The following is a 228128-nucleotide window of genomic DNA, read 5'->3' as shown; positions in this document are numbered from 1 at the left end:
CTCGAGCCGCTCGCTCACGTCGACGTAGTAGCCGGAGGTGCCGATCACCTTGTCGTCCCCGTCGGTCATGAGGTCGCCGACGACCACGACCTCACGCACCTCGTCGTGGGCGTCGATGATCCGGTGCCTGCCGCAGAACGGCTGCCCGGTCTCCAGCGCGGCAGCGATGCAGCTGGCGACATGTTCCCGGTCATCGGGGTGTTTGTGGGACAGCAGCAGGTCGGTGGTGGGTTCCACCTCACCCGGCTCGTACCCGTACATCGCAGCGAGCTCATCGGACCATTCCCACCGCTGGTCGGCAAACCAGAATCGAAACCATCCGGGCTCGGCACAAGCGTCGATGCCGATGGTCTCCTCCATCGCGCTCACCGCCTCCGGTGCAACCTCTTCGCCCAGCGTCACCGCCCCAGTATCCGCCGAAACGGTCCCGCTTCGGAACCCGACCCAGGAATTGGGCGGTGAATGATCGATCACGACCCGGGATTCATCGGGCCGGCCGCACGCCGGGCCGGCCCGATCGGGGCTACCTTCCGCAGAACGTTCTGGCGAGCTTCGGTTCGCTCGCGACGCCTGGCTGCCGGACCGGGCGCGGGTGCACCAGCCACTTCCAGGAATCGTCGTGTTCCGCGCCCGCCACTTCGAGGTCGTATTCGGCTGCGGGGAAACGGAATTCGGGTGAGTGGCCGGACATCGGCGTCGCCCACTCTCGCCAGATCACGGAACCGCCTTCGCGCACGATCGTGACATAGAGTGCGCCGCAACATTCTTCGGCGCAGGCGGCCAGTCTCACGCGGCGTGGTTGTTCGGTGGCGCGCAGTCCCGTCCGGTGCAGTAGCTTCTCCGGCCTCTCCCCCACCCCGTGCGGGAACAGCTCGGCGATGATCGGACGGCCGGCGAGCAGAATCCTGGTCGTCGCGACGGGATAGACCGCCGGTCCCGGGGCGACCGGCAGAACGACGTGAATCTCGAAGCGGTTCCGGCCGATTGCCTCGTTGCCCCGGTCGAGAACATCACGGATCCATCGGTTTCGCCGCGGCACGAACGGATCCGCGCAGCCGGGGACGGATTCCAATGCCCGGAGCCAGGATTGGGATCGCAGGACCGACAGGAACCGGTCGAGCACGGCCGCACGCTCGTACTCGGCCCAGTCGAGGCAGGCGGCGGCACCCGTGCGCAGGTCGACGACGAGCGCGGCGAGGTCGGCGCAGCGGCGGGAAGTCGGTGTCATGCGGGCAGTTTCGGCAGCGACGAGGGTAAACACCTGCCGGGCATACCGATCGATCTCGGCACGGTAGCCGGTGGCGGAACCCATGCGCAGCAGTAGCGCGACGGCACGATCCCAGACTCGATCGTCTTCGGGCAGCGGGCCATCCGGAAAACGACAACGCAGTCGCTGGATGTGTTCGATCAGAGAAACCGGGTGCTCGAGCGCACTGCGCTCGTCGACTGCACTCACCGGGCGGGATGGGACTCGATTCGCTTCATCACGACGCCAACCATACCGCAGACCGCCGATAGCGGCCCGAACCGCGACGGTTGTGCGATGCTCATATCCGTCGGACCAGACGCTGGCGAAAGTGGTTGAACCCCAGCCTGAATCGCGAGGAGAAACGCATGATTTCCGTCCGGTTGTCACGCCGTTCCGGCGCGCTGGCGCTGACCTGCGCGGTGACGGTCGCCCTCGCGGCGTGCGGGGACTCCGGCCCGGACGCGCCGACAACGAGCGCGCCCGTGCCGACTCCGCCGGTGGCCGACGAGACGGCGTTCGTCTCCGTCACCGATGTCGATCCGACGATCATCGTCGACGCGCGCTACTTCGGCGAGCACAACTTCCTCGGCACCCGCATCGCCGGCTACGAGGCGCCCCGCTGTCTGCTGACCAAGCAGGCGGCAACCGCACTGGCACAGGTGCAGGCGGAATTGCGGCCGATGAACCTCACGCTCAAGACCTACGACTGCTACCGCCCGCAGCGGGCCGTCGACCAGTTCGTCACGTGGGCAAAGGATCTCGGCGACGTGAAGATGAAACAGGAGTACTATCCCACTGTCGACAAGGCGAACCTGTTCCGCGACGGCTACATCGCCGAGAAATCCGGGCACAGCCGCGGCAGCACCCTCGACCTCGCCATCGTCGCGCTGCCCGCCGCCGAGCCCGAGCCGTATCGCGCGGGCGACCCGCTGCGCGAATGCTTCCTCCCGGCCGAGCAGCGCTTCCACGACAACATCCTCGACTTCGGCACCGGCTACGACTGCTTCGACCCGGCCGCGCACACCGCCAACCCGGCCATCGGCGGCACCCAGCGCGCCGTGCGCACCCTGCTCGCCGAGCTGATGGAGGAGCACGGCTTCACCAACCTGCCCGAGGAATGGTGGCACTTCACCCTGAAGGACGAACCCTTCCCGAAGACCTTCTTCGACTTCCCCGTGCGCTGACCCGGGCCACCGAAACCGACCCCGCCGCGTCTATACGCAGGTCGGCCGGGCTCCTACACTGGGTAACTGCGGCACGGTCGACCGTCGGAGCGCCACGGCACCTCAGCGATCGGCAATTCTCGAAGTCCCGATCCGTCCAGGGCCGGAGGATTCGGCCCGTTTCATGGAGGAGGCGGTATGCCCGATCCATCGCACCGCAAGATCTGCCTGCTCGGCCACGGTTGCGCCTGCCCCACCGTCACCCTGTTCCTCGCGCCCGAGCCGCTGATCGCCGGCGGCAGCATCCTGCACCTGCTCGAACAAGCGCCGCTCGCCGCGGGCACCGCCGCGCCGTCGCCCGACGCCGACCTGGTCGAGCTGGTGCAAACCGACTCGACCGCCGCCCCCGGACCGCTGCTACACACCGAATTCCGCGCGTTCCGCACCGGCCTACCCGACCCGACCCGAAGCCGCACCATCCTGCACGACCGCCACATCACCGACACCGCGCCGGTCGGCCTGGACCTCGACGACCCCGCCGAGCTGACCCGCCTCGCCCTGCTCCCCGAACGCCCCATCGGCTTCCGCCGCACCGAGGACTTCCAGGAGGAGGCGATGCGCCGAGCCATGCTCGCCGTCTACCGCCACTTCCACATAGACCAGCGAATCCGCCTGACCTACCACGGCTTTGCCGACCCGGCCACCGGCTGGTTCGCCCTGCGCACCGCGATCGCCTGAGCGGTCAGTCCTTGCGGGCGAGGCCGCCGTAGGCGCCTGAGCGTTCGGGGTTCTCGCCGACGTCGGCGGCGTTGTCGGGGCGCCACAGGGGCAGGTGGACGAGGCCTGGTTCGAGGAGGGTCCAGCCTTGGAAGAATTCGGCGATCTCGGGCTTGGCGCGCAGCACGATCTCGGTGGAGGTGCGGCCGGAGAGCTTCTGTGCCTCGAGCACCTCGTCGGGTTGCCCGTCGGCGGTGGCATGGGTAATGGCGAGGTAACTGCCGGGGGCGATGGCGTCGCGCAGGCGGGCGACGCAGCCCGCGGGATCGGCGTCGTCGGCCACGAAATGCAACACGCCGAGCATCAACACGGCCACCGGCTGGTCGAAATCGAGCAGCTGCGCGACCTGCGGGTCGGACAGAATGGTCTCGGGCCTGCCGATGTCGGCCTGGACGACAGTCGCGGCCGCATTTCCGTCCAGGATGGCGCGGCTGTGCGCGACCGCGACCGGGTCGATGTCGACGTAAACCACACGGGCCGAGGGATTTACCGCCTGCGCCACCTCGTGCACATTGCCGACGGTCGGGATGCCCGAGCCGATATCCAGGAACTGGGTGATGCCCGCATCCACCAGGAATCGCACGCATCGGCGCAGCAAATCCCGGTTGGCCCGCATGGTTTCGCCGACACCCGGGGTGAACTCCTCGATCTGGCGGGCCAGCATCCGATCGATCTCGAAGTTGTGCATGCCGCCGACGAAGTAGTCGTACACGCGCGAGGCGCTGGGCCGATCCAGATCGATTCCCTCGGGAGCCCAACTCGGTCTGGTCATCTGGCGCCAACCCTTCTAGAAGCGTCGCATGCCGGCGACGAAAGCATGGTCATCGTAGCGGGGTTCGCGTGCACGTGCAGTTGGGCGGAAGCCCGCAAATCGGACTACCATCAGAGCTTATGGCGTGGGATGCCGGGAGCGGTTCAGATCCTGGCGGGCCGCACGCGGAACTGGCCGGGCAATGGGCGGCCGCACTCGGTGGCGGACCGCGAAATCACGTCGTGCCCATGAGCTCTGCCGAAACCCGTCGTTTGCTCGGCACCCTGGCCAAGGAATTCGTCCTGGCCGCCGCCGACCCGGATTCCACCGATCGAGTCGCCGCAATCGGCGGCGAACTCGCCCGCTCACACTTCGTCGGCGACGAGGTCCTCGGGCGCAGCCTGGCCGTGCTCAACGCGCACCTGATCGGCCCCGGCGCGGTCCCCGCCGAACGAGCCACCGAGTTGCTGGCCGCCTTTGCCACCGGTTATCTGCGCGCCTTCCGCGCCTGGCTGCTCGCCGAGCAGGAGAGCGTCCGGGCCGCCGACATCGCCGCCCGCCGGGTGGTCGAGCAGCAGCTGCGATCCAGCGAGGCCCGGCTGCGCGCGGTGTTCTCCCAGGCCGGGATCGGCACCGGGCTCTCGGACATGACCGGGCGGATCATCGAGGTCAACAACGCCTTCGCGGCGATGCTCGGGTATCGGCCCGAGGAGATGTGCAACCTGTCGGTCACGGATCTGACCCACCCCGACGACGGCCCGGACATGTGGCAGAAGTACGCCGGTGTGCTGGCAGGCAAGTACGACAACGTGCAGCTGGAGAAGGCCTACCGGCACCGCGACGGCGGCACGGTGTGGACGCACATCAACGTCTCGCTCATCCGCGACGAGCACGGTCAGCCGCAGTACACGCTGGTGCTGGTCGAGGACGTCTCCGAGCGCCGCGCGCTGCGCGAACGGTTGCAGTACCGCGCGCACCACGATCAGCTGACCGGCCTGCCGAACCGTTCCCGTTTCTTCGACGCGCTCACCGCCGCGTTCGCCGACTGCGTCCGGGTCGGGGTCTGCTACATCGACCTGGACCACTTCAAGACGGTCAACGACACCTTCGGGCACGCGGTCGGCGACGAACTGCTCGCGCAGGTCGCCGCGCGGCTGAATGCCTGCGTATCCCGCACCGATCAGTTGGTCGCGCGGATGGGCGGCGACGAATTCGTCGTGCTGATACCGCATTCCACCGGTGTCGAGGAAATGGCCAACGTGGCCAGGACCGTGCTGCACGCGCTGGCGCAACCGTTCTATGTGCACGAGCATCAGCTGACCGTCACCGCGAGCATCGGCGTGATGGAGGGCCGCGCGGACCGCCTCTCCACCGGCGAGTTCCTCCAGGCCGCGGACACCAGCATGTACTGGGCGAAGGCGGCGGGCCGCGGGCGGTACGCGATCTTCGACGCCGATCGCGGCCGCCGCGAGCACACCAGCGCCGAACTGTCGGCGGCGATGCCGTCCGCGCTGCGGCACGGCGAGTTCTACCTCGACTACCAGCCGATCGTCTCGCTCACCGATGGGCAGACCGTGGCGGTGGAAGCGCTGGTGCGCTGGCGACACCCGGATCTCGGCATCCTCAGCCCGGCCCGGTTCGTCGACATCGCCGAGGACAACGGGCACATCGGCGCGCTCGGCGCGGTGGTCCTGGAGACCGCCTGCCGGGCCAGCCGCGAATGGCATGACCGTTATCCGCACACCCCGACGGTGAGCGTCAACGTGTCCGCCGCCGAGGTGGCCGATCCGGCCTGGCTGGACCACGTGCAGCAGGTGATCGCGGAGACCGGCATGGACGCGAGCCTGCTGCAACTGGAACTCACCGAGCGGGCGTTCATGCAGACCACCGGCCGGCCGCTGCGCGCGCTGCACACGCTGGCCGACGCCGGGGTGCGCATCGCCATCGACGACTTCGGCACCGGCTACTCGAATCTGGCTTACCTGGGCCAGCTTCCGTTGCACGTGGTCAAACTCGCGGGTCCGTTCATCCAGCGCATCCGCACCCCGGACACCGCGAGTCCCACCGATCTGCTGCTGCTGGAGACGATCATCGATCTCACCCACGCGCTCGGCTTCACCGTTACCGCCGAGTGCGTCGAGACCCGGCATCAGGCCGACCAGCTCCGCGATCTCGGTTGCGACACCGCGCAGGGCTGGCACTTCCACTACCCGATGCCGGCCGATCAGGTGACCACGCTGCTCGGCGTCTCCGATCTCCGCTTGAGCTGAAACACCAACTGCCGCAGCGTCCTAACCGAACGCGAGCAGTGGTTCACTGCCGTCGGCGGCGGCATGCTCGGGCAGCGCCTTGGCCGCCCGCGCGGCCAGGATCTCGGCGTATTGCTCGGCGGGCGTGGCCATTCCGTAGTGCCGGCGGGCCTGCTCCGGCGTCCACACCACCGGGTGCTTCGGCGGCACCGCGCACAGGATCGGATCCAGCACCGGCACCGAGAGTGGGCTGGCCGTGCGGAGGATGGCCCGTTGCGCCGCCACGCTGTGCGCGAGCAATCGGAACATGCCCCGCAGGATCACGGTCACCACCGCGTCGGTCACCGGCGACTGCTGGACGCCGCCCATCTTGCGCATCCACCGCGGCAGCGTCGCGATGGTCGCCTTCCGGAACAGGGTCTGGGTGAGCTTGGCGACCGGGCGCAGCAGCGCCGAGTCGGGCAGCAACGTGGACGCGCCGTTCAGCAACAGATCGACATGCTGCTGCGTGGCTTCGGTGGCGGCGAGGATCGGCCGCATGCGTGCGTAGTACGCGCGCATCTCCGCGCGCGAGCGGGGCACATCGTCGAGATTTATGGTCTGGAACTGCGCGGCGATCGCGCATTCGGCCCAATACCGTTGCTCCTCTTCAGGAGTCAGCTTGCCGGGTCCGAACTTCTCGTAGGTGTAGAGCACCGAATGCCAGGCGGTCAGATGGATCCACAGTTGCGCTTCGGGATCGTTGGCGTCGTAACGCAATCCGCTGATCGGCTCGGTTCCGGTGATCTTCGAGTGGATCTTCACCAGGATGTCCGAGGCCTTCAATACCGAGGCGCTGTCGTGAAAGGTGATGGTGGCCATGTATTGCAGCGTCCGGTCGTAGCGCAGCGCAGGACGCTTGCCGACCGCGCCGGTGTCGTTGACCGAAGCCAGCAGGAACGGCTCGTACATCTCGGTGACCACGGTGCGCTGGAAGCCGATCGCCACCGCCGTCGGATACCCGAATACCTTCCAGGACACCGAATCCGGGCCGAAGAAGCCGTAGTCCTCGTGCGGTACCACCGCGTTGTGGTTGCTCATCGCGTGTCTTCCTCTCCTGCCGGGCGTCGAGCTACTTGCTCGGCCCGAAGACCATGGGCGCCACGGTGCGTCGCGCGTAGGCGCGCACCGACTCGTCGGTGCGCAGATCGATGCCCTGCGCGGTCGGCAGCAATACGCACGCCGCGAACAGCATGGCGATGCTCTGCCCCGTCTCGTCCGGGTCCAGATGTGTTGCGTAGCCGTCCATTTGCGCCTGCCGGAGCTGGTCGGCCACCACCGTGCTGCCGAGTCGCAACAGCGCGGCGTCGTCGGCCAGGCCGGCCGCGATGAGCCGGTCCGGCTCCAGGGCGGCGGTGCGGGCGATCACCGGGTGCTCGCGGGCCATGCGCATGCAGGCGACGAAGCCTTCCACCAGCCGTTCCGGGTGCCCCTCGACGCCGTCGACGGCGTCGAGCACGGTGACCGCCATGCGCCTTCCCTCGCGCATGACGATCGCCTCGATCAGGCCGTCGAGATCGGTGAAGCGGCGATACACCGTCGCCCGGTTGACCCCGGCCCGGCGCGCGACCGCCTCGATGCGCAGCCGTGTCATTCCGGTGGCCGCCGCCTCCACGACCGCGGCATCGAGGATCCGCGCCTCGGTCCGGTCGGCGCGTTCTCCGGCATTGCCGAGGATTCCGGCGGTGAGGAGGGCGGCGAGGCTCTGCTTCATGGCGTCGACGGTAGGCGCACAGGTCGGCAGATGCAACAGTTTATGATGTTTGTGTTGCATCTGTTGCAGTGCGCGAAACCCGAGCGACCGGGAGCGCCCGCCGACCGCTACCGAGCGGGTGGCCGAAAGCTACTGGACGCGAGTGGAAGTTCATCCTTTCGATGCGTATCCGGCGCACGATTACCGCGCGCGAAACCCGGGTATCCCGCACACTGATCGCGGCGTCTCCCGTGCGTCACACCCTGTGAATTTCAAGGAGCGAATCCATGGGCATCATCTCGATGATCATCATCGGCCTCATCGCCGGAGCCATCGCGCGCCTGCTGGTCCCGGGCAAGGAGAACTTCGGCTGGATCGGCACGATCGTGCTCGGCATCATCGGCGGCTACGTCGGTGGCACGCTGGGCAGCTTGGTGTTCGCACCGCACAAGTTCACCCTGCAACCGCCGGTCAATCACGCCTTCCTCGGCGCCATCGTCGGCGCGGTGATCCTGCTGGTCATCTACAAGTTCGTGCGCGCGCGAGTCTGACCGTCCCCTGATTCCACGGTGCCCGCCGGATAGATCATTCGATCCGGCGGGTTACTCGTGCGCCGGGCGAGCGGGTAGTAGATCGCGGCGGTGAACACGATGCCGACGATCCAGGAAATGTCTGCGCCGCCGAGCTTTTCGGTGATCGGACCGGTGTAGAGCTGCTGGGCCAGGAACGGGATCTGGGCGAGCACACCCACTACGTAGCAGGCCAGCGCGGTGACGTTCCAGCGCCCGTAGCGGCCGTCCGGGTCGTAGAGCGCCGGGATGTCGATGCGCTCGCGGGAGATCAGATAGTAGTCGATCAGGTTGATCGCGCTCCACGGGGTGAACACCATCAGCAGCGTGAGCACGAAGTTCTTGAAGTTGCCGAGGAAGTCGGCGCTGGCGCCGATCGCGACGAGCAGCGAAACCGCGGTGAAGCCGACGATGTAGGCGGCGCGGGCGAACGGCGTGGTGCGCGACTGCCGGTTGAACGCGGTCACCGAGGTCAGGATGGACATGAACCCGCCATAGGCGTTGAGGCAGTTCACCGTCAGCTTGCCGACCACGATCACCAGATAGATCAGCAGCGCCAGCGCGGACGGGCCCGCGAGATCGCCGATGAAACCAACCTGGTTGCCCAGGAACGCTTTTCCCGCCACCGCGGCCACCAGCGCGCCGAACGTCATCGACCACTGCGAGCCGAGCACGCTGCCGGCGAAGGTCGCCAGGAAGGTGGTGCGGTCGCTGGTCGAGCGGGGCAGGTAGCGCGAGTAGTCGGCGACGTAGGGGCCGAAGGTGAGCTGCCAGCCCGCGCCGAGCGAGATCGCCAGCACGAAAGTCACCACGTCGAACGACTTCACCCCGATATAGGCGCTGACATCGTATTCGGTGAACAGCCGGACGCCCAGGTAGGTGAAGCCGAGGACGCCGACCACGGTGGCGATCCGGCCGACCACATGGATCAGCCGATACCCGGTCACCGCCACCACCGCGGTGAGCGCGCCGAAGATCAGCATGCCGACCGTCGCGTTGTCGATGTGCAGGATCTTGTTCACCGCCTGCCCGGCCAGCACCGTGCCCGTCGCGGCGAAGCCGAGGTACATCACCACCACCAGCAGCAGCGGCAGCACCGCCCCGAAGACGCCGAATTGCGCTCTGCTGGAAATCATCTGGGGCAGGCCGAGGCGCGGGCCCTGCGCCGAGTGCAGGGCCATCACGATGCCGCCGAGGACGTTGCCGACCAGCAGCCCGATGATCGCCCACAACGCGTCGGCGCCGAACACCACCGCGAGCGCGCCGTCGACCACCGCGGTGATCTGCATGTTCGCGCCGAACCACAGGGTGAACTGGCTGAACGGCGTGCCGTGGCGCTCCGCGTCGGGAATCACCTCGATGGTGCGGCGCTCGATCGAACCGCCCGTGTCGAGTCGCTCGTCCGCCATGGGCCCGCCTTCCGCGCTGTCACCGTGTCCGATCATGCAGTATGGCGCACACTGGACGGTCTTGTACTTCTTTGCGTGGCACCGGAAATGGGGGCAGCGGACCCGCCGGAACAGCGGGTCCGGCTCAGCTCCGCTGCGGGGCGGACAGCTCCCGCTCGGGCTGCGCCGAGGAGGCGGACGGCCAGCGCCGGGCCAGGCGGTAGAGCGGCTCGGCGAGGAAGCTGGCGAGGCGGGTGTAGGGCCAGACCGCGATGAACAGCATCAGGACCAGGCCGCGCGCCTGGTAGATGATCGGCGCGTGCTCGATCGGCTCGGGATTCGGGTGCAGGCTGAACAGCGAGCGGAACCAGGCGAACAGCGTCTCGGCGGTGCGGTAGCCCTCGCCGGAGGAGTTCGGGTCGAACTTGATCGCCACCCAGGTCAGCAGGCCGGCCACCAGGATCGGGAAGGTGATGCGGTCCAGCGGGCTCACTACGGGACGGGCCGGGCTGCCGATCATGTCGGGCACGAACAGCAACACCGCGCCGATAGTCGCTGTCGCCAGAGCGCAGATCTCGACGACCGTGATGGTGCCGTAGATCCAGCCCTCGGGGTGCGAATGCGGGCCGGAGGTGAGGAAGTCGGTGAGCCGGGTGACGAATACGCCGGTCAACCCGATGCGAAACGCGCTCGCCCCGATCCGCTGGGCCCGGTCGGTCTCCGGAGTGGCGGTGTACCAGCCGAATCGATCGTGCCGGTAGCGCCACAGGTGGCCGACGAGAAAGGATAGAAACGCGCTGTAAGGCAGGATGATCCACAGCACCGACATCATCTGCCGACCCGCCTTTTCCATCGAACTAATAAAATTTCAAACTATCCGAGGTACGCACCACCTTCGCAGACACCCGGCGTTCAAACAAGGGCCGAACTGCCCATGTATTAGTCGGCAGTGCGCGGCACAACCCATTCCGCAGAATTGTCAATCAATGCCATAAATCACCGATCGGTCGTCGATACCCGCGGCAAGCGACCCGGTGCCCCGGCTCGAGCGGCTTGCCCCCGGCGCCCGGGCCGGGTTGGATCGCTGCGATGGTCACCAATCGGTTGTCGGCTCAGGTGGTGGGCGGCCCCGGGCTCGGGCGGGACTTCGAGCGGCTCTGGCGTGGGTTCGCGATCAGCTCGGTGGGCACCTTTCTCGCGCTGGACGCCTTCACGCTGATCGCCGTCCTGGTGCTGCATGTGGGCGCGTTGCAGGTGTCGTTGATGGCGGCCGCCGGTGGCGCGGTGGGTGCGGTGCTGGCGGTTCCGCTGGGGGCCTGGATCGAGTTCCGGCCCAAGCGGCAGTTGATGATTCGTGCCGATCTACTGCGGTTCCTGGTGCTGCTTACCGTGCCGGCGGCGTATTTCGCCGGCGCGCTGAGCTATCCGCAGTTGCTGATGGTCGCGGTGGTGGTCGCGGTCGCGGACATCGTCTTCCTCGGCGCCAGTAGCGCGCATCTGAAAGGCCTTGTCGCCCAGGAACATCTGCTCGCGGCCAACGGGCGGTTCGAGACCGCCACCTGGGTCTCCACGGCGGTCGGGCCGCCGCTGGGCGGGGTGCTCATCGGGGTGCTGGGTCCGGTCGTCACGGTGGTGCTGAACGCGGTCAGTTTCGTGCTGTCCGCCTTGTGTATCCGCTCGATCGAGGCGCCCGAGCCCGCCCCGCCGGTCCGGCCCGCCGCGCCTTCCCGGCTGGTCGAGATCACCCAGGGCTGGCGCACGATCGCCGCGAATCCGGTACTGCGCGTGCTGATGTGCAACACCGTGCTGGTGAACTCGCTGATCATGGCGACGGCGCCGGTGCTGGCCTACCTGATGTTGAACGACCTCGGTTTCGCGCCGTGGCAGTACGGGCTCGGCTTCGGCGTGCCCTGCCTCGGCGGGGTCATCGGCGCCCGGCTGGCCCGTCCGCTGGTTCGCCGCTTCGGGCAGCGCCGGATCCTGCTCGGGTTCGGCGTCGCGCGGGTGCCGTGGTTGCTCGGACTGCCGCTGGTGCAGCCGGGCGTGAAGGGACTGCTGCTGGTGATGGCGGTCGAGATCGGAATGATCACCTGCATCAGCATTTTCAACCCGGCGTTCAGTACCTATCGCCTGTTGCACACCGCGGACGACAAGGTCGCGCGCGTGCTCACCGCCTGGACCATCACCGCCCGCCTGGTCACCGCCGCGGCCACCGTCGCCTGGGGCGTGCTGGCCAGCCAGACCAGCGCGCGCACCGCGATCGCCGCCGGGGCGGCCCTGATGCTGGTCTCGGTCGTCCTGCTGCCGTGGCGCTCGGCCCGCGAATAACCCTCAGGCGGAAGCGATCGCGGTGATCAGAGTGCGCGCCGCGAGGGTGCGGGTGGTGATGAGCTGGGTGAAGGTCTTGGGCTGCTCGCCCGGATACTGCTGGGTGAGTTGGACTTCCCAGTGCGCGAGCCCGTCGTCGCCGTCGCGCGATCGGGTGATCTGCACGCAGTAGCGGGTGCCGACGGGGATCTGGTTGATGCCGCGCTGGATCTGCTCGGCGGGCGAGACGATGGCGTTGTCGGCGACCACCGCGCGCGCCCGGTAACCCGAACGTTCCACGTAGTAGGCGTATTCGAAGGCGAGGATGGCGTCGGGCCCGTTGGCGGTGCCGCCGGGGTCGGTGCCGGAGACCGCGTCCTGGGTGCGCTTCTGCTCGCAGCCTTGTGTCGCGATCGCCGCCGCCGGTGCGGGCGCCACCGTCGTGGTCGCGGCGGAGGTGCCGGCGGAATTCTTGGCCGGGGCGGTCGCGGGCGTGAGTCCGGTCGCGGTGGCCGCGGTGGACGAGTCGCCCTTGCCGAAGCCGTGCACGGCGGCGAGCAGGATCGAGACGACCGCGATCCCGATGCCGAGCACGATCAGGACCGCGAGGACCTTGTTGCCGCGCTGCGGATCCCGCCGCTTGATCGGATGGCGCAGCGGGACGCCGGGGTGGACGCCGGACCGGTTGATGATCGCGGGCGCCGGGGCGACGTTCTCCTCGTAGCCTTCGGCGTCGAACTCCGTGGCCCGCATCCGACGCCGATCGTGCTCGATCTGCGGTTCCAGCGGCGGCTCGGACATCCGCTGCGGTTCGAGCCATTCTTCCCAGTCCCCGGTGCGCCGCGGTCGATCCGGATCGGCGGGGATGAGCGGGTCGGACACGGCGACCTCCGGTTCTCGGCGACGCACCGGCGCGCGGCGACCGGACGAGCGCCGCCGCTTCTTCGCCTTGCCGACGGGCGTGCGCAGCATGGGCAGCCCGGTATCGAACGGATTACCCTGCCCCTCTGGCCGACTCGGAGAGTTCGGCTCAGAGGGTGTCATCGTCGTAGTCGCCGAGAACTGGGGTCACCGCGACGGTGGCGGTCGGCACGGTGACACCGAGCTGACCGTCCTTGGGCTTGTGCTCCTGGTCGTCGGCGCGCGGCGGTGGTGGCATCGCCACTCCCCCATTGGTTCCCGGATGGGACTGCTGGTCCGGGCTGGCCGAGCGCGACGGGTTGTCCGCCGGGGCCTGCGCTTCGGGAGCGGGCGCGGGTGCGGGCTTTGATTCGGGGGCAGGCGCGGTCACCTGCGCCGACGGGGCGGACCCGCCGGTGGATCCGTTCGGCGACAGCGGGATCACCGTGCCGGGTCCGGTGGGCTGCGACGGCGTGGACGGCCGCGTGCCCGCGCCGAAGTCGAACAGCTTCGGCGAGTTGCCGGAGTTGGTCGAGCCGTTCGACTGGTCGCCGGTGGTGCTGCCGGGACGGATCGCCTCGGTCACCGCTTTGTCCGCGCCGGCCGCCACGGTGTCGATGGCGTGCGTGCCGACCTCGGCCACCTTGTCGATGATGTGCGTACCGACGCCGGCGATCTTGTCGATGATGTTGGTGCCGATGTCGACGCCCGCGTTGATCGCGGCGGTGCCGACCTGCACGCCCGCGGAGATCAGCTGCTGCTGCAACTGGAGCTGCGCGGCCAGCGCCGGATCGATCGGCTGCCCGTTCGCGCCGACATTGGGGACCGTGCCGGGAACGTATTGGCTCGGCGTCGTGGCGCCGGGATTGAATTGAGTTGTGCCGCCCGGGATGAACTGGCCGGAGGCGCTCGGCTGCGCGGCGGTGACGCCGGAGGGCTGGGTGACCGTCAGCGGGCCCATCTGGTCGAGTCGCCTGCTGTGGTCGTCCATCTCGGTCTGCGCGGTATTGACCGTGGTGAGGGCGTCCCGCAGGGCCTGGGTCGCGCGCGCGATCACCGCGTCGGTGTCCGGGGCCGCGGTGGCGTTGCCGAGGATCTCGCGCGCGTCGCGGCGGAAGTCGGCGATGATCTGGTCCACGGTCTGCGCGGCGCGGGCGCTGGTGGCATGCGCGTCACCGAGCACGCTGAGGTAAGCCGGTCCGCGATCGGAGATTTCGCCGATCTCGGTCTGCGTGGTGCGCAGCGCGGGCACCGCGGCGTCGGCGCCGCGGGAGGTCCAGGTCGACTCCAGCGCGTGCAGGCCGTCGCGGTGCGGGCCCTCCACGTCGGCGGCCTGGGTGGACGCCGAGGAGAGCGCGCTGGTGGCGGTCTGGTTCGGCACGCCGACGCCGGTGCCGAGCGTGGAGCGCAGCTGCAACAGCGGGCGCACCAGGGCGGCGACGATCGGCGGATCCACGTTCGGATCGAGATAGGTCGTGGTGGGCGCGGCGGTCTCGGTGCGGGTCGGGGGCGCCGGTCGCCTGCGTAGTCCGGAAAGGCTTCTCATGTCAGGGCCTCTCCGGTCTTGGTGATGACGCCCGCGGTCTCGGTATCGATACCCTGCATGTCCGTGCTGTAGCCGCGCAGGATTTCGCCGTAGGTGCCGACGAGTTGTCCGGCCGTGGACAACGCTTGGGCGTGTTCGGACACCGCCGTGGTGAATCGCGCCGCGAAGTCCGCGCCGATCAAGCCGAGATCGGCGGTCAGTCGGTCCTGATTCACCGCCCCGGAGGCGACCGCCGCGGCCGAGGCCAACTGTTGGGAGACCGCGTCCGCGATCGCGGTGTAAGCGGCCACCGCCGCCGGATCCAGCTTCAGCGTGTCCACCGTTCCCCTCCCGGGTTCCGAGTCTTTCGCTACCGCGACATGATTCGAGACAAGCCTACTGCGCGACCTGGACAGCCTGCGTCCGATCGTCGCGAGTCCGTTCCGCCTGAGTATGGCAATCATCGCGCGCAATGTCATGCGCTGGCGAGCAGGTCAGTGGCAGACCTCGGTGACGGCGTCGGCCAGTAGGCCCAGGCCGTGGCCGATTTCGGCGTCGGTGATGGTCAGCGGCGGCATCAGTTTCACCACCTCGCCGACCGCGCCGGAGGTTTCCACCAGCAGGCCGCGGTCGAACGCGGACTGACAGACCTTGCCCGCCAGCGAGGCATCGTCGAAGGCCAGGCCGTGCACCAGCCCGCGACCACGGACCCGCGCGCCCGGAACGGTCGCGGCCAGCTCGGTCAGCTCCCGTTCGATCCGTGCGCCTTTCGCCAGCGTGGCGTACTCGAGCCGCGGGTCGGACCAGTAGTGCTCCAGCGCGACCCGTGCGGTGACGAAGGCCGCGTTGTTGCCGCGAAAGGTGCCGTTGTGCTCGCCGGGCGTCCACTGGTCGAATTCGGGTTTGAAAAGCACCAGCGCCATGGGCAATCCGTAGCCGCCGATGGACTTGGACAGGGTGACGATGTCCGGGCGGATGCCCGCGGCCTCGAAGGAGAAGAACGGACCGGTCCGGCCGCAGCCCATCTGCACGTCGTCGACGATCACCAGGATGCCGCGCGCCGCGCAGAGTTCGGCGAGTTCCCGCAGCCAGCCCGCGCGCGCCAGATTGACGCCGCCCTCGCCCTGCACCGTCTCCACGATCACCGCGGCCGGCTTGTCCAGACCGGAGGACGGATCGTCCAGCGCGCGCCGCATCCAGCTCAGCTCGTCGGGCGCGTCGAGGTATCCGTCGTAGGGCATCGGCGTGGTGTGCGGCAGCGGCACGCCCGCGCCCGCGCGCTTGGCCGCGTTGCCGGTGACCGACAGCGCGCCGAGCGACATGCCGTGGAAGGCGTTGGTGAAGTTCAGGATCTGGGCCCGTCCGGTCACCTTGCGCGCGAGTTTGAGCGCGGCCTCCACCGCGTTGGCCCCGGTCGGCCCGGGGAACTGCACCTTGTAGTCCAGCCCGCGCGGACCGAACACCGTGTCCCGCAGCGTTTCCAGCAGCCTGCGCTTGGCCACGGTCGACATGTCCAGCCCGTGCGTGATGCCGTCGCCCGCGATGTAGTCCAGCAGCGCCCGTTTCAGCACCGGGTTGTTGTGGCCGTAGTTCAGCGCGCCCGCGCCGGCGAAGAAGTCCAGGTACTCCCTGCCGTGCTCGTCGCGCAGCCAGGCGCCGCTCGCGGTGTCGAACACCGCGGGCCAGGACCGGCAGTAGCCGCGCACATTGGATTCGAGGGCCTCGAAAATGGTCATCCCGGCGGCGGTCATCGGCGATCCTTCTCACACAATCTGAAGTGACTGTGTTTCTAACACTGTCGCGGTCGCGATGAGGCACTTTTCCAAAAACCGCCGCGAGGGGTTCCGCGTGCCATCAGGCGGGGATTAGGCTTGACTCTTTGTGCGCGGGAGAGCAAACGGGGAGGGGAGGCTCGTCGCGACCAGGCATTCGTGGCGCGCGTTCGCGGTCTACGCGCAGCTGGTGCGCGCGGGTTTCCGCCGGCAGTCGCAGTACAAGCTGGCCATGTTCGCCGGCCTGTTCACCAACTGCGTATTCGGCTTCGTGCGGGCGGCGGTGATGCTCGCCGCGGTGCGGGCGACGGGCGATTTCGGCGGCTACAACGAGGGGTCCATCGGTGCGTATGTGTGGCTCTCCCAGGGCCTGCTCGGCGCGATGCAATTCATGGGACCGCCGCTGGACCTGGCCGATCGGGTGAAGAACGGCGACATCGCGATCGATTTCCTGCGCCCGGTCGACGTCCAATTCGGTTACCTCGCCGGTGATCTCGGCCGGGCCGCGTGCACCATCCTGCCGCGGGGGGTGCCGAGCGTGCTGATCGGCGTGTTCACCTTCGGGCTCGCCATGCCGAACACTCCCCTGCCCTACCTGCTCGGCGCGGTGAGCGTGCTGCTCGCCGTGGCCATTTCGTTCCTCTGCCTGTTCGCCGTCGCGCTGATCGGGTTCTGGGTCGTGGAGACCCGCGGCCTGCGGGTGCTGTACCAGGTCACCGGGACCTTCCTCGCCGGACTTTTTGTGCCAGTGCACATGTTTCCCGGTTGGCTGCGCACCATCGCCCAGGCGACGCCGTTCCCCTCGATCCTGCAATCGCCGATCGATGTGCTCTCCGGCCGGATCACCGGCCTGGCCGCCGTGGGCGTGGTTGCCGTGCAGGTGTTCTGGGTGCTGGTCGTCGGCGGCCTCGGCCGGGTGCTGCTGGCCGCCGGGCGGCGCAAGCTGGAGGTGCAGGGTGGCTGAGCCGAGCCTGGCGCCGGCCGGGACCTGGTTCAGCCCGTACGCGGCGGTGCTGCGCTCGCGCATCCGCGCCCAGCAGGCCTACCGATTGTCATTCGTCAGCGAGGTTTTCAGCGCGTTCCTGATCGGCCTGGTCGAATTCGCCGAGGTGTGGGTGATCTTCCACAACGTCCGGGTGCTCGGCGGCCTCGATCTGAACGCCGCGCTGCTGCTGTTCGGGTTCGGGCAGTCGACCTTCGCGCTGGCACAGGTGCTGTTCGGTCATCTGGACACGCTGCCGACGCTGATCCGGATGGGCCAGCTCGACGCGTATCACCTACGGCCGCAACCACTATTGCTCCAGCTGATCACCAGCGACATCTCGCTGCGGCGGTTCGCCCGCGCGGCCGTCGCGCTGGTGGTGCTCGGTTTCGGGTTCCTGCGCAACGACATCGAGTGGAACGCGGCCGCGTTCGGACTGGTGCTACTCACCTTGATCGGCGGAATCGCCTTGTTCGGTGGCATTTTCGTGTGCGCGGCCGGATTGCAGTTCTATCTGATCGACGGCGCGGAGCTCACCAACAGCTTCACCTACGGCGGCTCGTTCGCCGCGGTGCAACCGGCCACGGTGTTTCCGACGCCGCTGAAGCTGTTGTTCGGCTTCGCCATTCCGGTCTGCTTCACCGCGTATCTGCCGACCATCGCGCTGCTGCGGCTGCCGGGTCCGGCGCTGCTGCCCGCATGGCTGGTCTGGCTGACCCCGCTGGCGGTGCTCTGGGTGTGGCTGCTGGCGCTGAGTTTCTGGCGGTTCGGTACTCGGCACTATCAAGGAGGGGGCGGCTGACGTGGCAGCATCCGGCTCGGCGGACGCGATCATCGACATCGAGAACCTGACCAGGCAATTCACCCTGTCCCGCAAGATCGGCAAGAACTGGCGGCGACGCCGCGAGACGCTGACCGCGGTGGACCGGATGTCCTTCCGGATCGAACGCGGCACGGCGGTCGGCTATATCGGCGCGAACGGCGCGGGCAAGTCGACCACGATCAAGATGCTCACCGGCATCCTGGTGCCGACCTCGGGCAGCGTGCGCACCTGCGGGCTGGAACCGGTCCGGCAGCGCCGCGAGCTGGCCGCGCGGATCGGCGTGGTGTTCGGGCAGCGTTCCCAGCTGTGGTGGGATCTGCCACTGCGCGAATCGTTTTCGATCCTCGCCGCCATCCACCGGCTGCACCCGGACCTCGCGCGCAAGCGCAAGCACGAGCTGATCGAGCAGCTGGAGATGGCCGATACGCTGGACACCCCGGTGCGCCAGCTCTCGCTCGGCCAGCGCATGCGCGCGGAAGTAGCTGCGGCGCTGCTGCATTCACCCGAGTTGGTGATCCTGGACGAGCCGACCATCGGCCTGGACGTGCTGTCGAAACAACGGCTGCGCGAATTCCTGCGCGCCGAACGCGCGGACCGCGGCACCACGCTGCTGCTCACCACGCACGACATGGGTGACATCGAAAGGCTGTGCGGCCGTGTGCTCGTGGTGGATCACGGTCGGCTGGTCTACGACGGGTCGCTGACCGGCCTGGCCGCCACGGTGGGCGCCCGGCGGGTCCTGGTGGTCGATCTGGCCGAGCCGGCCCCCGACATCGACGATCTGCCCTGTGCGCGGCTACTGGGCTCCGAGGCAGGCGGGATGCGGCAGCGACTGGCCTTCGATCCGGAAAAGACCACGGCCGCACAGCTGCTCGCGCTGGTCTCCGACCGGGCCGAGGTGCGCGATCTGTCCATCGAGGAGCCGGAGATCGAGGACGTGGTCCGCCGGATATACGAATCCGCCCGCTGAGTCAGCGGGCGGATTCGGTGTTGCGGTGTAGCTCAACGGGTTTCGAGCTCGCGAGCACCCTGGTCGAGCCGGAACGGCGGGTACTCGTCGCGCATCAGCGTGGCATAGGCCTGCACGCGGATGGTCCACCGGCTGATGCCCATGACGAAGTCGTACACGCCCTGCGGGTACCGCGCGGTGAACAGCAACCCGATCAGCGCGACGACCAGCAGGATGCTGATCAGCGGAATGCTGCCCGCACCGGACCAGCTGTCGTCGTCGTACATGTAGAACGTCATGCCGCCGCTCATCATCGCGCCGAGGATGAGGTAGTGCGGTATGGCGAGCAACCACCACTTCACCAGCACCAGGCCGCGATGCAGCCGCTCCGGATAGTCGACCTCGAGATCGGCCGGGTAGTCCGCGTTCGGTTGCAGGCTGAACGGCGGGTATTTGTCGGTGCCGAGCACGCCGAGCGCATAGAACTCGACCCGCCAGGTCCAGCGCATCACCCCGACATTGAAGTCGAACATCGCCCGCGGGTATTTACCGGTGAACAGAATCACGAAGAACGCGACCACCGTGAGGACGAAATAGGCGATGTGCAGAAAGATCAGCACAATGTAATGCGGAATGGCCAGCAGCCACTTGACCAGCCACATCCACCGCGACAACGCGGGATCCAGATCCCCTCGGACACGAACGGGATTCACCGGATAAGCCAGTTTCGCAGTGTTGACAGGGTTTTCGGGTTCCATGATCGACGCTCCTTTCGGGTGCCTTTCGATCCACGCCACAAACCAGGTGCGGAATATAGGTGATTCTCGCGTATTCGGCGGTCACGAACGCCACGATCGGGTACCGACACGCCAACGAATAGGGACGCACGGCATTGGCGTGTCACAAACTCCGCCGTAATCGCCCGGTAGGCTCGATTCCACCTGGAAGGGGAGGTCCTATGCAGACCGGAGAACCGAGCCGCACCGCGCTCGGCGCCGCCGTCTACCGCGCGCATCACCAAGTGGCGGACGCAGGCCGGATCTTCCACGATCCGCTCGCCGTGCCGATCGTCGGCGCCATGCCCGCGCTCACCGACTCCTTCTTCGACCACGACACACACGGCCGGATCCGGCTATTGGTCGCCGCCCGATCACGATTCGCCGAGGACGCACTCGCCGAGGCGGTCGCCGCCGGCGCCGGGCAGGCGATCATCCTCGGCGCCGGGCTGGACACCTTCGCCTACCGGAATCCACACCCGCAGTTGCGGGTCTTCGAGGTCGACCACCCCGACACCCAGGAGTGGAAGCGGAAACGGTTGCGCGCGGCCGACATCGCGGTGCCACCCTCGATGACCTACGTGCCGGTGAACTTCGAGCACCAGACCCTCGGCGAGGCCATCGCCGCAACGGATTTCGATCCGGCCGAGCCCGCGTTCGTGATCTGGCTCGGCGTCACCGTCTACCTCACCCGGGCCGCCATCGGCTCGACCCTGGGCTACCTCGGCGGCCTCGCCGCGGGCAGTCAGCTGGTCCTGGACTACGCCGAACCCGTGATCCCCTCCACGCCTGAGGAACACGCCGCCGCGGAGTTCCGCAAGCAGCGCCTGTCGCAGATCAACGAACGCTGGCTCAGCTTCTTCTCCCCGCCGGACCTGGCCGCAGAATTGCACCGCCACGGGTTCGACGTAGTCGAGGACCTCGGCCCTTCCGCCACCGCCATCCGCTATGCGGGCGCTCCGGCGGATACCCCGGAGCGCCCCGGCCCGCACCTGCTCCGGGCCGTCGTGCGCGGTTAACCCAGCGGCCGGCTCAGCGGCACGTTCACGAAGCTGGGCGAGGCCGGGTCGAGCAGCAGGTGTTGCGGCGCAACCGAATTCAGGATGCCGCCGTCGAAGAGCAGCGGCGGCGGCAGGATGCCGCGCGGGAAGTTGCTCGCGAAGACGTTGACCCGCAACCGATGTCCCGGCTGGAGCACCGCGTCGACCGGGTTGACCCCGACGTCGAGCACGGTCGGCTGGCCCGGCACCAGGGTCTGGCGGTCGGCGAGGGTCAGCTTGTACACGGTGTGCGTGTAGTCGCCGTCGGCATCCTTGGTGCTCTTGTCCTCGTCCACCGCACGCAGCGAGGCGGCGAGCTGACCGCTGGCCAGCACGGTCGACTGTCCGTTCGGCGCAACATCATTCACGGTGACGGCCCAGTAGCCCTCGATGTTGTCGTACATCGTGTTGAGGTGCACGTTGATCGGACCGGACAGCACGGTGGGTTCGGCGACCGGCGCACCGGTGAAGGTGAGACCGCCGAGCTCGTGGATGCGATCGTCGCGGCCGCAGAAATTGAGCAAGCTGATGACGCCCGCGGATTCGACCGCCGCGTCGCGGGAGCACAGCGAGGTGAGCCCGGTGACCGGCGAGACCGTCAATTGTGCTGCGGCATCCGGTGTTTGCGCGCTGAGCGAGCCGTCGTAGACGCTGGTCGCGGTGCCGCTGACGGTGGGCGAGAGATACATCCGCTGGTATTCCATGTCCGGACGCTGGAACGACGACGTGGTGGTCCAGCCGCCGCCCTGCTGCCACAGCACGACCGGGCCGTACTGGTCGATGCCGTTGTCGATGCCCTTGAGCCACTTGTCGAACCAGGCCTTCTGGAGCACGTCCAGGCGCGGCGGCTTGCCCGGATCACCGAGACCGGAACCGGGATTGAAGTGGTAGGTGTCGCCCATGATGAGCTTCTTGCGCTCGGGCGGCAGCGGAATATCGGAGAACGAGCGCGCACTCGACGAGGCGAAGATGTCCTGCCAGCCGCCGTAGGCGAAGGTGGGGACCTGGATCCGCTCCGGATGACTGTCGGTGAACGCCGAGCGCAGCGAGCTGCCGGGCAGCAACTGGTCCTTCAGCGGCTGCGGCACCGAATCCACGTTGAGCGACAACGCCATCAGGATGTAGTCGAAGAATTCCAGCGGCGTAGCCACCCGGTCCAGCAGCCACTGGTAATCCAGGTGGCCGAGCGCGATGCCGACCGGGTCCGGGAAATTCGAGATCAGGTCGACCGCCGCGATATACAGCGGGGCGAACAATCCGAGGCCACCGCCGGGGAAGGCGACATCGGTGAGTGTGTCCGTGCTGCCCTCGATCGGGAAGATCGCCTTGAGTGCGGGCGGATTCTGTTCGGCCGCCTTGAATTGATTGATGCCGGAATAGGAGATGCCGGACATGCCGATATTGCCGTCCGACCACCCCTGCTTGCTCGCCCAGTCGATCAGTTCCAGGGTGTCCTGGTTCTCCCGGGCCTGGAAGAACTGCCAGGCGCCCTGCGAGTACCCGGTGCCGCGCACGTCGGCCACGATGTAGGTGTAACCCTGCTGCACCAGCTTGCGGTCTGCGCCGAACGCGCGCGGCGCGCCGCCGGCCAGCGCCTTGGTCAGATCGGTGATCGAGTCGAACGGCGTTCCGCCGAAGTCGAACCGATTGACCAGCTGGATCAGCGCGTCCGACAGGACCGGGATGTTCAGGGCGATGTCGGCGATCAGCGAGGCGAATTTCGTGTACGGGGTCAGATTGACGATCGTCGGCAGCGGCTCGTCCACTATCCGCCCGGCGGCGTCGACCGGCCGGTAGATGTTGGCCTTGAGCACCGTTCCGTCGCTCATCGTGATCGGCACGTCGAAGTCGATGTGCACCGGCCCCGGATACTTCGCCGGGCCGTCGTAGCCGGCCGTCCACTGCCGGCCCAGGTCACCGCCGTCCGGTGGCGACTCGGCGGTGGCCGTGCTCGGCACCACCCAGAGTGCGGTCATGGCGGTCGCAATCGCCAGGATCCCGACCCGGCTCACTACGCGGCGAACTGTCCTCATCGACCTCGACCCCTTGCTACCTACTTAGAAACACTTGCGTACCTATGGTGGATGTGAGAGTAACGGGGACCACACTGAAAGGGCAAGTATGACCGCGGTCACTCTCCGCGAGCGACTATTGTCAGGTGATGGGATTAGAAGCCGGCGTCGACCGCGGCCGTCTGCCACGCGGCACACACGGCATGACGCCGGAGGCGGTGGCGCATTCGCAGCGCATGCGGATGTACCTGGGGGTGCTGGAGGCCGTCGCCGAAAGAGGTTACGGCGAAACAACTGTCGGCGATATCGTGGCCCGCGCGAACGTCTCCCGGCGCACCTTCTACCAGTTGTTCCGCGGCCGCGACGATTGCTTCGCCGAGGCCTTCGAGGCCGCGGTCGAACTCGTGCTCGGCGAACTCGACAGCAGCGTGCGGGCCACCCCGCGGGCCGAATGGCGCGCGCTCATCCGCACCACGCTGGAGACCTATCTCCAGGTGCTGGCGGACAACGGGATCTACGCCCGCGCATTGCACATCGAATGTCTGGTCGCCGGGCCGATCGTGGCCGAGCAACGCAGGCAGATGAAAACGCTGCTGGCGCACCGGATGCACGCGGCCTTCCGGATAGGGCGCACCGAGGGCGATATCCCGGTGGATATTCCGGCCGACATCTTCGACGCACTCATCGGCGCGGTGGACGATCGTATTCGCGATTGCCTGGAAGGCCCTGGCGCACAAGCGCTGCCGACGCTCGGTGCACACCTGTACCAGATCACCATGGCGCTGTTCGGCGTGCCGGAATGGGACGCTTAGCCCGGACCGGTCCCCTGCGACGAATACAGGCTCACTTCGCCGTCCTCGCTGAGAAATGCGTTGACCAGCATGATGCCTTGCGCCTGGAGTTCATCGGGTTCCGGCGCCTCGGTGGTGATCGAAATCTGCGGTATGACGGCCCAATTCACCACATAACGTTCCGGTGGTCCGTCGTCGTCGGACAGCCGGGCGAGGCGGAAGACCGATACGGTCTTGCGAACGATGAGCGTGCGCACGACCTCTCCGATTCGCTCGGGGTCTTCCAGCGCGAACATGAACCCGAATGTCAGTTCGGGTGATGACACGTAGGCGGGCACGAACACCGAGGCTAGCCGATCGAAGGACCCCGCGCAGCCGCCGCGCCGATCGGGTAGCTGCTCGTGCGCCCGCCGCTGCTTGCCGGTAATGCCGACGGTGCACTCGCGTGACCTCGCCGTAACGGTGCATAACGATTTACCAGCGGCTTTCAGATTTGTACACCATACTATTGCGTCGATTCGATAGCCGCGCTTTCCTGAAAGAGTCCCGATTTCTCGGGGCGTCTTCCTCATCGCATCGTCGCGGATTTCCCGGTAACTTTGCCGTGCTGGTGGACTTTGGGGGGTGGCGTCCGAGTGCGGGGCTGCGCCGGAGCCGAGGGGTGCCCCTCCCCGAAATCCCCCTCGGCCCTGGCGCATCCAGAATGGGATCGTTACCGCAGGGGTGTACGCACATGCCGACCGAATACGCAGGCGTCCGTAACGGAACCGAAGAGTTACCCCCGCCGGCCGAACTATTGCGTGCCTTCCGCGAACCCGACGACCCGAACCGGCATCGGCACAGCGTGCTCAGCGCCGCCCGGCTACTCGTCGAATGTCACGAGCAACGCAACCAGGCGATCGAAGCGGCGCACGCACCGGACGCGGCCGAGGGGCGGGTCGCGGCGTGCAGCCTGTTGATCGAGGACATCGACGGCGATCGGGCGGAGCTGGTCGGGCGCATCGACGCCTGGGTGGCCGACAACGTCGAGCACCGCGGCGGCGCCTCGTTGCATACCGAGACGCTCGGCGCGGTGATCGATCGGCTGGCGGCGAAATGGATTGCGGCACAACGAGCTTTGCGAAGAACACCGCAGCAGCGAACGCACCCGGTGCAGGTGGACGGGGAAGCCCACCTGCAATGGTGCAGGCTCGCCGAACTGACCGACGGATATCGGGATCTGATCACCGATGTCACCGAGCACCGGCGCCGGCTGCCGGTGTGGTGATCAGCGGGTCTCGTCGACTCCCGGCTCGACCACCTCGGCGTCGACGAACGGCGCCTCGGCGGTCGTGACGGTCGGCTTCGGGGCCGGCTCGAGATCATCGTCGAGATCGAGATCGAGATCGAGGTCGAGGTCGAGGTCGAGGTCGCGCGCGGCCTCGGCATCGCGCCGGGCGGCCTCGGCGGCCTCTTTCATCTCGATCGCGTCGGTGAACCACTCACCGATCTCCTTGGTGACCTCCGCGACGGTGCCCGCGATGATGCCGGCGATATTGCCGACATGCTTGGCACCCGAGGATGTCAATTCTTGAATGAGGTCTTTGTTGCTTTCGAATTTCCCGATCATTCACACGCCCACTTCGCTTGCCTTTCGCTGACGCATCACGATAACACCGGGAGACGGATCGCTCTTGACCAAGCTCGGCGGCAGCGCGAGCTTGCAAATCTTCAGCCACACCGAGCCGATCTGCTTGCTGAACGAGCCCGTGTTGTACGGCAATCCGTACTTTTCACACAATGCGCGGACCTCCGGCGCGATCTCCGGATAACGCGCGGCCGGGATGTCCGGGAACAGGTGGTGTTCGATCTGATGCGACAAATTGCCGGACATGATGTGGAACAGCTTGCTGCCGGTGATGTTCGCCGAGCCGAGCATCTGCCGGATGTACCACTCGCCGCGGGTCTCGTTCTCGGTCTCCGCTTCGGTGAACGTCTGTACGCCGGTGGGGAAGTGACCGCAGAAGATGATCGAGTAGGCCCATACGTTGCGGACCAGGTTCGCGGTCACATTGCCCGCGAGCGTGCTGACGAACAGCGGGCCGGTCAGCGCGGGGAACACCACGTAGTCCTTGAGCGCCTGCTTGCCCGCCTTCTTGACCTGGCCGAGCACGGTGCGCTTGATGTCGGCCCAGGATCGCTTGCCGCGCACGACATTCTCGACCTCCAGGTCGTGCGCCATCACGCCCCACTCGAACAGCATCATCAGCGCGAAGGCGTACAGCGGCTGGCCGAGCCGGAAGACGTTCCAGGACTGGCTCTCGTCCATCCGCAGGATGGAGTAGCCGATGTCGCGGTCCTTGTTGTGGATGTTGGTGAAGGTGTGGTGGATGTAGTTGTGCGAGTGCTTCCACTGATCCGCCGGGCAGACCGTATCCCATTCGAAGACACGGGAATTCAGGCCGGGCTCACGCATCCAGTCGTACTGGCCGTGCATGACGTTGTGGCCGATCTCCATGTTGTCCAGGATCTTCGACACACTCAGCGCGGCGACCGCGGCCAGCCAGACCGGCGGCAGGAAGCCGAGGTACATCAGGCCGCGGCCGGCGATCTCGAAACCGCGCTGCGCCTTGATGATCGAGTAGAGGTATTCGCGATCGCGATCGCCGAGGTCGGCGACCGTCCTGGCGCGGAGCTCGTCGAGCGCCTTGCCGAGTTCTTCGATCTGGTCCGGGCTCAGTACCAGCGGGCCGTCTTCGGTTTCGGTGAGGATTGTCATGTCGAGGAATCCTTTGTTCGTCAGATGTCGATGTCGACGTCGCCCACGGGGGCGTTGATGCAGAGCTGGATGGGCTGATCCGGGTCACTGTCGGTCTCGCCGGTGCGCAGGTTGCGGGTGCAACCGGTGCGGCGAACCGCGGTGCAGGAGAAGCAGATTCCCATCCGGCAGCCGAATTCCGGGCTCAGGCCCGCGGCCTCGGCCTGCTCCAGCAGGGGCGCGCCGTCGTTGTCCGCGGCGATGCCGCTGGCCGAGAAGTTCACCGTGCCGAAGACGTCGTCGGCGTTGACCGGCGTGAGCGAGAGGGTGAATTCCTCGGTGTGCAGCCGATCGTCGAGCTGTTCGGCCTCGTAGATCTTGCGCACCGCGTCCATCAGCGGCTGCGGGCCGCAGACGTAGGTGTGCGCGTCGGCGAACCACGGCGCCACCCGCTCCAGCTCGTCGTAGTCGAAATACCCGCTGGACTGCGCGGGCGCCACGTCGACCCACGGGGCGGTGGCGTCGATCCGGGTGGTGTCGGACCGCCACGGATGCCGTAGTTCGATGCGGAAGTTCTTGTGCCGCTTGGCGATCGCGTCGAGTTCCGCGCGGTGCGGAACCACCTCGGGCGATTTCGCGTAGTGCAGGAAGACGACCTCACCCGGGTAACCCTCGTCGGCCAGGGTGCGCAGCATCGACAGCACCGGCGTGATGCCGCTGCCGCCGCTGATCAGCAGCACCCGGTCCGGGCGCAGGTCGGGCAGCTTGAACACGCCCGCGGCCGGTTCCAGATCGACCACCAGGCCCGGCGCGGCGTTGCGCGCGAGGTACTGCGAGACCAGGCCGTCGGGATGCGCCTTGACGGTGAGCTGGATGTGCCTGCTCCGCCCGGCCGCCGGGTTGACCGGCGAATAGCAGCGGGCGTGCCGGACACCGTTGATCACCACGCCGATCTGGACGTACTGCCCGGCGGCGTGGCCTTTCCATTGCCGGGTCGGGCGCAGGGTGAGCGTCACCGAACCGGGGACCGAGCGGTCCACCTGGATGACCTCGGCGCGCATCTCCCGCGCGGTGAGCGTGGGGCGCACGAGTTCCAGGTACCGGTCCAGCGGGTGGGGCGAGGTCAGGGTCTGCACCAGGTTGATGAGATCCACCATTCGTTCTCCGTGCCTCGTGTCGGGTGCCTCTGGTCGAGGGCTGGTCGACTAGTCAGGGCCGCGACGTTGCGTTCCAATTTCAGTGTACGTCTGTACACTCAACTAGTGTGACCGATGACCGGGGTCCGGTGTCAACCGGCAAAACATGTGACACGAACTACATCTTGGGATTAATGGAATGGTGAACGGATGTATGCTCACCGTGATGAGCGAGCAGGCAGCAACTCGAGGCGAGCGCAAGGAGCGCACGCGACAGGCCCTACTGGACGGCACCCTGGCGCTGGCCGCCGACCGTGGGTTCGCCGCACTGAGCCTGCGCGAGATCGCCCGGAGCGCGGGCATCGTGCCGACCGCCTTCTACCGGCACTTCGCCTCACTCGACGACCTCGGCGCGCAACTGGTCGACGACGGCATCACCGCGTTGCGCCTGGCGCTGCGCGAGGTGCGCCGCAAGCCCGACGCGAGCCTGTCCGACACGGTGCGCTTCGTGTTCGCCCAGGTCGAGCCGAAACGTGAACTCTTCGGCTTCCTCACCCGCGAACGCCACGGCGGTTCGGCCGCGCTACGCAAATCCATCGCGCTGGAACTGCAACTGATCGTCCGCGAACTCGTCGCCGACCTCTCCCGCATCTCCGCCCTCGACTCCTGGTCCCCCGCGGACCTGGAGATCGCCGCCGACCTCCTGGTCTCCACGGTCACCGACGGCATCGTCGCCTACCTCTCCGCCCTCCCCCGCGAACAGGACAACATCATCGACCGCACCGTCCAGCAGATGCGCCTGATCTCGCTGGGCATGGGCGCATGGTGGCCACCGAAGGAACGCTGACCCTCAGCGAGCCTCGGGATCGATCGCGAGGACCGAGCGGCCGCCGTCCACGGGCAACACCGCGCCGTTGACGAAGCTCGCATCCGGCGAGAGCAGATAGGCGACCGCTGCGGCCACTTCATCGGTGGTGGCCACTCGGCCGATCGGGTGTAGGTCGGCCATCTGCTGCTCGACCCGCGCGGCCGCCGAAGGGTCCAGGGCGGCGAGGAATTCGGCGTAGCGCTCGGTGGCGACGGAGCCGGGGGCTACCGCGTTCACACGAATTCCCTTGGGCCCGTACTCGACTGCGAGCGCGCGGGTGAGTCCTTCGATGGCGGCCTTGGCGGTGCTGTAGGGCAGTGCGCCGGATACCGCGCGTTGCGCTTGGTGTGAGGTGATATTCACGATCGCGCCGGGGCTTTCGCTGTTCAGGAAACGGCGCACGGCGGTGGTGCAGCCGACGACGGCGGGCGCGAGGTTGGCGGCGATCAGCTCGACGACGCGGTCGGCGGAGTCGGAATGCACTGAGGCATCCCGGAATACGGCCGCATTGTTCACCCACCCGGTCAGCGTGCCCGCCTCCTGCGCGAGATCCGCTGCCGCCTCCGCGATTTCCGTCGACGACGCGTCACCGATCAGCGGAATCACCCGCTCCCCCGCCCAGGCCAGCGCCGCCGGCTCGAGCTCGACCGCCACCACGACGCCGTCCACCCCCAGCAGCCGCTCCACAATTCCCCGCCCGATCCCCCGTCCCCCACCGGTCACCACATACGAAAGCGCCACAGGCCGATGCTAGTGCCGCGTCCCGATAATCCCCCGCCACAATCCCACCCCGCACACCACCTGACCTCCCGCACACCAACTCGCCGCCCCGACACCCGTGCAGATGTCAAAAGGTGTGCGTGAACCACCACCTCGACGCAGGCACGGGCAGCGCCGCCCCAGCAGCCCTGTGCACACTCGACTCGAGTCAAAAGATCATTTGCTGATCTTCAACACCCACCATCCGACCCGCCCCGACCAGCCCTCCGCCACGTGCACGCATCGAGGCGAGTCAAATGGTCGCTCTACAAGATCATTTAACGACCATATGACTAACCTCGATGCGCGCGAACCACCATTTGACTCACCCCGACCACCAAGGGCAACCACCCCACTCCCCCGACCACCTCACCCACTCGTTTCCCAACCCTCTCTAAAACCGGACCACAGCCAAGGAACCACGCCGGAACCCCCACGCTGCCCATCCCAACTGCGGGAGGTAAGCCGGGTACCCCACCTGACGTGCCCAGCATTACTCGATCATTCCCTTGGAGCAGGTTTACCTATCCAGGCAGGCACAACAACAGACGTCCCAGGGTGACCTGACGATAGAAAGCTGAAGACCTACACAGGTTTTCACTGAAGCAGTGCTGGGCGCGTCGTGTGCCGTACCCGGCTTACCTCCCGCAGTCAGATGCGTATTCGTCAAGTTCCGGCGTGGTTCCTTGGCTGTGGTCCCGTCACAAACGCTTCGGACAAGAGCGGGATGGTCGGCGGCGGTTTTGCAGTGGTGTCGTCAGTGAATCTGCCTGCGAAGTTGGACCGCCAACTGGTCATGCCGATCGCGCGCAGGTGGTGCGTGGTGGCTGTTCAGCGGTCGGCGGCTAACCGAAGATCATCTGGTGGCCGCGGGCGGTGTCCATGTATTCGCGGACGCGGTGGATCAGGCCGTCGCGGAGTACGAAGATGAAGCAGTAGTCGTTTTCGTAGTGGTTGCCGTTGATCAGGGTGGCGCGCATGGTCTCCTCGACGATGACCCGGTCGCCTTCGGCATAGAAGCCGTGGAAGGCGAGTGCCACGTCCTTCGCGAACAGCTTCGGGAAACCGTGCGCGATGAAGTCCGCGATGACCGCGCGGCCGATCATGTGGCTCGGCCCGTCCAGGAAGACGGCGGTGGCGTTCTGCGGGGCGCGAGCCATTCGGCGTCTTCGGTGAAGCATGCCGCGATCTGATCGAAATCGTGTGCTGCGAAGGCCTTCCACGCGTTCTGCACGATGGCCTTGTTGTCCTGAGTCACCCGCTCGACGCTACAAAGATCCGACCGCGACGCTGGCGGAAATCGGACGAGGTCACCTCGCGCGATGTGGCAGGCGGTCGCCGGGCGGCGGGCCGTTGGCGGCATTAGGGTGGGGTGGTGCGGATTCGGCGGTGGCGGCGGGGGTATTTGACCGCGGAGTACGCGGCGTTGTTCTTTGGTGGCGCAACGGTTTACAACCGGTATCTGCGGGGCACCAGTCCGATTCCGGCGCTGGTGGCGTCGGCCGCGCTCGCGACGAGTTATCTGCGGCGATCGCCGGATTTCGATCGGGCGGCGCTGTGGCGGGCGCAGGCGTTGCCCGGTCAGACGCGGTCGATCGCGACGCTGGCGGGATCGAGTGCGCTCGCGCTGACCGCCGCGGTGGCGCTGCTCCGGCGCAAGAGCCTTTTCGACCTGCCGCGCAACAATCCGGCTATCTGGCTGGCGGTGCTGGTGCTGTATCCGGCGCTGAGCGTGTATCCGCAGGAGTTGATCTTCCGGTCGTTCCTGTTCCACCGGTATGCGCCGGCCTTCGGTGACGGCACCGGGATCGTCGTCGCCAGTGCGGCGGCCTTCGCCTACGTGCACATCGTGTTCGGCAGTTGGATCTCGGTGGTGCTGAGCGGGCTCGGCGGCGCGATCTTCGCGGTCCGGTATCAGCAGACGCAGTCGCTGTTCACCGCGTCGGTCGAGCATTCGATCTACGGAATCCTGGTGTTCACCGTCGGTCTGGGCACGTACTTCTATCACGGCGCGGCCACCGAGGCCCTGTCGAACAAGTGATTGCCGATCTTCCGGAAAAAGTTCGCCACGCGTGTCGAGAACGCGATTCCGGCTCCGTCCCAGGAGTATCAGCGGCCACGAGGGGCCGCGCGGACGAAGGAGAATCGCCATGGACCGCAACGAGATCGCCGAGGTGCTGAACCAGCCGCTCAGCCAGGAACTGCTGGCCCGCGACCTGACCCGGCTGGCCTACGTCGCCAAGGACGGCACGCCCCGCAACATCCCGATCGGGTTCAGCTGGAACGGGTCGCAGATCGTCATGTGCACGTCGACGAACGCCCCGAAACTGCACGCGCTGCGGGTGCATCCGATGGTCGCACTGACCATCGACACCGAGGTGCATCCGCCCAAGATCCTGCTCATCCGCGGCCGGGCCGAGCTGGACTACGTCGACGGCATCCCGGACGAGTATCTCGAAATGAACACCACCTACGAGATGACCGCCGAGCAGCGGGTGCACTGGGAGGCGGAGGTGCGTTCGCTCTACGACGGGATGGTTCGGATCGTCGTGACCCCGACCTGGGCGAAGCTGATCGACTTCGAGTCGACGCTGCCGAGCGCGGTCGAGGAGTTGTTTCATCTGCGCGAAGCGCGGCAGCACGCTTGAGCGCCGCTGCGTCGCATAGTAGAAACGGCCACAACGGCCCGAACCGTACAAGGAGAACATGATGGCCAAGTACCTGCTGCTCAAGCACTACCGCGGCGCCCCGGCACCGGGCAACGACGTGCCGATGGATCAGTGGACGCCGGACGAGGTGTGGGCGCACGTGCGGTACATGCAGGAACTCGGCGCGCGGCTCGAGACCACCGGCGAATTCGTCGAAAGCCAGGAGCTGTCGCCGAAGGGCGCCTTCGTCCGCTACGACGGCGAGGGCAAGCCGCCGGTCACCGACGGCCCGTTCGCGGAGACCAAGGACCTGATCGCCGGCTGGATGGTGATCGACGTCGACACCTACGAGCGGGCGTTGGAGGTGGCCGCCGAGTTGTCCGCGGCGCCGGGTGCGGGCGGCAAGCCGATCCACGAGTGGCTCGAGGTGCGCCCGTTCCTCGGCGCGGCGGCGACGGTCACCGAGTGATCGACGAACTGCTGCTGCGGGAGCTGACGCCCGCGGTGATCGGCGTGCTCGTGCATCGCGGAGTCGACTTCGCGACCGCCGAGGACGCCGTGCAGGAGGCGCTCATCCAGGCCGCGCTGAGCTGGCCGGACCAGCAACCGGCCGACCCGAAGGGCTGGCTGGTCACGGTCGCCTGGCGCAAGTTCCTCGACGCGCACCGGTCCGAGGCGGCCCGCCGGGATCGGGAACAGCGGCTCGAGGCCGAGCCGGCCCCGGGACCGACCGAGCACGCCGACGACACGTTGCAGCTCTATTTCCTGTGCGCGCACCCATCGTTGACGCCGGCCTCGGCGGTCGCGCTGACCCTGCGCGCGGTCGGCGGCCTCACCACCAAGCAGATCGCGCAGGCCTACCTGGTGCCCGAGGCAACCATGGCGCAGCGGATCAGCCGGGCCAAGCGGACCGTGTCGAGCGTCCGGTTCGACCAGACCGGTGACGTCGCCACCGTGCTGCGCGTGCTCTACCTGGTCTTCAACGAGGGCTACTCCGGCGACATCGACCTTGCCGCCGAGGCGATCCGGCTCACCCGCCAGGTGGCAGCCATGACCGACCACGAAGAGGTCGCGGGCCTGCTCGCGCTGATGCTGCTGCACCATGCCCGGCGTTCGGCCCGGACCCGCGCCGACGGCAGCCTCGTGCCGCTGGCCGAGCAGGACCGCAGCCTGTGGGACACGCGCATGATCGCCGAGGGCGTCGACATCCTCCAGGCCGCCCTCGCCCGCGACCGACTCGGCGAGTTCCAGGCGCAGGCCGCGATCGCCGCGCTGCACGCCGACGCGCAGCAGGCCGCGGAGACCGACTGGGTGCAGATCGTCGAGTGGTACGACGAACTGGTGCGGATCACCGAAAGCCCGGTGGCCCGGCTCAATCGGGCCGTCGCGGTCGGTGAGGCCGATGGCGCGCGGGCCGGCCTGGCCGCCCTGGCCGGGCTCGACCCCACGCTGCCCCGCTATGCCGCCGTCGAGGCGTACCTGCACGAGCGTGCAGGCGACCCGGCGACGGCGGCCCAGCGCTACGCCGAGGCCGCCCAGGCGGCGAGCAGCCTGCCCGAACGCGACCACCTCACCCGGCAGGCCGCCCGGCTCAACGCGCAGTTGCGTGGTTGAGCCGCCTCAGCCGATACCGACCGACTGCGCCAGGAACGGCCACGAGGTGCGCAGGTCGTCCTCCCAGTAACCCCACGAGTGAGTGCCCACCGGACGATCGTCGAAGGTCACCGGAATGTTCAACTCGTGCAACCGATTTGTCAGGTTCACCGTGCAGTAGTGGATGGCCGCTTCGATCGGACCGCCGAAGGCGATCTGCACCGGCAGCGGAATCCGGCCCTCCTGCACCCGCTTGTCGAACGGGGTGTCGTGCGGGGCGGCCGCGATGCCGCTGCCCGAACTCAGATAGACCGCGGTGCCGCGCAACCGTTCCGCGTTGACCAGCGGATCGTTCTCCCGCCACAGCGGTCCGTTGGCCGGGCCCCACATGTTCTCCACGCTTTGCCCGCCGCCCCAGTTCTCCACCGTGAGCCGGACGAACTCGTGGCCGACCGGGTCCGAGGTCTGCGCGCAACCGCTGTAGGAGGCCACGCTGTTCCAGAAACCGGGCTTGGCGATGGCCAGGTTCAGCACCGAGGTGCCGCTCATCGAGACACCCGCCAGCGCGCGAGTTCCGTTGGCGCCCAGGAACTCCTCGATCACCGGCGGCAACTCGTCGTTGAGGAACGTCTGCCACCGGTTGAAGCCGAGGACGGCGTCGGGCCGGAGCCAGTCGGTGTAGTAGGAGTTGGCGCCGCCGAACGGGGTGACGACGTTGACATCCTTGCCGCTCAGGAAGCTCACGGCGTCGGTCTGCACGTCCCAGCCGCTCTCGTTCGGGCCGCCGCCGGAGCCGTTGAGCAGATACAGCGTCGGCCGTGGCGTCCCGCGGTTCGCGGCGCGGATGATCTGCACCGGGATCGGCCGGTTCATCGCGGGCGAGAAGACCTGGACCACCTGCTGCCGGTCGTTCACGTCCTGCACCGAGACGACGCCGGGCGCCGCGTTCGCGGTACCCGCCGCGCCGACCAGGCCGGCGGTGGCGAGCACCCCGGCAAGTACCCAGCTCAGCGTTGTTTTGCGTGTCGATCGCCGTTGTCTCAAAGTCACCAGAACCTCTCCTCGCAGTCGGCGCCTGTCGCCACTGCCGGCCAGGACGCCGCGGTATGGGCCGACGTCCCGGCTCGGCATTGCAAGGAGATTCGCGTTGCCCCGGGCGGCGGTTTGGTCCGCCGCCCAACTTTTTCGCTCAGCGCGGCGGTTGACTCATGTCCCGGTTCATCTGCGGCAACTCTATGCTGATCGGCAGGCGCAGCTCGGCCAGGTAGATCAGGGCCGCCTGGCGGAGGAACTCGTCGAAGAGCCAGTACGCCTCCGGGGCCAGCGGGACGACCGGGAGCAGGCCCTCGCGGACCGCGATGAACGGTCCCCAGCTGACCCTGAGCAGCGGATCCCAGACCGGTTCGCGCGGGATGGCCAGCCCGTCGGCGATCTTGTCGCCGAGCAGGAAACGGGTGAACGCGCCCAGGACCGGCTTGCTCAGCACGGCGAGATCGAGGTTCACGCCCAGCCGCAACAGCCGATCGGCCAGGGCCACGCCTTCGGGTGTCGGTGCCAGGATCGGGTCGAGGACCTGCGCGGCTTGGGCGTTGGCCTCGGACCAGGAGTTGGGGATGTATTCGTCGCGGACGCCGAGCATGTGCGCGCAGACCTGCCAGGAATGCAGGAAGGCGTCGGATTCGCCGACCGGGATGGGTACCCGCCAGGCGGTCAGCTGCTTCATCACGGTGGTGGGCAGGCTGTGCCAGGTGACCATGATGTCGTTCTGGCTGATCGGGATATCCTCGGCGGCGGAGTTCACCCAGTGCGGCGACTGCGGCAGCAGGTGGCGCACGGCGGCGTGCACCAGTCTGGTCTTGACACAGGTCACGACCATTTCGCCGTCCGGGGCATAGGCATTCGCGGTGCCGATGTCGTAGCCGAGTTTCGCGGTTTTGGAGATGCGATCCTTGAGGTCCTGGCCGCCCTTGGAGTAGTAGACCGCCCTGGCCTCCTTCGGGATGACGGTGCTCATCATGCCGCTGGCCAAGCCGTAGAGGACGCCGAGGTAGAGGCCGCGCTTCTTGTTGAACTCGACGGCGGTGCGGAGTTTGCCCTGGTCGGTCCACTGCGGGAGCTGGCGGGCGTATTCCATGAAATCCCTTAGCTCCGTGGGCAATCCGGCCGGCAGGGGCTGGCCGTTTCTGGTCCACGTGCGCAGGAGGTCGTTCACCCTGGGCACCTCGCCGCGGTCGATCAGGCCGGCGACAAGCGGATCCGCCTCGGCGTCCCACACGGTCAGCGGGTCTACTCCGGACCCGCTGCCCGCTACCGAGCCGTCCGGTGACCAGCTCCACGGCTCCGCCCGGACCGGCGCGGCCATCGCCAGGGCGCCGAACGCGCCTAATGCTCCGCCGGCCTTCAACGCGTTGCGCCTGCTGAATCCGTCCATGTCGCTACTCCTCGCTGAGCCTGACACCACCGGGTCGGCGCAGTGACGGCGAGTAAGCGCCGGATCGCGCCTTTCAGTGGAGGAATAGTCATTAACTTAACTCCGCGATGGGCGCGCCGTCTCCGGTTTGAGAAACTGAGGTTACATCTCTCTCATTGCACTGCTTCTACCTGCGTAGCGACACCAAAAACCAGTTCATTCAGGGGTATTGACGAACTCGCCGAGCGACTCGAATGGGGCGTGACTGCGCGCTGAGACCTGCCTCCACGCCGACGCAATAGTCCATTAGCTTGATAACCGTCAGTCACTTCATCGAGCGGGTACGTGCCCCGCTCGCGGCCGACCTGCCCGCCGCGATGTGCGCGGAATAACACCGCCGACCGGGACGTTCCACCACGCATGCCGAGACCGTTCACGGAGATCGAACGTCAGGAATTCCTCGCGGGCAAGCACATTGCGGTGCTGTCGGTCGCGGCGACCGATGGGCGTCCGCCCGCGGCCGTCCCGATCTGGTACGACTACACGCCCGGCGGCGACATCAGGATCAATACGGGCGCCGGGCGCCGCAAGGCCCGGCTCGTTCAGGAGGCCGGCGCGGTCACCATCACGGTCCAGCGCGAAGAGTTGCCGTACCAGTACGTCATCGTCGAGGGCACCGTCATCGACGCCGCCACCCCCTCCCCCAGGGAGGCACGCGAGGCGATCGCCGTGCGCTACCTCGGACCCGAGGAGGGCCGCGCCTTCGTCGATCGCATGGACGGCACCGCGTCCGTGCTGTTCACCGTGCGCCCCGACCGCTGGGTCAGCCAGGATTACAGCCAGATGTAACCACCCGCACGAGATGGTCCGAGTACTCGGTGTCGTTGCCCGGCAACGACACCGAGCCTATTTTCAGAGGCGTGCGGCCAGGCGGGTGCCCTGATCGATGGCGCGCTTGGCGTCCAGCTCGGACGCGAGTTCGGCGCCGCCGATGAGGTAGAGGTTGACGCCCGCGGCGCGCAGCTCGTCCTCCAGGTCGCGGACGGATTCCTGGCCCGCGCAGATGATCACGTTGTCGACCGGGATCAGTTGCGGGCGTTGACGTTTCTCGCCGAAGCTGATGTGCAGGCCGCTGTCGTCGATGCGCTCGTAGTTGACGCCGCCGATGTGGTCGACGCCCTTGGCCTTCAGCGCGGCCCGGTGCACCCAGCCGGTGGTCTTGCCGAGATCCTTGCCGAACGGGGTCGACTTGCGTTGCAGTAGAACGACTTCGCGGGCGGCGGGCGACGGCTTCGGCTTGGTCAGCTGGCCGCGCACCTGCTCGTCGTCGGCGTCGACGCCCCACTCTTCCTTCCACTCGTCGAGCTTCAGCGTGGGATGGCCCTCGACGGTGAGGAATTCGCTCACGTCGTAGCCGATGCCGCCCGCGCCGATCACCGCGACCCGCTTGCCGACCGGCCGCTCCTCGCGAACCAGCTCGGCGTAGGACAGCACCATCGGGTGGTCGATGCCGGGGATGTTCGGGATGCGCGGCTTGACGCCGGTGGCCAGCACCACCTCGTCGTAGCGGCCGGCGATGAGTTCGGCGGCGCTCACCCGCTTGTTCAAATGCACCGTGACGCCGGTGATTTCGAGCTTGCGCCGGTAATACCGGATCGACTCGTTGAACTCTTCCTTGCCCGGGATGCGGCGGGCGATGTCGAACTGGCCGCCGATCTTGTCGTCGGCCTCGAACAGGTCGACGTGATGGCCGCGCTCGGCCAGGTTCACCGCGGCGGACAACCCGGCCGGGCCCGCGCCGACGACCGCGACGCGCTTGGTCCGCCGGGTGGGCAGCAGCTTCAGCTCGGTCTCGTGCCCCGCGCGCGGGTTCAGCAGGCAGGACACGGTCTTGTGCACGAAGGCGTGGTCCAGGCAGGCCTGGTTGCAGGCAATGCAGGTGTTGATCTCGTCGACCCGGTCCTGCTTGGCCTTGTTGACCCATTCGGGGTCGGTGAGGAACGGGCGGGCCAGCGAAACCAGTTGCGCGTCACCGCGAGTCAGGATCTCCTCGGCGATCTCCGGCATGTTGATCCGGTTGGACGCGCAGACCGGGATGCTCACCTGCTGGGTGATCTTCGCGGTGAACTCGACGAAGGCGGCCCGCGGCACCGAGGTCACGATGGTCGGGACGCGCGCCTCGTGCCAGCCGATGTCGGTGTTCAGGATGTTCGCGCCCGCGGCTTCGAGTTCCTTTGCCAGCGCGACGATCTCGTCGAACGTCTGGCCCTTCTCCACCAGCTCGGCCATGGACAGCCGGAACACGATGATGAAATCCGGGCCGACCGCGGCGCGGGTGCGGCGCACGATCTCCACCGCGATGCGGCGGCGGTTCTCCGGCGAGCCGCCCCACTTGTCGGTGCGCTTGTTGGTCCGCGGCGCGAGGAACTGGTTGATGAAATAGCCCTCACCGCCCATGATTTCGCAACCGTCGTAGCCGGCGAACTGGGCGAGCTTCGCGCAACGCGCGTAGTCGTCGATGGTCTGCTCGACGCCCTTGGCCGAGAGCTTGCGCGGCCGGAACGGGTTGATCGGCGCCTTGATCGAGGACGCGGACACGCTGCCGGGCATGTAGGAATAGCGGCCTGCGTGCAGGATCTGGATGGCGATCTTGCCGCCCTCCTTGTGCACCGCCTTGGTGATCGCCCGGTGCCGGTAGGCCTCGGACTTGTTGGTCAGCTTGGCGCCGAAGGGCAGCAGCCAGCCGGTGCGGTTGGGCGCGTAACCGCCGGTGATGATGAGACCCACACCGCCGCGGGCGCGTTCGGCGAAATAGGCGGCCAGCCTGTTGGTATCCCAGGCTCGATCTTCCAGGCCGGTGTGCATCGACCCCATCACCACGCGATTGCGCAGGGTGGTGAAGCCGAGATCAAGAGGCTCGAATAAATGAGGGTAGGAACTCATCGGCGAGTCTCACCTTTCTCCATGAGGTCAATCCGCGCGCGGGGCTGTCGCGGGCGGGTGCAGGGCGTGCAGGACTTCGTCGCACCATTCGACGAACCCCGCCTCCACGCGGACGCCCGCGCGCAGGACGAGGTACTGGTGCAGAGCCGTACCGGAGAGCTGATCCGGTGCCGGAAAGTCGCGTTTCTCGATGAGGCGATAGACCTCGAGGCGCTGGGCGTGCTCGTCGCGATGCCGGGCGACCTCGGTGCGCAGCGCGCCGATATCGCCATACGCGGCGGCGCGGATCTTGACCGCGAGCTCGTTGCGCGGGGTGCCGGTGTCGGATGGTTCGGCGATCCAGCGGGCCAGCTCGGCGCGACCCGCCGCGCTCACCGCGTACACCTTCTTGTCCGGCCGGCCCGCCTGCGTCACCGTCTCGCTGTTCAGCCAGCCGGATTCCTCCATGCGCTTGAGCACGCGATAGATCTGCTGATGCGTCGCGCTCCAGAAGTACCCGATGGACTTGTCGAAGCGGCGGGCCAGCTCGTACCCCGAGCCGGCCCGCTCGGTCAGCGAAACCAGCAACGCGTGCTCGAGGGCCATGCGGCAAGAGTAGCCGTGACAGCCAGTACTATGCAACTGAGTGCATACCCCGAGTTCGGTGTCGGTGTTGGGCCCGTTCCGCGAGGGAAATCACACTAGGCTGCGCGGCATGGGTGAGGTGGACGCGCGGGCGACCGTCGGGCAGGCCGCCGGGCGCGGGCAAGTGGTGGCGTGGGGGTTCTGGGACTGGGGATCCTCGGCGTTCAACGCGGTGATCCTGACCTTCGTGTTCTCCGTGTATCTGACCGACAAGGTCGGCGACGATCTACCCGGCGGGGTGTCGCCGAGCGCCTGGCTCGGCTGGGCGCTCGGGCTCGCGGGACTGGTGGTCGCGGTGACCGCGCCGGTCAGCGGGCAGCGGTTCGACGCGTCCGCGAAACGTAAACGCTCCCTTGCGGTTCTGACCGGGCTCTGCATCGCGTCGATGACGCTGATGTTCTTCGTGCACGACGACTACCACTATCTGTGGCTCGGGCTGTTGCTGCTCGGGTTCGGTTCGGCGTTCTTCGAGCTGGCCAGCGTGCCCTACAACGCGATGCTGCGTCAGGTGTCGACGCCGGCGACGGTCGGGCGGGTGTCCGGATTCGGTTGGGCGATGGGCTATTTCGGCGGCATCTTCCTGCTGCTGATCTGCTACTTCGGTTTCATCTCCGGCAGCGGGGACAGTCGCGGGCTGCTCGGCATACCGACCGACGACGGGCTCAATATCCGGCTGGTCGCCATCGTGGCGGCGGTCTGGTTTGCCGCGTTCGCGCTGCCGGTGTTGTTCGCGGTGCCCGAATTGCCGCGCACCGACGCCGATCCCGGCGCGGCCAACGCGGGATTCTTCGCCTCCTATCGGGTGTTGTTCCGCGACCTGCGCGAGCTCTGGGTGGCCGACCGGCGCACCGCCGGATTCCTGATCGCCAGCGCGGTCTTCCGCGACGGACTGGCCGGAGTGTTCACTTTCGGTGCGGTGCTTGCGGTTCGGGTGTACGACATCGCCGACTCCGACGTTCTGCTGTTCGGCATTGCCGCCAACGTGGTTGCCGCGCTCGGCGCGATCGTCGCCGGCCGGTTCGACGACCGCGGCGGCCCGAAGATCGTCATCGCGGTCTCGCTGGTCTCGATGATCGTCTGCGGCCTCGCCCTGCTGGTGGTCTCCGGCCCGCTGATGTTCTGGATCTTCGGCCTGCTGCTGACCGTCTTCGTCGGGCCCGCCCAATCCGCTGCCCGCTCCTTCCTCGCCCGCCTCGCCCCGCCCGGACGCGAAGGGCAGCTCTTCGGCCTCTACACCACCACCGGCCGCGCGGTCTCGTTCCTCGCCCCCACCTTCTTCGGCCTGTTCGTCTGGTTCTTCGACAACGACCGCGCCGGCATCATCGGCATCGTCCTGGTTCTGGCCGTCGGCCTGATCGCGCTGCTCCCCGTCCGCTCCCCCGACCCGACCGAGATCGCCGCCGTCGACCGGCTCGACTGACCCGCTAGGCTCCTCGCGTGAGCCTGCCCTCCCCCACTTCCGAGAATCGCGCGGTCGTCACCGGCGCCTCCTCCGGCATCGGCACCGCGCTGGCCGCCGAACTGGCCGCGCGCGGCTATTCGCTGATCCTGGTCGCGCGGCGCGGCGAGGTGCTCACCGAGCTGGCGCAGCGGTTGACGTTGGCGCACGGGATCACCGCGGAGGTGCGGGCGGTGGATCTTTCCGATCGGGCGCAGCGCGGGCCGCTGGTCGAGGAGTTGTCGGCGCGGGATATCTCGATTCTGTGCAACAACGCGGGGATCGCGACGTTCGGGGCGGTCGCCGAGCTGGATCCGAGCTACGAGCGAGCTCAGATGGAGCTGAATGCGGTTGCGGTGCACGACCTTACGCTTGCGGTACTGCCGGGGATGATCGCTCGTCAGGCCGGCGGCATCTTGATCAGCGGGTCGGCGGCGGGGAACATGCCGATTCCGAACAACGCGACCTACGCGGCCAGCAAGGCGTTCGCCAACACGTTCTCCGAGTCGCTGCGCGGCGAGCTGAAGGGTTCGGGCGTCAACGTCACGCTGCTCGCGCCCGGCCCGGTGCGCACCGACGTGCCCGATCCGTCCGACGCCTCGATCGTCGACCGGCTGGTGCCCGACTTCATGTGGGTGTCCTCGGAGTACACCGCGAAGGTGTCCATCGACGCGCTCGCCCGCAACAAGATGCGCGTGGTGCCCGGCCTGATCAGCAAGGGGATGAGCGTGGCGGGCCAGTACGGTCCGCGGGCCGTCACCGCGCCGATCGCGGGCAAGTTCTACAAGAAGCTCGGCAGCTAGAGACGCCCGTCACCGCCGGGTCAGGGATCCGTCAAGATCGGGGTCCCGGTCGTCAAGCAGTCGTAAGCTGGACGTTTGCCCAAGAGGAAACCGGCGTAGTCCTGACAGCGGCCCCGCCTACGGAATAGCGGGGGCGCACACAGGAGACACCGTGACGCTGCTGGAAATCTTCCCGTCGCTGAAGTCGGGGATGCCCTCACGCCTCGACTCGGCCGTATGGCCGCGCGACACGCATTACGACGACGCGGGCCGGATCACGATCGGCGGGGTGGCCCTGGCCGATATCGCGGATCAGTACGGCACTCCGACCTATGTCCTGGACGAGCGCGAGGTCAGGGAGCGCTGCCGGGCCTACCGCAAGGCGTTCCCCGAGGCCGAGATCATCTACGCGGGTAAGGCTTTGATGATCCGCGCGGTCGCGCACTGGGTAGCCCAGGAGGGGCTTTCGGTGGACGTGTGCTCCTCCGGCGAGCTGGCCATCGCGCTGGCCGCCGGCGTCCCGCCGCAGCGAATCATCATGCACGGCAACGGAAAATCCTTCGACGAGCTGACCGCCGCGATCAAGGCCGGGGTCGGCCGGATCGTGGTCGACTCGCTGGCCGAGATCACCCTGCTCTCGGCGCTGGTCACCGACTCACAGCAGGTGCTGCTGCGCCTGTCCCCCGGCATCGACGTGCACGGCCATCCTGCGGTGCGCACCGGGGTCACCGATCAGAAGTTCGGCTTCCCGCTCGGCGGCGACACCGCCGCGGAGGCGGTCGCGCGGATCCTGCGCCAGCCGAAGCTGAACCTGGTCGGCTTCCACTGCCACCTCGGCTCGCAGATCAGCGACCCGGACTACTACGGCGAGGCCGTGCGCCGGGTGGTCGCGGAAATGGCGCGGGTCCGCCAAGATCACGGGCACGTGCTCACCGAGCTCGACCTCGGCGGCGGGCACGCGGTCGCCTACCGCACCGGCGACGGCGAGATGAACCTCGGCGACCTGGCCGCCATCATCGAGGACGCCCTCGACGCGGCCTGCGCGCGCCAGCACTTCCCGCGCCCGCAGATCGCGCTGGAACCCGGCCGGGCCATCGTCGCGCACGCGGGAGTCACGCTGTATCGGGTGCTGTCGGTCAAGCACATCGAGGGCGGGCACACCTACGTCACGGTGGACGGCGGGATGAGCGACAACCCGCGCGTCGCGCTGTACGGCGCGCGCTACAGCGTTGTCGTGGCGAACCGGCACCCGACCTGCGCCAGCATGACCGCGACCGTGGCCGGACGGTTCTGTGAGGCCGGCGACATCCTGGCCACCGACGTGCAGCTGCCGGTGGACCTGCGGCCTGGCGAGGTGCTCGCGGTGCCGTGCACCGGCGCGTACCACCACAGTCTGGCCTCGTCCTACAACAGCGTCGGCCGGCCGCCGATCGTGGCGGTGCGGCACGGGCAGTGCCGGGAGTTGGTGCGGCGGGAGACCGTCGCGGATCTGATGTGCCGCGATATCGGCTGGTGAGCTGACCAACGGGGCCGCGCGGCATTCGCGCCGCGCGGCCCCGGCGTGTCAGTGATCCGTCAAGATCAGGTCGGGGGTGGTCAACGTTGCGCTAAGCGGCCTACCCGTGGCCGATCCAGCGGCGTAGTTCTTGGTAGGCCCCGCAGATGGAGAAAGCGGGGAGCGGATCAGGAGAGCACCCGTGACGCTTGTGGACTTCTTCTCGCCGACTCGGCCGGGAACGGCCGCGCAGCTGGATTCCGCGGTCTGGCCCTCCGAGGCCAGGTATGACGCCGAGGGCCGGATCGTCGTCGGTGGCGTCGCGCTCACCGATATCGCCGAAACGTACGGCACCGCCGCGCGGGTGCTCGACGAGCGCGAGGTCAGGCAGCGCTGCCGCGCGTATCGCAAGACCTTCCCCGAGGCCGAGATCGCTTACGCGGCAACGGCTCTGCTGGTCGGCGCGGTGGCGGACTGGATCACCAAGGAGGGGCTCTCGGTCGCGGTGTGCTCGTTCGGCGAGCTGACCGCCGCGCTCGACGCCGGGGTGGAGCCGCGGCGAATCATCTTGCACGCCAATGGCGTATCCCGCGAGACGTTGGCGACGGCGGTGGCTCGGCGGGTCGGCCGGATCGTGGTCGGCTCGCTCGCCGAGATCGAGCTGCTCGCGTCCGTTGCCACCCGTCCGCAGCGGGTGCTGCTGCGGGTGTGCCCCGGTATCGAGTGCGACTCCGCCGATTCGATCGGATTCCCGCTCGGCGACGTCACCGCCGCGGCCGTGGCGCAGGTGCTGGACATGCCGATGCTCGAGCTGATCGGGTTCCACTGCCACCTCGGGTCGCAGATCTACAACCCCGATCACTACGGTGAGGCGATCCGGCGGATGGTCGCCGAGATGGCGCAGGTCAGGCACGACCACGACCGGATGCTCACCGATCTCGATCTCGGCGGCGGGCACGCGATCGCCTACCGCAACGGGGACGCGGAGATGAATCTCGCTGAGCTGTCCGCGATTATCGAGGATGCGCTGGACGCGGCGTGCGCTCGGCAGCATTTCCCGCGGCCGAATGTGGCGCTGGAGCCGGGGCGCGGGATCGTCGCGCGGGCCGGGGTGACGCTGTACCGGGTGTTGTCGGTCAAGCACAGTGACGGTGGGCATGTGTCGGTGGTCATCGATAGCGAGACCCGTACCAGGACAAGTAGTTTCGCGGGCGCGGTGGTGGCGAATCGGCGGGCGACCGGGTCGCTGGTGAGCGCGACCGTCGCGGGGCGTGCGGGCGACGTCATCCTCGCCACCGACGCACGACTCCCCGCCGATCTGCGCCCCGGCGAGTTGCTGGCCGTGCCCTGCACCGGCGCCTACCAGCACGGTTCCCCGCGCACCCGCGTCATCGCGGTCCGCGAGGGCCACTACGCCCAGCTCGTCCGCCGCGAGCCCACCCTGCTCGACCGCGACGCGAGCTGACCGCGCCCGGCAGACCACAGCCGCACAACTTCTGATGTCCCGCATAGGGAATCGCATGCGATTCCCTATGCGGGAAGTCGAGAAGTGTGCGGCTGTCAGCGCTTCCGCGTGCCGAAGATGCTGCGGCTGATCTCGCGGCCCGCGGCGGTGGCCGCGGAACGCAGGAAGCTCTTGACCGCCGGGTTCTTCATGATGCGCTCGGCAGTGGTGTCCTCTTCCTTCGGCGAGCGCCCGGGCGCCGGCGCCGACTGCGGAGCCTGGTCTGCCGCAGCGACTTTCGCCGCCAGGATCTCGTAGGCCGACTCGCGATCGATGGTCTGGCCGTACTTGCTGTGCAACGAACTAGACAGCGCCCGGGACTTGATGGCGTCGTCGCCGATCGTGTCCATCAGCGACCGCGGCGGCTGAATCCTGGTCCACGCCACCGGAGTCGGCGCGCCCTTCTCCGACAGCACAGTCACCACGGCCTCACCCGTACCGAGCGAGGTGAGCGCCTTCTCCAGGTCGTAGGTGCTGGTCTTCGGATAGGTGCGCACCGTCTTGGACAGCGCCTTCTGATCGTCCGGGGTGAAGGCGCGCAGCGCGTGCTGGATGCGCGCACCCAGTTGGGACAGCACCTGATTCGGGATATCGGTGGGCAGTTGGGTGCAGAAGAACACGCCGACGCCCTTGGAGCGGATCAGCTTGACCGTCTGCTCCACCTGGTCCAGGAACGCCTTCGACGCGTCCGCGAACAGCAGGTGCGCCTCGTCGAAGATGAAAACCAGCTTGGGCTTGTCCACGTCACCCACCTCGGGCAGCGTCTGGAACAGGTCCGCCAGCACCCACATCAGGAAGGTGGAGAACATCACCGGCCGGGCCGCCTGCGCGCCCAGCTCGAACAGCGTGATCACGCCCTGCCCGCCCGCGACCCGCACCAGATCGCTCGGATCCAGTTCCGGCTCACCGAAGAACGTGTCGCCGCCGTCCGCCTCCAGGTTCACCAGCGAGCGCAGGATGACGCCCGCGGTGGCCGCGGAGACGCCGCCGATGCCCTTCAGGTCCTCCTTGCCCTCGGCGCTGGTGAGGTGCGTGATCACCGCGCGCAGGTCCTTGAGGTCGAGCAGCGCGAGGCCGTTCTTGTCCGACCAGTGGAAGATCAGGCCGAGGGTGGATTCCTGAGTCTCGTTGAGCCCCAGCACCTTACTGAGCAGCACCGGGCCGAACGAGGTGATGGTCGCGCGGATCGGGACGCCGATGCCGTTGGTGCCGAGCGAGACGAACTCGGTCGGGAAGCCGGTCGGCTTCCAGTCCTCGGCGCCGGTTTCCGCGGCGCGCGCGCTCAGCTTGTCGTTGGCCGCGCCCGGCTGCGACAGGCCGGACAGGTCGCCCTTGATGTCGGCGAGCACCACGGGAACGCCTGCGGCGGAAAGCTGTTCGGCGATGCCCTGCAACGTCTTCGTCTTACCGGTGCCGGTCGCGCCGGCCACCAGGCCGTGCCGGTTCATCGTGCGCATCGGAATACGCACCCGCGCAGCGGGATCCACCTCGCCGTCGACCACGACGGTGCCCAGCTCCAGCGCCACCCCGTCGAACGCGTACCCGGCGGCGATCTCCTGCGCCGCGGCCGACCCCGCGCCCGCCTTCGCGCCCTCGCCGGCGTCCGCCGTCTTCTGCTCCGCCTTGCTCGCGGCCTCGGCGGCGGCAGCGGCGGTCTCGTCGGCCTTGGCGGCGGCACTTTCGGCCTTCTGCTTCGCCTTCCCGCTGTCGCCCGCCTCCTGCTCGGCCAGCTCACGTTCCGCGGCCTCCGCGGCAGCCGCCGCCTCCGCCGCGACCTTCGCCGCCTCCTCCGCCGCCTTACGCGCCGCGGCCGCCTTCTCCTGGGGGGTGGGCCCGCCCGCCGCCCGACCACCGCCCCCCACGGAATCGCTTCGCGATCCTGCATCCATTGCGATCCTCCGTCTGATCAGACTCGAACTGCATTACGCAGTGTTTGCTGTCGTACCGAAAACGCCTGTGCCGATCTGCAGAAACTGTATCCCCGTAAGAGTCGCCAGTGGGCTTGCCTCCCCTGCGAGACAGTGGACTTCTCGCAGATCGATTGTGCACCTCAGGCTCGCAACCTGCCCTCTTACGCAAACAGCAGCGGCACAACCCCCGATTTCGAGCGAAGCGAGACAGAGCATTGCCCGTTCGCGGCCCGTCTCGCGTCCGAGTGGCCGCAGCGCATGCGACGAAGTCGCTAGTCGCGGCCGCTCGGACGCGCGACACCCCGGGGCCGCGAACACGCAGCGCCGCAGGCGCTGCATATTCAACACAGCTAATGTTGCTGCCGTGTCGGATAAATATGTGGTGTGGATGGATTGTGAGATGACGGGCCTGCGCCTGGACAGCGACAAGCTGATCGAGGTGGCGGCGCTGGTCACCGACAGCGATCTCAACATCCTCGGCGAGGGTGTGGACGTTGTGATCCATGCCGACGACGCGGCGCTGGCCGCTATGCCCCAGGTAGTCGTGGACATGCACGCGCGCTCCGGGCTCACCGAGGAGGTGCGCCGCTCCACCGTCACCATGGCCGAGGCCGAGCAGCAGATCCTCGACTACATCAAGCAGTACGTGCCGACCCCGGGCACGGTGCCGCTGGCCGGTAACTCGATCGCCACCGACCGCGGCTTCATCGCCCGCGACATGCCCGCGCTGGACACCCACCTGCACTACCGGATGATCGACGTCAGCTCGATCAAGGAGCTGTGCCGCCGCTGGTACCCGCGCATCTACTTCGGCCAGCCGGAGAAGGGCCTGGCCCACCGCGCCCTGGCCGACATCAAGGAATCCATCCGCGAGCTGGAGTACTACCGCCGCACCGCGTTCGTCGCCGCCCCCGGCCCGTCCACCACCGAGATCGCCGCGGTGGCCGCCGAGATCAGCAGCGCCGCGACAGCCGCCGAATCGGCCCAGGTCAACGCCGCGTCGGAAACCGATTAGGGAGACGAAGGGGTGACACGCTAATATCGACGGCGCCGGTGTTCACACCGGTGATGGTGACCGTAGTTCAGTTGGTAGAGCACCAGGTTGTGATCCTGGCTGTCGCGGGTTCGAGTCCCGTCGGTCACCCTGAGGGGCCCGGGTCGGAGAGAAATCTCCGACCCGGGCTTTTTCATTTGCCCGAGGTGTCGCACCGCCACATCACAATGTGAAACATCCTTATTCCGATTGCGGGACGGATCGCCCACCCCGTCCGTAGACTGCGGCGCGTGGGCGGTGCCGCTGGAGCATCACCCCGGTTTGACCAGAAAGACACAGGTCGTGATGCGTTCCGCGGTAATCGCAGCTTTCTTCGGCGCCACCCTTTTCACCGGAGCTACCGGGACCGCGGCCGCGGGCATCGGGCTGCCTGGCATGCCGGACTCCGGTTCGGCGTCCAGCGGGTCGGCCGGCGGACTCGTCGGCACCGGATCCGGCAGCAAGCTGGCCTGCATTGCCACCGGTAGCGCAATGGCCATCATCGGCGACGCGCATCTGGGCTGCAACATGCTCCCCTGATCGAACACAAACGGGCCACCAGTTCGCACTGGTGGCCCGTTTTGCGTTGCGGCTCAACGTGGGTCGGCGTTACCCGCCTTCCACACCGGCCACGGGATGTTCCAGTCGCCCAAACCGTCCACGCCGGAAAGGGTTCCGCCGACGGTGTTCTTGATGATGGTGATGTCGCCGCGCTTGGCGTTCTGATAGACCCACTGCGCGTTCGCGGGGCTCAGGTTCAGGCAGCCGTGGCTGGTGTTGCTGTAGCCCTGCTGCCCGACCGACCACGGCGCGGAGTGGAAGAAGATGCCGCTGTAGGAGATTCGGGTCGCGAAGTCGATCGGCGTCTTGTAGCCGTCCGGCGAGTTCACCGGCACGCCGTAGGTCGAGGAGTCCATGATGATCTTCTCGAGCCGGTCGCTGACGATGTAGATGCCGTTGTCGGTGGGCGTGCTGTTCTTGCCCATCGAGGTCGGCATGGTCCGGATGACCTGACCGTTCTGCTCGACCGTCACCTGCTTGGTGTCGTCGTCGGCGGTGAAGATGGTCGCGTCGCCGACGGTGAAGAACGACTGGATGTTGTCCTGGCCGAACAGGCCGTTGCCGAGATCACGGCCATACACGTTCACATTGATCGTGACCTTGGTCCCAGGCGCCCAGAAATTCTCCGGACGCCACCGGACCTCACGATTGTTCACCCAATAGAACGCGCCCTCGACGGCCGGTTCGGTAGTGATTTTGATCGCATCCTGCGCGGCCTTGCGATCCGGAATCGTCTCGTCGAACTGCACCGCGACCGGCTGGCCGACCCCGACCACCTCGCCCTCGCCGGGCAGCAGATACGGCTTGGTCTGGCTGTCCGGGGAGCTAGTGGTGAAGCTCAACACGGTCGAATTCGCGCCGCCGAGACCGATCGCGTCGGCCTTGAGCCGATACGGCTTCCCGTAACCGAGCACCTCGGTGGTCTCCCACGACCGGCCGTCGGCGGCCAGCTTGCCGCCGCCCACCGGCTGACCCTGCGCATTCATCAGGGTGACGTTCGTGAACCTGCCGTCCTCGACCTGAAAGGCCAGCGGCACACCCGGCGAGACCCCCATCTCGCCGTCCTTGATCGGGGACAACAGCTTCGGCTTGATCAGCTCGAGCAGCGGGTTACGGTCGATCGCGACCGTGGAGGTATCCGACGTCTTCGACGACGAGCACCCCGACAACACCAGTCCGGCCACCGCGAACACCACGACTGGTGCGGTGATATGTCGTATCCACCGACGCCGACCTCGACCAACGCTCATCTCAACCCCGTTTCAAGTCCCTACAGCTCAACCCGCCGTGCCTGCGGAGCGGTCGAGACCACGTTCGGTCATTCTGCCAGTGCGAGGTGCTCGCACCAACGCAAATACCGCGTCGACACAGGGGTGTTACACGGGATAGATCCGAACTGCCCGGTTCGGCGTTAACACCCCGCCCGAACCGCGCATCGTCCCCGCTCAGAGCGCGATTTCACTTCTGCCGCCTCGGCCTGTTAAAGTTTGTCCCGCACCGGAACACGGAGCAAGCGCCATTAGCTCAATTGGCAGAGCAGCTGACTCTTAATCAGCGGGTTCGGGGTTCGAGTCCCTGATGGCGCACCTTTTCAAAGCCCTGGTAGTTCGATTGCCAGGGCTTTCATCATGTCACGAGGCCTTCACCGGTTCCGGTGCAATCGCTGCCTCGCCCTCATCCCACGGTTTGCCGGTCACGGCCATCTGGTGCGGGGCCCGTGCTGGGTCACCGCGGTCCAGATGGCCGTTGGATCGGTCGCCGCCAACCCGACGGGCGACCGGTCCGGGAACGCACGAATCGGCGGCCGGTGTGGGTTACCGGTCGCCGGTCGTGCTCAGGGATGTGTCACTGCGAGAACGAGTTACGCAGGTCGGTGAGGGTGGTGCGGCGTTCGTAGGCGATCCAGGCGAAGATCGCGGCGAGGACCAGGGGGAAGATTCCCATCGCGGGCTGACCGGCCAGGAAGGCCTGGGACGCGGCGGCGAGGACGGTGAGCACCGACAGTCCTGCGGCGGCGAGGGCGCTGAGGCGGGGTACGAGCAGGCCGATTCCGCCGGCGACTTCGGCGATGCCGATGAAGATGAGCAGGCCGAACGGGATGGTCAGGTTCGCGGGCGCGTTTTCCATCAGGGTGTTCGGTATGAGGAGTTTGGGGCCGCCGGAGGCGATGATGAAGAACAGGCCGAGCACGATTTGCAGGGTCCACAGGACGCGGTTGCGGACCTTGCCCGGGCGGTAGGTGGCAGCGGTGGCAAAGCTGGCGGTGGGGTTTGCGGTGGGGTTTGCGGTGGTCATTGTTGTGGTCCTTGTCGTTGGTCGCGCTGGGTTGGTAGCGCGTTCAAGGGATTAGACGGAGCACCACCGCAGAACTCATCGCTGCCCGCAAAAGTTTTTCGGAATCAATCGCGGCCGACGTCACGGCGTTGGCCGCCAACGCAATTCACTAGCCGAAGACCTCCGGTGTGCGGTGTTGCGGGTCGTATGGGAGCCAGCCGGGATCTCCGGTGGTCGCGAAAGCTACCCAGGCGGCATGCATCCTGGTGGCGAGGCCGGGCGGGACGGGGTCGGGGCCGAGGAGGCCGGTTTCGCCGTGTAGCCAGGGTTTGTCGGCTACGTCGAAGACGAAGGGGAGTTCGGTGGTGTGGGTGGCGCCGAGGTTTCCGTTCAACGCGGTTGAGCGGTACTCGAACGAGTAGGCGTGGGTGCGGCCGCCCGAGATTTGGGCGTGCACCTTGGCCAGACGTGCAGTACCGGCTCCGAACAGGGCCTCCCCGAGTATCGCGGAGCGGAGTTCGCCCGGTGTTGCGTTCGGTTGGGCCGCGCGATGCCCGGCGAGCATCGACTCCGGCTCCGCGGATAGCCGTTCGGCGAGGATGAGCAGGTCGGCTTCGGTAGTGGACTCCAAATTGCCCTGCGGCACAACGTAGAGGTTGCCCTCCTCCGTGTTGGTTCCTATCAGCAGGTCGATGTCGGGGGCAGGGCCTACGGCGAGACTGTCGGCGGGTTGGGTTGGTAGGACCAGGCTGAACGGGCTCAGTCCGACCAACGGGTCCGTAGCGGTGTCAGTGCGCAGGTCGAGGCCGGAGAGGGCGGGCAGGATCTCCAGGAAGCGCTCGTCCGGAATCGCGGCGAACGCCCCGGTGGTCGGTTCGATGCCCAGCGCGGCGGCTGCCGCGACAGTCACCCGCTGCGCCTGTTCTGGCGTGAAAGCACCTGTCCCGTTACCACTTTGGATGATCGCCCGACGGAACAGGCCCTTGGCCGCAGGCGTCGCAAGTAGTGCTCCGACGAGTGTGGCTCCGGCGGATTGACCGAAGATCGTGACGTTGTCGGGGTCACCACCGAACGCCGCGATCGTCTCGCGCACCCAGCCGAGTGCGGCGAGGACATCGAGCAACCCGCGGTTGGGCGGGGCACCGGGCAGGTCGAGAAACCCGGGGATGCCGACGCGATAGTTCACCGTCACGAGGACGACGCCGTCGCGAGCGAACGCGCTGCCGTCATAGAGAGCGGCGCGGGTCGAGCCGGTGACGAATCCGCCACCGTGCACGAAGACCAGCACCGGACGTTGGCCATCGGTGGCCGGCGTGCGGACGTCAACGGTCAGGTACTCCGCGCCGCGCACCCAGCCAGGTCCGAAGTACGGAATCATGTCGAGCCGACCGAAGTCGCGGGCCGGTTGGGGTGCGGTCGGTGATGGCTGGGTGCCGTCCCGCACGCCGGACCACCCCGCATGCGGGCGGGGTGCGGCGAACCGGCGCGCACCGATGGGAGCCATGGCGTACGGGATGGCACGATACAACTCGCCGGACTCGTCACGGATCCCGCGCACAGCACCGGCGGGAGTTTCGACTACCTCTGTATATAAGGACATAGGAAACGCTTCCTCTGAGTTCGGTCAGGACATCCGGGAGAAACCGGCCCAGTCCGTGATCGCGAATTTCGACCCGGTACGCGCGACCTCCACCGCGCCCTGCCCGCCGAAATGCGCGGGGAAGACGAGCGCGTTCTCCTCGGCGGCGCGACCGAGCAGCTTGTGCCGGGTGGCGCGCGCTTCGGCCGGGTCCTCGCAGAAGCAGGAGTTGGTTTCCGGCTCGACGATTTGCAGCGGGGTGTGCAGCAGGTCACCGACGAACAGGGCGCGGTCGGTGCCGGATTCCAGGTTGAGCACGGACGAGCCGGGCGTGTGGCCGGGCGCGAGATCGAGGCGCAGGTTCTTGTCGATCTGGTACGAGCCGTCCCACAGGTGAGTGAGTCCGGCCTGGTGGACCGGGGTGACGCTGTCCTCGAAGACGTTCTGGTTGCCGCGCCCGAACACGGTCTCGTGCTCGTTGACCGGATTCCAGAAGTCGAAGTCCCGCAACGGCATCAGGTAGGTGGCGTTCGGGAAGGTCGGCACCCAGGTGCGGCCGTCGAGGCGAGTGTTCCAGCCGACGTGGTCGATATGCAGGTGCGTGTTGATCACCAGGTCGACGTCCTCGGGGCGCACGCCGGCGGCGGCGAGATTGTCCAGGAAGTCGGTGTCCAGGCGGCTCCACACCGGCGCGTAGGGGCGGTCCTTGTGGTTGCCGACGCCGGTGTCGACGAGGATCGTGCGGCCCTCGCTGCGCAGCAGCCAGGTCTGAAGCGCGGAGTGGCACTCGCCGGTGTCGAGATTCCAGAAGTCGGGAGCCAGCAGGTCGCGGTGTTCGTCCCAGGAGCCGGCGGGGCTGTCCGGGAAGAACTGGTCCGGACCCATCTCGACCGTGCCGTAGAACTCTCTGATGCGGGTGACGGTGACGTCGCCCAGGGTGATCTGGTCCATGTGAACGAGCCTGGACGCGCGGATGCGAGCCAACCACTCCCGCTTTGTCCTACCCCTGGCAGGGTGTGGCTGGGATCGGCCGCGGCTCGGATACTGGAGCGATGGACGGACCCGGCCCCCTCGGCGATTTCTTGCAGGCGCGACGAGCGCGGCTGCGGCCGGCGGACGTCGGCGTGCCGGACGTCGGCCCGCGCAGGCGAGTGACCGGGCTTCGGCGCGAGGAACTGGCCCAGTTGGCGGGCGTCAGCGTCTCGTACTACACGCGCCTCGAACAGGGCCTGTCCCGCGGCGCGTCCGCCGAGGTTCTCGACGCGATCGCCCGCGCGCTGCTGCTCGACGACCACGAACGAGCGCACCTCGACCGACTCGCCGACGCCGCCCGTCGCACACCCCGGGTGCGCCGCCCACGCCCCGAACAGCTCGCCGACGAGACGCGAGACCTGCTGCGCGCCGTCGACGGCGTCCCCGCACTTGTGCTCGGCCGACGCACGGACGTGCTCGCCTGGAACAGGCTCGGGCATTCTTTGCTGGCCGGCCACCTGGATTTCCACAGCCCGGACGACTCGGCCCGCCGCCCGAACATGAGCCGAATCGTCTTCCTCGACCCGCACTGCCGAGAGCTGTACCAGGACTGGAAAGCCAAGGCCCGCGCGGTGGTCGGCAACCTGCGCATCGCCGTCGGCAGGCACCCGGACGACCCGCTGCTCGCCGAACTGATCGGCGAGCTGACCATGAAAAGCCCTGAGTTCGTAGCACTGTGGCGCGACCACCGGGTGCTCCCCTGCGACGCCGCCGCCTACGAACTGCACCATCCCGTGGTCGGCACGGTGACCGTGACCCAGCAGACCCTCGCGGTCGCCCGTTCACCGGAACAGGTCCTGATCCTCTGCACGACCCCCGCCGGCTCCCCTTCCGAAGCAGCCCTCGCGCTGCTTCGCCAGGCGAGCGGCGAACGGGAATCCGTTCCGGCGAAAGCATCTGGCCGACAACGCGTCTAGGACACGTCGACCCGATCGGCAGCGTCACCGTAAACGAACGGCGACCCATCGCATCGGGATAAGTACGCCGACCGTCATCCGTAAACGGTTGCCCCGCAGAACAATCAGCGACGGTTTCGCGCTACGCAGACCAAACGTTCGTCGTCGTACCAACCTTCATCGCCGCACCGGAATTGATAGGTGGCCATGTGCTGGGTTCCCGAACGCAGGCACCGATAGAAGCCCGCCCGGTCCTCGGGATCGGCGTAGTACCCCTCCCCCTTGCCCTCGCAGAAGCCCGAGCCGGCGGCACTGGGCACGACGGCGTACTGCCGCGCGGCGACGTCCCGCCCGGACCCGTCGGGCACATCCACCACAGCCAAAGTGCCGAGCGTGAGCGCCGCGACCCCCAACGACGGCAGCACCGCCATCACAGTTCCGGCGGCGAGGACGCCGGTACGACACACCAGGCTGTTCGAGTTCATGAACGGGAGTTCCCTGTCTCCCCGCGGGCGGGGCGTCGGCGGCTAGCTGCTCCCCTGTATTCGGTCCCGCGCACCGCCCGGATCGTTTCGGTCACAAACCGCCTGGTCGGGCGGTTGTCGGCGGTGTCTCACGAGCCCCAATCCGGACCAACAACGCGCTCGGACAACCGAAGTCCGGTTTGTTAGCCGAAAACTTCTGTGACGTGTCGCACATTCGGTTTAGCAGCAAACTCCCTGCGTAGGTAACGGTTCGGCAACGACGTGGGAGGTGTTCCAAGATCGGTAGCACCGTTCATTCACGATTCGTTTACCTTACGTTCACCTAGTGTGACCATTCTGCGATCAGGTCATAAAGCGACCTGGAGTTTGGTACCACCGAGGAGTTTTTCACCCACATTCGGAAAACGACCGCAATGGCAGGCCCAATGCCCGCCGCGGTCGGCGGATCGGATCCGGCAAAGGACCCGCTAACCCTAACCTCCGCCGAATGGACGCGCCGAGAGGCCGTTTTTCTCCGCATCGAGATGCGGAGTCCCGCGCGACATCGCGGCCGGGCTCGCAGTTGAGCGCCCCGGCACCGCACCAACGTCGCGTTCCGGGGACTTGTGCGTCCCCCACAACAAAACCCCACAACAGCACATCAGCCCGCACCGGCGAGCGCCACCGCGCCCGCCTCGGATCCGTGCTGCCTGCGCGCGCCCGGATCGAAACCAGTCCCCGACAAAGGAACCGATTTCGTCATGCCTGACAGACGCTTTTCTTCTCTCCGCCGCTCGACGCTTCGCGAGGGTGTAACTTTCGCCATCGCCGCCGCAGGCGTCGTGGCCGTTGCCGCCTCCTCGGCGGTGTCGGTGGCCGACGACAGCGTTCCGTCCCGCATCGCGATGGTGGCCGAGGTACAGCAGGCCGCCGCACCCGCCGCCGAGGTGGCCGCCCCGGCCCCCATGCCCGCGCCGCGGCCGCTGCCGCTGCCGATCCCCGCGCCGGAGCCCACGCCCGCCCCGGCCCCCGCCTACCCGGACAATCTCGACGGCTGGATCCGCCAGGCCCTCGACATCATGCAGTCCAACAACATCCCCGGCAGCTACGACGGCATCCACCGCAACGTCATGCGCGAGTCGACCGGTAACCCGCACGCGATCAACCTGTGGGACTCCAACGCCGCCGCGGGCATCCCGTCCAAGGGCCTGCTCCAGGTGATCGACCCGACGTTCCGCTCGTACCACGTCGAGGGCACCTCCTGGGACATCTACGACCCGGTCGCCAACATCGTCGCCGCCTGCAACTACGCCGCGCGCACCTACGGCTCGATGGACAACGTCAACAGCGCGTACTGAGCCACGCCCCCACCGACGCCTCCCCGCCTGCCCGCGGGGAGGCGTCGTCGCGTCCGGCCCGCCGTCCGGCTAGGGTCGTTCACCACCGACCTTTGGACTTCCGCGATGACCGATTACGCGCACAGCGACACGGCGGCCAAGGCCCGCGCCGAGAAGGCCCGGCGCCTGGCCGGTTATGTCTGGCACCTCGGCATCACCGGACCGGAGCTGCTGGCCATGCCCGCGGCGACCCGGCGCAAGCTCGCCAGGGCGGCCGACACGAACCCGCCGAGCACCGAGGAAACCTGGGTGACGGTGGCCGAGCTGCTGGCCGAGAAGGACGACTGGGCCGCCCGGAACCCGGAGCATCCCGCGGCCAAGCGCGAACACACCGACGAGAAGCTGATGTGGGTGAAGCCGCCGATCACGCCCTGGTCGTGAGCTGTTCTCGGACAACAACTTCGGGGGCGAATCGGCACATTCGGTAGCATGGTGGCACTGCACCCGCCGTCGAAGGTGACGCGATGACCGAGCGCAAACCAGCCAACCTGGACTTCGAATCGTGGATCGACAAGCAGATCCGCGAGGCAACCGAACGCGGTGAATTCCAGAATCTGCCCGGCGCGGGCAAACCCATTCCGCGCGGCAGCGATGACGAGAACTGGTGGCTGCAAGGTTATCTGCGGAAAGAAGGCGTGAGTGGCGACGCCCTGCTGCCGCCCTCGATACTGCTGCGCCGGGATATCGAGCGGCTGCCGGAGGTCGTGCGCGAGCTGAACTCCGAGCGGGCGGTCCGCGAGACGGTACGCGAACTCAACAAGCGCGTGGTCGAGTGGTTGCGCCTGCCACACGGCCCGTACGTCCGGGTCGCGCCGGTCGATACCGAGGAAGTCGTCGAGCAGTGGCGGGCCGACCGGAAACCGAAGCGCTCGACCACGCCGACCACCACCCTCACCCCGTCGCCGCCTAAACGACCCACCGGCCGGTGGCGCGCCCTGTTCCAGAGGCACCGCGACACCTGACCACATCCACACTCCCACTGAACGCGCATCCGGTTGCCCGCATCGAGATGGCAACTAGGCACGCAAACAGCAGAATCCGCACCCTAACTCGGGATCGGCACCGACTTTAGGGCCCTATTCTCAGTGCACATCCCGAGAAAGAGTGCAGATCTTCGGCGAGACACCGATATTTAGAAAATGTCGGATTCCAGCGTAGTGATTTATTGGTTGTACGGAGGCCTGGGGCTGGGAGCGGGGGCGCGTAGTGGGGCTCCCAGGGATTCAGGCGCCGATGGCGGACTGGGGGGATTCCGCTACTGCGACAACGACTTTGTCGGATAGCGTTTGCATCGCGTGTGCCTCTGCGGGGGTGATGCGGTCGATGAACACCTCTCGCACCAGCCGGACATGGTTCGGCGCGGCGCGTTCGAGCAACCCGCGCCCGGCGGCCGTCAGCTGCACCAGCACCCCGCGCGCGTCCTCGGCCACCGGCTGCCGGTCGACCAGTCCGCGCGCGTCCATTCGCGCCAGATGCTTGGACAACCTGCTCTTCTCCCAGCAGACCTCGGCCGCCAGATCCTTGGCCCGCAGGCAGTCGCCCGGCGCGGCCGACAGCGCGACCATCAGCTCGTAATCCGCCGCGGACAGTCCGTCCTTGGTCAGGCCGGCGGCGATCACCGCGTCCAGCCGCTGCCGCAGGCGGATGTAGGCCGACCACGTCGCCTGCTCGTCGTCATTCAGCCAGTCCATGGGAATGAAGTCTACCCACGGTTGGTTGACATGGACACCAAATGCCTTACCAGGAGGTTCAGATGCCCGCCATCACCGTCCCCGACCTGATGATCCTGCCTCGCCTGCCTCAGCCCACCGAGACCATGCGCGAACGCCCGGTCCGCACCGTGGTCAGCGCGCCGAAACAGCGCGAGGGCGCGGGCTTCGAGGTACGCAGGCCGTTCCCGAGCGTCGACCTGCGCACCGCCGACCCGTTCATCCTGCTCGACCAGATGGGCCCGGTCGCCTACGAGCCGCACGAGGCCAAGGGCGCGCCGTGGCATCCGCACCGCGGATTCGAGACCGTCACCTACGTCATGGACGGCGCCATGGTGCACCACGACTCCAACGGCGGCGGTGGCGTGATCGGCGAGGGCGACACGCAATGGATGACCGCGGGCTCCGGCATCCTGCACGACGAACTGCCCACCGAACAGCTGGTCATGGCCGGCGGCTGGTTCCACGGCATCCAGCTGTGGGTGAATCTGCCGCGCGCGCTCAAGTTCGCCGCGCCGCGCTACCAGGACCTGCGCGGCAGCGAACTGACCCTGGTCAGCTCGCCCGACGGCGGCGCGCTGGTCCGGCTCATCGCCGGCTCCGTCGGCGGCTTCGACGGCCCCGGCTCGACCTACACGCCGATCGCCTACGCACACGCCTCGATCAGCCCGGGCGGTCGGCTGGAAACGCCTTGGCCGCAACACTTCACGGCGATGGCCTACGTGCTCTCCGGCAGCGGCACGGTCGGCGCCGAGCGCAGGCCGGTGCAGGAGGGGCAGCTGGCGGTTTTCGGCCCCGGCGACGCGATCACGGTGAGTGCCGATGCGCGCCAACACAATCGGAGCGGCGATCTGGAAGTGCTGTTGCTCGGCGGGCAGCCGATTCAGGAACCCGTCGTCCAATACGGGCCGTTCGTCATGAATACCCGGGCTGAAATCATCCAGGCAATGGACGACTACCAGGCAGGACGCATGGGAAACATCCCCGCCGAGCACGTGGCGGGCCATCGTCTGGGCGAGTGAACGCGGCGCAGCGGACATCCCCTAATGCCCTAGTTCTCCGGCGATCCGGTTGACAACCGGCCAACGCGTCACGACAGTGGATGCGGCGTCCGGTCGGACGCCCTATCCACCGCAGCAACTATCTAGAGGAATACATGAACGTTCGTCGGCTTACCTTCAGCGCTGCCGTCGCGGGACTGACCCTCCTTGCGGCGCCGACCGCGCTGGCCCAGCCCCCCTCGGGCTCCTCCGGGACCGGCTCGTCGGCCGTCGATACCGGCTCCGCCGCAACCGGTTCCGCCGGTCTGACGCAGACCGGTTCGGCGGGCGGCGCTTTCGCCAACTGTGATGATGCCCGCGCGGCCGGACGGGCTCCGCTCTTTCGCGGAGAGCCGGGCTACGGCCCGCACCTGGATCCGGATGGCGACGGGTTCGCCTGCCCCACGGTCTGATATTCGCGAAACAGAAACACCCGGTGTGCCGAGGCATACCGGGTGTTCTGCTGTTCGGGGACCGATCAGCGGAAGATCTTGAGCAGCACCAGCCCGACCACCAGGGCGGCCGCGCCGATCAGGCTGTACTTCACCTTGGGCTCGTTCAGCTTCCGCAGCACGATCTGCTTGCTGTCGCTCGCGATCCGCTGCGGATCCGCGCGCACCGCGAGTTCGTCGAGCGTGCTCGCCAGCCGCGTGCGCGCGGCCTCGATCTCCTGCTCGATCCGCTCGGTATCCTTCGCCACGTTCAGGCCTCCTGTGTTTGATGTGCCGCGCCAGGGCTCGAATCGCGGTGCGTGTTCGGCCTTCGCGGGTCACCCTCAGCTCCCGGACGAGTCTATCGGTCCGCGCGGAGTTGCCCGGGGGCGCGCGGTGATCTGTCGATCCGCACAGCGCCGCGGGCTCGCGCGCGACGCCGGTCTTGTCGGTCCATACAGTGTCGTTCGGTAGGTCCACACCATGTCCGAGCCGTCGGTTACGGTGCAGGACGTGACCGACAACCAACGACTCTCCCCCGGCGATACCGCCCCCGATTTCACGCTGCCCGACGCCGACGGCAAGGACGTGTCGCTCGCCGACTACCGCGGCCGCAAGGTGATCGTCTACTTCTACCCCGCCGCGAGCACCCCCGGCTGCACCAAAGAGGCCTGCGACTTCCGCGACAACCTCGCCGACCTGGACGGCGCGGGCATCGACGTGCTCGGCATCTCGCCGGACAAGCCGGCCAAGCTGGCCAAGTTCCGCGACGCCGAGCAGCTCACCTTCCCGCTGCTGTCGGACCCGGACCGTGCCGTGCTCACCGCGTGGGGCGCGTTCGGCGAGAAGATGATGTACGGCAAGACCGTCACCGGCGTCATCCGCTCCACCTTCCTGGTGGACGAGGCAGGCAAGATCGAGGTCGCCCAGTACAACGTGCGCGCCACCGGCCACGTCGCCAAGCTGCGCCGCGACCTGTCGGTCTAAGGCCGCTCGTAGGACCGGATGAACTGCTCGTATCCGTCGAGCAGGCGGTCCAGGCCGAAGCGCAGGTCGGCGTCGTCCCACTCGACGTCGTCGTCATCGAAGGCCTGGGCGGCGAAGGCGCGGGTGAGCGCGGGGAAGCGGTGCGGATCGAGGACCTGGCTCAACAGAGCCGGGTACTCGTCGGTCTCGCCGCCCTCGGCCATCTCCTTGGCGACGCGCATCCGGCCGATCATGTACAACGAAACATTCAGCACCAGTTGCAGTTTGATCGACTCCGGCACGGGGGTCTCGGCGAACATGGCCAGGCCCGCGTCCAGCCAGGCCATGTTGCACGGTCCCATCGGGGGCGCGGCCAGCGGCAGGTCGAGGAACCAGGGATGCCGGCGCATCGACCCGGCCACGCCCCACGCCCACGCCTCGATTCCGGCCCGCCAGCCGACCTCGGTCGGCAGCTCCGGCGGTTGCCCGATCGCGCGATCCGACACCAGGGTGAGCAACGTGTCCTTGCTGTCGACGTATCGATAGAGCGACATCGTCGTGAAGCCGAGGTGCTTGGCCACCCGGCTCATCGACAGCGCGGTAACTCCTTCGGCATCGGCCACCTCGATCGCCGCGTCGATGACCTGATCGAGGCTCAGACCGCGCTTCGGTCCGCGGGTTCCCGGCTCGTCCAGACCCCACATCAGCGCGAAGGACTTGGCTACCGCCGATGTGTCCGCCTCCGGCGTGTCCACCACTGTCGACCCCTCTTTTCGATGACCTCTTGTCTCGCGTCGAAAACTGTGTACCGTTTAAACAAAGTTTAACCCATACACAGTTTCGATTCGAGGAACCCCATGACAGTCCCATCCACCCCCGCCGTCAGCATCAGCGGGTTGACCAAAGCCTTCGGCGAGCGGACGGTGCTGGCCGGCATCGACCTGGAAGTCGCTGCGGGAACGGTCTTTTCGCTACTGGGCCCAAATGGGGCAGGCAAGACGACCATGGTGCGCATCCTGGCCACGCTGGCCGACGCCGACCGCGGCCAGATCCGGGTGGGCGGCCACGAGCTCGCGCACGAACCCGACGCGGTGCGCCGCACCATCGGCGTCACCGGCCAGTACTCTGCGGTGGACGAGGTCTTGACCGGCGCGGAGAACCTGCGGCTGATGGGCAGGCTGCTACACCTGGACAAGCCGGAGAGCGCGCGCCGCACCGCTCGGCTGCTCGCACAATTCGAACTCAACGAGGCCGGAGATGCGCGGGTCGCCACCTACTCCGGCGGCATGCGCCGACGCCTCGACCTGGCCATGAGCCTGATGGGTGAACCGCGGATCATCTTCCTCGACGAACCGACCACCGGACTCGATCCGCGCAGTCGCCGCGAACTCTGGCAGGTGATCCGCAACCTGGTCGCGGACGGCGTGACGATCTTCCTCACCACGCAGTACCTGGAGGAGGCCGACCAGCTCGCCGATCGAATCGCGGTGCTGCACAACGGCAAAATCGTCGCCGCGGGCACGCCGGGCGACCTGAAGCAGCTCGCGCCGGGCGGCCACATTCAGCTCCGTTTCGCCGACCGGCAGGGGCTGGCCGCCGCGGCGCTGGCCGTGCCGGACGCCGAGATCGACGCCGAGCAGCTGACGCTGCTGGTCCCCTCGGACGGCAGCGTCGGCACCATCAAACGGCTACTGGATCAGTTCGACGATCAGGCGATCACCATCGACCAGCTCGCCATCCACACCCCCGACCTGGATGACGTGTTCTTCGCGCTCACCGGGCATCCCACCACGCAGAAAGCAGCGGCGCTGTGACCATCACCCTCACCAATTCCCGCCTGGCCGTCCAGGATTCGGCCACCATGCTGAGCCGCAACCTGCGCCACACGGTGCGCAGCCCGGACACGATGATCATGTCGGTCGTGGTGCCGGTCCTGATCCTGTTGATGTTCGTGTACGTGTTCGGCGGCGCGATGAACGTCGGCGGCAAGTACATCGACTACGTGGTGCCCGGCATCATCCTGCTGTGCGCCGGATTCGGTTCGGCGACCACGGCGGTGAGCCTGGCCACCGATCTGTCCAACGGCATCATCGACCGCTTCCGCACCATGGAAATCGCCCGTTCGTCGGTGGTGACCGGGCATGTGGTGGAGAGCCTGCTGCGCAATCTGCTCACCACGACCCTGGTGATCCTGGTGGCCGTCGCGATCGGTTTCCGGCCGACGAGCGACCCGCTGCGCTGGCTCGCGGCCTACGGCATCATCGCGATGTTCGTGCTCGCGATGTCCTGGCTCGCGGCCGCGTTCGGGCTGCTGGTGAGCAATCCCGAGGCGGCCAATGCGTGCATGTTCTTCTTCATGTTCCTGCCGTACGTGAGCAGCGCGTTCGTGCCGACCGAGTCGATGCCGAGCGCGTTGCACTGGTTCGGCGAGAACCAGCCGGTCACGCCGGTGATCGAGACCATGCGCGGGCTGCTGATGGGCACGCCGATCGGCAACGGCGCGCTGCTGGCCGTGCTCTGGTGTGGCGGCATCGCGCTGGCGGGTTATCTCCTCGCGGGAGTGTTGTTCCGGCGCAAGACAAAACACTGACGCGGCCCAAAAGGTAAAGGTCCGGCTCCGGAGGGGTAGAGCCGGACCTTTACACCGCAGGTGTTCCGGCTCTAGGTGGGCGTGATCTGCTGAGCGGCCCATTGCAGCATCATGCGGAAGTGGTTGTCCCACCAGTTGTAGGAATCCTCGGTGAAGGCCGCCGGGGGCGGCAGCTCACCGGGGAAGAGCAGCGCGCTGTTCGGTGCGCCGACCTTGTTGGTCGAGGCCGGGATGCCCGAACCGGAGAACAGCGAGGCCGCGGCATTCGTCTCGGTCTCGTGCGCGGGTTCGGCCGGCATCAATTCGGTCCGCTCCGGCTGCCCGCTACCCCACCGCTGGACGGAGTACTGCGGCCTGCCGTCGGCCGGATCGATGGTGACGATTGAGATCTCCGAATCCGCCACCGCGACCGGAGTCCGCCGGTCCAGCACGGGACCGTCGAACCCGCGCGGATCGGGCCGCACCTGATCCAGCTTGCCCGCACCCGAATCGCCGCGAACGATCTTGGCGTCGGCGGTGCTGTGCGCGTCCTTGAGCGCCGCGCCCGGCAGCGTCCGCGCCGAACCACCCGCCGCGTACACACCACCGACCACCAGGCCGCCCGCGAGCACGCTGGCCGCCGCGAACACCGCGGCGCCGCCACGCACGCGGCGCACCCGCTCCTCCGTCTCGCCGATCCCGTCCACGTCGGCCATCGCGTACAGCGCGGCACCGGCCGCGGACGCGGCCGCCGAGGACTTGCACGGGATCACCGGCGCGCCGAAGGCGTCCACCGCCGCGACGACCGCGGGCTTACCCGCCGCCGAGCCGATCAGCACCACCGCGTCCGGCCGGACCGCCTGCGCCTCGAACTGATCCCAGGCCGCCGTCACCGCGGCGCCCATGGATTCCGCCGTCGCGCCGCCCGCCTGACCGATCGAGGCGAGGATCCGGCGACGGTCGCCGTCTACCAGGGTGAACGCCTGATGTCCCGGCACCACCTCGCAGATCAGCAGGTCCTCGAACTCGTCCAGCCAGGTCATCATCCCGGCCACGCTGAGGTGCGCCGACTTGGACGACACGAGCGAGGCGGTATGCCACTGCCCGGACGCCAGGCGGGTGACGATGGCCCGCCGCTCCGCCGCGTCCCGATAGACGACCGCGGCGCCCGCGATCTCATGATCCGGGCCGAGTTCGGTGGCGAGTTCGTCCATCGCCAACTCGACCGCTTCGGCCAAGTCCGCCTTGCTGTCGCCTGCCGTTCGTTTCACCCGATGCAGCAGCACGCGCTCGGGTAGCCGGGCGCCGGTGTCGGCGAACGCTACCGCGTGCACGGCGCCACGTTCGGTGGAAACGCCGAGTGTTACCACTGATCGAGCTACCACTGGTCACGCCTTCCTGGTCCTTTCGCGCGTCAGAAGCCACGCGCGCTCGGTATGTGTTCGGTGCCAGATTCGATCTGGATGGGTAGTGAATCGGACAGAAGATGAACACGCAGAAGCCGTGCGCGTGTCGTGTGCGTGTCCATACCGTTAGCCTGGATACGTGGAAGTACGCGCGGAGGCCAGGTCGAAGCAACGTCTGGACCCTGCGTTGGAGCTGCAGGACGACCCACAGGAGCTCATGCCGCGGCGACGGCCGACGCAGGAACGCAGCAAACGTAAGTTCGACGCGCTCTTACAGGCGTCAAGGGAACTACTCGTAGAAGTGGGTTTCGAGTCGTTCACCTGTGAAGAAGTGGCGGCACGCGCCGAGGTTCCGATCGGCACGCTCTACCAGTTCTTCGCCAACAAGTACGTCATCGTGTGCGAACTGAATCGGCAAGACCTCGTTGCCGTTTCCCGGGAGCTTGCCGATTTCCACGGCGAGATCCCGTCGCTGGACTGGCTGCGGCACATGAACCAGTTCGTCGACCACATGGCGAACCTGTGGATGACCGACCCGTCCCGGCGCGAGGTATGGCTCGCCATGCAGTCGACGCCGTCGACGCGGGCGACGGGCGCCATCCACGAGAAGGAATTCGCCGAGGTCGTCGCGCAGATGCTGCGCCCGCTCACGCCGCGCACCCCGCGGCCGCGGCGCACCATGATGGCCGAGGTGCTGGTGCACGTCGTCTATTCGATGCTGAACTTCTCCGTGCAGGACGAGCAGAGCAACGCCGAGGCGGTGTCCGAGCTCAAGCGCCTGATGGTCGCGTACCTGCTGGTCGCGGAGAAGGAGTCGCGCTCGGCCAGCGGGCGCTAGGCGGTCTGCCCGTCGACCGCCCGGCTGGGCGTGACGCCGTCGAGAATGGTGTTCGCGATCAGCTCAGGGTTGTCCCACATGGGCATGTGGCCGCAGTCGGGCAGGGTGACCCACTTGGTGTGCGCGGGGAGTTGATCGCGAACCTGGCTTGTGCGCGGCGGCAGCATCCGGTCCAGCGTGCCGAACGCGATGGTGACCGGCACGGTGATCGCCTGTCCCCCTTCGAAGCGCAGCTTCTTCGCGATCTTCAGCGCGCGCCGCAGCGTCGGCCCGGAGCGGTCGAGGTCGCGCGCGACGTCGACCGCCTCGGCGGCCGTCATCCGATCCGGATGGCCGACGGCGGGCCACAGGGTGATGGACCTGGTCCGGCCGATCACCGGGCCCGCGGGCGTCCGGGTCAGCAGCGCCCCGGCCAGTCCGACCTGGAACTGCGCGCGCAGCGGGAACGGCATCCGCTTGTGCCACAACGCAACCGGCGCCAGCCCGACGAACGCACTCGCCAGCCCGCGCTTGGTCGCCTCCAGCCCGATCAGTCCGCCCATCGAGTTGCCGACCAGATCGACCGGCTCGTCGATGCCGAGGCGCACCAGTTCGGCGGCCAGCCCGTCGACGATCCAGTTCATGTCGAGATGCACGTCCGGGCCAGGAGCCGGCGTGTCTCCGAAGCCAGGGAAGTCCAACGCGATCACCCGGCGCTGCGCGCTGAGCCGATCGAGGACCGGCAACCAGCACCGCGCCGATGCACCGCCACCGTGCAGCAACACCAGCGGTCGGCCCGTGCCGCGTTCGATGCGGTTCCATTCGGTCATCGGTGACTCCTTCAGCTACTCGGCAACCTTGCCGACTCTCCAGTATTACGCACCGAAATACCAGTCCGCTATGGTGCATTTGCGAAACTCGCGGCGCACCCTTTGTCGCCGAGTCCAAACAGAGCTACCCTCCAGCAATGGCTGGTCCACCACCACCTGGCGACCGCCGCGCCCTGTTGGCTCGGCTGTTCTCGCACGCCACCGAGCTGACCACCGAGGCGATCGAACGGCTCAGCGCGGAGATCCCCGCCTACGCGCAGCTGGATCGGGCCTCGCTGCTGCCGGACGCCATTCGCACCGTGCAGCAGCTGTTGCGCACGCTCGCCGCGGGACGTGAATTGACCGTCAGCGAGCTGGCCGTCTTCACCGCGCTCGGGGAAGACCGTGGCCGCCAAGGGATTCCGGTGACCGAGATGTTCCGCGGCTGGCGGGTGGCGGTGCGTTTCGCGATCGACGAGACCGTCGTCATGGGCCGCCGCCTCGGCATGTCCGACGGCCAGCTGCTGGAGCTGACGAACGACATTCTCGCCCTGACCGACACCGCGATCCTGGCGGTGACCCGCGGCCATCTGGACGCCGAATTCCAAGTGACCCTGCACGATCAGCAACATCGCGCCGACCTGGTCCGCGGCATCCTGTTCGGCACGCTCGCCCCGAGCGAGATACGGCTGCAAGTCGAGCGCTACGGCCTGGATTCCTACCGCGAATACCACGCGATCCGGGCCCGGCCGAGCGCCGACCTACCCGCCGATCGACTGGCCCGACTGCTCGAGCCACCGGCGAGCAACCCGGCCCGCGGCCTGCTCGCGGTCATCGACGGCGACATCGCCGGCATCGTGGACGCCGCGCCGACCGCGGAGATCGCCACGGCGGCCGGCATCGGCCCACCCGCCCGGCTGGACCGGATGGAGCCGTCGTTTCGCCGGGCGACCCGGGCGATGGCGACCGCGGACGCCTTCGAACTCACCGGCGTGCGCGACCTGGCCGGTCTCGGGCTGCTGCCCGCGATCCTGGCCGACACCGAAGTGGGCGACGAACTCGTCCGCCGCTACCTCACTCCGCTCGGCGAAAACGACACCGCCGCAGCGTTGATCGACACCGCCCAGCACTATCTGCGCAATGGCCTGCGCGTCGATCACACGGCCAAATCGATGGGCCTGCACACCAATACGGTGCGCTACCGGCTGCGCCGCTACCAAGAGCTGGTCGGGATCGATCTCACCGAACCCGACCGCGCCCTCGAAGCCTGGTGGGCGTTGCAACGCAGTCGATTACAACGCACGCACCGAGAGTGACTGTCCGCCTTACCCTTCGCGTCCTTCGATCAAATCCACCATCTCGCCGGGATCTTCGAGCACCACCATCGCCGCGGCGGTGTCACCGTCGTGGGTCAACGACAGGTGAACCCTTGCCCGCGGCAGGAATTCGGCGGCCAGGCCGTGCAGCTTGATGCTCGGCCTGCCCCAGGCGTCGTTGACCACTTCGATCAGCGGATACGGATTGTCGCCGATCTGCGGGCGGCGAGCGAAACGGGATGAGGCCCAAGCCTTTATCACCGCTTCCTTCGCCGCCCAGCGCACCGCATAGCTGCGCGCGGGATCGGTCCCCTTGCTCTGACAGTAGCGTCGCTCGCCCGCGGTGAAACTCTCTCGGAGCATCGTGGTTCCGGCGCGTTCGAGCTGTTCGGCGAACTCGGAGATGGTCACCAAGTCCAAGCCGATACCGAGGATCGTCATATGCCGGGAGCCTACGACCTGGTCTGGCGGTCGGTGCCCGAACTGTCCGCAATGTGGCCTGCGCCGCAACCGAAGCCGTCGGCCCGGTACGCGCCGTCCCCACCGAGGCGAGCCTCGGCCGAGAGCAGCACATCCGCTTCGAGCTGCCGCGACTGCTTGGCCGGCGTGCCATCGCCGCCCATGCGCCGATCCGCCGGACGCTCGTACAGCGGAGCCCCGCCGCACATCGCCTCGGTGAACCGCTGCCGCCCGGCGAGCTGACGCTGCTGCGCCCGCTCCTGGTAGGCCTCGCGCCGCTCCGGGTCGATCGCCTGGATGAACGCCTCCGGATGCACCACCGCGAGCAGCCCGTTGACGTGCCCGAAGCCGAGCGAGGTCAGCAGACCGGCCTTCAGCGAGAACTTCTCGCCGAAGCGCAGCGGCTCGCGCGCCCACACCAGGTGCGGGTACGCCTGCATCTTCTCATCGACACAGTCCAGGCTCCGGTTCGGCGGCACCACACCGTTTTCCAGCACCTGGCACAGGCCGATCAGCTGGAACGCGGCCGCGCCGCCCTTGGCGTGCCCGGTCAGGCTCTTCTGCGAGACGACGAACAGCGGCGCCCCGTCGGAGCGGCCGATGGCCGTGGCCAGGCGGGTGTGCAGCTCGGACTCGTTCGGGTCGTTGGCCGCGGTCGAGGTGTCGTGCTTGGACACGACCGCGATGTCGTCCGGGCCGACGCCGAGCTTGCGCAGGTCGGCGGCGAACCGGGACTCGCGACCGCCACGCCCCGCACCGAGCGCGCCGAGACCGGGCGCCGGGATGGAGGTGTGCACGCCGTCGGCGAAGGACTGCGCGAAGGCGACCACGCCGAGCACCGGCAGGCCCATCTCCACGGCCACATCACCGCGGGCCAGCAGCACGGTGCCGCCGCCCTGCGATTCCACGAACCCGCCGCGACGGCGGTCGTTGGCGCGGGAGAAGTACCGGTCGCTGATGCCCTTGGCGCTCATGGCCGCCGAGTCCGCGGTGGCCGACATGTCACCGAAGCCGACGATGCCCTCGATGCCGAGATCGTCGAAGCCGCCGGCCACGACCAGCTCGGCCTTGCCGAGGCGGATCTTGTCGACGCCCTCTTCCACCGACACCGCGGCGGTGGCGCAGGCCGCCACCGGGTGCACCATCGCGCCGTAGCTGCCGACGTAGGACTGCACCACGTGGGCGAGCGCCACGTTCGGCAGCGCCTCTTGCAGGATGTCGTTCGGCCGCGACTCGCCGAGCAGGTTGTCGACGTAGAGCGAGCGCATCGAGGACATGCCGCCCATGCCGGTGCCCTGGGTGTTGGCCACCAGGCTCGGGTGCACCCAGCTCATCAGTTCGGCCGGGCTGAAGCCGGAGCTGACGAACGCGTCCACCGTGCAGACCACGTTCCAGAGGGCAACGCGGTCCACCGAATTCGCCATCTCCGCGGAGATGCCCCAGATGGTCGGATCCCAGCCGGTCGGGATCTGGCCGCCGACGGTGCGCGTCAGCTTGGCCCGGCGCGGCACCCGAATCTCGGTGCCCGCCTTACGGGTAACCGTCCAGTCCGCCGAATCCGCGACCGGCACGATGACCGTGTGCTCCGGGTCGGCCGCGTGGAAGGCGCGGGCCTCGGCCTCGCCGCCGACCGTGAAGGTCAGGTCCTGATCGAGGAACACCGACGTCATCAGCGGCGCGCTGTTGTCGATCATGGCGCCGTCGTCGCCGTAGCGGCGCACGCCGCAGCGGGCGACCACCGCGTCGTGGTACTTGTCCGCCAGCTCGGATTCGGCGACGTAGTCACCGGATTCGGCGTCGTACCAGCCGGGCTTGGGATCGTTCTCCCAGGTGACCAGGCCGGTGGTCCAGGCCAGCTCGAGCACGCCGGCGGCGGAGAGCTGGTCTTCGACCTCCATCTCGAACCGGGTGCGGGCCGAGCCGTACGGGCCGAGCTCGCCGGCTCCGACGATCACCACCATGTCGGCGAGATCGGTGGTGACCGTGCCCCATTCGGGCACCGGCAGCACCGAGGACATGGTCGGCGGTGCGGGCAGCGCCGAAATCGTCGCCGCCGCTTCGGCTTCCGTCTCGTCCTCGGCGGCGCGTTCGGCCGCCTGCTTGGCCAGTGCGGGCAGATCCAGCTTGGCCCTGGCCAATCCGCCGGTCAGGTCGATCTGCTGCGGGCCGGTCAGGGTGACCTGGCGAGCCCGCGAGGTGCACCACTTGAGCAGCTCGTCGGCCATCTCGGCGGTGGACCAGGTGGTCACGCCGGCCTGCTCGACCGCCTCGACCATCGGGTCGTTGTGGCCCATCAAGCCGGTGCCACGCACCCAGCCGATCATCGCGTGCACCAGGGTGACCCGGGTCGACCACGACTTCTCGGCCCGCCACTTGGCCACCACCGCGTCGAGCGCGGCCTTGGACTCGCCGTACGCGCCGTCGCCGCCGAAGAGGCCGCGGTTGGGCGAACCCGGCAGCACCACATGCAGTTTCGCGTCCACGTCGTGGTCCGCGCCGATGGTGGACAGGCCACCGATCAGCCGTTCCACCGACCAGAGCAGCACGCGCATTTCCATCTCCGCGCGGGCGCCCGCGTCGGCCAGGTCACCGGCCACCCGCGGCGCCGCGAACGGCAGCAGCATGGTCGGGGTCAGCGCGTCCTTGGTCTTGATCTTCGCGCCACCGGCGTTGTCCACCTGCTCGGTGCCGACCCACTCGATGAGCGCGTCGATGTCCTGGTAGGACGCCATGTTCGCGGGCACCACCCAGAGGGCGGCGCCGTGCCGGGCGTTGTCCCGGTACAGCTTCCGGTAGAAGCTCAGCCGGTCGTCGTTGAGGCTGGAGGTGGTGACCACCACGGTCGCGCCGCCGCCGAGCAGCTGCCCGGTGACCGCCGCCGCGATGGAACCCTTGCTGGCGCCGGTGATCACCGCGATGTCCGCGGACCAGACGCCGCGATCGTCGGTGCTCAGCGCCGCCTTGCCGATCCGCTCGTACACCCCGGCGAGCACCGAACGGGCCTCGTGCTTGGCCCGCTCCCGCCACCAGTTGGCCTGCGCGGCAACGGCTTCGCCGGCCCCGAGATAACCGTTCACCGGCAGTTCCGCGGTCTCGGCGTCGTTGCCGAGCCACAGCCGGGCCAGATCCTCACGGGCGGTGGCCCACCGGTCGTCGAGCAGCACGGCCTTGCGCGGATCGAACGCGGGCGCGACCAAACGCGGCCAGTCCGAACCCAATTCGGCCGAGACCAGGTCGACCAGGGAGTTGTCGGTCGCTTCCGGCGCGGACATCTGCTCGGCCAGGCCGAGCTGCTCGAGCACCACGCGGGCCGCGGTGGCGAGCACGCCGTCGCGTCCGGTGATCTGCTCGGTGAACTCGCCCAGCGCGGCCGCGTCGACGGTGCCACCGCCGCCGCCACCGGCGGAGGGCAGCGAGACCGCGACGCCGCGGCGCGCGGCGACCGCCTGCACGGCGGTGTCGATGGCCGCGTCGACCGAGGCGGCATCGCCCAGCGTGCCGGAGACCAGCCCGCCGAGGTCGCCGCCGCGAACGCTGGCGCCTTCGCGGGTGCCGAGGGAGACCTCGGCGGTGACGTGGTTGGCCCAGCCGTCGCCGAGCTCCCAGACCTTCTTCACCCGTTCGGCGATCGCGGCCGGGCGCTTGCCGGACGGGCCGAACACCTTGCGCAGGTGATCACCGATCGAGTCGGACAGCACCGAACCGAACGGCTTGTAGGTGCGGGCGAGCCGCTCGACCGTGACCGACAGCGCGCCCATGTCCGCATCCGCGGCACCGTCGATGGCGCCGAGCGAGAGCTCCGAGCCGAGGTCGACGAGCAGCTGGTTGCGGCGCGAGGAAACGCCGTCGCACAGGCCCTCGATGGTGTCGACCGGGCCGATCTGGTCCAGCCGCAGCTTGGTCCACAGCGCGATGAGCACGCGGGTGGCGTCGGCGGCGGTGAAGGTGATGTCGTCCGGACGCGGTCCGCCCGAGCCGGCCACCGGCGCGGCAGCCGCCACGGGAGCCACGGCAGGCGTTGCGGCCGAGGCGGTTTCGACGGTTTCCTCGATCGGCTCGTCGACCGGTGCGGGATCGGTGTCGGTGGAGTAGACGATTCCGGCCTCGCGCTCGAGGTTGAGCACCTCGACCGTCGCGCCGCTGAACGCGGGCAGCTTCAACGTCTGGGTGGCCAGGTTGGCCACGGTAGGCGTTGCGCCCAAACCGATCTCGACGAACCGCTCGACGCCGAGGCCGCCGTGCGCGGCGTCGGTGAACAGCAGGTCCTGGGTCTCGATCCAGCGCACCGGGCTGGCGAACTGCCACGCCAGCAGTTCGACCAGCACGATGCGGCACAGCTCGACCGGTCGCGCCGACCAACCCTCGAAGTCGGCGAGGACCGCGGCGAGCGGCTCGGACGGCACCAGATCGGCGATCTCCTGGACGAATTCACGCTCCAGGGAGAACGTCTTGGGCACCAGGTTCGGGATGTAGCGGCCGATCAGGACTTCCGGGTGCAGGTCCTCGGGCAGCAGCTGCTCGAGCTTGTGCCGGAACTCCGGCACGCCCTTGCGCAGCACGGTGGAGTGGAACGGCACGTCGATGCCGGGCACCAGGATGAACGCCCGCTTGCCGCCGAATTCCGCACGGCGGCGGTCGATCTCGGTCTCCAGCGCCTCGAGTCCGGCGACCGTGCCCGCGATGGCGTACTGCGAGCCGCGCAGGTTCAGGTTGACGACCTCGAGGAACTCCCCGGTCGCCGCGCCGATGCCGTTGACGAAGTCGATCACCTCGTCGTCGGGCAGCCCGATCTGCGAGGGCCGGATGGCCGCGAGCCGATAGTCGCTGCGGCCCTGGGCATCCCGCGGCACCAGCTCGTGCATCGCGGAACCGCGCTGGAACACCACCTCGAGCACCGCCTCCAGCGGCAGCACCCCGGCGGCCGCGGCGAGCGCGTTGTATTCACCGACCGAGTGACCGGCCAGCATGGCGCCCTCGACGAAGGCGCCGGCCTCACGCAGCTCGGCGACCTGAGCGACACCGAGGACCGCCATCGCGACCTGGGTGAACTGGGTCAGGTGCAGCACGCCGTCCGGGTGCCGGTGCTCGACGCCGCGGGCCTTGAGGTAGGTCGGATTGTCGCGCACCACAGCGAGAATGGAGAAGCCGAGTGCGTCGCGGGTGTGCTTGTCGGCCCGGTCCCAGATGGCCTTGGCGGCCTTGGAGCGGGTCCGTGCGTCCAGGCCCATGCCCTTGCGCTGGATGCCTTGGCCGGGGAAGGCGTAGACCGTCTTCGGCGCGGCGGTGCGACCGGTCGCGGTCATCACCAGCTCGCCCGCGGTCCGGCAGGACACCTCGACGATCTCCGCGCCCGCGTCGACCGCGATCCGCTCGACGCGCACGTCGATCTCCGCGCCCGGGCGAACCATGCCGAGGAAACGGGTGGTCCACGCGGTCACGGTGCGAGCCGGGATCGCACTTTCCGGGTCGACCGCCGAGACCGCGTGCTGCGCGGCGGCGGAGAGCCACATGCCGTGCACGATCGGGCTGCCGAGACCGGCCAGCTTGGCCGCGGAATCGCTGGTGTGGATGGGGTTGTGGTCGCCGGAGACCGCGGCGAACGCGTGCATGGTGCGCGGCGAAACGATGGTCACGTCGCGCCGGCGGCGACGCGGGGTCTCGGTGGCGTCCGCGGACACCGTGCCCGCCGCACGCGGCGGGTCGGTGAGCTCGCCCGCGCCGTTGCGGCCGCGGATGGCGAACCGCTCGGTGAGCGTGGCGACGGTCGGCATGGACATGCCGGTTTCCGGCCGGTCCAGCATGCCCGCGATGCGCACCCGCACCTCGACGACCCGGCCGAGGTCGGTGTCGAGCGTCTCGCCCGCCTCCGCCCGCACCGCGAGAACGCTTGCGCTGGTAGGCAGTTCGCCGGCCAGCTCGATCTGGTGGTCCAGGTGGACCAGGTCCAGCATGCCCTCGATCACGCTCGCGCCGTCCGCGGCCCGAGCCGCGCCGAGCACCGCGAACACGGCGGGCCAGCAGGCGCCGACCAGCACGTCCGGGACGGTGCGGCCGAGCGTGCTCAGCGCCGACGGCAGACCCGAACCGGTGACACCGGCGTGGTCGGCGACCAGGTCCGGCGACCAGGCGATGTTGAGATGAGCGACCTTGCCCTTCACCTCGGGCAGCGACTGCCCGGCGGCCACGGCGATCAGCGCGGTCATCGCGGTGTGCGCGTCGGCCTCGGTGACCACCGGGGCGCCGCCGTTGTAGGTGGCGGTCGGCACGGTGATGCGGATGCGAACCACGTTGCTGCCCAACAGCGGAACGGTCAGCTCGACGTACGCGTTGTCGGCTTCCGGGCCGGTGGTCTCGGTGAGCGTGGCGCCACTCGGCGGGTGCACGGCGCCCTTGCCGTCCACCGTCCACTCGGCCACGTCGCCGAGCCGGTACACCGGGTTGACCGTGGTGCGGCCGGACCATTCGATGTCCGGCGCGGCGAGCACGGTGTCGATCGGGCCGGTGGTGACACCGGCGACCCGGCGGGCGTCGATCGCGACCGGCACCACGCCGGCGCGGACCAGCGAGTACGCCGTGTCCTGCTCGAAGCGGTCGAGCAGTTCGCCGACCGGCTCGTCGACCCGGGTGATACCGGCGACCGAGACGGTGCCGGGGATGACGCACACCTGATCGGCCGAGTAGCGCGGATCATGGGCCTGCCACAGCGAATCCGAGCGCCACCAGCGGCGCACGTCGCCGTCGACGACCGGCACGAAGTTGACCGGTTTGCCCGGGGTCTTGCAGAGCGTCACGAAGAACGGGACGTCGGCCGGGTGCAGCACGGTCTGCTCGGCGACCGGGTACTGCGCCTTGAGCGCGCACAGCGCGCCGACCGGGTTCTCGAAGGCCGCGTCGTCGGCGAACAGCGTCGGGATCTCGCCGCGGTCGGCCGGATGCAGCCGGGATTCGGTGCGGCGCATCATTTCCGCGAAACGGTCACGCCAGGTGATGTCGAGCCACACCGAACGGGTGGCGTCGGTGATCGCGTCGCCGATGTCGCTGCCGCAATCGAAGTCCTTGCGCCGGTCCAGCCCGACCGCGAGCTCGATGTAGCGCTCCAGCCAGTCCAGGTAGGTCATCGAGGCGACATCGCCGAAATACGGCTTGGCCGTGGCGTTCAGCGCGGCGATGATCTCGTCGCGGCGTTCGGCGACCGCGTCGGCGTCACCGGCGACCTCGTCGAGCAGCCGGCCGGTGCGCGAGGCGGCGTTGTCGATCTCGTGGATGTCGGCGCCCAATTGGCTACGGCCCGAAGCCATTCCGCCGGACGCGGTGCCGGCGCCGACCCAGTCGGGCGTGCCGGGGGTGTCGACCAGCAGCTGCTTGACCTCGGCCGCGGTGGTCGCCTCCAGCGTCGCCATGGCGGCCGTGCCGACCAGCACGCCGTCCAGCGGCATCACCGGGTAACCGTGCTGGGCCGCCCACTCGCCGGTCAGGTATTCCGTTGCGCGCTCGGGGGTTCCGATGCCGCCGCCGACGCAGACCACCACGTTCTCGTGGTTGCGCAGCTCGGCGTAGGTCTCCAGCAGCAGGTCGTCCAGGTCTTCCCAGGAGTGGTGCCCGCCGGCCTTGCCGCCCTCGATGTGCATGATCACCGGGTAGTCCGGCACCTCGGCGGCGATCCGCAGCACCGCGCGGATCTGCGCGACCGTGCCCGGCTTGAACGCCACGTGCGAGATGCCGACCTCGGTGAGTTCCTTGATCAGCGCGACGGATTCGTCGAGTTCCGGAATACCGGCGGTGACGATCACGCCGTCGAACGGGGCGCCCGCGGTGCGCGCCTTCTGCACCAGTCGCTTGCCACCGAGCTGCAACTTCCACAGGTACGGATCGAGGAACAGCGAGTTGAACTGCACCGCGCGACCCGGCTGCAACAGCGTCTTCAGCTCGGCGACCCGATCGGCGAAGATCTGCTCGGTCACCTGACCGCCACCGGCCAGCTCGGCCCAGTGACCCGCATTCGCCGCCGCCGCAACGATTTTCGCGTCGACGGTGGTCGGTGTCATGCCCGCCAGCAGAATCGGCGAACGTCCGGTCAACTTGGTGAACGCGGTCTCGACCACGATCCGCCCGTTCGGCAGCCGAACCGGGCGGGGCGCGAACGCCGTCCACGGTGCGGCGGTCTCCGGCGCGGCGCCCGGGGTGAGCAGGCTGCGCTGCCCGGCCCGGGTCGCGGCGGCGACCATGCCGACGCCGGTGCCCTTCAGCGAACCGCCGGTTACCCGGGACAGCAGATCGCCGGGGCCCAGATCCAGAATCCATTGCGCGCCTGCGGCAACCACGCCGTCGACGATCTCCACCCAGTCGATCGGATCGACCAGGATCTCCTGCGCGAGCGCGCCGGCCAGCGCCGCGTCCAGCCCGCACTGATTGGCCCAGGAGCTCACCAGGTCCACCGTGTCGGCCAGCGCCGGGTGATGGAACGCGACGTCGACGAGCACGTCCTCGAAGACCGGCGCGAAGATGGCGCCACCGCGTACCTTGGCGTCGCGTTCGCGCGACTGCTCGTCATGAATCTGGGCGCAGCGCTGGCGCACCCGCTCCAGCTGAGCCGGCGTGCCGGACAGCACCGCGCGCCTGCGTCCGTTGCGGATCGAGACCACCGCGGCCGAAGCCGGGTCGATGCCCTCGGCCACCTGGGCCACCACGGCCCGCAGTTCGTCGGGATCGACGTTGGACACCGCGACCATCGGCGAGCGCTCGCCCACCGGCATCAGCCCGCGTCGCCGCGCCACCAAACCGGCGGCCGCGCCGATCAATTGCGCCACCGCGAGGATCTCGGCGTCGCGCTGCCCGCCGGCCTCCACCGCGGTCGCCGCCAGGCGGCCCTGCGAGTGCCCCACGATCGCCACCGGCGCGTGTTCGGTCGGATCCAGACCCTGCAACCGCAGCGCGCGCATCGCGGCGATCTGCGAGAGCAGCACGCCCGGCATCGACACGGCGGCCGAACGCAGAATCTGCGCCGACGGGGCCGCGGAGACCTCACCCTGGTCGGTGTCGACCAGTTCGTCCTCCAGCATCCACCCGATCGGGTCGAAGCCGACCGGACGGACCACAAGCAGTTGTGCCGCAACGGGTTCCAGCAGCGCTTCCGCCTCGTTGACCAATGCGGTCAATTCGGGCTCCAGCGCGCTGTCGCGGCCGATCTCTTCCAGTTCGTCGAGCCACTGGGCGCCCTGTCCGCCGAACGCGAGCGCGTAGGGCGTCCCGTTCAGCAGGCGATCCAGCAGTGGCGATCGGGTCCCAGCCCCCTGGGCCGCACCGACCTTCGCGCTCTGTCCGGTACCGGTCTCGGTGCTCTCGTTGATCGTCAAGACGATTCGACTTCCTTCTCCTGGCGACATGCCCTCCGAGACACGCCGCTCCCTCCGGTGCGCAGGTGTTCCTCAGCGTTGGGGCCTGATAACGGCGAGGATAGCCAGAATCATGAGGAAATCCTCACGTTTGCTCGTCGCCTAGACCGCATACTGCCCAGTATTCGTGTACGCCCGTACCAGAACTATGCCAAACATGACCCTTCCTCATGTTTGAACACGCTGGTCTACCGGGTTACTAACACGTAGGAAACATGAGCGCCCCTCATGTTGATGGTTATCTAATCGTTATAATCCCTGGTAGGGTTACCGACCAGTACGCCACGCCCGCCCGGAGCTTCGCGAAGTCGGTCAAGCCCGGTAGAGTTTGCACGGTCGTACCATCACGCGCGAGTGGCGAAATTGGCAGACGCGCCAGATTTAGGTTCTGGTGTCCACGGACGTAGGGGTTCAAGTCCCCTCTCGCGCACCGCTGACCGGCAGATCTGCCGGATGTTCGCATCGTGTGTTCAAGCGCTCTTGAGCACACGAGAGGCGAGCCGTGATTACCAACTCTGACCTGCGCCAACTTCCGACCACCTCGCCAGAAACGGCCCGATCGATGGCACGCGAGGGGTTTGCTGGGCGGGGGCAGGCATGATCCCCGCGCTGGTACCGCCGCAAGGTCAACTCCAGGAGATGATCCACGGTCCAGTACCTACCGACCAGATTGTCCGGGTAGCTGACGGCGATCTCGTCTACGGCGTGTCGTCGGTGAGCGATGGTGGCCGAATCGCTGACAAGCATCTACTGTCCGCGCTAGGGTGCCGCCCCTCCATTCGCCTGGAAGTAGCCGTCACCGATTCCGGGGCGCTGCTGATCCAACCGGACGATAACGGCACCGTGGTCGTTACCAGTGACGGATATATCCGGATTCCCTACCGCAAGCGTCGGAGGGTGTGCTTGTTCGTTGGTGATCGGGTGCTGCTGCTGGGGCGGCGCAGCACCGGCCGCCTGCTGGTCTATCCACCAGCCGCCATGGGTGAGCTGTTCGAGGCGAGCCTGCCCCTGCTCGTGGCGGTGATCAGGTGAGCGTCCCCGCCGTCGAAGCCGCCGCGCCCGCGGAGACCATCGCAGCGGCGAAACTGCTGCTCGCACAGATGGGCATTTCCCCTGCCGATCTAGTCACGATCACTACGCGCGTGCCGACGTTCGCCGAGGTTATTCCCCGGGTCCGCGCCACCCTGTCGCCGGGCACGCTGCGCACCTACAACACGGGGCTGACTCGGCTGGAAGTCACCTGGCCCGACCGTCGCCTCGACGAGCCGACCAAGGCCGAATTCGAAGAGATGACACGTGCCATCCAGGCGGGTGCACGCGTCAACCGGGCGTCGCGTGGTGGCACCAGCGCGGTTCAGAACTTCATCAGCGCGCTGCGCTGTATCTACCGCTACGCCGAGGACAGCGGGTGGATCCGCCGGACCGATAACGTGGCCCGTCAGTTGGCCATGCCGGTGCGGCGTCCCTCGCACCGCTACGCCATTCCTTCGGCTCGGCTGGCCGAGATCTGCCAGGCCGCCGCTACCAGCGGCGACGACCCGGAACTCGACGCGCTGATCCTGCGCCTGCACATCGAGACCGCGTGCCGTCGCAGCGGTGCGCTCGCTCTGCGCCCGCACGATCTCGACCGTGAGCAGTGCCTGGTCTATTTGCGGGAGAAGGAGGGCAGCGACCGTTGGCAGCCGGTCTCACCGACCTTGATGCGGTATCTGATCGAGCACGCCGAGCAACGCCACAGCCCGCTGATGGGGCAGTTGCTGCGCTACCGCAACGGGCGCGCGATCAGCTCTCGCCGGTACGACCACATCTGGCATCGCGTCGGGGAGATTCTGCCGTGGGTCGCCGCCCAGGGCATCACCACCCACTGGCTGCGCCACACCACCTTGACGTGGGTCGAACGCACCTTCAGCTACGCCGTCGCCCGCGCTTATGCCGGACACAGCGGCAAAGGCCCCGGCGCCACCGCCACCTACGTCAAGTCCTATCTGGCCGAGGTCGCCGCCGCGCTGTCGGTGCTCACCGGCGAACCCCATCCCATCTTGTCCGCGCAACTGCCCAGCCCGACCGCGATGACCGCGTCTGCACGCTGATCGCTTTGGAAGGTATTCATGGCTGACACCGCCCCCGAGCTCACCTCAACCGAAACCCCTCACTCAGACGTGCGCACGCCACCGCGTCCGCGTGCGCACGTCTTTTTCTGGAGCGTGCTCGCCGCCGCAGCAGCGATCAGCATCACCGGCAATGCCACCCAGGCAGTCCTGCACACGACCGCACTGCCCGCGATCGCTGCGACCGTCGCCATCGTCCCGCCACTGGCGCTACTGGCCGCCGTGCACGGCGTCTCCATCCTCTTGGGTACGCACGCCCACGCCCGAGGCATCCACTTCATGGCGGCGGCGATGACAGCGCTGATCGCCGCCGCCGCGTTCTGGCTGTCCTTCACGGCCCTTCGATCCCTGGCACTCCTGGCCGGCATACCAGCAGACGAGGCATGGCTCTGGCCGCTCATCGTCGAAGGCTCCATGACGCAGTCCACCATCGCGCTGCTCGCTCTAGCCCACACCACGAACCGCGTCGAGCACCGTGCGCACGCCGACGGCCTCTCCACCTGCCCGTCCGTGAATCCCACGGACACAACCACTCTCGAAGTCGAGCCACCCACCCACACGGGCGTTAATAACGGTGCCGTGCATACGCTCCCGGTTGCCACACCGCAACCGGATCCGTTCGCTGACGTGGCGACCAGGGTGTGCGCACAAGATCCTGGACGCCGCCGAGATCCGGACATCGTCATACGCATCCTCACCCGCCATCATCTCGACGGCTGGAGTTCCACACAGATCGCCAAGGAAATACAGCGCAGCCGCTCAACAGTCAGTCGAATCATCAGTGACGCCGCCGACCTGGTCGATCTCACGCAACACCTGCACGCCGACTCACCAACTCGCTGACCAGAGAGAGCGACCTGCGATGGCAAACGAACTCATCGCCATCCCCTACTCAACCCAGCAAGCATCCGTCTTCCACGACCTACCAACCGTCGAAGGAGCGTCACCATGAAATCGCCCCCTACAACATCTCTGTTCTCCCCCGCTGCTGAACCTCGACATTCGCAGCACGGCGGAGTTCAATCTTCTAGAGTTCATCCACGCCAGACGTCAGCAGCGGCACCATCGCGCAGCAGGGTCTATCGCAGCGCACCACCGCTGGGAGGGGAACTGCTCATGGACATCGACATCTTGCCACGCGTCGGATACCGAAGCCAGTTGTGGTGTAGTGGTTTTCCGCATGCGCAGTAGATCGCCTGGCTGCCGGTTAGGTTCGACCGGCTCGGCCGTGAAGAACAGGTCGTCGTCTGCGGTGAGAGTGTCGGTCATCATCTGCTCCCGATGTCATGAGCCAGTGCCACGAACCAGGCGATACCGGAGCTCAACTGCCCGGTCGCGGCGTAGCCGTTGTGGCGGGCGACGGTGTCGGCGTAGTGCAGCCACACGCCGGGGTTGCCCAAGTCGGCGTTGTCGGCCATCAGTTGGCCCCAGGCATTGCCGAGTTGCCCGGCAAGTTTCGGCAGGAGCCCCAACGGGTTGCTTGCCACCGCTGCTGTGATCTCGTTCCATTTCGTCGCCGCTGCGGCCGCGTCGGCCGGACTCGGAGCGGGGATCCTGGGGTCGGCTGCGTCGATCAGCCGTTGTGCGAGGCTCTGTTGCGGGGCGTAGTCGGCATTACCGGCCCCGACCTGGAAGTCGTGATTGACCACCGTTGTCCACGCCTCCCCTAGCGCCGCTGATAGCAGCGCGTTGAGCGATCCGAGGGCGGTAATGGGATCGTGCAGGCTGGCCTGCGCGGCGATTTCAGCCCCCACTCGTAGTAGCGCTGCTTTGTCCGGTGCTGAGCATGCGAGGTCACCGTCGACGCAGATGTCGGCGACTCTGCCGGTCAGTTCGCCGTATGTTGTGCCGGTGTTGGCGATTCCGCCGCCGCCCGCTGCTGCGTTGCTGATCTGTATCGCCGATGTTGCGGCTCCGCTGGTGCCAGGTGCCGGATCAGGGGTGACTTGACCCGGTCGGCCGGGAAAGGTCGCACCCCCCACCGGCCGCGCGGGGTTGGAATACAGTGCGATACCTGCGATTCGGTCCGGCGATACCGGGCCAGCGCCTGATCCGACGTCCTGTGCGAAACCGGCCATCGCTTCTGCGCCTTGGGAATAGGCGACTCCGGCGATGAGCGTTGCCCGGCAGATTCGTGCGACCTCAGCGGCGGCGCCGTCGAGTTGAGCGCGCGCGTCGGCGACCGACGCAGAATAGGGATCGGCGCCACCACCAGGGACTGCCCCGCCGAAACCCGCCGAGTAGCTGATATAGCTGTGTTGCACCAGTCCAGGTGCTGCGGCCTGGACCGGTCCCAGCAGTGCACCGACCACGCCGGTGTCTGCGAGCGGATCTGCTGTGGGTGAGGACTGGCCTGTCCCTTGGATCCCTATCACGTACAGTGCCGGGCAGCCGGGCCCGATCGGAACCGCCTGCGCCGGACTGGTCACGGCGGTGCTGATCAATCCCGACCCCGCCAGGGCTGCTGCCCCGGCGACGGCCTTGAGGCGATGTGCCTTGTTCGGAGTGCTCATGGCTGGCCGACCCCCACTCCGGCGCCGAAACCCGCGCCGACCGTTCCGCCCACGGCGGCGCCGACGGCGGCGGCTGGAACCCCGGCGATTGCCGCACCAGCGGCAGCCCCGGCGGCCGCACCCAATGCGGTACCGGCGACTCCAGAGGTCACCGTCCCGATAATCGGCACCGGCACAAGAGTTCCCAGTGCCGCTCCCGCGATTCCACCGACCGTGCCGCCGATCAATCCACCGACCACTGCCGCGGCGGCGGCCACGGGCGCGCCGGCGATTGTGGCGCCTGCGGCTCCGCCGACGAGGAGTCCGGCGGTCGTCGCCCCGCTGACTCGATCCGACCGCCCCGGTGGAAGGCCGATCGAGTCCAGGCCCTGTGCCACTTGGGCTTCCAGCCCCGCTGCGGTGTTGTTGATCGCGTCCCGGCATTCCGGTGGTAGCCATTCCGGTGAGGGAGTCTGCAATTCGCCGATCCTGATGGTGTTCGGCGGTGCTTCGATCGGTGCTACCGGCGGCACGGGTTCGGGCCAATGCAGATCCTCGAGTTCGATCGGCGGCGCGGGCGCAGGCGATGGCGCAGGTCTGCTGGGCGCTTCGTTCCGTACTTCCGGGGGCTGCTCGTAGTACGCCGATTGCGGTGCAGGCGCGGGTTCAGTCGGCGGGGCAGGTGGCGGAGGCGGCGTCGTCGTCCCTGGCTGCGCGGGGCCGGTGACGCCCGGTTGGTCGGCAATGTGGTCAGAAATCGATGTTGCTGCACCTGTGCTGGGACATCCCAGCAGCAGCGCAGCCGGGATCGTCGCTGCGACGACTACCCAACTGCTTCGGGATGCCCGCCCTGGGTGGGCATTCGATCCCACCAGCGCGACACTCGATGTTCGCAGGGCGCTGATCCGCTGCGGTAGCTCTATGCGATCTGATCTCCCGCTCGGACTTTTACTTCTGGTTTCGGACATGCCGAATAAACCCTCCGTAGTGAAGGCGAAGAATGGTTTGAAAGAAGCGCTGAGTACGTTCCCCGGGGGCCTCTCGGCACGATGGGATCGGCCGAGAGGCCCAGCTCAGAGCTGGTTCTTCTAGATGAACGGCAGAACGAGCGACAGCACCTGGGTCGCCAACGACAACCCGTTGGACAAGAAAGATACGGCCATGTTCGCCCAAGACAGAATTACGAACGGATCCATGAGTTTGTTTCCCTTCAGAGCAGGTTGCGGTTGCTCCACCATCCAAACCCAGAAGTCGATCGAAAATCTAGGGATTCATTTCACGCGGTTTGCGTTAACGCGCTCAGCGTAAAAACTGCTACTCCTGTCACAGCCAGCGGTAATCGAGCACATTTGACGCACAGAGCATCAAATAACATTCTTCTTCGAAACCGCTGTCTCCGTGCAAGTTCCCACACTCCTGGCCAGGCCGTCGAAGGACTCGATTCGCTATCTTTCCGCAATCACGTGGCGAAATGTACGTTGCCGATTCGTACCCATTCTGGTAGACACGAAACAACTCGGGGGAATCGAGTCAACCATAATATCTGCCTGATACATCCATGAGAAAGACGTCAGAAGAGAGGGGGGACTCCGTATGAGCCGGAATCCCACGAACCGTTCGCGTGTTGACCCTCTGCGTGTTGGCTCTCGCCGCCGCCTGTCCACACCGCGGACCGCTCGAATGCCTCGACTGCGTACCTATTGCTGGCAGATCCGCAACGAGATGGGATTGTCCCGACGCGAAGCCGATGCTCTCATCGGCATCAGCTCCTCCTACATCGGACAAATCGAAACAGGCGAGCGTGTACCCAGTTTCGAGATGGTCGAGAAGATCATCAGCGGCTACGGGCTCACCTGGGCACAGGCCCAGCACATGCGCGAACTGCGCGCGTCGCCAATCGAGCTCATCGCCACTGACCAGCTCCGGGCCGACGTCCATCAGTCGCCGAACCTGCTCGCGCACCTGGCTGACCTCGAGGATCAGGGGGTCCACGCGGTCGTCGCTGATCCACTGTGGAATGTACTCGCCGCCAACCCGTCGTTCTGGCAAGCGTTCCCCGGGCTTGGCCCGACCGACAACCTCCTGGCTTGGTACTTCAGCCCGACAGCTAAAGAGCTCGTCATCGAGTGGAAGACTGAAGCACTTCACGTCGTCGCGACAGCGAAGGGTGCGGTCGGACGTCACCGCGATTCTCCGCAAGCCCGCCAGTTCCTCAACCAGATGAGCCCCGACCACGAATTCAGCAACATCTGGATCAACAGCACCCGCATCGCCTACGGCCGCGGCGCCGATGACTACCTGCACTGGCGTGAACCCGGCACGGGGGATCCATATTCGCTGAGCCTGCAAGTCAGCGAAGTCTCCGAAGCTCGGGACGTGTTGCTCGGCTACATCTTCCGCAAGCCGTACGCCGGTCCACCACTCGCCTGACACCGATAACTGCGCCACCTGCCCGGACGGTAGACGCCCGTGATTGTGCGTCGGCCGGCATGAGTTCTGGTTGGGCTCGCGCCGGTTCTCAAGCAGCTTCCAAGCTGTCTTGGCCGCAATACTCCACGGCGCCAACCGCATTCGCCTGCCCAGTCGCGTCGCCGCGGCACGATACGAACCCCGATTAACCGTCAGATGCGTTTCACGCAAATTGCGTGCACTCGAGCACCGGCGCAACTATCCCGAATCGATTCTCATTGAGTTGGGGGGATGTACTCGGTCATTCGACAACGAGGTCCTCATCTGATGACAGCCAAACCTGATACCTCATATGCCACAAGCAATCCCGATCAGCTCGTGCGACGACGCTTGCCTCCGGCGACACCGCAGCGGAAGTCACCTAAGACGGAACAGACGGCTTATCGACCGGGGTACAGCCGATGAGCGACCGCAGCCCGACACCGCCCACTGAGCCACCGGACGACGATGGGACCTATCCCGTCGAGTTCGGAGCAAAAAGGTTACACAAGTCCGTCCGCTGGTATCTGCGGCAGCTCAACGCCGGCACGCTTCCCGGGCACCGTGCCGGGCGCAGTTGTTTTCTCACAGACGACGATATTGCTGCCGCTCTGAAGCTGACCGAGAAGCCGATCACCCAACGTCTCGACAGACCCAGCGGGCCGAGCAAACACCCACAGCAACGACGTCGGCCGAATCGCCGTCCACGCCGGCCGATTCCGCCTCAACCGCCGCCCTGAAGCCCCCTGCGGGGACCGATGCCGACCGGCCCCAGCAGACGGGATCGCACGGCCTGGAAAGGACCGCCGGATGCGCCCCGCACCTGCCCTCCAGGCCGTGCTTATCCCATCATCGGGCTTCGGCGGCCGTTCCCGTCAGATCGTTGAAACGGACCAAAGTCTTGCCGGAGCGACCAACCCTCTCTTGACCTGCGGAGTACAACCGAGCGACGGTCAGCCGCGCTCGATGAGCCGGACTGATCCCGACAGACCGCATCCCCTCCGCGGTCTCTCGATACGATGCCGCTGGATCACATGGTCCAGCGGCATCGGTCGTTGGTGCGAGCAACCGACTGTGCGCAGCCGCGCGGGATGTAGCTCCGTGACCTCCGAACTGTTCACAGGGTTCTCGCAACTGATGTGCGGGGATCCAACAGCCAGACCACCGAACGTCATACGTCTCTCTATGCCCGTCGAGTTGAACCCATGCCCACCGGATTCGGTGACAACTACCTCTGCGATGCGACGGCACGGGAGTACACGCGACTCAGCCCGCTGTGCCCCGGCTGCTGTCGAAGGACTCGCTATGCATGGGCGGAAGCTGACCGTGATCTTCGTACCGTCGGCACCGTCGCCAGCCTCCACACAACACCCAGGACAGGCCGGGCCCGACCAGGCCCCTCGATTCGTGATTCTGCCTCCGCCAGAAACACCCAGGGTCTAGTTCACTATTCACACCAGCGCGCGCAAGGACAGCACAGGTCAGGGCTTTGAGGCCACGATTATGCTGTTTGTCGTCACGGACTGGCACGGGATCGTCGCGATGTCATCAAAGCCAGTGGCCGCAAGCCATGCCGTGTACTCACCACCGGAATAGTTCTTTCCGCCTTCTGTCTCCACCAGCATGTTGATTCCTACCAGAGCAGCGCGAGCCGGTCCGGTCCGTGCTTCATTGAGTAGGTCTTCCAAGATCACTATCTTGCCGCCTGATGGAAGCGCTCGGAAGCATTTCTCGAGGAGTGTCCGCCCGGTCTGCTCATCCCAATCATGGAGAACCGCTGACAGCGAGATAGTGTCATAACCTGCTGGAAGCTCATCGTCTACGTTGAAATCTCCCGCTTCAGTCGATATTCGGTCCCCGAATCCGGCGGCGGTGATCTTCTGTGCCGCGATTTCGCAGACGAAAGGCAGTTCAAAAACAGCAGCACGCAAGTCCGGGAAGGCTCTACACGCCTCGATCGCCAACGCACCTGATCCCCCACCGACATCAAGCAGCGCCTTTCTTTGAGCCAGATCAGGAAGAGCCTGTGTCAATACTCGCCCGGTAAAGCTCGACATCGAGTGCATTGCCTCCCAGAACATGGACACGACGAGCTGGTCACCGCGATCGAAGACAGTGTCCTGCTCATCCGGATTCCATGTGGTGGGTCGATTGGTGCGCAACGCAGTAGGTAGATTGTGCCAGCCGGGATATTGGCGGCGTTCGGCATAGCGGACAAACCCGCCGAAATAGTACGGCTTCCCCTCGACCAGGAACTCGTCAGAAATTGCCGAGTTTGTATACACATCGCCACGTTTGTCCAATAACCCTAGCGACGCGCAGGCGGCAAGTAGTAAGTCGGCGGGCCGATCCGCAATCTTCAATTCGATCTCAGCCTGCTCACACGTAAGGCCACCCGATCGATTCATCGCCCCGAAGAGATCCATCTCGACGGCTGCAGCGAATATCCTTGCTGCCCATCCGCCGGTAATCAATTCGAATAGTGGAATTGGCGTAAGGTTTGCGAATATGTCTTCACCCACACCGGACACATTGACATCTGTTTCACTCACTCGCAGCCTCCTAAACAAGGACTGCCCACACTCAGTTCGAGGGATCACCCGGCGTCGAGCGTATCCATGTGCACGAACCTTCGCTGCGGTGGCCCCTGCACTGCGGACAGTAGCAGAACAACCTCGAAGCTAGCAGAATGGTCGGACCTTCCACACCTTGTTCGCACTAATTCATTCGGAGACTCAGGGCGTCTCGAATTCAGCGACATTCGCGCATACCGGCTGATCGGTAGGCGTCGAACGCTTCGCGCTCAAATTTCGAAACACGATGCCATCAGCATTATCGCGGCACATTTGACGCTGGGAGCGTCAAACGATTCGCTGATCCGATCTGCTTATCGACCCTCGCTCCCTGGAAGGGGGCGACCCGTTGCGCTAACATTCGGCAGCCTCGTTGCCAAATGCGAAACGTTGCCTGGTCACGGCCGTTCTGGTATGAACAAAACGATTGGCTAGTCAGGGGAGATCCACAGGTTCGTCGTCCAGTTGCCATGCTCGAAATCCTGAGGGGGAGGCATCTCGCATGAGCAGGAAGCCCAGCACACACCGGCCACAAGCACGGGTTCCGACGTTGTCGGACTTCATGACCCAGGTCCGAGGCCGGTTGTCTCGCCGCGAGGCGGCCGAAATAACGGGCGTGAGTGAGCACTACATCCGAAACATCGAGGACGGGGACCGTCATCCGAAGGCCGCGATAGTCGCGCAGCTCATTGCCGGCTATGGGCTGAATATGTCCCAGGCCCGTCACGTACGTGATTTGCTCGCGCCTCCGCTCGATCTGACTCCGACCGAAACGCTCAAGGAGCAGGTCATGCAGAACTCGGGCTTGCTCGACCACCTAGATCTTCTCGAATCCAAGGGTGTCCTGGCCGCATACGTCGATCCCTTGCTCAATGTCCTGCTGCTTAACAAGCACATGATCCGTGCATATCCCAGGCTCGACGTGGTCGGGAATGTCGCACCGTGGATCTTCGGACCTCACTCGCGAGACATCCTCACTGACCGGGGCAACGAAAAGGACCAGGTGGTTGCCCTGTTGAAGGCGGTCATGGGCGGACACCGCGATTGTTTTCAAACCAACCACCTGCTCCGGCGACTACGCCCGATCCCCGAGTTCAACCGGATTTGGACCACTCGCACTCGCATCGCCTACGGTCGCGAGACCACCGATTATCTCCGCTGGCGCGATCAGTTCACCAAAGAGCCCCTGACTGCCAGTATCTACAGCACCGACGTCGAGGTACCAGACGTGGTGCTGTATCTCGCCTTCATCAAAGACGACGACGGTATTCAACGGAATCTCTCGATGAGCTGACTCAGGCTGTCCTGCTCGCTCGTTCGCTTCCGGCTCGCACACCCTTTGTGCGATGCCCGCTTGTTAGCCGAGCTCCCGAGCCCGATTGCCCTACACGCTCCACGGTAAGTGCCGGTTCTCGGTTCTCCTTCGCAGTCTGCACGGCCGATCGAGCAACCCATATCTGTGAGGTCACCGGCGAGATCAGCGCACAGGGCAAACTCGGAAGGATTCCCAGGTTCGGCTCACACTCCCACGGACTGCCTACGAGCTGGCCCCGGAACCGATGGCGCGGACCGCGCCCAGGGCCGACGTCTTGCCCTTGTTCTCGTCGGCGTCGGCACGACTGATCGTAGGACCGCAGGAGGGATCGCTAGGGGGTCTGCCGCAGCCGGGTAGGGCCGCTCTCCGAATCGGCTGAGCAACGTCCACCGCAGCAGTGGACTCTCGTTGCCGACCTCGACGGGTTCTTCGCGCCGCCAGCCTTCTGCCGACAACTGCACGAATGCTGTGTGATGACCGCAGTGATGGCGAGGAGTCCGGTCCAGTATAGCTTTTGGCCCCTGACCAGGAATTACGAGATCGGCCTAAAAGGACTTGGAAGTACTCCAGCTAGCGCAGCCGACCTGGATGTAGCGCATTGGTCGGAATTCAGGTTTGATGGTCTAAGGGTTTAACGAGTCGGTCGGTAGAGAGCAGACTTCTCATGCCCGCGATCGAACTAGACTCGTCGATCCCACTATCGCCAACGAGCCTACATCTGGCAGCTCGCACACCAACAGCCGCTCAGCAGAGCCGATACAGCACAGAAATACCACTTCAGTCGAATTCGAAGAGTGGACTCGAATCTGATCCGCGCCGGCCGATCTGGAGGTCGGGCACGGATCAGCCCACTGCCGATATCTCGACGGGCGACGGTCTACTCCTCGTCGTGCTCCTCGCGAATTGCGGCGTCGTTGCTCCTCCCTCAATCGTGGTCGAAGCCCTCTCGAATGTTTCGGCTCACCTCAAAGGATTGTCGTGAGCACGCACGATGTCGACGTCGCTCGACAGCTCCTACAGCACTTAGGAGTTCGCCCCGAGGAACTACTACAAGCGCCAGACGGCACCAGAGCTGTACCAACATTTGGAGAGTTCATACCCCGAGTCAGCGTGACCGTTTCCGACGGAACGCGCCGGACATACGGTCCATACTGGCGGCGGCTCGACGCCCTCTGGCACGACCGCTCCCTCGATGAGCCAACTCCACTTGAGCTGGCCGAAGTGGTGCAGCAGACCCGGCAGCAAGCAAACTCCAGGCGGAACGGCCGGGGAGGGCGCTCGGCCGCGGAGAACATGGTCAATGCCATTCGCTGCTTGTACCGATTCGCTGTCGAGGACCGCCACCTATCCGCGTTCAACAATCCTGCAGCCAACCTCAAAGCGCCTCGTCGCCTTCCCAGCACCCGCCGGGCGCTCGCCAAAAGACACCTTTCCGACCTCCACGCCGTCGCGGCTACGACCGGCGATGACAAGGACCTCGACCAGCTGATAGTTCGCATTCACATCGAAACCGCGTGCCGACGTGAAACCGCTCTGCGTATACACGGGGACGACCTCGAACCAGAGCAGTGCCTGGTCCGGCTGCACGGCAAAGGCGGCACTGTGCACTGGCACCCCGTCTCCCCGACGTTGATGGACCAGTTGATCACCCACAGGAGGCGGAGCGCGGATCCCACGAGCCAGCTGCTGCGCTATAAGAACGGTCGCCCGATCACTCGCCGTCGTTATGACCATCTCTGGGATCGAGTTGGCCGTTCTCTGCCATGGGTCGCTACCCAAGGCGTCACGACTCACTGGATTCGGTACACCACTCTCACTTTCGTTGAGCGAAACTTTGGTTACGCCGTGGCTCGGGCGTTCGCCGCCCACGCCGATCCGACTGGCAAATCTGGCGCAACCCTGACCTACGTTCGGGCCTCGATCGAGGAGGTCGCCGCAGCGGTACAAATGCTCACGGACGAACCACATCCCCTTGCGCCAGATTACCAAGAAGGCGAGCAAGGCCTGCTGTCGAGCGCTGCCTCGAGCCTGCACCGACCCGCGCTGCGGTCTGCCCTTTCACGAAGGGACTAGCTGGTGGTGATCCCGACAGTGGTGCCTACTCGGCATGAATGTTCCAGCCAAGAACGAGACGATCTGAGCGTCGAACCTCACGGATCAACACGCCGAGCGAACGACACCGGCCCACGCTCCAAAATGTTTCAGTCCCCTCCGAGGCACAGAAGTCCTACTTCATGACACGGTCGAAACCGCCCGCCAACGCGTGGGCTACCTCCAATGCGTTGCGTTCGACAGCTGCCCCTTGCTCAGGCGTGGAAGCGCCGGCGAAGGTTCGGTTCAAACGAATATGCACGGTGGCATTGCCGATGCGGAAATCTGTCTCTGCGCTGGCATCGGTGGATGCGAACTCATGGAACGAGTAAGCGTCGTCGCCGAGACCATTCACGATCTTGACTGCGGAGGAATGTTGGTCGCGGTAGCTGGTAAAGCTGCGCTTGGCCTCCTCGACGGGGTCCTTGTCCCCCCAGGAACCAGGCTGGTTGACGGAGATCGTGATAAAAACGGTCGCGGTCCGGAGTCCCGCTACGTCGGTATCACTCTTTCGTGGAGTGTTGTCGATGAAGGCGCCGTAGCAGGTCAACACCTTCGCGGACTCTTTTTGCGGCTGCTCGCTCCTGAATTCGGATTTCGGATCATAGAGCGCATCCGCATACCTCGACACCGCGTCCTTGGTAACCTCTCGGACTTCGACGCAATCGGTGGGTGTACTGCTATATGACGGGGCAGACTCGGATGTTTTCCCCTCGCAGCCGACCAGAGCGATCGAGGCCGCTGCCGCAATGACGCCCGCCGTTATGATTTTCATATGCCTCATGACGGCGTACCCCAACCCGGACCGGTCGGGTTACGCGGTTGCCATCCGGGAACAGTCAAAGCGGCCGGAGCTATCGCCGCGGGAACCTCCACTTGATTGATCTTGGTGATGACATCGTCAATCTTGCCACCGCTATCGACCATATATTTGCTGAGATTATCCAACAGCGATTTGGTATCGGTCATGAACCTGTCAACAAATTCTAGTGCGGCGCTCTGGTAACTGTCGGTGCCACCGGCCCCGCCAGTGAAGATCACGATCAAGGCGTTGGTTTCCGCTTTCTTACGCGCGGCCTCATATTGTGCGAGACTTGCCGCCGTGCTCTGCACGTTCGACGTGGCGTTGGTGTACGCGGTCGTCACGTAGGCGCCGAGATCGTTCAAGTATGTGGCGATTTGCGCGATGTAGCCGTTGTTCAAGCGCGTGGATGTAGCGAGTCGGTCCACATAGTCGACAGCAGCGTCCCGGGCGGTGCCGGACCAGCGAGCTTTCAGATTCTCATTGGCTGTCGCCAGACCGATACCATCGTTGCTACCATCGACCGCTTTTGTGAGTTCGGTGACCGCACCCTGCCAAGCCGCCAGCACGGTGGATACTTTGCTGGGGTCACCGAGCATCTTCTGCAAGATGCTCATTCGATCACGGACGGGTCCGTCGACGTCGAGATGTTCGGCCCAGGTGACTACGTAAGCTGCTTGGTCCCAGGGGAACACGAGTGCAGCGGGCAGGCCGTTGGGGTTCCGCTCCGCCGGTATGGCGAAACCCTTCGTGTCGCCCACCGCTCAGTACCCCAACTGCGCGTCGATGTAGCCGAACTGCCGATAGTAGTCGGCATCCAGGTTTTCGAAATGCGTAGCGCATGATTTCAACCCGTCCGCTGCCGACTGAATCGAGGTGGAACCTTCACGAAGCTTCGTCACCAGGTAGGTCGTTGCGAGATTGAACTTGGCAGCATTGTCTTTGCCGTAGGAGCCGAGCGCGTTGAGATCCATCGGGGCCTCGAGGATCTTTTTCTTGGCAGAATCCCACTGCTCTGAAGTCTGCCGGATCTCTTCAGCTTCCAGCTTGAGAGCCTCGGGGACAACGTGAAAATCCTGATCAGACATGCTTTCGACTCTCTCCATGAAAGGAAGTTTGGTTCGATCGAGCGGTCGACGAATTTATTGCGGTGCAAATAGCTTTTAGCACGTCGCCCTCGTTCGATTGAGCGACCTCCTGGGGATCGAGATCCATCGAGGTGATCGTACCGTTCCCATCGACGATCAGGAATCCATACATGGCTCCGGAACTGTCGTCGACAACCGGCACTTTGCGGCTTTCCGCTGCGCGCTTCGCGTAGAATCGGCCGGAGTTTACATCCTCGATGAGGTCATGCCAATTCTTGTTCATCTCCTGCGTCAAGTGGTACAAACTATCGAAATCTGCCATGGATATCCTAAGTTGTTCCGCCGCCCCGAGTCAGTGACCGAATTCGCGCGCCAGTCGACCGGCCACGGTTTCAGCTCTACTGACACGCGCCGCGTTGACTGCCTCTACGATCGCGACCGCAACAGAGTTGAGGTCGTCTGCGACCATCCAGTTCGGGCGATTCAAATCTCCGAAGCCCCGCGCCAATCGAATATCGACCACATCGCCCGAGCTCGATACACTCGCGACAGCCGCCCGGTCGAGCGACGTCCCGGTGAACAACATCGAACCGACACTCTCCATTACCGCGTCGATACGACCTCGCGCGATATCGCGTTGGCGCTCGAACTGCTCCTGCTGAGCGGCGACATCATCGTTAGGCACCCGCGGCTGTGAAGACGATGGAGCTCGAACGAACGCGAAGTCACCGCCCGGAGCCTCGTCGGTGTACCGGTCAACGAAGCGCGATGGAGTGATCGGTGCGGCGGCAACCGCCGCAGGCGAGCGTCGGGGGACCTCGAGCGGCCCGTCGTCCCAGAATTCGTCTGGGTCGTCATAGTGGTTGTAGTAGCCCTGAGCGGCCATTATCGCACCTCCGTCGCTTTGAAGGCAGCTCTGGAGTGGCTCACACCGATGGCAGTCATCGCATATCCCCCGTCGATCGCGCCGTGATCATGATCCGGCGGTTCGACTGTATCGGCCAACGAATACAGGGGTCAATCCGATGCTCGCATACAGGACAAGCGCAGGGTTACAGCGAGCCAAGCAACCCGGCTCACATTCGCCGCGCACCACACTTTCCCTTCGAAAGCCTCTGCCTGCCGCGGGTCCGTGCCAATGCACCGACAAGACCTGGAAGTTTCGCTATCCCTCCAGGTCTCGTCGTGCGTAGCCGTGCATCCCGATGACGGTCCCGATGAGGTTGATGGCGGTCAGCGTTGCACAGGCAGCCCAGTCCGGCGCTCTCTCCAGTACGGCGGAGAGGTGAGCAGGGGGAGATCTCCCGGAGAGTCCGGGGTACTGGCATTGGGTTGGTGTCTCGACGCGGTCGCCGTGATCGGGCTGCGCCCGTTGTAGGTGGGCTCCTTCTCCATGCGGTGGCCCAGAGCATCAGCGCACTCTGCTGGATCCATCCAGATGGAGACCGTATCGACCCGCAGGTTCTGGTTGTTGAAGCCGAATTCATCTGTCGATTGGTTGAAGGGTTCTGGAGCCATTCGATGATATGCAACCTCTTGGCCGTAAGAGGAGTCCGGCTTGCCGCGGGGTGCGAATATCTCCAGGGTCCGCACCGGTCGCGCTGGTTCGCCCGCAGACGCAGTCGCCCGTGCAGGTGTCTCCTGGTTGAAGCTAATAGCAGTGGGGGCACCGGCCAAGACCGTTAGCTTCTTAATCTCGCTTCTCGGAATTGGCCCTCAGCACCTGTTGAATCACATTCAAGCCCATCAAAGCAGCTGCGCCGAATACGAGAACCAGAACTAACAGAGTCTTCGTACTGCGCAGGATCTCAACGCCTGCAACAATAAGAGAAACGAGCGCAATTACGTTAAGCCAGAACCCTAATCGCCTTGCCAAGCCCATCGAAGTCACGCTCGCTCTCTGCTACAGTTCCGGTTCCGGGATCATATACTCAGACCATGCCTGTGTACACGGGGGCACGCGTCGGGCATGCAACCACCGCCCTGGTATCGATCGCGTAGCAAGTGGCTCCTGCGGGAATATCGATGACCTGACCTTCTTGGAACATTTCACACTGGTCGAATATCACCGCGGTCGCGGAGCTCGCGCCCAAGAGGACAGCTCCAGCGCCAACGCCCGTGGTCGCTGCGGGCGCGCTCAGGGCTGACGCTCCCAACGCAAGATACCCTGCCGTGCAACCCAGAGGGGTCGCCTGAGCTACGGATGTGGTCGAGATCGAGCCGAGCCCCGCCCCGGCGAGTACGATCGAGCTTGCGGCGACAGCCTTGCGGATGCGGTTCATTGCGAGTTCCTATCGGTTGGTTGTTACTGCGAACGGCTGCACATGCGCGCAGCTCCGGGTGTTGGGGAGTTGCAGCTCCCCAACACCAGGCTTTTAGGGCCCCTACTAACCGGGGTTTCATGTCGTGAATGGTCGCTTCCGAGTTGCGTTCTGTTCTATACGGTTAGACGCTTCATCCTCGGAACCGGTTCCATCATCACTAATTTTTTCAGTTCTTGTGCCCTGCTACTTCGCGGGTGCTCTTGCCTACAGCGCCATACGGGATGCTCCGGATGTTTCAGTAGCTCAGCGGGTTTCGGTATTGAAGAAGGCGGTCGTGTCGCCGCGCTGCGGCTACCTGGAGCCCGGTAAGCAGAAGCCCTCAGTGTCCATCTCCATCGCCAGCCCTCGGCCTAGGCCATGGCTGAATCCACCCCGCAACATCGTTGCGCCACAGCACGTCTGCATTGCGTCCGTCCGCTTGCACAGCGGCGCATGATCGCTGGCGGCCGTGGTACGGCGGTTCGGATGGTCTTCATCTGGCCTTCCAAGTCCGAGATCTGTTGTGTCACTAGATTGGACGCCGCTCGTCCCTGATCGGTTCCATCAATCTCGAGAATCTTTTTCGATCCGGAAGCAGCCAGGTTGCTCGCCGCCGAACCAGCCCGGCGTCATCTTCACGGTGGAGTCGGGAAGGTTGCTGGCCTTCCAGGTCATGGCGGCCTTGCAGAGCGTGCTCGGCCATGCCCCGCCCGCCGAGTACGAAGCCGCCTACTAGCTCAACAACACCCATCCCAGCCGGTGATGACTCAACCACGAAGCCTGGCCGAAAAGTCGGGGCGGTTCAGACTGCGCCATCGGTGGCGCCGCATCCGTCTTTGAGCGATTACGTGTCTCCGCTAGGGCCAGCGCTCGCCCGATGTGGCACCGACACAATCGGTCGCCTCCAAAGCCCAACTCTCCAGATCGCCGACGACCTCGAATTTCGACCGGCCACAAGTGCGATCAGCCCCTTCGACGCGGCAGGTACTTACCGACTTCACCGAGCCGGCCGAAGACAACATGTGGATCCGCCTGTGCGACAGACTCATTCGGGCCCTGAACATCCGAATCCGTTCAGCGCAGCCCCACTCGGTGCCATCGATCGTCCCGCCACTAACACCGCTAGAGTTCCGATGTCGCGATACACCGCAAGCAGAACCGGAGATCACGATCGAGCCCGCAGAGCCCCGCTTCCGGAGGCGGTTGGGTTCTGGCTACCTCAGAGCTGTTTGGGCCATGGTCGTGATCGGCATCCTCGAAGTCCTCGTCGGCGCGGGCCAACTCGCTGTGCGTGCCACCGACGCGAGGGCCGACGATGGCGTCCTGATCATTCTGTCGGGGATGTTCATCCTGTGCGGGATCGCCCAGACCGTGACCGGTTTGCTCATCCGGCGCGTCTATCGGACCGCCGAGGTCGGATTGACCGATCGTGGGCTGATCAACCGTGAGATCCGAACCAGGTTCCACCCTTGGCACACCGTCGCCGACGTACGGGCCATCAATCGAGGACGACATCTGCGGACCATGCTGATCTTCACCGACGGCCGCCAAAAGATCCTCGTCGCACCACTCGCCCCTTCCTCGGTGCCGGATCCGGCGTTCATCCGAGATGTGCAGACCCTACGAGAATGGTGGCTGCACCATCGCAACGACTGATATCCGACTTGTCGTTGCTGGCGGCAGCAACCGGGGTTCCGGCACATACGCTGCAGGGGTGTATCACCAGCAGACGTCACCGGTAGTGATCGACCTGGCACACGGTGTCAGGGCGAAGTCCGCAGCCGCGATAGCGGTCTGCGGTGGGCTCGGGGTGCTCGGCGTCGCGGCCGGGCTGACCGGCCGGGTGTCCGGCGGCCCCGGGGTAGCGGTCGCCGCCGTGGCCGTCGGCGGGTTCCTGCTGCTGATCGCCCTGACCGGTGTGCTGTTGTGGCGGGTGCTCACTCGCCCTCGTTCGCTGATGATCGATCAGACCGGAGTGCGATGGATCGACCCGCGCGGTAGCTCATGGTCGATCGCCTGGCCCGAATTAGCGGCCATCTCGGTATCGCGGACGGTGAATCGGAATCCGAGGAAAGTCGTCTCCTCGGCGATGGTGCGGCTCGACTTGTTCCCCGCTGACCCCGGTTTCCGGCAGCGCCATCCAGAGATGGAGCGACTGTGGGAATTCCACCGAGTCCGAGATGGATACCGGGTGCCGTTCGGCGACGTCCCCGATTCACACGGCCTCGTTCCGCGGCTCGACGAAGGCCTGCGGCTATTCGCCGGCCCACGCTATCGGGGTGTGTCCGACGAGGGATTCACTGTCGGATTGTTCTGACACGTGCCCGGCCGACTCCAGTCCACGGCGGCATCACCGCGCACTCGGACAAAGGCCGATCGAACATCTGCCGAGCCGGCCCGTCAGCGGTCGGAGGGTTGGCCGTACGCTCCGAGGCATGGGTCGCCTACTTTTCCTTGTTTTTGTCATTGCGATTCTCGCGCTGGCCATGTGGTGGATCTCGCGGGAGTGGTCCGGAAACGCGGACCGGGTAGCCGACGCAAAGAAAGAGGTCCATCGCTATCTCGACCGGACGGGCAGCGAACTCGCCGAACTCGCGGCCGATGACGCCGCTGCCGTGGACTTGCTCGGCGAGGCAGCTGACCGGCTGAATACCGCACGTACCCAATTGGCTTCGGCCACTACTCTCGGTCAAGTTCGAGTCGCTCGCGAAACCGCTCGCGGCGGATTTTACTTCATCCGCAAGGCGCGCGAAGCGATGGGACTGGACCCCGGCCCACCGATCCCGAACTGAGCAGCTGCAGAGAACGGTTGGCACACAACAAAGCTCGCGGACGGCTAACTCGCAGCGAAGGCCCCTCACCCGCCAGAAGCCGATTCGCGGGCAGTTCGATCGTGTCGGGCCCACGCCTCACCGGTCACCGGGGTTCCGGGATCGAGGAAGGCGCAGCAATCGGTTGAGCACCGCAGAATTTCCAGTCCCCGTTCTCCTTCTTGAACCGGTATGTGATCGGCGGATTAGGCAGGACAGCGCCGTTCTTCTGGTCGTTCTCGTAGTGGGTTACAATCGCGGCGGTCCCCTCATTTTGATAAATGAACGGGCTCACAAAATTGTCGAGGATCATCTTTCCGTCGGCTTGGAAGTCCTTTTTGATAAGTTCCTCCGCAGACTTGCCGTCACGGGGTTTCTTGAGCATGTCGGCGTATTCTGCACAGCTCGAGGCGGCTATCTCGTCGAGGTTCTGTGCATTGAAAGCGGTGAGGTACTTGTCGTACGCGGTGCGCAGGGGGCCATCGTCGTTCTTATCGTTGGCCGATGTGCCGCCGGAGCACCCTGTCAGACTTGCGATACTCGCAAGTGCGGCAATCGTCGCCAAAGCAGTCCTATTAATTTCCATTTCTAGCTCCAATCACCCTAATGGCCGCGTACCAGAGGCCCATCGCAACGGCTGTGGAGAGTAAAACGATCAGTGTGTATAGCCACGAACGAGCACCGGCCCAGTATGCGATGCCGGCTGAGGAGAAGATAATGATGAAGCAGATTGCCACCAGCGCGACGCGTTTCCACGTCTGCCCCCTCCTGTCACGAATCATGACAAAATCCCGAGTTATCGACATAGATTCCAGTGATGACCAGCGTCTCGAAGTTATCATTAGCAACCGTGCGGATTCTTACACAGGCATTTCTTTCCTTGGCCTGATTGACGGCATCCATCAACCGACCGCCCCAGATCGCTACATAGGCCACGCAGGCGATCGCCAGGGGGCCGCCGATTACAGCCATGGCGCCACAAATCGCGGCGCTGATGCCTATTCCGGCGCCAAGTGAAGCGTTGATATTCTTATAGAGCCACCGTACTTGCGACCTGGTCAGGTAGTAAGAGCAGGTGACGTAACCACAGTCGGTAACCGTTCCGCTCACCGGTCGAATCTCCGGGCTTCCACCCGGTGCGGCTGGTGCCTGACTTGGCGACATCTCTGGAGGGTTCGATTCCGTCCCGCCGGTCGGCGGGGGTGGCTCGTTGCCGGGCAGGACGGGCTCGGTGGCTCCGGGGACCGGCACGATAGGAGTGCCGTTGTACGGGCCGGGTGCTGGTGGGATGTAGGCACCACCGTTGGGTCCTCCGCCGGGGCCGGGCTGGCTGGGTGCCGTCGGTATTGCCGGCGGAGGCACCGGGGCCGCCGAAGGGGGCCCCGGCGCTGGTTGCGGTTGCGGGGGTGGAGGTGGGCACGACACCATCGGTGAGGGAATGCAGATCGGCTGCGCTGCGGCAGGGCTCGACCACCCCACGGTGGTGTTGCTACATAGGGCTGCTGCAAGCGCCACGGTCGCAACGATATGCCGCCGCCGTGGCGAATGCGATCCTCCAGGAGTCGGCACCGGGTTGGTTCGCATGCGGCTTCGTAGCAGGTCAGCAGGATCTGTTGAGGGCACTGCGGTGGTCACGGGCCGTGCTCCCTTCTCCTGCGTTGCAGGAGTCACCGAACCGGGGAATGCGGAGAGAGCAGTTCACGCGAACGCCGATCAAGATCGGTAATTCGCTGATGCTATCGCATTGATCCGGGGTTGTGACCAGCAACAACACCTACCGCTTGCGGCAATCCGGTCACCCGACGGATTGGCGATGGAGGTTAGAACGACTGGGGTTCGCCGTAGACGGTGACCGAGTCATCGCGGGTGGCGGTGGTGACGGTGAGCGAGGCGATCGAGCGCATCGCAACCTGCCCGATACAGGAATCCACATGCAAGGCCACCGCTTTGAGCGCCAAGTCCCCCGTCGCGGCGGCGATCGGCTTGGACGCCAACGTCACGGTGGTGATGGTGCCCGGCCGCAGGGTCACCGAGACATTTCCGCCGACGCCCGCGTTAGCACCGGCGTTGAGACCGCCTCCACCGGAAGGGGACTGCGACAGCGTGCCGTTCCCGTTAGCACCCAGGTTCACGCCGAGATTGGCGTTCAAACCGAGGGTCAGCCCGGAGGAGACGTCGGTGTTGCAGCCGATCATCAACCCCAGCGCGAGCACACCCGCGCGCACCGGCGTACGGCCCTGCCCACCGATCACCGCGCTAGCAGTAGCGGAAAAGAACGCCTCACGAGAGAACGCGGCGGCGTTCAACGGCGGTACCCGGTCCAGATTCTCCTCGGTCTTCGCGACCGAAATCGCCCATCCCTCAGGGGTTTCGATCGTCTGGTCCTTGTCGATGCTCGGGTCCGCGAACCCGGCACCAGCGGCAGACACAACCAACAACAACACCACCACAACCGGATACACCGCCCTCATGACCGATCGGATTCTACTTTTGGGCGCCAACACGCAGATTCCCTTCCAATACTCGATGAGGCAGAAGACATTCGAGGACACGAGCCAAGCCCGGCAAACGGTAGCTTCCAATGGAGTGGGAGCAAGGCATTCACGAACGAAACACGCCGTTCATCGGGGCTCAACGCCTGATCGGGGTTCCCATGGCTAGAGCGGTGAACTCCGGCGTCGCTTACGGTGAGTCCTGACGTCAGACGACGAAGCTGAGATCAGCTGGCACCGGCGAAATCTGACGTCACTGACGAGCGTGTCATGCGGGATGGCCGCGTCCACAGAACGCGCAATAGTAAGCCGATGTGCACGTTTGCTGAGGAAGTCGGACATTCCCGGGGCCGTCCCCGGCGGATTGTCGACGAACTCGGAGCTCGATGCCGCGCGCGGCCGATCGGGAGCTGTTTTTTGGGACGCACATAGGCTCGGCTCGGCGCTGCCGAGGAGATGACTTACCCGCCACCTCCTCGGCAACTCGTATCCGAACTGGCGCGTGCCGTGGTTGGGCAACCACTGCTGCCACAACATGATTCGTTGCTACCCACCGCGAGGATGGGTGCACACACGTCTGCAATCCTCGCGGCGGCGAGCTATCGCCTTCAACAAGCGATGGATTCTCGAGAGCCTTGATACGAACAACGGGAGCGCTGGAACTCCGCACACCGCTGTCGATTCCCCGGTCAGATCCAGGATCGCACCGGAATCGACAGGTCAGGGTTTGGTGAGGATCCAAGGAGTGGCAACGAAGTCGGCTTCTCCGCAAAACAGCAGCCGCGCAATGCATCCCGGCCCATATCCAACGGATTTGAGCCGGTACCCCGCTTACGGGGCGTCAACCACTGGTTCGCTCTCGCTGTACCCTCTGGCCTCGCTAGCCGGACCCGCACCATCTGGCTGCTGGCACGTCCCGGCGTTGTCGGAGCTGCTTCCCGCCCTCACCGGATCAGGCTGCTCCCACCCTCAACCTGGTCGTGCGACGACCAGGCGGCAAAGGTCTTGCACCTCCCCTCGAATATCAAGCGCCTCGTGGCGCACTTTGTGGTCGTAGTAGGCGCAGCCAGGCGAACGCCATCAGCGACAACCGCTGAGATCAGCGGCGCATCGAGACGCGGGTTGGTAGGGTCCACCGTTGGTGTGCCGGGAAGTCTGGTCGGCGATGAATGCGCCATGCCCGCTTCGTGAAAGGCCAGTCGATGCAGTCGATTCCGGACGGCGCATCCACACGGTCGCGCCGATCGCTGATGCACAGCCGACCGGTGCTGTTGTTCGCGTTCGCGTTCGCCGTGATGGCGGATCCGGTGTCGTCGGTGGCCTACCCGATCGAGGCCGCACTGCGCGCCCTGCACGGCGATCTCGCGCTCCTGCTGCCCACGATGGGCTTAATTGTCGCGATCGTGGTGCTGGTCATTGTCAACTACCAGCAACTGGTCGCCCGCTACCCGTAGGGCGGTGGCGCGGCCGCGGCAACCGGGGAGGCATTCGGTGAAGATGCGGCGTTCGTGCCCATCGGCGCGTTGATCGTGGATTTCGTGCTCACTATTGCCATCAGCTCCGCCGCGGGCGCGTCGGCGATCATCGCGTTCGCGCCTGCGCTGGCGCCGTGGCGGGTGCCGATCGCGTTGCTACTGGTGGCGGCCGTTGCGGGCGGAACCTGGTTCGGGCATCTGGGTCGCACGGTGTTCGCGGTGATGACCGTGGCGTTCATCGGACTGGCCGTCGCGGTTTTGGGATTCGGATATTCGCCGACGCGCATCCAACCGGCACCACCAGCGCCGATCCAGGGCATTCACCGCTGCTGGCCGTGGCTCTGGCGTTTCCGGTGACAATGGCACTGGCCACCGGCATCGAAGCACCGCCCTCGGCGATCGCCCAGCTCGGCCAGCTCGTCGACCCGGGTCGACGTCGCTTCGGGCAGGTGACGCTGTGGCTGACCCTCGGCGTAGTCGGCACCATCACCCTCGGGCTGACCGCCCAAGCCGTCCGCTTGGGCATCGGCATCCCCCACGACGACACCACCCAGATCGCCGAACTGGCCCGCGTCGCCGCGCCCACCCCGGTCTTCGGCGCCTTCCAGGCGATGACCGCGCTACTGCTGCTCTCAGCGGCCAGTTCGTCGTTCCAAGCAGGCGGTGCGACCGGCACCAGCGACCGCACCCGCTTGTGACTATCCGAAAGTCGCGCCGGGCACGGCGGCGTTGGTGAGCGAGCCGACGAGTCGGTCGACCTGCGGGGTACTGACGAGGATGACGTCGTATCCCAACTCCTCTGCGGCTGACTTGTCCAAAGTCAACCGGAGCGCGGGAATCGACCGGCGCACGCTCACGAACACTGACGTGCGCGTCCCGATTCCCCAGCGTCCGATCTTCACGACGCCGGTGACCACCACACCTGCACGGCCGCCTGGCGTGGCGGAATATTTGGTCGGCCGATCGACCCGCCGAGCCTCGAGCACTGATGCCACCGGCACGATCAGCCGCTTGCGCTGACCAGCGAAAATGCGTTCCCACCACCCCAGCTCGATACGTACGGTTTCCTGATCCACATACACTGCAGCCACTTTTCCTCCAGCAAACCTAGAATGTTCCCGACATCAGTATTATTACCAACTCTGGGAGTAATGGCAATGCCTTCGAGTCGCCCTTCGCTGGCCGAACTATTGCATCAACCGGTGCGGTGGCGAATCGTGCAGGCGCTGATCGGGCGCACGCTCACCACGGCTGAGCTGGCCGAACATCTACCTGACGTCGCCGCGACGACCCTGTATCGCCATGTCAGTGTGCTCGTACAAGCCGGGGTGTTGACCGTCGTGGCCGAACGCCGCATCCGCGGTACGGTCGAACGCACGTATGCGATCGGCTCCGGTGCCAGCGATGAGGGTGCGGAGGGTGTCGATCCCGAACAGCTTCGGACGATGTTCACCGTGTTCGTCGCGGGGTTGGCCGGCGACCTGGACCGCTATCTGTCCCGCGAACAGATTGCGCCCGAGCACGACGGCATCGCGTTCCGTCAATCCGCGTTGCTGCTCTCCGATGAGGAATTCACCGAGTTCGTCACCGCGCTGGGTCAACTACTGACCCGGTTCTCCAGCAACGAACCCGCTCCAGGGCGGACCAGGCGGATCGTATCCACCGTCTTGATGCCTGACGGATGAGCACCGAAGTCGCGCCCTCCCGGGTGCGGGCCCAGTCGCGGGTCAGGGATTCCAGCGCCTTCGGTGCCAAGGCGGCGGCGACGGTGGATGTCGCTCTCGACCCGCAGCAGGAATTGGGCGAGCGGAGTGGATCAAAGGTGCGTACGTGGATTACGTCTGGTCGCGAGCTTGGATGCCGCCGACGAGCATGCTGGCAAACAAGCCGCCGATCACACCGGCGAAAAATATCATGGCATCACGAATGCTCTTCCATTTCGAATCCTCGAAACGGGCGACAATTATGAAAGGTTCGTCGCGGCTCCATTCGCCATGAACATTGGAGTTCGATGGCGGATCGGCGTTTGCCAGCTCTTTCGAGCCTGTGGTGTCATAAAAGGTAGCCGACAGATTGACCCTTTTTTCGGGAGATTTCAGCTCAAAGCCGTACATCGCAACGCATTCCGGTCGATAGAAATGCAGTCCGCCCTGCGAAAAATCTACCGCTTCGTCGCCGATACGGCCCGTGGTCCAAGTAGACGAGGTCAGGGTGGTTTCGGGGACTACCTCGGGGAAGATGAGCTGAACGGTGAGGTTGTTGGCAACAATAGGGGACCACCCATCACTGTCGACCAGCGTGGACCAACTCAGTCCGCCGGCGACAGCTGAAACTGCACCCAGCGGTGGCCTATTTATCTTCTTGTCCAGATCAGCCTCGCTCGGACAGCTAGAGACATCAGCTGGCGTCCAACTAGCGGGTGCGGTATCGACATAGGCGTCAGTGAAAGCCTCTAGCTTGTCGTAAGTCGCCTGGGGATTTCCGTCTGGGACCGGTATCATTTTAGCCCGGAACCGCATCGCGCCGGTGCCTATTAGAGCCCAACGAAATTTTTCGGGATCAGGGATATTGAAGAACGTCACTTCGGTAAAGGCAGTCATAGCATCAGCCTTGAACATATTGAACTTCAGCCCCATCTGTACCTGAGCCTGAGGTTGATTCACCAGGACACGCAGCGCCGAGGAGCGGGATGTCAGTGAGCCCTCAGGCTTGGGGTTGTTCCACGGGGGTGGATAATTCAAGACCGCCGCGCTGTATACACCAGCCGATACAGCTAAGCACATCAAACTTGCCAGAAAATAGCTGAACCGGCGGCGATTACCATAGTTAACCATCGCGATGCAGAATACAGCTAACAGTGTGCACTTACACCGGAAACTAGACGAGTAGCGTTCATGCCGGATAGCAGACTGCCCAGTTCGCTCAATCGCCAGACAAATCGTAGGAGTCGACCTCGGCACCTGAGACACCATCGATCAAGCGGCTGAACGCATTCTCGATAGAATCGAAGCCCTATCCGAGCACGAAGTGGCGACGAAGAATATCGTCGCGACGTCGGGTGGCAGTCTGGTGCGATCGCCGGCGATGATCTCGTGGTCGTCCTTGCATCCTCCGGTCACGCGGTCGTCGACCTCACCGTTGCCGCCGCGATAGGCGTTCTGCTGTCGCTCGGGGTTCAACGATGCGGTCGCGGCAGCGCAAGGCGGCGCTCGTCGCAGGGATCGACACGCACGCCACAACGTACTTTGTGCACGGGCCATTGTCGCTCCTCGCGGCCGACCAGGTGTCCCATACCGCCCCGCGCCGCCGAATCCGATGTCGAGAAAACAACTGCTGATGTCGGCTACCGAGGGCCAAGCAAGAAGATTCAGGAGATCGCCGAAATATGAACCGGCGCAATGACACCGAGTCGCGCGACTCGTAGGTGACGACATGTCACCCAACCCGTCCACGAACAAGCGCCGGCTACCGCCCTTCTTCGCGAATACGAGTGCACACCCGCAGCCATTGCTTTTCCCAATCGGCTCCACGGCGACGCAGGAGTACCCAACCAACAGTCCCGATCAGCCCCACCGCGCCCGCCGCAGTAATCAGCAGAACAGCCAGAGCGGCGCCGACGCCTTCCATCACCGCCGCATCGAGCTTCTCGGGCGCGGCGGTGGGGTCCCCGCCCGGCCCGAGCCACACCGATATCTCATCGCCGCGCACCGACTTGACCGGCACCGCAACGACCGCCGTGCCCGAGCCGGTCGGGCCGACCCAGCGCACACGTGCTTCGCGCCGACGACTGTGGTCGATTCGCTGCGGGTCGCCGGTGATCGTGGCGGTGACAATCGATTTTGTCGCGTTCTCGGATCGGATGCGCATACTCGTCGCGGCGTAGTCTTCGGTGCCACCTCTTGTCGACGGCAGTTCACTCGCCCACCGCGCAACGTCATTGTCGGGCATGGTCCTCCAGCAAGGGATTTGCCCTACATTATCGACCTGGACGGCGGATCTGATGCCGCTCGGGCGCAATCGGACTCGGACATTTCAGCACCGAAACACCGATGGCAACACCCGAAAGCGCTGGGACTCGATGGTCTCCGCTACGCGCCGTTGTATTGCTGACGCCATTTCTCGATGAGCGGCAACACTTCTCGTTCCATATACCAGTAGAAGTCCTGCATCTCGTGCAAACGCCCAGCCGCGACCGACTCCTCGCGCAGCACGTCGAGCCCTTCCTGCGCGGCCCCGCGCATCACCGCGTACATCGCGTTCTGCTGTGACATCAGCGTCGCCCAAGCGCCTTTGACGAACCTGAAGTGGTCACGGCGGCTGCCCGGCGCCGGCACCCGCTCGATCAGCCCGTTCTGGATGAGCTGCTTGATCGCGGTCGAGACCGCGCCGGTACTGATGGTCAACTGCTCGCACAGATCCGCGGCCGTCATCGTCGCCTGCTCGGTATAGAGCAGCGCGGTCATCACCCGGGCGGTCGCCTTCTGCATGCCGCCCTGAGCCAGGATCAAGGCCAGCTTCTCGGCCGCGTCGCGGAGTTGCTGTGAGGAGTCCATACCGGCAGACGATACCGAACACCTTCCAACACTCTGAATCTTCACAAATATCTGAAAGTTCGATAGATTCTGAGTCATGGACAACGCCATCGAGATCCGTGACCTCACCAAGACCTACGGCACCAGCCGCGGATTGGCCGGGCTGACCCTCGACGTCCGCGCTGGCGAGGTGTTCGGATACCTCGGCCCCAACGGCGCGGGCAAGTCGACCACCATCCGGCTGCTGCTCGATCTGATCCGCCCCACCAGTGGCGCGGCCACCGTGCTCGGGCTCGATCCGCTGCGCGACGGAGTCGAGTTGCGCCGCCGCGTCGGCTACCTGGCTGGCGACTTCGTCGTCGACGGACGCCAGAAGGTCCGCGAATGCCTGCACTACCTCGCCGCCCTGCGCGGCGGCGTGCCGCACGCGCGCATCGATGACCTCGCCGAACGGCTCGGATTGGATCAGCACGCGAGGATCAAGACTCTGTCGAAAGGCAACCGGCAGAAGGTCGGGTTGGTGCAAGCCTTCATGCACCACCCCGAGTTGCTGATCCTCGACGAACCGAGCTCCGGGCTCGATCCGCTACTGCAGCAGACCTTCCTCGATCTGGTACTCGAGGCCGCGGGCAACGGGCAGACGGTGTTCATGTCCAGCCACATCATGGACGAGGTCGAAGCCGTCGCCGACCGCATCGCCATCCTGCGCGCAGGGCGCCTCGTCGCCCTGGACACCGTCGCGGATCTGCGCGCGTCCGCGGTGCGGCGCATCGAGATCGAGTTCGCCGCCCCCGTGTCGCTCGGGCAGTTCCGGGGCCTGCCCGGCATCGCGGACCCAATTCTCGACGACACTGGGAAAATCCTGCGCGCCCGCGTGATCGGCGCACCCGACGCCGTCATCAAGGCCGCCGCACAGCACACCGTCACTTCGCTGCGGACCGACGAAGCCCACCTCGACGAGATCTTCCACGCTCAGTACGCCGGAGACGACACTCCCGCCATTTCGGTGGCGTGAACCCCAAGACCCTCTCCTCACAACGACAAGGACTTCGACCGATATGACCGTCACTATCCTGGCCAAGACCCTGCGCGAGGGCCGCCGCGCGCTGATCGGCTGGACCGCGGGCATCACCCTGGCCCCGGTGATGTATGCGAGCTTCTATCCGCAGATGGCGAAGAACGGTGGGCAGCAAGTCCAGAACGTGCCTGCGGGACTGCGCGAGGCACTGCGGATGGACGATATCGCTTCCGCACCAGGCTATTTGAGATCGACCGTGTTCGGGTTGATCGTGCCGTTGCTGGCGATGTTCTTCGGCGCGGCCACCGGCGCTCGCGCCACCGCCGCCGACGAGGAATCCGGCACCCTGGACCTGCTGATGTCCTACCCGATCACTCGAACGACCCTGATACTGCAGCGTTTCGGTGCGCTCGCGGTCGCCGCCGCCACCATCACCGCAGTCCTGTGGTTGGGAATGCTCGCCATCCGCAGCAGTGCCGAGCTCAACACTGATCCTCTTCCTCGACACCGCAGGATTCGGCGTGCTCTTCGCGGTGTTCCTACTGCTGGGCGAGCGGACCATCGGCGCATGGGCCGCACTGCGCGTCAGCCCCCTCGGGGTAGGCGAGTACCTGGCCGCGCGACTAAGCGTGCTCACCATGGTGTCCATGGCATCAGCGGTCCCGATCGCGCTCGCCACCAGACCCGACGCACCGATCCTCGGTGTTGGCGCCGCAGTCGCAGGAACAGCACTGCTCACCGTCGTGTTGTGTGCGCTGTCCATGGCCGCGTGCGCCGGTGCCCGTCGCCTGTCCGACGTCGTGGCCGCCATCCCGTTCGCACTCGGGCCACTTCTGGTGCCCGCCCTGCCATTGGCTACCGGTCTGGTCGATCATCCGCTTCTTTACCTGGCCCCCACCTCTGCCGCGCACATGCTCGTCGGCTGGGGACTGGACCCGGCGGCAGTGCCACTGACCGGAGCCATGATCGCTGTTCTCGCCGGATGGGCCACCGTCTGTGCGGCGGGAGCATGCGTGCTCGCACGGTGGGCGCTGTCCCGAGCCGGAACCTTGGCAACACCACAGAGCCACCGTCGGCTCCGACGACCCCCGACACCCCAGCGGTGGCCGTCCGGATCGCCACTGCGCACGCTCCTGCGCGTCGACCTCCACGGCGCCGCCCGCGACCCGATGACCTGGGCACTACTCGCCGGCCCCTTCGTCACCGCCCTGGGCCTGCGATACGCAGTGCCGCTACTGGCCGAGACCCCCCCTTGTTGCGCGAACCGGCATCTATCTGGATCGGCTACACCCAGTTCTGCTCGCGACACTGGTCCTGCTCCACGTGCCGATGATGATGGGCGGCTTGGTCTCGCTGCGCACGGCCGAAGACCGCGAAGAGGGCGCGGTCACACTGCTGGGCACCTCACCGCTGGGCACCGGCACCTACCTCGCCTACCGTGCAGGCACCGCCGCAGCACTGACCGGAATCGGATTGACCATAGCCGTGCCACTCAGTGGACTTGCCGACGAGCCCCTTCTGCCGCTGGCCGGTGCCGCATTACTCGCCACCGCGCTAGCTCCCGCATTCGTGCTGTTCCTCGCCGGGGCCGCCGCCGACCGCGTCCGCGCGTTGGCCCTCGCCAAAATAGCCGCAGCACTGTTCACCCTGATACCCGCGGCCGCGTGGGCGCTGGGCCCACACCTGGCTTGGGCACTGACGCCGCTTCCACCGCTCTGGCCGGTCGCTGCCCTGCCCGCATACGGGATGGCACCCGCTGGAATCGTTGTCCCGGTAGGCTTCACCGCCACCACGGCGCTCACCGCCGTATTGTGGCGATGGGCACGCCACGCGACCAGAAATCCGAGCTGACCCAGCCCGTCGGTCAGCACTTGTCCCGGTCTCCCAAATCGAGCGGGCTTCTCCAGCTTGTCTCGCTGATCCCTTATCTCGCAGTCAGTTTGCGACTTCGTCGGCCACTTGACCCGAACCCGCAGCACCGCCACCTACGTCAAAGCCAACCTCATGAATGATGCACTGCTTACTCGCCCATCGCCACTGGGAAGCCATCACTTCCATGGTAGGACGGGCAGTCGATAAGCTCGCAGGATGTTCACCCCGGGGACTCGACCTCGCCTCGAGCCCGCCGCGCCAGGACCGGCGGTAGCTGTCGTCATCGAAGCAAGCGCGCCGATCACGGCAGGCTCTCGACGCCTGGCCACGGTGGCCGACTTCGGCTACGGGGTACGGTATTCGCTGGCGCGGGGACGCAACCATGTGATGGTGCCGCCGGGGCGATACCGCGTAATGCTGTACTCGCAGTACACCTTCTGGCAGGTCGGCAAAGCCTGGCTCGACATCGACACCACCCGCGGGCCGGTCCTGTTCCACTACGCCTCGCCCTACACCATCTACTCCGCCGGCGCGGCAGGGTTCGAGCCTCAGCAACGCCCAGGCCGCGGCGCGATGCTCGCCATGGTCAGCGCTGCGGTGCTGATTCCACTGCTCCTGGTCGGCCTCGGCGTGCTGCTGGTGCGCTGAATTCATCGACCCGAGCTCGGTGGGAGTGTGAACGTCCTCGGTGAGGGTTAGGTCATTACGTCGTTCCCATCGCCGCGTGCACTTTGATCGAGCGTGCCGGCCGCGACCTGGTTGGTGCGGCGATTGCCGTCTCACAGAACACTGCGTAGGTAGTCCGAGTCGAGCGCGAAATCGTCGCAGCGGTGATGTGGAGCGAGGAACGCATCAACCGCGTCGGCAGCGATCTTCTTCAACAATCCTGTTCGGCGTCACCGATGTCATCGGCCAATCGCCACAGCCCTAGCAACACTCACGCAAGAACCCCACCCACTCCTCACCGATGCCGCTCTCGCGGCGGCAAACAGCTACTGAGTACCGCCCCGGTCGCTGCCATGCGGCGACCGGGGTCTGCACCACGGATCTCCCGCGCCGACGGCTTTACTCCTCATCACTGGGGTTTCGCAGCTGCCAGCCCAGTTCTCGGACGCGACCGACAGTCCGATCCAGATAGTCGCGCAGCGCTACCGGAGGCTCGGATCTCTGCAGCACTTCGTGGAGAGCTTCGGCAATCTTCCGCAGTGCGAACCGGAGTTGCAGCGCAAGATGATTGCCAGTCGGCTGAAGATCGAGCAGTGTGTCCAAACCTCTTGTTGCCGTGTCATATCCGCCGGTGTGGAGTTGGGCGACCACCTCGATGGCGTCAAAGGTCACTCGGTCATACACGGAGGTGTCCATGGCGCGCATCCGTGGAACCAGTGCAAGTATCTCGGTGAAAGCTCGTTGCTGCGTCAGATCGTTGACCTGCTGCATCAGCGCATAGACACTGGCGTTCCGCTCAGGGTTGCGTGCCGCGACGCTTTCGAATCCGGCCGCTATCTGTTGCAGCGGAGGGAATTCCCGGTACGGGCGGGTCCGCCGGACCATCTGCAATGATTGCTCGGCCTGCTCATAGGCCAATGCTCTGATCCCAGCGTGGCCGCTGTTCTCCGCGGCCTCGACAATGGGGACCAATCGTTCACTGGTGGCGGCGAGCCCTTCTGGTGCTACCCCAGCGTAGGAGAGGTCGGCGACGATGTCGGCCATTGACTTCATCGCGAGTGCGCGGGCGCCCTTTTCATCGGGCATGCTGAGCAGCAGCTGCGCTGCCCGCGAAGCCAGCTTTGTCGATTCATCGAAACGAGCTGTGCTCGCGAAGCATGCGCCGAGTTCCATGAGTAGCAGCGCCTTCAGGTGCTTGTACACACGGTCGTTCTGTGGAGTCAGCGCTGTCAGCGGTTCACGCTCCTCTACGACACCGAGCAACGCATCGGCGTGGACTCGAAGCTGTTCGAGTGCAAAGAACTCGCCGCGTGTTCGCATCCAGCCGAGCCATGGCACCAAGAAATACATCAAGGCCGCCGCGACTACCTGCAACTGCCCAGCAGGAAGGGTGTGCAGGTAGGTGGACCGCAGGATCTCATGGACCAGTGGGTGAATCACGATCGTGTCGCTGGCGAGAGTCTTCCTGCCGAGATCATCGACACCCATCTCCCTATGTGCAATCGTCTGTGTCCGTAGAACACTGACGATCCCGCGCACGAGCACCTGTTCGGCCGCAACAGGTTTCGCCATATCGACCAGATCGGTATGGCCCGACAGTCGACATACCGCAATGATCATGTTCAGCGGGATCAGCTCAGGCGAGAGCAGAGACCCGTAGTACAGGACAGCTTTCGCATCCTGTGCGTGGGGCGAACTTGTGCCTTTGCCGAGGTTGTCGACAGCGTAGCGAATGGCGGCAAAGGCTGTCCGGTCGTAGCCAGGCGGTATGGCGAGATCGTCTTGCAGAGCATCCAGCGCCTCGAAGTAGCCGGGAACCAACTCATGAATATCGCTTGCCGAGTTACGGAAGTACATCCCTGCCATGCTGACCGCGAGGGGAATACGGCCAAGCCTGTCCACGATCGTTGAAATCGCTCCCGCCACGGTCGGCACATCCGACTCGTCGATCCCGGCATAGTCCGCGAAACATGCAATCGCCTCAGGCAGCAAGAACCCGCCAACCGTCACCGTGTGGGCGGACGTCCACCACCCAAGGCTGTTAGTGGAGGTGACCAGAATCGATCCATTGCCCGCGGTCGGCAAGTACTTCTCGATGTCTCGACATCCGGCAGCGCCGTCGAACACAAGGAGCCATGGACCGCGATGACGCCCAAGGGCTCCCGTGAACAGTGGGGCGATCTCGGTCCCGGGCACGACGGCCGTGTTCGTCAATTGTGCTGTGATGTCCCGAACTCGGGCCTCGATGAGGCCTTCATCGCGGCAATCGATCCAGCAGATGAACTCGTAAGAATGCGCGTTGATGTGACAGTAGTCAGCAGCAATCACCGACTTGCCGGTGCCCGTGTGTCCGACCAGCACACCGATCGTCGGAGCACGTGAAGCGGTGGTGCCGCCAAGAGATGAGGTCAAGTCGTCAAGTATCTGGAGCCTCGGAACCGAGGCCGGAAGACTGGGAATTCCGGTGATCGGCACACCCCAGTCGAACGCTCCCGCCACGTGCGCGATTCGCGAATCAGGCATCGACAGCAGCGTGACCAGCTCAAGGGCCGGGATGCGCTGGGGTCGCAGTCCTGCCGCCGCCTCGAAAATGTGGTGTCGGATGATCGCGCCCAGTAGCTGTGACGACGTCAGTCCCTGGCTCAGCGCCCGGTCACGTCGGAACTCCCGGATTAGTTGAGACAACTCCTGTCCCAGCGCACCTGCCGAGCGGCCATCAACAACGATCGATGCCGAACACTGCTGAGAGATCCCTGATGCGCCACCAGTGTCCGGCCGCCAGCGGAATGATGAACCGTAGGCAGTGTCACCCGCGTGGGTGCATACGCCGCGAAGCCCCTTCGACAGTGGCCTGTTCGTCAGCAGGACTGCAGAACAAGAGTCGTCGCCACAGAGACGGGTGAATACATCCCGCGCCTCCGCCGGTTGCAGCGGCCGCTCATCAGGACTACGTGACGCCTTTACCTGAACCCGCTCAACGGCCTCGCCGTCGACCTCTATTGCGAAGTCCACGATGTCATCCGCCACACCCGTAGCGCTCACCGAATCAGGTTCCACCACAAGCACCGTCCGGGCGAGCAAACTGAGATCGTCACGCAGGCGCCGCAATACGTAGACGGCCGTCGCCAGATACTGATAGTTGAACCCGTACGCCGCTGAGATACCTCCCGAAGGCATGGTCACACACCATACGCGCTCAACCAGATCGGCTGACGAGTCCTGCACCAGCGACAGATCAGGCCAGACCGACACTCAGATTCGCCGAAACCACCTCTGTTCGAGAGGCGATGAGACGGCACCGATTATGCACCCAACGCAGAGTTCGCAGCCGACATACCGAGCCGATCGCACTGCGGCGACCAGCACCACCAACCACAGCACGCAGCACGCAGCACGCAGCAACCGATTCTGCTCTACCTCGAAGGCGGACTGGACCACTTCGTAAACAAGTGACCGTCAGATACTTTAAGCACGCGGCAAGCCAGCTACCTCAGAAGGGAGACCGAAACCCAATACAGCTCAACACAATACCGAGCATGGAGAACTCCACAAAATCTCCGTGCTACGCTTCAGCGACGTATCTGACCACTGCTTAAACACACATTGTGCTCAGTGGCGCCGCGAATAGGGGTTCAAGTCCCCTCTCGCGCACCGCCGCAACGCGGCATTTGTGTCACAAATGTCACGTTCGGGAGCCCACCGCTCCCACCCCTGACGCAGATGCGCCATACAACCCCCTCCCAGCACACTTCCCGCGTTCAACACGTGCGCATGTGGGCATATACGCCCCACCCGCCCGCACCCGCGACCCAGATGAGCCACGCGAGAGATTTGCTGAAACCAGCCAGAACCACTCCCCATACCCGACCGAGTGGCCTCATCTGAATAACGGGACGGTCGCTGGTCCATCTCGGACGAAGGATCGACGTCTCGGCGTGTCTCATCGAGCACGTTTTCCCGAACCCATGCGAAGCCAGCAACCAAGGTGTAAGGACCGCACGGCCAGTCTCTACCCCCGAAGCGCAGCCGATCAGGCAGTCCTGAAATCGGACACCGCTACGCAGCAGCTAGCCTCACGCGACGCGGAAAGCGAACGCTCGTCACGAGGTCCAGATCCACAACTCGCCAGCGACATCGGTGGACCCTGCCTCAGCCTCGGCGGACCCAGAACCGAACCAGGCTCATGGCGCACCCTTTCGTACGTAGTGCGCTGGGGCTGAAACCTTCTGCGGCGCGGCATCTTCGGCCGAATTTCGTCGTAGATGCAGCCAAGAAGGGCATTGCCTCGGTGCAGAGCAATGCTGCCGGCGCCGAGGTCCTAGACCTGACCGACGCTGGTTTCCGCCTGACCCCCCAGAATCGAGGTTCCGCCCGATGAGGGCCGTTCATGCGACCCTCAAACATCCTCAATTCGGCATTGCCGCGCACCCGGAAGCGCTGTCGGCCAACCTGTTTGGACGGCCGACCAACGCCAGGGTCGCGGCAAACGCGGACGTGCACTTGAATACCAACACGTACGACAAGGCCTTGACCTCGACCATGGTTGATGTTTCACGATTCAAGCATGGACGACGACATCGAGGTGATCCGAGAACTGTTCGATCGCTATACGGAGCTCTGGGTTCGACACCAGATGCGGGAATGGGGAGAGCTGTTCACCGAGGATTGTGACTTCATCACCCACCGTGGGGTGTGGTGGAGGTCGCGGGAGGAGAATGTGCGCGGCCACGAGGATGTACCCGAATCCGTTCTGGCGCAAAAGAAAAACTACAGCCAAACGGTTGTCGGAGTCCATCGGCTCGGTCCCGAGGGGATGTTGGTACATACCGAATGGGCCTGGCCCGAGCATGTCTTGCCAGGCGCTACCGCAGCCGAGGACCGTCGGGGCCTGATCACCGCGGTGCTTGTCCAACGTGCGGGACGCTGGCTTATCCGGGCAGCACAGAACACACGACTCAACGGACTCGATGACTTCGCGCCGATCGCTGCGCGAGGTTTCGAGCCCGTTGAACACCCATGAGTTGATCTTCCGCTGCACCGCGCCGGCCGCTTCGGTCAGCGCGACATGCGGCAGATGAGTGCGTTCGGAGCAGCGTCGACGGCCACCGTTTTCATGCGATTCGACGGCCCAGTCCGAGTGTGCGGGCGATCCGCGCCATGAGCTGAGACATCTTGGCCGGGAACGAACTCGGCCCTGGCACGGTGACCGGGCGGACCCGCGCGTTGTGAATTGCCGTAATTTTCCAGCCGTTTTCGGTACGTAACAGCACAAGGGTTTGCCGGGAGAGCCGCCGCTTCGGCAGGCGCGAGCGCCAGGGCATGAGTACCGAGGCGGTGCCGTACAGGACCGCTACATCCGGGGTGATGTAGCGGATGGACTCCAGGTCGCCGGTCAGCGCCGATCCGGCCAGGACGCCACGGAACAGTTGGTCGTGGTTGTGCTGATGCTGATTGCGACCGATAGCGCGGGTCCCGTCGTAGGAGACGTAGTCGGAGTCCTCGGTGAAGAGCGCGCCGAAGGCTTGTGCGTCATTGGCGGTCCAGGTCCGCTGGAGCTGCTGGAACACCTCCTTGACGGCCATGTCGTCGGTGGTGTGGGGAGTCTGGTTCACGAGCGGAGCCTCCGATGCTATCGTTTCGACTATCGAAATAAACGATAACAGGAAGTTTCGAATGTCGAAAGATGATGAAATCATCAGCGAGATCGGGCAGCAGTTGCGGCTGTTGCAGCGCAGCTTCGATGCCTTCGACGAGGCCGTAGCCGCGCGGCTACGCCTCAATCGCACCGATATGCGGTGCCTCGACATCGTGTTGGGGCGCGGGCCTCTCTCCGCAGGTGAGCTGAGTTCGGCGTTACGTCTCAGTCCCGCCGCCACAACCACGGTCATCGACCGGCTCGAACGGGCCGGATATGTCTCGCGTGCACAGGATCCGGGCAATCGGCGGCGGGTGCTCATCGAGCCGACCGCGGACGCGCGGCGCATGGCGGAACTCATCTTCGAACCCGTGGGCCGAGCCGGGGCGGCAGCGCTCGGACGCTACGACAGCGACCAGCTGCACCTCATTCTCGACTTCCTCGGAACCGCTCTGCATGTCCATCAGGGACAGACCGACCTGCTTGCAGAACGCACTCGGAACGAAGGATCCACATCAGGCTAGGGGTGAAACCACCGCTCATCGGCTACTTAACACTGGTGCTAGGACTTGATCCCGGCCAGGATCGGGTCCAGAGGCGGACGTTCCAGATGCGTTGGTGGTCGACCAGTTCGAGGCCGGCCACCGTCCGCTCGGAACGCGCGCTCCGCGGCATTATCGCTCACCCGTTCCGACTGAAGCCAGCACGGACGAGTGCGACACAGAACGTCTTCCGCTGATGAGCGGACACCCTGTGCCGCAATCGATCTCACTGATCAGCCGCGCGACCAGTGAGTGCATTCGCCAGAGGTGCCGCCGCTCGACGCGGGCTGCGCCGGCCCAGCCACGGAATCGGCGAACTGCAGTTCCCGCCCCAACCGCACCTGTCTGCGTGAACGCGAGACCAAGGTGGTGTTCTGGGTGGCGGTCCCGAATGCGAATCGCATGCTTTGCTGTTGCCTGTCGTGCTCAGAGGTCCGTGGCGAAGTCGAAGAGAGCCGACGCGTTGCGGTAGAGGATCTGCTCGATTTCGTGGTCGGGCAATCGGGATTCCTCGATGTATTCGAACGTACGCCGGTAGGACTCGACCGCCAGTAGTGCGGAAAGTCGCTGCCCGGCACGAGATGGTCGGCGCCGAAGGCTTCGCAAGCACACCTGAGAGGTGCTCGTGAACTCATCCGACGGCCTCGTAGCAGAGGGGTTGCGAGCCATCACGCTCGGCGGAGCGAGCAAATCTGGTGTTCTCGCTTGGAGCGGCTCGAACTCTTCTTCGGCCGTAGAGCGGTCGAACACCGGACAGCTGAGGGCCACGCCGTTCACCACGTCACCGGGAGTTCGTGGACCCCGTAGACGACCATGTCGTGCTTGAATTCGATTTCGTCCAGCGCAACTGCGAGCCGCAGCGTCGGGATCCGCCGGTAGAGCGTGCGGTAGACCACCTGCAGTTCGGCCCGCGCGAGCGCATGGCCGAGACAATGGTGGATGCCGTAGCCGAACGCTAGGTGGTGGCCTGCCTCGCGGGTCACGTCGAGCCGGTCGGGTTCGGGGAACTGCGCCGGATCGCGGTTGGCCACGCTGTCCGCGGTGATCAGCCCGTCGCCCTTGCGAATCCGCTGCCCGCCGACCTCCAGATCCTCGAGTGCTACGCGCCGCCGTCCGCTGTGCGAGATGGTGAGGTAGCGCAGCAGCTCCTCGACCGCGTTCGCCACCAGTGCGTCGTCACCGTCGCGGACGGCGGCGAGCTGATCCGGATGCTCCAGCAGCGCGGCGGTGCCCAGAGCGATCATGTTGGTCGTCGTCTCGTGCCCGGCTACCAGCAGCAGCAGCCCCATAGACGCCGCCTGCGCGTCCGTCACCGCGCCGGTGGCGACCTGTTCAGTCGCGAGCCGGCTCAGCACGTCGTCGCCCGGGTCGGCGAGCTTGCCCCGCACCAGCCCACCGAGGTAGTCGAGCAGTGTTTCCACCGCGGCGCGCGCTTCGGCCGGGGGCGTATGGCTCGCGGTCAGAACCTTGCTCACCCGTTGGAAGAAGGCCCGGTCGGCGTACGGCACGCCGAGCAGTTCACAGATCACCAGCGAGGGCACCGGAAGTGCGAACGACTCCACCAGGTCGGCCGGTTTCGGGCCCGCGAGCAGATCGTCGATCAGATCGTCGACGATCTGCTGGATCCGCGGCCGCAATTGTTCGATCTTCCGCACGGTGAAGTCCGCGGTGAGCAGCCCACGCTGCGCGGCATGTTCCGGGTTGTCCATCGTGATGAACAGTTTCGCCCGGTCGGGATGGGCCTTGATGCCCGCCGACTGCGCCGGATACCCGTCCCGGGCCGAATCGGCGCTGACGCGCGGATCGGCCAGCAGCGCGCGGATATCCGCATATCGGGTGAACAGCCACGGCTCGCTGTCGTCCCAGATCCGCACCTTGGACACCGGCTCCTCCCGCTGCCTGCGGCCGAGCTCGGGTGGCGGGTCGAACGGGCAGCGCCCTCGCGCCATCGGGTACTGGCGTGCTCCGGCTCGAACCTCCGGCATCGCAGTCCTCCTACAGAAATTCACCGAACGATTGTTGTGATACTTACTGAACAAATGCGCGCGCGATTCTCGGTGCCTGCATCGCCGTGCTCGGCATTCCATTGACCTGCACGACGTAGTTCGTACTTTTATTCGGCGTATCGGGCGCTTTCGAGGTGGATGTCGTATGTAGCCTTCACCACGGTCTGAACTCCGGTGAGGAATCGCAGGGCTCGGTCGATCTGGTCGAGGTCGGCGTCGAGCTTGCGCAATGCTGCCGGCAGGGTGTCTGTGGCTTCGACAAGGGTGAGGATATTGTGGTTCGCGATCTCGATCGCGTGGGCCGTCGCCTCTTCGCGGGTGAGCCCTGTCGATCGTTCCAGGACGGCTACCGCATTCTCCGTGTCGCCGCAGCGGAGTTCCTTGTCGTAGGAGAAGACGTCGTTGATCATGATGATGATGTCCAATGCGGCCCGGCGCAGGCGAAGCATCGCCGGGCTGGTGTGCACTACCGGCGACAGTTCGCAGTCGTCGGTCAGTTCGATGAAATCCAGCAGCGGGTCGGACACTATATCGAGTCGTCGATGGGCGAGGTAGTCCTCGATGCTGGTTGATCCGCCCCTCGCGCGAGCGGCGGAGTGATGGGCGAAACCGGTCAGGCCCGCGGCGAAGTGTTCGCTGAATCGATGGAACCAGATCGCCGACGCACTGTCCCGGAACCGGCGCATCATGTCGGCGAGCGCGCGAGCCAACGGCACCTCGGAAGTTTCCTGGAAAGCCGCTGGCGCGCAGATTATTTCGATCATTTCCTCGACTGAGGCGGCTACCGCCCCGGGCAATTCGCCCAGACGGCCGTTGAATTCGTCGTCGTAGAGAAAGCCCCAGCAATTCCAGTCGGTGATCAGGGCCAGCTCGTCTACACCGGCGTGTGGATAGAGACGGCCGATAATGAGCGGAAGGTCGGCACCGATATCCGCGGTCGCCGCAGGGGCGATCCCCATGCTGTCGATCCAGTCCCGATGCGGCTTACGGACCAGCTCTGTTCGCGGGTTGCGGGCGCTGGGGAAGGGGATGCGCAAACCGTCGACTGCTTGTCCTGCGTCCACCGACATTGTGGTTCTCCAATCTATTCGGGCGGCTCGGGTGGTTACCGGGATCGGCGCGCCGTAACACGGAGGCGAAGATGGCGGGGAGTCAAGGTCGCTTTGACAGCAGGCTTCAGAGATTGATCCGGAAGCGGCGTCAGGCGCCATTGGCCGACAATAGCGATCAATGCCATCGTCGCTTGAGTGATGGCGACGCGGTCGCCGATACACTTGCGGGCTCCGGCACTGAACGGAATGAAGGCCGTTCGATCGGGCTTGGTGTTTCGCCAGCGCTGCGGGTCGAAACGATCGGGATCGTGGTACAAATCCGATCTACGGTGAATGATGTAGGGACTGTAGGCCAGCGTGGTCCCGGCCGGAAGCCGGAAGCCGCCCAGCGAAGTGTCCTTCGTGACTGTGCGGGTGAGCAGCCAGGCCGGCGGATAAAGCCGGAGCGTCTCGTTGATGACATGACTTGCCATTTCCATGTCAGTCAGACGCTCGAAAGTCATCGGTTCACCGGCCAGGACGTCGTGGATTTCCTGGTGAAGCCGGTCCTGAATTTCGGGGTGACGGGCAAGCAGGTACAGAGCCCAGGCCACTGTGCTCGCGGTCGTCTCTGTCCCGGCGCCGAAGAAGGTGGTGATCTGGTCGACCAGTTCGATATCCGTCAGCCGATCGCTGCTGTCCGGGTGTTCCGTGGAATCGACGGCCTCCTGCAGGAAAGCCAGTAGGTCGCTGTGGTCGGCGTCGTCCGCACGACGTCTGCCGACGGCGTCGGCCACCGCACTCCGTAACCGTTTGTTCGCCTGGTCGAAGCGCCGGTTTCCCAGCAGGGCGAAGTGGTTGAGGAACGGGGGTGTGATCATTCGCCGGAACGCTCCCTCCACCACCGTGACCAAATCGGCAATAATCTGTTCCGACGTCTCCGGCAGGGTGTTGGCGAACATTGTCAGCACGGCCGTGCCTGCTGTCATTGCCATCAATTCTCGATCGACGTCGACGACTTGGTCGTCGTGCCAGGAACTCGCTATTTCTTTCGCCGCGCGCTCGAACACCGCGCCGAATTCGGGGAGTCGGTCCGGATGAAACGCCGCTTGGCACAGCCGACGCTGACGTCGATGCTTGCTGTGCGGGCAGGTGATCAAACCGTCACCGATCACTTCGGCGGCTTTGTCCATGACCGGTCCGCCCTTGTCGTAGGTGCTGTCCTCCAACAGAACCTGCCGGGTGAGTAGCGGATCGCACACCATCACCATCGGAAGCGTCCCGATTCGTATCGTCGTCACATCGCCGTGCGCGGGAAGTGCCGAGATGAACGCCAACGGGTCCCGCAGCAGCGCCAACGAATGCCCGACCAGCGGCAGCGCTCCTGGAACAGTCGGAATCGCCTGATTTTCCACACCGCCGTTCGGCAGTTCTCGGTGCCGGCTGAATACTGCTCGCATCGTGACTCGGACTCCTATCGAATCATCGGTTGCGGTCGATAGCCGACGAACCAAGGATTCGCAGCTCGGACGGGTTGATAAAACTGGGCAGTGCCGCCATGGCCGCGAGTCGATGCAGCTCGGCTAATTGCCGTGCCGCAGTCATTCCGCCCGCTTGCTCGACCAACTCGGCAACACGAGCCAAGTCGGCATTGCTCAGCACTCGGTCATCGGAATACAGACCTGCCAGCTCGGCTGCCGCGGGATTGTCCGATTCGAGCGCCGCTATAATCGGAAGAGTTTGTTTTCGCCGAGCTAGATCGTTGCCAGGTGTTTTTCCGGTAGTGGCCGCATCGCCCCAGATGCCGAGCAGGTCGTCGATGATTTGAAATGCGATGCCTGTCTCCCGGCCATAAGTTTCCAACGCCGCCACGGTGGCGTCGTCGGCCCCGGCGTACAACCCGCCCAGCGCACACGCGGCCCCGAGCAACGCACCGGTCTTGCCGGACGCCATCAGCAGGTAGTCGGTGACATCGACGCCACCGCCATGCTCCCAGGCGCAGTCGAAATGTTGACCTGCGCAAAGGTTCAGGGCCGTCGATGCCATCAGCGCAACCGCTCGGACCCCGACACTGTCCGAACTGTCGATGAGGACGCGAGTCGACAAAGCATGCAACGCATCACCCAGCAGCACGGCGTCACTGACACCCCACACGCGCCACACCGTCGCCCGGCCACGACGCAGATGGTCGCCATCCATCACATCGTCGTGAATGAGCGTGAAATTGTGCAGCAGCTCCACCGCTGCCGCCGCCGGCGCCGCCACCGCGGCATCGGCACCCCACGCTCGCGCCGACGCGAAAGTCGCCGCGGCACGCAACCCCTTCCCTAGTGTCGAGCCGGTAGGACGGCCCTCGACATCCCACCACCCGAAGTGATATCCGGCCATTCGTCGCAGCGGGGCCGCGAGCCCGTCTACCGCCTCGCGCAACAGCGGCTCGACCTGTTGGCGTGCGGCGTCGAGGAGCGCGCCCGAATCCAGTTCCGGTGCGTCGATCCGAGAGCGCTGCCCGCCCACTTGAAAGCGCATACGCGACGGCACCGCGGTCATATCGATTTCCTATCGAGATTTATCGTAGGTCAAATGACTTGACTGAGGATCAAGTCAATAGTTGTTGTCACGATGGAATTTGTCAAGATGAATGAGACCAACGCAACTGAGGCCTCGGCCGTGATGGAGAGGCTCCGGACGTGGGCGACCGCGGCGATGCCCTGGGCAACCACGTATTCGACGAGCACCCAGACGGTGCCGGACGGCAGCTGGCTGTGCAGTCCGGTGCTGATACCGGCCTGAACGACGAACATCGCCGCGTAGATGGCCGTAAGTGAATCCTGATACCACTGATCGGTGAATTTCGACGTCACTCAGGGCCGATCCGGGGTGGGTGTATCCGTGAATCTTGACGTCCCCCGGTCGGCATGTCCGGTCGCTGGGCGTGTCAGGAATGCTCGGTTCTGAACGTTCTGGCCGCCCTTCAAGCATTTGCCATGCTGGCAAGTTATCTTGCCGGGCGTGCCGGAGGGTGGGCAGTCTCGCGGCATGAATGCATTCGACGTTGTCGTTATCGGTGGGGGTGCTGCGGGACTGGCGGCAGCCGTGACGCTGGGCCGTGCCCGGCGGAAGGTGCTGGTCGTCGACGCGGGCTCGCCCCGTAACGCGCCTGCCGGACAGGTTCACAGCTACCTCGGGCGTGAGGGTGTCGACCCACGCGAACTGCTGGCCATTGGACGTTCGGAGGTCGAGCAGTACGGCGGCATCGTCGCCGGCGGAACCGCGGTGGGTGTGGAACGGGTCAGTGAATTCACCCTTCGAGTCACCCTTGCCGACGACACGGCCCTCGACGCCCGGAGAGTACTCGTCGCCACCGGCGTCGTCGACGAACTGCCCGACATCCCACACTTGTCCGACCGCTGGGGCCGGGACGTTCTGCACTGCGCGTACTGCCACGGATGGGAGGTGCGGGATAAAACCATCGGCCTCATCGCCGGCGGCGCCGCCTCACTCCACCAGGCGCAGTTGTGGCGCCAGTGGAGCGACAAAATCATCTTGTTCACCAACGAGGCCGTGGAGCTGACCGCGCTCCAGCGGGCCGAACTCGCGGCGCGCCAGATCACCGTGGTGCCCGGTCACGTCACCGGCATCGAGGTCACCGATGACGAGCTCAGCGGCATCCGGGTCGGTGACAGGGTTACCGCCGTCCAGGCTGCGGTGGTCTTCCCGGTGTCGGTGGCGAAGGTGGACGATCTGCTCGCCGAGCTGGGACTTCGGGCCGAGGAGAAGGAGATGGACGGCCAGGTCATCGGTGCGACCTTGAACGCCGACCCCCAGGTGGGCGCGACCGCCGTTGCTGGAGTATGGGCGGCAGGGAACGTGCGAGGCCACCGCGCACAGGTGATCGACGCGGCCGCGCAGGGCGGGCTGACGGGGGCGATGATGAACATCGACCTGGTCAACGAAGACGTACGCCGCGCCGTCGCGGCCACGTCCTTCTCCGCGGAAATGGAGCGCGAGGTGGCCGTAAGTGCGAATCCTGATACCACTTATCGATGAGTTCGACGTCACCCCGGTCGGCATGTCCGGTCGCTGGGCGTGCCAGAAAGGCCCGGTGTGAAGTCATGGGCCGCTCTCGAGTCCCGGCGGATCGCCGCAAACAGCTGCGCCTTGGATTGGTTCGGCGGCACGGGTCCACTCCTAGGGGCCGTTGCAACGGACAACAGGGTGGTCTTGCCACTGGAACCCGCCAGGTGGTGTCAAAATTCGCGGATACCAACACCTTCCGGCGCAGGAGTGGTGCCGAGATCCACCGATCAACGGTGGCGTGATTCACGGACAAAACCACGAGAGGACCACGACCGCAAGGAACCTTCAGTCCGCGGCGGAGCTTGGCGCGAGGTTGTCGATGAGCAGCCCGAGGGCGAAGTCGAATCGTTGGTGTCCGGTGCCCGAGGTCAGCTCGGTCACGTACTTCCTGGTGTTCGGGAACGCGGCCTCGGGCAGGGCGCCGAAGCGGGCGGCCAGTTCCTCGGAACTCAGCACCCAGGCCGCGTCCTCGGCCTTCTGCCGTTGCCGGACCAGGGAGTGCTCCAGGGCATAGCCGGCGACATAGAGGGACAGCGCGTCCATCCCCCAAGCGGCGATCCGCGGTTCGATCCCCGCGGCGAGCAGGATCGAGAAGATCCCCTCGGCCACCCGCAGTGCTTCCAGATTCGTCGGCACCATCGCGAGCGCGGCGCGGGAGATGCCCGGATATTCCAGGTATTGGTCGCGCAACTGGGCGTAGACGTCGTGGAGTTGCTCGCGCCATCGGGCCGGCTCGGGCTTCGGCAGCACGATCCGGGCACACAATCGGCCGACCAGCAGGTCATCGATGTCGGCCTTGTTGACGATGTGGGCGTAGAGGGAGGACGGGCCCGTGCCGAGGACGTTCGTGACGCTGCGGATGGTCAGGGCGTCGTACCCCTGCTCGGCCACGACCTGCAACGCGGCATCGGTGATCCGCTCGACCGTGATGGGCGGCTTGCGAGCCGGCGGCGCGGCCCCGGCGTCGGGCTGGGCATGCCGCGCCGCCCTGCGCTGCTTCGGGTCGCTTGCCATGCCTGGGACTATAGCGCGGTGCGATCTAAGTTCGCGATCCAGAACTTTGATCGTTGTGACTCGAGCGTCAGTTGATCCCTTCGGCGAGGCGAACCCCGTTCAGGAAGGTGCCCTGCGCGCGATGCCCCTCCAACGTCGGGTGGAACGGGAAGAACGGCTCGCCCGGATCCAGCAGGCCGGTCCAATGCGTGGCCGGTGAGCAGAGATCGTGACCGCCGCCTACCGGCTGCAACGACCAGAACCCCACCCCCAATTGCGCTGCGGCGTCCCGGATCGCGGATTCGATGTTGTCGGTCATCAAGTGCGCGTACGCCGTTCGATTCTGCGGCCACGGAACATGCACGCCCAGCGCGGAGAAGCAGACGAATGGAACTCCGGGCGGCGGCAGCGGATCCTCGTAACCCACCAATCTGATCTGCGCGTTGGGCGCTGCCGCGCGGATCGCGCCGATCATGTCGCCGCGACTGCCGTGCGTCAGCCGGGCCGCGAGGCCGGGGCCGGCGATCGCGTCGGCGTCGATGTAATGGTCGGGATCCGTGCGGTAGTCGCAGCCGCGGACGATATCGGTCAAGCACATGGCCAAGGTGTAGGCGTAGTTCGAGACCTGGCCCGGATGCCAGATGTCGTTGGCGCCGATCTGGATCGTCACCAACTTCGTTGCCGCGCCGAGCATTCCATCCTTGACCGACTGGTCGATCTGGGTGCGCAGATTGTTCACCGGCTCGGAATCCGTTGTCGCACTCTGACAGGCGTAGTCGGCCCAGTCGCCGGTCTGCGGCTCGCCCAGCCCCCACTGCGCCGACATGATCGACGGCCAGCCGAAGTTGCTGCGTGCGCACACCATCGGATCCGGCGCCGGAACGGTTTTCGGCTGCGCCTGGAACGTCGGCAGGCCGAGCACGCCACCGCCGCCGCCGAAGGGGGCGACGGTCATACTGTCCCCGAACGCGACGTAGCGCACCCCGGTGTCGGCGGCCGACGCGATCGGCATGGCGGCGGGCACCGTTGTCACGGCGACCGCCGCGGCTATACCGAGTCCAATGCTCAGGAGTTTCATCGGTTCGTCCTTCTGGTCGGTCCGGGTGTTCGATGAGATTGCCGGGCAAGCGAAGTCGGTCAGCAGCTCTGCTGGTCTGGTCCGGAACCGGGCAGCACCGCGACCGAGACCTGCCCGGCACCCGGGCAGGACGCGATGCGCAGTTGCGGCGCACCAGGTTCCGATACCCGGCGGCCGCCGTCGATACGCAGGTGATAGCCGTCGCGGTACTGGCGTTGCGGTATCGCGATCACTGTCTCGGAGCCGTCGGCGAATACCCCGTCGCCCGCGGCTCGCGCGATGTTCCATCGGTAAGTGAATTCTCTTGTGCCCGTATCGAAATGCCAAGGCCCCGGCGTGCCTGCGGTCAGCTGCGGATACGGGCGGGCGAGCGCGTCGAGGTTCCCCTCCCGCACATTGCCGGCCACGCGCGGCTGTCGCGCGTCGACGACGATCGCTTGACTGTCCGCGTCTTTCGCGACCGTGGCCGGATCACCGCCGAGGTAAGTCCAGTGAAACCAGCCGACCTGATGCGCGTCGAAGACTCCGGCGTTCTCGACGAGCGCGTCGGCCGCGCCGGTGGCGCCGAATTCGGTGACCACGGCAGGTATTCGAGCCTCCGCGGAGTATTGCGTCGCCTGCGCGGCCGACGCTTCCCATTGCGGCGCGCACCCGGTGCCGCCGCCCCCCTGCAACGCGGCGACCACACAGTAGGAATTGAAGCCGTACACCATGTTCGGGCCGGGGGCCGGACCTAGATCGGGATGGGTGCCGTAGTTGGCGGTCACCGGCGGCGCCGCCCAGATCGGCGTCACCGGATCGGATTCGCGGATCGCGGCGGCGACGTCCCGGCTGAACGAGCGCACGTGCTCGATCGTGTCCGGCGGGCAGTGGTCGGACAGGCACGGCAGGAACGCGGCCCCCACCGGCGGCTGATTGAGCGGACCGTAACCGATCACGCCCGGCGTGCCCGCGAAGTAGCCGGCGACATGTCGCCACATATCCATGAATCGGTCGCGGATGCCGACCCCATCGGCGGCCGGACGGTTGACGTAGAAGTTGTCGGTCGCGCGCCAGAACGCGGCATTCGACAGGTAGGCCCCGATCAGATCGTGGGCGCCGTTGGGCAGGCCGTCGTCGATCGAGGCCCAGTCGGGTGCGCCGTCACCGCCGTACTTTTCCGACCAGATGTCCTGATGAAACTCGAGTTCGGTCGAGATGCCGCGGCTGTGCAGCAGTGCAACCGTCCGGGCCACCTCACCGAGGTATGCGTCGTCGTATTGCCCTGGTGCAGGCTCTGCGGCCGACCAGAACAGAGCCAACCGGACCGCGTTGAACCCTTCGCGGGCCAGCAGTTCGGCATCTTCGCCGCCGAATCCCAGCGCCGACGGCAGGTGCGGCGCCCGCTTGTTCGCCACGTTCTCCCCGTGCAAGACGACGACCCGGCCTGTGCTGTCGACCAGCCAGTTGCCGGCAGATTGCAGAGGTGTTGCTATTTGCTCGTACCCCAAGTCTGTTTCTCTCGCGTATGCCAAACCACTCATCGGGTTCATCCCCATAACGGTCACTAAAATGGCACCTAGAGCCAGAAATCCCCAGGGCGTATATTTGCCCGCCATAGCAAGAACGTAACACCAACTCGTTCGCCTCGCTAGGTAGCTATGAGTTAGCCTGACTTGCATGACGAAGATCCTGGCCTTCACCTCGCCGGCAAAAGGACACCTTTACCCGATCGCGCCGGTCCTGGCTGAGCTGGTATCGCGCGGCCATCAGGTAACGGTGATGACGCTGCCCGGCAGCGAAAAAGCATTGAGCCCACTCGGGGTCACGGTGCGGGAACTCCCGCCTGCCCTCGCGCATGACACCCTGAACGACTGGGCAGCCAAGTCGCAGATCTCCGCATTGCGCGCCGCCGTTCGCGCACTGACCTCCCGGATCCCCGACGAAATCGCGGCCATCCGATCCGCCATCGCCGCGGAACGACCCGACGCCCTACTCATCGATATCACCACGCCAGGAGCCCAAATCTACGCGGCCGCAAGCGGTTTGCCGTGGGCCTCCTGGGCGCCGATGCTGCTCCCGATTCCCTCGCGCGACGTGCCGCCGTTCGGTCCCGGCTTCTTCCCGAAGACCGGAGCACTCGGCCGCGCCCGCGACAACTCCGTGCAGTGGGTCCTCAACCGGATGTGGAACGAGGTGCTGCCCCTGCTCAACCAGGCGCGCCAGTATTACGGCCTGCCCGCCCTCGACAACACCCTCGACTACCTGCGCCAGCCACCGCTGCTGCTCAATTTCACCGCACCACCCTTCGACGACCTGCACACCGACTGGCCTGCCTCGGTGCGTCAGATCGGCCCCAGCCTCTGGGCGCCGAACGCCGCCAGACCGGCCTGGCTCGACGAGATCGATCGGCCGCTGGCGATCGTCACCTGCTCGACCGAGTTCCAGGACGACGGCCGCCTGGCCCAAGTCGCCATGGACGCGCTCGCCGACAGCGAGCTGTTCACCGTCGTCACCTCCGGCGCCATCGATCCCGCAACCTTCGACATCCCGTCGAACGCGCGAGTCGAAGCCTTCCTGCCACACCACCTACTCCTCGATCACGCATCCGTCGTCGTCTCCCACGGCGGAATGGGCATCACCCAAAAGGCCCTGGCCGCAGGCGTTCCCGTGTGCGTAGTGCCGTTCGGCCGCGACCAGTCCGAGGTAGCGCGACGGGTAGTGAGCAACGGCGCCGGCACCTGGATCCCGAAGAAGCAGATGAGCGTCGACACCGTGCGCGCCGGCGTCCACCAAGCAATGTCGCACCGCACCGGCGCCGAACGAGTAGCCGCCGGATTCACCGCCGCCGGCGGCACCCAACGCGGCGCGAACCTACTGGAACAATTCTTCGCAACCTCGACACTGTCCCGCCGGTCCCTCCGCCGATCCACCCCGAAATTCGCTCCTCCGAGCGAACGCACCCGCACCGCTCCCCTGCCGAAAATCACCCCCGGCGAGCCGGACCCGATGGTGCACAGGGAGTCCGACGACACCTGGTCGGATACCGACAGAAGGCGCTGACCAGCAGCCTGAGCAAAGATGGGCAAGGTCGGATCCGCGACGATGCCCCTATCGTCTGTGGATGTGCAGGCGATGACAAACGAACCCAGTCGGCAAGGCGATCGCGGCGAAGATCTCTCGCCTCGGGCGCTCTTCGTGGCCAGGCTGGCCGACCTGTGGGACGCCGCAGGCAACCCCACACTGCAACGGGTCGTAGCCACCACCGAAACTCGGCTGAAGGCCGCCCGCACACCCACACAGAGCCAGCGCTCATCGATGCAACGCATCAGCGACTGGCGCACCGGACGCAACGTGCCGTCCCGCTTCGAATCACTGGATCCCGTACTGGTGACACTCATTTCGCTCGCCCGGCAAACACCCGGTCCCGTCCCATCGGAGTTGTCGAACCGATCGACGTGGCGGCGCGTGTGGAAAGCCGCCATCACCCAACCCGTACGCCCCACGGTGACGAGTTCACTACGACGCGATATCCCCACCTTCATGGGCCGCGACGTCGAGGTGCAGCGAATCCTCGATGCCGCAAGACCCGGCCGGGTGGTCTCCATCCACACCATCGACGGCATGCCCGGCGTCGGCAAAACCACGCTGGTCACCCGAGCAGCGCATCTGCTGACGGAGACATTTCCCGACGGCAGATTCTTCGTCGAACTCAACTCACACACTCCCGGACAGACACCCGCCGATCCCACCGAGGTGCTGGCCACCCTGCTCACCGGCCTCGGCATCGCACCAACCCACATCCCGGACACCCTCGAAGCCCGCCGCGACCTGTGGCGCGACCGCGTCGCCACCAAACGAATCCTGCTGATCCTCGACGACGCCCGAGACCACGACCAGATCGAACCACTGCTCCCCACCGGACCCGACTGCCTCACCCTGATCACCAGCCGCCGCCGACTCATCGCCCTCGACGACGCCCTCCCACTCCCCCTGGACACCCTCGACCCCGACAAGGCGGCAGACCTGTTCTGCCGGTTGGCCCAACGGAAACCGCAAGGCGACGACATCACGGCGGTCGCCGAAATCGTCCAACTGTGCGGGTACCTGCCGCTGGCGATCGTGCTACTCGCGGGGCGGCTCGCGCACCACCCCGCCTGGACCCTCACCGGCCTCGCCGACGAATTCCGCACCGCCCGAAACCGACTCGACGAACTCAACGCCGGCCAGCGCGCAGTCCGCGCCGCATTCACCGCCTCCTATGAGAGCCTGCCACCCGAAGGACAACAACTCTTCCGCAGGCTGGGCCTGCACCCCGGGCCAGATTTCGACGCCTACGCCGTCGCCGCGCTGAACGACATCTCCCTCGTCGAGGCACGCGCCGAACTAGACGCTCTCTACACCGACCACCTCGTCGAAGAGACCACACCCGGCCGGTATCGCCTGCACGACCTGGTGCGCGAATACGCGCGCGCCCTCGCCGTCGCGTCCTCCAGCGACGTCACCGAGCCGGTGCTTCGACTGCTCGACTACTACCAGCGCACCACCGCTGCCGCGGACCAATGGCTGACGCGCAGACATCACCCCGCCGACCGCGACCGCATCTCCGTCCAGGCCGGCCCGATCGTGCAGAAGTTCGACAACGAACGAAATGCGCTGGCGTGGATGCGAATCGAGCGAGCCAATCTGCTGGCCTGCGTCGAATACACCGCCGACCACGATCCGGCGCGGATGGTCCGACTGACCGAGGTATTGGCGGAACTACTGGAGCGCGAAGGACCGTGGCCCTCGGCGCGGCAGTTGCACCAGCGCGCCGTCGAGGCCGCGGACCACTTGGGCGACCCCCTCCGCCGAGCCAACGCGCGCACCAATCTCGGCATCCTGCAATGGCAGACCGGAAACTACGACCAAGCCACCGACCTCCTCCAGCAAGCACTAAACCTATACCGGGAGAAGAACTTCCGCTTCGGTGAAGCCACCACACTCCGCAACCTCGGCAACGTGCATTGGCAAACCGGGAACTACGACCAAGCGACCGAATTCCTGTATCAGGCACTAAACCTGTTCCAGGAGAACGACTCCCGCTTCGGTGAAGCCAACACGCTCGCAAACCTAGGTGGGGTGTGCCGAGACAACGGCGACTACGAACAAGCCGCAGATCTACTTCAGCAAGCTCTGAACCTGTTCCGGGAGACCGGCTCTCCCTTCGGCGAAGCCAACGCCCTCACCAACCTGGGCGGCGTGCGCCGAGACAACGGCGACTACGAACAAGCCGCCCACCTCCTCCAACAAGCCTTGACCTTGTTCCAGGAAATCGGCCACCCGCTCGGCGAAGGCAAAGCCCTCTCCTTCCTCGGCAGCGTGCGCCGCGAGACCGGGGATTACCGGCAGGCCGCCGACCTGTTCCTCCGCGCCGCGACCTTGTTCCACGAGATCGGCCACCGCATCGGCGAATCCAACGCCCTCGTCAACCTCGGCCTGGTGCGCCGAGACACCGGCCACCACGAGCAGGCCATCGACCTCATCCAGCAGGCCTTGTCCCTGATCCGGGCAAACGGCCACCGCATCGGCGAAGCCAACATCCTCAACAGCCTCGCCACTGTCTATCGCGCAACCAACGACTTCGAGCAGTCCGCCCGCCTCTCCCAGCAGGCCCTGACCCAATTCCGCCAGACCGGTTTCCGCCTCGGCGAAGCCGACGCCCTCACCAACCTGAGCGCCGTATACCGAGAAACCGGAAACCACGACCAGGCCACCGAACTCTCCCGGCAAGCCCTAGCCATGTACCGAAAGATCGGTTACCGCTTCAAAGAAGCCGAATCCCTGATCAACACCGCAAAGATCCTGCTCTCCACCGGCAACCCCACCGAAGCCCTCACCCTGTTCACCGAAGCCCTCACCCTATCCCGCACCATCAACACCCGACTCCAACAAGCCCAAGCCCTAGAAGGCACCACCCACGCCCAAACCGCAACAACCCATCTCGCTACCCGCAACAACTCATCCCCTCGAGATTGAGACAGGTCGTCGGCAGATCCGCGAGGATCACCCTTGTGTCGACTATGTTTCGATGGTGGCGCAGTGTCCGGCCACGGTGTCGACAAGCCGCGCACGCAAATCCGCCAGCGCGGGGTCGGTGATGCCACGATCGGCTTCGGCCAGCGCTGTAGGCAGTCCGACGGCGATCTCCCGAGTCCGCGCGACGAGTCGATCGGGATCCGTGCCCGCCTTTCGGGCGAACTTCTCGACGTGATGCAAGGTGACTTCGCCGAACTTCGACCGACCATCGATCGGCATCGCCACTCGACTCAGATCCGATCCCCGTTCGGGATCGTATGGCAGTGAACTTGCTACGTCGTATATAGGTGCGAAGGTGATGTCGATTCCGTTGAGGATCACCGAGTAGTTCTTGGCGTGGGCATCCGGAGCGCCGAGTAAGTATTGGGCGACAACAACATCGGTGAATCGGTCGACATCTCGCTGGCTGGCCTCGCGTGCCAGAAGACCTGCGATCACAGTGGCCGAAGGCCCGCCTTCAGCGGCATATTTGCGGTCAGGCGACACCGACAACGCCTGGCACATGTCCTCCTGATGCAGTCGGAGCACCCCGCCATCGGCAACGCGCAATCGGTCGTACCGTTCGACGACAATCGCAGCGACGCCATCGAACTCGATGAATTCAGACGCTGCTGCGACGATCCCCACTGCCTCCAGCGCGCGCAAGCACAGATGCTCATTGAACGCCTGCCCCGGAAAGCGTTCGATTCCCGGTTTGATGATGTGCGTGCTGGCAGCGTTGCCGTGCGCATATGCCCAGCTGTCCGCAGAACGCACGACGGCGAACTTGGATTGCGCTCCTGCCAAACTCCAGCGCTCGCAGGACTGCGTCCACTGTGCCGGCATGCTCCGCAGCCCGCGTAGCCGCTCACCGATCTGCACATCGGTGACTTCCTCCAAGCTGCCGGGTCGAGTCAGCACATCCTCGACGTCCTCGGGGGCTGCGAGTTGCACGGCGCCGGCACAGTCGCGACCGACGTGTTCGAGCAACGCAGTCGCGCTGCGCGGAGACACGTCGAACTCACGAGCCAGACGTTCACGCACGTTGGCGTCATCGGGCAGCAGGTTCATCAGCCACGGCGCAGTGATGCGATGGTCGTACGTTCGTCCGACCGCCGGAGGCATCGACAACGACAACGGGGTGGCATCGAGGTTGGCGGCATAGTCGTCGGCGTAGGTGAAGCGGGGCCGCCCACCGGCATGCGTGACGGCCCCGATCAGCACCCCGTTGAGGATCACGACCAAATCACTCATGGGACTCCGGCTCAGGCGGGTTCGACAGCGACCCACCTTGCTGGATCCGCGCGAATACATCCTGAATCGCCTGTTGATCACGCGATGCGGTGCCGCGATGTGACATGGGCACAGCGACCAGTTGCAGCCCTAGCGCACTGGCGATCTCGATGACACGCCCGATTTCTCCGCGCGCGCTACCGGTCTCCACACGGCTCACCAGTTGACGAGAGACCCCCGCCAACTCGCCCAGCTGATCCTGCGTCAGCCCCGCATCGACGCGAGCCTTACGCAACGCCGCGCCGAGCTGAACCAGCTGGCGTCGCGTCCGAGGTTGCGTCATGACGTTACGGTACCATCACATGAATCTCATGTCATAGCTCCATAACATTAGCGATCATTTGAAGACTCGCCGACTTGAGCAAATTTTAGACGCAAGATGCTACCTATCAGGGAATATCCGCCAACCGATACTATCGGACCGGCACACCATGTTACAGATCCGTTCCACCATATGCATGTTATAAATCCATAACATCGATCGGATGAAATCGCCTACGCGAAGCGATCTTTCGATCAGGACGCCTGCTGCTCCCGGTGCCGGCTGGATTCGCGGAGGCGGGTTACCAGTTCGGTGGGGGCGGTGGTGGGGGAGCCTGCGTTGTAGGGGGGTTGGGGGTCGTATTCGGCTAGGAGTTGGATGGATTGGGCGATTTCGTCGCCGGCGATTATTCCGGCGAGGGTGAGGGCCATGTCGATGCCTGCGGAGACGCCGGCGGCGGTTACGTATTTGCCGTCGTGGACTACGCGTTCGCTGACGGGGATCGCGCCGAAATTCGTCAACTTGTCGAGGGCGAGCCAATGGGAGGTCGCTCGGCGGCCGGTGAGCAGTCCGGCGGCGGCGAGGATAAGCGAGCCGGTGCAGACCGAGGTTGTCCAGGTGCTGGTTTCGTCTACCAGCCGTAGCCATTGGTGGACAGGTCCGTCGGACATATGCGCGGTCTGGCCGGGGCCGCCGGGGACGAGCACGACGTCGGGGTCGAGCACCTCGGTCAGCTCGGCGTCGACGACCAGTTGGAGGCTGCCGGCATCGTTGCGAACGGGACCGACGGACTCCCCGACGAAGACGACCTCGGCCCCGGGCAGGCGGCTGAGCACGTCATAGGGCCCGACGGCATCCAGGGCGGTGAAACGATCGAACAGCAGGATCGCGATCTTCATGATTCTCCTAGAGAAGGTACGAAACTCGGTTGGAAACGTCGCCGGTATTCGGCGGGCGCGACGCCGACTATGCGCAGGAACGCGCGCCGCATCGCCTCCGTCGTGCCGTATCCGCAGTCGTCGGCGATTTCCTCGATGCTGTGATTGGTGTCCTCGAGCTGGCGGCGCGCGGCCTCCAGGCGAATCCGATCCACATAACGTCCCGGCGGCATGCCCACCTCGGCCGAAAACGCCCGGGTGAACTGCCGCGGCGACAAACTCGCCCGCTGGGCGAGCGCCTCGACCGACAGGTCGGAATTCGGATGCTCGGCCACCCACTGCTGCACCTCGCGCACCGGTTCGCGCTGGGCCATCTGGGTAGCGAGCTGCACGCTGAATTGAGCTTGTCCCCCGGGCCGCCGCAGAAACACCACCAGGTGCCGGGCAACCGCCAACGCCGTATCCCGGCCGAGGTGGTCTTCGACAATGGCCAACGCGAGGTCGATACCCGCGGTGACACCCGCGGAGGTCGAAATCAGGCCGTCTTGAACGAAAATCGGCTCGGTCAGCACCTGAACGTCGGGAAAACGCTCAGCCAGCGCGGCACAATGCGCCCAGTGCGTTGTCACCCGACACCCCGCCAGCAGCCCCGCCTCGGCGAGCAGGAACGCACCCGTGCACACCGAAACGATCTGCCGCGCCCGCGCGGCATTCTCCCGCACCCACGCCACCAGCCGCGGGTCGCGCTGCGCACCGCCCAACCCGCCGGGTACGAGCAAGACATCCGGATCCTCGACACAGTCCAGATCGGTTTCGGGAACGATCAGCAAACCACTCGACGTGCGCACCGGCTGCCCACCCAGGCTCGCCGTGGTGATCGTGTAGGCCGGTCCGAGCCCTTGCGCCGCTCGCGCGGTATTCGCCCCGGTGAACGCCTCGAGCGGCCCCGTCACATCGAGGCTTTGCACGCCGTCGAAGCAGACGATGAGCACCTTCCGAATGGCCATACCTCATCGTCGCCCCACCAAGAGATGACTGCAAGGTCAAATAACCCACCTTTTAGGACATCGAGAAACTACCGAACAGCTACCGTCCGCCGGTTGAACGCAGCAATCTCCCGAATAGCCTGACGCGCGTCGGGCAGTACATCGGAACCAGCCTGGAAAACATGCGGCGCACGATCCCAAATCTGTAGCAGGCATTCGACATTCGCCTCCGCACAGCGCCGGGCCAGCGCTTCACAGTCGGGCAGCAACGATTCCGTGGACCCGACCTGGATCAGCACCGGCGGCAGCCCGGTGAAGTCGTGATTGACCGGCGACCACGCCGGATCGAGCTTGCCGTCGACCGCGTACCCGAGGCCGAAAACCACCTCGCCGACGGCGTTGGACAGCGCCGGGTCGAGATGCCGATTCGGGTGCGCGTGCCGGGCCGAGCTGTCCATATCCGCGACCGGGGAGAGGGCGGCGAGGCCGGCCGGCGTGGGCAGCCCCCGGTCCCGGATGGCGAGCGCGGTGCTGAAGGTGAGGCAGCCGCCGGCCGAGTCACCGGACAGGATGATCCGTTCGGCGGGAAATCCTTCGTCGAGCAGGTACCGATAGGCGGTGACACAGTCATCGACCGTCTCCGGAAACGTAGCCTTGGGCAGTTGCCGGTAATCGACGCTGAATACCGGCAACCCGCTGGCCTGCCCGATCTTGGCGACCAGACGTCGGTGAGTGTTGAGACCACAGCACATGAACGCGCCACCGTGGAAGTACAGGATCGCGGCGCCCTTCGCATCCAGCACCGAGGCCGTCTCGCGATGCCACACCCATTCCGCCCGAAACCCGTCGAACCGCACCGGCCGCCGGCGCGTGCCGCGCGGCGGAAGCAGCAGTGCCGCAGGCGCATCGGTGTAACTGGTCACCGCGAAGAGCCGTCGCGGCGCGACCCAGCCACGCAGCACCGGCTGTAACGCCAAATCGATTCCGACGCGAACAGTCCAGCGCAGCACCGGATTGACGATCCGCGTCATCCGCCCCGCGGTATTCGCCCGCACGACTTGCAGCGAACCCACAGAGGCGAGACCCGGCACTGCGGATTCGCCTGCGCCAGAGTAGATCTCGCCACCGTCGGCTGCCTCGGTCATCGTTGCGCCTTCCTGGCTGCCCGACGCCTTCCGTTACTGGTCGCGGCAGGCAGAGCGAGCTGCTGATAGCTGTAGTCGTCCAGCGCAAAGGTCTTGCTGGCCTTGGTCGCCTGATAGGCGGTGGTCGGACGCAGGAACGACATGTCCCCGTGGTGATCGAGGTAATAGGTGTTGGCGTTCGCACAGGCCCGCCCGTGGATCACGGTGTTCGCCGACCGCGGCCGAATGAAGTCGTAGAACCGATCATTGGCCTCCGGTTTCACCGACACCGCGGTAGCACCGCGCCGCTTGGCCTCGGTGATCACCCGAACCGTATGCCGCGCAACGTTCTCCACCATCACATGCCACGAACTACCGCTCCAGGCATACGGCCCGAACACCATGAACGTATTCGGCAACTCGGGCATGCTGATTCCCTCGTACGCCTTCGCGCGCTCGTTCTGATAGAACTCAGCGAGGTCGAACCCGTCCCGCCCGGTGACCGGCCGCTCCCGGAAAACGGTTGGGCTCTGCGACATTTCGAACCCGGTCGCGAGCACCAGCACATCGATCTCCCGATGCAGACCGTGCACGTCGACGATGCCGGTCGGGGTGACCTCCGCGATCCCGTCGGTGATCAGCTCGACGTTGTCGCGGGTGAAAGTCTTGTAGTAGATATTCGAGACACTCGGCCGCTTGCAACCGAACCCGTACTCCGGCGTCAGCTTCGCCCGCAGCTGCGGATCTTTCACCTGCATATGCAGGAATCTCGTGGTGGCCCAGGCAACAGTCTTGGTGACCGGCTCCAACCTGTTGCCGTACACGGTGATCGCGACCAACCCGACCTCGACCGCACCCGCGGCCACCGCCCGGATACCCGATTGCAGCCCGGGCACATACTTCAACGCCAGCTGAGCGGCCCGCGGAATCCGGAAGTCCGGCTTGGCGAACACCCAGATCGGGCGACGCTGGTAAACATCCAAATGCCCTGCCGCCAAGGCGACTTGCGGAATCATCTGCACCGAGGTGGCACCGGTGCCGATCACCGCGACCCGCTTGCCCGTGAGATCGTAGGCGTGATCCCACTTCTGCGTCCGAATCACCTTGCCCGCGAAGCTGTCCAGGCCCTTGATGTCGAGCTTCTTCGGCTCCACGAACGCACCCAGCGCGGTGACCACATACCGCGCGGTGATCTCTGTGCCGGTCGCGGTGGTCAACCGCCACAGATGATTGTCCTCGTCCCAACCCCTGGCCATGATCTCGGTGCCGAGCCGCAGATGCGGCCGCAGCCCGTACTTGTCCGCGCAGTGATCGATATACGCCTTGACCTCGCCCCCCTTCGGGAAGGTGCGCGACCAGTAGGGGTTCTTCTCGAACGAGAACTGATAGACGATCCCCGGAACATCCACGGCCACATCGGGGTACTGGTTGTTGTACCAGGTGCCGCCGATATCGTCGGACCGCTCGATGATCACGAAATCATCGATCCCCGCCTGCTTCAGGCTGATGGCGACGCCCAGACCACCGAACCCACCGCCGATGATCACCACCTCGTGCTGCGGCGCGACAGGGTCCGTCGCCGCCGAAAAGACTTCTGTGACAACGTTGTCCATACCCGAACACACCTCCACGGTGCAGTAGCACGGTTGTTCGCCAAGATTCCCGGGCTCGCACCGCTGAAGAAGCGACGCCGACTTGTCGCATTGCGTCGATATTTGAGTACCGAACGCAATGCTAGTTCACTGTCCCAGACAGATCAAGAGGGGTTAGTTCTTGCGCAGGTAGCGATTCAGGAAGTCGATCAGCGTGCGGCGGATCTCGAAGGGCGAGACCGTGCCGACGAACACGTGGTCGGCGTCGTAGCCGTGCAGCTCGGTCGGCACACCCACCGCGTCCAGCGCGGCCTGTAGCTCCAGGCTCTGCCCGAAAGGAACTACGTGGTCGTACTTGCCGTGTTGAAAGAGGGTGGGCGGGTCGTCAGGGGTGACATAGCTGACCGGACTGGCATTGCGCGCGCGATCCGGGCAGGCCGAGGGAGCGCAGCCGCCGAGCAGTACACCTTCGGGCGACGCCGCAGCGTCGTGGGGCAGGCTCAACCCATCCTTGGGCGCTTGCTGATCCATCGTGAGCAGGTCTGTCGCGCCGAACCAGCTGACCGCCGCTTGCACCCGGCTCGAGTACCCGGTCACCCCCTCGTCGCCCTCCAACCCGCCGACATCACCGGACGTGCCGAGCATCGCCGCAAGATGTCCACCGGCCGATTCACCCAGTGCGGCAATCCGTTCGGGATCGAGGCCGTAGGTCGCGGCATTGGCCCGCAGCCACCGCACCGACGACTTCACGTCATAGATCTGCGCAGGCCACGGGGCTTGCGTGGAGTACCGGTAATCCACCGCGGCCACCGCGTAGCCGGCCTTGGTCAAATCCTCGAACTTGCTTGCTTGACCGAGATCCCACGGCATCGGAACGCCATAGTCGTCCCGCCTGCCCACCTGCCAGCCGCCACCGAATATGTAGACGACCACCGGCGCGGGCTCGGCGCCGGCCGCCGGCAAATACAGATCCAGCTTCAGATCTCGACCATCGACGGACGCGTAGGTCACGTTCGGAACGTCGCGCGGGCCCGGCGCCGCGGACGCGACCGGCCCGCTCAGCAGCACCATGACCATTGCCGCCGTCAGACCCCATGCGGTCTTGACCATGGATCGAACCCCTTCGGTTACCTTCAACTGCGAGATTTATTGCGACCGTGACTCATTCGCGAATGCCTATAACCGTGACTGCCAATCGCGCAGTGCGCGCCGGACGAACTCCTCCGCCGAACCCAGATAGCTTGCCGGATCGAGCAGATCCTCGATCTGGTTGCGGTTCAAGAACTTTCCGATCGTCGAGTCCGCGGCCAGCAGATCGGCGAGATCGCCCGACGAGGCCCGCAGGCAACAGGCCGCGATCAGATCGGTTGCCTCCTGCCTGCCCACCACTCCTCCAGCGGCGGACACCAACTCGATGGCCACATGCTCGACCACGAGCAGCCCACCCGCGCTATCGAGGTTGTCGCGCATACGAACTGGATCAACCTGAAGACGTTCCAGACACACCCGCAACCAGTGCACCGCCGAACCGGTACTGCGCAGCAGCTCGGTGAGCGGCCGCCACTCGGCATGCCAAGCGCCGGCCGCCCGCTGATGTTCGTGCACACCCGCGGCCAGCAGGTTGGCGACCAGCCCGGGCGCCTGAGCGGCCGAACCGGCGGCCAGGACGGCGGCCACGGGATTCTGCTTGTGCGGCATCGTCGAGGAACCACCGCCGCCCGGCGGCCCCTGCTCGCGCACCTCGGCGACCTCGGTCTGCGCGAGCAACGTGATGTCGCGTGCGATCTTCGCGACCGTCCCACACGCCTGCCCGAGCACCCCGGCGACCTCCGCGATCCGACTGCGCTCGGTATGCCAGGCCAGCGTCGGCTCAGCCAGATCGAGCCGGCGCGCAAGCTCACCCAACACGGGAATCCCCTTGCCGCGCAGGGCTGCCAGCGTTCCGACGGCACCGCCGAACTGCACCGCGAGCCGTTCCCGGCGAATCAGGTCCACGCTGTCCAATGCCGCGAGCACCCCGCCGAGCCAGCCGGCCGCGGTAAGCCCGAACGTCACCGGCAGCGCCTGCTGGAGCAGGCTGCGCCCGACCATCACCGTGCCTGCGTGTTCCTCGGCCAGCTGCGCCAGCCGCGTTGCGCAGACGTGCAGGTCGGTGCGCAACGCGGCCAGCGCCCGCGCGCTCAACAGCATCGCGGCGGTATCGATGACATCCTGGCTGGTCGCGCCCAGATGCACATAGGCGGCGGCTTCGGGCACGACCCGCGCGGTCAGCGCGCGCACCAGCGGCCCGGCCGGATTGCCGATCCGCACCGCGTCGGCGGCGAGCGCGGCGATGTCGTAAAGCTCCGCCCGGCAGCACTTTTCGATTGCGGCCGCGGCCGCTTCCGGAATGACACCCGACATAGCCGAAGCAGCCGCGAGTGCCGACTCGAAATCGAGCATCGCCTGCACCCAGGCCCGATCGCCGACCAACTCCGCGACCGGACCCGCCGCGAGCACCCCGTCGAACAGCCCGCCCGCCACCATCAGCGAACCCACCGCATGCGCGCCGAAAGCGCGACTGACCAGGACAGCAGCATGTTCATGGTGGCGTTCATTCCCGAGTGCGATGCGTGAGTGTCATCACGCTACGATCACCCACAGCAGAAATCCAATAGATCTTTTTCGATCTGCATATAGAGGAGATCTATGGGCGCCGAATTCGACCTGAACCTCATCCGGACCTTCGTCCTGCTCTACGAGACGCGGAGCGTGACGGCGGCGGCCGACGTCCTCGGCGTCACCCAGCCCACGGTCAGCTACGGACTCGGCAAGCTGCGCCGACGACTCGGCGACGAACTCTTCGTCCGCGGCCCCGGCGGTCTGGTACCGAGTTCGGAGGCCGAGCGACTCTATCCCCCGCTGCGCACCGCCATCGAACAACTCGACGTAACCATCGGCGCCGCAACCCAATTCGATGCTACGGGACCGGTCAGCTTCTCCATCGGCCTGTCCGATCTCGGCGAGGTCAACTCGCTGCCGCTGATCCTCGCCGAACTCGCCGTCCGCGCGCCCGCCGCGACGCTCCAGGTGCACGCGTTCGACATCGACACCGCCACAGACGAACTCACCCGCGGCCGGGTCGACGCGATCGTGGCCAGTCCGATCCTGGATTCGGTCCGGCTCAACCGGATACCGCTGTTCACCGAGGGGTACGCGGGCATGGCCGCCGCCCACCACCCCCGGCTCAGCGCCGGCACACCGACCGAGGCCGAACTCCGGGCCGAGCGCCTGATCGTCGTCGACGGAACCACCGGCCATCCCGCACCCCGGCGCGCCCTGCGCACCCACGGCCTGGAGGGAAACATCGCGGTCCGGGTCACCCGCTTCGCCACGCTGCCGTACGTGGTGCAGGACAGCGAACTCGTCGCCATCGTCCCGCTGCGCATCGCCCGCGCATTGGCCCGCACGCATCCCGTCCGCACCTTCGAGCTGCCATGGCCGATCGAACCGGCCGAGGTCGCCGCCTACACCCGCCGCACGCCTGGCCGCAGCGCCGCCCAGGCCTGGTTCCTCGACGCCATTCGCGCCGCACTGGAAGATCTGCCCTGACGGCAGTGATGCACGCATCACGATCAAAGTTCCCTAAGGGAACTCAGATGGCTAGACTGGTTCCATGCAACGGACGAACTTCGGTGAGATGGCCTGCTCGATCGCGCGCACCCTCGATGTCATCGGCGAGCCGTGGTCACCGTTGATCCTGCGGGACGTGTGGGTCGGATTCACCCGGTTCGAGCAACTCCAGGCCGACCTCGGCATCTCCCGCAAGGTCCTGACCGAGCGGTTGAATCATCTCGTCGAGCACGGCGTGCTGGAGCGCAAGGCCTATGACCAGCGACCGCGGTACGAGTACAGGCTGACCGAGAAGGGCACCGAGCTGATCGATGTGCTCATGGTGATGGTCGGTTGGGGCGACAAGTGGCGCGCGGGTGAAGCCGGGCCGCCGGTGCTCTATCGCCATCACGCGTGCGGTGAGATCAGCCGGGTGGACCTGCGCTGTGCCCACTGCGGTGAGCCGATGCACGCGGGTGATATCGATGTGCTGCCAGGTCCCGGCGCGGCAGTTCCGTCAGTTTCGATCTGACGTTCTCGGCTGATCCAGGCGCTCGCAGGTAACGCCCGGAGCCGGTCGACCTTGCCGGTCGGACCCAACGGCAGCGCGCCGAGGGCGCGAATCAGCCGAAGAAGCGCCGCAACTCCGCCGCGACCAGCTCGGGCTGCTCGTCGGTGAAGGCGGCGGTATGCCCGACACCGGGCAGCGTGACATAACCGGCATCCGGCAGAACGGTGTGCAACCGTTCCAGCGCAGGCTTCAAATAGCCGATGCTTTTGCTGCCGCCGAGTAGCAGTGTGTCGCAACGCAGTTCGCCCACTTCCGCCCAGCGAACCCCGGCACTGCGCACGATCTGCACGTCCTGGCGTCCGGTTGGCACCAGATTTCGCACCGGCATCCCGGCGCCGGGGTCGAGCCGCAACATCAACGCAGTCAGCGGCCGCAAGACGAACCGGGGCAGCGACGTGAAGCTCCGCACATCCCCGGTGCCCTTGAGAATCGTCACTAAAGCGGCAGCGATCCGCCCTTCGTCCAGCTCCCGCTCGAACCGCGGCGCCCAGGTCAGCGGCGACACACCGCCGACCACAAGCGGTGGCTCATACAACGCGAGCTTCGTGATCTGCGGCAACGCCAACGCCGACCGCAACGCGATCACCGCCCCCGAACTGAGCCCGAACACATTCCGCGCCCCGGTCTCCCGCAGCACCGCGGCCAGATCCTCGATCTCCGCCTCGATCCCATAATTCGGCCCGACGGTGCCGCTCATGCCCCGCCCGCGCCGATCCGGCGCATAAACCGTGAAGTCCCGGGCCAGCGCACGGGCGAGCCCGTCGAACAGCCGCCCCGTCATCATCGCGCCGTGGACCAGGATCACGCCCGGCCCCCGCCCGATCCGCCGGTACCCGATCGGCGTGCCGTCACTCGACCACACCGACCCGGTCTCGAATTCCATCGATCCCACCGCATTGCTTCGCATACGCCCACTGTGATCCCCGCCGATTGCACAGCCCTTGCACCGCTATGTCGCGATAAGAATGGGCGGATCGGTGTCGGTAACCTGAATCGAGGGTTGGAAAACCGAGCCGGCCGGACAGTGCGGGGGAACGATGAACGAGGAATCGGCACGGCGGCCGAAGGGGCTGGGCAAGCGCGCGTGGCTGACCACCAAGCTGGTACGGCGCGTACTACGCGCACTCGCCTGGTCGAACTTCGTGCACGTCACCGTGATCGGCCGCGAGGCGGTGCCGAAGACCGGCCCGGTGATCGTGGCCAGCAACCACATCTCGATGCTGGACGCGGTCTTCCTGTGGGGCGCCCTGCGGCGACGAGCCATCGCCATCGCCATGGCCGAACTGTGGTCCTGGCCGGTGGTCGGCTGGCTGGTCCGCCGACTCGGCCAGATCCCGGTGTTGCGCCGCAACAGCGAGTCCGGCCAATCCGCGCTGACCCAGGCCGAACAGATCCTCCGGCACAACGGCGTCCTGCTCATCTACCCCGAAGGCCGCCTCGTCGCCCCCGGCGACCACGAACCCTACAAACCCGGCGTCGCGAAACTAGCGATGTCCACCGGAGTCCCGATCATCCCCGTCGGCACCACCGGCACCGACCGAGTCCTCCCCATGCGCCGCACCCGCGGCACCGCCCCCGCCTTCGACCGCCACCAGCAAGTCACCATCCACTTCGGCACCCCCATCGACCCCGCGGACTTCGACGACCCCGACAAACTCCTCGATCACCTCCGCCAGCAGATCGAAAACCTCCGCGCCGTGGATTGATCCACTGGCACAACGCTATTCGTTGGCGCTCCCGATGGGGGTGGGTAGGAAACCCGACTGCATGAAGGCGCGGATATAGGTGTCGAGGACGCTCTCGTCGATCGGTAGGCAGGTGATTGCGCTGCCGGTGAGGGCTTGGGTTGTGTTGGTGCTGTTGATGTTCGGGTTTGTGGTGCCGCCGGTGTAGTTGCTGCCGAGGAGAGCGGCGCGGACCAGGGAGTCGTCGCCGGCGAGGTAGCGGATGTTGGCCTCGTCGGCGAGGCGGATCTGGATGGTTTCGAGGGGTTCGGTTTCGATGGGTAGGCCGTGTTTGCGTAGGCAGGTGAAGATGTCGCGGATCGGCAGGGGGGTTTGGTTGACCAGGTGGTATGCGGTGGCGGTCGCTTGGCCGAGGGAGATCTCGACGATGGCGCGGGCCACGTAGGTCACCGGGGCGAGGGAGATGGTCGCGTCGCCGACCTCGGGGGCCATGCCGAGGATCACGGCCGCACGGATCATGTTCCAGAAGGAGTCGTCGGCGCTGTTGACACCGACCTGTAGGTCTCCGGAGACAAGTCCCGGGCGGTAGATGCGGGTGGGCACGCCGCGTTCGGCGGCCTGTAGGACCAGTTGCTCTGCAACCCATTTGCTGGTGATGTAGCCCTGTGCGGGCAGTTCGTCGGCGGTGATGCGGGTGGTCTCGTCGACCGGGGTATCGGGGTGCACGGTGGAGATCACGGTGTTGATGGTGGAGACGAAGTGGACGGGTTTGATCCGTCGAGTTGTCGCCAGGCGCAACACCTCTCGGGTTCCCTCGACATTGGCGGCGCGTAGCCGGGGGTACGGCTCGAGGTGATTGACCTGGGCACCGTTGTGGTAGATGACGTCGATTCGGTCGGCCAGCCATGCGTGGTAGGTGTCGGACAGACCGAGCGAGGGTTCAGCGAGATCGCCTGGCACGGGGATGATTCGGGCCTCGGGGATGTCGCTCCACAGCTGGTAGCGCTGCAAAGTTTCGTAGATTCGGTCGCGCGCCGCCTGCGTACTGTCGGCACGAACCAGGCACCAGACGACGGCGTCGGTTCGGTCCAGGAGTTCCCGCAGCAGGTAAGCGCCGACGAAGCCGGTGGCGCCGGTCAACAGCACGTCGCGCGTCGGGCGCTGGCAGGTCGGTGCGAGGTCGGCGGTCGAAATCTCCGGTCCGAGTACGGCATCGGCAGTGATCGTCGCGAGGTTGTGCGTGGGTGCCTCCGCGCCTGCGATGCGCGCGGCGAGGCTGCGCACGGTGGAGGCGCTGAACAGCGTGGCGACCGGCAGTTCGACACCGAGGCGGGCCGACAGCGCGTGTTGGAGCGTAAGGGTGAGCAGCGAGGTGCCGCCGCGGGCAAAGAAGTCGTCGTCGGCACCGATGCGCTCGACCCCGAGTACCTCCGCGAACACCGACGCGACGAGCTCTTCGGTCGGCGTGGCCGGTTCGCGGAAGGCGGCTGCTTCGAAGATCGGCTCCGGCAATGCTTTTCGGTCGAGCTTGCCGACCGGAGTCAGCGGAATCTCGTCGAGGACCACGATCGCGGACGGCACCATGTGCCGGGGCAAGCTGTGCTCGGCGTGCCCGGTGAGCCGGTCTGTATCGATACTGCCGCCGAGTACCGGGCGTACGTACGACACCAGAACCGTTTCCTCGGTGTGGGTTTCGTGTCCGACCGTGACCGCGAAGTCGATGTCCGGATGACCGCCGAGTACCGCGTCGATTTCGCCGAGTTCGATGCGGAAGCCGCGGATCTTCACTTGGAAGTCCGAACGGCCCACGTACGTCAGCTCCGGCGCGGCAGCGTCGGGCGACGTACACCAGCGCACCAGGTCGCCGGTTCGGAACATCCGAGCACCTGGCTCGCCCCATGGATTCGCGATGAACCTGCCTGCGGTGAGACCGGCACGGTCCTGGTAGCCCCGAGCCAGTGTCCCTCCGGCCAAATACAACTCGCCGGTGACGCCGGGAGGTACCGGTTGCAATCGCTGATCCAGCACCAGTGCGGACACGCCGCGCACCGGCCCGCCGATGGTGATCGCGCGGCCCGCGGTCTGTGTGCCGAAGGTCGCGGCGATGGTGACCTCGGTCGGACCGTAAGCGTTGATGTATCGGCGACCCGGCTGCCATTTGGCCACCAGCTCCGGCGACGTGACGTCGCCGCCGACCAGCAACGTCTCGGTCGGCACGCCGGTCGGATCGACGGTGCTCAACACCGCCGGAGTAGCGCTGCAATGCGTCACCTGCTCGTCGCGCAGCACCGAGGCGAATTCGGGCCCGCCGATCACGTCGGGCGGCAAGACGACCAAGGTCGCGCCGACCGACAATGTACAGAGCCACTCCAGTGCCGCCGGGTCGAAGCTCGGCGAAATCGAGTGCAGCAGTCGGTGATGCGGTTCAAGCGCCAAGGCACCCACCGTGTGCTCGATCAAGCCGGCCAGCCCGGTATGGGTAACCGTGACGCCCTTCGGCACGCCTGTCGACCCGGAGGTGTAGATCAGGTACGCCGGATTGTGCAGCCGCAGTGGGGAAATGCGGTCCGCGTCGGTGATCGGAGTCGCCGATCGGCGCGCGCAGGCTGCTTCGATCCCCGGGTGATCGAGGATCAGCCAGGTCACGTCGTCGGGTAGGTGGTCGACGTACTCGCTGATGGTCAGGCCGATCACCGCCGAGGAATCGGTCACCATGTGCCGCACGCGATCCACCGGATACGTCGGATCGACCGGCACGTACGCGCCGCCGGCCTTGGTTACCGCCAATACGGCCGAGAGCATGGCGTAGGAGCGTGGGAAGGCCAGCGCGACAATACGTTCCGGGCCGACCCCGAGATCGATGAGGAAGCGGGCCAGCTGTGACGAGCGTTCGTCGAGTTCGCCGTAGGTGATCGATCGGCCCTGGTCACGAACCGCTATCCGGTCTCTCCCCCAGCGCATACCTCGAAGCAGCAGCTCAGGCATCAACGCACCCGCCATCGACTCGGCCGGGTGGACCAGGGTGAGCACGGCGTACTCGTCGCCGGCCAGCAGCGCGAGATCGCCCACCGGCAGCTGCGGCCGCGCAACGATGTCCGCCAGCAGCCGTGCGAACCGGCCCGCCATCTCCTGGATCGTGGCTTCGTCGAACAGGTCTCGGGCATAGGAGAATTGCGCGGTCAGGCCGGCGGCGGTCTCCTGTATCGCCAGCGAGAGGTCGAACTTCTCGACGTCTGCCTCGAAATCGACTGCGGCGACCTGCAATCCAGGCAACTCGAAGGTGGCGTCCGGCAGATTTTGAAAGACGAACCCGACCTGGAACAACGGATTCCGAGCCGTCGACCGATCCGGATTCAGCGACTCCACCAGCCGCTCGAACGGGATATCGGCATGCTCGAACGCTTGGAGATCGACTTCGCGGGTCCGCTCGAGCAGCGCACCGAAGTACTCCTGCCCGGCAATCCGGGTGCGCAATACCAGGGTGTTGACGAACATGCCGACCACCGCGTCGAGTTCGCTCTCGCCACGCCCTGCCACCACCGTGCCGACGGCGATGTCGTCTGTGCCCGACCACCTGGCCAGGAATATCGTGAACGCGGCATGCAGCGCCATGAACGGCGTCGCATTGTGTGCGCGGGCGATGCCCGACAGACCTCGCTGCACCTCATCGTCGATCGAAAATCGCACGCGCCCACCGGCGAACGACCGCATCGGTGGCCGAGACCGATCGAACGGCAGCTCCAATTCATCGGGGAGTCCTGCCAGTGCATTGCGCCAGTATTCGAGCTGTCGAGAGATCAGGCTGTCCGGGTCTGTCTCGGCACCGAGCACTTCTCGTTGCCAGATGCTGAAATCGGCGTACTGCACCGGCATCGGTGCCCAATCCGGCTCCACACCAGTGGATCTGGCCGAGTACGCGACCATCACGTCACGGGTCAACGGCATCATCGACCAGCCGTCGGCGCAGATGTGATGCGCGACGAACACCAGCACATGCTCGATCGCCTCCCCTGTGCCTACCCTGAACAGCTTGGCCCGCAACGGAATCTCGGCGGCTACATCGAATCCAATGGAAGCGGCTTCGGCGATCCGCGTCAGCAGATCGGCCGCCTCGACTGGTTCCGGCGTCAGGTCGATCGGCCAGGCGGGCAGGATCGATTGGTAGGCAACATCGTTGTGCCGCGGATACACCGTGCGCAGGATCTCGTGCCGCGTGATCACGTCCGCGATGGCTCCGCGCAACGCCGCAACATCCAGCTCACCGGTCAGCCGTACTGCGACGGGAATGTTGTAAACCGCGGAAGCCCGGTCGAATTGGTTGAGAAACCACATCCGCTGCTGCGCCATCGACAGCGGGATCCGTTCCGGCCGCGGCACGGCCACCAACGGCCGGCGACCACCCGCACCCAGATGCCGCGCGACCTCGGCAGCCAGCGCGGCCACGGTCGGCGCGATGAACAGCAGCCGCGCCGACACTCTGGCCTCCAGTACCGCGCCGAGCCGCGCCGCCACCTGCGTGGCCAGCAGGGAATTGCCGCCGAGGGCAAAGAAGTTGTCGTCCAAGCCCGTTCGGTCCAAGCCGAGCACAGTCGCGAACACCTCGGCGACTGCCTCCTCGGTGGAAGTCTCCGGCGCACGGAACACCGCGGTGTCGACTACCGGCGCAGGTAGCGCCCTGCGGTCCAACTTGCCGTGCGCGGTCAGCGGTATCGCATCGATGACGACGAAAGCCGACGGAACCATGTAATCGGGCAGCGCCCTGGCCATCTCGGTGCGCAGTGCGGCCACGTCCGACTGCCCGACCAGATACGCGACGATCCGCTGGTCACCGGGAGCATCCTCGCGAACCACCACGGCGACTTGGCGAACCGAGTCCAGCGCGAGCAGAGCCGCCTCGATCTCACCGAGTTCGATGCGGAAGCCACGCACCTTCACTTGATCATCGGCGCGCCCCAGGTAGACGAGATCGCCGTCGGCATTCCACGAGGCCAGATCGCCGGAGCGGTACAGGCGGGAACCGTCGCCCGCAAAAGGATTGGCCACGAACCGCGCAGCCGTCAGTCCCGCGTGCCCGAGGTAGCCGCGAGCCAATTGCGCACCCGCGAGGTAGATCTCACCGGACACGCCCGTCGGGACCGGCTTCAACCGGTCATCCAACACCCAAATCTGCAAACCAGGAATGGTGGTGCCGACCACACTGCGGTTGGTCGCCGAAACCCGATGGCTCGTCGCATGAACGGTCGTTTCGGTGATGCCGTACATGTTCACCAGCTGCGTCGCACCGTGCCGCGCTCGCCAGTCAGCAAGCCGGTGAAACTCGAGCGCCTCGCCACCGAACACGATGTACCGCAACGACAATGCGTCGGAGCTCGCCGACGCCGCACGGTCCGCTTCCGCCAGCTGATAGAACGCCGACGGAGTCTGGTTGAGCACGGTAACCCGCTCGCTACGCAGCAACTCCAGGAATTGATCGGCGGCACGAGAGGTCTCGTAGTCCACGACCACCAACGTGCCGCCGTGCAATAGCGGCCCCCACAGCTCCCACACCGAGAAGTCGAACGCATACGAATGGAACATCGTCCACACATCACGATGATCGAAGCCGAACTGCGCCTGGGTATTCGCGAACAACGTCGCGACATTGCGGTGCGGAATCTGCACCCCTTTGGGTCGCCCGGTCGAACCGGACGTGTAGATCACATACGCGAGGTTTTCCGGTCGTAGCACCGCGATTCGGTCCGCGTCGGTGACCGGCGAGGCGTCGAGATCGGACAGATCGCCATTCACCTCGATCGAAGGCATCGCCGTGGGCAGAGCGATCCCCGGCTCCGTCACCACACACGCGGGCGCGGCGTCGGCGAGCAGGTACGCGATCCGGTCGGCCGGATAGGCCGGATCGACCGGCAGATAGCCGCCACCAGCCTTCACCGTCGCAAGCAACGCGACCACCAGGTCCAGCGACCGAGGCAGTGCCACCGCCACCAGCTGCTCCGGGCCGATGCCGAGTGCGATCAGCTTGCGCGCCAACCTGTTTGCCCGGATATCCAGTTCGCGGTAGGTCAGTGTCTCGGCACCGAACTTGACCGCGGTCGCGTTCGGATACGCCACGGCGACGTCATCGAACAACTCGGAGAGCGTTATCCCGGGCTTGGGCGAGCGCGGGAACAGGGTCGCGAAGAACGCACTGAGCGGTTCCGGCAGCCGGCGTCGCTGTGCATGCTCGGCGATCGCGGCCACCGCGGCCTGCGTCACCGGCACGGCATCGAAGACACCCGTCGAGCCGGCCGTCACATACGCGATGTCGTCCTCTTGAATCGGTCGCAACCGGTCCTCGTACGTCACCGGATCACTCGACAGCCGTACGAGTTCGCGCCGTACCGCAGGGTCGTCGACCATCAACCACTCGATCGAGGCGCTCAGCTGCCACGGCATCCCCGCCGTCAGGCCGACCACCGGCCGCACATCCGACAGCAGGTACTCGGCCCGCTCCGCCGACGCCTTCGCGTCGACCACGACGAAGCCTGCCCCGGTCTTCGCCACCGCCCACATCGCCGACACCGCCCCGATCGGCGACGCGACCGCCACCGCGACCAGATCCCCCGGTCCGATCCCGCGCCCGATCAACAGCCGCGCCAGCCGCGACGACACCTCGTCGAGCTCGCGATAGCGCAGCACCGCGCCCGGCATCGGCACGGCCACGCCGTCCGGGTCGGCTTCCACGGCCGTCGCCAACAGCCGCGGCAGGATCGCTGCCTTGGGCCGTCGGGTATGCACTGGGCGCGTGCGCACTGGTTCGCGCATCGGCCCCGACGGGTTACCGCTCACATCCATCTCTCCCCACACATTGCCTTCGGCAGATTGCTCACCACTCGTCGTCATTTGTTGGTCACTTGACCAGTTCGCGACGTATAGACTTTTCGGGTCGGTGACGTCACTATCGCCCCCAACCGTCGGATTCCTATCATGAACCCGACCGGATCAGTGCATATCAGGGTTTCCAATTGAAATTAGCCAATCAATAGCTCTTTTGTCGAAAGTGTACCGGGAATTGCGTCCATTCCGCACCTAAAGGGCTCCTGAGCGCCACTCGGCTTCGGCGCGTCACCAGCCTTGGGTGACAGCAAGTCCGACCACCTTCAGTTAACCGGGAGCTGGGCGGACCCACCACACAAGCGGGTTACATCGAATGGTTCCTAGATCAGAGTCGGAAAGATCGACATGCGTGATCAAGTCCAGATTCGGTTAACAGCCCGTGTCCAATTCGCAAACACTTTCACCAACATGCGATTGCTTGCTATTTGCCATACTTCAGAATACACGAGGATCTCGTGACTTAACGCACATATACCATTTGGATATGATTAGAAAACTATGATGGTTTGATTACGCTGACCATTCCGCCCGACAGCAGGCTCTGCTTAAGTCCGGTAAGTGCCTTCGCTCGACAATGTGACGTCGGCTACTCGGTGGACCGATGTCCCCTCGACCGACTTCGCTTGCGCCCGTTAGGATTCAGGCGTCCTGGTCGGCCTCTGCGGGTCGGCCGGCGGGCATCGCCGAGGCCGGATCCCGAGGTACAGTCCAGCACCGATCGGCGCTGGCATGTAACGGTTTCGCCTCGGCGGAAGACGCACTGTGTGGAGATTGGGGCAGCCCGCGCGCCGGTTCTACGCACAGCCGATAAGGGAGTACTAGATAGATGCAGGTCCGATGAAGATTTCCGCACTACGCACCACCGCCGCGTTGCGGACCACCGTGATCGCACTCGCCGCCACGTTGTCCGTGAGCCTGCTCGGCGCCGCGGCCTCGGCCGAGCCGCCGAAGCCGTCGGCCGTCACGTCCATCGACAAGGCGGGACGGACCTGGCACCTCAAGGTGTACTCGGCCGCGATGAACACCGAAATCCAGGTCGACGTGCAACGCCCGGCCGACGAGTCCAAGCCCGCGCCGAACCTCTACATGCTCAACGGCCTCGACGGCGGCATCGGGACCGCCAGCTGGCAGGCCCAGACCAACGCGCTGGAATGGCTGTCCGACAAGCCGGTCAACGTCATCCAGCCGGTCGGTGGGCGCGGCAGCTACTACACCGACTGGCTCAAGCCCGACCCGACGCTCGGCACGAACAAGTGGAAGACGTTCTTCACCGAGGAGCTGCCCCCGCTGCTCGACAAGACGCTGCAATCCACCGGGCTCAACGCGCTGACCGGTCTGTCCACCTCCGGCACGTCGGTGCTGCAGCTGGCCGAGGCCAAGCCCGGCCTGTTCAAGACCGTCGCCGCCTACAGCGGTTGCGCGCAGATCGCCGACCCCGCGGGTAAGCAGTTCGTGAAGCTCGCCACCGAGACCTGGGCCGGCGGCGACACCAAGAACATGTACGGTCCGGACGACAGCCCGCTGTGGGCCGAGAACGACCCGGTCATCAACGCGGAGAAGCTGCGCGGCACCCTGCTCTACGTCTCCAGCGGCAGCGGCATCCCGGTGCTGGACGACGTCAACTACTACCTCGGCAGCTCGCCCGGCCCGTCCGGCGCGGTCAACCTCGGCCTCGGCGTAATCATCGAGGCGGCGGTCAACGGCTGCACGAACAACCTGAAGAACCGCCTCGACTCGCTGAAGATCCCGGCGACCTACCAATTCAACCCCGTCGGCACCCACTACTGGCCGTACTGGGAAGAAGCGCTGCACAATTCCTGGCCCCTGCTCGCCCAGGGCATGGAACTGCCGCACTGATAACCGTTCACGTTCACGGGAGGAGTCCAACGGACTCCTCCCGTTTTCGTTCCACGACATTCTCAGTCCCCGCCGGAGTTGACCACCGCCCACCACGCGACAAGCCGGTTCGCCAGTGAATCGACTCCGTAATGGTCGCGGTGATGATACGGATTCAACCCGAAGTGATTTTCCAGCTCATGCCACAGGAACTCACTGACCGCGGCCGTGTCCGCCCCAGCGTCCAGCATGATCAGTATCGGCGCGATCAAGCAGTCGTACTCGTCATCCACCAGATCCGCGACACCAATCGGATCCCACTGATTCAGCAGATATCTCAGATTCCCCTCAACCTCAACCTCTCCCACAGACGCATCATCGCACGGGCACATCTCTGATCGACCTCGATCGATTACCAGGTATCGGCGTGAATCGCCCGTGCTGGATGCCGATTTCGCGCGGTGAGGGCCTATCGTGGCTGCGATGAGTGCACACTTCGAGGAACTCGGTTGGCAGCAGACGGCTATGGGGGAGATCAGTTTGCGGCGGCGGTTCGAGCCTACGGCTCGGGTTGATGTTTATGAGGTGAAGCTTGGGGATGAGTATCTTATGTCGAGTTTGTTTACTGTTGCGGAGCGGGAACTTGCTCGGTTGGGGTTGGCGCGGACCGCGGGGGCGGAGTTGGATGTGGTTGTGGGCGGGTTGGGGTTGGGGTATACCGCTCAGGAAGCGTTGCAGGACACGCGGATTCGGAATCTTACTGTTGTCGAGTATTCGGATGCGGTCATCGATTGGCACAATCGCGACTTGCTGCCTGACACTGCGGGTTTGACCGCCGATAGTCGAATCTCCCTCGTGTGCACCGACTTTTTCGCTGCGGCGGCGAGCACGACGGGGTTCGATCCGGAAAATCCGGGACGGATCTACGATGCGATCCTGCTCGACATCGATCACTCTCCGCGCCATGTACTGCATCAACCACACACAGCCTTCTACACCCGAGAGGGCATGCGGGCTCTGTCCGCACACCTCACCCCGCACGGCACCTTCGCCCTGTGGTCCGACGACGCACCGGACGATCAATTCCTGTCGATCCTCGAAACCGTGTTCACCGATGTCGAAGCCGAAGAGGTTCCCTTCGACAACCCGCTCACTCGCGGCCAGTCGACCAACACGATTTACCTCGCCACCCGATCCTGAAATCAGGAACCACGTGGAAGGGCGTGCAGCACAACCTCACTCAACTGCCCTGCCGAAACACGCGCCGTCATATAGGTGTGCTCGGGCTGCCTCCGCCGATCCGTCGGCGAACCCGGATTGAGCAGTCGCAACCCGGTCTCCGCGACCGTGTCCCACGGAATATGACTGTGCCCGAACACCAGCACATCGGTATCCGGAAAATCCCGCGCACACCGCTGCTCACGACCTTTGGCCGCCCCGGTCTCGTGCACCACCGCCAACCGAACCCCGGCCAATTCGACACGGGCGATCTCAGGCAGCCGAGCACGCAGCGCCGGGCCGTCATTATTGCCGTACACGCCGATCAAACGCTTACTGCGCGCCTCGAGCCGATCGAGCAGTTCCACCTCGACCCAGTCCCCCGCATGCACGACCACGTCGGCGACCTCCACCTCGCCCCACAACCGCTCCGGCATATCCCGCGCACGCACGGGCACGTGAGTATCGGAGATGATCAGCAGCCGCATACCGTCCGGTGTATCACGCGGATTCGACCGCCGAGGGCTGACGCAGCCGAAGGATGTTGATCGGCCACCAGAACCAGCGCCCCGCCAGCGCCGCGATGGTCGGCACGACGAACGACCGAACGATGAGCGTGTCGAGAAAGAGCCCGATGCCGACGGTGGTGCCGATTTGCGCGATGTTGTGCGCGTAACTCACCAGCATGGCGAACATCGTCACGCCGAAGACGAGCCCGGCGGTGGTGACCACCCCGCCGGTATTGACCATCGACCGGATGATCCCGGTATTGATGCCGGCCGACAGCTCTTCCTTGAATCTGCTCACCAACAGCATGTTGTAATCCGCACCCACGGCAACCAGGAAGATGAACGACACCGGCGCCACCGACCAGTGCAACGGATTGCCGATGATGTGTTGCCAGATAAGAACAGTCAGCCCCAGAGCGGAAAGATACGACAGCGCCACAGTGCTGATCACCGCAACGGCGGCGACGAGACTACGTAGCAAAATCAGCACCACACAGAACACGAAGGCGAACGCGGCAACCACGCTGGTGATGAAGTCTTCCCGGGCGAAGGCCTCGATATTGAGCAACGTGCCACCGGGCCCGCCGACGCTGACCGTGCTTCCGGCCAACGACGTGCCCTTCATCGCCTGCAACGACACCGGAATGATCTTGGCGCTGAGATCCATCGCCTCCCGGCTGAACCCCTCCATCTGCGGCGTAACCACCATCCGCGTCACCTTGCCGTCCGGCGAAAAGAAGAACGGCAGCGCACTTTTGAACAGCGGACTGTCGAACGCCTGACTCGGCATGAAGAAGAATCCATTGGGATCACCGGTGGTGAAGCCCTTGCTGACCTCGTCCAGGAACTGGGTGATCTCCGAAATCTGCGGGATCAGGATGGTCAGCGTGCCCTGCAACGGCGCGAGCACGCTGTTCACCTGGGTGATGAAACCTTGCAGGCTCGCGATCTGCGCCCCGAGCTGCGGAAGTGCCTGCGAGGCAGAGCGAACGCCGCTCACGAGCCCGTCGACAGTGCTGTCCAGCTGCCCCACATCGTCGAACAACGAGAACCCGGTAACCGCTGCCTGACACGGACGGACATCTTGGCAATTCGGGATCGAACTCACGAATTGCCTTGCCGGCCCGGCGGTATCGCGCAGCGAGTTCAGTTTCTCGACCACTCCGCTGACGGCCGACTGCAACGCGACCGCACTGCCGTTGACCTGATCGAACCCCTGCTCCCCGGTGTCGAGCGCCCGCTGCACCCCCTTGATCGTGAGATTCAACTGGTCGATCCGCCCCGCGAGCCCGGTCAGATCGTCGAGCCGCGGCGTGAGCATGCTCTTCAACTGGGTGAAGCGATTACCGATGTAGCCCGCCTGATTGGTCAGCGTGCCCTCTTCCAGCGGAGTGGTCAGCGGACGCGTAATACCTTGCACCGCACTGACTCCGGGCACCTGCAACACCGCATTGGTCAGCTTCGCGAGCGCGATCAGATCCGCGGGATTGCGCAGATCGTGATCGGATTCGACCAGAAACATGCTGGGCGACATGATGTTCGGCGGTAGATGCCGATCGGCCGCGGCGATCCCGAGGTTAGCCGGCGAATCGCTCGGCTGGGCGATGCGTTCGTTGAAGCTCGGCCGGAAGGTCGGCAGCACGAGGATCGCGATGACCAGCACGGTGAGGCTGGCGGCCAGCACCGGTCCCGGCCAGCGCACCACGGCGGTCGCGATCCGCCGCCACCGCCGCTGCGACGACTGCGGCCGCGGCTCCAGGAACCCGAGCCGGCTACCGACGGCCAGCAACGCGGGACCCAGGGTCAAAGCTGCTGCGAGAGTGACGCTTACGGCGATCGTGCACGGCAAACCGGAGGTACTGAAGATCGCGAGCCGAGTGATGGACATGCAGGCGGTCGCGCCGGCCACGGTCAATCCGGAGGCAACGATGATGTGCAGAACCCCGTGCAGCGCGGTGTAATACGCCGTCTCCGGATCCTCACCCGCACGTCGAGCCTCTTGATACCGACCGAGCAGGAAGATGCCGTAATTCGTCCCGGCACCGAGCACGATCACCGCCAGCAATGCGGAAGCGAAGATCGAGACGCCGATTACCTGATGTTCGCCGAGGTACGCCACGACAGGCCGCGCCACCGCCAAACCCATTCCGACGGTGAGCAACGGCATCGCCACGGTGATCGGCGAACGATAGACGCAGAGCAGAACCACGCCGACCAGCCCGGCGCACACGATGATGAGCAGCAACATCGAATCGTTGATCGCGACGAGTTCGTCGTTGACCACCGCGGACGGCCCGGTCAGGTGCACCGTGATGCCCGGCGGCGGCGGAGTGTCGGCGATGATGTCCCGCGCGGCCTGCGTGGACTCCATGGCCAACGCCGTGCCCATGTTCCCGGCCAGGTTGAGCAGCACATACGACGCTTTCCCGTCGGAACTCTCGCTGGCGGGCGAGAAGTTCGGGTTGGACCACAGGTCCATCGCCGAGTTGACGTGCTTCTTGTCCTGCATCAGCCGGTCGAGCAGCGTCGTGTAGTAGCGGTGCGCGTCGTCGCCGAGCGGTGCGTCCCCCTCGAGCAGCACGTAGACGAAATTGTTCGTCCCCGCCCCGCCGAAGGAGTTGCCCATCTTGACGATCGCCTGCACCGAGGAGGCCTCGTCCGGCAGGAAGGATTTGGCGTGCCCGTTGACCACTGTTTCCAGTTGGGGGACAAAGAGATTCAAACCACCGGCGAGCAGTAACCAGACCGCGATGATCGGCAGCGAGAACATGTAGAGCAGTCGCGCCGGCCATGGCCGACCCGGTGCACGACGGGCCAACCTCCGGTCGAACGGCACGGAGAGTTCGCCGCGCATCCGGACGAGCACCTCGCGCGCACGGATCGAGGCCCGCGTCATCCGCTCGTTCACGACACCGGCACCGAGCAGTTGACCGCGGCGAATCGCCCGTTCGCCACCTGCGCGTCACGAGGCTTCCCGTCGATGAGAATCCGGCACGAGACCTGGTCGGCGTCCGATTGCGCGACGACGCCGGTCGACAAGGTCAGCCGATGGGTGCGCAGCGAGGTCCGCCACGGCAGGTCGGCCGAGATGTCCTTGACGTTGCCCTGCTCGTCCAGATACGACAGCCGCACCGGTGTCCCGCTCGGCCCATCGATCTCGTAGTCGACGACCTTCTCTATCGGCCGCCCGAGCACCGGGGGTGCGCTCGAATGCCCGATCGCCAGGTCCGGGATCTCGCTCAATCGCAACCTGGCGATGAATATCGCGGTCAGGCCCAGAACCAGGAATACAACGCCGTATATCCAGGCACTCTTCATGATTTCTCCGCTATCTGTTCAGCCGCCAGCGGTAAATTGCCGTGACGCACGGTAACAGACACTATTCGGATTAGGCAATATGGCATAAGCCATATCAGCGATATGGCTTCGACCAGGCGTTTCGGTCCGGAACCCGGCCGGTCAGCGCTGCAAACTCAGCCCACCGGGCACGTGCCCATCGGCACTGTTGCCGGCACCTACGGGCAAGGTATCGACGGATTGCTCGCCCGTGGGTGCCTCCCGATCCCGCTCTCCCGCAATGATTTCCGCGGGCAGATGCAACCGCGCGACGATCCCGCTGACCGGCGACGCATTCAACTCGACCTCGATGCCGAGCCGCCGCGCCAACCGCCCGACCACGTAGTGCCCGAGATACCGGGTCGGCGCGACGACGAAGTCCTGTTCGCCGCGCAACCGGGCATTGGCCTGGGCCAGCTTGTCCGCGGGCATGCCGATGCCGTGGTCGACCACCGCGAGCAGGTAGCCGGTCGGCAGCATCCGGCCGTAGATCTCCACCTCGAGATCCGGCGGGGAGTAGGCGAGTCCGTTCTCGATCAGTTCGGCGAGCATGTGCGCGAGCGCGGTGACCACCCCGCCGACGATCGCGACCTCGTCGATCCGGTGCACGACCACCGGCTGGTAATCGTCCACCTCGGAGAGTCCGGCCCGGATCACGTCGGTGAGCGCGATCGGCTCCGCCCAGCGCCGCGGACTGGACTCGCCGACAAGCACCAGCAGGTTCTCCGCGTTGCGGCGCATGCGGGTGGCGAGATGGTCGAGTTCGAACAGGTTGGACAGGCCCTTGGGATCGAGTTCCGCGCGCTCGAACGCGCTGATCAGGCTGAGCTGGCGGCGGACCAGGTTCTGATTGCGGCGCGCGAGGTTGGCCAGCGATTCGACGGTATTGCGCCGAACCTGCGCCTGCTCCGAGGCCAAGGTGAACGCGGTGCTCTGCACACCGTCCAATGCCGCTGCCAGCGCGGCGATCTCGGTGCTCGCGCCGGACGCGGCATGGACCGGCTCGGGCGGTGGTGGCTGCGAATCGTCGGAGGCGTGCCAGGCGGCGATGATGCCCGGCAGTCGGCGATCCGCGACGTCATCGGCGTCGTCCGCCAGCATGACGAGCGGGCGCACGATGGCCCGCACGCTGACGAAAACCATTGTCACCTCGGCGATTACCGCGATCAGCGCGGCGAGCAGCACGCCGCCGAGGATGAACGCGGCGTGCTTGCGCAACACCTCCGCGCGCTGCCGCACATCGTCGCCGATCGCCTGCTGCACCCGGCGCTGCTCATCGATGACCGCCGTCATCTGCGCCCACCAGGTCACCGGATCCACCGAACGCACCAGCGGGCCGGCGTAGGACGCGATCGCGATCTGTTCCGATTCCATTGCCTTGGTGGCATTTTCGCCGCGCAGCGCGGCGTCGAGCAGTCGCTGCTGACGACTGGTGGCGTCGCGCGCGAATGCGGCGAGACCGGCTGTCTTGGCGGCGCGGATCTCCTGGAATTGCCCGTACTCGTCGGCCCGGAACTCGTCGGCGGCGAAGACACCGTTGAGGAAGCCGCGCTCCTTGGCGGTCTGTTCCTTCGTGTCGCCCAGCGCGTACAGCGCTCGCAGTCCGTGCCGCACCTGCGAGTCGCGCGCCGAATCCAGGCCGAGCGTAAGCCGATTCAGCACGGTGATGCCGTCGGTGTAGAACTGGAAGGCCACCTGCCTGCTGATCTGACGACCATCGATCTGCCAGCGTGTAGTGGCCAGGGTCGCGAATCTGTCCAGCGCCGTACGCAATTCAGCCGAACCCAGGGTATCGCCGATGTCGGCTTCGAGCGCGTTCAACGCCCGATCGGTATTCACCCGCTGATCGGCCACCGACCGCTCCAGCCGAACATCACCGCCGAGCAGCCCGTTGCTCAGCCCGCGCTCACGCTGCACTTCCTGCACCAGGTCCTGCACCGCGAGCGCCAGCGAAACCCCCTTCACGGTCTCGCCACTCTGCCGAAACGACCCCACCTCCCGGACCACGATCACGCCCAGCAGCACGGACACCAAGACCAACGAAACAATCAGAATTCGGCTCAGCTGGCCGCGAATAGTGCGCGGCCGCACCATCCTGCTACCCGCACTCGCGGCTCCATCACCAAGGCCGGTAACGACTTCCGCTCTACCACCGAGAATTTCCGAACGCTGAGGCAAACGCACAACCTGCTCCTCTGATCGACACCGCGATCGCCCCACGCAGAGCACACGGAAAGTCAGCAGCAGCCTCCGCCCACCCCCACCCCCTGTCAACGCAAAAACCGGACAAACAGGGCACTCGTTACATTTCTAAACACGCTGGTAATCAACCATTTTTCGAGATGTCGACAACCTCACAGCGCTCGACCACCGACTGTGAGGTCGTCGACCCCGAAGTCAGGCGCAGCGTTGGCGTTCGAGGATGTAGTCGCAGGCTCGGGTCATGTTGTGGTGGCCGGCTTCGTCGAGGAGTTGCCAGGCGGCGGTGGAGGAGAGGTGGAGTTCGTTGCGGAGGTCCAGTTCGTAGAGGCGGGCCCAGATGTTGTGGACCACTTCGTGTTTGGACTCGGTTTCGGTGCGGATGCGCTGGGCGAGGGCGAGGGCTCGGTCGGTGTCGCCGAGCATGCGCTGGTAGGCGACCAGGCGTAGTTGCCAGCCGGTCGGGCCGAAATGTTCGGGGAGGCCGGCGGCGGCCTGCTGGTAGTAGGCGTCGCCGGCGTGGTCGTCGCCCTGGTAGTGGCGGCAGAGAGCCAGGGCCGAGGCGATGCGCGGATACAGGCGGCTGGTGGTACCGCTGGAGGCTTCGAAGCTGCCGGTGAGGTAGCGATCGGCGAGCACGTAGTTGCGGTGGTGCAGGTAGAACGTGCCGGCGGCGAGGAGTAGCTGGGCCCGGGATTGCCCGGCGCCGGGATAGCGTTTGCCGCACACGTCGTCGAGGAGGCCGGAGTCGGCGTTCATGCCCGCGTAGTCATTCAGCTCGCCGCGGTTCCAGAACTTCCAGGCCGCGCACACGAGTCGCAGGTCCAGGCCGACGAAGAACTCGGCGGCGCGACGCCGCTCGGCGCTCGCCTGCTCGACTCGGCGCAGTCGTCGCATGGATTCGGCGAATCGGCCGAGCGTGTTCGCGTAGAAACCGCTGAACACATCGTCCAGGGCCGCCCAGGTTCCGGACATCGATCCGCTGGTCAGCAAATCCTCGGAGCGCTCGAATCGGCCGGTCAACCAGCGGTTGTGCCGCAGCAGCAGCCGGGCCAGATCGGCGAGGTCGCGATCGCCGACGAGGCGCGCCCGCACCGCGACCCGCTCGAGCAGCTGATCCAGCGCCGGGTAATCGCGCCGGCGCAGCAGCTCGAAACGCACATTCCGCAGGACGGCAGCGAATTCGGCCGCGGTCGGATCCCGATCCCCCGGCGCTACCAGCGGCAGCGGAAACAACACGCCGACCCGGTCGATCCGCTCGACGAGTTCGTCGGAAGCGTGCTGACCCGTGTCCCCCATGCCCGCTCTCCTCTCGCCACTGTGTGATGACGCTGTAGACGCGAAACGTGTTGGAACCATAAGCATCCCAGCAACCACACGCACCGCGCGGCGCAATCCCCACATCGGCGGGCGTCGATCCGGCATAGGGTTCAGATATGACGAGCAACCCGTTCTTCGAGCGCAGCCCGCTGCCCTACCAGTTGCCCCCGTTCGCCGAGATCGACGAGCAGCACTATGTGCCCGCGTTCGAGCGCGGCATGGCCGAGCAACTGGCCGAGGTCGCCGCCATCACCGCCGTCGACGGCGAGCCGACATTCGCCGACACCGTCGTGGCGCTCGAACGGTCGGGCGCGTTGCTCGCCCGGGTGTCCAATGCCTTCTTCAACATCGTGTCCTCGGATTCCAGCGCGGGTACCGACGCGATCGAGGCGGAGATGTCGCCGAAGCTGGCCGCACACCGCGACGCCATCCATCTCGATCCCGCGTTGTTCGCCAGGATCGAGTCCCTGCATCGCCGTCGCGCCGAGCTGGACCTGGACGCCGAAGAACTGCGGCTGATCGAGCAGTACCACCTTCGGTTCGTCCGGGCGGGCGCCGGACTGGATGCCGCAGGTCAGGCCAGGTTGCGTGAACTCAACACGGAGATCGCGGCGGCGACAACCGAGTTCGGGCAGAACAACGTGGCCGCCAGGAACGCCGCGACCGTGGTGCTGGACCGCGCGGACGAACTGGCTGGGCTCACCCCCGCTTCGGTGACCGCCGCGGCCGAGAACGCCCGATCGGTAGGGCGCGAAGGTGCCTGGGCGTTGAGCTTGCAGAACGTCTCCAACCAGCCGGTGCTCGCCCAGCTGGCAGACCGGGACGTGCGGCAGCGCGTGATGGGCGCCTCACTGGAACGCGGCTTCACCAAGGACATCGACAACGGCCACCTCGCCGTCCGGATCGCCGCCCTGCGCGCCGAACGCGCCGCACTGCTCGGCTATTCGGACCACGCGGCCTACGCCGTGGCCGACCAGACCGCGCAGACCCCCGAGGCCGTGGAAGAGATGCTCGGCCGCCTGGTCCCGCCCGCAGTGGCCAACGCGGAACGCGAGGCCACCGAGCTAGCCGCGGCCATGCAGGGCGAACTCCGCTCCTGGGACTGGCAGTTCTGGTCCCAGCGGGTGCGCGCCGAGCGCTTCTCGGTAGACGCCGACGCCTTGCGCCCCTACTTCGAACTCGAGCGCGTGCTGTGCGACGGCGTGTTCTACGCCGCCGAGCTGGTCTACGGCATCACCCTGCGCGAGCGCGCCGACCTGGTCGGCTACCACCCGGAGGTCCGGGTCTTCGAGGTGTTCGACGCGGACGGCAGCGCGCTCGGCCTGTTCCTCGGCGACTTCTTCGCCCGCCCGTCCAAGCACGGCGGCGCCTGGATGAACGAACTGGTCGTCCAGTCCAAGCTGCTCGAAACACTTCCGGTGGTGGTGAACAACCTCAACATCGGCAAGCCGCCTGCCGGCGAACCAGCCCTGCTGACCTGGGACAACGTCCGGACGCTCTTCCACGAGTTCGGCCACGCACTGCACGGACTGTTCTCCGACGTGCGCTACCCGTTCTTCTCCGGCACCGAGGTGCCGCGCGACTTCGTCGAGTTCCCCTCGCAGGTCAACGAGATGTGGATGGCGCACCCGGAGGTGCTGGCCAACTACGCGCGGCACATCGACACCGGCGAGCAGATGCCCGCCGAGCTGATCGAACGCATGACCGCCGCCGAACGGTTCGGCGAGGGCTTCCGCACCGTCGAGTACCTCGGCGCGGCACTGCTGGACTGGGCGTGGCACCGGGTCCCTAGCGCCGAGGCGCTGGCCGGCGCGGACGCCGAGACGTTCGAGGAGGAGGCGCTGCGCAAGGCGGGCCTCGCGATCGAGGCGATCCCGCCGCGCTACCGGACCGGCTACTTCGCCCACATCTTCGCGGGCGGATACGCCGCCGGCTACTACTCCTACATCTGGAGCGAGGTGCTGGACGCGGACACCGTCGACTGGTTCGACGACGGCGCGGCCTCGATCCGCGAGAAGGGCACCGCCTTCCGCCGCGAGCTGCTCTCCCGCGGCGGCTCGGTGGACCCGCTGGTCGCCTTCGAATCCTTCCGCGGCCGCGCGCCCGAGATCGAGCCGCTGCTCACCAGACGCGGACTGATCAACTGATGCAGGTCAAGGAGTGGCGCGACGGTGGGCGTCAGCTGCGGACGCGAGCGGGCTCGGTGTTCGTTCGCTCCGCGCCCGGCGACGGGCCCACCGTCGTGCTGCTGCACGGGTATCCGTCCAGCTCATTCGACTTCCGGGAGGTCGTCGGCCGGCTCGGTGGACGGGCCTGGCTGGCGATCGACTTCCTCGGCTTCGGGCTGTCGGAGAAGCCGCGACCGCATCACTACAGCCTGTTCGAGCAGGCCGACATCGTCGAGGAGGTGGTCGCGGCCTCCGTAACGGGGCCGATCGTCGTGCTGGCGCATGACATGGGCACCTCCGTCACCACCGAGCTGCTCGCCCGGGACATCGACGGCTCGTTGACCTGCACCCTCGACCGCGCGGTGCTGAGCAATGGCAGCGTGATCCTGGAGAAGGCCTCGCTGCGCCCGATCCAGAAGATCCTGCGCGGTCCGCTCGGACCGGTGGCCGCGCGGCTGGCCAACCGCCCGGTCTTCACTCGCGAGTTCGCGCAACTGTTTTCGAAGACACACCCGCTGACGGCGAGCGAGGCCGCGGCGCAGTGGGCGCTGCTCACGCAGGCCAAGGGCCATCGGATCACCCATCTGCTCACCGCCTACCTCGACGAACGGGTGACCCACGCCGACCGCTGGCACGGTGCCGTCCGGGACTGGGACAAACCGCTCGGCTTCCTGTGGGGCACCGTGGATCCGGTGGCCACGGTGGCGGTGCTGGACGGACTGCGCGCCCTGCGTCCGGCGGCTACAGTGGTCGAACTCGCTGGCCTCGGCCATTATCCGCAGTTGGAGGACCCCGAAGCCTTTGCGGCCGGCGCCCGTACGCTGCTCGACCTCGATTAGCCGCCAGGCGAATTCGATTGCGGCGTAGCCTGTTTGGAAACGCTCGACTCGGGAATCTCGCGAAAGACCCGGCCAGCCGGTACCGGGAGTTCGATCCAGAGGAGTCATGCTCGTGTCACGAACCGCACTCGTCTTCGCCGCCGCTTCCGCCGCCGCGTTACTCGGAACGCCCTCCGCCACAGCAGATGCAGCGCCGACCGTCGGCGGTGGTTCCGGAATCCTGGTCGACTCGCGGGTCGGGTGCACCCTGACCACCATCGGCCGGGACAACGCGCAGCGGCTGGTCGGATTGACCGCCGGCCACTGCGGCGCGCCGGGCGCAACCGTTGTGGTGGAAGGCGATCCGGCCGGCGCGGCGGTGGGCCGGTTCGCCTACACCGACCACACCCTGGACTACGCGGTCATCGAATTCGATGAGCAGCGCGTGACGCCGGTGAATCACGTCGGCGGCACCACCATCACGGAAATGGGCGGGCCCGCTCAGTTCCCGGCGATCGTGTGCAAGCGCGGCAGCACCAGTGGGACGAGTTGCGGCGTGGTGTGGGGTGATGTGCGCGCGACCGCCACCGAGACCTGGACCCAAATGTGCGTGATGAAGGGCGATTCCGGTGCGCCGGTAGTGATCGGCAGCACACTGGTCGGCATGGTGAACGCCTATCTCGGCGTCGGCTGCTTCGGGCCGGAGGTCGGCACCAACATCAGCACGATCATGAACGACCTGAACGCGCGCGGCGAGATCGGTGCCGGGTACCGGCCGCTGTGACGGCTACGCCAGGAATCGCGCCATCTGCGGGACCGCCTCGACGACGTGATGGGCGTAGATTCCCTCGCCGATCCCGACGAAGTACCAACACTGCGGTGTGCGAACGAGTTTGCCCATCGCCAGCCCCGTGTGCGGTCCGCCGCTCAGCACGTAGCGGGTGACCTCGGCGCCGGAGGTGGTGTCGAGCAGGCGGAAGTACGCGTTGTCGATCTGCGCGAAACTCTGTTCCGAGTACGAGGTTACGAGGAACATCACCGTCGTCACCTCCGGCGCCATGTGCGCCAGGTCGACGGTGATGACCTCGTTGTCGCCGGTGCCGTCGCCCGTCGGGCTGTCGCCGCTGTGCGCGACCGATCCGTCGCGGGAGACCAGTTGCTCGTGGTAGACCGCGTCGAACAGGACCTCGCCGGCGAAAAGCAAAGCCGCCGAGTTCAAGTCGATCCGGCTGCCCGGGCTGACGGTGCCGTCGACATCGACGAACAGGCTTTCCTCGGACGGGTCCCAGCCCAGCGAGACCGCGACGTGCTCGGGCAGGGTGCCATCAGGGTTTTGCAGCGGAAAGGACAACCGTGTCCCCTTTCTCAGGGGCGACCACGGTATCCAGCTACCGCAACGCCTATCGATCTCGAAACATGCTCGGGCTCAGCCTAGGTCGTGCCGACCAGTCCGATACAGCCCGTTACCGGCCGCGTACCCCGCGACGAGCGGATTCAATCGTCCGCTTGCGCTTCGAATTTCACAATCGTCGCGCGCCCGCGAACGGCATGGACGCGAGCGGCGCGAGTTCGACTCCGGTGCTTTCGGTTCCGGCGTGGATGACGGTGCCGTTGCCCGCGTAGAGGCCGGAGTGGCCGCCGCCGTAGAACGAGACGAGGTCGCCGACGCGCAGTTCGCTCTGCGCCACCGGGGTGCCTGCGGCGAGTTGTTCGCCACTGGTGCGCGGCACGTCACGGCCCGCTCGGCGGTAGGCCCACTGCACCAATCCGGAGCAGTCGAAGACGTCGGGGCCGGCCGCGCCGGAGCCGTAGGGTGCGCCGATTTTAGAGCGGGCGGCGTCGAGCGCCCGCTCGGCGACCGAATTCCGCATATCGGAATTGTCCGGAATAGTGACCTCGCCGGGAATTTCCACACTTCCGCTGTCGGGCAGCCCGAGTGGGCGGGCCGGAGCCGGCGCGGCGGACAGCAGAAGAGAGCTCGTCGCCGCGGTCGCGACGACCAGTATCGTCAGCACGCGAGTTCGTTTACCCTGCTCAGAGCCATGATTACGAGCTTCGGCGATGGATGCCATGGTGCGTTCCTCCGACCTCCGCCGGCCCGGCGCGAACAGCGCACCGAACCGTGAATGGATTTCGAGAACACCGGGTGTTTTGTGATTCCATCGGATCCGCAAGCCATGCTCCGGCACATTCCATCGAACAGCAAGCGCGACACGCAACCTATAACGAAATAATCACCGAACGCATTTCTGTGCAATCACACGCAAATCTCTAAGGGATCTCCACGGTCGGTCCTGGTAGACGGAATACTGTCGGACCATGGCAACTCCCGATTTCATCCGAACCATCCGCGCCGACGCGGGCAAGCAACTGCTGTGGCTGCCGGGCGTGGGCGCCGTGGTCTTCGATGACGAGGGCAGGCTGCTCCTCGGGCGGCGCGCGGACACCGGCAGGTGGGCGATCACCGCCGGGATGCCGGAGCCCGGGGAGCAGCCGGCGGCGTGCGCGGTGCGAGAGGTGTTCGAGGAGACCGCCGTTCATTGCGTCGCCGAGCGCATCGTGCTGGTCCGGGCGATGCCGGCGCACACCTATCCGAACGGGGACATCTGCCAGTTCATGGACATCACCTTCCGCTGCCGGGCGGTCGGCGGTTCGGCGCGGGTGAACGACGACGAATCGTTGGAGGTGGCGTGGTTCGAGCCGGCCGCACTGCCGGACCTGCCCGAGCACGACCTGATGCGGCTCGAGCGCGCGCTGTCCGACGAGCCGACCTGGTTCGAACCCGCGCCCTGAGCGCTGTTCGGTTGCGGGACCGGTCGTTACGGCTGTTCGCAGGCCGTGACGGACCCCCTCGATCCCTGTCCCTTGATGGTGCAGGTGTTCTTCCCTGCGCTGCCGTCGACCAGATTGTTGTTGACGTCGATGGTGATCAAGTCGTCGTCGTTGCCGCCGAAGATGCTGCCGTTGTTGGCGATCGCGGTGATGGTGTCCTTGCCGGAGCCTGCGTTGGGGTCGGCGCCGCTGGCGAAGTCGCTGCCGTCGCCGAGCACCACGGAGTCGGCCGTGCCGACGGTGCCGACGTCGATCTTGTCGTCGCCGTTGCCGCCGATCAGGGTGGCGGCGCGGGAGTTTCCGTCCTTGTTGAGCGAGGCCGCCGACAGCACGTCGTTGCCGTCACCGCCGAAAACGCTGGCGCCGAGGTACATGTCGGCGGCCTTGATGGTGTCGTTGCCGTCGTCGCCCCACAGCGCGGCGCCCGAGCCGCCGAGTTTGCCGCCGGTGATGGTGTCGTCGCCGGGGCCGCCGTGTACCCAGCCGCCGGTCATCTCGTCCACGGTGATGGTGTCGCCGCCCGCGTCCGGGATGGGCGCGAGGGCATCGCCGTAGATGTCGGCCGCGCCGACGGTTCGGTGGATCGCGATCGTGTCTTTGCCGCCGCCGCCGAACACGGCGTCGGGTGCGTCCGGCGCGGTGCCGCTCGGCGGGCGTTCGCCCTGGCTGACCGTGTCGATGGTGATGCTGTCGTCGCCCTCGTCGCCGGACACCCGGCCGCCGTGCGCGCCGGCGGTGGTCTCCGGCTTGGCCGGGTCGGGCTGGAAGAGGTAGCCGAGGCTGCCGACCTTGATCACGTCGTTGCCCGGACCGCCCACGACCGCGCCGTGTCGCCCGACATTGCCGCCGGGGCCTTTCGGGATGGCCGCGTCGCAGGCCGCCGGACGATCCTGCCCGCCGACCGTGATCTCGTCGTCGCCCGGACCGCCGTCGAGGACACCGCCATTGACGTCGTTGGCGCCGATCCCCTCCGCCGGACACAGGAACCGGCCGACGTTGCGCGCCGAGATCTTGTCCTTGCCCGCGCCACCAAGTACCACCGTGCCCTCGAGCACGTCGCCGTCGATCACGATCGTGTCGTCGCCATCCCCCGTATCGATCACCGACTTGTCGCCGAGGTTGTCGGTGCAGGTGATGGTGTCGTTGCCCGGTGTCACGGCCCCGGTGCAGCCCGCGGGCAACCCCTCCGCCTGCGCGGGCCCGGTCGCCAGCACCATCCCCGCCAGCAACGCCGCAACCCCCACCATCGAACGTGCACCGCGCGCTCGAACGACCACAGTTCATCCCTCCGTCTCACCGACAACCGATTCGGCGATACCACCGCCATTCCGTATTCGAACCTGCGTGGCATCTGGATCGGCCTGCCCGCAGATTGGGCTCTACGAAAGCGGAAGAGGGAAGGAGCAATTCCGCGGCAACCGCGCGGGATGAGGTCAGTCGTTCAGTCGAGCTTCAGTCCACCGGATCCGTCTCGTAGACCGGGATGCCCCTGGCGTCCAGCATCTGGATGATGCCGACGAACTGATCGCGATCTCCGACGGCCTCCGGAACGTATTCGTTGATCTCGGCGTGGGTGATGTACTTCTGCTCGTGACCGAGGGTGATCAGTTCCTTGATTCCAGCATGGGGCATACGGTGATCTCCAGGTCTCGGGTAGCCGTACTGCTGTCGGCCCAGGGACGCCAACGCTATCAGCGCCGCGCAGGTGATCGCTGAAATATCGGCGGAATCTCAGGGTTCGACGGCGACGGTCAGTAGTCGGCGAGATAGCCTGCGATGTGCGCCAACCGGGTGCGCTGGGCCGGTGTCAGATATTTGTAGCCGGTAATGGTTCGACGGCAAGTCGCTGCACCGCAATGACATTCGGGCACGGCGATGCTGCGATATTCGGAGCTGGCGTAGTCCCAAGTCAACTCTTCGCCGTCCGAAATGGGCCGCAGCGCAACGAAATCGAAGGCGCCGAACGCGTTGTCCCGGATGCCGAGATCGGGTTCGCACGAGTGGTTCAAAAGGCGTGCGGGCTCGTCGAATTCGCGGTGGGTGTCGATCGCGGTCTGGAACGAGTGGGTGGTGCGTTCCGGAACCGATGCGATCACCCGCGCACTGATCACGAGATCGCCCACCTGCCATCGCCGAGCCGCGAATACGCCTCGCCCTTTGCCGGAGGTAGCGCGCACGAGCAGTGGTTCTACATCTGTCACGATTCACCGACCATGGTCTCGACGGAGCGGCCTCCGATTGCCGAAGTGAATCTACCTCGGGCAGTCTGCTATGCGCGTCGAAATGTATTGCGCCGCACGTCATTGCACTTGATCAACCGACGTCGACACCGACGGTGTGGATAGGGTTGGCGTAGTCGCGGCGTTCGCCGGCCGACCGGACAGGGAAGGTACGGCCATGCCGAAACTCGTGCTCGCCAACCCGCACAGCCGCGCGATGACCGCCCGCCCCGACGACCTGCCCCCGATACCGCGACGCGGCTGCGATATCGAAGCGGCCCGGATGCTCTGGAGCTTGGCGGCCGACGACATCGCGGTCATCCCCGGCCCGATCGACAAGGGCTTCCTGAACTACCTCGCCGACCTGCTCGGCCTGTCCGGCGCGGTTCCGGCCGTGCTGAGCATGCAGGACTACCGCGGCATCAAGTGGTACCCGCACGACAACGCCGAACTGGTCGCCGAGGTCCGAAATCTGCTCGACGCCAGCGGTTTCCACCGACGCGACTGGACCGTCGCCAGCTACATCCGCGATCGCGATGTCGCGCACTGGGAGCGGCTGCTCGGCCTCGACACCGATGCCGCGCCGTACGCGCAGGATCTGGCGTCGCTGGTCAACAGCAAGGCGGTCTTCCGCGCCTTGGCGCTGGCCGCGGGCACGCCGGTGCCGGAGGGCTATGCGGTCGACGCGGGACCGGAACTCGTCGACACCGTCCTCGAACTCATCGGCCGGACCGGGTCGGTCATCGTCAAACAGGACCAGAATTCCGGCGGCCTCGGCAACACCCTGATCACCACCGACGCCGATCTCACCGGCTTCGGCGCCGCCCAGGTGCTCCGGCTCGACGGCGACCTCGCCGCCGACCTGCCCCGCGCGCTGCACGACCACGACCTCGTCCTCGGCGACTCGCTCGACCTGCCGCGCGGCATGGCGCCGGCGAAGTTCATCGTCGAGGTCTACCAACCGGATTCCCGCAGCCTGTCCAGCGAGCTCTGCATCCCCGCAGCCGGCGCCCCGGTGCTGCGCAACTACGGCGAGATGCGGATGGAACCGAGGTGGAGCGGCTTCGTCCTACCCCCGCAGGACCTACCGGCGACCGTGCACGCCCAGTTCTGCGCCGACAGCCAGCAGATCGCGCTCAGCGCCCAACGACTCGGCTACCACGGCCTGATCAACATCGACGCCATCGTCGGCGCCGATCACCGCCTCACCTACACCGAATTCAACGGCAGGGCAGGCGGAGTCACCAATATCGACACGATCGGCCGCCGCCTGATCGGCGAGGACTACCTGCACCACCGTGTTCTGCTGACCCGCAACGGGTTACGCGTGCCGCGGATCACCGAGTTCGCCGAACACCTGGTCCGCGCCGGCCTGCACTTCGATGCGGCGCGCGGGTGCGGCATCGTCGTCGGCACCGACGATCCGGTGACCGGCGCGATCGAATACGTCGCCATCGGCCGCGACCGCGCCGAAGCCGAACGCCTCGAACAGCAACTGGAAACCCTCGCCGCCGATATCGCCGGAAACGACTAGCGCAGACACGGCCCGCGATTACCCGTTCAGGTCGGCCGGCCCCGGCGCTCGATTCGGTACGATTTCCCTGATCTCCGCTCTGTATCGAGAACGTCGAGTTTCCACGGGAAATTTCTGCGAGCCATCGTTGTTCGACTCGAGGGGAGTATCGGTTGCGCCGGGTTGGGGTGTTGCTCACCGTTATCGGGGTCGGGTTGAGTTGGCCGGCGGCCGCTGCGGAACCGCCGATACCAGCTCCGGTTCGCCAACTGCTGTATCCCGAGAGCAGTTTCTATCCGCGGCTGATCCGTCTCGAACACAATGGCGCGGCCAACGGCACCATCGTGGCGAGCGTGAATACGCTGAACCAAACCGGTGCGATCATGGCGAGTGTCGACGGCGGCAAGACCTTTCAGCAGCGCGGCACGATTACCGATTCGCTGTCCAAGAAGAACAATCAGCTGTGTTGTTCGGCGCTGTTCGAACTGCCGACCGCGGTCGGCACGATGCCGGCCGGAACGTTGCTGTGGGCCGATACGGTGTTCTCCGATGTGCTCGATGTCGTGCTGCGGCATGTCGAACAACGACTATGGGCGAGCCGGGATCTAGGCGCGCATTGGGAATTCGTGTCCAGCATCGCGACCTCGAACAGCCTGTTCAGCTTCACCGATTGGGGACCGCTGCTACCGAGTGCGTGGGAACCGAGCCTGTCGATGTCGGCGGACGGGCAACTCGTCGCCTTCTACTCCGACGAGACCGACAGCCGCGACCACAGCCAGAAATTGGTGCAGGTCCGCTCCCCCGACGGCGTGCACTGGGTGAACCGGAGCGACACCGTGGTCAGCGACGTGAAATACGTCCGGCCCGGCATGGCCAATGCCATCCGATTGCCGGACGGTTCGTACTTCCTGAGCTACGAGATCTGCAATACCGACAAGGTGCATCAGTGTCTGGCCTATTTCCGTAGATCGACGGACGGCTGGAATTACGGCGATCCGCGTTTCCTCGGCACCATGGTGCGCGCCGGCGTCGACGGCGGATACACCCAGCACGCGCCCTATCCGGCGTGGAGTACCGGCCCCGGGCCGAACGGCAGCATTCTGCTGTCCGGTCAGATGGTGTCGGCCGTGGACGGGACGATGACGCCGAGTACCGGGCGGACCATCCTGGCCAACGACGCTCTGGGCGAAGGTAGTTGGTATGAGATGGCCGCGCCGATCGTCATCGACGGCGTCACCGACGCGCCCTGCAAGAACTACAGTTCGGCGCTGTTGCCCGCGCCGGACGGAAAGTCGGTCATCGAAGCCGCGACCGATCTGGACAGCGCTGGCGTTTGCCGCGCGTACTATGCGTCCGGCCCGCTGACCGGCCCGCCAACGCTGCCCACACCGGCGGCGAAGTAGCGACCTATTTGGCGATGGTGAAGCTGGTGCCGCCCTGGGCAATCGGGCCGGGGTGCAGCTCGCCGTTCGTCGCGCCGATCGAGTAACTCACCGGTTTGAACGCCGACAACGGCTTAGCGTCGACCTTCACATTGGTGAACACGACCGGGCTGAATCCCGGCAGGGCACTGTTGAGCTGACCTTCGACGATGACCTCGGCGGTCTGCGCCGGAGCGTCGGACTGCGCGACAGTGGTGCGCGTCCAATTCTGCGTCACATTCGCCACCGTCATGGTGTAAGCGTGGCCGTCGAAGGTGACCGAGGCCTGCATCTTGTCGCCGGGCGCCGACGTCACATCCGGATAGATCACCGGATTCGCCGGATACGCCTCCCACAACGCCATCCGATACGTCTGCTGCGCGCACATCGCCGCGCCGGGCGCGGAGCCGGTGCCGACCGCGGCGCACGCGCCGGAGGCGGCGTTGCCCATATCTTTGTTCACGCCCTCGGCGGCCCGGATCGCATTGCGGAACCACGCGGGATTATTGGCCACCGTCGCGCTCGCCAGATTCACGATGGCCAGGCCGGGCAGCGAGGCCAGCGCGCCCGCCGCGCTCACGCAGATCGCCTCGGAACCGGTCTGCATCAACGGCAAGGCCTGCTTGCCGTTGACCAGCGTCCCGTTCAAGCCGACCCACGGCACGACCCGCTGAATTACGCCGGTATCGGAGCAGGCGACTTCGGGCTCGACCCATTCCGCGGAAATACTCTTGAAATTGCCGGTGACGACATAACCCGCCCAGTTCGTGCCACGAATGCGCGGCGGCGTCTCCGCTTTCTCGCCCTGCGCCTCCGTTTTCGCGTTCGGCGGCGGCTTCGGCACCGGCGTGCCGTCGGCGGTTGCCGAAGACGGTGAAACCAGCACTGCCACGATCGCCCCCACCACCGACGCGGCGAGACGGCTTCGAATTCGCGTCCGACCCGGGGTAGTCATCATGAACAGGGACAATAGCTGAAAAGCAGCACTGCCGTGCGCCGCCGCGCGGCAGTGTTTTCGCAGGTAGTGGCTCATTTCAAGCGAAGCCGGAAGTGGCTGACCTGCACCACTTGAAGATCACCCGACCCGGCGTGTCGCCGTGTCCCCCTCCGCGGTCGCGCGGCGACACGCCGGACGTACGCATTTTCGTGACTGCGGCAATTGTATTCATTTGGCGGACACTCCGGAGCGGCTGCGCGGCAACGCCCGTTACTAGTGATTTGCTGAATTGGCACTACCGGCTTTGAGATTCACCCATGGATACGAAAGGACCGAATCGACGATGCGGTACTTCATTCCTACCCTCGCAGCTGCCGTCTGTGCCCTTTTCTTCTTCGCCGCTCCGGCGCACGCCGTCGCCACCGATTGCGCGGCCCCCGATGCACCGCCGATTTGCGCGACGCCGTCCAGCAGCTGGAAAACCCAGCCGGCCGGTTCCGTCCTCTCCATGCCGCGCGCCGCGGTCAAGGCGTTGGCGATGACTCTGGTGCCGCCGCATCATTTCTGGGCGTTCGACAACATCATCACGCGGGAAAGCGGCTGGAATGTCTTCGCCGTCAATCCGGAAAGCGGCGCCTACGGTCTCGGCCAGGCGCTGCCGCCGGAAAAGATGGGCACGCACGGCGCCGACTGGCCGTTCAATCCGGTGACGCAGATCCGCTGGACCTACGACTACATGAACAAGCGCTACGGCAGCCCGATCGGCGCCTGGGACTTCTGGCAGGCGCACCACTGGTACTGACCGGTCAATCGCGTAACGCACTCTCGCGCAACGAATCCAAGGTCTTGGACAGAATCCGCGAGACGTGCATCTGCGAGATGCCGAGGTGCGCGGCGATCTGTGTCTGCCGCTTGGCCTCGAAGAACCGCATGAACAGCACCTCGCGCTCGCGTTCCGGCAGCGCGGCGATCAACGGCTTCACCGCGAGGATGTCCTCGATGGTCCGATAATCCGGCACCTCGACGCCGAGCGAGTCCAGCAGCGACGCCCCCGCGCCCTCGTTCTCCGACGGCGCGTCGATCGACGAGGTCTGATAACCGTTGTGCGCGATCATCGCCTGGGTGACATCGACGATATCGACGCCGAGTTCCACGGCGATCTCGCCCGCTCTAGGCATCCGGCCGAGTCGCTGGAACAGCACGTCGATCGCGGGTCCGATGCTCAGCTGAATATCCTTGAGCCGCCGCGGAACTCGCACCGCCCAGGTGTAGTCACGGAAGTGGCGGCGGACCTCGCCCATGATGGTCGGCACCGCGAAGGCGACGAAGGACGCGCCGTAGTCGGGGTCGTAGCGGTCCACCGCGGCGACCATGCCGACCCTGGCGGTCTGGAGCAGGTCGTCGAAGTTCTCGCCGCGGCCGGCGTACTTGCGGGCGATGTGCTCTGCCAGCGGCAGCGCTCGGGTGATCAGCTCTTGCCGTAGCACCCGCCGGTACGGGTCGTCCGTGGCCAGCGTCGCCAGGCGGGCGAACAGCGGCTCCAGGTTGGTGTAGTCGTCGGTGCCGCGATAGGTGCGGGGCGCTCGCGCGCGGGTGAGTGTCGACGTTTCGGTCACGGTGCTGCCTCGGATCCAGCTGATGTCGACGATGGTCACCAGACCCGTATGAGAACGGGCTCGGCCGTCAGGGCCGGAACCAGCGCTCGAATCGGCCGTACTTCGAGTACACGCCGTCCCGAGCGTTGTGTCAACAGTGTAGGTCTACGGTATCTACCTACACGCGTTTCGTGGGCCGAATCGCCGAATGCGGGCTCAGACGCGCGCGACCAGATCCACCACCGGACCGGGTAGCGCTCGCATCATCTGGTAGGCGAGGCGCACCTCGAAACCTGAGGAGACCAGTCCGCGATTGTGCGCGACGGCGGCGACTACCGACTTCGCGACGACGTCGGGATCGTGGCTGTAGCCGAAGGCCTTGGCGATCCGGTCCTGTTCGGCAATCGCGCTGCCGCGCAATCGACTTCGGGTGTGGATACCGGTGTTGATCACGCCGGGGCAGATCACGCTCACGCCGACCCGGTGCGCCGCCCAATCGGCGCGCAGGCACCGCGACAACATGATCACCGCCGACTTGGAGGCGCAGTACGTCGCCATCCGCCGGTTCGGCAGATAGCCTGCGCCGGAGGCGATATTGACCACGTGACCGCGCCGGCGGGCCACCATGCCCGCGCCGAAGCGATGACAGCAGTTGACGACGCCGTCGAGGTTGATCGAGCGCAGCCAGGCCCAGTCGTCCAGGGTGGTCTCCAGGAACGGGCCACCCACGCCGACTCCGGCATTGTTGACCAGGATGTCCACTGGGCCGATCTGGTCGGCGAGTTCGGCGACCGCGGCGGGATCGGCCACGTCACAGCGATAGGCCGAGCCGCGACAGGCGGTTGCGGTGTCCTTCGCGGCGGACTCGTCGATGTCGACAGCGACGACGCTCGCACCAAGGGAGGCGTATCGCAGTGCGGTCGCCGCACCGATCCCCCGGCCCGCGCCGGTGATCACGACTACCGCTCCGCGTGGGTCGATCCGGGTCATGACCGCGCCTCGGCGGTTCGTTCGGTAACCGGCGGTATCTCCCTGCGTCTGGCGATCATTCGCAGTCCGTCGCGTGGCCGCAGTGTCAGCGTCGCCTCCGGCGCGACGGGATGCCCGGGCACCAGATCGAACACGAACTTCTGACTCATGATCGCCGTGATCAGCACCGACTCCATCACCGCAAAACTCGAGCCGATGCAGATCCGCTTACCGCCGCCGAACGGCAGATACGCCGAGCGCGCGCGATCCCGGCCGGCACCGGGCAGGAAACGCGCGGGATCGAATTCCTCCGGGTTGGGCCACCAGCGCGCGTCGTGGTGGATGTGGTGGGTCGGAATGACGATGGTGGTGCCCTTGCGAATGTGATGGCCGTCGATCACGTCGTCCTCGATCGCCACCCGCGGAATCGCCCACGCCGGTGAGAAATAGCGCATCGCCTCCTGGAAACACGCTGCGGTCCAGGGCAATCGGGGCAGGTCTGCCGCCGTCGGTCGCCTGCCCTCGAGCACGGTGTCGACTTCGGCGAGCAAACGCGTTCTGGCGTCGGGGTTCAACGCGAGCAGGTACCACATCCACGACAGCGCGTTCGCCGTGGTCTCGTGTCCGGCGAGCATGAAGGTGAGGGCCTCGTTGCGGACCCGCCGCACCGGCAGGCCACCCTCGTCGTCGGAGGCGTTCAGCAGGTGGTTGAGCAGATCCGGGCTGTCCGTCGGATGCGCCCGGCGCTCGTTGACCACATCCCAGACCTCCTTGTCGAGGATCTGCGCGACCCGCTGGATCCGCCGGAACGGCGGCGGCAACGGAATCGGCGTCAGCGCCACCGCGGCGACGGCTCGCCAGACCCGCTTCGGCGGCGCGGCCACGATGAACACCCTTTCCAGCCGCTCGGCGAAGCGCAGGCCGTCGGTGACCAGGTGCGACATGCCCACCGCGATGCGCCCGAACTGCTGCCCGAACAGGGCGTTGCCGACGACGTTGAGCGTCAGCTCGACCATCTCGCCGACCATGTCGACCTCGACCCGCCCGGATTGCGCGTCGATTCCGGCGACCGTGGCCTCGATCGGCTCGATCATCAGATCGATCAGCCCGTGCAGATGCCGCTTGGCGAACATCGGGGTGAGCATCGTGCGATGGCGCTGCCAGGATTCGTCCTCGTCGGTGAACAGGCTGACCCCGAGCAGCGCGCGCAGCAGCTCGTATTCGAACGACTTGTGGTACTTCAGCCGACCGGCGTGCAGCACGTGATCCACGTAGTCGGGATTGGTGAACGCGACGAAACGCCTTGTCCCGGCGCGGAATCGAAGGATGTCGTGCCCCTTCGTCCGGCCGATCATCCCACCTTCGTAGTCCAGGCCGATGGTCAGCGCTTCGATGGTGGCGACCAGCGTGCTGGTGTGCCCGGAAGGTTTCGGCCGCGGATCGGTGCGCGCGGATTCGGGGTCGTACGTGGTGGTAGCCATCGAGTCTCCTGTTCGAAGCAGACGACGAGCGAACCGAGGCTCCACCCCACTTTGGTGTCGCATGACACCACTGTCCGCGCGTGCCACCAGTTTGTGGTCGGCCGCCGCGGTTGTCAATATGGAAACGTGGCACGAGCAGGAACCTGGGGCGGGCGCACCGCCGAGCAACGCCGCGCCGAACGGCGCGAGCGCATGGTCGGCGCGGCCATCGCCCTCTGGCGCGAGCAGGGCTGGACCGGGGTGACGATGCGGGCCGTCTGCGCCGGCGCCGCGCTCAACGACCGCTACTTCTACGAGGAGTTCACCGACCGCGACGGGCTGCTGGTCGCCGCCTGGGAGAACGTGCGCGACGACATGCTGTCCCGGCTCACCGTCGCCTTCGCCGAGAACATCGACCGCACACCGCAGGAGATCGCGCGCATCGCCGCCGAGGTGGTGGTCACGCGCATGACCGAAGACCCCGAATACGCGCGCATCCTGCTCATGCACCACGGCGGCAGCACCGCGCTCGAGCAGTGCCGCAGCTCGGCCCTGCAACTGACCGCGGGGCTGGTTATCGCTGCGGCGCAACCGTTTCTGCGGCCCGATGCCGATCAAGTCGGGCTCCGCATGGATGCCATCGTCGGTGTCGGCGGCTTCGTCGAACTGATCAGCGCGTGGCAAACGGGCGCCATCGATTGCGACGGCCAGGAGATCGTCGACCAAACCGTCCGGATAGCAACCACTTTCGGTGAGCGCTATCTGGCCGCGCCGTGACGCCGCTCGCTCTACGCTGAATCGGTGCGCCGGCTACTCCCGCTCTTGCTGTTATCCCTTGCCGCATGCGGCGCCGAACCGGCCGCGGCCCCACCGCCGCCGTCCCCGACGACCACCGCCGCCTACCTCCGCACGCCGCTGGACTGCACCAAGCTGACGATCACACCGCTGAATGTCGAACCCGGCATCGGCTACATCTTCGGCACGCACGCCGAGTGGTTGCCCAAGGGCCAGTACATCCGCATCCGAGTGGCAATCACCAACACCGACAACACGTTCCACACCACCCGCCCCACCGACTACCAGCTCGACGACGCCGCCGATCGCCCGCATCAGACCAGCGTCGACGCGATGGAGATCAAGCGCCAGCCCAACGAGCTCAACATCGGCGCGGGGAACCGGGTGGAAATGGATCTCTGGTACGACATTCCGGTGGACACCGCGCCGAAACTGCTGCGCGACACCGCCTGCACCACCACCATCCCGCTCCCCTGAGTCACGGGGTGGGGATGCCGGACCAGAGGTCGCAGTGGTGGGTTCGGGCGAGGTCGGTGGTGGTGCTCTTCTCCGGTTCGAGGACCAGCGCCTGATCGCCGGTGTGGCGAGGCCAGTCGGGCAGGCCGCGGGAGTTGGGGTCGCCGGTGCGGACGAAGGCGGCCCAGTAGCGGATCATCTTGTCGGACAGGTCTTTTTGCGCGGGAGTCGCGGGCGCCGGGATCTGGTCGAGATCGAACAGATAGGGCAGTTCGAAGGCATGGGCCGCGCCGAGCGGGAACGGGGGCGGATTCGGCAGGCCGAGGATGGGCAGCGGCGCGGCGTTCGCGTCGGCGAATTCGTAGGAGTAGACCGGGGCGGTGCGGACCAGCGATTTCGCCATGTCGGCGGTCGGGCAGACGAAGATGTGGTCGGTCATCACCGCGGCCCAGGCCAGCGAGGGTTGCGGGTAGGCGGCCAGCGGGTACTGCGCGGCCACGGCGTCGGCGTGCGGGCCGAACATCTTCAACTGCTCGGGGTATTGCTCGGCGGTAATCGGCTGCATGACCACGAAATTGGTGAACTCGTCGTGATTCGCGCCGATCAGCACCGGCACCTTCGCGGCTCTGCCGCCGCGGAAGGCCGCGATCGGATCCTCCGGCAGCAAGGGTTGTCCGAAGATCGGTCCGGGCAGGCCGACGCCGGCCCCACCGGTGTACTGCAACATCTTCTCGGTCAGCTTCTCGGCGGGCAACGCGCGCAGGCACCGCGCGACACCGGCATCGGTGCCCGGGCAGCCCAGTGCCGCCGCGTACTCCTCGCTCCGCGCGACCGCGGTCTGCCGATCGACCTGCAATCCGCACGGCCCACTCTCCAGAATCGCGCCCTGGAACAGCCGTTCCGACCCGGGCGACACCAGGTGATCGCACACCGACATCGCGCCCGCCGACTCACCGGCAATGGTCACCTTGGCCGGATCGCCGCCGAACGCGGCGATGTTGTCGTGCACCCAGCGCAGCGCCGCCTGCTGATCCATCAGCCCGAAGTTGCCGACCTGCCCGTCGTCGTGCGCGACCGCCGGATGTCCGAGAAAGCCCAGCGCGCCCAGCCGATAGTTGATCGTCACCACCAGCATGTCGCCGGCCCGCACCAGCTGCGCTGGGTTGTACTCGTTCCCGGTACCCGCGGCGAACGCGCCGCCGTGAATCCACACCATCACCGGTCGCCGCTGCGGTGCGGTGCTCTTCGGCGTCCACACATTCAGGAACAGGCAGTCCTCGCTACCGGCCAGCCCGCCGGGAGCCCCGGACTGCAAGCACTTGTCCCCCGGCTTGGTCGCATCCCGTTCCTGCGACCAGAGGGCCGGCGCCACGGGCGGTTTCCACCGCAACTCCCCCGTCGGCGCGGCCGCGTACGGAATCCCGGAGAACGAGCGCGCATTCCCCGCCAATTTCCCGCGCACCGGTCCCGACTGCGTCCGCACCACCACCGGATCGTTCGACGGCGTCCCGCTGTCGTCGCTGCACGCCGTCACCGCGGTGAACGCCGCGGCCACCGCGACGACCAGCACCCCGACCCGCGATCCGCGATCACGCCACCAGGACTTGTCGGACTTCATCGCGGAGCCTCTCTGTCTGGTGCAGGCGGTCAGCGCTCGTCCGGCGCCCCCGGGTCGGCGGGCTTCGCGCCGATGAGCTCGCTGAACGTCTGCACGACTTGATCGTGGTATTCGCGGATCAGGATCTCGATCATGTCGGATTCGGGGAGTTCGATCTCGGTTTTCGACTCCCATAGTTCCAGGAGTTGACGGCAGAGCACGACGTGACCGGCAGGTTCCACCGGATCGTAAAAGGCTTGGCCCGCTTCGGGAATGGAAATCAGCATCTCGCCGACGGTGTTGAACAGGCTCAGGTAACCCGGCTTGCCCAGCGCGGCGAAGACGCAGCGCAGCATGTGCAGTTCGGCGGCCATGATGTCGGCCAGCTCGGACTTCTCGTCACCGACCAGCAGTTCGAACCGGCCGAGGGCGTGCACGGCGCGCGACATGTCGTAGCGGCGGGGTTCGGCGGCTATCGCGTGCAGGGCCTGCATGACCAGCATGTGGTCCACGTCGATGATGTCGGCGAAGATCTTGGCGGCCCGGTCCGGCACCCGATGGGCGAAGCGGAACATGAAACGCCAGGTGTCGATGCCGCCGTAGAGCTGGATGTCGCGCACCAGATAGCCGAGGCCGCGACGCGCCTCGACGAAACCGAGCGCGGCGAGCCGGCCGAGGGCGCTGTTGGCGGTCGGCGTGCTGACGCCGAACTCCGCGGCCACCTGGCGCACCGACGGCAGCAGCTCACCGGGCTGGTAGCTGCCTGCCGCGATGCGATAGGCGAGCTGCTCGGTGATGTCGTCGACGACCGTTGGTGTGGCCACGCCGGGATTCTTCCAGGCATCCGGTCTTGGCTGCGCCACCTGGGCATCGACGGACGGGCCTGCGGGCGGTGTCGCACCGCCGGCCGGCCGCGTCGTGGTCATCGTGGGATCGCTCATGCTCCCGATACGAGTTCACGGTCGGCGGATACCTGCTGCTTCTCGTAGCGGTAGTCGTCGAGCGGGAACTTGCGGTTGCCGCGCCTGGCCTCGAAGAAGCCGGACGGACGCAGATAGGTGCTGTCGCCCTGGGAGTTCCGGTAGTAGGTCGGTACGTGCGCGTTGAGCTCGTTGAAGTAGAACCGCACCGCCGCGGCTCGCTGGAGGGTCCGCGCGTGATAGGCGTCGTGCGCGTCCTGGCGCACCTCCACGACGACCGCGTTGCGGCGCAGGCCCTCCTTGATCGCCCGCACCGCGTGGTCGGCGGTCATCTCGACGAAGGCGTGCCAGCCGCTGCCGGTCCACGAGTACGGCCCGACCAGGGTCCACCGGTTCGGCAGGCCCGGCACCGAAACGCTCTGATAGGCCTGCATGCCGTTCTCGGTGTAGAACTTGCCGAGGTCGAATCCGTTGCGCCCCAAGATGGTTCCCGGCCGGTAGGTCTCCGGGTCGGAGAACACCTCGTAACCCGTTGCGAGCACTATCATGTCGAACTTGTGCTCGACGCCGTCGCGGGTCTTGATGCCGCGCGCGGTGATCTTCTCGATCGGTTCGGTGGTCAGGGTGACGTTGTCGCGGTTGAACGCCTTGAGGTAGCCGTTGGACATGGTCGGGCGCTTGGCGACGACACCGAAGTTCGGCGCGAGCTGCTCCTGGGTGGCCGGGTCGTCGATGATCCGGTTCAGGTAGCGGCGGTAGGCGGCGATGGTCCACCGGTCGAAGGCGGTCACGGTCGGGCGCACCACCCGCATCGGTGCCGCGACGGCGGCGCGCAGCACCAGGTCGGCGACCACCAGAACGCCGCCGTGCACGACCGCCTGCAATCCGGGCACGCCCAGAATGCGCTTGCCCGTCGGCGGCATGGCGAAGTCGGGCTTGGGCAGCGACCACACCGGCGTGCGCTGGAAGACACCGAGTTCGGCGACCTCGGGCGCGATCGACGGAATGATCTGCACCGCACTGGCGCCCGTGCCGATGATGCCGACCTTCTTGCCGGTGTGGTCGTAGTCGTGATCCCAGTTGGACGGGCGCTGGATCTTGCCCTTGAACGACTTCCAGCCCGCGATGCCCGGATCCTCCTTGGGCCGGACGAAAGCACCGACCGCGCTGATCAGGAACCGCGCGGTGATGATCGTGCCGTCGGCGGTGTGCAGCTTCCAGTAGTCGTTGGTGTCGTCCCATTCTTCGCGGAGCACATTCGTGTTGAACCGCAGATGCGGGTAGAGGCCGAACTTGCGGGCCACGTCCATGTGGTACCGCTTCACCTCCGCACCGTAGGGAAACACCCGGCTCCAGTCGGCGTTGCGGGCGAACGAGTACTGGTAGGCGATGGCCGGAATGTCCACGCCCAGACCGGGATAGGTGTTCTCCTGCCAGCTGCCGCCGACCTCGTCGGCCCGCTCGATGAGGACGAAGTCGCGGACGCCGGCCTGCTTCAGTTTCACGCCGGCCGCGAGCCCGCCCGGCCCGGCGCCGATGACGGCGACCTGATGATCGGGGGTGCTGACCTCGTCCGGCAGCGGAGTCGAAAAGTTCACGGTCGTTGTCTTTCTCGTAGCTGGGCGGGTACGGACGCGAGGAGTCTGCGGCCGACGCGTTCGAGTTCGGGTCCGGTCGCCACCCGCATCACCGCGCGGTGGGCGGTCGGCGACAGGCGGGACAGGTAGTAGGACAGCCAGGCCTCGAGCCGAATGGGCTTGATCGCCTGGTTCTTTCGGATGGCGGTGGTGATGTGGCGGCCGGCCTTGTCGGGATCCATGGCGATCAGGGCCATGGCCCGGGCGACGACCTCCTTGGTGGTGTCGACCTCGCCGTCGGTCAGCGTGGCCATCGATGCGGTGTCGGCGAGGTGGGTGGCGATCAGGCCCGGACAGACCGCGGTGACGCCGATCCGGTGCTGCGCGAATTCGGCACGGAGGCAGTCGCTGAAGTGCTTGACGGCGTATTTGGAGACGCAGTACGGGGTGCCGAGCCGATACGGTGCGAAGGCGCCCATGGACGCGACGTTGACCAGGTGTCCCCCGCGGCCGCGTTCGACCATCTGCGCGCCGAAGATGTGGCAGCCGTGGATCATTGCCATCAGGTTGATGTCGATGATGCGGTGCAGATCGTCGAGGGGGATGTCCAGGAATGGGCCGCCGACGAGGATGCCCGCGTTGTTCACCACCACGTCCGGGACGCCGTGCTCGGTGCGGATCTGCTCGGCGAACGCTGTCATCGCCGCGGTGTCGGCCACATCCAGCCGGTGCGCGAAGGCCTTCCCACCGGCCGCCTCGATGATGGACACGGTCTCGTCGGCGCCCGCGCGATCGATATCGGCGACAATGACGGTCGCGCCCTGTGCCGCAAGCGCTTTGGCTGTCCCGCGACCGATACCGCTGCCCGCGCCGGTCACGACGGCGACCCCTGGCTCGAGGTTCATCGCTCGGCCTCGATCCGGGTCTCCGGGTTGTCGACGCCCTTGCCGGTGCGGAACGGCACCCGATCGGCGAGGCGATCGACGCGCTCGAGAAATCCGTATTCGCCGATGGCGGTGTGGATGTCGGGCTTGGCCACCGCGGTCATCACCGCGCGCACCGGGCCGGGGAACCAGCGGGCGAGTGGATAGGAGATCCGGGCTTCGAGTCGAATGGGCTCGACCGCGACATTGCGGCGGATGGCCCGCACGATGATGCGGCCCGCCTTGTCCGGGTGCATCCCCAGCAGCGCTTGGCCTTTGAGCATCGTCTTGCGCGTGGTCGAGGATTGCTGCTCGTCCAGCACCGCCGACATGCGCGCGGTGGCCGAGAGATTGGTGGCGATCAGACCGGGACAGACCGCGGTGACCCCGATCCGGTGCGTCGCCAGCTCGGCGCGCAGGCATTCGCTGAAGTGCTTCACCGCGTACTTGCTGATGCTGTAGGGCGCGGTGTACGGGGCGGCGGCGAAGGCCGCCATGGACGCGACGTTGACCAGGTGTCCGCCGCGGCCGCGTTCGACCATCTGCGCGCCGAAGATGCGGCAGCCGTGGATCATTGCCATCAGGTTGATGTCGATGATGCGGCGCAGGTCGGCCGGCGGGACATCGAGGAACGGCCCGCCGACCAGGATGCCCGCGTTGTTCACCACCACATCGGGCACGCCGTAATCGCGGCGGACCTGCTTGCCGAATTCCGCCAGCGCGGCGGTATCGGCGACGTCGAGTCGATACGCCGCGGCCAGACCACCCAGCCGCCGGATCTCCTCGACCGCGTCCTGCGCGGTATCGAGATTGATATCGGCGACAATGACTTCCGCGCCGACCGCCGCGAGCGCTTTGGCAGTGCCGCGACCGATGCCGCTGCCCGCGCCGGTGACCACCGCGATGCCGGGATGGAAGGGTTTCATGTTCGTCCTCGATTCGACGGAAGGGTCAGGCGGCGCGGGTGCGGCGGGCGAACCGGCGGCGGGCCGGAACCCGATGCACCGCACCGTTGATGGTTCGCTGGTTGAACGCGCCGATCTCGCCGATCGCCTGCCTGGCGTCCGGCAGCAGGTCGGCCGCGGCCTGGAAGACGTGAATTCCCTTGTCCCAGATCTGCATCGTGCAGGGCACGCCGGCGTCGGCGCAGCGTTGGGCGAGCGCCTCGGCATCCGGTAGCAGCACCTCGGTGGAGCCGACCTGGATCAATACCGGTGGGAGGCCGGTGAAATGGTGGTTGACCGGGCTGAGCTTCGGGTCGAGCACGCCGTCCACCAGCATGCCGAGCCGAGCCGGGAGGGCAAGTGCGGCTGCGCTGAGCATCGGATCGAGCCGGTCGTTGGGATGATTCGCCCGGCGGGTCCAGTCGTAATCGGCCCAGGGCGCCATCGCCACGATCGCGGCGGGCATGGGCAGGCCGCGCTCGCGGGCGGCCAGGGCCAGCCCGAAGGTCAGGCCGCCGCCGGCCGAATCGCCCGCGAAGATGATGCGATCCGCCGGAAAGCCCTGTGCGAGCAGCCATTTGTAGGATTCGACGCAGTCCTCGATGGTGTCGGCCAGACGCGCCTTCGGCAGCTGCCGGTAGTCGACGTTGAAGACCGGCATGCCGCTGGCCCGGCCGATCCGCGCGACCAGGCGGCGATGCGAGTTGAGGCCGCACGCCACCAGACCGCCGCCGTGGAAGTAGAGGATCGCGCTGTCCTTGACCCGCGTCGGGTCCGGGGCGTCGCGGTGCCACACCCACTCTGCCCGGAAACGCTCGAAAAGCATTGACCGCGTGCGTGTTCCGCGCTGCGGCAGCAGCGGCGCGGCCAGTGGATCGAGCAGGTTGCTGACGTGGAAGTTGCGCGCGTCGCGGAACGGGAACCCGCGGCCGGCGAGGGCCACGATGGCGTTCATCCCCATCCGCAGGGTCGCGTAGGACAGGGGGTGCGCGATACGCAGCGCGAGGCTCGCGCGGCGCGGCAGCTCGATCGTCACAGTCGAAGCAGGGGGCCGGGCCAGTGTCCGTGGCGTGGTCGGCATGTGCGTCTCCTTCTTCCCGGCGGCATTGCCGTTGTCTACACTGTGTAACACAGTGTAGGTTGTCTGGGACAGTAGCACGAAGGAGTGCTCAGCGGAACTGAGGTAAGAGATGACCAAGTTCAACGACAAACTGGTGATCGTGACCGGCGCGGGCAGTGGAATCGGCCGGGAGACCGCCATCGGATTCGCGAAAGCCGGTGCGCGAGTGGTCGTCAGCGATGTCAACAAAGACACCGCCCAGGCCACGGCGGAGGCGATCGGCGGGCACGCCTATCCCTACGCGGTCGACGTCTCAGACGATTCGGCCATGACCGCCTTCGCCGCCGAGGTGCACGCGGCGCACGGCGACCCGTCTGTGCTGGTCAACAATGCCGGCTACACCACGGCCGGACCGTTCCTCGGACACAGCGTCGCGGACTGGGACCGGATCATGGGCGTGAACTTCTGGGGCGTGGTGCACGGCAGCCGGCTGTTCGGGCGGCAGATGCTCGACGCGGGCCACGGCGGGCGGATCCTGAACGTGACCTCACCGGCGGCGGTGCTGCCGATCCCGCTCAGCACCGCGTACTGCACGAGCAAGGCGGCCGCGCAGATGCTCACCGAATGCCTGCGCCTGGAGTTCGCCGGCACCGGTATCGGCGTCACAGCGGTGCTGCCCGCGTTCATCAACACCGGGTTCTATCCGAACGCGCAGATCGTCGGCCTCGACGAAGAGCAGGGCATTCGGGGCCGCAACATCTCGGTGCTCGCCGCCGGTCTGGTCGCGCGCAGCCCGGAGACGGTGGCGCGCAATATCGTTCGCATCGCCGGACGCAATCCCGCGATCGCGCCGACCCCGTTCGAGGCACGGGTCGCCTGTACGGCGGGCCGGGTTTCACCGGCCGGCGCGCGCCTGGCCGCCCGGTTCATGGACATCGAGGGACTGCTCGGCACGGCCGAGCGATTCGTCCCCGACGCGATCCTGCGTCGCCTCGACGCCGCGGCCGCCCGTGCGGTAGCCGCTCGCGACTAGTCGCCGACCCGCGGCCGGAGACCGGTCCCCCAAACCGTCAGGAACCGCTGCCGGTGGACGGGCGCGAGCGCCGCCAGTCGCAGCGGGCGTGGTCGGCGTCGGGACGGTCCGCGCCGTTGCGGGCACAGCCCTCGGCGGTGTAGCCGTCCCGGTCGTAGCCCGACTTGTCATAGCCGAACCGGTTGTAGCCGAAGCGGTTGTACCCGAATCGGTCGTAACCGAAGACGTCGTAGCCGTCCGCCCCGTAGCGATCATCGCTGGGCCGATCATGGCCGGGGCGATGGTGCGGACCGGTATTGAGCGTGCCGTCCGGGTTTGTGCAGCCGATTTCAGCCGGCGTGTGGCACGGGATGGCGGATGCCGCCGGAATGATGACCGCGGCCGGAGCCAGCGCCAGCGTCGCGGCGACCACGGTCCGCAGCACGACCCGCCCGGGCCCACCGGAAAGCACACTGTTCATCCATCGACCTCTTGTTCACCGGGAACGCGCACACCGCGTTCGGATTCGCGAAAACCCTTCCCGCCGGAAGCTTTTCCGGTCGCGACAGGGTGTCTAATACGTTGGCTTGCAGTAGTTTTCAGTCGGCAAGCCGGATATGACGAACTTATCCGAAACGAATCCGTTTCCGCCTCAGGGGAATCCCCTATTTCACCCTCCGTCATTGGACGTACCCTTCCCGATGAATCGCGCGGCCAGCACACCGTTTTGCACCCGTCCGCTATTGCGACCGATCGGTCGGACTTATTGCGATAGGATGACCCACATGACGAACAGGCACCCCGCCGACGGGCGCCGAGCACGCGGCGACCGGTCCAGAACGGCCGTGCTCGACGCGGTGGTCTCGATGGCCTCCGTCGCCGGACTCGGCGCGCTGAGCATGGGTCAGGTCGCCGCCGAGGCGGGCGTGAGCAAATCCGGCCTCTTCTCACTCTGGCGCGACAAGGAAGAACTGCAACTGGCGGCCATCGAACGCGCCCGCGCGCAGTGGGCCGAACGCGTCGTCGCGCCCGCGCTCAAAGCCCCGGCCGGCGTGCCCCAACTGTGGGCGCTGCACGAATCCCGCCTGGCGTTCTACACCGATCTGGTGCTGCCCGGCGGCTGCTTCTTCGTGGCGATCCAGCACGAGTTCGACGACCAGCCCGGCGCGGTGCACGACCGGCTCGTCGCGCTGGCCACCGAGTGGGATGCGTTCGTGCACTCCATCATTCGCACCGCACTCGACACCGGCCAGCTGCGCCCGGACACCGATCCCGGCGTCCTCGCCTTCGAACTCGACGCACTCGGCTACGCCGCCGTCAGCCGCGCCCGGCTCCTCGCCCACGACGCCACGTTCGCCCAGGCCCGAGCCGCCATGCTCGGCCGACTGCGGGCCTACAGCACCGATCCGTCGATCCTCCCGAAGTCCTGATACATATCTTTACGACCGATCGTTCTTATTGTACGGTGGGTGCGGGGGTACCGAAAGGACCGCACATGCCCATCATGCAGCCCGCTTATCACCTCGGAATCGTCGTGGCGGACCTCGAACAGGCCATGGCCGAGCTGGGCAAGATCGGCCTGGACTGGCACGCCCCGATCAGGAACAACAGCGACGTGTTCGCCGACGGCAAGACGGTCAATGTCACGCCGTGGATGTCCTACTCGAAGCAGGGGCCGCCCTACCTGGAACTGCTCGAGCAGGTGCCCGGCACCATCTGGGCCGAGACCGGGCTGCACCACCTGGGCGTCTGGTCCGACGACGTGACCGCGGAGTCGCGACGACTGACCGCCGACGGCATCCCCCAGCTGATCGCTTCGCACGACAACAACGCCGGCGCGGCCATCAACTACCACCAGACCTCCGACGGCGTCCGCCTGGAACTGATGGACATCGGCCGCGTCGGCCCGGGCCTGGCGCTCTATCTGAGCGGCAGCGCGGACGGCTATCTGGACAGTTTGCGGACACTCGGGTAGCCGCTCGATCGATGCGCCACGGTGAGGGCGTATGTTCGAGAGGTAATTTCCCTGCCGCGGATGGCAGAAGGGGTGGTGCGAGGGTGCAGGCCGAGCCAGCGAGACCCGCCGATCGGGTTCCCGCCATAGCGCCGGATTCGACCAGGCTGCATACGTTTTCGACCAGTAGACCGCCGGGGCTACGCTGCGTGGGTCAGGTCGACCTCGCCACGCATGACGACTGGGAAACCGCACTCGCCGAACTGCCCGCGGCTCCGGACGTCCATTTGGAGTTGTCCGAGCTCACATTCATCGACACGCACGGCACCCTGATACTGGTGGAAGCCACGAATCAGGCGGCGAAGGGACGCAGGGTCGTGCTGCACAACCCGCCCGTGGCGCTGGTCCGCATCCTGGAGCTGTTCTGGCCGGCGCTCCCGACAATCGAGGTAGACCGCGCATGACCGTCACCACCGCCGGACCACCCCCCGCCGATCCCTTCGTGCACCCGGCGCTGTTCTACAGCAACACCGAGGAGTACCTGGCGGGCACTGTCGGGTTCATCCGCAAAGGCTTGGCCAACGACGAACCGGTCGCGGTCTCGGTTCCCGGACCGAACCTGGAACTGATTCGCGACGAACTCGGCTCCGATGCCGACGCGGTCCGGCTGATGGACATGACCGTCGAGGGCCGCAATCCCGGCCGCATCATTCCGGGTGTGCTGCGCGCCTTCGCCGACAGCTACCCGACCGGCCGGGTGCGGATCATCGGCGAGCCGATCTGGGCCGGGCGTTCCGCGACGGAGTATCCGGCGTGTGTGCAGCACGAGGCGCTGATCAATGCCGCGTTCACCGGTCGCGAGGTCACCATCCTGTGCCCGTACGACACCGAACGCCTCGATCCGACCGTGCTGGTCGACGCGCACGCGACCCACCCGACACTGATCGACAGCAGCGGCGAACGGGCAAGCGGCGCATACGATCCCGATCGCATCGTCGCCTCGTACAACAAGCCGCTCGCGCCGCCGCCGGCGATCGCGCAGGTGATCGCCTTCGATGCCGGCTCACTCACCGAGGCCAGGCACCGGGCCGGCGAATTCGCCGCGCACGCGGGCATGCTCGATGACCGCGTCATCGACCTGGAACTGGTCATCGCGGAGACCATCACCAACTCGGTGGTGCACGGCGGCGGCAGCGGAACGCTGGCGCTCTGGATCGAGGGCAGGCAACTGCGCGCGCAGGTCCGCGACGCCGGCCACATCACCGATCCCCTCGCGGGCCGGCTGCCCCCGCAACCGTTCCAATTCGGCGGCCGCGGACTGCTTTTGGTGAACCATCTCACCGACCTGGTGCGCATCCACACCGGCGTGCACGGCACCACCATCCAGATGGATCTGCGCCTGGCCTGAGTGGCCGAAGCCGGGCGTGGCGCGCGACGGTCGTGCTACGAAACAGCATGACCACGTTCGTAGATATCTCCGTCCCGCTGCGATCCGGCATCACCTCCGACCCGCCGGGCCTGCGCCCGGAGATCGAATACCTGGACCACAAAGACACCGTGGCCGACATGCTCGCCATGTTCCCCGGCGCCGGCCCCGAAGTCCTCCCCGACGGCGAAGGCTGGGCCCTGGAATGGATCCGGCTGACCACCCACTGCGGCACCCATATGGACGCGCCGTATCACTACGCCTCCACCATGAACAACGGGCAGCGCGCGATCACCATCGACGAGGTGCCGCTGGAGTGGTGTTTCCAGCCCGGCGTGAAGCTGGACTTCCGCGGCCTGCCCGACGGATATGTGGTGACGCCCGACGACGTCGACGCCGAACTGGCGCGGATCGGGCACACGCTCAGCCCGCTGGAGATCGTCATCATCAACACCAGTGCGGGCACCCGATACGGCGAGGACGACTACCTCACCCGCGGCTGCGGCATGGGCCGGGAAGCGACGTTGCACTTACTCCGGCAAGGCATTCGCGTCACCGGCACCGACGCGTGGAGCTGGGACGCGCCGTTCGGCTACACCGCGCGCCGGTTCGCCGAGACCGGGGACGGCTCGATCATCTGGGAGGGGCACAAGGCGGGGCGCGATATCGGCTACTGCCACCTGGAGAAGCTGCACAACCTGGAAGCGTTGCCCGCCACCGGTTTCCGGATCTCCTGCTTCCCGCACAAGATCCACGCCGCGTCCGCGGGGTGGACCAGGGCGGTGGCGATCATCGAGGACTGACGCCTCGAAAAGCCCTCCGGCGCTGTCACTTACCGGTGAAGTTCGCCTTCCGTCGCTCGATGAACGACTGAATGCCCTCCGCGCCGTCGGCGGTCGCGAAGAGCTTGGTGACGTCGCCGACGAGATGTTCGGCCGCGGCGGCGTTGCCCTCGTCGCGGGCGCGATGCGCGGAGGCGAGGATGGTGCGCACGCCCAATGGCGCTGAGTCCTCGGCGATTTCGGTGGCCAGCGCGCGGGCCGCGGCGAGCGCCGTCGCGGCATCAGGAGTGACCTGCTGGATCAGGCCGATGCGGTGGGCCTCGGCGGCGTCGAACTCGGCACCGGTGAGGACCCAGCGCATCGCGTTCCCCCAGCCCGCTTCCCGCCAGAACCGCAGCGTCGCACCGCCGAACGGGTAGATCCCGCGCCGCACTTCCAGCTGACTGAACCGGGCGCCCTCGGCGGCGATCCGGATGTCGGCGGCCAGCAGCAGTTCGATGCCGAGCGTCATGCACCAGCCTTGCGCGACGGCGATCACCGGCTTGGTCCAGTGGTAGTCCAGCCGCCATGGGTCCAGCCCGTCCTCCGGGTAGGTGATCGCGCCGGACGCGAGGGCGGGAGCGACGTCGACCAGGTCGAGGCCCGCGGTGAAGTGGTCGCCGCGTCCGAACAGGACACCGACGCGCAGGTCGTCGTCCTGCTCGAGCAGGGCATACGCGCGGGACAGCTCGGCGAGCATCTCCAGGGTGAAGGCGTTGCGCTTGTCCGGGCGATTCAGCCCGATGAGCAGGACATGTCCGTCGCGTTCGACGGTAACGGTGTCGGCCATGCACCTCAGTCAACAAGACCGATATGGATTATGCAATAGTCCATAATCGATGGCGAGTCAGGATTCCGATTCGACTCGGCTCTCCGCCAGCAGCCGCTCGAGCAGGCCGGCCGCGTACTCGATCCGCGTGTCCTCCAGCTCCGGCCTCGGGTAGGTGGAGCGGAAGATCGCCTCCCCGTCGAACATGTGCACCACCGAGGTCGCCAGCAGTCGGGCCACATCGGCCGGGAGGGCGGGGGTCAGCGCCGCGACCGCGACCCGCTCGACGTCGTCGAGCAGCGCGGTCGCCACCGGGGCGAGCCTGGCCCGCAGTTCCGGCTCGGTGCGCGCGGCGACCAGCAGTTCGAACCAGACCGTGTTGGTCTCCTGCCGGATCTGATTGCGGGCCCGATGCAGGATATGGGTCATATTCAGTGGCTCGTCGGTGTCTTCGCGGGCGCGGATATTCTCGAACGCGAGCATGTGCCTGCGGCCGACCTCTTCGGCGGCGGCCACCACCAGATCGGTCCGCGAGTCGAAGTGCCGGAAGATACCGCCCTTGGATACGCCCGCCCGGCGGCTGATCTCGCCGAGCGAGGCATTGTGATAGCCGACCTCGGCGATCGCCTCGATGGTGGCCTCGACGAGCTTGCCGATGGTGGCGGCGCGGCGCTGGGCTTGGGTTCGGCGCGGTGGTGCGGTCACCGCACCTGGGACCGGAGGAAACGTCCGGTGCGGTCGGTGCCGAGGATCGGCGCGGGCGTGCCGTCGCCGAAGACGTAACTGCCGCCGATGAAGACGGCCGAGACCGCCCCGTCATTGCGATTCACCATGCGAGACAGGTTGTCATACTGCGCGACCGGGCTCTCGGCGTAGGCGTCCAGCGAGGCATCCAGGTGCGCCGGGTCGATGATCACCAGGTCCGCGCGATCGCCCTCGCGCAGGTGGCCCGCGTCGATGCCGTACCAGTCGGCGAGCTCGCCGGTGAGCCGGTGCACGGCGCGCTCCAGCGAGAGGAACGGCTGCCCGGCCTGCTCGGCGTCGTGCACGCGGCGCAGGAAGCGCAGCCCGAAGTTGTAGAACGCCATGTTCCGCAGGTGCGCGCCCGCGTCCGAAAAGCCGAGCTGCACACCAGGATCCGCGCCGAGCCTGGTCAGGAACTTCGGCCGGTGATTGGAAATGGTGGTGCGCCAGCGCAGTTTGGTGCCGTGCGCGACCACCAGGTCGAGAAACGCGTCCACCGGATGCACGCCGCCGCGATCGAGGCCGACCTGTCCGAAGGTCTTGCCGATCACCGAATCGTCCGGGCAGGCAACGATTTCGGCGTCGAAGAAGTCGCGGTGCCAGACCCGCATGCCGAACTTGGCGTCGTAGTCCTTGCGGAACTGCCGCCGGTACGCCTCGTCCTGCATCAGGGCGTCGCGCTCGACCTGGTCGGCCAGATGCAGCGCCGCGGCGCCCGAGCCGAACTCCTCGAAGATCACCAGGTCGATGCCGTCGGCGTACACCTCGAACGGCACCGGCAGGTGCTGCCAGCGGAAGTCGCCGCCGAGCGCGTTCAGTACGCGGGCGATCGGGCCCATGATGTAGACCAGGGCCGGGTTGGCCTTGATGTCGGCGGCCGAGAGCAACGTGGTCTTCAAGCGTTTGCGGAAGATGCCCAGGCTGCTCAGCGTCATCGCGGCGATGCTGCGCACCGAGGCGATGTCCGGGCCGGCCTGCAACACCCGGCGCCGCCGGCGCAGAATCGCGTTGAGCCTGCGCCGTTCCCTGGCCTTGGCATAGGTCGACGGCAGCGTGCGCGAGCGGCAGGTGTCGCCGTCGATCTTGTCGAAAAGCAGCTGCTGCTGCGACATTCCGACGAAGCCCGCGTCGAGCGCCTCGGTCAGCGCCGTTTCCATGGCCGCCTGCTCGGCCGCGGTGGGCCGGACCTCCTTGCGGGTGGCGCGATCGAGCCCCATCTGCGCCGTCCGGATGTCCGAATGGCCAAGCATCGCAGCGATGTTCGGGCCGAGCGGCAGTTCTTCGAGCGCCGTGATGTATTCGCTCGCCGAGCGCCAGGTCTTGGCCTCCTCGATGGTCTCGATGACATGCCTGCGCGGGATCGCCTCGACCCGGCCGAACAGGTCGCCCGCGTCGGTCGGCCCGACGTGCACCGTCGAGAGCGAGCACGAGCCGAGCAGCACCGTGGTGATGCCGTGGCGCACCGATTCGGCGAGCGAGGGCGTCTTCAGCACCTCGATGTCGTAGTGCGTGTGGATGTCGACCATGCCGGGGACCACCCACTTGCCCGCGGCGTCGATGACGTTCGGGCAGTCCGTCTCGTCGAGCGGATCTGCCGAGACCGTGACGACACGATCGCCGCGCAGTCCGAGGTGTCGGGTGGCCGAGGGTGAACCGGCGCCGTCGAACCAGCGCCCGGCCTTGATGATCGTGTCGTAGCTCACTCATACATTGCAACCGATCGGTTGCTAACCGTCAAGGATGAGTTCTCACAACTCACCGCGGGCGGCCGCGAGGAATGATTTGCTGCTGCGTTACTCATGCCTTGCCATATGGCCATAAATGTCCGCCATTGTCATCCAACTGAACTCGTGAACAGGGATTTGGTGCGATTCGATCCAATTGTCCGATTAGTTGCTGAATATGATGTGCGGACTCAGCTTCTCGGCCGATATCAACTGGAGGGGCCCATGCCCACGCTCACACCGGGACGTGCCGATCATCCGCTCGCGCTGCCCACCGAAGCGGAGATCGCCGAGGTGCGCGCCGTCCTCGACGCGGCCGGGCTGATCGCGCCGACCACCCGTTTCGTCTTCGTCGGGTTGGACGAGCCGGACAAATACGAGCTCTATCCGTGGTCCGGGACGTTGGATCGCCGATTCCGGGTGTTGCTGCACGATATCGATCGCCCGAACGCCGTCGATGCGATCGTGTCGCTCGCCGGCCAGGCCGTGCTTTCCCAGCGCACGCTGGACGCGATCGTCGACGGTCAGCTGCCGGTGCTCGACGAGGAGTTCGAACTGGTCGAGGCGGTGTTGTCGAGCAATCCGGACTGGTTGGCCGCGCTGGCCGCGCGCGGGCTGGAGGTCGCGGAAGTGCGGGTCGCGCCGCTGTCGGCAGGCGTGTTCGACTACGAGGGCGAGGAAGGCCGGCGGATCCTGCGCGGCTTGGCGTTCCATCAGCAGCACGAGAAGGACCACCCCTGGGCGCATCCGGTCGACGGTCTCGTCGGATTCGTCGATGTCATGACGCGCGAGGTGTTGCGGGTCATCGACACCGGGCCGGTCGAGGTGCCGCAGGAGTCCGGGAATTTCGATGATCCGGCCGTCACCGGCCCGCCGCGCACGACGCAGAAGCCGATCGAGATCACCCAGCCGCAGGGGCCGAGCTTCACCGTGCGCGGAAACCTGGTCGAGTGGGAAAAATGGTCGGTGCGAGTGGGTTTCGATGCCCGCGAGGGACTTGTCCTGCACCAGATCGGTTTTCACGATGGCGGCCGGGTCCGGCCGATCATCCATCGCGCGTCGATCGCGGAAATGGTGGTGCCCTATGCCGATCCGTCCCCGATCCGCTCCTGGCAGAACTACTTCGACACCGGCGAGTATCTCGTCGGCCGCTACGCCAACGCGCTCGAGCTCGGCTGCGATTGTCTCGGTGACATCACCTATTTCGACGCGGTCATCGCCGACGAGGCGGGCAATCCCACGGTGCTGCGCAACGCGATCTGTATGCACGAGGAGGACTTCGGCGTGCTGTGGAAGCACACCGACCTGTGGACCGGGTCGCGCGAGGTACGCAGGCAACGCCGCCTGGTGATCTCGTTCTTCACCACGGTGGGCAATTACGACTACGGCTTCTTCTGGTATCTGTACCTGGACGGCACGATCGGCTTCGAGATCAAGGCGACCGGAATCGTCTTCACCGCAGCGTATCCCGGCCCCGATCACCCGTTCTCCACGCAGGTGGCGCCCGGCCTCGGCGCGCCCTGTCACCAGCATCTGTTCAGCGCCCGGCTCGACATGATGGTCGACGGGCATCGCAACCGGGTCGAGGAAGTCGAGAGCGCCCGCGTGCCGATCGGCCCGGACAACCCGCACGGCAACGCTTTCACCTGGCAACGGTCCACCCTGGCCCGCGAATCGGATGCGCAGCGACTGGCGGACAACCGCGTCGGCCGCGTCTGGCGGATCAGTAATCCCGAGGTGCACAACCGACTCGGCTTACCTGTCTCGTACGTGCTGCACCCGGAAGGCAAGGAGACGCTGCTCGCCGCCGACGAATCACCGATCGCCAAGCGGGCCGCCTTCGCCACGAAGAGCCTCTGGGTGACCCGGTTCGATCCGGCACAGCGTTATGCCGCAGGTGATTTCGTGAATCAGCATCCCGGCGGCGCGGGGCTCCCCGAGTACGTCGCCGGCGATCGACCGCTCGACAACGAAGACCTGGTCGTGTGGCACACGTTCGGCCTCACGCACTTTCCGCGCCCGGAGGACTGGCCGATCATGCCGGTCGACTACACCGGGTTCGTACTGAAGCCGGTCGGGTTCTTCGACCGCAATCCCACCCTCGATGTTCCGGGCGCCGGCCACGGCGACGCGTCGACCAGTTGCTGCCATGGAGCTCCCGATGACTGAATCATCCACTGCCGGTGCACGATTACGCGGCTCCATCGGGGTGGCGGGGATCGTCTTCCTCGTCATCGCGGCCGCCGCCCCGCTCACCGCCGTCGGCGGCGCGTTGCCGCTCATGATCGGACTGGGCAATGGGGCGGGCGCACCGACCGCTTATCTCGTGGCCGCGGGCGTCCTGCTCGTGTTCAGCGTCGGATATGCCGCGATGAGTGGGCATTTGGACGAGGCGGGCGCGTTCTACGCCTACGTGCGCAGCGGACTCGGTCTCCGAACCGGACTCGGCGCGGCAGGACTGGCGTTGCTCACCTACACCGCAATCCAAGCCGGGATCTACGGGCTGGCGGCCTCGACCGTCGAAGAGCTCGTCGTGTACTACGGCGGACCCGACTTGCCTTGGTATGTCTACGCTTTCGCGCTGATGACGGTTGTCGCGGTGCTCGGCTATCGCAATATCGAGCTCGGCGCGAAGGTGCTCGGCGTACTGCTCGTGGTGGAGATCGGCATCATCGTCGCGTTGTCCGCCGCCGTGCTGATCCGCGGCGGTGCGCACGGCCTCGACACCGTGTCCTTCACGCCCTCGGCCTTTTTCGACGGCTCCCCCGGCGTGGCCTTGATGTTCGCGATCGCGTCGTTCATCGGCTTCGAGGCCACCGCGATCTACGGCGAGGAGACCCGCGACCCGCGCCGCACCATCCCGCGGGCCACCTACATCGCGGTGCTCACGATCGGCCTGCTGTACGCGGTGGCCGGCTGGGCCGTGGTGCTCGCGTTCGGCAGTGACCACGTCGCGTCCGCCGCGGGTGACGATCCCGAAGGCTTGACCTTCACCGCCACCCGGATGTTCCTCGGCGAATCCGCCGCCGACCTGATGTCGATCCTCCTGGTGACGAGCCTGTTCGCCGCCCTGCTCGCGTTCCACAACACGATCTCCCGCTACGGCTACGCGCTGGCCCACGACGGCATCGGGCACCCGGCGCTCGGCGACATCCACCTGCGCCACGGTTCGCCGCACAAGGCCTCGCTGGCCCAAACCCTGTCGGCGGCACTGGTCGTCGGGACGTTCGCCCTCGCCGGTGCCGACCCGGTGCGCCAGCTGTTCACCTGGATGTCCGGGCTGGCCACTGTGGCCATTCTGGTGCTGATGCTGCTCACCAGCGTCGCCATCATCGCCTTCTTCCGGCGCACCGGCCTCGACCGCCGCCGCTGGCCCACGGTGATCGCGCCTGCCCTCGGCACCGCCGGGCTATTTCTGATCACCGCCCTGGTCATCGACAACTTCACCACTCTGGTCGACGGCTCGGCCATGGTCGCGACCGTCCTGCTGGCCGTCGTCGCGGCCACCTTCGTGCTCGGCGTCGCGCTGGCCCGCACTCGCCGGGCAACCGCCGCCGTCAGCTAACGATTCGGCGTGGCGTGCGCCCGACTCGGTAGCGCACGGACCCGTCTGGGGACACACTTGACGGCGTGAATCGCATGCCTTTCGGCCCGATCGCCGACAACCGGGCGGGTCAGCGGTGACCGCCCTCGCTCGCGGCGAGAACCGGCCCGCGCCCGCCGACCGGATGACGGTCACCGTCACCTGCTCGGCCGGAGTCGATGTCTCCGCGCTGCTGCTCGGCGCGGACGGCCGCGTCCGGACCGACGCCGACTTCGTCTTCTTCAACCAGCCGGTCGGTCCCGGCGTCACCTACCGGCACGGCAACGGCCGTGGCGACATGGTCGACGTGCAGACCAGCGCGCTACCCGCGAACGTGGACAAGGTCGTGGTCACCGCCAGCCTCGACGGCAGCGGGCCACCGACCTTCGCCGCCGCGGGCACGCTGCTCGCGACGATCGGATCCGATTCGGGGGCACTGACTTTCCCGATGGAGGGGCTCACCACCGAAACCGCCGTGGTGTGCGTGGAGATCTACCGCCGCGGTGACGCCTGGAAGGTGCGCGCGGTCGGACAGGGTTACGACAACGGGCTGGCCGGCATCGCCACGGCATTCGGCGTGAACATCGACGACGAACCCGAGGCGCCCGCACCACCGCCGAATCCGCCTGCCGCCCTGCCAGTTTCGGCGCCGAACTACCCACCGCCGGCCGCGCCGAACTATCCGCCCCCGCCGACCTACCAGCCGGCCCCCGCCTACTCACCGCCCGCGCCATCATCACCTCAGCAAGGAGCACTGCCGATGCAGAGCGATCTTTTCGACCCCCGCCACGCCGAAGTCAACGGCGTCGGCATCCAGAAGCAGGGCGGCAAGATGATCAAGGTCGCCGTCAACGGCGAGGTCATGGCCCGGGCCGGTTCGATGGTCGCCTACCAGGGCGACATGCAGTTCAAGGCGCTCGGCTCCGGCGGCATCGGGCGCGCGATCACCCAGCGGCTCACCGGTGAAGGCGTGCCGCTGATGAACGTCTCCGGCCGCGGCGACCTGTTCCTCGCCGACAGCGCCGCCGACGTGCACATCATCGACCTCGACGGCAGTGACGGCCTGACCATCAACGGTTCCAACGTGCTCGCCTTCGATACCAGCCTGTCCTACCGGGTCGCCCGGGTGCAGGGGGCAGCCGGCGTAGCCAGCAATGCCGGGTTGTTCAACTGCGTGTTCACCGGGCGTGGCCGGATCGCGATCACCACGCACGGCTCGCCGGTGGTGTTGCAGGTCGATCAGCCGACCTACGCCGACCCGCAGGCCGCGGTGGCGTGGTCGTCGAGCCTGCAAACCGGGATCAAGCGCAACGACTCGTTCGGCCTCGGCCGGCTCATCGGCCGCAGCACCGGCGAGGGTCTCACGCTGGCCTTTTCCGGGCGCGGCTTCGTCATCGTGCAGCCCTCGGAACTGCCGCCCGGCGGGCTCATCGGCGGCACCGGCGGCGGCCAGCAGGCCGGGCAGAGTGGCGGTGCTCTGGGCGGCCTGTTCGGTTAAGGCAACTGTTCGGATTGTGAAACATCTGCGCGCCGCGATTGACCCGGCGCGCAAGGTCCGCGATGATCGCTACCACCTCGGATCCTCCAGTTTCTTGCGACGAGGTACTCCTATCACTCTGGCATTTCGGCACGCAGCGTGGCGGCAAGGCGAAGAGAGGCCTGAAATTTGATGAGCAGCAAGCGTTTTAGAAATTGGTCGGCAAGATTCGCGGTACTCGCCGGAGTCGCGACCGCCGGATTCGCAATGACGGCAACCGCGCAGGCCGAACCGCTATGGCCGGGCGGACCGGACATTCCCGGCGTCCCCGCGATCATTCAGCCGCCGCCGCCCGCACCGGTGTACGCACCGTGCACCGCGGCGAAGACGCGCGCCTGCATGCGGCTCTCGACCAAGGAAATGTGGCTGATGGAGGACGGCAAGACCATCTACGGTCCGAAGCCGATCGAAATCGGCCGGCCGGGATACGAGTCGCATGTCGGTGTCTTCGACGTCGACTTCAAGCGCGAGCATTTCTGGAGCACAATGCACAACGCGCCGATGGAATGGGCCGTCTTCTTCGACGGCGATATCGCCACCCACATCGGCCCGCTGGATTCGAACTCGCACGGCTGCATTCGGATGAACCCGGATGCCGCCGAGGCCACGTATCGCCATCTCGAGCCGGGCGATGTCGTGGAAGTCGTGGAATGAACGCGTAACTCCACATTCATCGCATAAACGGGATGCCCGCACCGGGCATCCCGTTTTTGTTTGCCCGAGCCGCTCGGCACCGCCGGTGTAGCTGTTGCGCGCGTCCGCACCCGGGCCGGGCAGTTTTCGGTCATCCTTTGACTGGTAATCCGGGCGGGGCCCGGCCGGTACATGAGGAAGCGAGTCGATCGTGCGAGTGGTAGCCGAGGTTCTGGTCGGGTTGGTGGCGGCGCTGCATGTCTACATCGTGGTGATGGAGATGTTCCTGTGGACGACGCCGCGGGTGCGGGCGGCGTTCGGCAGCACGGTCGAATTCGCCGAGCAGACAAAGGTTCTCGCGGCGAACCAGGGGCTGTACAACGGGTTCCTGGCGGCCGGGTTGATCTGGGGGATCATCGCGTCGGATCCGGTCGGGTTCGCGGCGATGATCTTCTTCACCGCCTGCGTCGTGGTCGCGGGAATCTACGGTGCGGCCACGGCCAGCCGCCGCATCCTCTTCGTGCAGGCGCTGCCGGGCGCGATCGCGCTGATCGCGGTACTGGTGGCGGGCAGCCAGTAGACGGTGGCGGGAGCTGAGTCGGGCTGCCCGGCTCAGCTCACCGCTACGGGACGTTGAGGTCGGTGCAACCAGGTGTCGGGTCGACGGCCTGGCAACCGGCCGGGGGACGCGTGGGGCGGTAGTCGGGCACGACTCCGCCGGCCGCGATGGTTTCGGTGTAGGTGGCGACCGCCTTGGTGGGGCGGCGCTCCAGGCTGGGATCATCGCGCACGTTCACGCTGTAGAGACCGAATCGTGGGCTGTAGCTGCCCCATTCGTAGTTGTCGGTGATGCTCCAGTAGTTGTAGCCGATGATGTTCATGCCGTCGGCCTTGGCGCGCTGCAACCAGTAGACGGTGTCGCGCAGATGGTCGCTGCGGTTGTAGTTTCCGGAGCCAGGGACGTTGTCGTCGTCGGAGGTGGCGTTCTCGGTGGGCATGCCGTTCTCCACCACGAACAGCGGCTTGCCCGGCGCCAGGCGCGAATACCGTTGCAGCGCATAGTAGATGCCCTCGGTCCGGATCGGCAGGTTCCACATGCCGGGCGCACCGACGGCCGCGATGGACCGGACCGTGGCGGGCGGGCTGGAGGCCGGCGGCTCGTAGGCGAAGTAGTAGTCGACGCCGATGTAGTCGAGGCGGTCGCGGATCTTGTCGAACAGTGGGCCGTTCACCTGATCATCGATGCCCGCGACGTAGCCGATATTGCTGGTCACCTGGGCATCGGCCCGCTTCTGGTGGATGTAGTCGTAGATCTGGTTGTGCGCGTCGGCGACCTTGTCTTCCATCCGCGCCTGATCGGTCGCGTTGTTGCGGACCTCGTGCATGATGTAGGCGACCGGCTCGTTGATGGTGACCCACAACGGATTTCGGGCGGCGTAGCGGTCGACCACCTTGCGCATGTTGGTCAGCCAGGCATCCACCATCTCCGGGTTGTCCCACCCGGTATCCGGCGTATCCGAATGCTTCCCATGGAACGCGCCGTCGTAGGCCCAGCCCGGGTACACCCAGTGATCGAGGGTGAGCATCGGCCGCATGCCCGAGCTGACGATCTTCGCGATCACCTTGTCGTAGAAGCGGAATCCGTCCGCGTCCCACTCCAGCCGGCTGGTGGGTTGCAGCCGCGCCCACTCGATGCCGATCCGGAACACCTTGACCCCCAGCGACTTCGCCAGATCGATGTCACTGGCGTAGCGGTCGTAGAAGTCGATCGAGCTGCGGTATTTGTCGAACTCCGGATGGTGTTCGATGTAGCGCACCCAATTGCTGTCCGGCGCATCGTTGTCCGGCGAAACCCGGTTCCGCGAACCCGCGTTGATCGACCCCAGGTCCGGCGTACCGTCCACCGGCACATGCCCCTCGGATTGAAACCCCGAAGCCGCCACGCCCCACAGGAACCCGGGCCCCAGCGCACCACCCGCCACCGGCTCCGGCGGAGCAGCAACACTCACACCCGGCACCAGCAGCGCGGCCATCGAAACCGCGAGCACGCCCGCGCCACGCCTCCATCTGCGCATAAACCGAGAACTTAACCGACTAATTGCTGAACCCCCGGTAACCCCGGTCATCTCGGCGAGTGCGAGCCACCGAACGCGGACACTCCTGTCCAGCTAGTTGACGGACAGGTGGTGGCCTATTCGCGGGATGGTAGCGAGGGGCGGAGCGCTGTAGGCGCCGTTGCTGGCGCCCGCGGCGGCTTCCTCGGCGGCCGCGGCGGTGTCGGCGATCGTGATGTCGTCCGGGGCGAAGGCCGCCGCCTTGGCGGCGGCCAGGGCGGTGGCGGCCGCGTCCTGGACGGTGATCGCCGTATCGGCGGTGGCAACGGTGTAGAAGGTGGCTTTGATCGCGTGGTTGGCGGCCACGTAGGCGTGCCATGCGGCGTCGCGGGTGGTGTTCGCGGCGGCGACGGCACGCGCCGCGCCGTGGGCGCGCGCGACATGGTCGACCGCCTTCTCTCGGTTCACCGCGCGCTTGGCGGCGGCGCTGGCGCGACTCGCCGCACTGCTGGCCCTGGCGTGCGCCTGGGCGAGCAGTTCCCTGGAGGCGTCGAGTTCCAGCAGTGCGGTGGCCCGGGCGCTGCCGGGTAGCAGCGGAATGACCTTGCCTACCACCGGAATCCGCCGATCTGGTCGATCCGCTCGCCGTCGTCGTCCGCGTCCAGCCAGTCCGATCCGGCGGTCTCGGGTCCACCGTCGGACTTCCAGAACGCGAGGGAATCCGTTCCGGCGCAATAGATGACGACCGCCAGCACGGCCAGAGCGGCCAGCTCCTTCGACAGACGCGACACAGCGAACCTCCTCGATCATCGATCGTGTGCCGGAGAAATCCGGCGGATGCGGTTGCCCAGAATGCGGAGAGCGCGCACTTCGGAAGCCCGAATGCGATTCGGAGTCACCGGAAATGCGCGCGCGCCGCCTAGCCCAAAATGCCGAAGGTAAGAATCCCGACGAGGTTCTCCGTTACCGCGAGCACGCTGTTCACTAGACCGAAGAGACCACTCAACATGACTTGCTCCTGGGGATACGCCATTGACGGATCGGTGCCATTTGCCGAACGTGAGCACGAGCTGGATCGCCGAGGAAGGCTAGCGCACCTGTCCCCAAAAGGACAAAACACCTGCGCCAGCACGCCGTTCCGCACGCAGATCGCCTCGACTCGGACATTCCCCCAGCTCACAGCCCATTTAAAACTAGTTCGAAATTTCTTCCATCCGAACGTACCTGGGTTACGAAGACACTATCGACGCCTGCCACTGACGGTTCCCGGCATGGTCAGCGTTGGACACCCACCCGGGTTGTTCCGGCCGCCTGGAGTTTTCGCCGCGGAGCACCACCGACATTTCAGACTCGGCGTCGGATTTACCGCACGAAGACTGACCAGACGGCTCGTCACCAGATGAAAACGAAAGGGAGAACATGATTGCACCGCTCCTGACCGCCGTGGTTACCGCCCTCACCTCGGGACTCACCAGCGTCGTGACCGCGCTGCTCGGCGGCTGATTCGACACGGTCCGGGGTGGCGGCGAAGCCCACCCCGGACCGGCGGACGCCGGAGACTCTGCCGACCAGAAACCAGCCTCAGGCCATGCGGATCGACACGAAGGTGGGGACGTTGCGTCGAATGCTGTTCTCCAGAACAGGTATTCGGAGACTAGGAACACTCGTCGCAGGTACGGCCTTCGCCATGAACGCGGGCGTCGGCATGGGCGCGGCAGCCCCCGCGACCGGCCAATCAGCGCGCTGCCCAGCGCTTTACGCCATCGGCGTACCCGGCACCGGTGAATCGGCGCCCGACGCCGACCCATCCAGCGACCACGGCATGCTGTCGGCGATCTTCCTGCCCATGCTCGCCGCCGAACCGAGCCGAACCGACCGCGCCTACGTCCCGTACGAGGCCGGCTTCGGCGGTGCCGTGCCGGGCGGCGCGGTGCCGTATTCGACCTCGGTGACCGGTGGCTTGCAGCAGTTGCGCTCGATGGCTCAGTCCGTCGTAGACCGTTGCGAGAACACGCGTTTGGCGTTCGTCGGGTATTCCCAGGGGGCGCACATCGCCTCGTTGTTCGCCCAGGAGATCGGCCGCGGCCAGTCCACCGTCCCCGCCGACCGGGTGGCCGGCGTCGCCTTGCTCGCCGACCCCACCCGCTACCCCGGCGCGTCGTTGTTCCCCGGCGCCGCAGGCAAACTCGCCCCCGACCCGCCGCCGGGCACCATCGCGGAAGGGCTCGCCGGACTACAGGCCCAGCCCGCACCCGTGCCGGGCGGTGGCATCGGACCGCTGCGCGATTTGGCACCCGACTTCGGCACGCTCACCGGCCGCGTCGCGTCGTTCTGCATCGACGGCGACCTAGCCTGCGATTCCCCGACGAACGCACCGATCCTGCACATGATCACCAACATCGCCGGCCAGGCCCTGCTGCCGCTGGACGATCCGCTGACCGCGCTGTCCTCGATCACCGACGCGCTGGCCGCCACCGTGAACAAGACCACCACCGACGTCGTCGACAAGGACCTGCACGGCCTCTCCCCCGGCAGCCTCGTCCTGTCCAGGGACAAGTCGCTCAGTCAGCGCCTCGCCGAGGCCTCCGATCCGCGCTCGCTGATCGACGACCCGACCGCGCAGTCGGCGATGCTGCGGCTCGCGACCATCACGCTCAACACCCTGACCAGCATTGTCGGCGTGGTCCTCAGCCCCGAGGAGGTCTGCCAGATCGGGACCATCGGCGCGCGGGATCCGCTCGCCGGCCTGGCCACCCTGGCCGCCAAGATGTTCGCCTCGATGCCGCGGCGCTCGTCCGCGCCGCGGTTCACCCAGGTCCTCACCCAGGCGTTCGACGCGATCGGGGATCTGGTCAGCGACAACGTCGAGCTCGTCGACAGTCAGGTCTGGGCCAAATACCAGGACGCGGTGACCCGGCACGGGGCCTACGCGGTTACCACGGTCGCCGCGGGACGGCCCTCGGTGCAATTCGTCGCGGACTGGTTCACCGCGTTGTCGCGTGCGCTGCCCGCGCCGGACGGGCCGAAACCGGGTGTCGCCCAACCGCCGGACAGCGTGCTGGCATCCATTCCCAGCAACGATGCGCAAGCTCCGGCCGCCAGCAGTGCCACGAAGCCGCCTCCCGCGCAGCGCACTTCGCCGAAAACCAAAGATTCGGCGACCATGGTCGGCAGCCGAGTGGACCCGGTCGATCCGTCCCGCGGTCGTATCCGCACGGAATCCGCCGCAGCGAAGGCGAAGCAACTCGAAACCGGTCGTCAGGTTATTTGGGCGCTACTGCTGTCGGAAACCGTCTGCCTGCTCTATATCGGGCGGCGGCGGATCATCCGAACCGGTTCGGACATGGACTTTCTCGGCTGAATCGACAGCAGGCAGGCCCGTCGCTTATCGGTGTGCTGCGCGGACCTGCCTACTGCCGAATGAATCAGTAAAGCGCGGCGATCAACGGATCGGCTTGGCCTTTGGCGTGCTTTCGGCACCGGGCTGCGGCCCGAGGAAAAGATCGAGCCACTCGTCCGAGGTCTTGCCGAGCGGCCCCATTTCGGCGCCACCGTGCGGCGGACGGAGGAAATCGCGCAATGCGGAATTGAGCGCGGCGGCGGCTTCCTTGTCGGCGGCGGTCGGCTCCTTGGTGGCCTCGTCCGTGCCCTTTTCTTTCTTGCCCTTCTCGGCCTTCTTGTCGCCCTTCGGCGTGACGAGGCCGAACAGGTCGGCGTCGTGCGCGTCCGTCCCGGCGGTGTCTACCTGATGAGTCGGTGCCGTATCGCCGGACGACGACGATGTGGCGTTGGCAGCGCCCGCGGCAACGGCGAGCGTCGCCGCGACGGCGAGCAGACCGGTCACCGCGACGGTCGCGGTTTTGTGAAACATAAGTAACCCCTTTGGTATCGAAGGCGGTACATGTGGCCGACAACCCGACAGACACGTGTCGGCACTACGGCATATTCGGATCCGCGGCGGGTCTGGATCGGAGAATTCAGCGCAAATTTTCACGGCGACCGATGAATTGCCCGACTACGCGGGGCGAGGCCGAAAGTATCCGCCGCCGAATACACGACCGATGAGGCCCGGGGATCTCCCGGACCTCATCGGACTGTGTACAGCGATAGTGAGCCGCAGGGGCGACCACGACTCACTCTGCGGAGCTGTCCCGAAGTGCTTGGGACTCCACCAGATTACCTAGCCGATCGCTATCCCGTGGCGATTCCGGATGGAATGATCTACTGACCGCCCGCCCGGTATAAACGCAATCTTGCATTCCGCAAAAAGTGACACGCCGGTGTGCAAAATATTCGCCGCAAATCGGTAACAGGACGCCCGCCGATCCCGAATCACGGTTACCTCGCCGCTTTTCCGCGAGGCAGCACGAATGAGGACGGTCGGCGATGACATGTAGTTCTGGTTCGAAAAAGACACGACGTGCCGCCTGGGTGGTCGCGGTGGCGCTGGCGGTGGTCGCGCCGCTGGTTTCGACGCCGCCGCGGGCGAGTGCGCAGGCCGTGGTCGATCACATCACCAAGCGCACCGATCGCTGGGAAGAGGTGTACGTGCAGTCACCGGCGATGGGCCGGATCGTCCAGCTCGACGTCCTACTGCCCGCGAACCAGGCGGCACCGCATCCCACCCTCTATCTGCTCGACGGCAACGGGTCGACCGAGACCCAGACGCTGAGCACCTGGACTATGCGCACCGACATCGTGAACTTCTTCTCCGACAAGGAAACCAACGTCGTGATGCCGGTCGGCGGCGGCGGAACCTTCTACACCGACTGGCTCGCGGACGACCGCAAGCTCGGGCACAACCGGTGGGAAACCTTTCTGACCCAGGAACTTCCGCCGTTGATCGATAACCTGTTGCGCGGCAACGGAATCAACGCCATGGCCGGCGTCTCGATGGGTGCCCAGGCCGCGACGACCCTGACCTTCCGCCACCCTGCCCTCTATCGCGCCCTCGCCGCCTACAGCGGTTGCCTCTACTCCAGCAACCTCGGCCAGGCCACCGTCCGCACCACGGTGGCCGACAAGGGCGGTAATGCCGACAACATGTGGGGCGGCCTCGCCAACCCCGAATGGCCCGCCCATGACCCGACCCGGCACACCGAGGCGCTGCGCGGCAAGCCCATCTACCTCTCCACCGGCAGCGGCGTCCCCGGCCCCTACGACCTCGCCTTCGACCCCAGCTACTCCTACCCCACCGAGCTCACCGCGGCCATCGCCATCGAACAGGTCGTGCACGACTGCACCCTCGTCTTCGACGCCGACCTGCGCCTGCACCACATTCCGGCCACCATCCGCTACAACACTCTCGGTACCCACTCCTGGCCGTATTGGCAAGATGCCCTGCATGATTCGTGGCCGACGCTGCGCGCGGGGCTGGGGATCTGATCGGCGCTAAGCCTCGTGCGGGTCGTGCCCGGCGAGGGCGTTGTAGGCGTCGCAGGCGGCGATCAGGGTCTCGCGGGTGCCGGCCTGGCGGGCGGGGTCGCTGCTGGTGACGCTGCGCCAGTCGACCCAGGCGGCGGCGAGCCGGTCCACGGCCTTGCCGAGGCCGTCGCTGCCCGGGGCCGCGTCGGCGATGCCCTCGATCAGATATCGGCGCAAGGTGCGGGCCGCGCGCTCGATACCGGGGGCGTTGACCCGGGGCACGCCGGGTGCGGTCTGTTCGAGGGCGACTCGGTGGCGGTGGATCCACTCGTCGACGGCGGCGAGCAGGCAGGCGGCGCGGAGGATCGAGGCGGCCGGATGTCGTTCCGGGACAACGTCATGCATCGCGTCCAGCAGTTCGCGGGCGGTAGGGAGGGCGGGCAGGGCGCGCGCTCCGAGGGACGGCTGACCGGCGGGCTCGGGCATTGTTCCGACTCCAATATTCGGCGTTCGGCAAACGAGCTGGTACGTAGAGAGTCGCAGGTGCGGCGGTGCGCTGTCTTGGGCTGAAGACCAAGTTCGGCTCCGTAACTTGTTCCGCTGCACAGCCATTCGCCCTGACCCCGATCACCTGGATCGGGGCAGGACGCGGCTCGGGTCCGGACGGCCGGTCACGGCGGGATATCGCACGCATCCGCCGGCGACTCGACGCCGTCCCATACCTGCGGCGTGTCGACCTGTACGTATAGCAATCGGCTCTGGATAATTCGACTGTGGCATCGGTACCGATGAGTCGCAGGTCCGCGCTGGCGCTGGCGGCAGGTTTGCCCCTCAGCCTGCTGGCGGTCCGGCATGCCGCGGCCGCCAGGCCGGCGATGCGCTACACCATGACGGCGTTCACCAACGACAGCGAATCCGCGTTGTACGTCTACGAATCCGACGACGCGATCACCTTCCGGCCGCTGGTCGGCCCGCAGCCGCACGGCAGCCCGGCCTACCGGCCGCCGGGTGGACTGCTCCGCGATCCCAGCGTCTTCCGGCACGTCGACGGCGTCTACTACCTCACCTACACCACCGCATGGGAGGGCCAGACGATCGGCTTCGCGAGCAGCGTCGACCGGATCAACTGGAATCACCTGTACGACTTCCCGATCCGGGTGGGCGGGCCGCCGATCACGTCTAGCTGGGCGCCCGAGTGGCTCGTGGACGCGCAGGGCCGGGTCAATGTCATCGTGTCGCTGTCCGACGGCTGCCGGTTCACGCCGCATCTGATGACCACGACCGACCCGGCGCTCCCGTCGTCGTGGAGTCCGCTCACCCCGCTGGCCGGGCTCGGCGCTCCCCTCGGCTACCAGCCTCCCGTCGATCGCCCCACCTGCGACCGCTTCGGTTACGGCTACATCGACACCACCGTCGTCCCGGTCAACGGCACGTACTACGCGTTCACCAAGAACGAAACCACCAAATTCATCGAACTCGCGATCGCGCGCGATCCGCTCGGCCCGTATCTCTTCGTCCCACTCGCGGAACCGAATAAATGGGGCTCCCCACGGGAAGGCCAATGCGTCATCCCCCTGCCCGGCGGCGGCTGGCGAATCTTCTTCGACGACTACGACGAAAACAATCCCAGGTACTTCTACAGCGACAGCCACGACAACTTCCGAAGCTGGACAACCCCGGCAGAACTACCCGAATTGTCCGGCTTCGTCCGTCATTTCACCGTCCTGCCGGAAATCCTTTAGCGGCGGCGGAATTCGCGCGCGATCACTCGTCGGTGGATTGGTTCGACCGCCCGGTCGCCGCGTTCAACGTGGGCAGGTAGCCACGAGCGTGCCCGTCCCGGTCGGGGTGATACGACTCGACCGGATCGCCGAGGTCGAGTTGGTTGATCCACGGATCCCGCCCGCAGATTCCGTGCCCGGCGAAGCGGGAGCGCGGGTCGGCGAAGGTGAATCCGGCGGCCTGGGCGCGGGCGGCGATCACCCGGTCGAGTTCGTCGGCGCCGTGGTTGAGCGAGTCGCGTTTGTGCAGGCTGAAGCTCAGCGGGCAGGCGTCGCGCTCGAAGAGCCGGGGGTAGCCCACGACGACGACCTTGGCCTTGGGCGCCTTGGCCTTGATGTCCTGGTAGAGACCGTCGAGGCGGCCGGGCAGGGTGCGGTTGACGTAGTTGATGCCCTTGTTCACCGCGGCGTCGCAGCTGGCGTCACTGGCCGGGAATACGCACGAGCGCAGGATGTCGGAGAAACCGGCGTCGTTGCCGCCGGCGGTGATGCTGACCAGACCGATTTTGTCGTTCAGCGCCGATAGTTGGCCGGTGCGCACGTCCTGAGTCGTTGCGCCATTGCAGGCCTTGAACACAAACGAACCGACCGTGTGGGAGGACGCCCACAGGGCCGGGTAGGCGGCGTCGCTGCGGCGGCAGGAACCGCTGTCGGGCCGGTATTCACCGATGCCGGTGCCCGAGGAATAGGAGTCGCCGAGAGCGACATAGTCGGTGGGGGCGGGAGCGGGTGCGGCAACGGCGACTGCGGCGGGCAGCAAGCCGGTCACGAGTACGGCAAAGGTCGCCTGCAAAGCACGGGCGCGAATCATGATTTGCTCCAAGGAGAGGTACAGCAGCGGCGCGAAAGTCGGTGAAACACTGCCGTCGAGCAGTATCGGTTACGTGCAGTGCCAGCAACAATGCAACGATACGAACTCTCGGCGCCCGATCACGAAACCCGTTGCTCCCCAACGCCTGACATGCGGCAATGGACAACTGGGGAATTCACTCCGCGGCGCGGAAATCAATCACCAACTCGGCTGCCACACCGGCCTCGCGCAGCTTGCGGTGCATCCGCACGGTGTTCGAGAGGAACAGATCGCGGGTGAGGCGGCGACGGCGTTGGCGCATAGCGGGTCAGGAGTCTTCGGGGGCCAGTGCGGCATCCAGGAAACGCCGGATCGCGCGCGGCGGGGGCGGGGTGCGGCGCCAGCCGAGATAGAGGGTGGAGGCGGGGATGTCGGGGAGTTCGCGGTAGACCACGTCGGGGTGGGGTGCGCGATGGGTGGCGATGGCGGGGACCGCGCCGATACCGCGGTCGGCGGCGATGAGTTCGATCCATTCGTCGAAGTTGCGGCAGGTGACGATCTCGCGGTCGGGATCGGGGTCCGGCCAGCAGTCGGGGGTGGTGGTGCCCGATTGGGTATTGACGACCAGGGGATGATGGGCGAGGTCGGCCCAGCGCAAGTCGGCCGCGTGCGCCAGGTTCGAGCGCGCGGATACGGCCAGGACCCGCTGTTCGGTGCCGATCCGACGCCAGGTGATGGCGGCGGTGGGCTGGTTGACGTTGCGGGCGACGGCGATGTCGATCGTGCCCTGTTGCAGCTCCGCGGCGGGATTGTCGTTGCGGTGCAGGGTGATCTGGCCGCCGAGTTGTTCATAGCGGGCGCGGGTGGCGGCGAACCAGTCGCTGGGCAGCAGCCAGGCGAAGCCGACCCGGACCTGGCTACGGGCGCGCATCTCCGCCTCCAGCTCGCTCACCTCGGTCAAGATGCCGCGGCTACGTTGCAGGAACAGTTCACCGTTGGCGGTGAGTTCGAACCGGCGGGCGGGGCGGGCGACCAGGTCGCATTCGAGGATGCGTTCGAGGTCTTGGATCGTGCGGGTCAGCGACGGTTGTGCGATATGCAGGCGAGCCGCCGCGCGGGTGTAGGTGCCTTCCTCGCACAACGCGACGAACGCGGTGAGGTGACGCAGCTGCAAGTCCATAGTTTCAACGTATACCGCATGCTGAGCGGGCATTTTACCGGCGGTAACCGCGCTCGTAGCATTCGAAGGGTGCGGCGACTGGAAGTGAGCGGTGATGTTTGATTTCCGATCTTTGACCGTCCCCGTGGTGGGTGCTCCGATGGCCGGCGGAAGTGCGCCGCGACATCACCGAGCTGCGGCACCTCAGCGGCGCGGCGTTCGGCATCAACATGATTGTGCCCGAGCAGATCTCGCTGAACGGGACGTCGCTCGACGACTATCGCGAATTGCTGCACAAAGACGCCCTGGCGTACCCGCAGATCGCCGACGCCGTGCACGAAACGCCGGTCGCAAAGGACGTGACCGGCCAACTCGCCCCGGTGTCCGCTCATGAATAAGACCACCCGCTACGGCGCGATCGCGTTCTCCGATGCCAGCGCCGCACGCCAGCGCGCCACCGGAAGCATCAACTGGTACGGCCATCAGCTGGCCGACGGCGAAAACCTGGGCGCCCCAGAGGAACTCGACGGGGCGACCGCGGCGCTCATCCGCTCGGCCGACTCATTCTTCCTCGCCACCGTGACCCCTTCGGGCTGGCCTTACCTCCAGCACCGCGGCGGACCACCGGGATTCGTGCACGTCCTGAACCCGTCGACCATCGCGCTGGGCGACTACTCCGGCAACCAGCAGTTCGTCACCCTGGGCAATCTCGATCACGACAGCCGGATCGCGTTGTTCTTCATCGACTACCCCACCCGCACCCGGGTCAAGGTGTTCGGTCGCGCCGAAATCATCGAGCGCACAGCCGATCCCGCATTGATCGACCGCATGCTCACCACACCGGAAGGCGTCGTGCGCACCCGCTGCGACCGCGCGTTCGTGATCCACGTCGAAGCACTGGATCGCAACTGCCTCAAGAACATTCCGGTCAAATACAGCAGCGAGCGCATGGCCGAATCACTGCGCTTGGCTCGCGCTCCGCTCACCGAAGAGATCGAACAGCTACGCCGACGCAATCACGAACTCGAACAACAGATCGCCCAGCTGAAGTCACAGTAGTTACGGATTCGTAGTTACGCTCCCGTATCTAATGCGCTACAGTTTGCGGCAACCGCACCAGCAGATGGTGAACCGGAGTTCGGAGGCAAGCAGCGATGTCGTCACAGTCGGCCCAGGAACAGGATCCGTGTGTTGTCGTAGGTGCGGGGCCGGTCGGGCTGACCGCCGCAGTGGCCTTGGCGGGCAAAGGCTTACGCGTACTGGTGCTGGAGGCCGAACCGCAGGATCGGGTTCGCGCGGGCAGCCGGGCGATCGGGTTCTTCTTCCCGACGCTGCGGCGGTGGGAGCAGATCCGGCCGGGAATGGGTGCGGCGATCACCAACGCCGGCCTCCAGCTGGTAGGTGGGGACACCTACTACGGGAACAAGCGCGTCCTCAAGGTGCGACTCGAGCCCGGCGTGTTGCGGGAGGTCGCCCGGACTCTGTCGCAGAAGAAGGTCGAGGAGATTCTCTACGCGGCGGCGCTCGAGCTCGGTGTCGAATTCCATTGGGCCACACCGGTCGCCGGCATCACGACGCGCAGTGACGGGGCCACGATCGAACTGGCCTCGGGCGAACAGATCCACACCCCGTATGTCATCGCCGCGGACGGCGCGAAATCTGTTGTGCGCAAAGCACTCGGGATCGCCATGACCGGCGACACCGATCCCACGCCGTTCATCATCGTCGATGTCGACGAGCACCCGAACGGATCGACCCCGAGTACTCCGGCGTTCTTCCAGTACAACCGTCCCGAGCTGGACGGCCGCAACGTCATGTACATGCCGTTCGCCGGTGGGATGCGCGTCGACATCCAGTGCACGCCAAGCGATGACGCCGAATACATGTCCACTCCCGAAGGGGTGCGCGCATGGCTGCCCAAGGTCGTCGACCCGTGGTACGCCGACCACATCCAATGGATCTCGATGTACCGGTTCCATCAGGTCGTCGCCGACACCTACACCGACCCGCACCGGCGGGTGATCCTCGCCGGTGAAGCGGCGCATCTGTTCGCGCCGTGGGGTGGGCGCGGGCTCAATTCCGGCGTGTTCGACGCGACCGATGCCGCCACCGCGATCGCCGAGGCGCTGGCCGCACCCGACCGGGCACGTGCGGTGATCGAACGTTGCGCCACCGACCGCCGAGCCTGGGGCGTGCGCAACCGCGCCGTGTCGTCGAAAGGGTTGCGGGTCATGCGGGGCGACGACCTGATCACCCGTGCACAGCGCGGTATCGCCGCGCGCCTGGCCCCACGAGTCTGGCCCGCCGGCTTCTGGCTGGCCAACGCCCCGCTGCAAATCAAACCGCCGCGGCTGGGATCGCCGAAATCGAGCCGGTACTACTGAGATTCGCGGGCGGCGATCGCGGCTTGGATTCGGCGGAGCGTGCGCAGGCCCTTCTTCGCGGCGACGCTCACCATCCCGTCGAAAACCGTTGAGCCCCGGTCGCCGGCCATCAGTCGTTCCAAGGTCGGGACGGCGCGATCGTCGCCGGTGGAACCGAGCGCGACGGCCACCCAGTAGCGCTGGTCGGGGTCGTCGCTGTCGGCCGCGGCGATGAGCCTCGGGAGGATGTCCGGGGCGAAGGTGGCCAGGGCGCTGGCGATGTAGCCGATGCGGTAGTACTGGCGGTGCTCGAGTTCGTGCCACAGGGCCGCCAGGGCGGCGTCGCCGCCGATCAGGCCGAGGGCCTCGGCGGCGCGTTCGCGCATTCCGCCGATCGAGTCCCGCAGCAGCGGCGTGAGATCCGCGACGACCGATTCGTCGCCGAGCAGGCCCAGGGCGATCACCGCTTGCTCGCGCGCCATCTCCTGCGAGTGGCCCAGCATCGCGACCAAGCCGGGCACAGCCTCGCGGAAGCCGAGCGCCGCGCAGCCCATCGCGGCCCAGGCCTGGCAGTTGTACCGAGGGTCGGCGAGGGACGCGAGCAGCGGTTCCTTCAGGGTGTCGTCGCCGAAGAGGGCCGCCCGGTTCAGCGCCCGGCTGTAGAGCGACCGGTGATAGTCGGGATAGTCGCGGACGAGCGCGCACAGTACTTCTTTGGCGGATGCGTCGCCGTCGGCGGCCCGCACGAACAGGAGCCGCAGATTTTCCTCGCGGGTATCGAGATCACCGTCTTTGAGGAGTCGCGCATCAGCTGGGTTCACCGCCCAACGGTACCTGGCGGCGATCTGCTCGCCCGACCACGTTTCGGGTGGTCAGCGCGGGTGAACCTGGACGGCGGGCCCGAGGCGCTTACCTCCGAGGTAATCGACACCGTGCCCGGCGGGCTGCGAATGTCATGCGGCAAGCAGCACAGCTACGCCCGCAGGAGGACGAAGTGACCACCGCAGACGCCACCCGAACCACCGTCGACGCCTTTTTCGCCGCCCGCGCCAACGGCGACACCGAGGCCATCACCGCCCTGTTCGCCGACGAGGTCGACTGGTTGCTCGCCGAGAACCCGGTGGTGCCGTGGATCAGGCCGCGCCGGACCGCGGCCGAATGTGGCGCCCAGTTCGAGGAACTCATGGCACACGTCGTTCCGGAGGATGCCCGCGCCAGTATCGACACCTATCTGGTCGACGGCACGAACGCCGTGGTCTTCGGGCACCTGTCCGGCACCGTGCGCGCCACCGGCAAGTCGTTCGAGGGACCGTACGCCTTGCGCCTGACCGTCGAGAACGGCCGCATCACCCGGCATCACCTGTACGAGAACAGCGTCTCCATCGCCGAGGCTTGCACTCGTTGACCGTGCCCGGCACCGTGACCTGACAGCGGCGATCGCAGGGCGAAACCCTATGGCAGGCTGGGACGGAGGCCGGGCGACGACCTTCAGCCCGACTGCGCAGAAGACGAGAGGGGCGCCGGTGACGACCGTGAGCACAGCGGCCGGGCGGCTCTGCGGTGATCTCACCGACGGGGTCGCCCGCTTCCTCGGTATCCCCTACGCGGCGGCACCGGACGGCGCACTCGGATTCGCGCCCCCGGCCCCTGCCGAACGATGGGCAGGGACCCGAAACGCCACCGCTTACGGTGCCACCGCGCCCCAGCCGGCCTTGCACCCGGCGAACGCGAATCTGGCTCCGCTGACCGGGCCCGGGTGGGTCGTCGGAGACGGCGACTACCTCAATCTCAACGTCTGGACACCCGACCCCGGCACCAGTGGGCTTCCGGTGCTGGTCTACCTCCACGGCGGCGGGTTCATGATCGGCTCGGGCGCCGCCCCCGCCTTCGACGGCACCGCGTTCGCGCGCGACGGCGTCGTCCTGGTCACCGTCAACTACCGGCTCGGGGCGGAGGGCTTCCTCGCACTGTCCGGCGGGGCCACGAACCTCGGATTGCGGGATCAGATCGCCGCCTTGGGTTGGGTGCGCGACCACATCGCCGGGTTCGGCGGAAACCCGGACAACGTCACCGTTTTCGGCGAATCGGCGGGCGGTACCTCGGCCGCGTTCCTGCTGCACTCCCCGCTCGCCGCGGGACTGTTCCGGCGAGCGATCGTCGCGAGCGGGCACGACGAGATGGCCCGAAGGCTCGAAGTCACCGAAGAACTCACGAAGGCGCTCGCCGGCCGACTCGGAACCGCCCCGACTGCGGACGCGTTCCGCGGCTGCACCGCCGCCGAGCTGTTGCGTGCGCAGGCAGCTCTGTTCAGGCACCGGCCCCGCCCTGACCTGCGCGACGACAACGGTGTCGACCCGGGCCACCGTCGTGCGCTGTTCCTCCCCACCACGGGTGACGACGTCCTGCCCGACCCGGTCGGAGCTCCGAGCAGACACGGCGTCGACCTGTTGATCGGTACGACGCTCGAGGAAGCCAACCTCGGCTTGGGCGCCGAGCAGTTCGCCGCGTTCGACGCGCACGACGCCGTAACCGAGCTGGCCGCCACCTACCCCGATGCCGAAGCGCTGCTGAAACGCTATGGTCTCCACGACCCCGCCGTCACCCCCGCGCACGCACTCACCGCCGTCTACACCGACCTGATGTTCCGAGCACCGAGCCGCCGCACCGCGCGCCGTCACCCGGGTGCCACCTATGTCTATGAATTTGCTTGGCAGTCACCGCTTTACGGCGCTGCGCACGCCCTCGACGTCCCCTTCGCCTTCGACACCACACAGACTTGTCGTGACCTCATCGGTGACGCCGCACCCGAGGCCCTCGCTCAGGCGATGCACCAGACCTGGTTGAACTTCGCCACCCACGGAGATCCTGGCTGGCCGGTCTATGACGCCGCGCGAAACGTCATGCGGTTCGATGCGGGCTCCCAAGTCTGCGCGGACACCGCGCCCGACGACAACGAATACTCCTGAACTCGCCGTAAAGCCGGATCAACGTCTGCCCAGGTCGGCCAGAATGCGACTGGATTCGCTTGTGCCCCAGCGCCTATCGAAATGCGACTACGGCCAGAGTATTTCGCGCGATTGATCGGGCCGATGCCGCCCCTCGAAATATTGGGTAGCCACCGCTCGTTCTGGCCGAGACAATTACGTTGGCCGCGGGAGGGGAAACAGTTGATGGGCACTCGGATCGGCCAGAAGTCCCTGCAGGATGTCGAGGCACTCGAGATCGTGGTCACGGTGTGGCGGCGCTTCGCCACAGTGCTGCCGGGTCAGCAGCGGAATCTCGCAAACAGTTTGCGGCATTTGGCCAGGGCGCTGCTGGCTCAGGGACGCCTGGACGACGCGTTGACCGCGGTCGAGGAGTCGGTGCGCATCTGCCGTCCCCGAGTGGCGGCCCGGCCGGTTCGGTACGGACGCGAGTTGGCCTGGTCGCTGATCGCGCAGGCGATGGCGCTCGAACGCCTGGAGCGGTGGGAGCACGCGTACGCCGCCGCCGACGAATCGACAGGGTTGAGTCGGCGGCTGTTGTCCACTGCCCCAGCCACATTCGGCCCGGCGCTGTTGACGGCGCTGAAGATCCGCGCATCGAATCTGCACGAACTCGGCCGAATGCCGAAGGCCGTCACCGACGGCGAACTGGTCGTCCGGTTCGTCCGCCGGCTTGCCGCACGCCGGTCCGGGAGGGAACAGGAGCTGGGTATGGCATTGCACCAACTCGGCGTCTATCTGGTTTGTGCGGACCGGCACACGGACGGGTTACGCGCATACGACGAGGCCATCCAACTGTTCCAGTTGCCAGGGGCCGATCCGGATACGTTGGCCTTGGCCCTGGGCAACCGCGACCTTTGCCTGCGCCGGCTGGAGCAGGACGGAATGGTGGTCCTCGGCCCGTATCCGCTGTGCGCGCAATGCGAGCAGACCAACGGCGGCCTGATCGCCGTCCGGCACCGCCAACGTCACATCCGGGCCAACGGCCGCGAAGCCTGCGTCGACCTGGCCATGGTCGACATCATCACCACACTGTGGAAAGCCAACTGCGACACCAGAAGTAACTGCCAGGACACCGACGGCCATGCCCTCGTCGTCCCCGCGACAGGACACGCGTCCGAGGCCATGGCCGTCCTCGCCGGGATCGGCATCCAAGCTCGAAACGACAACGGCGAGTTGCACTTCCGGCTGCCGCAATGACCTAGGGCGATCTCGTGCCACCGCCCCGGACCTGCATCCACATCTCGGGGGTAAACCTCCGGGTCTTCCCGGATCCGCAGGCCGATACCTACGCCTACTGTTCGTGCTTGAACCGAAATGGCTGAGAGACGGCGGGTAGACATGAGTTTCATCGCTGGTCGTGGTGGGGTTGCCGTGGTGGCGGTACTGCTTTCGGCGGTCGTGGCGGGATGTACATCGACGATGGATACGTCGGACGAGGCTTATCACTCGGCAGATGTGACGATGACAAATGATCGAGTCACCATCGGCGGCACTCTGACCATCCCCGACCGAGGCGGCCCGTTTCCCGCGGTGGTTTTGGTGCCGGGTGGTGGAAAGCAGAATCGTGACGAAGAGTTTGCCGGGCACAAGCCATTTTTCGTGCTGGCCGACGCATTGACCAAGGCGGGATACGCGGTCTTGCGGACCGATGACCGTGGGGTCGGCGCGACGACCGGGGACAAAGACGATGCCACCTACGCGGATCTGGTGTCGGACATTCTTTCCCAGATCTCCTACCTGCGAGAACGACCGGATATCGATCGGACGCGCATCGGAATTCTCGGTCACAGCCAGGGCGGATCCTTGGCGCCGCTGGTCGCGGAAAAGGCACCGGACAAGGTGGCGTTCACCGTGCTCATGGCGGGGCCGGCACAGACCGGATGCGAGGTCAACAAGCATCAAATGCGAGTTCAACTCCAGGCGAGCGGAACGACCGCTGCCGATCGGCTGGCCGCCAGCGACGCGTCCATCCAAACCGAATGCGACCTACTTCGGGCCGGCAATTTCGACGAAGCACGAAGAAACGCGCGGGCAGCGAATCAGCAGCTTCCGGAAGCCCAGCGAGCCCGCGACGAGGATATCGACAAGGCAATCAACCCCCAATATGCAGCTCTGTCGACTTACGATCCCACGCCGGCGTTGCGGGCTCTCGAGATCCCTACCCTTGCGCTCTTCGGGACCAAGGACGTGCAGGTCGACGCCGCCGCCAATGAACCATTGATGCGTAACCTGTTGGCACACAACCCGAAGGCAACGGTGCACACCTTCGAGGGGGCGAATCATCTTATGCAACAAGCGGTCACCGGCATGCCGGATGAATACGCCACAATCGATACGACGATTGATCCGACAGTGCTCGACTATCTGAAAACCTGGCTGAACTGGATGGTGTAGAGATACCTGGCTCGTCCGCTGAATGTCAGGCCTTGACTGTGCCGCGACGGCTGGGTGTGTGCTACCGCCTGAACCATCCACGCGACAACAGGAGGACACCATGACCACCGCCACCCATCCGGCGCGCACCGCCAGCCGGGCCTTGCATGCCGCGGTCCAGGCGCACGACAAGGACGCCTGGCTGGCGATGTTCGCCGCGGACGCCGTCGTCGAAGATCCGGTCGGCCCTTCGGATTTCGATCCGGAAGGCAACGGGCACCGGGGCCGTGCCGCCATCTCGGCGTTCTGGGACAACACCATCGCGCCCAACGAGTCGATCGAGTTCCTGCTCGAGGACTCCTTCGCCTGCGGGAACGAAGTCGCCTACACCGGCAAGGTCCGCAGCCACAACGGCGGCCAGGTGATCGACGCCGAGGGCGTGTTCATCTACCGGGTCGACGACGAGGGGAAGATCCGCGCCGTGCGCGCCTTCTGGGAGTTCGAGCGCACCATGCAGACTCTGCGACCTGCCTGACTTCTGCTGGCCGGACGATTCAGTAACGTGTCAAACAACAACTTTCGACAGGGCGAACGTATCCGCTCGCTCTGCGTATCGGAGATTTACAGACCGTGTTCCGCGTCGAAACGTAACCGTGCCTGGTCCTGACGCGGCGAGCGATCGACGATGCCGACTCGCCCGACACACCGTGGCTGCGGACCAGTCGCCAACACCTACTTTAAGGTCTCCGCGGTGACCGTCTCCCGGTGTTTCCTCGTGGCTGCTGTTGTGTATTCGATGCTCGCCCCGGCTGTTTCGGCAACCGCCCACGCTGCCGCGGACGATCTACCTACCGGAGATTTCATCATCAAGAGCACTTCCGGCGCTTCGTGCCTGCACTACAGCGATATCGTGGACTTCCCGCCCGAACGCAACGCGGATATGACGGCCCGAGCCTGCCAGGAGGCAGGTACAGGCAAGTTCGCCACGCCAACGGTTTGGCATACCGACGGTGCCACCGGCCACATCAGCCCGACCACCGATCCCGGTCTGTGCCTGCGTCCGAAAAGGCCTGCAAGCATAGCCGCGTCCGTGATGTCCTGCGATTCCCGACTCGCGAAGTGGACTATGTCGGGAGCGCGGCTGCTTAACCCGGCGTCCGGCCGCTTCCTCTGTGATCCCCCGGCGGACGACCGACTGAAGATCTTGCAGAAGTCCGATGACACCTTCCGCTGCTACCAACCCAAGCATTTCAACTTCGAACTCGTACCAGCATGACCGGCTCCAACTATCGCAGAGGCAGCGCGACGCCGAGGTTCTCGGCGAGCCAGTAGAACAGGTCGTGAGACCAGGCCCAGCTTCGGTAATGCCCTGCGCTGACCACATATTCGTCGGAGGCGTGGTGCCGGCCGCCCAGCTCGTACCGGAGGTCATCCGGCCCGCGCACCGCCACCGCGTTCTGGTCGACGCCCATCCGCGCCAATAGCTCGTGGGCTGCTTTCTACCCGACGACGAGGTCGTCACTATCGTGGACGACAAGGTCACCATTGAGTCGCGACTGGACCGGCGTGGCCTGGGCGACTCCCGGATCGGAAAGAGTGGCGTCGGATCATGGCGGAGGACCTGGCCGTAACTCGGAGGCTGGTGATACCCGCGTCCGAGTTGCGCGAGCGGTTCTCCCGGTCGTCCGGTCCGGGCGGGCAGCACGTCAACACCACCGACAGCCGGGTGGAGCTGTCGTTCGACCTCGCCAACTCGCCCTCGGTGCCGGAGTGGCTGCGCACCCGCATGCTCGACCGCCTGGCCGCCCGACTGGTCAACGGGGTGCTCACGATCGCCGCGTCGGAGCAACGCGCACAGTTGCAGAACCGCGCGGCCGCCCGCGAACGCCTGGCCTCGTTGCTGCGTGACGCCGCTGCCGCGCCGCCACCTGTTCGCCGCGCCACCAAGCCCTCGCGCGGCGCGAAGGAGCGGCGCATCTCGGCGAAGAAGCGGCGGGGTGTAACCAAACGTAATCGCCGCGCCTCCCCCGACGATTAGAGCTTGTGCTCCGAATTGATTGCTTCATGAACCGTGGGTAGGTGCTCTAGTACCAGGAGGCGCGCGCCCTGGTAGTCCGGCTGCTCTCTGCCGATCATCGATGGATGAGACGAGTAGAACAGCGAATGACGCAGAAGTCCGGGTCCACGCGCGAGTCCGCATCATGACCGCCGCGGAAACCATTGCCGCAGCCCATGTTCGGTGGTTGTGGGGCTGGGACCGCAAGCAGGGCGATCCGCCGTTCGACCTCCGCGCGGTCCAGGGCGAGTTCTACGACTGGGCAGCCGAGGACGTCCTGCTCTACGACGACGCCGACCCCGAGCACCGCGTGGCGCGCAGCGCCGAGGAATACCGATCGCTGTGGGAGCCTGTCTTCAACCGGCTGGTGTCCGCGGACCATCGACTCGCCGACGGTCCGCACGTACTGGTATCCGGCGACCTCGCCACCTCACGGCTGGTTTTCATCGCGCGGCTGATATCCGCCGACGGCACCGAAACCGGCCTGCGCGCGACGAGCTCACTGACCTGGAGGCGCGCAGCCGCCGGCTGGCGGATCGCCTGGGACCACACCACGTCGGTCACCCTCGATGGGAAAACCCTTGCAGCTCTGATGGACTCGTTGCCGGGTTCGGATCTGAAAATGCCATCGCTCGCCCAGCGGCGGTGCGTTGACGTTCCTGAGGTGGGGCTCTAGCATCGCGAGACGGGCGACGGCGTTCTCGGAAACGCGCCTCTAACGCTCTGTCGTTTCGGTGCACTCCACCGGAAGGCGAGTTGCCGTTCGCATAGGATGTGCTGCGTCGCGTGTACGCGCCAGGTGGACGGCGTCGGCATGGAGGCACCGCATTTTCGGAGGCAACCATGGGCGCACTTTTCCTGCCCTGCTGACACCGGGGCGCGCCGTTTTCAGTGCGTAAAGACCTCTGCCACAGCATCTTTCAGCCTCTGCGCGTTTTTCCGCCAGCGAGGGCTGCTCCCCGTCTCCATCGCGAAAGAGTTCTCCATGTCCACCGACTCCTACCGCGCCCGCGCCCTGGGCCGCGAACTGATCGACACTCACCATTGGCTGCGCAGCGAACTGCGCCGCGTCGCCCGCGTGCTGGACGAGTATCGGGGTGACGAGCCGATCATCCCGCTCCGGAACCTACGTGCGCACTGCCTGGCCTTCTGCCAAGCTCTCACCGACCACCACACCAGTGAGGACGAGACCGCGTTTCCCGTTCTGGCCCAACGCTTCCCGGACCTGACGCCGGTACTCACCGAGCTCTCCGCAGACCACTATCTGGTCGCGGACATCCTGACCCGGATGACCACCGCGCTCGCCGAACTCAGCGCCGAGAATCTGGCGACGGTGCGCGGCGAGATCGCTGGGCTATCAGCCATTTTGGAATCCCATTTCCAATGGGAGGAACGTCGAATCGCGGCCGCCCTGGACGAGTTGCCGAGCGCCGAGTACACCGCAGCGGAGTTGTTCAGCCGCAAGCAGTGATGTGCTGATGGATGCGCTCGACCCGGTCTCGGGAGCTGCCGAAGAACCCACCTGTGCCAATCCCGCGATCATCAATATCAGTTTGGTAGTTTGCTGAATATATCCTTCAGCATCGCCATCTGGCCTGATGCTGCGAATGCAGTGCGTGTGCTTTGAATACCCGATGCTTCGACATGGTCTCGAGTGCGGATGCGTCCGGACAAAGCAAGGTCCGAGCGCCGCCCTCAGGGCTGGATTTCGCTGAATCAATTGGCAGCACAACAGGTTTGCCGGGCTCTGCGGTCACGAGGCCGGTGCATCCGAACAATGGAGGTCGAGATGTCAAGTAACGCCCGGCGACGCGTCTTCGGGTTCGGTGTTGCCGCAGTCGTCGTCATGATGACGTTGGCCGGGCCGACGATTGTTTCATCGAATACGGCGAGTGCGGCTCCGCCCCTTCCACAGGTGGATGAGTTCTACCAGCCGCCAGCCGGTTTCGAGTCCGCGGCGCCGGGCGCGATTCTGCGGTCCCGGCCTGTCCAGTTGACGGTGCCGTTGTCGGCGCAGGCTTGGCAACTGCTCTATCGCACCACCGACGTGTTCGATCAGCCGGATGTCACCGTCACCACGGTGTTCCTGCCCGACAATGTCCGGCCGGACCGGCCGTTGGTATCGCATCAAATGTTCGAGGACGCCTCCGGTCCGCAATGCGTGCCGTCCTACGGGCTGCAGGCCGGCGCCCAGAGCTCGATGGAGACCATAGGGCAGCTAAGGGATCTGCAAACCATGCTGCAGAACGGCTGGGTGGTATCGGTGCCCGACTTCGGCGGGCGATTCGGCCATTTCCCGGTTGCCCAAGAGCCCGGTTACATGACGTTGGATGGCATTCGCGCGGCCACACAATTCGCTCCGCTCGGTCTCGGCCCCGAGAACCGCATCGGTCTCTACGGATATTCGGGCGGCGGGTTCGCGACGGGGTGGACGGTTGAGCTGCACCCCAGTTACGCACCCGAGCTCAACATAATCGGCGCGGCGTACGGCGGCCCCGGACCTGATATCAATGCGGCATTGTTCACCACCAACGGTGGACCCTTCTCGGCCATAGTTGGCAGCGGCCTGTCGTCCTACTACGCGACCTATCCCGAGGTCAAAGCGGCGATGCAACCGCACCTGACACCCGAGGGAGCGGCCGTGATGGATCAGATCCAAACGCAATGCCTGTCCACCACGCTGGCCCAGCAGTTCTTCGGCGACTGGAACCGGTACTTCGACATCCCGCTCGACCAGGTCCTGGCGTTGCCGCCGCTCGCCGACGTTATCAACAAGGCCAGGTTGGGTACCCACGCGCCGACTGCGCCGCTTTATGTCTTTCAAGCTGTTCAGGACGAAGTGATCCCGGTGGGCCCGACCGACCGAATGGTCGAAGATCTCTGTGCGCGTGGGGCTAGCGTCACCTATATACGTGAGCAGCTCGCCGAACACTTGAGCACGATTTTCTCCGCCTCGCCTGCCGCGTTCTCCTGGCTGGGGCAACAGCTCGACACCGATACTCCGGCGCGGGCTGGATGCAGCACCACCACCGTGCTCTCCCAACTCATCACCCCGAAGTAACCGTTCGGGCAGTGCACGGGCCCTGCGGATGTACCGGGCGTTGGTGGCCAGCCGATCCGCAGGCTGCACCTACCGCTCGGAACGCGCGCCCAGCGGCATTTGAGTGCATGTCGCCCACCACCCTATTGCTGGTCTCGTGTTGACTGGCGCTGTGGAGGGATTCACGGACGAGCAAACTGCGCTGCTCATCGATGGATTGAATGACGACGTGTCCTTCGATTGGGTGCTCGTCCATCTCGGGCTGATCACCAACCCGCCGGCACCTGGCCGGCCAACGACCGCCGACATCGACGCCGCGTTCGTCATCCTGCGCAGACTTCACCGCCAAGGCCTCATCGCGGTCGGCCGGATCGAATACGTAGACGGCGGACCTTCCGGACGGCTCGCACCCGTCAAGCATGTTCCCGAAGACCTCAACACCTGCAGAGAACGTGTCCAGCGCGAGGTTGCCGCCAGCTCGAGTCCGCCGGATTGGGCCTATTCCTGCTGGGTCGTGAACACCGCAGCAGGCAACGCGATCGCCCGCTCCGTACTCGCTGAGCGGCCCAAATGACCGTCCGGCGTCAGACCGACCGATGGGTCAGCCCGCCACGCTGATGACAGGACGATTCGACCTGGAGGTGAAGCTGCCCGTTATCGGGGCGCGTCGTTGCCTTCATACTCACCGAGATTGATGAGCGAGACCCGCTCGGACCAGCTATCCCAGGCCACATGTTTCAGGCAGGCCCGGTAGTAGTTGTCGTAGCCCATCAGGTCGCCGTAGGCCACTTTTTCCTGCGCGAGGTCGGGTGGGCCGAAGTAGTCCAGAAACTCCTGGTAGTTGCGAAGAAAACGGAAGTGTTCGAGGTGGCTGTTCCTGCCGTACAACGCGAATCCGGCCACCCTGCCGCCCTTGACCAGGTAGCTGGTTCCGCCTGCGAAGTGAACCATTGCCTTCCCGCCTAACGCGTTGAAGATCAACTCATCACGCGAGACCCATCGACCGTCGCTGCAGTAGCACCCGGTTGGAGAGTCGACGATCCGATACATGAGCGGGTACGAAAGCTCTGTAATCCTGTCTGGCTGGATAACTTCCGCAGCTATCGCCCCGTAAGGCACACCAGCGCAACACAGCTCGGACAACTGCAGATCCGGCCTCGCGAGGATGTCCAGTTGATCCAAGATCTCGATCATCCGGCAGACCCTACCTGCGCGGCGGTGCCTGAATCCTGGCAAGGGATCATGGGTCCTTCGACGTAGGTTCGGTCGGTGAGGACGGGGCTAGCCTTGCGGGGCCAAACAGCCTTGTAAGCGGCAATACCGGATGTTCGTGAGGCGCCGAGCTGCTGTTCACCAAACGTGACAACACGCAGCTGCCGACAGCTCCTGTCGTTCGTCATGCTGTGCGCTGCCTCGAGCCAACTTCAGTGACCGGGTTTGATCGGGTTGCGGCGGCTGACGCTGTTGCCGCTGAGGGTGTGTCGTTGGTCCTCGGAGCTGTTCGGCCCGTTCTGGGGTCGGCATGCATGGTGTCCCGTGTGGGGGATGTGACACCGCCTCAGCCGGGCCGGGTCGCCGGCTAAGGCTATTGAGAGACACGCCCTAGTGTTGTGTCATCGCAACGCTAGCTCGTCGCGGGCTCACTCGTCTCGAGCCGGTGCTGCCGTTCACTGAGCACGAGCGCGCCTGCCGCCAGCAAGTAGAACGGCGACATGAACAGCAAACCCGATACCGGCGTGGCGCCGTACTCGAGCGACGACATCCCGAGATATCCGCCTACCGCACCGAGAGCGGCCAGAATACCTGCGGCCCAGCGCGTTCCGAGCCGGGCATACCTGCGCGGCAGCACGAACACGACTGCGGGCAGCAGCACCACGAGGCCGGACTCTGCGACATATTCGAGCCATTGCTCGAGCAGCGGCGGCCGCAACCCGTAGGCCACCCCGAAATCCGGGGCCTCGCTGTGGATCGCCCCGGCGTCGCTGTCCGGCAGCTCCGGGAAGTGCGCATTCAGCACCTGCGGTAACGCGACCAGGACCAGGGTCAACACGCGCCAGCAGGTGACCGAGCGCCACCACCGCCCCAGCGACACCATCATGGCTCCGTCCCCCTCTGGCCGACCTCTCCGCGGGCGACGCTACCCGCGAAGCCCATCCGCAGCGAAATCCTGTACCCGGGCCCGCCGAGGCCTGAAACAACCCTACTGTCACTCCGGCATACCTTTGGCCGAAACCCACAGGCCGACAACGGATCCCGTCAGAAGGCAGGCCGGGATGACGAAGACGGGTGCTGGAGACTGCGAACGCCAGGGACACCAGAGCTACGGCACCCGGAGCTGACAACGAGGCGCGCGAGAACGTCCAGCATGCTGCTCTCGATGCCATGCTGTCCATGCTTCATGGCCTGATGAGAACTACGGGATCGTTCCCCCGACAGCCGGTATTCGGCATGATGGTGCGTTCGGCCGGCCTCGGCTCGGCCGGTCCCGACGCGACCCGTAAGCGGCACTATCCCTCACTCGTTCCGACTGAAGCCAGCACGGACGAGTGCGACACAGAACGTCTTCCGCTGATGAGCGGAGATCCTGATCCGCGCGGGCTCGATGAACGCCGACGCTCCTCACCCCCACGGTTTTCCAGTCTGATCAGTTTTGGCCCGATCGGCTGATGCCTGGACGTATCGCGGCGCTGATCGCCATGATCAACGCCGCCAACCGGCTCGCCGTGATCCTGCATCGGAAGGGAGGTTCCTACCAGCCCAGCCTGTTCGACAGCCTGGTGAACTGAGCGAAACACGAATCGCGGCCCGGCCCAGGATCATCCGATCCGGGCCGGGCTCAGGTGTGTGAATAGCGAAATGATCGAAAAATGACTGGTGTGTACTCAGCACTTCTTCCAAGCAAAGTGATAAGTGGTATTGACGCTGCCGTCCGGGGAGTCCATCGCAATAGAGCTGGTGGTCTCTTTCGGATCCGAGGTGCCCGCATAGACTCGCAACTGCGTATTTATGTTGAAATTTCGATTTTCTCCGCAGGGTAGGTAAACGATCTCCCCGACCTCGGTTTTGTCCGTCGCCTGCCAGACGTCATTGAGCGGACCCTTGAAGTTGTGGTCGGCGAAGTCGGTCGACGAGTCGCCCTGGAAGTAGTACCTTGCCGCTTCCAGTGCGGTCGCGCCCTGTTCCAGATGCGCGAAGCCACGGTAGTCCGCCTGCGCGATCCCGTAGGTGAACCCTTGCGGGACATGAACTTTCAGGTTGAGCTGGCAGTTCTTGCGGAAGTCGTGCGGCCTGGCACCCACACCTACCCGTGCGGTGTACCGACTGGAGGTGACCGTAAAAGCGGTGTTGTCGGGCAGGACCTCGACCGCCGCGGTACCCTGCGGGCAACCCGATCCATTGACCGTCACGACGTCGATGACAACCTTGTCCGGCGGCACGGCCCAATCCGGTATCGGCGCACCAGAAGCCAGTGAACCCGATATCGGTGTCGCGGATGCGAATATAGCAGCACTGAGGACGGCAAGTTTCTTATACATGAATTCCCTCACAATGGGCCGAGCAATCGGTTTACCCTCACTGTAAGCTTCGATACCCGCCCGAACTCCCCAGCAGAAGTGGGGAGCATTGGGAAACCTCTCGGCTAACAATCTAGCCGGACATCACGATCGATGGCGCTGATCAGCGAGTTCGAATTCGGGCGGCCACCAAGCGAATTGACTCCGCACGCCGGCGATCTGGACCTCAGCAAAATGACCATGCTCGGCGACAACTAGGGCGAGTTGATCGCGGTTGCCTTACGCGGCAACAGTATTGGCGATTCTCTCCGAATACCACCGGCGAGCGAGTGGTCAAACTCGTGTAGGTGAGGCTTGCCCGGAGCGGTCTGCGGTGGGCTCGTGCCGCGGAGCGGGGCGAGCCTGACCAGGCATCGTCGAGGGTATGGCGGCAGCACCGCATCGAACTGCCATCATGCGCCAGCGAGCCATCAGACCACCTGGCGATGCGAATCCTGCCGAGGGAGGCGTGCCACACGGCCTCGCAGGAATTTCCGCTGATTCGATCAACGCGCCGGTTCAACCGGGTCGCTTAGTCGGCCCAGACCCTTGCTTGCCTGGATTCCCAGCCCGAGGACCCTGACCTCTGCGAGGTAGCACCACAGTGGCACCGACACACACTCTTCGGCCTTTGCGTGCGTTGAGAGGTCCTGTCAGCCAACGGTTTGGACGTTTGACCAATGCGCGCTCCGCGGCATGAGCGCGCACTCTTCCCGACTGAAGTCAGCGTTCACGACTACGACGTAGAACGTCTTACGTTGATGAGCGGACGTCGGTCGTCTGGGCACGCCGTGGCGTGATCGGGTTCGAACTTCTTCCCGTCCGGAAGGGTTACGGTGCCGAACAACTATCGGTGCTGGCCATGGCCCAGCGAGGAACCCCGCATGTGAGCCCTTCTGGGTCACGTCCCTTATCGCTTGGAGGTCCGATGCTCGGTTTGCGTTCGTTCGCGGTCGCTGTCTCGACGCCCTTGATCGCTTTGCTGATGACCAGTGGTGGGGCCGCCGCTGCTGACGATGGAAAGGAGTGGCGGGTGTGCAATAGTTCGTCATTCACGCTGTCGTCCTCTACAGAATCCGTGGCATTGGTCGAGCAAGCCCGGTTGCGTGTTCGCGCCGCAGCGTGTCGTTTGTCGACCTTCGTGAGGCCAGGCGACAACGCCTTCTACGTCATTGCCAAGCAGCGTCTCCAGGAAGCAAAGGATGCAGAATCGGATATCGCCGCGCTCAACAAGGTTGCTGTTGATACGACCAAGGACGCGGTGGGGGCCATAAAACTCCTTGCCGAGGGAGGTTCCGAGGAAAATCGCGCGGACCGGCTGAAGACGGCCGACGTCTACGAGAAGGCCGCAAAGGCGGCTCAGGCTGCCGTCGAGGCACCTGAGGATGTCGATCTGGCCAATGCAGCGGCCAAGGCAGAAAACGCCGCCCGTTGGGCGTCGGTTGACTCGATTGGGGAGGACGTTCCACTGATCAAAAAGTAGCGGTCGGATTGAAGACCGCGAACGATCCAGTCACACCAGTGGTCACGCCGTGTGTTCTAGATCGCGGGCGTCGGACGTTCGCGACTGGCACGCACATCGGCATGTGCGGTCGTCGTCCGGTCGGCACGATGGCGTCTGAGTAACGGACAGGACGGCAAACTCGCGCCCGTCCAAACCGTGTGCTGTCTCGAATCCTGTTCAGACAGTTCGAAGGCCGTCCGTGAAAGTCCATGCGGAGCGGCTGATCCGTTGATGGATCCCGAGGAGATGACTACATGCGTATGGAAAAGATCACACACCGGACCGCACTGGCGGTGTTGGGGTTAGGCAGCACGCTCACCATTCTCGTTGCTGGTGCTCCGGCCGGCGCGGTTCCCTTCGGCGACGCGACGCCGACGGATCCGGCAACGGTTTCCGCTGAGGCGATCAGCGACCAACCGGACTGGGTGATCGATCCCAAGGTGAAAACCGCGGACCAGTTCAAGAAAAGTCATTGGCAAAAGCTGAGCGGTGAAATCGTGGTCGCCGCGTGCGGCCACGCTAAAGACTTCACCGACTCGGGAATTGCGAAATGGTGGGATACCTTCGATACCTCACCTCTCGAATTCCGGCAATCGCCCACCAAAGCGGCGATCGCTCGCGTCTTCAACCCCGACAGCAAATTTGCACTGCCAGCAGGCTCTAGCGAGGCGGACATCCAGCGGCACGCGCTGGACAAGTTCTGCAACTCTAGTGAGGTGCGAACAGAATTGCTCAACGCTTTGAGGACGTTTTCCGGGCAATACGGCAGGAAGCTCAAGCCGGGTATGGACACCGACTACGCCATTGTCCAGTTCGAGATAAAGAAGACGCAGATGCAGGAAGCTCTACTCATCGAGGAAGGCTTCCTCAAGAAGAACGAGGACGACGGGCTTTAACGAGGCCGTCGGCGATCGCTCGGTCGAGTTCGTTGCGGATGGAGACGTAGATACCGACGTGCTCGGTGTCATCCGCGGCGAGCTCGGCACCTGCCGGGTCAACCGACTTGCGGACAGTCATCCCCGCATTTGCGTGCGTCGAGAAGCCGTGTGAACCAACCCTTCTGGACGGCTGACTAACGCCCGCTTCGCGGCTTGGTCTCAATAGGTCAGCGCAACACTGGGAATCTCCTGGTGAGGAAGGGATGTGATGCGTAATGGCCTCGAGCAGACCGCTGTCGGAGAAAAG

At 66.0% G+C, this 228128-nt stretch carries 210 protein-coding genes, 3 tRNA genes and 1 pseudogene (1 of these 214 running past the window's edge); 103 read left to right on the top strand and 111 right to left on the bottom strand.

Going from position 1 to position 228128, the window contains the following annotated elements; genetic code table 11:
- Positions 1–402: the 5' portion of a PAS and ANTAR domain-containing protein gene (locus tag AB0M22_RS18035; protein WP_364727598.1), read on the bottom strand. The gene continues 282 nt to the left of window position 1, outside the view; only the first 402 of its 684 coding nucleotides appear in the window; the start codon lies at positions 400–402; its stop codon lies beyond the left edge, outside the window.
- 121 nt (positions 403–523) lie between these two features.
- The gene (locus AB0M22_RS18030) at positions 524–1456 is read right to left on the bottom strand and encodes a hypothetical protein (protein WP_364727595.1); all 933 of its coding nucleotides are present in this window, start codon (positions 1454–1456) and stop codon (positions 524–526) included.
- A 158-nt stretch (positions 1457–1614) separates the two neighbouring features.
- On the opposite strand from AB0M22_RS18030, the gene AB0M22_RS18025 reads away from it, so the two are divergent.
- On the top strand, positions 1615–2433 hold the full coding sequence (locus AB0M22_RS18025) for a M15 family metallopeptidase (protein WP_364727593.1): 819 nt from the start codon (positions 1615–1617) through the stop codon (positions 2431–2433).
- Positions 2434–2610: 177 nt separating this feature from the next.
- On the top strand, positions 2611–3150 hold the full coding sequence (locus AB0M22_RS18020) for a hypothetical protein (RefSeq protein WP_364727590.1): 540 nt from the start codon (positions 2611–2613) through the stop codon (positions 3148–3150).
- Between the two features lie 4 nt (positions 3151–3154).
- On the opposite strand, the gene AB0M22_RS18015 is transcribed toward AB0M22_RS18020, so the two are convergent.
- Entirely contained in the window at positions 3155–3961 is an 807-nt protein-coding gene (locus AB0M22_RS18015) for an SAM-dependent methyltransferase (RefSeq protein WP_364727587.1), read from the bottom strand.
- Positions 3962–4188: 227 nt separating this feature from the next.
- On the opposite strand from AB0M22_RS18015, the gene AB0M22_RS18010 reads away from it, so the two are divergent.
- On the top strand, positions 4189–6210 hold the full coding sequence (locus tag AB0M22_RS18010; RefSeq protein ID WP_364727584.1) for an EAL domain-containing protein: 2022 nt from the start codon (positions 4189–4191) through the stop codon (positions 6208–6210).
- A 21-nt stretch (positions 6211–6231) separates the two neighbouring features.
- On the opposite strand, the gene AB0M22_RS18005 is transcribed toward AB0M22_RS18010, so the two are convergent.
- Together AB0M22_RS18005 and AB0M22_RS18000 are read right to left on the bottom strand one after the other, a co-directional pair.
- Positions 6232–7269, bottom strand: coding sequence for an oxygenase MpaB family protein (locus AB0M22_RS18005; protein WP_364727582.1), 1038 nt, complete (start codon positions 7267–7269; stop codon positions 6232–6234).
- 31 nt (positions 7270–7300) lie between these two features.
- Positions 7301–7942, bottom strand: a complete 642-nt coding sequence (locus AB0M22_RS18000) for a helix-turn-helix domain-containing protein (protein WP_364727580.1) — start codon at positions 7940–7942, stop codon at positions 7301–7303.
- A gap of 266 nt (positions 7943–8208) precedes the next feature.
- Here AB0M22_RS18000 and AB0M22_RS17995 point away from each other — a divergent pair, with 266 nt between their 5' ends.
- On the top strand, positions 8209–8472 hold the full coding sequence (locus tag AB0M22_RS17995) for a GlsB/YeaQ/YmgE family stress response membrane protein (protein WP_364727576.1): 264 nt from the start codon (positions 8209–8211) through the stop codon (positions 8470–8472).
- On the opposite strand, the gene AB0M22_RS17990 is transcribed toward AB0M22_RS17995, so the two are convergent.
- Both AB0M22_RS17990 and AB0M22_RS17985 read right to left on the bottom strand, forming a co-directional pair.
- Positions 8445–9899 (bottom strand): cytosine permease, encoded by a 1455-nt coding sequence (locus AB0M22_RS17990; RefSeq protein ID WP_364727573.1) that lies wholly within the window; start codon positions 9897–9899, stop codon positions 8445–8447. The two genes, AB0M22_RS17995 and AB0M22_RS17990, sit on opposite strands and share 28 nt — an antisense overlap.
- Positions 9900–10023: 124 nt before the next feature.
- The gene (locus tag AB0M22_RS17985; protein ID WP_364727570.1) at positions 10024–10731 is read right to left on the bottom strand and encodes a respiratory nitrate reductase subunit gamma; all 708 of its coding nucleotides are present in this window, start codon (positions 10729–10731) and stop codon (positions 10024–10026) included.
- Between the two features lie 236 nt (positions 10732–10967).
- Here AB0M22_RS17985 and AB0M22_RS17980 point away from each other — a divergent pair, with 236 nt between their 5' ends.
- Positions 10968–12206, top strand: a complete 1239-nt coding sequence (locus AB0M22_RS17980; RefSeq protein ID WP_364727567.1) for an MFS transporter — start codon at positions 10968–10970, stop codon at positions 12204–12206.
- A 3-nt stretch (positions 12207–12209) separates the two neighbouring features.
- On the opposite strand, the gene AB0M22_RS17975 is transcribed toward AB0M22_RS17980, so the two are convergent.
- From AB0M22_RS17975 to ectB, 4 genes are all read right to left on the bottom strand, one after another.
- A complete protein-coding gene (locus tag AB0M22_RS17975) occupies positions 12210–13157 on the bottom strand; it encodes a hypothetical protein (RefSeq protein WP_364727564.1) in 948 nt (315 codons plus the stop codon).
- Between the two features lie 58 nt (positions 13158–13215).
- A complete protein-coding gene (locus tag AB0M22_RS17970) occupies positions 13216–14631 on the bottom strand; it encodes a hypothetical protein (RefSeq protein ID WP_364727562.1) in 1416 nt (471 codons plus the stop codon).
- Entirely contained in the window at positions 14628–14951 is a 324-nt protein-coding gene (locus AB0M22_RS17965) for a hypothetical protein (protein ID WP_150403248.1), read from the bottom strand. Before AB0M22_RS17965 ends, AB0M22_RS17970 begins: the two co-directional genes overlap by 4 nt.
- Positions 14952–15104: 153 nt before the next feature.
- The gene (gene ectB / locus AB0M22_RS17960) at positions 15105–16361 is read right to left on the bottom strand and encodes a diaminobutyrate--2-oxoglutarate transaminase (protein ID WP_364727558.1); all 1257 of its coding nucleotides are present in this window, start codon (positions 16359–16361) and stop codon (positions 15105–15107) included.
- 130 nt (positions 16362–16491) lie between these two features.
- Between ectB and AB0M22_RS17955 the strand changes: the two genes are divergently transcribed.
- The 3 genes from AB0M22_RS17955 to AB0M22_RS17945 are packed head-to-tail and all read left to right on the top strand — an operon-like array spanning position 16492 to position 19157.
- On the top strand, positions 16492–17346 hold the full coding sequence (locus AB0M22_RS17955) for an ABC-2 family transporter protein (RefSeq protein WP_364727555.1): 855 nt from the start codon (positions 16492–16494) through the stop codon (positions 17344–17346).
- Positions 17339–18166, top strand: a complete 828-nt coding sequence (locus tag AB0M22_RS17950; RefSeq protein ID WP_364727552.1) for an ABC-2 family transporter protein — start codon at positions 17339–17341, stop codon at positions 18164–18166. Before AB0M22_RS17955 ends, AB0M22_RS17950 begins: the two co-directional genes overlap by 8 nt.
- 1 nt (position 18167) lies before the next feature.
- Positions 18168–19157: an ATP-binding cassette domain-containing protein gene (locus AB0M22_RS17945; protein ID WP_364727549.1), complete on the top strand. Its 990-nt coding sequence runs from the start codon at positions 18168–18170 to the stop codon at positions 19155–19157.
- 32 nt (positions 19158–19189) lie between these two features.
- Here AB0M22_RS17945 and AB0M22_RS17940 read toward each other — a convergent pair whose 3' ends face one another.
- Positions 19190–19894: a DUF4389 domain-containing protein gene (locus tag AB0M22_RS17940; RefSeq protein WP_364727546.1), complete on the bottom strand. Its 705-nt coding sequence runs from the start codon at positions 19892–19894 to the stop codon at positions 19190–19192.
- 200 nt (positions 19895–20094) lie between these two features.
- Here AB0M22_RS17940 and AB0M22_RS17935 point away from each other — a divergent pair, with 200 nt between their 5' ends.
- On the top strand, positions 20095–20931 hold the full coding sequence (locus AB0M22_RS17935; RefSeq protein WP_364727543.1) for an SAM-dependent methyltransferase: 837 nt from the start codon (positions 20095–20097) through the stop codon (positions 20929–20931).
- Here the strand turns inward: AB0M22_RS17935 and AB0M22_RS17930 are convergent.
- On the bottom strand, positions 20928–22985 hold the full coding sequence (locus tag AB0M22_RS17930) for a CocE/NonD family hydrolase (RefSeq protein ID WP_364727541.1): 2058 nt from the start codon (positions 22983–22985) through the stop codon (positions 20928–20930). The two genes, AB0M22_RS17935 and AB0M22_RS17930, sit on opposite strands and share 4 nt — an antisense overlap.
- A 128-nt stretch (positions 22986–23113) precedes the next feature.
- Here AB0M22_RS17930 and AB0M22_RS17925 point away from each other — a divergent pair, with 128 nt between their 5' ends.
- On the top strand, positions 23114–23776 hold the full coding sequence (locus tag AB0M22_RS17925; RefSeq protein WP_364727539.1) for a TetR/AcrR family transcriptional regulator: 663 nt from the start codon (positions 23114–23116) through the stop codon (positions 23774–23776).
- On the opposite strand, the gene AB0M22_RS17920 is transcribed toward AB0M22_RS17925, so the two are convergent.
- Complete coding sequence (locus AB0M22_RS17920) at positions 23773–24093, bottom strand: hypothetical protein (RefSeq protein ID WP_364727536.1); 321 nt, start codon at positions 24091–24093, stop codon at positions 23773–23775. The two genes, AB0M22_RS17925 and AB0M22_RS17920, sit on opposite strands and share 4 nt — an antisense overlap.
- A 395-nt stretch (positions 24094–24488) precedes the next feature.
- Here AB0M22_RS17920 and AB0M22_RS17915 point away from each other — a divergent pair, with 395 nt between their 5' ends.
- Positions 24489–25022 (top strand): DUF4254 domain-containing protein, encoded by a 534-nt coding sequence (locus AB0M22_RS17915; RefSeq protein ID WP_364727533.1) that lies wholly within the window; start codon positions 24489–24491, stop codon positions 25020–25022.
- Between the two features lie 138 nt (positions 25023–25160).
- Here AB0M22_RS17915 and AB0M22_RS17910 read toward each other — a convergent pair.
- The 3 genes and pseudogenes from AB0M22_RS17910 to AB0M22_RS17900 form a co-directional block, all read right to left on the bottom strand.
- Positions 25161–25364 (bottom strand): annotated as a pseudogene (locus AB0M22_RS17910) (hypothetical protein); the annotation flags it as partial.
- A complete protein-coding gene (locus AB0M22_RS17905) occupies positions 25365–26513 on the bottom strand; it encodes an acyl-CoA desaturase (RefSeq protein ID WP_364727530.1) in 1149 nt (382 codons plus the stop codon).
- Positions 26514–26533: 20 nt separating this feature from the next.
- On the bottom strand, positions 26534–27649 hold the full coding sequence (locus AB0M22_RS17900; RefSeq protein WP_364727527.1) for an FAD-binding oxidoreductase: 1116 nt from the start codon (positions 27647–27649) through the stop codon (positions 26534–26536).
- 205 nt (positions 27650–27854) lie between these two features.
- On the opposite strand from AB0M22_RS17900, the gene AB0M22_RS17895 reads away from it, so the two are divergent.
- Positions 27855–28475 carry a TetR family transcriptional regulator gene (locus AB0M22_RS17895; RefSeq protein WP_364727525.1) on the top strand — a complete coding sequence of 207 codons (621 nt, stop codon included), beginning with the start codon at positions 27855–27857 and terminating at the stop codon, positions 28473–28475.
- A gap of 3 nt (positions 28476–28478) precedes the next feature.
- On the opposite strand, the gene AB0M22_RS17890 is transcribed toward AB0M22_RS17895, so the two are convergent.
- Both AB0M22_RS17890 and AB0M22_RS17885 read right to left on the bottom strand, forming a co-directional pair.
- A complete protein-coding gene (locus tag AB0M22_RS17890; RefSeq protein ID WP_364727522.1) occupies positions 28479–29237 on the bottom strand; it encodes an SDR family oxidoreductase in 759 nt (252 codons plus the stop codon).
- Positions 29238–30100: 863 nt separating this feature from the next.
- Complete coding sequence (locus tag AB0M22_RS17885) at positions 30101–30415, bottom strand: nuclear transport factor 2 family protein (RefSeq protein ID WP_364727519.1); 315 nt, start codon at positions 30413–30415, stop codon at positions 30101–30103.
- Between the two features lie 215 nt (positions 30416–30630).
- On the opposite strand from AB0M22_RS17885, the gene AB0M22_RS17880 reads away from it, so the two are divergent.
- The 4 genes from AB0M22_RS17880 to AB0M22_RS17865 all read left to right on the top strand — a co-directional run bounded on the left by AB0M22_RS17880 (position 30631) and on the right by AB0M22_RS17865 (position 33517).
- Positions 30631–31296, top strand: a complete 666-nt coding sequence (locus AB0M22_RS17880; RefSeq protein ID WP_364727516.1) for a CPBP family intramembrane glutamic endopeptidase — start codon at positions 30631–30633, stop codon at positions 31294–31296.
- A 109-nt stretch (positions 31297–31405) separates the two neighbouring features.
- Positions 31406–31903, top strand: coding sequence for a pyridoxamine 5'-phosphate oxidase family protein (locus tag AB0M22_RS17875; RefSeq protein WP_364727513.1), 498 nt, complete (start codon positions 31406–31408; stop codon positions 31901–31903).
- A gap of 61 nt (positions 31904–31964) precedes the next feature.
- Positions 31965–32372: a YciI family protein gene (locus AB0M22_RS17870; protein ID WP_364727510.1), complete on the top strand. Its 408-nt coding sequence runs from the start codon at positions 31965–31967 to the stop codon at positions 32370–32372.
- Positions 32372–33517 (top strand): sigma-70 family RNA polymerase sigma factor, encoded by a 1146-nt coding sequence (locus tag AB0M22_RS17865; RefSeq protein ID WP_364729777.1) that lies wholly within the window; start codon positions 32372–32374, stop codon positions 33515–33517. The genes AB0M22_RS17870 and AB0M22_RS17865 overlap by 1 nt, the downstream gene beginning before the upstream one ends.
- Before the next feature lie 6 nt (positions 33518–33523).
- Here AB0M22_RS17865 and AB0M22_RS17860 read toward each other — a convergent pair whose 3' ends face one another.
- On the bottom strand, positions 33524–34546 hold the full coding sequence (locus tag AB0M22_RS17860) for an alpha/beta hydrolase family protein (RefSeq protein WP_364727507.1): 1023 nt from the start codon (positions 34544–34546) through the stop codon (positions 33524–33526).
- A 139-nt stretch (positions 34547–34685) separates the two neighbouring features.
- Positions 34686–35927 (bottom strand): oxygenase MpaB family protein, encoded by a 1242-nt coding sequence (locus tag AB0M22_RS17855; RefSeq protein ID WP_364727505.1) that lies wholly within the window; start codon positions 35925–35927, stop codon positions 34686–34688.
- Between the two features lie 399 nt (positions 35928–36326).
- Between AB0M22_RS17855 and AB0M22_RS17850 the strand changes: the two genes are divergently transcribed.
- Complete coding sequence (locus tag AB0M22_RS17850) at positions 36327–36755, top strand: pyridoxamine 5'-phosphate oxidase family protein (protein WP_364727502.1); 429 nt, start codon at positions 36327–36329, stop codon at positions 36753–36755.
- Positions 36756–36818: 63 nt separating this feature from the next.
- On the opposite strand, the gene AB0M22_RS17845 is transcribed toward AB0M22_RS17850, so the two are convergent.
- A complete protein-coding gene (locus AB0M22_RS17845; RefSeq protein ID WP_364727500.1) occupies positions 36819–38849 on the bottom strand; it encodes an NADPH-dependent 2,4-dienoyl-CoA reductase in 2031 nt (676 codons plus the stop codon).
- A 27-nt stretch (positions 38850–38876) separates the two neighbouring features.
- Complete coding sequence (locus AB0M22_RS17840; protein ID WP_364727498.1) at positions 38877–39434, bottom strand: PadR family transcriptional regulator; 558 nt, start codon at positions 39432–39434, stop codon at positions 38877–38879.
- 109 nt (positions 39435–39543) lie between these two features.
- On the opposite strand from AB0M22_RS17840, the gene AB0M22_RS17835 reads away from it, so the two are divergent.
- From AB0M22_RS17835 to AB0M22_RS17820, 4 genes are all read left to right on the top strand, one after another.
- Positions 39544–40893 carry an MFS transporter gene (locus AB0M22_RS17835; RefSeq protein ID WP_364727496.1) on the top strand — a complete coding sequence of 450 codons (1350 nt, stop codon included), beginning with the start codon at positions 39544–39546 and terminating at the stop codon, positions 40891–40893.
- A gap of 17 nt (positions 40894–40910) precedes the next feature.
- On the top strand, positions 40911–41714 hold the full coding sequence (gene cmrA / locus AB0M22_RS17830; protein WP_364727494.1) for a mycolate reductase: 804 nt from the start codon (positions 40911–40913) through the stop codon (positions 41712–41714).
- Between the two features lie 151 nt (positions 41715–41865).
- The gene (gene lysA / locus AB0M22_RS17825) at positions 41866–43209 is read left to right on the top strand and encodes a diaminopimelate decarboxylase (protein ID WP_364727491.1); all 1344 of its coding nucleotides are present in this window, start codon (positions 41866–41868) and stop codon (positions 43207–43209) included.
- A gap of 181 nt (positions 43210–43390) precedes the next feature.
- Entirely contained in the window at positions 43391–44653 is a 1263-nt protein-coding gene (locus AB0M22_RS17820; RefSeq protein ID WP_364727489.1) for an alanine racemase, read from the top strand.
- A gap of 95 nt (positions 44654–44748) precedes the next feature.
- On the opposite strand, the gene AB0M22_RS17815 is transcribed toward AB0M22_RS17820, so the two are convergent.
- A complete protein-coding gene (locus AB0M22_RS17815; protein WP_364727486.1) occupies positions 44749–46554 on the bottom strand; it encodes a helicase HerA-like domain-containing protein in 1806 nt (601 codons plus the stop codon).
- Between the two features lie 412 nt (positions 46555–46966).
- Between AB0M22_RS17815 and orn the strand changes: the two genes are divergently transcribed.
- The 3 genes from orn (at position 46967) to AB0M22_RS17800 (ending at position 48175) form a co-directional block, all read left to right on the top strand.
- The gene (gene orn, locus AB0M22_RS17810) at positions 46967–47617 is read left to right on the top strand and encodes an oligoribonuclease (RefSeq protein WP_364727483.1); all 651 of its coding nucleotides are present in this window, start codon (positions 46967–46969) and stop codon (positions 47615–47617) included.
- Positions 47618–47673: 56 nt separating this feature from the next.
- A tRNA-His gene (locus tag AB0M22_RS17805) sits at positions 47674–47746 on the top strand.
- 195 nt (positions 47747–47941) lie between these two features.
- The gene (locus tag AB0M22_RS17800; RefSeq protein WP_364727480.1) at positions 47942–48175 is read left to right on the top strand and encodes a hypothetical protein; all 234 of its coding nucleotides are present in this window, start codon (positions 47942–47944) and stop codon (positions 48173–48175) included.
- Positions 48176–48228: 53 nt separating this feature from the next.
- Here AB0M22_RS17800 and AB0M22_RS17795 read toward each other — a convergent pair whose 3' ends face one another.
- Positions 48229–49446 carry an Ig-like domain-containing protein gene (locus AB0M22_RS17795; protein WP_364727477.1) on the bottom strand — a complete coding sequence of 406 codons (1218 nt, stop codon included), beginning with the start codon at positions 49444–49446 and terminating at the stop codon, positions 48229–48231.
- A gap of 263 nt (positions 49447–49709) precedes the next feature.
- Here AB0M22_RS17795 and AB0M22_RS17790 point away from each other — a divergent pair.
- A tRNA-Lys gene (locus AB0M22_RS17790) sits at positions 49710–49782 on the top strand.
- Between the two features lie 259 nt (positions 49783–50041).
- Here AB0M22_RS17790 and AB0M22_RS17785 read toward each other — a convergent pair.
- The 3 genes from AB0M22_RS17785 to AB0M22_RS17775 all read right to left on the bottom strand — a co-directional run bounded on the left by AB0M22_RS17785 (position 50042) and on the right by AB0M22_RS17775 (position 53000).
- A complete protein-coding gene (locus tag AB0M22_RS17785; protein WP_364727474.1) occupies positions 50042–50491 on the bottom strand; it encodes a DoxX family protein in 450 nt (149 codons plus the stop codon).
- 148 nt (positions 50492–50639) lie between these two features.
- Positions 50640–52070 carry a carboxylesterase family protein gene (locus AB0M22_RS17780; RefSeq protein ID WP_364727472.1) on the bottom strand — a complete coding sequence of 477 codons (1431 nt, stop codon included), beginning with the start codon at positions 52068–52070 and terminating at the stop codon, positions 50640–50642.
- Positions 52071–52094: 24 nt separating this feature from the next.
- Positions 52095–53000, bottom strand: coding sequence for an MBL fold metallo-hydrolase (locus AB0M22_RS17775; RefSeq protein WP_364727469.1), 906 nt, complete (start codon positions 52998–53000; stop codon positions 52095–52097).
- A 101-nt stretch (positions 53001–53101) separates the two neighbouring features.
- Between AB0M22_RS17775 and AB0M22_RS17770 the strand changes: the two genes are divergently transcribed.
- Entirely contained in the window at positions 53102–53998 is an 897-nt protein-coding gene (locus AB0M22_RS17770) for a helix-turn-helix transcriptional regulator (RefSeq protein ID WP_364727467.1), read from the top strand.
- A gap of 104 nt (positions 53999–54102) precedes the next feature.
- Here AB0M22_RS17770 and AB0M22_RS17765 read toward each other — a convergent pair whose 3' ends face one another.
- Positions 54103–54462, bottom strand: a complete 360-nt coding sequence (locus tag AB0M22_RS17765) for a chitin binding peritrophin-A domain-containing protein (RefSeq protein ID WP_364727464.1) — start codon at positions 54460–54462, stop codon at positions 54103–54105.
- 740 nt (positions 54463–55202) lie between these two features.
- Here AB0M22_RS17765 and AB0M22_RS17760 point away from each other — a divergent pair.
- The 3 genes from AB0M22_RS17760 to AB0M22_RS17750 all read left to right on the top strand — a co-directional run bounded on the left by AB0M22_RS17760 (position 55203) and on the right by AB0M22_RS17750 (position 56800).
- Positions 55203–55799 (top strand): transglycosylase SLT domain-containing protein, encoded by a 597-nt coding sequence (locus AB0M22_RS17760; protein ID WP_364727461.1) that lies wholly within the window; start codon positions 55203–55205, stop codon positions 55797–55799.
- A gap of 105 nt (positions 55800–55904) precedes the next feature.
- Positions 55905–56219, top strand: coding sequence for a hypothetical protein (locus AB0M22_RS17755; RefSeq protein WP_364727459.1), 315 nt, complete (start codon positions 55905–55907; stop codon positions 56217–56219).
- Between the two features lie 83 nt (positions 56220–56302).
- Positions 56303–56800: a DUF1992 domain-containing protein gene (locus AB0M22_RS17750; protein ID WP_364727457.1), complete on the top strand. Its 498-nt coding sequence runs from the start codon at positions 56303–56305 to the stop codon at positions 56798–56800.
- A 261-nt stretch (positions 56801–57061) separates the two neighbouring features.
- Here AB0M22_RS17750 and AB0M22_RS17745 read toward each other — a convergent pair whose 3' ends face one another.
- Positions 57062–57529 (bottom strand): MarR family winged helix-turn-helix transcriptional regulator, encoded by a 468-nt coding sequence (locus AB0M22_RS17745; protein ID WP_364727454.1) that lies wholly within the window; start codon positions 57527–57529, stop codon positions 57062–57064.
- Between the two features lie 62 nt (positions 57530–57591).
- Between AB0M22_RS17745 and AB0M22_RS17740 the strand changes: the two genes are divergently transcribed.
- On the top strand, positions 57592–58569 hold the full coding sequence (locus AB0M22_RS17740) for a pirin family protein (protein WP_364727451.1): 978 nt from the start codon (positions 57592–57594) through the stop codon (positions 58567–58569).
- Positions 58570–58703: 134 nt separating this feature from the next.
- Positions 58704–59000 carry an excalibur calcium-binding domain-containing protein gene (locus tag AB0M22_RS17735; RefSeq protein WP_357391113.1) on the top strand — a complete coding sequence of 99 codons (297 nt, stop codon included), beginning with the start codon at positions 58704–58706 and terminating at the stop codon, positions 58998–59000.
- Between the two features lie 65 nt (positions 59001–59065).
- On the opposite strand, the gene AB0M22_RS17730 is transcribed toward AB0M22_RS17735, so the two are convergent.
- On the bottom strand, positions 59066–59287 hold the full coding sequence (locus AB0M22_RS17730; protein WP_218474887.1) for a DUF3618 domain-containing protein: 222 nt from the start codon (positions 59285–59287) through the stop codon (positions 59066–59068).
- Between the two features lie 244 nt (positions 59288–59531).
- Between AB0M22_RS17730 and bcp the strand changes: the two genes are divergently transcribed.
- Positions 59532–60005: a thioredoxin-dependent thiol peroxidase gene (gene bcp / locus AB0M22_RS17725; RefSeq protein WP_364727447.1), complete on the top strand. Its 474-nt coding sequence runs from the start codon at positions 59532–59534 to the stop codon at positions 60003–60005.
- On the opposite strand, the gene AB0M22_RS17720 is transcribed toward bcp, so the two are convergent.
- The gene (locus tag AB0M22_RS17720; RefSeq protein ID WP_364727444.1) at positions 60002–60742 is read right to left on the bottom strand and encodes a TetR/AcrR family transcriptional regulator; all 741 of its coding nucleotides are present in this window, start codon (positions 60740–60742) and stop codon (positions 60002–60004) included. The two genes, bcp and AB0M22_RS17720, sit on opposite strands and share 4 nt — an antisense overlap.
- A gap of 99 nt (positions 60743–60841) precedes the next feature.
- Between AB0M22_RS17720 and AB0M22_RS17715 the strand changes: the two genes are divergently transcribed.
- Complete coding sequence (locus tag AB0M22_RS17715; protein ID WP_364727441.1) at positions 60842–61798, top strand: ATP-binding cassette domain-containing protein; 957 nt, start codon at positions 60842–60844, stop codon at positions 61796–61798.
- A gap of 47 nt (positions 61799–61845) precedes the next feature.
- On the top strand, positions 61846–62574 hold the full coding sequence (locus AB0M22_RS17710; RefSeq protein WP_364729774.1) for an ABC transporter permease: 729 nt from the start codon (positions 61846–61848) through the stop codon (positions 62572–62574).
- A 71-nt stretch (positions 62575–62645) separates the two neighbouring features.
- Here AB0M22_RS17710 and AB0M22_RS17705 read toward each other — a convergent pair whose 3' ends face one another.
- Positions 62646–63938: a hypothetical protein gene (locus AB0M22_RS17705; protein WP_364727438.1), complete on the bottom strand. Its 1293-nt coding sequence runs from the start codon at positions 63936–63938 to the stop codon at positions 62646–62648.
- A 238-nt stretch (positions 63939–64176) separates the two neighbouring features.
- Here AB0M22_RS17705 and AB0M22_RS17700 point away from each other — a divergent pair, with 238 nt between their 5' ends.
- Complete coding sequence (locus AB0M22_RS17700) at positions 64177–64797, top strand: TetR/AcrR family transcriptional regulator (RefSeq protein ID WP_223885232.1); 621 nt, start codon at positions 64177–64179, stop codon at positions 64795–64797.
- Here the strand turns inward: AB0M22_RS17700 and AB0M22_RS17695 are convergent.
- The gene (locus AB0M22_RS17695; RefSeq protein WP_364727435.1) at positions 64794–65606 is read right to left on the bottom strand and encodes an alpha/beta hydrolase; all 813 of its coding nucleotides are present in this window, start codon (positions 65604–65606) and stop codon (positions 64794–64796) included. The two genes, AB0M22_RS17700 and AB0M22_RS17695, sit on opposite strands and share 4 nt — an antisense overlap.
- 137 nt (positions 65607–65743) lie before the next feature.
- On the opposite strand from AB0M22_RS17695, the gene AB0M22_RS17690 reads away from it, so the two are divergent.
- Complete coding sequence (locus AB0M22_RS17690; RefSeq protein ID WP_364727432.1) at positions 65744–66901, top strand: helix-turn-helix domain-containing protein; 1158 nt, start codon at positions 65744–65746, stop codon at positions 66899–66901.
- Positions 66902–66910: 9 nt separating this feature from the next.
- On the opposite strand, the gene AB0M22_RS17685 is transcribed toward AB0M22_RS17690, so the two are convergent.
- Positions 66911–67342, bottom strand: a complete 432-nt coding sequence (locus AB0M22_RS17685) for a holo-ACP synthase (RefSeq protein ID WP_150403360.1) — start codon at positions 67340–67342, stop codon at positions 66911–66913.
- An 11-nt stretch (positions 67343–67353) separates the two neighbouring features.
- Entirely contained in the window at positions 67354–76713 is a 9360-nt protein-coding gene (locus AB0M22_RS17680; protein ID WP_364727428.1) for a fatty acid synthase subunit beta domain-containing protein, read from the bottom strand.
- 387 nt (positions 76714–77100) lie between these two features.
- On the opposite strand from AB0M22_RS17680, the gene AB0M22_RS17675 reads away from it, so the two are divergent.
- From AB0M22_RS17675 to AB0M22_RS17660, 4 genes are all read left to right on the top strand, one after another.
- A tRNA-Leu gene (locus tag AB0M22_RS17675) sits at positions 77101–77182 on the top strand.
- Between the two features lie 167 nt (positions 77183–77349).
- The gene (locus AB0M22_RS17670; RefSeq protein ID WP_364727425.1) at positions 77350–77784 is read left to right on the top strand and encodes a hypothetical protein; all 435 of its coding nucleotides are present in this window, start codon (positions 77350–77352) and stop codon (positions 77782–77784) included.
- The gene (locus AB0M22_RS17665; RefSeq protein ID WP_364727423.1) at positions 77781–78842 is read left to right on the top strand and encodes a site-specific integrase; all 1062 of its coding nucleotides are present in this window, start codon (positions 77781–77783) and stop codon (positions 78840–78842) included. Before AB0M22_RS17670 ends, AB0M22_RS17665 begins: the two co-directional genes overlap by 4 nt.
- 18 nt (positions 78843–78860) lie before the next feature.
- Complete coding sequence (locus AB0M22_RS17660; RefSeq protein ID WP_364727420.1) at positions 78861–79703, top strand: DUF2637 domain-containing protein; 843 nt, start codon at positions 78861–78863, stop codon at positions 79701–79703.
- Between the two features lie 425 nt (positions 79704–80128).
- Here AB0M22_RS17660 and AB0M22_RS17655 read toward each other — a convergent pair whose 3' ends face one another.
- Positions 80129–80614 carry a hypothetical protein gene (locus AB0M22_RS17655; RefSeq protein ID WP_364727417.1) on the bottom strand — a complete coding sequence of 162 codons (486 nt, stop codon included), beginning with the start codon at positions 80612–80614 and terminating at the stop codon, positions 80129–80131.
- 755 nt (positions 80615–81369) lie between these two features.
- Complete coding sequence (locus AB0M22_RS17650) at positions 81370–81831, bottom strand: hypothetical protein (RefSeq protein WP_364727415.1); 462 nt, start codon at positions 81829–81831, stop codon at positions 81370–81372.
- A 1201-nt stretch (positions 81832–83032) separates the two neighbouring features.
- Between AB0M22_RS17650 and AB0M22_RS17645 the strand changes: the two genes are divergently transcribed.
- Positions 83033–83782: a helix-turn-helix domain-containing protein gene (locus AB0M22_RS17645; RefSeq protein WP_364727412.1), complete on the top strand. Its 750-nt coding sequence runs from the start codon at positions 83033–83035 to the stop codon at positions 83780–83782.
- A 1499-nt stretch (positions 83783–85281) separates the two neighbouring features.
- Here the strand turns inward: AB0M22_RS17645 and AB0M22_RS17640 are convergent.
- A complete protein-coding gene (locus tag AB0M22_RS17640; RefSeq protein WP_364727409.1) occupies positions 85282–86352 on the bottom strand; it encodes a methyltransferase in 1071 nt (356 codons plus the stop codon).
- A gap of 523 nt (positions 86353–86875) precedes the next feature.
- On the opposite strand from AB0M22_RS17640, the gene AB0M22_RS17635 reads away from it, so the two are divergent.
- Together AB0M22_RS17635 and AB0M22_RS17630 are read left to right on the top strand one after the other, a co-directional pair.
- Positions 86876–87667 (top strand): helix-turn-helix transcriptional regulator, encoded by a 792-nt coding sequence (locus AB0M22_RS17635; protein ID WP_364727407.1) that lies wholly within the window; start codon positions 86876–86878, stop codon positions 87665–87667.
- Between the two features lie 1131 nt (positions 87668–88798).
- Positions 88799–89761 (top strand): site-specific integrase, encoded by a 963-nt coding sequence (locus AB0M22_RS17630; protein WP_364727405.1) that lies wholly within the window; start codon positions 88799–88801, stop codon positions 89759–89761.
- Between the two features lie 154 nt (positions 89762–89915).
- On the opposite strand, the gene AB0M22_RS17625 is transcribed toward AB0M22_RS17630, so the two are convergent.
- The 5 genes from AB0M22_RS17625 to AB0M22_RS17605 are packed head-to-tail and all read right to left on the bottom strand — an operon-like array spanning position 89916 to position 92555.
- Positions 89916–90554, bottom strand: coding sequence for a hypothetical protein (locus AB0M22_RS17625; protein WP_364727403.1), 639 nt, complete (start codon positions 90552–90554; stop codon positions 89916–89918).
- 5 nt (positions 90555–90559) lie between these two features.
- Positions 90560–91342, bottom strand: a complete 783-nt coding sequence (locus AB0M22_RS17620; protein ID WP_364727401.1) for a hypothetical protein — start codon at positions 91340–91342, stop codon at positions 90560–90562.
- 3 nt (positions 91343–91345) lie between these two features.
- Complete coding sequence (locus AB0M22_RS17615) at positions 91346–91669, bottom strand: hypothetical protein (RefSeq protein ID WP_364727399.1); 324 nt, start codon at positions 91667–91669, stop codon at positions 91346–91348.
- A complete protein-coding gene (locus tag AB0M22_RS17610) occupies positions 91662–91991 on the bottom strand; it encodes a hypothetical protein (RefSeq protein ID WP_364727397.1) in 330 nt (109 codons plus the stop codon). The genes AB0M22_RS17615 and AB0M22_RS17610 overlap by 8 nt, the downstream gene beginning before the upstream one ends.
- Before the next feature lie 30 nt (positions 91992–92021).
- Positions 92022–92555, bottom strand: coding sequence for a YbaB/EbfC family nucleoid-associated protein (locus AB0M22_RS17605; protein ID WP_364727394.1), 534 nt, complete (start codon positions 92553–92555; stop codon positions 92022–92024).
- Between the two features lie 2653 nt (positions 92556–95208).
- Here AB0M22_RS17605 and AB0M22_RS17600 point away from each other — a divergent pair.
- The 3 genes from AB0M22_RS17600 to AB0M22_RS17590 all read left to right on the top strand — a co-directional run bounded on the left by AB0M22_RS17600 (position 95209) and on the right by AB0M22_RS17590 (position 96764).
- A complete protein-coding gene (locus tag AB0M22_RS17600) occupies positions 95209–95628 on the top strand; it encodes a hypothetical protein (protein WP_364727391.1) in 420 nt (139 codons plus the stop codon).
- Positions 95629–95686: 58 nt separating this feature from the next.
- A complete protein-coding gene (locus AB0M22_RS17595; protein ID WP_364727388.1) occupies positions 95687–96289 on the top strand; it encodes a hypothetical protein in 603 nt (200 codons plus the stop codon).
- A 118-nt stretch (positions 96290–96407) separates the two neighbouring features.
- Positions 96408–96764: a hypothetical protein gene (locus tag AB0M22_RS17590; protein ID WP_364727385.1), complete on the top strand. Its 357-nt coding sequence runs from the start codon at positions 96408–96410 to the stop codon at positions 96762–96764.
- A 124-nt stretch (positions 96765–96888) separates the two neighbouring features.
- Here AB0M22_RS17590 and AB0M22_RS17585 read toward each other — a convergent pair whose 3' ends face one another.
- The 3 genes from AB0M22_RS17585 to AB0M22_RS17575 all read right to left on the bottom strand — a co-directional run bounded on the left by AB0M22_RS17585 (position 96889) and on the right by AB0M22_RS17575 (position 99253).
- On the bottom strand, positions 96889–97368 hold the full coding sequence (locus AB0M22_RS17585; RefSeq protein ID WP_364727382.1) for a hypothetical protein: 480 nt from the start codon (positions 97366–97368) through the stop codon (positions 96889–96891).
- Positions 97369–97553: 185 nt separating this feature from the next.
- Positions 97554–97892, bottom strand: coding sequence for a hypothetical protein (locus AB0M22_RS17580; RefSeq protein ID WP_364727380.1), 339 nt, complete (start codon positions 97890–97892; stop codon positions 97554–97556).
- 710 nt (positions 97893–98602) lie between these two features.
- Positions 98603–99253 (bottom strand): MspA family porin, encoded by a 651-nt coding sequence (locus AB0M22_RS17575; RefSeq protein WP_364727378.1) that lies wholly within the window; start codon positions 99251–99253, stop codon positions 98603–98605.
- 1271 nt (positions 99254–100524) lie between these two features.
- Here AB0M22_RS17575 and AB0M22_RS17570 point away from each other — a divergent pair.
- Genes AB0M22_RS17570 through AB0M22_RS17560 form a run of 3 tightly spaced genes read left to right on the top strand, consistent with a single transcriptional unit; the run spans position 100525 to position 101447 of the window.
- Positions 100525–100728, top strand: a complete 204-nt coding sequence (locus AB0M22_RS17570) for a hypothetical protein (protein ID WP_364727375.1) — start codon at positions 100525–100527, stop codon at positions 100726–100728.
- Between the two features lie 54 nt (positions 100729–100782).
- On the top strand, positions 100783–101106 hold the full coding sequence (locus tag AB0M22_RS17565; protein WP_364727372.1) for a hypothetical protein: 324 nt from the start codon (positions 100783–100785) through the stop codon (positions 101104–101106).
- Positions 101103–101447, top strand: a complete 345-nt coding sequence (locus AB0M22_RS17560) for a hypothetical protein (protein WP_364727369.1) — start codon at positions 101103–101105, stop codon at positions 101445–101447. Before AB0M22_RS17565 ends, AB0M22_RS17560 begins: the two co-directional genes overlap by 4 nt.
- On the opposite strand, the gene AB0M22_RS17555 is transcribed toward AB0M22_RS17560, so the two are convergent.
- A complete protein-coding gene (locus AB0M22_RS17555) occupies positions 101448–101840 on the bottom strand; it encodes a hypothetical protein (RefSeq protein WP_364727366.1) in 393 nt (130 codons plus the stop codon). It abuts the gene before it with no gap.
- A gap of 66 nt (positions 101841–101906) precedes the next feature.
- Between AB0M22_RS17555 and AB0M22_RS17550 the strand changes: the two genes are divergently transcribed.
- Positions 101907–102434, top strand: coding sequence for a helix-turn-helix domain-containing protein (locus AB0M22_RS17550; protein WP_364727364.1), 528 nt, complete (start codon positions 101907–101909; stop codon positions 102432–102434).
- A gap of 150 nt (positions 102435–102584) precedes the next feature.
- Here AB0M22_RS17550 and AB0M22_RS17545 read toward each other — a convergent pair whose 3' ends face one another.
- The 3 genes from AB0M22_RS17545 to AB0M22_RS17535 form a co-directional block, all read right to left on the bottom strand.
- Positions 102585–103583, bottom strand: coding sequence for a hypothetical protein (locus AB0M22_RS17545; RefSeq protein WP_364727362.1), 999 nt, complete (start codon positions 103581–103583; stop codon positions 102585–102587).
- Between the two features lie 631 nt (positions 103584–104214).
- A complete protein-coding gene (locus tag AB0M22_RS17540) occupies positions 104215–104697 on the bottom strand; it encodes a hypothetical protein (RefSeq protein ID WP_364727359.1) in 483 nt (160 codons plus the stop codon).
- 140 nt (positions 104698–104837) lie between these two features.
- Entirely contained in the window at positions 104838–105302 is a 465-nt protein-coding gene (locus AB0M22_RS17535; protein ID WP_364727357.1) for a MarR family transcriptional regulator, read from the bottom strand.
- 76 nt (positions 105303–105378) lie between these two features.
- On the opposite strand from AB0M22_RS17535, the gene AB0M22_RS17530 reads away from it, so the two are divergent.
- The 4 genes from AB0M22_RS17530 (at position 105379) to AB0M22_RS17515 (ending at position 108819) form a co-directional block, all read left to right on the top strand.
- Positions 105379–106296 carry an ABC transporter ATP-binding protein gene (locus AB0M22_RS17530; RefSeq protein WP_364727355.1) on the top strand — a complete coding sequence of 306 codons (918 nt, stop codon included), beginning with the start codon at positions 105379–105381 and terminating at the stop codon, positions 106294–106296.
- A gap of 43 nt (positions 106297–106339) precedes the next feature.
- Positions 106340–107632 (top strand): ABC transporter permease subunit, encoded by a 1293-nt coding sequence (locus AB0M22_RS17525; protein WP_364727352.1) that lies wholly within the window; start codon positions 106340–106342, stop codon positions 107630–107632.
- On the top strand, positions 107623–108150 hold the full coding sequence (locus AB0M22_RS17520; RefSeq protein WP_364727349.1) for a hypothetical protein: 528 nt from the start codon (positions 107623–107625) through the stop codon (positions 108148–108150). The genes AB0M22_RS17525 and AB0M22_RS17520 overlap by 10 nt, the downstream gene beginning before the upstream one ends.
- A gap of 237 nt (positions 108151–108387) precedes the next feature.
- Positions 108388–108819, top strand: a complete 432-nt coding sequence (locus AB0M22_RS17515; protein ID WP_364727346.1) for a hypothetical protein — start codon at positions 108388–108390, stop codon at positions 108817–108819.
- 417 nt (positions 108820–109236) lie between these two features.
- On the opposite strand, the gene AB0M22_RS17510 is transcribed toward AB0M22_RS17515, so the two are convergent.
- A complete protein-coding gene (locus tag AB0M22_RS17510; RefSeq protein ID WP_364727344.1) occupies positions 109237–112089 on the bottom strand; it encodes a hypothetical protein in 2853 nt (950 codons plus the stop codon).
- A gap of 1312 nt (positions 112090–113401) precedes the next feature.
- Between AB0M22_RS17510 and AB0M22_RS17505 the strand changes: the two genes are divergently transcribed.
- Positions 113402–113857: an SgcJ/EcaC family oxidoreductase gene (locus AB0M22_RS17505; protein ID WP_364727341.1), complete on the top strand. Its 456-nt coding sequence runs from the start codon at positions 113402–113404 to the stop codon at positions 113855–113857.
- Between the two features lie 91 nt (positions 113858–113948).
- Here AB0M22_RS17505 and AB0M22_RS17500 read toward each other — a convergent pair whose 3' ends face one another.
- Positions 113949–114449 (bottom strand): SgcJ/EcaC family oxidoreductase, encoded by a 501-nt coding sequence (locus tag AB0M22_RS17500; protein ID WP_364727338.1) that lies wholly within the window; start codon positions 114447–114449, stop codon positions 113949–113951.
- Here AB0M22_RS17500 and AB0M22_RS17495 point away from each other — a divergent pair.
- A complete protein-coding gene (locus tag AB0M22_RS17495) occupies positions 114418–114996 on the top strand; it encodes a MarR family transcriptional regulator (protein WP_364727336.1) in 579 nt (192 codons plus the stop codon). The two genes, AB0M22_RS17500 and AB0M22_RS17495, sit on opposite strands and share 32 nt — an antisense overlap.
- A gap of 444 nt (positions 114997–115440) precedes the next feature.
- Here AB0M22_RS17495 and AB0M22_RS17490 read toward each other — a convergent pair whose 3' ends face one another.
- From AB0M22_RS17490 to AB0M22_RS17465, 6 genes are all read right to left on the bottom strand, one after another.
- Positions 115441–115620: a hypothetical protein gene (locus AB0M22_RS17490; protein ID WP_364727333.1), complete on the bottom strand. Its 180-nt coding sequence runs from the start codon at positions 115618–115620 to the stop codon at positions 115441–115443.
- A 167-nt stretch (positions 115621–115787) separates the two neighbouring features.
- Positions 115788–116999, bottom strand: coding sequence for a cytochrome P450 (locus tag AB0M22_RS17485; RefSeq protein WP_364727331.1), 1212 nt, complete (start codon positions 116997–116999; stop codon positions 115788–115790).
- A gap of 128 nt (positions 117000–117127) precedes the next feature.
- Positions 117128–118231, bottom strand: a complete 1104-nt coding sequence (locus tag AB0M22_RS17480) for a hypothetical protein (RefSeq protein ID WP_364727328.1) — start codon at positions 118229–118231, stop codon at positions 117128–117130.
- Positions 118126–119511, bottom strand: a complete 1386-nt coding sequence (locus tag AB0M22_RS17475) for a cytochrome P450 (RefSeq protein ID WP_364727325.1) — start codon at positions 119509–119511, stop codon at positions 118126–118128. The genes AB0M22_RS17480 and AB0M22_RS17475 overlap by 106 nt, the downstream gene beginning before the upstream one ends.
- Positions 119512–119533: 22 nt before the next feature.
- Complete coding sequence (locus AB0M22_RS17470) at positions 119534–120601, bottom strand: polyprenyl synthetase family protein (RefSeq protein ID WP_364727321.1); 1068 nt, start codon at positions 120599–120601, stop codon at positions 119534–119536.
- A gap of 29 nt (positions 120602–120630) precedes the next feature.
- Positions 120631–120915 (bottom strand): hypothetical protein, encoded by a 285-nt coding sequence (locus tag AB0M22_RS17465; protein ID WP_364727318.1) that lies wholly within the window; start codon positions 120913–120915, stop codon positions 120631–120633.
- A 175-nt stretch (positions 120916–121090) separates the two neighbouring features.
- On the opposite strand from AB0M22_RS17465, the gene AB0M22_RS17460 reads away from it, so the two are divergent.
- A complete protein-coding gene (locus tag AB0M22_RS17460; RefSeq protein WP_364727316.1) occupies positions 121091–122101 on the top strand; it encodes an NAD(P)/FAD-dependent oxidoreductase in 1011 nt (336 codons plus the stop codon).
- Between the two features lie 315 nt (positions 122102–122416).
- Here AB0M22_RS17460 and AB0M22_RS17455 read toward each other — a convergent pair whose 3' ends face one another.
- The 3 genes from AB0M22_RS17455 to AB0M22_RS17445 all read right to left on the bottom strand — a co-directional run bounded on the left by AB0M22_RS17455 (position 122417) and on the right by AB0M22_RS17445 (position 125800).
- Positions 122417–123145, bottom strand: a complete 729-nt coding sequence (locus tag AB0M22_RS17455; protein ID WP_364727313.1) for a TetR/AcrR family transcriptional regulator — start codon at positions 123143–123145, stop codon at positions 122417–122419.
- Positions 123146–123212: 67 nt separating this feature from the next.
- Positions 123213–124202: an SGNH/GDSL hydrolase family protein gene (locus tag AB0M22_RS17450; protein WP_364727311.1), complete on the bottom strand. Its 990-nt coding sequence runs from the start codon at positions 124200–124202 to the stop codon at positions 123213–123215.
- 59 nt (positions 124203–124261) lie between these two features.
- Positions 124262–125800: a cellulase family glycosylhydrolase gene (locus AB0M22_RS17445; protein ID WP_364727308.1), complete on the bottom strand. Its 1539-nt coding sequence runs from the start codon at positions 125798–125800 to the stop codon at positions 124262–124264.
- A gap of 61 nt (positions 125801–125861) precedes the next feature.
- Here AB0M22_RS17445 and AB0M22_RS17440 point away from each other — a divergent pair, with 61 nt between their 5' ends.
- Both AB0M22_RS17440 and AB0M22_RS17435 read left to right on the top strand, forming a co-directional pair.
- The gene (locus AB0M22_RS17440) at positions 125862–127244 is read left to right on the top strand and encodes a nucleotide disphospho-sugar-binding domain-containing protein (protein WP_364727305.1); all 1383 of its coding nucleotides are present in this window, start codon (positions 125862–125864) and stop codon (positions 127242–127244) included.
- 72 nt (positions 127245–127316) lie between these two features.
- Entirely contained in the window at positions 127317–130199 is a 2883-nt protein-coding gene (locus AB0M22_RS17435; RefSeq protein ID WP_364727302.1) for a tetratricopeptide repeat protein, read from the top strand.
- A gap of 42 nt (positions 130200–130241) precedes the next feature.
- Here the strand turns inward: AB0M22_RS17435 and AB0M22_RS17430 are convergent, their stop codons facing one another.
- From AB0M22_RS17430 to pcaB, 8 genes are all read right to left on the bottom strand, one after another.
- Positions 130242–131477: a type II toxin-antitoxin system HipA family toxin gene (locus AB0M22_RS17430; protein WP_364729770.1), complete on the bottom strand. Its 1236-nt coding sequence runs from the start codon at positions 131475–131477 to the stop codon at positions 130242–130244.
- A 7-nt stretch (positions 131478–131484) separates the two neighbouring features.
- A complete protein-coding gene (locus AB0M22_RS17425; RefSeq protein ID WP_364727299.1) occupies positions 131485–131814 on the bottom strand; it encodes a helix-turn-helix domain-containing protein in 330 nt (109 codons plus the stop codon).
- A 233-nt stretch (positions 131815–132047) separates the two neighbouring features.
- On the bottom strand, positions 132048–132692 hold the full coding sequence (locus tag AB0M22_RS17420; RefSeq protein ID WP_364727296.1) for a DJ-1/PfpI family protein: 645 nt from the start codon (positions 132690–132692) through the stop codon (positions 132048–132050).
- On the bottom strand, positions 132689–133678 hold the full coding sequence (locus tag AB0M22_RS17415; protein ID WP_364727289.1) for a GlxA family transcriptional regulator: 990 nt from the start codon (positions 133676–133678) through the stop codon (positions 132689–132691). Before AB0M22_RS17415 ends, AB0M22_RS17420 begins: the two co-directional genes overlap by 4 nt.
- A gap of 68 nt (positions 133679–133746) precedes the next feature.
- Entirely contained in the window at positions 133747–134802 is a 1056-nt protein-coding gene (locus tag AB0M22_RS17410) for an alpha/beta hydrolase (protein ID WP_364727286.1), read from the bottom strand.
- Positions 134799–136394, bottom strand: coding sequence for an NAD(P)/FAD-dependent oxidoreductase (locus AB0M22_RS17405; protein ID WP_364727283.1), 1596 nt, complete (start codon positions 136392–136394; stop codon positions 134799–134801). Before AB0M22_RS17405 ends, AB0M22_RS17410 begins: the two co-directional genes overlap by 4 nt.
- A gap of 153 nt (positions 136395–136547) precedes the next feature.
- Positions 136548–137483 carry an alpha/beta hydrolase gene (locus tag AB0M22_RS17400; protein WP_364727280.1) on the bottom strand — a complete coding sequence of 312 codons (936 nt, stop codon included), beginning with the start codon at positions 137481–137483 and terminating at the stop codon, positions 136548–136550.
- A gap of 66 nt (positions 137484–137549) precedes the next feature.
- Positions 137550–138911: a 3-carboxy-cis,cis-muconate cycloisomerase gene (pcaB, locus tag AB0M22_RS17395; protein ID WP_364727277.1), complete on the bottom strand. Its 1362-nt coding sequence runs from the start codon at positions 138909–138911 to the stop codon at positions 137550–137552.
- 150 nt (positions 138912–139061) lie between these two features.
- On the opposite strand from pcaB, the gene AB0M22_RS17390 reads away from it, so the two are divergent.
- Entirely contained in the window at positions 139062–139964 is a 903-nt protein-coding gene (locus AB0M22_RS17390; RefSeq protein WP_364727274.1) for a LysR family transcriptional regulator, read from the top strand.
- A 64-nt stretch (positions 139965–140028) separates the two neighbouring features.
- A complete protein-coding gene (locus AB0M22_RS17385; protein WP_364727272.1) occupies positions 140029–140496 on the top strand; it encodes a helix-turn-helix domain-containing protein in 468 nt (155 codons plus the stop codon).
- Between the two features lie 91 nt (positions 140497–140587).
- Here AB0M22_RS17385 and AB0M22_RS17380 read toward each other — a convergent pair whose 3' ends face one another.
- A complete protein-coding gene (locus AB0M22_RS17380; protein WP_364727269.1) occupies positions 140588–141418 on the bottom strand; it encodes an alpha/beta hydrolase in 831 nt (276 codons plus the stop codon).
- A 154-nt stretch (positions 141419–141572) separates the two neighbouring features.
- Here AB0M22_RS17380 and AB0M22_RS17375 point away from each other — a divergent pair, with 154 nt between their 5' ends.
- The gene (locus tag AB0M22_RS17375) at positions 141573–142241 is read left to right on the top strand and encodes a lysophospholipid acyltransferase family protein (RefSeq protein ID WP_364727267.1); all 669 of its coding nucleotides are present in this window, start codon (positions 141573–141575) and stop codon (positions 142239–142241) included.
- Positions 142242–142256: 15 nt separating this feature from the next.
- Here the strand turns inward: AB0M22_RS17375 and AB0M22_RS17370 are convergent, their stop codons facing one another.
- A complete protein-coding gene (locus AB0M22_RS17370) occupies positions 142257–149045 on the bottom strand; it encodes an amino acid adenylation domain-containing protein (RefSeq protein ID WP_364727264.1) in 6789 nt (2262 codons plus the stop codon).
- A gap of 885 nt (positions 149046–149930) precedes the next feature.
- Here AB0M22_RS17370 and AB0M22_RS17365 point away from each other — a divergent pair.
- A complete protein-coding gene (locus AB0M22_RS17365; protein ID WP_364727262.1) occupies positions 149931–150950 on the top strand; it encodes an alpha/beta hydrolase family protein in 1020 nt (339 codons plus the stop codon).
- A 62-nt stretch (positions 150951–151012) separates the two neighbouring features.
- Here the strand turns inward: AB0M22_RS17365 and AB0M22_RS17360 are convergent, their stop codons facing one another.
- Positions 151013–151297, bottom strand: coding sequence for a hypothetical protein (locus tag AB0M22_RS17360; protein ID WP_364727259.1), 285 nt, complete (start codon positions 151295–151297; stop codon positions 151013–151015).
- 115 nt (positions 151298–151412) lie between these two features.
- On the opposite strand from AB0M22_RS17360, the gene AB0M22_RS17355 reads away from it, so the two are divergent.
- On the top strand, positions 151413–152129 hold the full coding sequence (locus tag AB0M22_RS17355) for a spermidine synthase (RefSeq protein WP_364727256.1): 717 nt from the start codon (positions 151413–151415) through the stop codon (positions 152127–152129).
- 2 nt (positions 152130–152131) lie between these two features.
- Here AB0M22_RS17355 and AB0M22_RS17350 read toward each other — a convergent pair whose 3' ends face one another.
- The 5 genes from AB0M22_RS17350 to AB0M22_RS17330 all read right to left on the bottom strand — a co-directional run bounded on the left by AB0M22_RS17350 (position 152132) and on the right by AB0M22_RS17330 (position 159490).
- Positions 152132–152635: a metallophosphoesterase gene (locus AB0M22_RS17350; RefSeq protein ID WP_364727254.1), complete on the bottom strand. Its 504-nt coding sequence runs from the start codon at positions 152633–152635 to the stop codon at positions 152132–152134.
- 13 nt (positions 152636–152648) lie between these two features.
- Positions 152649–155510, bottom strand: a complete 2862-nt coding sequence (locus tag AB0M22_RS17345; protein ID WP_364729767.1) for an RND family transporter — start codon at positions 155508–155510, stop codon at positions 152649–152651.
- A 50-nt stretch (positions 155511–155560) separates the two neighbouring features.
- Positions 155561–155974 carry an MmpS family transport accessory protein gene (locus tag AB0M22_RS17340; RefSeq protein WP_364727251.1) on the bottom strand — a complete coding sequence of 138 codons (414 nt, stop codon included), beginning with the start codon at positions 155972–155974 and terminating at the stop codon, positions 155561–155563.
- 141 nt (positions 155975–156115) lie between these two features.
- Positions 156116–158023: a nitrate- and nitrite sensing domain-containing protein gene (locus AB0M22_RS17335; RefSeq protein ID WP_364727249.1), complete on the bottom strand. Its 1908-nt coding sequence runs from the start codon at positions 158021–158023 to the stop codon at positions 156116–156118.
- A 366-nt stretch (positions 158024–158389) separates the two neighbouring features.
- Positions 158390–159490: a hypothetical protein gene (locus AB0M22_RS17330; protein WP_364727246.1), complete on the bottom strand. Its 1101-nt coding sequence runs from the start codon at positions 159488–159490 to the stop codon at positions 158390–158392.
- 137 nt (positions 159491–159627) lie between these two features.
- Here AB0M22_RS17330 and AB0M22_RS17325 point away from each other — a divergent pair, with 137 nt between their 5' ends.
- The 3 genes from AB0M22_RS17325 (at position 159628) to AB0M22_RS17315 (ending at position 163281) form a co-directional block, all read left to right on the top strand.
- Entirely contained in the window at positions 159628–161658 is a 2031-nt protein-coding gene (locus AB0M22_RS17325; protein WP_364727244.1) for a M3 family metallopeptidase, read from the top strand.
- Positions 161658–162518 carry an alpha/beta hydrolase gene (locus AB0M22_RS17320; protein WP_364727242.1) on the top strand — a complete coding sequence of 287 codons (861 nt, stop codon included), beginning with the start codon at positions 161658–161660 and terminating at the stop codon, positions 162516–162518. Before AB0M22_RS17325 ends, AB0M22_RS17320 begins: the two co-directional genes overlap by 1 nt.
- Positions 162519–162624: 106 nt before the next feature.
- The gene (locus tag AB0M22_RS17315) at positions 162625–163281 is read left to right on the top strand and encodes a serine protease (protein ID WP_364727240.1); all 657 of its coding nucleotides are present in this window, start codon (positions 162625–162627) and stop codon (positions 163279–163281) included.
- Positions 163282–163284: 3 nt separating this feature from the next.
- On the opposite strand, the gene AB0M22_RS17310 is transcribed toward AB0M22_RS17315, so the two are convergent.
- Both AB0M22_RS17310 and AB0M22_RS17305 read right to left on the bottom strand, forming a co-directional pair.
- Positions 163285–163866, bottom strand: coding sequence for a TerD family protein (locus tag AB0M22_RS17310; RefSeq protein ID WP_364729765.1), 582 nt, complete (start codon positions 163864–163866; stop codon positions 163285–163287).
- 151 nt (positions 163867–164017) lie between these two features.
- Positions 164018–164512 (bottom strand): C40 family peptidase, encoded by a 495-nt coding sequence (locus AB0M22_RS17305; protein ID WP_364727238.1) that lies wholly within the window; start codon positions 164510–164512, stop codon positions 164018–164020.
- A gap of 304 nt (positions 164513–164816) precedes the next feature.
- Here AB0M22_RS17305 and AB0M22_RS17300 point away from each other — a divergent pair, with 304 nt between their 5' ends.
- Positions 164817–165290, top strand: a complete 474-nt coding sequence (locus AB0M22_RS17300; protein WP_364727235.1) for an NUDIX domain-containing protein — start codon at positions 164817–164819, stop codon at positions 165288–165290.
- A gap of 26 nt (positions 165291–165316) precedes the next feature.
- Here AB0M22_RS17300 and AB0M22_RS17295 read toward each other — a convergent pair whose 3' ends face one another.
- The 3 genes from AB0M22_RS17295 to AB0M22_RS17285 all read right to left on the bottom strand — a co-directional run bounded on the left by AB0M22_RS17295 (position 165317) and on the right by AB0M22_RS17285 (position 167530).
- Positions 165317–166576: a hypothetical protein gene (locus AB0M22_RS17295; protein ID WP_364727232.1), complete on the bottom strand. Its 1260-nt coding sequence runs from the start codon at positions 166574–166576 to the stop codon at positions 165317–165319.
- A gap of 205 nt (positions 166577–166781) precedes the next feature.
- On the bottom strand, positions 166782–166961 hold the full coding sequence (locus tag AB0M22_RS17290; protein ID WP_150403419.1) for an RNA polymerase sigma factor region1.1 domain-containing protein: 180 nt from the start codon (positions 166959–166961) through the stop codon (positions 166782–166784).
- 119 nt (positions 166962–167080) lie between these two features.
- Complete coding sequence (locus AB0M22_RS17285) at positions 167081–167530, bottom strand: SET domain-containing protein-lysine N-methyltransferase (RefSeq protein ID WP_364727228.1); 450 nt, start codon at positions 167528–167530, stop codon at positions 167081–167083.
- 196 nt (positions 167531–167726) lie between these two features.
- On the opposite strand from AB0M22_RS17285, the gene AB0M22_RS17280 reads away from it, so the two are divergent.
- The gene (locus AB0M22_RS17280) at positions 167727–169082 is read left to right on the top strand and encodes a peptide ligase PGM1-related protein (RefSeq protein ID WP_364727226.1); all 1356 of its coding nucleotides are present in this window, start codon (positions 167727–167729) and stop codon (positions 169080–169082) included.
- A gap of 152 nt (positions 169083–169234) precedes the next feature.
- Positions 169235–170464 carry a hypothetical protein gene (locus AB0M22_RS17275; protein ID WP_364727223.1) on the top strand — a complete coding sequence of 410 codons (1230 nt, stop codon included), beginning with the start codon at positions 169235–169237 and terminating at the stop codon, positions 170462–170464.
- Positions 170465–170468: 4 nt separating this feature from the next.
- Here AB0M22_RS17275 and AB0M22_RS17270 read toward each other — a convergent pair whose 3' ends face one another.
- Complete coding sequence (locus AB0M22_RS17270) at positions 170469–171374, bottom strand: G1 family glutamic endopeptidase (protein WP_364727220.1); 906 nt, start codon at positions 171372–171374, stop codon at positions 170469–170471.
- Positions 171375–171762: 388 nt separating this feature from the next.
- Between AB0M22_RS17270 and AB0M22_RS17265 the strand changes: the two genes are divergently transcribed.
- A complete protein-coding gene (locus tag AB0M22_RS17265) occupies positions 171763–172221 on the top strand; it encodes a lytic transglycosylase domain-containing protein (protein ID WP_364727218.1) in 459 nt (152 codons plus the stop codon).
- Between the two features lie 4 nt (positions 172222–172225).
- Here the strand turns inward: AB0M22_RS17265 and AB0M22_RS17260 are convergent, their stop codons facing one another.
- From AB0M22_RS17260 to AB0M22_RS17250, 3 genes are all read right to left on the bottom strand, one after another.
- Complete coding sequence (locus tag AB0M22_RS17260) at positions 172226–172963, bottom strand: RNA polymerase sigma factor SigF (RefSeq protein WP_364729762.1); 738 nt, start codon at positions 172961–172963, stop codon at positions 172226–172228.
- A 267-nt stretch (positions 172964–173230) separates the two neighbouring features.
- On the bottom strand, positions 173231–174004 hold the full coding sequence (locus AB0M22_RS17255; protein ID WP_364727216.1) for an SDR family NAD(P)-dependent oxidoreductase: 774 nt from the start codon (positions 174002–174004) through the stop codon (positions 173231–173233).
- Positions 174001–175464: a cytochrome P450 gene (locus AB0M22_RS17250; protein ID WP_364727213.1), complete on the bottom strand. Its 1464-nt coding sequence runs from the start codon at positions 175462–175464 to the stop codon at positions 174001–174003. Before AB0M22_RS17250 ends, AB0M22_RS17255 begins: the two co-directional genes overlap by 4 nt.
- Positions 175465–175590: 126 nt before the next feature.
- On the opposite strand from AB0M22_RS17250, the gene AB0M22_RS17245 reads away from it, so the two are divergent.
- Together AB0M22_RS17245 and AB0M22_RS17240 are read left to right on the top strand one after the other, a co-directional pair.
- The gene (locus tag AB0M22_RS17245) at positions 175591–176220 is read left to right on the top strand and encodes a TetR/AcrR family transcriptional regulator (RefSeq protein WP_364727211.1); all 630 of its coding nucleotides are present in this window, start codon (positions 175591–175593) and stop codon (positions 176218–176220) included.
- Positions 176221–176244: 24 nt separating this feature from the next.
- Positions 176245–176715: a hypothetical protein gene (locus tag AB0M22_RS17240; protein ID WP_364727209.1), complete on the top strand. Its 471-nt coding sequence runs from the start codon at positions 176245–176247 to the stop codon at positions 176713–176715.
- A gap of 1 nt (position 176716) precedes the next feature.
- Here AB0M22_RS17240 and AB0M22_RS17235 read toward each other — a convergent pair whose 3' ends face one another.
- From AB0M22_RS17235 to AB0M22_RS17210, 6 genes are read right to left on the bottom strand one after another with little or no spacing between them, the layout of a single operon-like run.
- On the bottom strand, positions 176717–178312 hold the full coding sequence (locus AB0M22_RS17235; RefSeq protein ID WP_364727206.1) for a carboxylesterase/lipase family protein: 1596 nt from the start codon (positions 178310–178312) through the stop codon (positions 176717–176719).
- A gap of 29 nt (positions 178313–178341) precedes the next feature.
- Positions 178342–179232: a GntR family transcriptional regulator gene (locus tag AB0M22_RS17230; protein WP_364727203.1), complete on the bottom strand. Its 891-nt coding sequence runs from the start codon at positions 179230–179232 to the stop codon at positions 178342–178344.
- A complete protein-coding gene (locus AB0M22_RS17225) occupies positions 179229–180809 on the bottom strand; it encodes an NAD(P)/FAD-dependent oxidoreductase (RefSeq protein ID WP_364727201.1) in 1581 nt (526 codons plus the stop codon). The genes AB0M22_RS17230 and AB0M22_RS17225 overlap by 4 nt, the downstream gene beginning before the upstream one ends.
- Positions 180806–181693 (bottom strand): SDR family NAD(P)-dependent oxidoreductase, encoded by an 888-nt coding sequence (locus AB0M22_RS17220; RefSeq protein WP_364727198.1) that lies wholly within the window; start codon positions 181691–181693, stop codon positions 180806–180808. Before AB0M22_RS17220 ends, AB0M22_RS17225 begins: the two co-directional genes overlap by 4 nt.
- Positions 181690–182637 carry an SDR family NAD(P)-dependent oxidoreductase gene (locus AB0M22_RS17215; protein ID WP_364727195.1) on the bottom strand — a complete coding sequence of 316 codons (948 nt, stop codon included), beginning with the start codon at positions 182635–182637 and terminating at the stop codon, positions 181690–181692. The genes AB0M22_RS17220 and AB0M22_RS17215 overlap by 4 nt, the downstream gene beginning before the upstream one ends.
- A 25-nt stretch (positions 182638–182662) precedes the next feature.
- Positions 182663–183736 (bottom strand): alpha/beta hydrolase, encoded by a 1074-nt coding sequence (locus tag AB0M22_RS17210; protein ID WP_364727192.1) that lies wholly within the window; start codon positions 183734–183736, stop codon positions 182663–182665.
- Positions 183737–183845: 109 nt separating this feature from the next.
- On the opposite strand from AB0M22_RS17210, the gene AB0M22_RS17205 reads away from it, so the two are divergent.
- A complete protein-coding gene (locus tag AB0M22_RS17205) occupies positions 183846–184748 on the top strand; it encodes an SDR family NAD(P)-dependent oxidoreductase (protein WP_364727189.1) in 903 nt (300 codons plus the stop codon).
- A 37-nt stretch (positions 184749–184785) separates the two neighbouring features.
- Here AB0M22_RS17205 and AB0M22_RS17200 read toward each other — a convergent pair whose 3' ends face one another.
- On the bottom strand, positions 184786–185208 hold the full coding sequence (locus AB0M22_RS17200; RefSeq protein ID WP_364727186.1) for a hypothetical protein: 423 nt from the start codon (positions 185206–185208) through the stop codon (positions 184786–184788).
- A gap of 304 nt (positions 185209–185512) precedes the next feature.
- On the opposite strand from AB0M22_RS17200, the gene AB0M22_RS17195 reads away from it, so the two are divergent.
- From AB0M22_RS17195 to AB0M22_RS17175, 5 genes are all read left to right on the top strand, one after another.
- On the top strand, positions 185513–186157 hold the full coding sequence (locus tag AB0M22_RS17195) for a TetR/AcrR family transcriptional regulator (protein WP_364727183.1): 645 nt from the start codon (positions 185513–185515) through the stop codon (positions 186155–186157).
- Positions 186158–186222: 65 nt separating this feature from the next.
- Positions 186223–186702 carry a VOC family protein gene (locus AB0M22_RS17190; RefSeq protein ID WP_364727180.1) on the top strand — a complete coding sequence of 160 codons (480 nt, stop codon included), beginning with the start codon at positions 186223–186225 and terminating at the stop codon, positions 186700–186702.
- Positions 186703–186890: 188 nt separating this feature from the next.
- Positions 186891–187145, top strand: a complete 255-nt coding sequence (locus AB0M22_RS17185) for an STAS domain-containing protein (RefSeq protein WP_364727178.1) — start codon at positions 186891–186893, stop codon at positions 187143–187145.
- Positions 187142–188089 carry a sensor histidine kinase gene (locus AB0M22_RS17180; protein WP_364727175.1) on the top strand — a complete coding sequence of 316 codons (948 nt, stop codon included), beginning with the start codon at positions 187142–187144 and terminating at the stop codon, positions 188087–188089. Before AB0M22_RS17185 ends, AB0M22_RS17180 begins: the two co-directional genes overlap by 4 nt.
- A 47-nt stretch (positions 188090–188136) precedes the next feature.
- Positions 188137–188910 (top strand): cyclase family protein, encoded by a 774-nt coding sequence (locus AB0M22_RS17175; protein ID WP_364727173.1) that lies wholly within the window; start codon positions 188137–188139, stop codon positions 188908–188910.
- Positions 188911–188935: 25 nt separating this feature from the next.
- Here the strand turns inward: AB0M22_RS17175 and AB0M22_RS17170 are convergent, their stop codons facing one another.
- The 3 genes from AB0M22_RS17170 to AB0M22_RS17160 are packed head-to-tail and all read right to left on the bottom strand — an operon-like array spanning position 188936 to position 192144.
- A complete protein-coding gene (locus AB0M22_RS17170) occupies positions 188936–189718 on the bottom strand; it encodes a crotonase/enoyl-CoA hydratase family protein (protein ID WP_364727170.1) in 783 nt (260 codons plus the stop codon).
- A 57-nt stretch (positions 189719–189775) separates the two neighbouring features.
- Positions 189776–190402 carry a TetR/AcrR family transcriptional regulator gene (locus AB0M22_RS17165; protein WP_364727167.1) on the bottom strand — a complete coding sequence of 209 codons (627 nt, stop codon included), beginning with the start codon at positions 190400–190402 and terminating at the stop codon, positions 189776–189778.
- A complete protein-coding gene (locus AB0M22_RS17160; RefSeq protein WP_364727165.1) occupies positions 190399–192144 on the bottom strand; it encodes an amidohydrolase family protein in 1746 nt (581 codons plus the stop codon). Before AB0M22_RS17160 ends, AB0M22_RS17165 begins: the two co-directional genes overlap by 4 nt.
- A 246-nt stretch (positions 192145–192390) precedes the next feature.
- Here AB0M22_RS17160 and AB0M22_RS17155 point away from each other — a divergent pair, with 246 nt between their 5' ends.
- From AB0M22_RS17155 to AB0M22_RS17135, 5 genes are all read left to right on the top strand, one after another.
- A complete protein-coding gene (locus AB0M22_RS17155) occupies positions 192391–194334 on the top strand; it encodes a primary-amine oxidase (RefSeq protein ID WP_364727162.1) in 1944 nt (647 codons plus the stop codon).
- Positions 194327–195730 carry an APC family permease gene (locus tag AB0M22_RS17150; protein WP_364727160.1) on the top strand — a complete coding sequence of 468 codons (1404 nt, stop codon included), beginning with the start codon at positions 194327–194329 and terminating at the stop codon, positions 195728–195730. Before AB0M22_RS17155 ends, AB0M22_RS17150 begins: the two co-directional genes overlap by 8 nt.
- A 115-nt stretch (positions 195731–195845) precedes the next feature.
- Positions 195846–197246 carry an AIM24 family protein gene (locus AB0M22_RS17145; protein WP_364727157.1) on the top strand — a complete coding sequence of 467 codons (1401 nt, stop codon included), beginning with the start codon at positions 195846–195848 and terminating at the stop codon, positions 197244–197246.
- A gap of 171 nt (positions 197247–197417) precedes the next feature.
- Positions 197418–197939, top strand: coding sequence for a L,D-transpeptidase (locus AB0M22_RS17140; protein WP_364727154.1), 522 nt, complete (start codon positions 197418–197420; stop codon positions 197937–197939).
- A 190-nt stretch (positions 197940–198129) separates the two neighbouring features.
- Positions 198130–198498, top strand: coding sequence for a DUF1304 domain-containing protein (locus AB0M22_RS17135; RefSeq protein ID WP_364727152.1), 369 nt, complete (start codon positions 198130–198132; stop codon positions 198496–198498).
- Positions 198499–198541: 43 nt separating this feature from the next.
- On the opposite strand, the gene AB0M22_RS17130 is transcribed toward AB0M22_RS17135, so the two are convergent.
- The 3 genes from AB0M22_RS17130 to AB0M22_RS17120 form a co-directional block, all read right to left on the bottom strand.
- A complete protein-coding gene (locus AB0M22_RS17130) occupies positions 198542–199993 on the bottom strand; it encodes a family 1 glycosylhydrolase (RefSeq protein WP_364727149.1) in 1452 nt (483 codons plus the stop codon).
- Positions 199994–200086: 93 nt separating this feature from the next.
- Complete coding sequence (locus tag AB0M22_RS17125; RefSeq protein WP_364727147.1) at positions 200087–200587, bottom strand: hypothetical protein; 501 nt, start codon at positions 200585–200587, stop codon at positions 200087–200089.
- Positions 200581–200763 carry a hypothetical protein gene (locus tag AB0M22_RS17120; protein ID WP_364727144.1) on the bottom strand — a complete coding sequence of 61 codons (183 nt, stop codon included), beginning with the start codon at positions 200761–200763 and terminating at the stop codon, positions 200581–200583. Before AB0M22_RS17120 ends, AB0M22_RS17125 begins: the two co-directional genes overlap by 7 nt.
- A 797-nt stretch (positions 200764–201560) precedes the next feature.
- Here AB0M22_RS17120 and AB0M22_RS17115 point away from each other — a divergent pair.
- The gene (locus tag AB0M22_RS17115; protein WP_364727142.1) at positions 201561–203333 is read left to right on the top strand and encodes a cutinase family protein; all 1773 of its coding nucleotides are present in this window, start codon (positions 201561–201563) and stop codon (positions 203331–203333) included.
- A gap of 81 nt (positions 203334–203414) precedes the next feature.
- Here the strand turns inward: AB0M22_RS17115 and AB0M22_RS17110 are convergent, their stop codons facing one another.
- Complete coding sequence (locus tag AB0M22_RS17110) at positions 203415–203816, bottom strand: hypothetical protein (RefSeq protein WP_364727139.1); 402 nt, start codon at positions 203814–203816, stop codon at positions 203415–203417.
- Positions 203817–204358: 542 nt separating this feature from the next.
- Here AB0M22_RS17110 and AB0M22_RS17105 point away from each other — a divergent pair.
- Positions 204359–205357, top strand: coding sequence for an alpha/beta hydrolase family protein (locus AB0M22_RS17105; protein ID WP_364727136.1), 999 nt, complete (start codon positions 204359–204361; stop codon positions 205355–205357).
- A gap of 6 nt (positions 205358–205363) precedes the next feature.
- On the opposite strand, the gene AB0M22_RS17100 is transcribed toward AB0M22_RS17105, so the two are convergent.
- On the bottom strand, positions 205364–205822 hold the full coding sequence (locus AB0M22_RS17100) for a hypothetical protein (protein WP_364727133.1): 459 nt from the start codon (positions 205820–205822) through the stop codon (positions 205364–205366).
- A 302-nt stretch (positions 205823–206124) separates the two neighbouring features.
- On the opposite strand from AB0M22_RS17100, the gene AB0M22_RS17095 reads away from it, so the two are divergent.
- On the top strand, positions 206125–207078 hold the full coding sequence (locus tag AB0M22_RS17095) for a glycoside hydrolase (protein WP_364727130.1): 954 nt from the start codon (positions 206125–206127) through the stop codon (positions 207076–207078).
- 22 nt (positions 207079–207100) lie between these two features.
- On the opposite strand, the gene AB0M22_RS17090 is transcribed toward AB0M22_RS17095, so the two are convergent.
- The 3 genes from AB0M22_RS17090 to AB0M22_RS17080 all read right to left on the bottom strand — a co-directional run bounded on the left by AB0M22_RS17090 (position 207101) and on the right by AB0M22_RS17080 (position 209087).
- The gene (locus AB0M22_RS17090; RefSeq protein WP_364727128.1) at positions 207101–207928 is read right to left on the bottom strand and encodes an SGNH/GDSL hydrolase family protein; all 828 of its coding nucleotides are present in this window, start codon (positions 207926–207928) and stop codon (positions 207101–207103) included.
- Between the two features lie 175 nt (positions 207929–208103).
- Positions 208104–208229, bottom strand: coding sequence for a hypothetical protein (locus tag AB0M22_RS17085; RefSeq protein ID WP_364727125.1), 126 nt, complete (start codon positions 208227–208229; stop codon positions 208104–208106).
- A 6-nt stretch (positions 208230–208235) separates the two neighbouring features.
- On the bottom strand, positions 208236–209087 hold the full coding sequence (locus AB0M22_RS17080; RefSeq protein ID WP_364727122.1) for a LysR family transcriptional regulator: 852 nt from the start codon (positions 209085–209087) through the stop codon (positions 208236–208238).
- A gap of 131 nt (positions 209088–209218) precedes the next feature.
- On the opposite strand from AB0M22_RS17080, the gene AB0M22_RS17075 reads away from it, so the two are divergent.
- The 3 genes from AB0M22_RS17075 (at position 209219) to AB0M22_RS17065 (ending at position 211450) form a co-directional block, all read left to right on the top strand.
- Positions 209219–209464: a hypothetical protein gene (locus AB0M22_RS17075; RefSeq protein ID WP_364727119.1), complete on the top strand. Its 246-nt coding sequence runs from the start codon at positions 209219–209221 to the stop codon at positions 209462–209464.
- Positions 209457–210125, top strand: coding sequence for a pyridoxamine 5'-phosphate oxidase family protein (locus AB0M22_RS17070; RefSeq protein WP_364727117.1), 669 nt, complete (start codon positions 209457–209459; stop codon positions 210123–210125). The genes AB0M22_RS17075 and AB0M22_RS17070 overlap by 8 nt, the downstream gene beginning before the upstream one ends.
- 95 nt (positions 210126–210220) lie before the next feature.
- On the top strand, positions 210221–211450 hold the full coding sequence (locus AB0M22_RS17065; protein ID WP_364727115.1) for an FAD-dependent oxidoreductase: 1230 nt from the start codon (positions 210221–210223) through the stop codon (positions 211448–211450).
- Here the strand turns inward: AB0M22_RS17065 and AB0M22_RS17060 are convergent.
- Positions 211444–212250 (bottom strand): HEAT repeat domain-containing protein, encoded by an 807-nt coding sequence (locus AB0M22_RS17060; RefSeq protein WP_364727113.1) that lies wholly within the window; start codon positions 212248–212250, stop codon positions 211444–211446. The genes AB0M22_RS17065 and AB0M22_RS17060 overlap by 7 nt on opposite strands.
- Positions 212251–212423: 173 nt before the next feature.
- Here AB0M22_RS17060 and AB0M22_RS17055 point away from each other — a divergent pair, with 173 nt between their 5' ends.
- The 6 genes from AB0M22_RS17055 to AB0M22_RS17030 all read left to right on the top strand — a co-directional run bounded on the left by AB0M22_RS17055 (position 212424) and on the right by AB0M22_RS17030 (position 218065).
- On the top strand, positions 212424–212834 hold the full coding sequence (locus AB0M22_RS17055; RefSeq protein WP_364727111.1) for a nuclear transport factor 2 family protein: 411 nt from the start codon (positions 212424–212426) through the stop codon (positions 212832–212834).
- A 118-nt stretch (positions 212835–212952) separates the two neighbouring features.
- Positions 212953–214395, top strand: a complete 1443-nt coding sequence (locus AB0M22_RS17050) for a carboxylesterase family protein (protein ID WP_364727109.1) — start codon at positions 212953–212955, stop codon at positions 214393–214395.
- Between the two features lie 204 nt (positions 214396–214599).
- Positions 214600–215613 (top strand): tetratricopeptide repeat protein, encoded by a 1014-nt coding sequence (locus tag AB0M22_RS17045; protein ID WP_364727106.1) that lies wholly within the window; start codon positions 214600–214602, stop codon positions 215611–215613.
- Positions 215614–215754: 141 nt separating this feature from the next.
- The gene (locus AB0M22_RS17040; RefSeq protein ID WP_364727104.1) at positions 215755–216810 is read left to right on the top strand and encodes an alpha/beta fold hydrolase; all 1056 of its coding nucleotides are present in this window, start codon (positions 215755–215757) and stop codon (positions 216808–216810) included.
- A gap of 100 nt (positions 216811–216910) precedes the next feature.
- Positions 216911–217324 (top strand): nuclear transport factor 2 family protein, encoded by a 414-nt coding sequence (locus AB0M22_RS17035; protein WP_364727102.1) that lies wholly within the window; start codon positions 216911–216913, stop codon positions 217322–217324.
- A 216-nt stretch (positions 217325–217540) separates the two neighbouring features.
- Positions 217541–218065: a hypothetical protein gene (locus tag AB0M22_RS17030; protein ID WP_364727099.1), complete on the top strand. Its 525-nt coding sequence runs from the start codon at positions 217541–217543 to the stop codon at positions 218063–218065.
- A 10-nt stretch (positions 218066–218075) separates the two neighbouring features.
- On the opposite strand, the gene AB0M22_RS17025 is transcribed toward AB0M22_RS17030, so the two are convergent.
- A complete protein-coding gene (locus AB0M22_RS17025; RefSeq protein ID WP_364727096.1) occupies positions 218076–218261 on the bottom strand; it encodes a hypothetical protein in 186 nt (61 codons plus the stop codon).
- Between the two features lie 137 nt (positions 218262–218398).
- On the opposite strand from AB0M22_RS17025, the gene arfB reads away from it, so the two are divergent.
- The 5 genes from arfB (at position 218399) to AB0M22_RS17000 (ending at position 222459) form a co-directional block, all read left to right on the top strand.
- On the top strand, positions 218399–218827 hold the full coding sequence (gene arfB, locus AB0M22_RS17020; protein WP_364727093.1) for an alternative ribosome rescue aminoacyl-tRNA hydrolase ArfB: 429 nt from the start codon (positions 218399–218401) through the stop codon (positions 218825–218827).
- Positions 218828–218990: 163 nt separating this feature from the next.
- Entirely contained in the window at positions 218991–219521 is a 531-nt protein-coding gene (locus AB0M22_RS17015; RefSeq protein ID WP_364727090.1) for a hypothetical protein, read from the top strand.
- Between the two features lie 309 nt (positions 219522–219830).
- On the top strand, positions 219831–220316 hold the full coding sequence (locus tag AB0M22_RS17010; protein ID WP_364727088.1) for a hemerythrin domain-containing protein: 486 nt from the start codon (positions 219831–219833) through the stop codon (positions 220314–220316).
- A 306-nt stretch (positions 220317–220622) separates the two neighbouring features.
- Positions 220623–221906, top strand: coding sequence for a lipase family protein (locus AB0M22_RS17005; protein WP_364727085.1), 1284 nt, complete (start codon positions 220623–220625; stop codon positions 221904–221906).
- Between the two features lie 103 nt (positions 221907–222009).
- Positions 222010–222459, top strand: a complete 450-nt coding sequence (locus AB0M22_RS17000) for a hypothetical protein (RefSeq protein WP_364727083.1) — start codon at positions 222010–222012, stop codon at positions 222457–222459.
- 80 nt (positions 222460–222539) lie between these two features.
- On the opposite strand, the gene AB0M22_RS16995 is transcribed toward AB0M22_RS17000, so the two are convergent.
- From AB0M22_RS16995 to AB0M22_RS16985, 3 genes are all read right to left on the bottom strand, one after another.
- Positions 222540–223079: a hypothetical protein gene (locus AB0M22_RS16995; RefSeq protein ID WP_364727080.1), complete on the bottom strand. Its 540-nt coding sequence runs from the start codon at positions 223077–223079 to the stop codon at positions 222540–222542.
- A gap of 430 nt (positions 223080–223509) precedes the next feature.
- On the bottom strand, positions 223510–223983 hold the full coding sequence (locus AB0M22_RS16990; RefSeq protein WP_364727077.1) for a hypothetical protein: 474 nt from the start codon (positions 223981–223983) through the stop codon (positions 223510–223512).
- A gap of 784 nt (positions 223984–224767) precedes the next feature.
- Positions 224768–225421 carry a DUF4360 domain-containing protein gene (locus AB0M22_RS16985; RefSeq protein WP_364727074.1) on the bottom strand — a complete coding sequence of 218 codons (654 nt, stop codon included), beginning with the start codon at positions 225419–225421 and terminating at the stop codon, positions 224768–224770.
- Between the two features lie 946 nt (positions 225422–226367).
- Between AB0M22_RS16985 and AB0M22_RS16980 the strand changes: the two genes are divergently transcribed.
- Positions 226368–226922: a hypothetical protein gene (locus AB0M22_RS16980; RefSeq protein WP_364727071.1), complete on the top strand. Its 555-nt coding sequence runs from the start codon at positions 226368–226370 to the stop codon at positions 226920–226922.
- Positions 226923–227197: 275 nt separating this feature from the next.
- A complete protein-coding gene (locus AB0M22_RS16975; RefSeq protein ID WP_364727068.1) occupies positions 227198–227839 on the top strand; it encodes a hypothetical protein in 642 nt (213 codons plus the stop codon).
- Here the strand turns inward: AB0M22_RS16975 and AB0M22_RS16970 are convergent.
- On the bottom strand, positions 227811–228128 hold a 318-nt coding region (locus AB0M22_RS16970; protein ID WP_364727066.1), incomplete at its 5' end, for a hypothetical protein. The two genes, AB0M22_RS16975 and AB0M22_RS16970, sit on opposite strands and share 29 nt — an antisense overlap.

The sequence above is a fragment of the Nocardia sp. NPDC051756 genome, from assembly GCF_040681495.1.
Taxonomy (GTDB): Bacteria; Actinomycetota; Actinomycetes; order Mycobacteriales; family Mycobacteriaceae; genus Nocardia.
The sequence above is the reverse complement of the archived record's forward strand: the minus strand, read 5'-3'. Positions and strand labels throughout refer to the sequence as shown.

Coding starts and splice junctions, on each gene's coding strand:
- AB0M22_RS16990 (WP_364727077.1), bottom strand. CDS start 223,983: ATGATGGTGTCGCTGGGGCGGTGGTGGCGCTCGGTCACCTGCTGGCGC.
- AB0M22_RS17795 (WP_364727477.1), bottom strand. CDS start 49,446: ATGAGCGTTGGTCGAGGTCGGCGTCGGTGGATACGACATATCACCGCA.
- AB0M22_RS17065 (WP_364727115.1), top strand. CDS start 210,221: ATGTCGTCACAGTCGGCCCAGGAACAGGATCCGTGTGTTGTCGTAGGT.
- AB0M22_RS18005 (WP_364727582.1), bottom strand. CDS start 7,269: ATGAGCAACCACAACGCGGTGGTACCGCACGAGGACTACGGCTTCTTC.
- AB0M22_RS17440 (WP_364727305.1), top strand. CDS start 125,862: ATGACGAAGATCCTGGCCTTCACCTCGCCGGCAAAAGGACACCTTTAC.
- AB0M22_RS17180 (WP_364727175.1), top strand. CDS start 187,142: ATGACCGTCACCACCGCCGGACCACCCCCCGCCGATCCCTTCGTGCAC.
- AB0M22_RS17870 (WP_364727510.1), top strand. CDS start 31,965: ATGGCCAAGTACCTGCTGCTCAAGCACTACCGCGGCGCCCCGGCACCG.
- AB0M22_RS17610 (WP_364727397.1), bottom strand. CDS start 91,991: ATGGCAGATTTCGATAGTTTGTACCACTTGACGCAGGAGATGAACAAG.
- AB0M22_RS17205 (WP_364727189.1), top strand. CDS start 183,846: ATGACCAAGTTCAACGACAAACTGGTGATCGTGACCGGCGCGGGCAGT.
- AB0M22_RS17400 (WP_364727280.1), bottom strand. CDS start 137,483: ATGGTCAAGACCGCATGGGGTCTGACGGCGGCAATGGTCATGGTGCTG.
- AB0M22_RS17485 (WP_364727331.1), bottom strand. CDS start 116,999: ATGCCGGAGGTTCGAGCCGGAGCACGCCAGTACCCGATGGCGCGAGGG.
- AB0M22_RS17915 (WP_364727533.1), top strand. CDS start 24,489: ATGCCGACCGAATACGCAGGCGTCCGTAACGGAACCGAAGAGTTACCC.
- AB0M22_RS16980 (WP_364727071.1), top strand. CDS start 226,368: ATGCTCGGTTTGCGTTCGTTCGCGGTCGCTGTCTCGACGCCCTTGATC.
- AB0M22_RS17320 (WP_364727242.1), top strand. CDS start 161,658: ATGCAGGTCAAGGAGTGGCGCGACGGTGGGCGTCAGCTGCGGACGCGA.
- AB0M22_RS16975 (WP_364727068.1), top strand. CDS start 227,198: ATGCGTATGGAAAAGATCACACACCGGACCGCACTGGCGGTGTTGGGG.
- AB0M22_RS17615 (WP_364727399.1), bottom strand. CDS start 91,669: ATGTCTGATCAGGATTTTCACGTTGTCCCCGAGGCTCTCAAGCTGGAA.
- AB0M22_RS17735 (WP_357391113.1), top strand. CDS start 58,704: ATGAACGTTCGTCGGCTTACCTTCAGCGCTGCCGTCGCGGGACTGACC.
- AB0M22_RS17460 (WP_364727316.1), top strand. CDS start 121,091: ATGAATGCATTCGACGTTGTCGTTATCGGTGGGGGTGCTGCGGGACTG.
- arfB (WP_364727093.1), top strand. CDS start 218,399: ATGGCGGAGGACCTGGCCGTAACTCGGAGGCTGGTGATACCCGCGTCC.
- AB0M22_RS17995 (WP_364727576.1), top strand. CDS start 8,209: ATGGGCATCATCTCGATGATCATCATCGGCCTCATCGCCGGAGCCATC.
- AB0M22_RS17080 (WP_364727122.1), bottom strand. CDS start 209,087: ATGGACTTGCAGCTGCGTCACCTCACCGCGTTCGTCGCGTTGTGCGAG.
- AB0M22_RS17800 (WP_364727480.1), top strand. CDS start 47,942: ATGCGTTCCGCGGTAATCGCAGCTTTCTTCGGCGCCACCCTTTTCACC.
- AB0M22_RS17780 (WP_364727472.1), bottom strand. CDS start 52,070: ATGTCCTTATATACAGAGGTAGTCGAAACTCCCGCCGGTGCTGTGCGC.
- AB0M22_RS17550 (WP_364727364.1), top strand. CDS start 101,907: ATGCCTTCGAGTCGCCCTTCGCTGGCCGAACTATTGCATCAACCGGTG.
- AB0M22_RS17090 (WP_364727128.1), bottom strand. CDS start 207,928: ATGATTCGCGCCCGTGCTTTGCAGGCGACCTTTGCCGTACTCGTGACC.
- AB0M22_RS17715 (WP_364727441.1), top strand. CDS start 60,842: ATGACAGTCCCATCCACCCCCGCCGTCAGCATCAGCGGGTTGACCAAA.
- AB0M22_RS17300 (WP_364727235.1), top strand. CDS start 164,817: ATGGCAACTCCCGATTTCATCCGAACCATCCGCGCCGACGCGGGCAAG.
- AB0M22_RS17235 (WP_364727206.1), bottom strand. CDS start 178,312: ATGAAGTCCGACAAGTCCTGGTGGCGTGATCGCGGATCGCGGGTCGGG.
- AB0M22_RS17085 (WP_364727125.1), bottom strand. CDS start 208,229: ATGCGCCAACGCCGTCGCCGCCTCACCCGCGATCTGTTCCTCTCGAAC.
- AB0M22_RS17875 (WP_364727513.1), top strand. CDS start 31,406: ATGGACCGCAACGAGATCGCCGAGGTGCTGAACCAGCCGCTCAGCCAG.
- AB0M22_RS17480 (WP_364727328.1), bottom strand. CDS start 118,231: ATGGCGCCTGACGCCGCTTCCGGATCAATCTCTGAAGCCTGCTGTCAA.
- AB0M22_RS17575 (WP_364727378.1), bottom strand. CDS start 99,253: ATGAGGGCGGTGTATCCGGTTGTGGTGGTGTTGTTGTTGGTTGTGTCT.
- AB0M22_RS17150 (WP_364727160.1), top strand. CDS start 194,327: ATGACTGAATCATCCACTGCCGGTGCACGATTACGCGGCTCCATCGGG.
- AB0M22_RS17005 (WP_364727085.1), top strand. CDS start 220,623: ATGGAGGTCGAGATGTCAAGTAACGCCCGGCGACGCGTCTTCGGGTTC.
- AB0M22_RS17375 (WP_364727267.1), top strand. CDS start 141,573: ATGAACGAGGAATCGGCACGGCGGCCGAAGGGGCTGGGCAAGCGCGCG.
- AB0M22_RS16985 (WP_364727074.1), bottom strand. CDS start 225,421: ATGTATAAGAAACTTGCCGTCCTCAGTGCTGCTATATTCGCATCCGCG.
- AB0M22_RS17980 (WP_364727567.1), top strand. CDS start 10,968: ATGGTCACCAATCGGTTGTCGGCTCAGGTGGTGGGCGGCCCCGGGCTC.
- AB0M22_RS17365 (WP_364727262.1), top strand. CDS start 149,931: ATGAAGATTTCCGCACTACGCACCACCGCCGCGTTGCGGACCACCGTG.
- AB0M22_RS17845 (WP_364727500.1), bottom strand. CDS start 38,849: ATGAGTTCCTACCCTCATTTATTCGAGCCTCTTGATCTCGGCTTCACC.
- AB0M22_RS17885 (WP_364727519.1), bottom strand. CDS start 30,415: ATGGCTCGCGCCCCGCAGAACGCCACCGCCGTCTTCCTGGACGGGCCG.
- AB0M22_RS17295 (WP_364727232.1), bottom strand. CDS start 166,576: ATGGTGGGGGTTGCGGCGTTGCTGGCGGGGATGGTGCTGGCGACCGGG.
- AB0M22_RS17175 (WP_364727173.1), top strand. CDS start 188,137: ATGACCACGTTCGTAGATATCTCCGTCCCGCTGCGATCCGGCATCACC.
- AB0M22_RS17140 (WP_364727154.1), top strand. CDS start 197,418: ATGAGCAGCAAGCGTTTTAGAAATTGGTCGGCAAGATTCGCGGTACTC.
- AB0M22_RS17645 (WP_364727412.1), top strand. CDS start 83,033: ATGCCTCGACTGCGTACCTATTGCTGGCAGATCCGCAACGAGATGGGA.
- AB0M22_RS17625 (WP_364727403.1), bottom strand. CDS start 90,554: ATGAAAATCATAACGGCGGGCGTCATTGCGGCAGCGGCCTCGATCGCT.
- AB0M22_RS17785 (WP_364727474.1), bottom strand. CDS start 50,491: ATGACCACCGCAAACCCCACCGCAAACCCCACCGCCAGCTTTGCCACC.
- AB0M22_RS17695 (WP_364727435.1), bottom strand. CDS start 65,606: ATGACCGAATGGAACCGCATCGAACGCGGCACGGGCCGACCGCTGGTG.
- AB0M22_RS17170 (WP_364727170.1), bottom strand. CDS start 189,718: ATGGCCGACACCGTTACCGTCGAACGCGACGGACATGTCCTGCTCATC.
- AB0M22_RS17380 (WP_364727269.1), bottom strand. CDS start 141,418: ATGGAATTCGAGACCGGGTCGGTGTGGTCGAGTGACGGCACGCCGATC.
- AB0M22_RS16995 (WP_364727080.1), bottom strand. CDS start 223,079: ATGATCGAGATCTTGGATCAACTGGACATCCTCGCGAGGCCGGATCTG.
- AB0M22_RS17100 (WP_364727133.1), bottom strand. CDS start 205,822: ATGCCCGAGCCCGCCGGTCAGCCGTCCCTCGGAGCGCGCGCCCTGCCC.
- AB0M22_RS17070 (WP_364727117.1), top strand. CDS start 209,457: ATGAATAAGACCACCCGCTACGGCGCGATCGCGTTCTCCGATGCCAGC.
- AB0M22_RS17340 (WP_364727251.1), bottom strand. CDS start 155,974: ATGAAGAGTGCCTGGATATACGGCGTTGTATTCCTGGTTCTGGGCCTG.
- AB0M22_RS17475 (WP_364727325.1), bottom strand. CDS start 119,511: ATGCGAGCAGTATTCAGCCGGCACCGAGAACTGCCGAACGGCGGTGTG.
- AB0M22_RS17570 (WP_364727375.1), top strand. CDS start 100,525: ATGCACAGCCGACCGGTGCTGTTGTTCGCGTTCGCGTTCGCCGTGATG.
- AB0M22_RS18020 (WP_364727590.1), top strand. CDS start 2,611: ATGCCCGATCCATCGCACCGCAAGATCTGCCTGCTCGGCCACGGTTGC.
- AB0M22_RS18025 (WP_364727593.1), top strand. CDS start 1,615: ATGATTTCCGTCCGGTTGTCACGCCGTTCCGGCGCGCTGGCGCTGACC.
- AB0M22_RS17255 (WP_364727216.1), bottom strand. CDS start 174,004: ATGACCCGGATCGACCCACGCGGAGCGGTAGTCGTGATCACCGGCGCG.
- AB0M22_RS17775 (WP_364727469.1), bottom strand. CDS start 53,000: ATGGACCAGATCACCCTGGGCGACGTCACCGTCACCCGCATCAGAGAG.
- AB0M22_RS17445 (WP_364727308.1), bottom strand. CDS start 125,800: ATGGCGGGCAAATATACGCCCTGGGGATTTCTGGCTCTAGGTGCCATT.
- AB0M22_RS17455 (WP_364727313.1), bottom strand. CDS start 123,145: ATGGCAAGCGACCCGAAGCAGCGCAGGGCGGCGCGGCATGCCCAGCCC.
- AB0M22_RS17930 (WP_364727541.1), bottom strand. CDS start 22,985: ATGAGGACAGTTCGCCGCGTAGTGAGCCGGGTCGGGATCCTGGCGATT.
- AB0M22_RS17390 (WP_364727274.1), top strand. CDS start 139,062: ATGGGCGCCGAATTCGACCTGAACCTCATCCGGACCTTCGTCCTGCTC.
- AB0M22_RS17525 (WP_364727352.1), top strand. CDS start 106,340: ATGACCGTCACTATCCTGGCCAAGACCCTGCGCGAGGGCCGCCGCGCG.
- AB0M22_RS17280 (WP_364727226.1), top strand. CDS start 167,727: ATGCCGAAACTCGTGCTCGCCAACCCGCACAGCCGCGCGATGACCGCC.
- AB0M22_RS17035 (WP_364727102.1), top strand. CDS start 216,911: ATGACCACCGCCACCCATCCGGCGCGCACCGCCAGCCGGGCCTTGCAT.
- AB0M22_RS17660 (WP_364727420.1), top strand. CDS start 78,861: ATGGCTGACACCGCCCCCGAGCTCACCTCAACCGAAACCCCTCACTCA.
- AB0M22_RS17590 (WP_364727385.1), top strand. CDS start 96,408: ATGGGTCGCCTACTTTTCCTTGTTTTTGTCATTGCGATTCTCGCGCTG.
- AB0M22_RS17985 (WP_364727570.1), bottom strand. CDS start 10,731: ATGGAAAAGGCGGGTCGGCAGATGATGTCGGTGCTGTGGATCATCCTG.
- AB0M22_RS17265 (WP_364727218.1), top strand. CDS start 171,763: ATGCGGTACTTCATTCCTACCCTCGCAGCTGCCGTCTGTGCCCTTTTC.
- AB0M22_RS17040 (WP_364727104.1), top strand. CDS start 215,755: ATGAGTTTCATCGCTGGTCGTGGTGGGGTTGCCGTGGTGGCGGTACTG.
- AB0M22_RS17740 (WP_364727451.1), top strand. CDS start 57,592: ATGCCCGCCATCACCGTCCCCGACCTGATGATCCTGCCTCGCCTGCCT.
- AB0M22_RS17190 (WP_364727180.1), top strand. CDS start 186,223: ATGCCCATCATGCAGCCCGCTTATCACCTCGGAATCGTCGTGGCGGAC.
- AB0M22_RS17755 (WP_364727459.1), top strand. CDS start 55,905: ATGACCGATTACGCGCACAGCGACACGGCGGCCAAGGCCCGCGCCGAG.
- AB0M22_RS17530 (WP_364727355.1), top strand. CDS start 105,379: ATGGACAACGCCATCGAGATCCGTGACCTCACCAAGACCTACGGCACC.
- AB0M22_RS17495 (WP_364727336.1), top strand. CDS start 114,418: ATGTCGTCGGTGGTGTGGGGAGTCTGGTTCACGAGCGGAGCCTCCGAT.
- AB0M22_RS17215 (WP_364727195.1), bottom strand. CDS start 182,637: ATGAAACCCTTCCATCCCGGCATCGCGGTGGTCACCGGCGCGGGCAGC.
- AB0M22_RS17585 (WP_364727382.1), bottom strand. CDS start 97,368: ATGGAAATTAATAGGACTGCTTTGGCGACGATTGCCGCACTTGCGAGT.
- AB0M22_RS17765 (WP_364727464.1), bottom strand. CDS start 54,462: ATGAACTCGAACAGCCTGGTGTGTCGTACCGGCGTCCTCGCCGCCGGA.
- AB0M22_RS17935 (WP_364727543.1), top strand. CDS start 20,095: ATGCAGACCGGAGAACCGAGCCGCACCGCGCTCGGCGCCGCCGTCTAC.
- ectB (WP_364727558.1), bottom strand. CDS start 16,361: ATGACCGCCGCCGGGATGACCATTTTCGAGGCCCTCGAATCCAATGTG.
- AB0M22_RS17330 (WP_364727246.1), bottom strand. CDS start 159,490: ATGGGGGACACGGGTCAGCACGCTTCCGACGAACTCGTCGAGCGGATC.
- AB0M22_RS17250 (WP_364727213.1), bottom strand. CDS start 175,464: ATGGCTACCACCACGTACGACCCCGAATCCGCGCGCACCGATCCGCGG.
- AB0M22_RS17420 (WP_364727296.1), bottom strand. CDS start 132,692: ATGAAGATCGCGATCCTGCTGTTCGATCGTTTCACCGCCCTGGATGCC.
- AB0M22_RS17855 (WP_364727505.1), bottom strand. CDS start 35,927: ATGGACGGATTCAGCAGGCGCAACGCGTTGAAGGCCGGCGGAGCATTA.
- AB0M22_RS17095 (WP_364727130.1), top strand. CDS start 206,125: ATGAGTCGCAGGTCCGCGCTGGCGCTGGCGGCAGGTTTGCCCCTCAGC.
- AB0M22_RS17345 (WP_364729767.1), bottom strand. CDS start 155,510: ATGCGCGGCGAACTCTCCGTGCCGTTCGACCGGAGGTTGGCCCGTCGT.
- AB0M22_RS17210 (WP_364727192.1), bottom strand. CDS start 183,736: ATGCCGACCACGCCACGGACACTGGCCCGGCCCCCTGCTTCGACTGTG.
- AB0M22_RS17750 (WP_364727457.1), top strand. CDS start 56,303: ATGACCGAGCGCAAACCAGCCAACCTGGACTTCGAATCGTGGATCGAC.
- AB0M22_RS17505 (WP_364727341.1), top strand. CDS start 113,402: ATGGACGACGACATCGAGGTGATCCGAGAACTGTTCGATCGCTATACG.
- AB0M22_RS17230 (WP_364727203.1), bottom strand. CDS start 179,232: ATGAGCGATCCCACGATGACCACGACGCGGCCGGCCGGCGGTGCGACA.
- AB0M22_RS17195 (WP_364727183.1), top strand. CDS start 185,513: ATGACGAACAGGCACCCCGCCGACGGGCGCCGAGCACGCGGCGACCGG.
- AB0M22_RS17700 (WP_223885232.1), top strand. CDS start 64,177: ATGCCGCGGCGACGGCCGACGCAGGAACGCAGCAAACGTAAGTTCGAC.
- AB0M22_RS17600 (WP_364727391.1), top strand. CDS start 95,209: ATGGTCGTGATCGGCATCCTCGAAGTCCTCGTCGGCGCGGGCCAACTC.
- AB0M22_RS17545 (WP_364727362.1), bottom strand. CDS start 103,583: ATGGTTAACTATGGTAATCGCCGCCGGTTCAGCTATTTTCTGGCAAGT.
- AB0M22_RS17685 (WP_150403360.1), bottom strand. CDS start 67,342: ATGACGATCCTCGGTATCGGCTTGGACTTGGTGACCATCTCCGAGTTC.
- AB0M22_RS17415 (WP_364727289.1), bottom strand. CDS start 133,678: ATGGCCATTCGGAAGGTGCTCATCGTCTGCTTCGACGGCGTGCAAAGC.
- AB0M22_RS17200 (WP_364727186.1), bottom strand. CDS start 185,208: ATGAACAGTGTGCTTTCCGGTGGGCCCGGGCGGGTCGTGCTGCGGACC.
- AB0M22_RS18000 (WP_364727580.1), bottom strand. CDS start 7,942: ATGAAGCAGAGCCTCGCCGCCCTCCTCACCGCCGGAATCCTCGGCAAT.
- AB0M22_RS17155 (WP_364727162.1), top strand. CDS start 192,391: ATGCCCACGCTCACACCGGGACGTGCCGATCATCCGCTCGCGCTGCCC.
- AB0M22_RS17835 (WP_364727496.1), top strand. CDS start 39,544: ATGGGTGAGGTGGACGCGCGGGCGACCGTCGGGCAGGCCGCCGGGCGC.
- AB0M22_RS17355 (WP_364727256.1), top strand. CDS start 151,413: ATGAGTGCACACTTCGAGGAACTCGGTTGGCAGCAGACGGCTATGGGG.
- AB0M22_RS17405 (WP_364727283.1), bottom strand. CDS start 136,394: ATGGACAACGTTGTCACAGAAGTCTTTTCGGCGGCGACGGACCCTGTC.
- AB0M22_RS17975 (WP_364727564.1), bottom strand. CDS start 13,157: ATGCTGCGCACGCCCGTCGGCAAGGCGAAGAAGCGGCGGCGCTCGTCC.
- AB0M22_RS17025 (WP_364727096.1), bottom strand. CDS start 218,261: ATGGGCGTCGACCAGAACGCGGTGGCGGTGCGCGGGCCGGATGACCTC.
- AB0M22_RS17450 (WP_364727311.1), bottom strand. CDS start 124,202: ATGAAACTCCTGAGCATTGGACTCGGTATAGCCGCGGCGGTCGCCGTG.
- AB0M22_RS17425 (WP_364727299.1), bottom strand. CDS start 131,814: ATGACGCAACCTCGGACGCGACGCCAGCTGGTTCAGCTCGGCGCGGCG.
- AB0M22_RS17220 (WP_364727198.1), bottom strand. CDS start 181,693: ATGAACCTCGAGCCAGGGGTCGCCGTCGTGACCGGCGCGGGCAGCGGT.
- AB0M22_RS17990 (WP_364727573.1), bottom strand. CDS start 9,899: ATGGCGGACGAGCGACTCGACACGGGCGGTTCGATCGAGCGCCGCACC.
- AB0M22_RS17840 (WP_364727498.1), bottom strand. CDS start 39,434: ATGGCCCTCGAGCACGCGTTGCTGGTTTCGCTGACCGAGCGGGCCGGC.
- AB0M22_RS17745 (WP_364727454.1), bottom strand. CDS start 57,529: ATGGACTGGCTGAATGACGACGAGCAGGCGACGTGGTCGGCCTACATC.
- AB0M22_RS17895 (WP_364727525.1), top strand. CDS start 27,855: ATGAGCGAGCAGGCAGCAACTCGAGGCGAGCGCAAGGAGCGCACGCGA.
- AB0M22_RS17010 (WP_364727088.1), top strand. CDS start 219,831: ATGTCCACCGACTCCTACCGCGCCCGCGCCCTGGGCCGCGAACTGATC.
- AB0M22_RS17710 (WP_364729774.1), top strand. CDS start 61,846: ATGCTGAGCCGCAACCTGCGCCACACGGTGCGCAGCCCGGACACGATG.
- AB0M22_RS17905 (WP_364727530.1), bottom strand. CDS start 26,513: ATGACAATCCTCACCGAAACCGAAGACGGCCCGCTGGTACTGAGCCCG.
- AB0M22_RS17435 (WP_364727302.1), top strand. CDS start 127,317: ATGACAAACGAACCCAGTCGGCAAGGCGATCGCGGCGAAGATCTCTCG.
- AB0M22_RS17760 (WP_364727461.1), top strand. CDS start 55,203: ATGCCTGACAGACGCTTTTCTTCTCTCCGCCGCTCGACGCTTCGCGAG.
- AB0M22_RS18015 (WP_364727587.1), bottom strand. CDS start 3,961: ATGACCAGACCGAGTTGGGCTCCCGAGGGAATCGATCTGGATCGGCCC.
- AB0M22_RS17410 (WP_364727286.1), bottom strand. CDS start 134,802: ATGACCGAGGCAGCCGACGGTGGCGAGATCTACTCTGGCGCAGGCGAA.
- AB0M22_RS17470 (WP_364727321.1), bottom strand. CDS start 120,601: ATGACCGCGGTGCCGTCGCGTATGCGCTTTCAAGTGGGCGGGCAGCGC.
- AB0M22_RS17670 (WP_364727425.1), top strand. CDS start 77,350: ATGATCCCCGCGCTGGTACCGCCGCAAGGTCAACTCCAGGAGATGATC.
- AB0M22_RS17385 (WP_364727272.1), top strand. CDS start 140,029: ATGCAACGGACGAACTTCGGTGAGATGGCCTGCTCGATCGCGCGCACC.
- AB0M22_RS17925 (WP_364727539.1), top strand. CDS start 23,114: ATGGGATTAGAAGCCGGCGTCGACCGCGGCCGTCTGCCACGCGGCACA.
- AB0M22_RS17605 (WP_364727394.1), bottom strand. CDS start 92,555: ATGGCCGCTCAGGGCTACTACAACCACTATGACGACCCAGACGAATTC.
- AB0M22_RS17350 (WP_364727254.1), bottom strand. CDS start 152,635: ATGCGGCTGCTGATCATCTCCGATACTCACGTGCCCGTGCGTGCGCGG.
- AB0M22_RS17970 (WP_364727562.1), bottom strand. CDS start 14,631: ATGAGAAGCCTTTCCGGACTACGCAGGCGACCGGCGCCCCCGACCCGC.
- AB0M22_RS17535 (WP_364727357.1), bottom strand. CDS start 105,302: ATGGACTCCTCACAGCAACTCCGCGACGCGGCCGAGAAGCTGGCCTTG.
- AB0M22_RS17045 (WP_364727106.1), top strand. CDS start 214,600: ATGGGCACTCGGATCGGCCAGAAGTCCCTGCAGGATGTCGAGGCACTC.
- AB0M22_RS17850 (WP_364727502.1), top strand. CDS start 36,327: ATGCCGAGACCGTTCACGGAGATCGAACGTCAGGAATTCCTCGCGGGC.
- AB0M22_RS17515 (WP_364727346.1), top strand. CDS start 108,388: ATGTTCACCCCGGGGACTCGACCTCGCCTCGAGCCCGCCGCGCCAGGA.
- AB0M22_RS17115 (WP_364727142.1), top strand. CDS start 201,561: ATGCGGATCGACACGAAGGTGGGGACGTTGCGTCGAATGCTGTTCTCC.
- AB0M22_RS17690 (WP_364727432.1), top strand. CDS start 65,744: ATGGCTGGTCCACCACCACCTGGCGACCGCCGCGCCCTGTTGGCTCGG.
- AB0M22_RS17540 (WP_364727359.1), bottom strand. CDS start 104,697: ATGCCCGACAATGACGTTGCGCGGTGGGCGAGTGAACTGCCGTCGACA.
- AB0M22_RS17770 (WP_364727467.1), top strand. CDS start 53,102: ATGGACGGACCCGGCCCCCTCGGCGATTTCTTGCAGGCGCGACGAGCG.
- AB0M22_RS17015 (WP_364727090.1), top strand. CDS start 218,991: ATGACCGCCGCGGAAACCATTGCCGCAGCCCATGTTCGGTGGTTGTGG.
- AB0M22_RS17325 (WP_364727244.1), top strand. CDS start 159,628: ATGACGAGCAACCCGTTCTTCGAGCGCAGCCCGCTGCCCTACCAGTTG.
- AB0M22_RS17635 (WP_364727407.1), top strand. CDS start 86,876: ATGAGCAGGAAGCCCAGCACACACCGGCCACAAGCACGGGTTCCGACG.
- AB0M22_RS17315 (WP_364727240.1), top strand. CDS start 162,625: ATGCTCGTGTCACGAACCGCACTCGTCTTCGCCGCCGCTTCCGCCGCC.
- AB0M22_RS17940 (WP_364727546.1), bottom strand. CDS start 19,894: ATGGAACCCGAAAACCCTGTCAACACTGCGAAACTGGCTTATCCGGTG.
- AB0M22_RS18010 (WP_364727584.1), top strand. CDS start 4,189: ATGAGCTCTGCCGAAACCCGTCGTTTGCTCGGCACCCTGGCCAAGGAA.
- AB0M22_RS17130 (WP_364727149.1), bottom strand. CDS start 199,993: ATGCGCAGATGGAGGCGTGGCGCGGGCGTGCTCGCGGTTTCGATGGCC.
- AB0M22_RS17900 (WP_364727527.1), bottom strand. CDS start 27,649: ATGGTGGATCTCATCAACCTGGTGCAGACCCTGACCTCGCCCCACCCG.
- AB0M22_RS17290 (WP_150403419.1), bottom strand. CDS start 166,961: ATGCCCCATGCTGGAATCAAGGAACTGATCACCCTCGGTCACGAGCAG.
- AB0M22_RS17105 (WP_364727136.1), top strand. CDS start 204,359: ATGACATGTAGTTCTGGTTCGAAAAAGACACGACGTGCCGCCTGGGTG.